Below are 230,686 nucleotides of genomic sequence, written 5' to 3'. Positions count from 1 at the left end.
ATCGAAACAACAAAAGCTAAAAAATTAATCGGTTTTTCAACCACCACCTCTTTAGCTGAGGATAAAACAGCAACTATCTGGAAACAATTAATGCCCAGACTAAAGGAAATTCACAATGCTGTTTCTGCCGATTTATTCTCTTTACAGGTTTATGATTTCAAAACTCTGCAGGAATTCACTCCTTTTACTGAGTTTACCAAATATGCTTTAGTAGAAGTTAAAGATTTTGATCGGGTTCCGGAAGGTTTTAAGACTTTTGAACTTCCTGAAGGCGATTATGCTGTTTTTCTACACAAAGGAACACATGCCGATTTTGTAAAGACTTCTCAATATATCTTTGGCGAATGGATACCAGAAAACGGTTACACCGTAGATGACAGGCCACACTTTGAAGTTTTGGGTGATCTGTATAAAAATGACCATCCGGAAAGCCAGGAAGAAGTATGGATTCCGATTAAACGTTAGTTCAGTACCCTGCTGATCTGTGCAAACCTCTTTTTATAATATGCCTCACTTAAAGACGAAATGGTAACACCGCTTGACGTAGATGAATGAATAAATTTTATATCGTGATCCGTTACTTCCGTAATCATTCCTACATGACTGATCCGGCTTTTACTGGTAGTATAGAAAAAAATAAGATCTCCTTTTTGCGCTTCAGTTTTATCTACTTTAAAACCATATCGAGCCATTTCGTAAGAAGAACGTGGTAATTCCATATCAACTTCTCTAAAAGTAGTACACATTAATCCCGAGCAGTCAAAACCTGCTGTTGTGGTACCTCCGCTACGATAACGTACCCCTAAATATTCCGATGCCTTGGAGATCAGAATAGTTGCCTTATCTGAAACCTCTGCCTCATTCCCGGTTTCTGAAACAATATCCTCTTTTTCTTCAGGCACTACTGCAATCTCTTCAATTGTTGTAGAAATGGATGGTTCTCCCCTTTTAATAATTAAATGATAGCCTATTGGTAAATTGCGTTTTACCTCCGGATTCAACTTTTTTAATTCCTTAACTGAGGTATGGTACTTTTTAGCAATTCGGTATAGTGTTTCTTTTGGTTTTACTTCATGGATCAAATCCTGATCGTCCTCCTCCTCATTTGAATCCAGGATCTCTACAACAGAATTATTCGATGTACCGGTTTCTTCATCAGCTATTACATACTGATCTGATTTGAGTTTTACAACGTCTCCTATTTTCAGATCCTCTGCTTTTAAATCAGGATTATACAACTGTAAATCAGATACTTTTAATTGGTATTTTCGGGCTATGCTATAAAAAGAATCTCCTTTAGCAATTGTATGTGTCTGCGGAACAACCAAAACAGAAGACTGATCCTCTTTTACCGGTATAGTCAATACCTTTCCTATGGCTAATGGCTTCTCTTTTATAGAAGGATTAGCATCAAAAATATCTTTTTCTTTGACCTTGTATTTTTTTGCTATCCCATAGACTGTCTCCCCGTAACTAACCTTGTGTTTTAGTTCTTGGGCACAGATCAACTGAATGCTGACCAACAAACATACTACTACAAATAGCCTTTTCATTGTTTAAGAATTGAAGTGGCAAGGTAATAAATAAATTTCCACAAAAACAACCGTCATTAAGTTTTAAAAGAATCCGGCCCGAAATTCTTTAGAATCTTCGGGCCAAAACTCCTTCTATCAACAACCCAATTATAATAATGTAGTAGGACATACATATTCCGAACACGGAATAGTTGTCCTCTCTGCAATTTCTTTAAAACCTCCGATTACGTCGACAAAATTAGTAAAGCCGTTTTGACGTAAAATAGATGCCGCAATCATACTACGATATCCGCCGGCACAGAAAAGGATAACGAATTTATCTTTCGGAAATTGATCCAATGATTGATACAATCGGTTCAAAGGAATATTAATTGAACCTTCCACATGCTCTGCATCATATTCACTTTTCTTTCTGATATCTATTAAAACAGAATCAACTGAAGTCATCATTTCCTGCATTTCTTCTGCCGAAATACGAGATTGTTCACTAACCGGTTTTCCTTCTTTACGCCATTGTTCTATCCCTCCTTTTAAATACCCGATGGTATGGTCATATCCTACTCTAGATAAACGGATCATACATTCTTCTTCCCTTCCTGAATCGGTCACTAATACAATTTTCTGATTAATATCTGAAATCATTTCGCCGACCCACATGGCAAAACTCCCATCGATTCCGATATTTAAGCTTTTAGCAATAAAAGCAGCGGAAAAATCAGAAGCATTTCTCGTGTCTAAGATCAGTGTATCTTCTTGTTGGATCACTTTTTCAAATTCAGTTACCGACAATGGTGTTTTAGCACGTTTTAAAACCTCATCTAAAGATTCGTATCCTTTAAGGTTCATCACCACATTTTTAGGAAAATATCCCGGTGGCATTACCAATCCATTCAATAATTCATTTACGAATTCATCTTCTGTCATATCCGGACGAAGGGCATAATTCGTTTTCTTTTGGTTCCCTAAAGTATCGGTAGTTTCCTTGCTCATTTTTTTACCACAAGCACTTCCTGCACCATGATTAGGATATACTATGAGATCATCTGCCAAAGGCATAATTTTTTCGCGTAACGAATGGTATAACATTCGTGCTAATTTATCCTGAGTCAGATCTGCAATAACATGTTGGGCTAAATCCGGACGACCTACATCGCCAATAAACAAAGTATCACCGGAAATAATCCCATGTTCTTTCCCTGTTTCATCAATTAATAAATAAGTCGTACTTTCTAATGTGTGTCCGGGAGTATGAATTGCCTTGATTTGGCACTTACCCAATTGAAAAACCTCACCATCAGAGGCAATATGTGCTTCAAATCCCGGTTTGGCCGTTGGCCCGTAGACAATAGTTGCACCGGTTTTATGGGCTAAGTCTAAATGTCCCGAAACAAAGTCAGCATGAAAATGCGTCTCAAAAACATATTTAATTTTTGCGTTATCTTTTGCAGCTTTATCGATATAAGGTTGCACTTCACGTAAAGGGTCAAAAATTGCTACTTCTCCGTTGCTTTCTACATAATACGCAGCATGTGCAATACAGCCGGTGTAAATTTGTTCTACCTTCATACTTTTACATCAATTTTGTCTTTGCAAGATAATTCGGTTTTATAGGACAAAAAATGATAAATATCAGGCATAAAAAAACTGCCTCAAAAAAGAGTTATTTCTTTTGAAATTCTATTCTTTAAAAAATTAAAGCTCTTAGAAAATCGGTTTGAAATGACAAATTTTGAGACAGTCTTTATAGATTACAACGGAATGTTTCCGTGTTTTCTTTTTGGTGTGTCTACCACTTTATTTTCTAAAATACTGAATGCTTTTAGTAATTTTCTACGCGTTTGATTCGGTAAAATTACCTCATCAATAAATCCGCGTTTAGCTGCACTATACGGATTAGCAAATAACTCAGCATATTCTGCTTCTTTTTCTGCTAATTTCGCTACCGGATCAGCCGCTTCGCTAATTTCTTTTTTGAAAATAATCTCTGAAGCACCTTTTGCTCCCATCACCGCAATTTCGGCTGTTGGCCAAGCAAAGTTAAAATCAGCACCAATGTGTTTTGAGTTCATTACGTCATAAGCTCCACCATAGGCTTTACGCGTAATTACGGTGACTCTTGGTACAGTAGCTTCACTAAATGCATATAATAACTTGGCTCCGTGCGTAATAATTCCGTTCCACTCCTGATCTGTTCCCGGTAAGAATCCCGGAACGTCTTCTAACACTAATAACGGAATGTTGAACGCATCACAAAAACGCACAAAACGCGCTCCTTTGATCGAACTATTTACATCTAAGCATCCGGCTAAAACCATAGGCTGATTGGCAACAACTCCTATACTTCTTCCGCCTAAACGTGCAAAACCTACAATGATGTTTTCTGCAAAGTTTTTATGCACTTCATTGAAACTGTCTTCATCAATAATCCCTTTGATCACATCGTGCATATCATAGGGTTTATTGGCATTATCCGGAACGATCGTGTCCAATTGTTCACGGATTTCTTCACCTAAGGTATATGGTAATTTAGGTGTTGTTTCTTTATTATTTTGCGGAACGTAACTTAACAAACGTTTGATATCTTCCAAACATTCTACTCCGTTAGGAGAGGTAATATGTGCCACACCCGATTTTGTAGAATGCGTACTTGCTCCTCCTAATTCTTCTGAAGTTACTTCTTCATTGGTTACTGTTTTTACAACATTTGGTCCGGTTACAAACATATAACTGTTGTTTTCCACCATAATGGTAAAATCGGTCATTGCCGGAGAATATACTGCCCCACCGGCACATGGTCCCATAATAGCTGAAATTTGCGGAATTACTCCTGAAGCTTGCACATTTCTATAGAAAATATCAGCATAACCGCCTAATGAGCGAACTCCTTCTTGAATACGTGCTCCACCGGAATCATTTAAACCGATCATTGGTGTTCCTGTTTTTAAAGCCATATCCATTACTTTGCATATCTTTTCAGCATGCGTTTCTGAAAGCGAACCTCCGAAAACTGTAAAATCCTGTGCAAAAACATAAACCGGGCGACCGTTAATTGTTCCGTAACCGGTTACTACACCGTCACCATAATAGGTTTCTTTTTCCATACCGAAATCAGTCGTACGGTGAGTAACTAACATTCCGATTTCTTCAAAAGAGCCTTCGTCTAATAAATAGGTTACACGCTCGCGAGCGGTTAATTTCTTTTTAGCATGTTGGGATGCTATTCTTTTTTCGCCTCCTCCTAATTGGGCTAAGGCTATTTTATCTTGTAATGATTTGATTTTATCTTCCATATTCTTTAAGATGAAAGAAGAAAGAAAAAGAGAAAAGATTTATTTCAAACTTATCACCTATGCTTCTTGCTTCTTGTTCCTTTTTTCTTAATTAGGTAAACGAACTATTTTCTGATCTTCTAAATATTGTTTCAAAGCTACTAATGCCGCTATTTCTGCTTCTTTCTCAGCTTGTACTTTTAATACTTCGCTGTCATAGTATTTTTTAACGAAATTGGTATCAAAATTTCCGCTTCTGAAGGCTTCATGCTCCATAACAAATGTTCCGAACGGCAATGTTGTACTTACTCCTTCTACATGGTACATATCGATTGCCTCTTTCATTCTTTGGATAGCTTCTTCTCGTGTTTTCCCATAAGTAATCAATTTTGACAGCATCGGATCGTAATAAATCGGCACATCCATTCCTTGTTCAAAACCGTTATCTACACGGATACCATCCCCCACCGGAATCTGATAGGTTGACAGATGTCCTACACTTGGCAAGAAATCATTTAACGGGTCTTCCGCATACACTCGCAATTCCATAGCATGCCCTTTAATCTGTAAGTCTTCTTGTTTTACCTGAAGTGCTTCGCCACGAGCTACACGAATTTGCATTTCTACCAAATCCATTCCTGTAATCAATTCCGTTACCGGGTGCTCTACTTGTAAACGTGTGTTCATTTCTAAGAAATAGAAATTTTTATTTTCGTCTAATAAAAACTCAACCGTTCCCGCTCCTAAATAATCACAAGATTGCGCTACTTTAACAGCAGCTTCTCCCATTGCCTTGCGAATTTCCGGTGTCAATACGGATGAAGGGGCTTCTTCCACCACTTTTTGGTGACGACGTTGAATGGAACATTCTCTTTCGAAAAGGTATAAAATATTTCCGTGACTATCTGCCATTATCTGAATTTCGATGTGACGGGGTGAGGTTACAAATTTTTCAATAAATACAGAACCATCCCCGAAAGCTGAAGTGGCTTCTGAAATAGCACGATTCATCTGTGATTCAAATTCGCTTTCTTTTTCTACTACACGCATTCCTTTTCCGCCACCTCCGGCAGAAGCTTTAATCAAGATAGGAAAACCAATTTGTTTCGCTACTTCTTTGGCTTTTGCCACGTCTGTAATAGCTTCATCCAATCCCGGAACCATTGGGATATTGTACTCTTTAACAGCATCTTTAGCTGCTAATTTGCTCCCCATAATATGGATCGCTTTTGATTTAGGTCCGATGAATGTAATGTTATTTTTTTCTGCTAACTCAGCAAAATCGGCATTTTCACTTAAAAATCCGTATCCCGGGTGAATTCCGTCTACATTTAATTCTTTACAAACTTCAATGATCTTATCTCCTCTTAAATACGATTGGTTAGAAGGGGCTTCCCCGATACAAACGGCTTCGTCGGCAAATTTTACGTGAGGTGCATTTCTATCGGCAACAGAATAAACCGCTACAGTTTTAATTCCCATTTTTTTTGCCGTTTTCATAACACGAAGGGCAATTTCCCCTCTATTGGCAACTAATATTTTTTTCATATTCTATTCAGATAAAAGATGTAAGAGTATTACATTGAAAAAAAAGACTGCTGTTTGAGCCACTCTTTCTCATTTCTTTGTTCTTGCACCTTGTTTCTATTTTTATTCGAATTCAATTAATAATTGTCCTTTTTCTACTGCATTTCCTTTTTGAACGGTTATCGATTTGATAACACCGTCTCTTGGCGAAGCAATACTATTTTCCATTTTCATGGCTTCCAGGATCAGTAATTGGTCATTTTCTTTTACTTCCTGTCCGACTTCAACCGAAATCTCCAGAATTAAGCCCGGCATCGGTGCTTTAATAGCATTGATCTGTTTTGATTTTCCGATCTCGAAGCCCATCTCTTTGATAAGAGCATCCAGTTCGTCTCCTATTTTTACAGTGTAGGTATTGTTATTCACCTTTACTGTATAGTTTTTCCGGATAAAATCTGCCGAAACCATTTCGACTTGAAAGGGGGTGTGATTTTTAAGTACGTGATACTTGTTTCCTTCTACGCTAATTGCGTCTAAATGAGAAACTTTTTCCTGATCAGCCTCAAACTGAAAAGTGTTGTTTACGTTTAACTTATAATGATTACTCATATTTTACTTTTTTAAAAAGAATTGTAAAATTAAGTAAAAGAAAACGTTTTCGTGTTCTAAAAAAATACAAATTATGGTAAATAAATATAGCTATAAGACCAGAAGCCCTGCCATCCTTAGGTTTTGCATGGGTTTGGAAAACCAAAATAATTCGAAGTCATCAAAACATTCGTCAAAGCTGTTTTTCCATTCAGAGAGCAATACTTTCTGATTTGACGATGGCGTAAGCAAAGGTAGTTGTTCTAAAAGCCAATCGCCTTGTTCTTTTTCTAAAGTTATTGAAAATGAATTGCTTTTGGTCTCAAAATGTAACATTAAATTATCAAAAACTCTACCTTTTTTCTGTTTTCTAACGTGTTCAGTCTTTGACATAGTGCCTAAAAAGAGTAATCTTGCATTTGGTCTTATTTTAAAATTCTCTTCTTTAGTAATGGAATCATGAATATAGTCCGGATGAATTTTTGTTCCGGGAATTTTAAAATCGAACCAATCTTGTAAATCATAATCAAAACAAATACCGTGCATGTAATTGAACAAGGATTTCTTCAGTCCGAAACTGAATTTATCATGATTGATTCCGGTTTTGTCTTTGAATTGGATATCGTTATTCGCAAATGATATCTCTTTTACGTCGGGAATTACGCCAAATTCTTCCGGGTTCAATCCCACCGGACTATGAGCCGTCATGGCAAATTGATGCCAAAAACCGCTTTGTAGAATACCGAGTTCAAACATTTGACGTACCATTTCCAGGCTATCCACAGTTTCCTGAACGGTTTGCGTAGGATAACCATACATTAAATAGGCATGAACCATGATACCGCTTTCAGTAAAATTTCGGGTAACCTGTGCCACTTGTTCTACGGTAACACCTTTTTTAATCAATTCCAGTAAGCGATCGGAAGCAACTTCCAATCCGCCGGAAACGGCAATACAACCCGACTCTTTCAGCAAAAAACACAAATCGCGAGTGAAACTTTTTTCAAAACGAATATTCGTCCACCAAGTCACAACCAGATTACGACGTAAAATTTCCAAAGCTAATTCACGCATTAAAGCCGGCGGTGCTGCTTCATCTACAAAGTGAAATCCGGTTTCATCTGTTTGTGCTATAATTTCTTCCATTCTGTCGACTAAAATCTTAGCATGAACGGGTTCGTAAACTTTAATATAATCTAACGAAATATCGCAAAACGTACATTTCCCCCAATAGCAACCATGTGCCATCGTTAGTTTATTCCAACGACCGTCACTCCACAAACTATGCATAGGATTGGCAACCTCTATTACTGAAATGTATTTATCTAACCATAAATCAGAATAATCAGGAGCTCCCACTTCATTTTGTTTGTAATCGCGTAATGTTGTATCGTTTTTATAAACTACTTGGTTGTTTTCTAGCAATAAGGTTCTTTTGTATTCTTTTGATGCGATTTCTCCTTCGTCGAAATGACAACTATTGCGATACAATAATTCCACTGGTAATTCGCCGTCATCTAAGGTAATAAAATCGAAGAATTCAAACACTCTTTCGTCTTTTAGATCGCGAAGTTCAGTATTGGGAAAGCCCCCTCCCATTGCTATTTTAATCTCGGGAAAATTGGTTTTTAAAAACTGAGCACAACGAAAAGCGCTGTATAAATTTCCCGGAAACGGCACTGAAAAACAAACTAATTTAGGTTGGATTGTCAGTATCTTATCTTTGAAGATCGAAAGTGTAATCTCATCAATGTAAGTTGATTTTGTATTTAAAACTTCATACAATTCGTCAAATGAATTGGCACTTCGCCCCAAACGTTCGGCATAACGACTAAATCCAAAATTTTCATCAACACATTCAACTATAAAGTCCGACAAATCTTCAAGATATAACGTTGCCAAATGTTTCGCTTTATCCTGCATTCCCATGTTTCCAAAAGCCCATTCCATATCGTCGAGCTGTTGAAAACGAGAAGCTTCCGGCAGGAAATTACCACTGCAGATCTGTCTGGCTAATGAAGGGTTTTTATCTTGAAGGAAGGCGATTACAGCATCTATGGTTTTGATGTATTCTGTTTGTAAAGCAAGAATCCTTTGTGAGTTTTCAGAATAAGCTTCAAAAAAAGTTCTCGACTCCGCCTGAACGGACACTAAATGAAAAATATCTTCTAACCCTTTCTTTGAAAACAATGCTAAAATCACTTCAATTCCTAAATCCATTTGGAACGAAGAAATCTCTTGTGTATTCAAAAAACCTTTTAAATAAGCAGTGGCCGGATACGGAGTATTCAACTGTGTAAAAGGAGGTGTTATCAGGAAGATGTCTTTCAAAATATTTTTCTGCAAAGTTAATATTCCTGAATAATTATAAATATTTTTTATACAGGATGATTTACAAAACTTCTTGTTTTTGTAAAAACCAGCTTCATGAAAAAGCTATTTCCCTTAATAATCCTTGTTTTAATACTGTTTTCATATGATGAAAAAACGCCTATAACCCCAACTTAACTAAGGATAAGAGGCGACATCAAAAAAATTATTGATATTGAATAAGAGATTAACAGTCAGGAAGTAAATACAAGTACGTGAAACGCTTTTGAAATAATCTCTATCCTCAAAAAGAAGTTGCTCCAAAAGAAAAATGGAAAAGTACAAATACTATTGGAGCTCATATGGTTGATTAAAAGAAACTACTATTTATCAAAATTTAAAAGGGTATACTGAAGTTCCTATACGTTATGACTCAAATTCTTTTATTAAGTCTCTGATAAAAATTAATTCAAAAACGACGGTTATTGGTTATTAAAACACATCTCCATTCAAGATGAAATCAAATTGTCACAAGAAATAAAGCCTCGTGAAATAATCTGATTATTCTATCAAACAGTTGGAATAATTTTTAAGTAGTAATCAGATGCCGATTTAGGCTATAAAGGCGGAATTGCAGAAGTCTGTTTTTCAAAATTGAAAACTTTGAGTAAAATTAAAGTTATTTTTTTATCTCTATAAATAAAACAACTGAGTCTACTTTCTCATCTTATTTTTTCTTCTACTTTTGCAAAAATTTTTACAAATATGAACAAATTACTTGCTTACCTTTTATTATTAACCTTAACTTTTTCCTATTCTCAAAATACAACTACAAATCAAAAAAGCGATCTACATTTTTTTAACGGTAAAGTTATTGAAAACAGAAGCAATTTTGACCTGAGCGATTCAATTCAAAGAATTCAATATTTGGCTAATTTAAGAGAAGAAAAAGAAATCAATACTTCTCGAAACATCCCTTTTACAAGATTACAAAGCTCTGTTTTTTTATGTAGTAATAGTAATTTTGAGGAGTTTGAATCCGTTAATAACAATTTTTATTTAAAAGATTACAGCTATGCCACTGGTGATCCTTCGAATCCGATGCAATGTAAACCTATACAGGTACAGGCTAATCAGCTAATTCCTCAATACAACCCGAATCAATCCGGCTTAATGGCTACAACTGTTCCATCCAATTATTACGACGAGTTTATCGGAGAAATTGACGGATTTGATCAATATGTCTTAAAACTAAATCACAAAAATTCATATACTACATCTAGTGTAGTTCAGACAAAAAGGTTTAAAACTAATAATGAAACTGAAGTAAAATTTAACTTCAAAACGGTATTAGAAAGTATTCCCGGTAGTAATCATGATAATGAACAACCTTATTTTAAAGCCAGAATCATTAAGAACGGTTCTATTATAAGTGAGTTCTGTTTGATAGGCGATCCGGAGAACTGTATTTTTACAGAGGCCGGTAGCGGATCATATAACAGTATAATACTTTATACTCAAAACTGGCAATCAGGAATTTTAGATATTTCTTCTATCCCCAATAATGAAGATTTTACTATTGAATTTATGGCTTCCCGATGTGGATTAAGCGGTCATTTCGGTTATGCTTACATTGACGACTTGTGTTTGCTTCACTCTAATGAAAATTTACAAGGAAGCATTGAATTAGATCCGCTATATTTAGATTGTCCTACTTTTCCGTTATCCATTTGCGGTAGCTTTACAATACCGAATTCGGGAGGTATTAGTGCAGACATAGATACTATAACGTTAAATATTAAAGATGAAAATAACCAAATCATTTTTTCAAGTTCTACTCCCTCACAATTAGATCTTACTAATGAAACATTTTGTTTCACTATTAATCAAAATGATTTACCTGCCGCTCCTAATACTTTTTACAATTTAGATGCAGAAATAAACTACAACCTCTCACAAACTACAACTCTTCCTTGTACCGGAACAAGCTTTAACGGAGCTGTTGATGATGATGCTAATCCGGGATGGGACATCTCATTTCTAAATTGTAATGACTGTCCTATTACACTACAAACCACCGATCTTTTTGCTTGTGATTCAGATGGAAACGGTAAAGAATTCTTTAATTTAACGGATTGTGAAAGTCAAATTGTAAGTAATAACAATTATACTTTCAGTTACTTCGCAACTCAAAGTGATGCTTATAATGACACTAATGCTATTACTGTAATCACTAACTCTGAAAGTTACACCAACACTATATTTGTAAGAGTAACTCAAGACAGCACTTGCTATAAAATTACACCTATTCAACTTATTGTAAAGAATCCTTACACTACCATTTCAGGAATTTTAAATGTTTGCAGCGGAAGCACAACTTTAACAGCTTCTCAAGGAGCCAGTTATTTGTGGTCAACCGGAGAAACAACTCAAAGTATTGATGTTTATGCAACCGGAACTTATTCTGTAACGGTAACGGATAGTTATGGATGTTCTTCTACAAATCAAGTTACCATTTTACCCAATCAGGTAGCAGTATTACCTACAATCAGTGTTAGTCAACCGGATTGTTTTAGTCCACACGGAACGATTACCGTTACATCCCCCGCTTCAGAATATAGCTACGATGACGGTTTAACTTGGTCAACAAATGCACAAATGACAAATTTAAGCGTCGGAACTTATTATGTTAAGATAAGAACTATTATGGGATGTGAATCTTACAGTTCACCTGTTACCATAACTCCTTTTTTATCTCCGACACCTAATGTCACTTATACAAATCCTGCTTTTTGCGGAGACACCGGAACGATTACCGTTACAACAGCTTCTACAGAATATAGCTTTGATGACGGCTTAACCTGGACCACAAACAATACAATGAGTAATTTACCGATAGGTACTTACCATATCAGAGTTAAAGATCAAAACGGATGTATCTCAAATCCTAAAACTATTAGTTTTTACGATGTTTTCTTAGATCCTCCTACTTATACCGTTTTTGAACCTTTTTGTTCGTTATTAGGAACTATCACAATTACAACAAATGCAATCGAATATAGTTTTGATGGTGGTAATACCTGGCAAACATCAAATACATTATTCAATGTAAACACAGGTACCTATATTATAAAAATCAAAAATGAGGACGGATGTATCTCTCCGAACGTATATGTAAATGTTTACAACTTTCAGAACATTCAGCCTAATTATACTATTGACCCTGCCGGTTGTGACAAGTATGCTACAGTAACAATAACAACACTTGGTGATGAATATAGTTTTGACGGAGGAGTCACTTGGTCCACTTCAAATACTATGGGGAACCTAAACGGAGGAAATACAGTTACTATCAAAGTCAGAAGAGCTAATTGCGAGTCTTTAAATAGAGTAGTCACAATAAACTCATACTATCTTCCGCTGCCTGTTGTTAACGATTTTTCTACTCTAGTTTGCGACAATCTTAACGACGGACACGAAATTACAGATCTGAATGCCTTCAATAATGAATACATTAACAATTCAAATAATTACACCTTTCAATTTTACAATTCGCAGCAGGGGGCTTTAACAGAGAATCCAAACGACCGAATTAACAATCCAAGCTCGTACGATTTAATAAATACAAATCAATCGATTTATGTTACTATTAAAGACTCTAACGGATGTTTTAGCGTTGCAACTCTCGAACTTGAAATGATCGCTTCTCCTGTAATAGATTTAGAAAACTTATATTACTTATGCGAAAATTTTACAGTGACTATTAGAGAAGATTCTAATTTTGACTCTTACACCTGGTCTGAAGGAACTGTCGGAAACGTTTTAACAGTGGATCAACCCGGAAATTATTCGCTTACAGTAACAGAAGATCACGGAAGTGTTATTTGTTCCGCAACAAAAACTTTTCAGATCGTATTGTCTAATCCGGCAACAATAGTGAATTTTGAGCCCCACGATTGGACTGTTGAAAACAACACTATTCAAATTAATGTAACCGGACTTGGCGATTATGAATATTCGCTAAATGGAATTGATTATCAAGACAGCAATCTGTTTACGGAATTACCAAACGGAGAATATACTGTTTATGTAAGAGATAAACACGGTTGTGGTGTTTCTACCGGCGATATTTATCTATTGATGTATCCGAAATACTTTACGCCTAATCAAGACGGTTATAACGATACCTGGAAAATCAAATTCTCTGATAACGAACCTAATTTGCAAATTAAGATTTTCAATCGCTATGGAAAATTCCTAAAACAGCTAAGTTCGATTTCAGAAGGCTGGGACGGAACCTACCTTGGCCAACAATTACCTTCAGATGATTATTGGTTTGTAGTAATCAGGGAAAATGGCAAAGAACACAGAGGTCACTTTAGTTTAAAAAGATAAATCATAACCCTTTGTTAAAGCTAATTTTGTTCCGTGCATTTTTAGTATTTTAGCAAAAATTTTAACTATGCCTAGCGACTGTATAACGTTTCAAGAATCCGGATATTTTTCAAAACTAATTGTAGATTATCTCAATCAGAAAAAGGAAGTTCAAACGTTATACAATCGCTTTTCTCGTGTAGAAGAATTCGAAGCACAAATTGCCGAAAAAAAAGAAAATTTCTCAGGCAACCGTACTGTTTTGGTTCAGTCTTTAGAAAACCAATACAAAGGGATTCCTATTTCCGAAAGTACAGGTAACAATATTGAAACTTTACGTTCGCAAAACACTTTCACTATTACTACCGGACATCAGTTAAGCCTGTTTACCGGACCGCTGTATTTTATCTACAAGATTGTTGCCGCTATTAAGACGGCAGAAGTTTTAAAAACGCAATATCCTGATTATGATTTTGTACCGGTATATTGGATGGCTACGGAAGATCATGATTTTGATGAGATCAATCACTTTTTCCTGAATGGTAAAAAAATAAGTTGGAACAGAGATGCTAAAGGACCGGTTGGCCGACTCTCAACAGAAGGCTTAGACAAGGTTTTTGACATATTGGAATTAGAACTAGGCATCGGAACTAACGCTAAGCAAATGAAAGAGCTGTTCCGAAAATCCTATTTAGAACACCACAATCTAGCAATTGCTACCCGATATCTCGTAAATGAACTTTTCAAAGATCACGGTTTGGTGATCGTTGACGGAGACGATAAGGAATTGAAACAACAAATGATTCCTTACTTCAAAGAAGAATTACGCAACCAAAAAAGTTTTAATGCCGTTCAGGAAACTTTACCTTTCTTCGAAAAAGAAAACTATAAAATACAGGTTAATCCACGAGAAATCAACTTATTCTATATTGAAGATAACCTGAGAGAACGAATTGTTAAAATAAACGATCATTATCAGGTTTTAAACACCAACCTGTCTTTTTCTGAAGAAGAACTACTAAACGAATTAGAAACTCAGCCGGAAAAATTCAGCCCTAATGTTATTTTACGTCCGCTTTACCAGGAAGTCATTTTACCCAATCTATGTTATATAGGTGGTGGTGGAGAAATTGCTTACTGGTTAGAATTAAAAAACATGTTCAAACAGTTTAAAGTAACTTTTCCTATTCTGTATGTTAGAAATAGTGCAGTAGCCGTTACTGAAAAACAACTCCGAAAAATAGACAAACTGGAATTGAATTGGAAAGACTTATTCCTGAAAAAAAACGAACTTCTAAACGTAAAAACGAAAGAACTGGCTGATTTCCCTTTAGATTTTTCCAAGCTTAAAGAACAGTTATCCTTACAATTTAGTCAATTGTATGAAATAACAGAAAAAACAGATGTTTCTTTTTTAAAAGCAGTTAAAGCTCAGGAGCAAAAACAATTAAACGGACTTTATAAATTAGAAAAAAAGCTTCTAAGAGCAGAAAAAATAAAGCAACAAGACAAGCTGGAACGTATTTTAGAACTTAAAGACTCTCTATTTCCTAATGAAAGCTTACAAGAAAGAATCTTAAATATATCCGAATTATCAAACGAAATTAACACAAAACAATTTATATCTTCATTAAAAAATTATTTTAATTGCTTTAATGATAATTTTACAATTTTTAAGCTCTAAAAATCGATAAAAAGCATCAAAAATCGATAAAAAACATAATTTATTTGATTTTTATCAAAAATAAATCGATTTATTTATATTTTTCACATATTTTTATGTTAATGTTAAATATTGGTTATCTTTGCCGAAATTTAATTTTAACAACTTATGAAAAAAATTACCCTTTTATCATTATTCTTGTTATTAACCTTAATTTTCCTATCTAACAGTTCTGTCGATTTTCCTAACCCTTCTTTAATAAAAGTTGAAGGTGGTTCATTTAAGATGGGCTCAAAAGGATCTGATGCCTTGGCAGATATTGACGAACAAAAAGAACACGATGTTCAAGTTAACTCCTTTTTAATGTCAAAATTCGAAGTTACGGTATGGGAATGGAAGCAATTTGTAAAAGCTAACAAATTGAATATGCCTCCTAAACCTGAATGGGGATGGCATGATAATCTACCTATTAACAATGTTACCTGGGAAGAAGCCGTAGCCTATTGTAATTGGTTAAGCAAAAAAGAAAAATTAACTCCTGTATACAGTAAAAGAGGTCCTAACTATGTTTGCAACTTCAAAGCAAACGGATACAGACTCCCTACCGAAGCAGAATGGGAATATGCCGCTAAGGGAGGAAAGACAAGCAAAAAAACAAAATACAGCGGTGGAGACGAAGCAGACAAAATAGCCTGGCATAAAAGTAATAGTAAAGGAGCTCCCCATACAGTAGGCACAAAATTACCTAACGAATTAGGTATTTATGATATGAGTGGAAATGTTTGGGAATGGTGCTGGGACTGGTATAACCAGGATTACTATTTAATTGAAGCCGGCAATAATCCCAAAGGTCCGGAAATGGGCGAAAGAAGAAGCGTAAGAGGTGGTTCTTGGGATAGTAAAACAAGTTATTTAAGACCTGCAAACCGTATTTCTACTTATCCGAACAAAACTCATGAGTTCTATGGCTTTAGAGTTGCCAGAAGCCTTGTACAATAATTCAGTTTTAACTTGTATTTACTTCACAAAGTGTTACCTTTGCAAAAAATTTTAAAATGGCAAGTAATAGAACTTTTACAATGATTAAACCTGATGCTGTTGAAAACGGACACATCGGTGGAATTTTAAATATGATTACTGAAGGTGGTTTCAGAATCGTAGCAATGAAATTAACTCAATTAACAGTTGCTGATGCTCAACAATTTTACGCAGTTCACGCTGAAAGACCTTTCTTCGGTGAATTAGTAGAATTCATGACAAGAGGTCCGATTGTTGCTGCTATCTTAGAAAAAGATAACGCTGTGGAAGATTTCCGTACTTTAATCGGTGCTACAAACCCGGCTGAAGCAGCTGAAGGAACAATCCGTAAAAAATATGCAACTTCAATCGGTGAAAATGCAGTTCACGGTTCAGATTCTGATGAGAACGCTGCCATCGAAGGTGCTTTCCACTTTGCAGGAAGAGAAATGTTCTAGTATAAAGAACTTCACAATATAAAAAAATCCGCTTTTAGAGCGGATTTTTTTTATTTATACTTTTCCCGGATAGCTTCCACAACTTTATCGGTCAGTTGAAAACGTTCTTTTCGTTCCAATGCTCTTGGCGGCGCTACTCGCTCTTTACAATCAGCAATAGCACAAGTTTCACAAGTTACTCCTACCCTACTTCTCTTCAGTTTTTCATCATTAAAGAACGTAATTTTACTTTGCGAATGTGCCGAGATCATAATTCCTAAAGCAATACTTCTATAATAACCACTTCTAAACGGATCTTTAGTCGCTGATGAAAAAACAAAGTATTCATTATCAGTATGAACATAAGACGAAATCTGTGTGTCAAAAACAGGATTTTCTTTTCCTTCCTGCGCTATCTCTCCCAGTGTTCTTATCGATACCCAACGGCGACAATAATGCTCATTTCGTTCATTTGCATGTGGTTCTAACAAGTTTGTTATATGCAATTCCTTGGTCAACTGATAATAATCACGACCGGCTTTATGGCTGAATCTTAAGAAGAATAAGTTCTTCAGATTAAAATCTTTCGGCAGCACATTGGTCAAACGCTGAAAAAACGTTTCCGGCGAATCCGTAAAACGATACATCAATGTCTGAAATTTTTGACTATTATATATCTTTTCTTCAAAAAACGACTTCAAAGCCGTAACCAATTCTTTTCTCGGAATCAAAAGTGCTCCTGCAAAATAAGAGGCCATAAAATTATTCAGTACCTGATCAAAACTATCAAATTTGATCCAGGAGAAAGTATATAAGCGATCCGTTATATTTAAAAAATTATACGCTATTTCTTTAGCGTAAATAAACAAGCGCTGTGAATCATCTGTTTCAGAAGAGACCAGCAAAGTTTTAGAGCTTGGTACAAAGACCGAACGCAGGTTGTTTAATTCTTTATGCTGTGTTAATTCCTCATTATTAATAGTGTAGCCGTACTCTTCTATTAGTATCTCTTCTAAGTCAGAAACCTTTAACCGTTTTGACAGATCAATGGAATAGGCTTTTGCAAACTTTTCGACCTGAAGCTCAATTTCCTCAAAATAATTATTATTTGCTTCCTGATACGAACGTAAGGCTGCCAGAAAGAAACTTTCCCGAGTTAGATTATAATGTTTGGCTATTTCAAAAAGCGTACTGATAAAAGCATTCACCTTTAACGGTGCTTCTGCAATTATGTCAATCAAATCACTTTCTTTGATCCCGAAAATATCCAATGGAATTTCTTTTAAAATTCGCGACTGCAAAATTTCCCCGATTGGCGCCAGATTTTTATCCAATTTTAAAGAAACCAAATTATCATAACTGGTTTCCAATGCTTCTGCTAAAGTTACAATCTTATCGCGCTTCGGATATTTTTTCCCTTTCTCAATTTCATTCAAATAAGACTTAGACAAGCCCGTAATTTTAGCTAAACCAAACAAAGACAAATTTTTATCTGTCCTAATTTGCTTTAATTTCAGACCAAAAATCAATCGAATGTACTCTTCTTCTATCATTTTCTAATTTTTTATAAAAAACAAAAAATTGCGTCAACGCTTTATTTTACTACTCAAAACAAAGATATAACATTTTTGCGAAATACAATTTTTAATTTTTTTATTCATTTTTGCGAACGTTCGCTTGTTTTGTATTTTTTTATTTTATAATATTGTACGCAGAAAACAAAAACATAAACTTATGGAAACATCAGTTAACAATATTCAGATTAAAGCAATCGCAAAGCACAACGCTATTGTAACCGATGAAGCTTTGGCTTTTTTAGAAGCACTACATCAAAACTTCAATCAAGAACGTTTGACCTTACTTCAAAAAAGAGTTCAACAACAAGAAAAGTTTAACCAAGGGGAAAAGCCTGTTTTTCCGAGTGAAACAAAAGCCGTCAGAGAAGGTGACTGGACTGCAGCTCCGATTCCGGAGATTTTATTAGACAGAAGAGTTGAAATAACCGGACCTGTAGATCGCAAAATGGTCATTAATGCACTGAACTCAGGAGCAAAAATGTTTATGGCTGACTTTGAAGACAGTTGCTCTCCTACTTGGAACAATTTAATGGAAGGTCAACAAAATTTAAAAGATGCTGTTAACCAAACCATTTCATTAGAACAAAATGGTAAATCCTATCAATTAAATGAAAATACAGCTACTTTGCTAGTCAGACCACGCGGTTTACATCTGGATGAAAAGAACATTGAAGTGAACGGAACAAAAATGTCCGGATCATTAGTTGATTTCGGTTTGTTCTTTTTCCATAATGCGCAGGCTCTATTGGCACAAGGTTTAGCTCCTTTCTTCTATTTACCTAAACTAGAACATTACGAAGAAGCCCGCTGGTGGAATGCTGTTTTTGCTTTTGCTCAGGATTATTTAAAAATCCCACAAGGAACTATAAAAGCTACGGTATTAATTGAAACCATTACAGCCAGTTTCCAGTTAGACGAGATCATTTACGAATTAAAAGAGCACATGGCTGGTTTGAATTGCGGTCGTTGGGATTATATTTTTTCCTATATCAAAAAACTAAACCAACATCCTGACTTTTTGGTTCCGGACAGGGATCAGGTTACGATGACCAGCCCTTTTATGAGTGCTTATTCTTTACGCGTAATTCAGGTTTGCCACAAACGCAATGTTATGGCAATTGGTGGAATGGCGGCTCAAATTCCGATCAAGAACGACGAAGAGGCTAACCAAATTGCTTTTGACAAAGTGAAAGCCGATAAAGAACGTGAAGCAAAAAATGGTCACGATGGTACCTGGGTAGCACACCCGGCATTAGTTCCTTTAGCTATGAAAGTATTTAATGAAAATATGCCGACTAAAAACCAAATACATGTAAAACGCAACGAATTAAACATAACTGAAGCTCAATTATTAGAATTACCTAAAGGAACAGTTACTGAAAACGGTGTTCGTAAAAACATCAATGTAGGGATTCTTTATGTGGAATCGTGGTTAATGGGTATTGGTGCTGCCGCGCTTTACAACTTAATGGAAGATGCTGCTACAGCAGAAATTTCGAGAGCACAATTATGGCATTGGTTGAACAAAAAAGTAACACTTGATAACGGAAAGGTTTGTTCGGCTGAACTATATAAAACTTATATTCCGGAAGAATTAGCTAAAATTAAAGAATATGTTGGTGAAGAGCGCTATGCAAAAGGAAAATTTGAATTGGCAACCCAATTATTTACCGAAATGATTTTAAGCGAAACTCTGGACGAGTTCTTAACATTAAAAGCTTACGAATACATACAATAAAAAATGTCGGATGCGGCAACATCCGACAATTTAACTCTAAATAATTAAAAAGAATAACTATCTAAAACATCACAAAATTATGAAAACTCAAGAAAGAATTCAAGCATTAGTTACTGATTGGGCAACAAATCCCAGATGGAAAGGGATTGAGAGAACCTATACCGCTGAAAAAGTAATAGAATTACAAGGTTCTTATCAAATAGAATATAGTATTGCCCGTAGAGGTGCTGAAATTTTATGGAATAAATTAAACAATCAGGAATGGGTTGCCGGATTAGGTGCTTTAACAGGAAATCAAGCCATTCAGGAAGTAGAAGCCGGTTTAGAAGCGATCTATTTGAGCGGTTGGCAAGTAGCTGCCGATGCTAATCTGGCAGGTGAAATGTACCCAGATCAATCCTTATACCCGGCTAACAGTGTTCCAATGGTTGTAAAACGTATCAATAATGCTTTGTTACGCGCTGACCAAATCCAATCAGTGAATAAAATTGAAAACAAAAAAGATTATCTGGTACCTATTGTTGCTGATGCGGAAGCCGGATTCGGAGGAAACTTAAATGCTTTTGAATTGATGAAAGCGATGATCGAAGCCGGTGCGGCAGGTGTTCACTTTGAAGATCAATTATCATCTGCAAAGAAATGCGGACACTTAGGCGGAAAAGTTTTGGTTCCGACACAAGAGGCTATCAATAAATTGATTGCTGCTCGTTTAGCCGCTGACGTAATGGGAGTTCCAACTTTAATTGTAGCAAGAACAGATGCTGATGCTGCTAACTTGTTAACCAGTGATATTGACGAAAGAGATCATAAATTCGTTACCGGAGAACGTTCTTCTGAAGGGTTCTTCTATGTAAAAGCAGGATTGGAACAAGGAATTGACAGAGGTTTATCGTACGCCCCTTATGCTGATTTGATCTGGTTAGAAACTTCTACACCTGACTTAGAGCAAGCAAGACAATTTGCCGATGCTATCCATGCAAAATATCCCGGTAAATTATTAGCGTATAACTGTTCGCCTTCATTTAACTGGGCTGCAAAATTATCCGTAGCTGAAATGGAAACATTCCGTGAAGAATTAGCAAAAATGGGGTACAAATTCCAATTTATCACTTTGGCCGGATTCCATGCTTTAAATACTTCTATGTTCGAATTAGCATTAGCATACAAGAAAAAAGGAATGGCAGGTTATTCAGAATTACAACAAAGAGAATTTGCTTTACAAGAAGAAGGTTTCAGAGCTGTGAAACATCAAAACTTTGTAGGTACTTCTTATTTTGACGAAGTACAAAATGCTGTAACTTCAGGTTTAGCTTCAACCGTTGCCATGAAAGATTCAACTGAAACTGCTCAGTTCTAAGATATACTTAAATTAAATATTCTTTCAATTTAAGTTTGGTTTGTTTGTTAAAAAAAACGCTTCTCTCAAGAAGCGTTTTTTATTTATCTGAAAATAATATTTCTTATTATTGATTTTCCCAGTTCTTCATTGAGCATGTTCACGATTTTTTCTTTTCCATAACTTAATTCTTCTTTCAGAACAGCCGACGAAAGTCCTACATATAGTGTTTCATTTTTAAGCACTATTTCAGTTGTATAATTCAGTACACCATTCCCCATCAATTTTTTCCATGCCTCACGCACATCAATCTTATCCATACCTTTTTGCAGGTTATTGGTCTGGATGAATTCTTTCAAGACATCTGCAATAGAATTCTCTTCATTTAATCGCTTTGCCATATTGTATCAGAATTGCTTTTTAGTATAAAAATATTTAATATCCTGTTGATTCTTAACCACTAGCTCTTTATCGGTCAAACTTATCATTTCTTCATCCCAAGAAGCATAATTCGTTTTATAATGCAAGATCACTTTATCATCCTTGAACTCAACAGTTATATTTTCCTGTACTTCATTGGTTAAAAAAGTACCGTCCATCTGCGGAACCAGCTTTTTCCTAAAGCCTTTAAGATCGGCTATTTCAAAATAATCCACAGATTCATTAACTTTATATTCTTTCTTTTCTCCGGAAGGTATTTCCACTTTATGGATTTCCCAATAACCATTCAATAATTCAATATCTTTCGGCTCAATTCCGGAACAAGAGACTGCAAGGGATACAAGTAAAAAAAGGACTATTTTTTTCATGACCAGGATACTTTTATTAGAGGTTTTTGTATTTGCCAAAATTAACCTTTTTCAAACAACCACCATAATCTTCGATAGGGTTTTACCTTGTAATTTTTTACTATATAGTTTTTAATGTGGGAAACAGCTTCTTCAACATCATCTGTCAGTAACACTAAAGACATATCCTCCTTGGAAATAGTTCCTTCCTTTGTCATTTGCTCTATCATATCCCACAACTCTTTATAAAACTCTTTCCCAAACAACACAATAGGGAACTTTGTAACGGATCTTGTCTGAACCAGAGTCAAAGTTTCAAAAAATTCGTCCATAGTTCCGAAACCTCCGGGTAAGATCACAAAAGCATACGAATATTTTACCAACATCACCTTACGGACAAAAAAGTGTTCGAACGTAATTGACTTATGAACATAAGGATTGACTTTTTGTTCAAATGGCAATTGTATATTACACCCCACGGAAACACCACCGGTCTCAAAAGCACCTCGGTTTGCGGCTTCCATTATTCCGGGACCACCTCCTGTCATTGTTACCAATCCCAGTTCAGCTATATTCTGACCAAAGGCTCTGGCTACCTCATAATACGGATGATCTTCCTTGAAACGAGCAGAACCGAATACCGTAATACAAGGACCTACAAAATGTAATGATCTGAAACCTTTTATCATTTGCCGGAAAACTCTCCATGCAAATTTCAATTCCCTATCCCTGCTCTTAGGACCCTTAAGGTAAATATGTTCTTTTGCAGGAATGATTCTTTTTAATTTCAATGCCTCTGAATTTTATTCTAAAGTTACAATTTTTAGAATTGCTATTAAACTATTTCCTATTTTTATAGTCCTACTGAACAAAGTTTAACATCAAATGCTATGAAAAAAATTCTTCTGCTTATTCCTTTGTTTTTATTATGGAATTGCAGTAGCGATCATTCCGATGCTCCTATTGACAATCCTGAGGAAGAAACCATGTATTTTCCACCTGTAAACGGTACTACTTGGGAAACCACTACTCCATCCGACTTAAACTGGAATGAAAATAATATTCCCGAATTACTGAATTACCTGAATATTAAGAATACTAAAAGTTTTATGATTCTTTATAACGGAAGAATTGTAATGGAAGAATACCTGAATGGTCATACTGATACTTCTCTCTGGTACTGGGCCAGTGCCGGCAAAACATTAACGGCAACTATTTTCGGTATCGCAAAAGATGAAAATTATGTTACACTAAATGGTAAAGTATCAGACTACTTAGGTACTGGATGGACCACTGAAACAGTAGCTCAGGAAAATCTGATAACCTGTAAGCACTTGTTAACCATGACTTCAGGCTTAGGTGATAGCTTAGGTGATGATGTTTCTCCTGCCAACCTGCACTATATTGCCGATGCCGGAACCCGCTGGGCTTACCATAATGTCTATGTAAAACTTCAGGATGTGGTTGAGCAGGCAACAGGTCAAAATTGGTCTACGTACTTCAATACAAAATTACGAGACAAAATAGGAATGAACGGCTTTTGGACACAAATAGGTTCTAACAGTGTGTTCTATAGCAATACGAGAAGTATGGCTCGCTTTGGTCTGTTAGCTTTAAATCAAGGGAATTGGGACGGAATTCAGATCGTTAATTCCGATTATTTTAATCAGGCTACATCCACTTCTCAGAACATCAATTTAGCCTACGGCTATTTGTGGTGGTTAAACGGTAAAAGCTCCTATCATTTACCGCAATCACAATATGAGTTTCAAGGTTCTCTTATTCCCAGTGCTCCGGATGACATGTACTGTGCATTAGGAAAGGATGATCAAAAAATCTATGTTATTCCAAGTAAAAAACTGGTTATCATACGAATGGGAGATGCTGCAGACGGAAGCAATTTTGCTTTATCAGATTTTGACGACGTTCTTTGGCAAAAGATAAATGCTGTCATAACTAATTAAAATAAAAAAAAGGATAGATTAAAAACCTATCCTTTTCCGATTGTTCTAACCGTTTTATTTATTAGTATTGATGTTCCCCTGAATAGACCAGGCAAAATCTAACTGAACCTGATTCTTAAACAATGACATATCTTTCATATCAATATATTGATCTGTAGCATATCCGACATTACCTTTTGCGGTTGCCAAGGCATGACAAGTCATACAGTTTGTTTGAATACCGTATTGAAAATCTTTTCTGAAATTATTTTTCACACTGAATACATTCGGTCCGAAACTTCCTTCCAGATAAGGATTGAACGAAACAATCGGTGTAGCATTTTTATCTGTGCCACCACTTATAGGCTGATTAGGCCAAACCATTGCATAACATGAAGATACTGAATAATTAGCTGCCGCACCGGTAATTATACCCGGTCTTAAATCAGCTTGGAATTTTGAACTTGGGAAAAAAGGATTCTGCGGATCGTAACTCCAAAAATAAGTTTGCCATGTCCAATTGCTTATTTCTTTGGTTCCCACATGCATAGCAACTAAGAATACTAGGTCACCCGCTTTAAAATTATCATTCCCTTTATCCTGATGTTCATTCAAATAAGCAGCTGCTGCACTGTCCAGTTTAAAGTTAATAAAATCACTCACATTACAAGAAGCGTTTGTGATCTGTTCTCCTGAAGGGTTTTCTCCTACAACCGGGACCAAGGTTCTTTCCGGCTGGCTATTATTAATATCCACATATACATACGTATGCCAATCATCATAACCAAAAACCTGAGGTTTACTTGGCATTCCCGGCCAAACAGGTACTCTGATCAGTCCATTATCATCTGGCTTTCCTGCATAATAAACCGGCTTTGTCGTAATACTATTAGCCGGAAAATCAGGTATTTTCCCGATTCCGTCCGTTTTGTTATAACTGTCCAGAACAGATTGGTTAAAAATAAGATTAGACGTAGCAAAACATGCTGCTGCCGGATTATAGGATACGGATTCAAAAACATTAAAAGTTGTATCGATTACCGCTTTTTGTTTAGCAAAAACCTGTGCGTGTATAAATTGTTTCGGTATACTTAAGTGTGCTCTTTCAGTTTTAGTTTTAGTACATCCGCCTTCCTTATCTGAATTGGCTGACATATCTGCTAATTCCTTAACACCTAACCAGGTTTCGTAAACCAATAATGTATCTCCTTTATACACTTGATTCGACTTTTCGGTAAGTCCAGCCCATATTCCCCAGGCGTGTTTATTGATCTGAATAGTATCCTGGTCTGCTAACCACTGGTAAATTTTTAATGAATCTTCCGGAAAATGAAACCCGTCTATATTAAGGTTGTCCGGGAATTCTTCCGGTGTTATAGCATTTTGAGATACCATAACCTCACTGCCTGGTTTCGGTTCTTTTTTTTCTTCTTCACTTGCCTCTTTCTTACAAGACCCGGTGAATCCACCTAAAGTTGCCAAGAGAATTAAGGCAACACTCCTTTTAAAAAAAATACTGTTATTCATATAGTTTAATTGATTAATTTCTACTCTCAATAGGGTTTAGCAGTATTCTCTGGAGTAAAACTATACAAATTAGCTATAAAAAAAACAGGTAAAATTACCTGTTTTTAATATTAAAAGTATTTTCCTATGTTTTATTTAAAGAATGAATCCACAAATTCGTACTTATTAAAAACCTGTAGATCTTCGATTCCTTCTCCTACTCCGATATATTTTACCGGAATTTTAAACTGATCGGAAATTCCTATTACCACACCTCCTTTTGCTGTACCGTCCAGTTTAGTAACAGCAAGAGAAGTAACTTCTGTTGCGGCAGTAAATTGCTTCGCTTGTTCAAAAGCATTTTGTCCGGTTGAACCGTCTAAAACCAATAGAACATCATGAGGAGCATCCGGGACTACTTTTTGCATTACCCGTTTCACTTTAGAAAGTTCGTTCATTAAATTCACCTTGTTATGTAAACGTCCGGCAGTATCAATAATCACTACATCCGCATCTTGTGAAACTGCCGATTGCAAGGTATCAAATGCAACTGAAGCGGGGTCACTTCCCATTTGCTGACGAACAATAGGTACCTGAACTCTATCTGCCCATATCTGTAATTGGTCAATTGCAGCGGCTCTGAAAGTATCAGCCGCTCCTAAAACAACTTTATAACCGGCTTTTTTAAACTGATTTGCTAATTTACCGATAGTTGTTGTTTTCCCTACACCATTTACTCCTACCACCATAATAACATAGGGCTTTTTAGTTACAGGGACTTCAAACTCGGAAGCGTCACCATGGTTATTTTCTGATAATAATCCGGCTATTTCTTCACGAAGTATTTGATTAAGCTCTTCGGTTCCTAAGTATTTATCCTGGGCTACACGCTCTTCGATACGTTCAATAATTTTTAAAGTAGTATTTACGCCTACATCTGAAGAGACCAATACTTCTTCTAAATTATCTAAAACTTCATCATCTACTTTAGATTTTCCGGCAACGGCTTTAGAAAGTTTAGTAAAGAAAGAAGTTTTTGATTTTTCAAGACCTTTATCTAACGTTTCTTTCTTATCAGAAGAAAAAATCCTTTTAAAAAAACTCATTATTAGATCAATTAATTAGAAAAGCAAATGTAAAAATAAAAAAGCTACTTTCAAACGAAAGTAGCTTTCACATATATTAATTTAAAAAAGAATTATTTCTTTTTTATGAATTCGTCAACTAATTCAGGAGCCATAACTTGTTCTACGAAAGTGTATGCACCTGTTTTTGGAGATTTAACCATTTTGATCGCTTTGGTTAATCTTTTTGATGAAGTTTGTAAAGTTGCTACGGTTTTCTTTGCCATGACTAAATATTATTTAATTTCTTTGTGAACTGTAACTCTTTTTAAGACAGGATTAAATTTTTTGATCTCTAATCTATCCGGAGTATTTTTTTTATTCTTAGTAGTGATGTAACGAGAAGTTCCTGGAAGACCAGTAGCTTTGTGCTCAGTACATTCTAAAATCACCTGAATTCTATTACCTTTCTTTGCCATTGTACTTATATTTTAAGAATTTACGTATTGCTACAAAATTCGTATTATTTACCTTGTGCTTTTTTTAACGCTGCAGAAATACCTACTTTATTGATAGTTTTTAAAGCAGCTGTTGAAATTTTCAACGTTACCCATCTATCTTCTTCAGGAATGTAAAAACGTTTCTTAACTAAGTTTACAGAAAATTTTCTCTTAGTTTTATTCATAGCGTGAGAAACATTGTTCCCAACCATTGCTTTTTTACCTGTAAGTTCACAAACTCTTGACATTATTTCTAATCTTTTATTTCGTTATTCAAAATCAGGGTGCAAAGAAACAAAATTGTATTGAATTACACAACTATCTTTTAGTATTTTTTTGAAATTTCTTTATAAACCTTCTCCAAGGCTTTATTTACCGCTCTATCAATTACTTTCTCCCGGGGTTGTCCGAAATTAAATTCTTCAACAAAGACCTCTTCTTTAAATACAATTGCGATGAAAACCGTTCCCACTTCTGCATCGGAATCTCCTTTTAAAGGCCCTGCATTTCCGGTCGTAGCAATAGCAATATCTGTTTGAAAGATTTCCTGAGCAGATTTTGCCATGGCGCTTGCTACCTCTGCACTCACTACTGAATATTTTTCAATCAGCTCAGCAGGAACATGTAATACGTTCTCTTTCGCTTCAGTTGCATAACTTACTACACTCCCTTTAAAATAAGCAGAAGCTCCGGAAACTGAAGTTAACGTTTGGGCTATTTTACCTCCTGTACAACTTTCTGCTGTTGCAATTGTTAAGTTTTGCGCTGTTAGCATACGCCCTAAAACCACTTCAATAGACTCGTCTTCGTCATAGCCTACAATGATATCACCAATCAACTCCATCAGTTTCTCTACTTCTCCGGCAATGGCATCATGTAATAATTGTTCGTATAATCCTCTTGCTGACAAACGTAAGCGAACTCGACCCGGACTTGGTAAATAAGCCAATTTAATAAACTGAGGCAAATTATTTTCCCAATCTTCGATCTGCTCCGCAATAAGGCTTTCCCCTCTACCGTATGTCATAACGGTTTTATGAACAATAAATGGTCTTTTGAATTTTTCGACCAGCTTAGGAATTACTTCATAATCAATAAGATACTTCATCTCATAAGGTACTCCCGGCAACGAAATAAAAACAGTATTATCTTTCTCCATCCACATTCCGGGCGCTGTCCCCATTTTATTAAAAAGTACCGTTGCTTGTGAAGGAACTAAGGCCTGATCTCTATTCATCTGTGTAATAGGACGCTTGTAAAACCCCTCTATTAATTCTTTAACATGAGCCAGAACCTGTGGGTTTTCCACCAACTCATCCTCAAAGAAAGAACAAAATGTTTTTTTGGTCACATCGTCTTTTGTTGGGCCTAAACCTCCTGTAACAATAACGACATCAACTTTGGGAAGCAATTCCTGTAAAGTAGCGGTAATATGTTGCTGTTGGTCAGAAATTGTAAGTATCTCATATACATCAATACCTATTTTGTTTAAAGCTTTTGCTATATATGCTGAGTTTGTATCTACTATCTGTCCAATAAGGATCTCATCACCGATAGTAACGATGGAAGCTTTCATAATTCTATTGAGTAGGTAGTTTAGTAAATTTTATAAACGGAAATCTTTTTTTATTTCCTTAGCGGCAAGTTCTACGCGTTCCCGAAGCGATTTAAAGACTTCTTTTATTTCTTTTTTCTGTCCTTCTGATTTTGCCCAATTCATAACCTGAAGGTTTTCATCATAAGCTAAATCCATTCCCAAAAGATCTAATGAAGGTTTGATCTTATGAGCAGATGCATATACACGGGAATAGTCTTTTTCTTCAATTCCTGTTTTCATCGATTTAATTTCAACCGGAACTTCATCTAAAAAAAGTGTTACGATCTGAAAGGCAAAATCTCTGTCATTTTCAGAGATCTCATAAACTTTTGCTAAATTGTATTGTAGTGCCATGATTTTACTTAACTTGAACTTTAAACATTTGCTGTCCTTCTAAAAAGCCAATCAGCTCATCGTCTTCTTTTACCGCCGCTACGCCTTTAGGCGTTCCTGTAAAAATAATATCGCCTGTTTTAAGTGTAAAAAACTGAGAAACATAAGCAATAATTTCATCTATTTTCCATAACATTAAAGAAGTATTTCCTTGTTGAACTACTTCTCCATTACTCCTTAATTCAAAGTTAAGGTTTTCTAATGAAGAAAATGAATTTTTCGGTAAAAAGTCACCAATAATCGCTGAACCGTCAAAAGCCTTAGCTTTTTCCCATGGTAATCCTTTTTCTTTTAACTGATTTTGTAAATCTCTTGCTGTAAAATCTATCCCCAATCCTATTTGATCGTAATACTTATGTGCAAACTTAGCATCAATATACTTTCCCACTTTACTGATCTTAACCAAGACCTCTACTTCATGGTGTACATCATTACTGAACTCAGGGATCACAAACGGAAATTGCTTAGCTAAGACAGCCGTATCCGGTTTCATAAATATTACCGGTTCGTTTGGCCTTTCATTATTCAATTCCGAGATATGGTCTGCATAATTTCTTCCTATACAAATTATTTTCATTTTCCAGCAGTTATATAATCTTTTTACAATTCTTTTTACAATTCTTTTTCAAAGCAAACACTATCAGTCACGTCTACATATTGTCCGTAATTAGGTATTTGTCGATAAGCATGTTTCGCATAAAGGGTAATTGCTTCCGGCTGTTTTTTTCCTGTTTCCAAAATACATTTCGTATAATGAAGTTCTTTTGCCCATTGTTCCAATTCTTTCAAAATCATTCCAGCGGCTCCCTTTCCTCTCTTTTCCGGCAATACAAACATCCTTTTCACTTCCGCTGTATTGTCACCATACTTTTTAATGGCACCGCAACCTATAGCGACATCTTTTTCAAAGATTACAACGACATGCCTAATACTGTCTATTTTATTAAACTGTGCATAAAAAGAATGGTCTTCCCCATCTCTTATCGCCAGATCAGCATCTAATAATTGTACCAGACTTTGAAAATCAAGATCGTCTGAATCGGTTCGCTTAATCGTATACATTTACAGCTTTGTATTCAGTTTTCTCAATTTAATTCCTGTCAGTACTTTTTTAGTATATAACGGAAAATCTGCATTTTGGATCCAGCCAAAGTAACCCGGCTCTTTTTCCAATACTTCTTCCACTAGTGCTCCTTTATGTTTGCCAAAGGTAAAGATTTCCTGTTCTTCTTCATTTAATGCAATGAATCCTGCAAAATCAACCGATCTTTTACGTTTCGTAAATTCAGAAAGAGATTTAATATCATTTTCCAGATCTTCGTAGCGATCTAATTGCGCTTTCAGTATTTCGTAAGTGGCATTGGTATCGGCTTCAGCACTATGCGCATTGTCTAAACTTTCATTACAATAAAATCGGTAAGCAGCACTCAGTGTTCTTTCTTCCTTTTTATGAAAAATAGTCTGCACGTCTACCGCAACCCGGTTTTTCATATCAAAATCAACCTCAGCGCGCAACAACTCTTCAGCTAATAAAGGAATATCGAAACGATCTGAATTGAATCCGGCCAGATCTGAATCTTTGATCATATTGTAAACATGTGATGCCAACTCTTTAAAAACAGGTTCATTCGCTACTTTTTCATCTGTTATACCATGTACTGCGGTAGAATGAGGCGGAATCGGAATTGTTGGGTTCACCAACCATGTTTTACTTTCTTTGTTTCCGTTTGGAAAAACTTTCAGGATTGATATTTCAACGATTCTGTCTCTTGCCACATCAATTCCTGTGGTTTCTAAATCAAAAAAACAAATAGGTCTATTTAGTTTTAATTCCATTTTTTGTACTCTTTATAAATAATTTAAAAATTATTATTTCAGCTATTATCAGATTCACTCCCCACCCAAGCCAGGAAACTATCCGATAAACATCCATTGGTGGCGGATGGAACAAAAATACAATAATGTATTTGAAAAGCCTTAATGAAATGGCCGATAATGTTAATGCAAAACTCCGTATTGCAAATTTTTGATGGTTTATAAAATCGCCTTTCCTTATAAAAGCATACGATCTATATGTAAAATACATCCACAATACGGATAAAATCACAAACGAAGTTTGCGCTATAACTCCTCCGTTTGCATAATAACTCATAACTAAACCTGAAGGTCCGGATAAGAATACGATCAGAAATATATAAATCTTACCTATTAGCTGATGGATATCTTTCTGCTTTCTTCTTATATTTTCTAAAAACTGAGTCCAACCTAATAATACTAAAAAAATACTGGTATAAACATGCACAAAAAAAGCTATTTTGTAATGCAATAACAGAATCTCTTCATATTTAATCCTAAGAAATGCTACATCAAATCTCATAGGAATATATTGAATTGTTATCAATAGCAATAAATACGTAAAGTAAAAATAAATAAAGAGTATGGCGTATTTAAAAAAGCTTGTTCGCATTATTACCTTCCGAAAGAATCATAATATTCTTCTGCATTTTTTTCATATCTGAGTAACAGCTCGATATTTTGGGTTTCAATAGCGGTCAGTTCTTTTTTAACATCACTGAAAACCGGCATGTACCATTCAAAACCTTCAAAATACATTCTAAGTTGTTTACTTCTAAATGCAAAACCATGCTTAGCAAATATGGAGTTTCTCAAAATAAAGATATCCGCCTTTGTCAGATTTGAAACAAATTCTTTTGTCAACAATTCGGTAGAAGGATTCGCTTCATAAATTTTTTGAGTGGTTGCAAAATATTCCTGATCCATATAAACCACTTCCTCTCCATTTACGGTATCTGTGGAAGACTCGTAATCTCTAAATTTATCTGTATCATAAAAGCTATATTCAAGTTCGTTCTCCGGATTGTACTTGAACAATCTTTTCTTCAGATCAAAAATTCTGGAACCAATCTTTACACTATCCGGATTAAATGCTGTCCAAAATCCTTTCATTACCGAATCTCTTTTTTGCAATTGAATTGAAAATTTACCATCCGTTCGCGTTCTCCTAAATTCTTCTACCTGCATATCGAAAGCGCCTTCATGTTCCCTCAAAACACCTTTAAACGGACTAACATTTCCGGCTGTTACAGAGTGTCCGAAAACCGAATCGTTTTTTATTTCATCAATTGAAAAAGTAATTTTTCTTGTTATAAGATTGCTATATTTATCATTCCCGTAAATAGTATCTTTTTGAGCATCATACAAATTTGCTTTAAAATCCCCGACCCAGTAACCTAAAAAATCATCTTTTGACTTAATTGACAAATTGTCATTTATCAGTGGCTTTTCAAAGGATACTTCTTCTTTTTTTTGCTCAACCAATGGCTTTTCTTCCTTCTTTACAACTTCCTTACACGAGACCAAAATCGTTAAAACAAATAATACGATTACATTAACTTTCATCTTTCTGATTTTTTTCAAAAATAACAAAAACCCGATGGTAAAAAAACCACCGGGTCTATATAGAATCATTTTATATTTTTTTAAACCTCTCTATTCAAGTCCCAGGCTTCCAACAATTCCGCAACGCGTTTTACGAAACTTCCGCCTAAGGCTCCGTCTACTACTCTGTGATCATAAGAGTGAGACAAGAACATTTTTTGACGGATCCCGATAAAATCTCCGTCCGGAGTTTCAATAACAGCCGGTACTTTGCGAATTGCTCCTAAAGCCAGAATACCTACTTGCGGCTGGTTAATGATCGGTGTACCGAAAACCGAACCGAAAGTTCCCACATTCGTAACTGTATAGGTTCCGCCTTGCGTATCATCCGGTTTTAATTTACCGGTTCTTGCTCTATTTGCCAGATCATTCACCTGTTTAGCCATGCCTACTAAATTTAATTGGTCGGCATTTTTAATCACCGGAACAATCAAGTTTCCATTCGGTAAGGCGGCAGCCATTCCTAAATTGATGTTTTTCTTTTTAATGATGTAATCGCCATTTACCTGAATATTCATCATCGGGAATTCGCGCAAAGCTTTTGCAACCACTTCCATAAAAATAGGTGTGAAAGTCAATTTCTCGCCTTCTCTCTTTTCAAAAGCATTTTTTACTTTATCTCTCCACTTTACAATATTGGTAACATCTACCTCAATAAATGATTGTACGTGAGCCGAAGTTTGTTTGGACTCCACCATATATTTAGAGATCAACTTACGCATTCTGTCCATCTCAATGATCTCGTCTTCTCCGTTAACCGATACCGGGGCTACTTTCGGAGCTTCTTGCTTCTCGACTCCGCCCGAAGTGACAGCATTAGCTTCCATTTTTACAGGTTGTACCACTGTAACCGGTTGATTTCCTCTATTCTTAATATAACTTAAAATATCATCTTTCGTAACACGTCCGTCTTTCCCGGTTCCGTTTATAGCTTCTAATTCAGCTACAGAAACACCTTCTTCTTTTGCTATATTTTTCACTAAAGGCGAAAAGAATTTCTCTGAATTTGAAAAATCTGCCGGTGCTACTGTTTCTTTAGCTATTTCAACTGTTTTTACTACCTCGGCAACAGCAGGTTTTTCTACTTCACCAGAAGCAACAACCGGAGTAGCTCCTGCAACATCACCTTCTGTTTCAATAATCGCTACCGTTTGTCCGACCTGAACCACATCATCTACATTAAATAATATTTCAACCAATGTTCCGGCAACTTCAGAAGGCACCTCACTATCTACTTTATCAGTAGCAATTTCAAGCACAGCTTCATCCTGTTCAATGGTATCACCAACCTTCTTTAACCAGTTAGTCACAGTTGCTTCTGCAACACTTTCTCCCATCTTGGGTAATTTCAATTCAAACTTTGCCATATTTTTAACTAAAGTTGTGTTTATTTGATTCAGATTACAAAAATAATAATTTTTAGATGCTTTTATAAAGAATACAATAAAATTTTACAACAAAATAACTTCTCCTCTATCATTGGAATTATTACTTCCTATTAAATAGTCATGATTTATTGATAAAAACTTAAATGTACTGTCCTTATTTCTCTTTTCCTCCATTAATCGGATCGCTTTTTTAAAGGAAATTGATTTCAGATCTATAATCAATTCAACTCTTGAATGAGCCGGAGAATCACTTCCCTCTTTATAAATTTCTGTTTTTAACTTTGCATTTATTTTTCTTAAAACCGTTTCATTTTCAACATCATCAGAAACCAAAACATAATGTTCCGGCTTTTTATCACTTACCGTCTTGGATTGAAATACTTTTAACAATGAAAACGCAAAACTTCCTATTTGCATCATACTATCAAAAAACCACGATTTCTTAAAGTGTTTTTTATAAAAAAACTGCATGGCTTCACGAAAGCGTTTCATATACAACCCGTCTCTTACCGTACTTTCTCCTTTATAATGTATAACGGTTGTTCCAGCAAAATAATAATTCTGCCTCCCTGCTTTTTTTACCAGATAGCTCAGATCAATATCATCGGAATACATAAAACAATTTTCATCAAATCCGCCTACTTGCAAATACAATTCTCGCTGCATTAACATAAAAGCACCTACTAAAACGTCTACTTCTCCAGATTGGTTTTCATTCAAATGCATCGCATAATATTGATTAAACCAACTTGATTTCGGAAACAGTTTATAGAACCCGAAAATTTTAGTAAAAGCTACCCAAGGTGTCGGCACGCCACGCTTGCTTTCCGGAAGAAATTTTCCGGAACCGTCAATTAGTTTACAACCCGTTATTCCTAAATGAGACTGCTCGACTCCGCTTGAAGTGACAAAAGTAAGTAATTTAGAAAATGTATCTTCTACAACAACAGTGTCGGGATTTAAAATGCAAATATAGTCGCCTTTGGCTCGGGCTACACCGATATTATTTCCTTTAGGAAACCCTAGATTTTCTTTATTCTCTATCAGAATGACATCAGGAAATTGCTCCTTAATCATTTGGCGACTGTCATCAGAGGAAGCATTATCAACCACTATGATTTCACCATCAATGTCTTGAAGTGCTTTTTGAACACTGCCAACACATTGCTCTAAGAAATAACGGACGTTATAATTAAGAATTACCACCGATAGTTGCATGACGCGAAAATAAGTAATAAATTCGAAGAAAAATATCAAAACCAAATGAAATCATTTCTAACTATTGTATCTTTTTGTCTTTCACTATTGGTTTGGTCACAAAACAATATCGAACAAAATTACGACAAAAAGGAGGTCTACATTACTATGCGCGACGGCGTAAAACTTTTCACAAGTATTTATATTCCGAAGGATATTTCAAAAGAAAACAAGTATCCGTTCTTAATGCAACGTACGTGTTATAGCGTAGGTCCCTACGGAGAAGATCAATACCGAAGAACTCTCGGGCCAAGTCATTTTTTATCTGACGACAAATACATTTTTGTTTACCAAGATGTAAGAGGCCGCTATATGAGTGAAGGAACTTGGACCAATATGACACCGCAAGTAGACCACAAAACCAAGCAAAATATCGACGAAAGTACTGATACGTACGACACCATAGACTGGTTAATCAAAAACATCCGGTACAATAACGGAAAGATAGGTCAATTCGGAACTTCTTACCCCGGTTTTTATACGGCTGTCGGAACTTTATCCCAGCATCCGGCTTTAGTTGCTTCCTCTCCTCAGGCTCCGATTTCTGATTTCTTTTTTGATGATTTTCACCACAACGGTGCTTTTGTAATGGGCTATTTTAAGACCTTTCCTGTTTTTGGTGTTCAAAAAGACAATCCTACACAAGAACATTGGTTTGGCAAAGACATGATTAAAAGAACATCTGATGACGGTTCCGTTTTCTACCGTGAATTAGGCACCTTAAAAGAAGGTGCAGACACTTATTACAAAGACAATTTCTTTATGCAGGAAATCATGGAGCATCCAAATTATGATGCTTTTTGGCAAAAAAGAAACTTATTGCCTCATTTGAAAGACATCAAACATGCTGTAATGACTGTAGGCGGTTGGTTTGATGCCGAAGATCTGGCCGGACCGTTAAACATCTACAAAACCATTGAAAAAACAAGTCCGAAAGCACATAATACAATTGTTATGGGACCTTTTTCGCATGGCGGATGGGGACGCGAAAACGGAAAAACATTCCACAATGACATTTATTTTGGTGACAGTATTGCTACGTTTTACCAAAAAAACATCGAATACAAGTTTTTTACACACTACCTAAAAGGAAACAAAAAAGATAAATTAGAATTACCGGAAGCCTATATGTTTGACACCGGTAAAAAAGAATGGAAAGAATTTACAGCCTGGCCTCCTGAAAAAGCAGAGAAAATAAATTTCTATTTAGCTGAAAATGCTTCTTTAAGCAAAACTAAACCATCAAATGCAGCTTCAACCGAATATTATAGTGATCCTAATAATCCGGTACCAAGTTCTGTAAACTACAAAGATTTCAACGGTTTTACCCCGCGTAATTACATGAGTGAAGACCAACGATTTGCTTTAAACCGTCCGGATGTAGTGACTTTCACTACCGATTATTTAACGGAAGACATCACTTTTGCCGGAGAAATTTTAGCCAAATTAAACATTGCGTCTACGAGCACCGATGCTGATTTTGTAGTGAAATTAATTGATGTTTATCCGCTTGACGAACCAGAGAATGCTGATAAACCGAACGTACTCTATGCCAATTACCACCAAATGGTGAGAAGTGAGATCATGCCGGCGCGTTTTAGAAACAGCTATGAAAAACCGGAAGCTTTAACACCTAACCAAGCTACTAAAGTAACTTTCCGACTTCAGGATGTGTTACACACCTTCAAAAAAGGACATAAAATCCAAATTCAAGTGCAAAGTACATGGTATCCTTTAATGGAAATCAATTCGCAGAAATTCTTAGAAAATCCACATTTGGCTTCCAAAGAAGATTACACTAAAGCTTTTATCAAAGTCTTTAACAATAGTTCAATAGAAGTTGAAGTTTTAAAATAAATGGAATCAGCCTTCGGGCTGATTTTTTATTTCTAAACACTATTGTTTCTAATACAGAAGATGTTTTTTAGCATTGTCTTTCCATTCTGCCTGATTCGGATATTCTACAAAATAAATCTTCAAATCCGCCTGATTGGCATAATCCACAAAGTAGATCTTTTTATCTGCTTGATTAGCATAATCCGTAAAGAACCATCTACCATCGTTTTTCCCTGCCTGATTGGAATATTTTACTTTGTAAACCAATAAATCGGCCTGATTCGGGTAATCGACCACAAATACTTTTATATCTGCCTGATTGGCATATTGAACAGAAAACACCTTTTGTGCTTTAGCCACAAAAGAAAAGGCTACAAAAAGCATTATTAATACAAATCGAAACATAACTTACTATATTTCTCACTAAAGTACATAATCTAAAATTAATAAGCTTAAAAATTCAAAACCAAAACCTTATTTTTGCACCAATCAATTTTCAAATTGACTCATTTTCAAATTATCAAATCAATAATGAACTTCCTTTCAGTCGAAAATATCTCAAAAGCTTACGGCGAACGCGTTTTGTTTGAAAACATTTCGTTTGGTATCAACAAAGACCAAAAAATCGCTTTTATTGCTAAAAACGGTTCCGGAAAAACAACTATTATGAACATGTTAGCCGGTTTGGACGAACCCGATAGCGGTCAGGTTATTGTTCGTAAAGACATTAAAATGGCTTTTTTATCGCAAAATGACAATTTACAGCCTGAATTGACTATTGAAGAGAGCATTTTCGCCAGTGATAACGACACGCTGAAAGTGATAGAACAATACGAAAAAGCATTGGAAAATCCGGATGATGCCGAAGCGTATCAAAAAGCGTTTGACAATATGGATCGTCATAATGCCTGGGATTTTGAAACCCAATACAAGCAAATTTTGTTCAAATTAAAATTGGACGATTTAAAACTGAAAGTCAAAAACCTTTCGGGTGGACAAAAAAAGCGCTTGTCATTAGCCATTATCCTAATCAACAAACCTGATTTTCTAATCTTGGATGAGCCAACCAACCATTTGGATTTAGAAATGATTGAATGGTTAGAAGATTATTTCGCCAAAGAAAATTTAACGTTATTCATCGTAACCCACGACCGTTTCTTTTTAGAGCGTGTTTGTAACGAAATCTTAGAACTTGAGAACGGAAAGTTATACCAATACAAAGGCAATTATTCGTATTATCTAGAAAAAAAAGAAGAACGAATTGCTTCTGAAAATGCAAGTGTTGACAAAGCCAAGAACTTATTTGTCAAAGAATTAGAATGGATGCGTCGCCAACCGAAAGCGCGTACCACCAAATCAAAATCGCGTCAAGATGATTTTTACGTGATTAAAGAAAAAGCCATGAGTCGCCGTAAGGAAAATGTGGTGGAGTTGGAAATCAACATGGAACGCATGGGAAGCAAAATTATTGAATTAGCTAAGATCAATAAAAGTTTCCAAGACAGGGTTATTCTAAAAGATTTCAATTACTCGTTTCAACGTGGCGAACGCGTGGGTATCATTGGTAAAAACGGAACCGGAAAATCTACTTTTTTAAATATTATCACAGGAAGCATTCAACCTGATTCTGGAAAAGTAATCGTTGGTGACACCATGAAAATCGGGTATTATACGCAAAGCGGAATCAATCCAAAACCACAACAAAAAGTAATTGACATCATTAAAGAATATGGCGAATATATTCCGTTGACTAAAGGAAAAATCATTTCGGCTTCGCAATTATTGGAACGCTTTTTATTTGATGCCAAAAAACAATACGATTACGTCGAAAAACTAAGCGGCGGCGAATTGAAACGTTTGTATTTGTGTACCGTTTTGATTCAAAATCCGAATTTCTTAATTCTCGATGAGCCAACCAATGATTTGGATATCGTAACCTTAAATGTATTGGAAAACTTCTTACTGGATTATCCAGGATGTTTATTAGTAGTAAGTCACGACCGTTATTTTATGGACAAAATCGTGGATCACTTATTTGTGTTCCGCGGGCAAGGTGAAATTGAAGATTTTCCAGGAAATTATTCCGACTTCAGAACCTATGAAGATTCGGCTGAACCTGTTAAAGAGGAAAAAGTTGAATCGGCTAATGCTAAATCTTGGAAAGAAAAACAAGTAAAAGCGGGCTTAACTTTTAATGAACAAAAAGAGTTTCAAAAAATTGAACGCGAAATCAAAGATTTGGAATTCAAGAAAAAAGAAATTGAAGCCGAATTTGCTGAAGGAAAAGTAGCCGACGACAAAATTGAAGCAAAAGCTAACGAATTACAAAAAATCATTCAGTCTTTAGAAGAAAAAGAAGAACGTTGGTTTGAATTGAGTGCAAAAATGGAGGAATAATTGGTCATTCTGAACCAAGTCGGAGAATCTGATCATTAGATCCGAAATAACATAGCGTTTAAAAAATGTTACATATATTAAAAGCATACATAAAATTCTTATTAGATTCCAAAAACGAACACGGAGTTCATTCGCCATTTGTATTTAATTTGGTAACCAAATGTTTTTACGATAAGACAAACTACCCGGAATACCAAACGTTAAAACAGTATCGAAAAGCTCTTTTGGCGAATACTAACACGATCGAAGTTACGGATTTCGGTGCGGGTTCCCGTGTTTTTAAATCGAATACTCGAGAAATTGCTAAAATTGCCAAAACAGCCGGAATTTCACCTAAAAGAGCAGCCTTGCTATTCCGTATCGTTCGTTATTTCCAGCCCGAACAAATTTTAGAAATCGGAACTTCTTTAGGATTAGCCACTTCTGCCCTAGCTTTGGGAAGCAAAAAATCATACATTAAAAGTCTTGAAGGATGTCCAAATACATTGGCTATTACTGAAAATCAGTTTAACACCTTCTTTCCAGAATTAAATTTTGAATTTTTAAACACTGAATTCTCAAGTTATTTTAATTCTTCTGACTTTCGACTTCCGGCTTTCGACTTAATCTATTTCGATGGTAATCATTCTAAAAAAGCTACATTAGACTATTTCAATTGTCTTTTGCCAACTATAACCAATGATAGTGTCTGGATTTTTGACGACATCCATTGGTCGCCCGATATGGAAGAAGCTTGGCAAATCATTAAAAATCACTCACAAGTAACCGTGACGATCGATACTTTTCAGTGGGGATTCGTTTTCTTTAGAAAAGAGCAGGAAAAAGAGCACTTCACAATTCGAGCATAGACTTTTAAGTTTTTCGTACCTTTACGCAAAATTTAAAATTCAACCGTCATGAATATTGAAGAAATTTTTGAAAACAACAAAAATTGGGTAACAGAAAAACTTTCAATCGACCCTCATTTTTTCGACAAATTATCAGAAGGACAATCACCTGAATTCTTATACATAGGTTGTTCTGACAGTCGCGCCACTGCTGAAGAAATCATGGGAATGGCTCCGGGACAGGTTTTTGTCCATCGTAACATTGCAAATATGGTCCCGAATTCGGATTTAAGTTCAATGTCGGTTATTAATTACGCCGTAAACCACTTAAAAGTAAACCACATTGTAGTTTGTGGTCACTATGGTTGTGGCGGGGTAAAATCAGCCATGCAACAATCTGATCTAGGAATTTTAAATCCTTGGCTACGAAACATCCGAGATGTGTATCGTTTGCATAAAAAAGAATTAAATGCCATTACTGACGAAGAAACTAAGTACAGACGTTTAGTTGAATTAAATGTGCAGGAACAATGCATTAACGTCATTAAAACAGCTGAAGTTCAAAAAGCAAACAGAGACCGTGATTTAAAAGTTTACGGCTGGATCTTTGATCTTCATACCGGTAAATTGATCGACTTAAATATTGATTTCGACACCATACTTCACGATATTACCGAGATCTACAAAATCGAAAGTTAAACTTACTTCAAAATATTTTAACAAGGCATCGTAACAAAATGCCTTTTTTTTCTACTTATTAGGAAAACTTAAGAGTTCTAATTTCTAAATTCTAAATTAGATATGTCAAAACCTATTATAGACATTAAAGGCATTACACGAGACTTTCCTTTAGGAGACGAAACTATTCATGTACTTAAAGGAATTGATTTAACCATTAATAAAGGAGAATACGTTGCCTTAATGGGACCTTCCGGTTCAGGAAAATCAACTTTAATGAATATTTTAGGCTGTTTAGACACTCCTACAGGCGGTTCTTACATTTTAAACAGCAAATTAGTCAGCGAAATGCACGATGATGAATTGGCTGAAATCCGTAACAAAGAAATCGGTTTTGTATTTCAAACTTTCAACCTTATGCCCCGTACCACTGCTTTGGATAATGTAGCTTTACCAATGGTCTATGCCGGAAAATCTAAAGAAGAAAGAAATGTACGTGCTACAGAAGTTCTGACTCAGGTTGGCTTAGAAGATCGTATGGATCATAAGCCTAATCAATTGTCCGGTGGTCAACGCCAACGTGTTGCTGTAGCTCGTGCCTTGGTCAATCACCCTGCTATCATTTTAGCCGATGAACCTACCGGAAACTTAGACAGTAAGACTTCTGTAGAGATCATGGCTCTTTTTGACGATATCCACTCTAAAGGAAACACCGTTATTCTGGTAACACACGAAGAAGACATTGCCGAACACGCACACCGTATTATCCGTTTACGAGATGGTATTATTGAAAGCGATACTAAAAACAAATAACTTAATTACAGAAAACTTTAGTATTTCTGTTGTTTATTATACCGGATGTCATTACGACATCTCTACTGATAATCGTTATACTTTTTGTTATCTTTGAAAAAATTCTGACTTTTCAGAGTCTAAAATTCAAAAAAACAAAATGAAAGTATATACTAAAACCGGAGACAAAGGGACGACAGCCTTATTTGGCGGAACCCGAGTTCCCAAACACCACATCCGCATAGAAAGTTACGGGACAGTAGACGAACTCAATTCTCACATTGGTTTGATCCGTGACCAGGAAATGAATCCTTTCTACAAAACAGCTTTGATAGAAATTCAGGATCGACTTTTTACTGTAGGAGCTATTTTAGCAACACCTCCGGAAAAAGAAATCTTAAAGAATGGTCAGCAACGTTTAAATATCAATAGAATTTCTAAAGAAGATATTGCTTTCTTAGAACAGGAAATCGATAAAATGGATACTGAACTCCCTCCTATGACACATTTCGTTTTGCCAGGCGGACATACAACTGTGTCATATTGTCATATAGCACGTTGTGTTTGCCGCAGAGCCGAGCGTTTAGCAGTACATTTACACGAAATTGAGCCTATTGACGAACTGGTTCTAACCTACCTTAACCGACTTTCTGACTACTTATTTGTGTTGGCACGAAAGTTGTCACACGATTTGAACGCTGAAGAAGTAAAATGGATTCCGAGAAAGTAATTTTTGCTGTAAAAACTACTATTATTTCACATTCGGGAAAGCAGTTCAATCAGTAAGCAAGACAAACGTTCTTATAAATCATTAAAAAAAATCAAAAAATACTTGACTTTTTAAGTTAAAAAATTATTTTTGCATTAAATTAAATCGATAGAAAGATGTATTGGACATTAGAATTAGCATCTTATTTAAGTGATGCGCCTTGGCCTGCAACCAAAGACGAACTTATCGACTATGCAATCAGAACAGGAGCTCCTCTTGAAGTTGTAGAAAACTTGCAATCTATTGAAGATGAAGGAGAGATCTACGAATCCATGGAGGAAATTTGGCCTGACTATCCGACTGACGAAGACTATCTTTGGAACGAGGATGAGTATTAATTAAAAGATAAACGCAACAACTTAAAAGTCTCTTAAAGAGGCTTTTTTTTGTAAATTTGCACACCAAAATAAAAGAAAAATAAGTAGTTATGAGTATCATAAATTCCATATTGAAAGCTTTTGTGGGAGATAAATCCCAAAAAGATATAAAAGCTATTCAACCTATTATTACTAAAATAAAGTCTTTTGAAGGCGCTTTACAAGCCTTGAGTCATGACGAACTAAGAGCTAAAACCGTTGAGTTTAAAGAAAAGATCAAAGCAGCCCGAGCTGAAAAAGATGAAAAAATCGCTTCTTTAAAACAACAAGCCGAACAAACAGACGATATTGATGCTCGTGAAGATTTCTATACTGAAATTGACCAGTTAGAAAAAGAAGCTTATGAAATTTCTGAAAAAGTTTTAAATGATATTTTACCGGAAGCATTTGCTGTTGTAAAAGAAACAGCTCGACGTTTCAAAGAAAATACAAACATCACCGTTACAGCCACTGCTAAAGACCGTGAGCTTTCAGCTACCAAATCTTACATTACACTGGATGGTGACAATGCTGTTTGGGCAAATTCATGGGATGCTGCCGGAAAAGCCATCACTTGGGATATGATCCACTACGACGTACAGTTAATCGGTGGTATCGTATTGCATCAAGGTAAAATTGCCGAAATGCAAACCGGTGAAGGTAAAACCTTAGTAGCAACACTTCCTTTATATTTGAATGCCTTAACAGGTAACGGAGTGCATTTGGTAACTGTTAACGACTACTTAGCCAAACGTGATAGCACATGGAAAGCTCCTTTATTTGAATTCCACGGAATGACCGTTGATTGTATTGACAATCACCAACCAAACTCTGAATCCAGAAGAAAAGCTTATGAAGCAGACATCACTTACGGAACTAATAACGAGTTCGGTTTTGATTACCTGCGTGATAATATGGCGCACGCACCTTCAGATTTGGTACAACGCAAACACAATTATGCGATTGTCGATGAGGTAGACTCCGTTTTAATTGATGATGCCCGTACGCCGTTAATTATTTCCGGACCGGTTACCGACGGAGATCGTCACGAATTCATGGAATTAAAACCAAAAGTAGAAAACTTAGTTAACCTTCAACGTAAATTAGCTACAGATTGTTTAACAGAAGCAAAACGCTATTTCAAAGAAGGTAATTCTAAAGAGGCCGGTTTCTATTTATTACGTTCGCACAGAGCCCTGCCTAAGAACAAAGCTTTGATCAAATTCTTATCGGAAGAAGGAGTAAAACAATTACTTCAGAAAACCGAAAATTACTATATGCAAGACAATAACAGAGAAATGCCGAAAATCGATGAGGCACTTTACTTTGTTATTGAAGAAAAAAACAATCAGGTTGAACTAACAGACAACGGAATTAAATTCCTTTCTCAGGACACTGATGCAAACTTCTTCATTCTACCGGATATCGGTACTGAAATCGCTAAAATTGAAAAAGCTAATTTAACAAAAGAAGAAGAAGCTGAACAAAGAGAAGAACTTTACAAAGATTTCTCAGTAAAATCAGAACGTATTCACACATTAACACAATTGCTTAAAGCGTATTCTTTATTTGAAAAAGATACCGAATACGTTATCATGGACAATAAAGTAATGATCGTAGACGAGCAAACCGGACGTATTATGGACGGACGTCGCTATTCTGATGGTTTACACCAAGCTATTGAGGCAAAAGAAAACGTAAAAATTGAAGCTGCTACACAAACTTTTGCAACCGTTACGTTGCAAAATTACTTCCGTATGTACAACAAGCTAGCCGGTATGACCGGTACTGCGGTAACTGAAGCCGGAGAGTTCTGGGAGATCTATAAGTTAGACGTAGTAGAGATTCCTACTAACAGACCTATTGCCCGTAAAGATAAAGAAGATTTAATTTACAGAACTGTACGTGAAAAGTTCAATGCTGTTATTGAAGACGTAGTCCAACTTTCTAAAGCGGGAAGACCGGTATTGATTGGTACAACTTCAGTAGAAATTTCAGAATTACTGAGCCGTATGCTGAAAATGAGAGGAATTCACCACAATGTATTGAATGCTAAAATGCACAAAAGTGAAGCCGAAATTGTAGCTGAAGCCGGTAAACCGGGAGTAGTTACTATCGCAACAAATATGGCTGGACGTGGTACCGATATTAAACTTTCTGACGAAGTAAAAAAAGCAGGCGGTTTAGCTATCGTTGGTACCGAACGTCACGATTCCCGTCGTGTAGACCGTCAGTTAAGAGGTCGTGCCGGTCGTCAAGGTGATGTAGGTAGTTCACAATTCTACGTGTCATTAGAAGACAACCTGATGCGTTTGTTCGGCTCTGAAAAAGTAGCCAAAATAATGGATCGCATGGGCTTAAAAGAAGGTGAAGTTATCCAACATTCCATGATGACCAAATCTATCGAAAGAGCTCAGAAAAAAGTAGAAGAAAACAACTTTGGTGTTCGTAAGCGTTTATTAGAATATGATGACGTAATGAATGCGCAACGTGAAGTAGTTTACAAACGTCGTAAACATGCTTTACACGGAGAACGTTTGAAAGTGGATATCGCTAACATGATGTACGATACTTCAGAATTGATTGTTCAAAACAACAAATTAGCAAACGACTTTAAAAATTATGAGTTCGATTTAATTCGTATCTTCTCAATCAGTGCTCCGATCACAGAAGCAGATTTTTCTAAACTATCTGAAAGAGAGATCGTAAGTAAAACATACAAAGCTGTATTAGCGCACTATACCGATAAAAACGAACGAAGTGCACAAGAAGCTTTCCCGATCATTAAAAACGTTTACGAGAACAATGATGGCAGATACGAGCGAATTGTAGTTCCGTTTACTGATGGTATTAAATCGCTTAATATTGTTACCAACTTAGAGAAAGCCTATCAAACAGAAGCAAAATCACTAATTACTGATTTTGAAAAGAACGTAACATTAGCCATTATTGATGAAGCCTGGAAAAAACACCTTCGCAAAATGGACGAATTAAAACAATCGGTTCAATTAGCCGTTCACGAACAAAAAGATCCGCTATTGATCTATAAATTAGAAGCTTTTAACTTGTTCAAGAAAATGGTTGACGATGTAAATAAAGATGTTATTTCATTCTTGTTTAAAGCTGACCTGCCTTCTCAAAATCCAAACAATATTAGTGAGGCTAAAGAAGTAAAACAAAAAGAAAGCTACACTGAAAGCAAAGAAGAAGTTTTAAATACTGATGAAATGGCAGCCCGTAGCCGTCAGGCCGGAAGTCAGACTCAGGAACAACCTCAGGTTACAAAAACCATTGTTCGCGAAACACCTAAAATAAACCGTAACGATGTGGTTACTATTAAACATGTTTTAAGCGGTAAAAGCGAAACTATGAAATTCAAAAAAGCAGAACCTATGTTAGCTACCGGCGAATGGGTTATCGTTAATGAATAAAAAGACTAACATCTTTTCTTTATAAAAAATCCCGATTGGAAAGCAATCGGGATTTTTATTTTTATGCATATAAAATATTATTTCGTGCCTTTCTTTATTTCCTCTAATTCTGACTCAAGCTTTTCAATCCTCTTAACAATCGATTGAAATATTAAAACTTCATTATCTCCCTGAACAGAACCTATTATCTTATAAGCCTCTTTTTCTCCTTTATACGAATCTGTTATCTCTAAACTATTTTTATCAAAAACCAGATAAAGAGCATTATTCTCATTTTTATTCTGTATTTTCTTTGTTAAAAACAGATACGTTCCCGCCGGATAGAAGTGCTGTGAAAGATTTTCAGACACTTTGTAAACGAAATCTACATTTGCTAATATTTTTTGCAAATCAATTTCCACATGTCCTTTCAGATCGTCTAATTCATAGACCTGTTCCGGCTTTTTTTCACTATTCGGAATCAAATGCTCTATTTCCGAAAAGTTCGTAATCTTATTAATAGTTAAAGGTTTTGTTAACAAATCATCTGTCGTCAGGTTCAAAATCTTTGCAATACGAAGCAAACTATCTATTTTAGGCTCTGCCCTGCCCTCTTCATAGGAACTGATAACTCCTCTGTTCAAATCGAGAAGTTCAGCAAAAGCCTGCTGACTTAAACCCTTTATCTGTCTTATTTTTTTTATATTGGTACCAAAATAGGTCATATTACTTTTTTTGAAGTACAAAACAAAGGTAATGAAAATATTTTTATAATATTGCTAATATTTTTTGCAAATTAATTTTTTTTGTCTAAATTTGTTAAGACAACACTAATCTCTATTTAATGCAACGAGAAAAATTGTACACTAAAATTAAAGATTGGTTACTCGAACTCAATATTGAAATTGTGCACGAAAACCCGAATCATCAAACTTTTATTATCAGCAAGGAAGCTGAGGGAATCAAAAACATGATATTGGTTATTGCGCCACAAATATTGATTATTGAACAATTTTTATTTAGTTGTAAAAAAGATCAACCGGAAGTATACAAACAACTTCTGATTAAGAACAGGGATATTGTTCATGGTGCGTTCGTTTTAGATGAAACAGGAGAGCGAGTGATTTTCAGAGATACACTCCAAACCGAAAATTTAGACCAAAACGAATTGGTAGGAACTATTAATTCATTGAGTTTGTTACTTAGTGAATATTCGGCTGAGATGATCAGTTTTAGCAAATTGTAGAACAAATAATATTAGACAACTATGAATATTTTTAAACGACTTTTTAGAATAGGTAAAGCAGAAGCACATGCTGCTATAGACGGTTTGGAAGACCCGATCAAAATGACGGAGCAAGGAATCAGAGAAATGAAAGAACAACTGGACAAAAGTGTTCAGGCTATGGCTCAGGTAAAAGCTTTGGCCATCCGAAGAAAGAACGAACATGCTTCGCTTTTGAATAAATCAGAAGATTATCAAAATAAAGCCATGCTTCTGGTTCAAAAAGGGATCAAGGAAGAGATTGCTACGGAAGAAAGCGACCGTTTGGCAAAAGAAGCCTTAAAAATGAAAGAACAAGCTGTTCAGGATGCTAAATTAGCAGAAGCGGAAAGTCAAAAACTGGAACAGGATGTTGAAAAAATGCAAACGAATATCAACTCGTTAAAATCAACTATTGCAAAATGGGAAGGTGAATTGAAAACATTGCGTGCCAGAGTTCAGGTAAGTCAAGCGACACAGGACATCAATAAAAAAATGACGCAATTGGATTCAGACAGTACAATAAGTATGTTGGAAAAAATGAAAGACAAAGTACAACAACAGGAAGCGCTAGCCGATGCATACGGAGAAATTGCAAATGCGTCGAAAAGTATAGACGAAGAGATCAATGCGGTAGTAGATACAACAGAAAACAAAGCCGAAGCAGAGCTTCAAAAATTAAAAGAACAATTCAATGCTAACTAAGAATGAGTTTTGAAGAATTAATTGAAATATCGTTTACGCCCGCCAATGCGATACTGAGTATTATTTTAATACTGAGCGTTTTGTATTGGCTGTTTACGATACTTACCGGAATTGGTGACTTTGATCTCGATTTAGATGCGGATCTCGACTTAGACGGTGACCTTGATAATCCGGACGGATTGGTCGAAGTAGATGCTGATACTTCATCATTCATTCAATTTCTAAAATTCCTTAATCTGGATATTATTCCTATCACGTTCTTTTTAACATTAGCGTTCTTATTTACCTGGCTTATCAATGTTAACCTAAGCTTTTATTTACCACTGCCGAACTGGTTCTTTTTTATAACCATCATTCCGGCATTTATAGTGAGTTTATTCCTTACAAAATATATTTGTACTCCGCTGAAACCGGTCTTTAAAGAGATCAATCACAAAGGAGAAATAGCGTATGACTATTTAGGAAGAACCGGCACTATGATTACCAAAACAGAAGCCGATAAAATCGGCATGTTGGAACTGATCATTAATAAAGATCCGATCCGATTAATGGTAAAAAGCAAAGACGGTTCATTAATTAAACAAGGCGAAAAAGCAATAATCGTTGACGAAGAACCACAAAAAAAATTCTTCTACATAGAAAGAACATATGAAATTTAATAGAAACTAACGTAATTATTCAAAATTAATTTATGAGTACATTTTACATTACTTTGGCTGTAATCATCATAGCCGGATTAGGACTAATCTTCTGGATTTTATCCATGTACAAAAAAACAGTTCAGGGAGTTGTAATCCTTAGAACAGGTTATGGCGGAACCAAAGTGTTTTTTAATGCAGGTATCGTAATTCCTGTGATCCACCGTCAGGAAAACATGGACATTTCCGTAAAAAAATTAGAGATTTCCAGAGAAGGTAAAGACGGACTTATTTGTAAAGACAACATGCGTGCTGACATTCAGGTAGCTTTTTTCGTTCGTGTCAATAAATCTGTTGATGACATTGTCAACGTAGCACAAACTATTGGCTGTCAAAGAGCATCTGATATTTCTACCTTAAGAGAGCTGTTTGAAGCTAAATTTTCAGAAGCTTTAAAAACAGTAGGTAAAAAATTTGAGTTCATTGAATTATATGAAGCACGAAGCGAATTCCGTCACGAAATCTTAAGCATCATCGGAACGGACCTGAACGGTTATGTGTTAGATGATTGTGCCATCGACTATTTAGAACAAACGTCATTAGCTCAGTTAAATAAAGACAATATCTTAGATGCGGAAGGGATCAAAAAAATCACCGAATTAACAGCTAATCAAAATATTAAAGCCAATCTGGTAAGACGTGAAGAAGAAAAAACCATCAAAAAACAAGATGTTGAAGCACGTGAAGCAATTTTAGAATTGGAAAAACAATTGGCTGAAAAAGAAGAATCACAAAAACGTGAAGTAGAGAATATTAAAGCACGTGAAAATGCTGAAATTTTAAAAGTAGCTGAAGAAGAGCGTTTAAAATATGAAAGCGTTCGCATTTCTACCGAAGAAAAACTTCAAATTGCAGAAGAAAACAAACAACGTCAAGTTGTCATTGCTGCCAAAAACAAAGAACGTGCCGATTTAGTAGAAACGGAAAGAGTACAAAAGGACCGTTTGTTAGAAGCGACCGAAAAAGAACGCGTTGTGGCTCTTGCTGATATCGAAAAAGAAAAAGCAGTAGAGCTTGAAAAGAAAAATATTCAGGATGTGATTCGCGAGCGTTTAATGAAAGAAAAAACGGTGGTAGAAGAACAACAAGGAATTTTAGATGTAGAAGCCTTAAAAGCTGCTGAAAGAGACAAACAAGTTCAGATTATTGCTGCGAGTAAAGAAGCTGAAGAACGTTTAATTGTAGAAACCAAAGCTGCCGAAGCACGTAAATTAGCTGCTGAAAAAGACGCTCAAAAATATGTGATCGAAGCGCAAGCAAAACGCGATGCTGCCGAAAAAGAAGCAGAAGCAAGAAAAATCATTGCTGATGCACAAGCTAAAGAAGAAGCTACTCTTGGTTTATCTGAAGCACAGGTAATGCATGCTAAAGCTGAAGCACACGAGCGTCAAGGTATTGTAGAAGCAACTATTATTGAGAAAAAAGCCGATGCCAACAAAAAAGAAGGTTTAGCAGAAGCCGAAGTTATCAAAGAAAAAGCATTAGCAGAAGCTGCCGGAATTACCGAAAAAGCAGAAGCAATGAAAAAACTAAACGATGCCGGAAAAGATCACGAAGAGTTCCGTTTGAAATTAGCAAAAGAAAAAGAAGTAGAATTGGCACAAATCGCTATTCAAAAAGACATCGCCGAAGCACAAGCTGTTGTTCTTGGTGAAGCTTTCAAAACCGCTAATATCGACATCGTAGGTGGTGAAAGTACTTTCTTTGACAATGTAGTTCGCCAAATCTCTGCCGGTAAAGGAATTGATAAATTTATTCAGCACAGCGAAAATGCGCAATTGGTAAAAGAAGCTTTATTAAGCAATGATGAAGAAGGAAATTTGGTTGGTAAAGTGATGCAATTAGTAGACAAATACAAAGTTTCATCTGAAGACATCAAAAACCTAAGCATAGCTTCTTTGATTTTTAAACTAAAAGGTGTTGCAAACGATAACGAACAAAGTGTTTTAGCCAAAGCTTTAGACATGGCAAGACACTTAGGAATCGACAATAAGCCGTTAAAATAAATCTTTATTTCTTTAAGTTCAGTGCCAATTGCTTCATTCTTTGGAGCAGTTGGCTTTTTATCCTATTTCTCTATTTTCTTCATATAACAAATGAGTAGCGAATCTATGCAAAACGGAACATACGAAATCATTCAAAAACGATTGAATGAACAAAAAAACGAACTATCCAAACGTATTTTTCAACTCGATGAAGAACGCAAAAAGATTTTCGGAGGCGTTGAATACAATTTAATTGCTAACGAACGTCTTTCTACAGAACAAAGTTGCAAAATCCGCGATATCATTTCGCTTGGAAATACTTGTTTGGTAGGACATCAAACACATCTAGGGCTAAAAACAGAGATCGCTTTGGAAGATGTGTTTTCCATGTACACGTTTACCAACAATCATTTTGAACCGCAGCCGCTTATCTGGTTGCAGGATCAAACCTTTATTGAGGAATTCAAAAATTTATACAAATATTATCGAAATACCACTTTCGTCAAGTTTTTTATTGCTAATAATTATTTGTATTTCGTTTTCCAACTATCAGCAAGTCCTTCTGATATTAAGGCTTTTAAATGGTTGATTAAAGACGAAACGCTTGTTTTTGTAGATGCAAGAAGTGCCGCGGAAGTAAAGTTTCCCAATCAACACGAATTTCAGTGGACCAAAGCAACGCGCGACATGCAACGCACGGGTGCGCATCCGCATGTTTCCTTAGCCGATAAAGTTTTTGTGGAAGCCATCGGTGGCGATATTACGGTAAAAGTCGAAGACAATACACAAACCGGAAAAGGAATTTACAGCGAAGATGTTATTCATAAAGACCAAACGTTGGACGATGCTGAAATTCACTTTTTCGACTATCACAATCTGTTGGTTTTTAAAATCAAACCGTATTTAGAAAACGAACGATATTTTATTTACAATCATAAGGAAAAGAAAGTTGCCCGAATTGATTCTTTGGAATATTCCGGTGTTTTGTTGCCCGAAAACCAAGGGTTGATTTTTCCTAATGGTTTTGCGTTGCAAACCGGCGAAATTAAAGTGTTGGAATCCGAAAATCGTCCGGTGTATTTTTACAAGAAAATTTCCGGAATTAACGGCGAAAACTTCCTTTACGTTTTTTACGATCAGGAACAACACGAATATTTGCTGATCCCTTACAACATCATCAAACAAGCTATTGAAACGCCTATTCAATGCAGCGGTTTTACGCTTTTTGAAGACGGAAAAATGTGTTATTTCAGAGGAAATGAAGATACCAAACATCATTTGGTACAAATTTGGCAAACGCCTTTTACTAAAGATGTTGTTGTAAACGAACAAAACAAAGACAATATTCTCTACAAAGTCGGGAATAAAGACTTGGTACGTTTAATGGCGGAATGTCAGGAATTGCAAGTGTTTTTGAGCAAAAAAGACACGTATAATGGTTTGTATAACGAAATTGTGAAACAAACCACAACTATTTTAGATAGCTATTATTTCTTGCAAGACAAAGGCGTTTTCAGTATCAACGAACCGCTTTTAGAAATCCGGAATATTGCACATACTGCCATTAACGAATTTGAAAAAGTTCAGGAAATTAAGAAGAAAACGGCAGCCGCTTTAGATGAAATTCATGAAAAATTTCAAAATAAAACCAGCGAATTAAACTATCAATCGTATACTAATTTACAGCAATATATTGTTTCATTGGCTGAAATTCGTTCGTTGCGAGGCGAAATGATTTCGGCTAAAGATTTACAATATGCCGATGTCAAACAAATTGAAGTTTGGGAAACCCAATTGGGAACTTTGGCAGATGAATTGGCAACCAATTGTGTTTCGTTTTTGTTAGAACCACAAGCTTTGGCGCCTTATCAGGAAACCATTGATGGCTTGTCGGCTGAAATTACCCATTTGACCAAAACGATTCAAGGGAAAGAAATTGAGAAGAACTTAGATAATTTGGCCAACCAATTAGAACTTTTGGTAGACATTGTCAACAATTTAAAAATTGAAGACGCATCGCATTCAACCCAAATTATCGAAAATATTTCTGTTCTATTTTCGTTGATTAATCAAGAACGAATTGCGTTAAACAATAAAAAAAGAGAGCTTTCCGGTAAAGAATTGGCAGCCGATTTTAAAGCGCAAGTCACGTTGTTTGATCAAACGGCGATTAATTTCTACGAATTGGCAAACACACCCGATAAATGTCAGGATTTCTTAAACAAATTGGCGATTCAGTTGGAAGAAATGGAAGCCAAATATGTAGATTTTGACGAATTTATTCAAGTTATCGGCGAAAAAAGAGAAGAAATCTACCAACAGTTTCAAACCAAAGGCGTTCAGTTAACCGAAGCCAGAAACAAGCGTACGACCAATTTATTTCAATCGGCGGAACGTATTTTGAAAGGTTTGGCTAATAAAGTAGCTTCGTTTGCAACCGAAATTGAGATCAATGGTTATTTTGCATCCGATTTGATGATTGAAAAAGTTAGGGATATTGCCCAACAATTGCATAATCTAAACGATGCCAATAAATCGGAAGAATTGTTGACTCAGTTAAAAACGGCTCAGCAAGAAGCGATTCGCAAACTGAAAGATCGAAATGAAATTTATGAAGACGGCGAAAATATTATTGCTTTAGGAAATTACAAATTTGCGGTAAACAAGCAAAAACTCGATTTGACTTTGGTGACCAAAAACAATCAGTATTTCTATCATTTAACGGGAACTAATTTTTATCAGCCTATTGAATATCAAGAAATTGATTCATTCAAAGACGTTTGGAATCAGGAGTTTGTTACTGAAAATCAATCGGTAAAAAAAATCGAATATATTGCATGGAACGTGTTTTTGAAAAATCCGGATATCGGAACAGAAAAAACAAATCGAGCTGCTATTGAAGAATTTTTCGCGAATCATTTTGGCGAAGGTTTGGTAAAAGGCGTTCACGATGAAGATGCTTTGCAAATTGTGACCAAGTTGCAGCAATTGAACAACCAATTAGGTTTGCTGCGCTATTCGCCATCAGAAAGAGCTTTGGCGCAATTGTTTTGGTTCTTTTTAGAAGAAAGCGAAAAATCATATTACGAAAAGCAATTTCAAGCCATTGAATTATTGAAGCAAACGTTCAAAAATACCGAGCAATTCAAATATTTGAACAAACAGCTTTCGGAGAAAATTGAACTTTTTAAAACACAATTCGATCATTTTGGAAGCATTTCGTCTTACAAAGCGGCTTCTTATCTTAAAAAAGAAAACAGAAACGCTTTCACGGTAAACGACGAAGCCAATACGCATTATCAAAGTTTCGTGAAAAATCTAAAGGAACAAGGTAAAGATCTGGCTTTTTTCCAACGAATTGAAGATTTGTATCCGTTTCCTTCCGCGTGTTTTGATATTGTGTTCAATGCTGTAAAAACCTATTTATTAGAGCAAGATATTACCACAACAGAAGGAACTTTAGACGAAATAGCTGTGTTTTTATTGGTGCATGATTTGAAATCAAATCAAGTAGTGAAAACCAATGCTTCTGAAGAATTGAATGCATTTAAAACGTTGCAAAAAGAAGAAGTTTACACCTTAAATTTTCATCAATTCAGTCAAAAACTGGAATATTACATTGAAAAAATTCAACCGAAGTTTTTGGAATTCCAACAGTTGAAAAAACATTGGGTTGCCGACAAAAGAAAGCAGTTCAAATTGGAAACGTTCAGTACGCAGGTGTTGACTTCTTTCATCAGAAATAAATTGATTAACGAAGTTTATTTTCCTTTAATTGGAGCCAATTTAGCAAAACAAATCGGTGCGACCGGAGAAACAAAACGAACAGACCGAATGGGAATGTTGTTGTTGGTTTCGCCTCCGGGTTATGGAAAAACAACTTTGATGGAATATTTAGCCGACCGAATGGGATTGGTTTTTATGAAAATCAACGGACCTTCTTTGGGGCACGAAATCACATCAACCGATCCGAGTGAAGCAAAAAATGCGGGAGCCAAACAAGAATTGGAAAAACTGAACTTAGCTTTTGAAATGGGCGACAATGTAATGTTATATTTAGATGATATTCAGCATTGTAATCCTGAATTTTTACAAAAGTTTATTTCTTTGGCCGACGGACAACGAAAAATTGAAGGTATTTTTAACGGCGAAGCCAAAACTTACGATTTGCGTTCCAAACGTTTTTGTTTGGTTATGGCTGGCAATCCGTATACCGAAAGTGGTGAAAAATTCCAAATTCCTGATATGTTAGCCAACCGTGCTGATACGTATAATTTAGGCGAAATATCTGGCGTAAATGCTGAATTGTTTGATTTGAGTTTGATTGAAAACTCCATTTTGTCCAATTCGTTTATGACACGTTTGACGCAAGCGGGAATGAAAAATCTTTACGAAGTATACGATGGCATTGTTCATAACAATCCGAATGTTGCTGTTGACGGAAATTTTACGACTCAGGAAATTGAAGATTTCAAAAACGTTTTGGAAAAAATCATTCAAGTACGCAATACGGTAATTCGGGTAAATGAAATGTACATTCAATCGGCAGCAATGGCAGATGAATACCGTTCAGAACCGATTTTTAAATTACAAGGTTCGTATCGTGATATGAATAAATTAGTTGCCAAAATTGAACCGATTCACACCGATAAAGAAGTAGAACAAATTGTTTTATCGCATTATAAAAACGAATCGCAAACCTTAACCACAGGTGCAGAAGCCAATCTTTTGAAATTGAAAGAAATCATGCAAATTCAAAGTGAAGCTGAAAAAGCACGTTGGGGAGAAATCAAAACGATTTTCAAGAAAAACAATCGTTTGAAAAGTTTTGGAGGTAACGACAAAATGAATCAGGTTGTTGCCTTATTGGAAGATTTTGCAGAAGGTTTGAATGGCATTAAAAATGTATTGTCAGACAAAAAGTAAAAAGAAAAGACCTCAAATTGAGGTCTTTTTTTATCTAATTCGGTAAAATTTTCCCGGGATTCATAATGTTATTCGGATCAAAAAGTTGCTTGATTCCTTTCATTAAATTCAAACTCGTTTCATTGAAAATAATTGGCATAAAATCTTTTTGTACGTAACCAATGCCATGTTCGCCCGATAATGTTCCGTTTAAAGATTTAGTCAATTCAAAAATCTCAACAATTCCTTTTCTGACTTCCGTTTGCCACTGCTCATCCGTTAAATTTCCTTTGATGATGTTCACGTGTAAATTTCCGTCGCCGGCATGTCCGTAACAAACCGATTGAAAACCATATTTTTTTCCGGCTTCTTTAATTCCTTTTAATAACGTAGGCAATTCATAGCGCGGCACAACCGTATCTTCTTCTTTATAAACAGAATTAGCTTTAACGGCTTCGGCAACACCACGACGCATTCTCCATAAAGCATTTTTTTGATCTTCGGTATCGGCAAATAGCACTTCGTCGACTTCAAATTGTTCCACAACACTCAAAATCTTTTCGGCTTCCTGCATCAAAACGTCTGGATAATTTCCGTCGACTTCAATAAGTAAATGCGCTTGATGTTCGGGTTTTACCGTTACATTGATGTTGTCAATATATTTCACTGACCAGTCAATAGCGTCTCGTTCCATGAATTCTAAAGCACTTGGTACAATTCCCGCTCTAAAAATAGCTGAAACGGCTTCACAAGCTTGATCGGCTTTGAAAAACGGAACCAACATCAAAACATTGAATTGGTTTTGTGGTAATAATTTCAAAACAATTTTGGTTACAATTCCTAAAGTTCCTTCGCTTCCGACCATTAATTGTGTTAAGTTGTAACCTGTTGAATTTTTTAATGTATTGGCACCCGTCCAAATGATTTCGCCATTAGGCAAAACTACTTCTAAATTTAAGACATAATCTTTGGTTACACCATATTTTACAGCTCGAGCACCACCAGAATTTTCGGCAATGTTTCCCCCAATAAAACAACTTCCCATGCTACTGGGATCAACCGGATAAAACAAACCTTTTTCGGCAACCGTATCGCGCAAAACCTGAGTTATTACTGCAGGTTCGGTAATAACCTGAAGATTTTTTTCGTCTATAGCTACAATACTATTTAATCGTTCTGTAGAAAGTGCAATACCGCCGTGAATGCTTAATGCACCACCGCTTAAACCAGTTCTTCCACCAATGGGAACTACCGGAATTTTATATTGATTTGCCAATTGTACCACGGCCGAAATTTGCGCTGTATTTTCTGGTTTTACCACAACATGCGGTGGAAAATTATAATCTTCCGTTTCATCGTAGCCGTATTTTTTTCGAGTTTCAAAATCTGTAAAAATGAAATTTTCACCAACGATTTGGGTTAATTCATTGATATGTTGAGCTGTTAATTCCATATTAAAATTGGAGTAAAATAAAATACCATAGTACTAAGGTAACAAAAGAAAGCGGAATTCCGACGCCCACCATCATGTTACTTAATTTGGGTTTTAAACCATAACTGGAAGCCAAAATTGCCCCGGTAATCATAGGTGCCATTGCTGCTTCGATAATGGAAACATCAATAGGTAAACCATCGGCTCCTAAAACTAATTTGTAGAGTACAAAAAAGAACAAAGGGGTTATGATTAATTTAAAAAGTAGACCAACGCCTAAAAATGGCCAATGCAAACTTCTGCGTTCAAATTTTAACTGAAGCCCAACTGCTACTAAGGCAACTGGTGAAACTGTTGCGCCTACGCGTTGAAAAACACTTTGCAGATCCATAGGGAAATCTACTTTAAAAAGATTCAGCATTAAACCTAAAAAAAAGGCTAGAAAAGGTGGGAATTTTAAAATTTTGGTTAAAAGTGTTTTAGCACTTGGCGTTTCTTTTGAAAAACTCGTAGCAACAATAATTCCTAAAGTTGACATGACTACGAAAGAACCGGGTTGGTCTACAATAATAGCCGTTTCAATTCCTTCTTTGCCGTATAACGCTTCAATTACCGGAAAACCAACGAAGGAAGTGTTGCCTAAACCACTTACTACAATTAGACATCCGATTAATTTTTTGGACCAACCTAATAATTTTCCCAATCCATAGAAAAAGACAAAAGACAATCCAAAACCTAACCAAGCTATTCCTAAAGGATATAACAAAGACGCATTGAGTTCTATTTTTGGAATGTAATATAAGGCGATAGCCGGAATGGAAACGTAAATTACAAATTGATTTAATGCTTGATGAGCATTTTTAGGAAAAGCAGGAACTTTTTGAAAAAGAACACCTAAAAGAAGGCATCCAAAAAGTAAAATAATATTATCCATTCTGTTTTATTGGGCGTTAGTCTAACAAAGTTACAGGAAACTATCGGTAAAGAAACCTAATTCTTCCATAAAGTTAGAAAAATTCAATAATGTTGAGTATTGCTTTTGAATGAATAGTTGTGATTGTTTTATTTTACAGTTTTCAGTAATTTTACACAAAAACGTATTCAAGTGGCAAAGCACAGCAAAACTCCAACAGCTCTTTACGAAAAAGATGGCGTAAAACAACCCGATTCGGTTAACCAATCGGTTGCGCAAAACGTAAAGCAATTCAGAAGAAAACAACCTTCTGCCAATGAATTAGTTGAAGGAATTTTGAAAGGCGATAAAATAGCATTGAGTAGGGCGATAACATTAATTGAAAGTACCAATACGGAACATTTGGACAAAGCAAATGAAGTGATTCAAGGATGTTTGCCTCATGCCAACCAATCGGTTCGAATAGGAATTACGGGAGTTCCAGGCGTGGGAAAAAGTACATTTATTGAAGCTTTTGGAAAATATTTGACTGCTATTGGGAAGAAAGTAGCGGTTTTAGCGGTAGACCCAAGTTCGTCAATTAGTCACGGTAGTATTTTGGGTGATAAAACCCGAATGGAAGAATTGGTCAAAGACGAAAATGCATATATCCGTCCGAGTGCTTCTGGAGATAGTTTAGGCGGTGTAGCCCGAAAAACAAGAGAAACGATTATTTTGTGTGAAGCTTGTGGTTTTGATACCATTATTATTGAAACTGTTGGTGTGGGGCAAAGTGAAACTGCAGTTCACAGTATGGTTGATTTCTTTTTATTACTAAAAATTGCCGGTGCCGGCGATGAATTGCAAGGGATAAAACGCGGAATTATGGAAATGGCTGACACGATTGTGATTAATAAAGCCGATGGCGATAATATTGCGAAAGCAAAGTTAGCCAAAACCGAATTTAACCGAGCGTTGCATTTATTTCCGGCTAAAAATAGCGGTTGGACACCGAAAGTAACGACTTGTAGTGCTTATGAGAAAACAGGAATTGACCAAGTTTGGCAAATTATAGCGGACTATTTTGAACTAACGAAAGAAAATCAGTATTTCGAACACAAAAGACAGGAGCAAAACCAATACTGGATGTTGGAAACGATAAACGAACAATTGAAAAACCGTTTTTACAGTCATCCGGAAATCAAAATCTTATTAGAACAAAACAAAAAAGCGGTGCAAAACAATGAAATTTCACCTTTTGCCGCCGCTCAGATCTTACTGGAAAAGTATTTTAAATAAGCTGTTCTTTTAAGCAGAACAAGTAATAAACCCTTTGTTCACAGAATTAATCTTTCTTGAACTCAGTCTGAAAACGCCTATTCCTTCTCTGGAATTTGTATTGTTTGTATTTCCCTCGATCGTTGTGATATAGCCGCCTTGAACCGATTCAACTATTCCTGTGTGGCCAAGTCCGCTACCATAAGATATTATAAAAACAGCCCCCGGAACTATTAATTCAGGATCGTTTACAGCGTCTTTTGCAGTAATCTTGGGCTGAATCGTTTTATCCCACTGATACAAACAACCTCCTGTCTTTACTAATGGATTCGTTTGCCCTAATTCTTTAGCTGCTTCATCAAAGCACCAATACACAAAGCTCATGCACCAAGCATATCCTCCTGACAAGCCTACTGATCCTAAATATTCATCCACCATTGGTCCTCTATTACTCCCTAATGGATCTTCCAGTTCTCCTATCTGAGTCCGAGCTATTTCTATTACTTTTTGTAGAAAAACATCATCTGTTGTAGTTACGACAGGAATTGATTCTTCTCCAAATAAAAATTTCCATGTAATCGGTCCTACTTTACCGTCTGCAATAAGTGGAAATCCGTTTTCATCTAATGTTCTGCTCTGGTATAATTTCACTGCATTGTGTGTTTTATAACCAAAATCTCCATCTACTACCAGATTGGCAATCCCTAACTCATTTATTCTCTCCTGAATGGCTTTAACGATAGTTTTATCGCTCTCTCCTTTTTTTATAATTCTTCCTGGATAATTCATTGTTTTTGTTTTTTTAGTATTGTTGTAAAATTTCCGGATACGATTTTGAATTTTTCTTATTCAATTCTATCTTTCCGACAGATTCAAAAATTAGCGGAAGAGTACGGAACAGATTTCTTTTTTCCTGATCCGACTTACTAAAAGCTTCAAAACCGAAGGTATAAATGCTCTTTTCTTTCAGTTTAAAACGGGTAAGCTCAATACCGCAACCTTCATCAACAAACGTAGTTGCACTAACTAATTTTCTGGTATTCAAGTCGTATTTCAAGATCAAGCGATCTTTTGCTACCGGAATCCACCCGGTTGTGGTATTTCCTGAATTTAGAATTTCTACAATTAAAGGGGCATCAACTAACTTAACACTATACTTTATCCAAGTATTCAGTTGTCCTTCAATATGCTCGTTGAATTTAAACGTTTTGTTTTCCTCTATTTGTTTTTTGATCTCCACATGAGAAACCAGTCCTTCTTTCATTTCTCTGGGATCTCTTATCTTTATCCCTAACGAATCGATATCAGGCAGGCTCAGATAATAATCGTATCGAGGGTAATTATCTTCCAGCCCAAACTGTTGGTCATAAGTTGCAAACCAATGCTCTATCTGTTTTTCCTGGCCTTTGTTCAGGAGCCAACGAACCTCTGCACTCTTTAACATTTTTCTTTAGCTTTATAATTTTTTAATGTATTCGGTTCAAGACATCAATCCGGGAATCCTTAGAGTTGCCGATTCACTATAATTCAAACTCTTCGTTGTTATCTTTATCAAATTATAGTTTTCATCAAAATATTTTATAGAATAATTGATGTTTTGACTGTTCTGTTTTCCGGGAATAATAAAACTAAAATTGAAAGCTCTTTTTAGCGGATCTTTGAGATCTTCTTTCAACGTTTCGAAATTGAAAAGACTTTGCGAATTGACAACCTCAACATCGAGTTGAATGCGTTCAACTTCTTTCGGTTGGGAATCAATAAGTACTGAAATATATCTTCTTAAATCAGAGTCTTGTGAAACCTGTGTAGCGATTTCTTTCTGTATATCTTCTACGATTTCGTATTTCAATTCAATGCTATTCAATGTTCTGTTATCCAATAGTGTATTTATGGCATCATACGTGATCTCTTTTGATTCACTGGATTTCAATACCGGAAACGTCTGAAAAAAAGTTTGATTAAAAAAGACTTCCTTACTTTCGTCCCTAACGACCATATCACTCAAAATACAATCAGATAATGAAAAATTCTCTAATGTAATTGTCTTCTTGTCATTGTCTAACGATGCTTCTATTGCATTGCCGATCGTTTTATTGATATTTGTATCAATAATACTGGAGTCTTTGATCTCTTTATAAATGAAGTTCAGATTAGCATATTGAGAAATTCCGTTTTGCAAAGCGTTGAAAAGAAGATTGGAATCCCTAAGCGATTCTGTTTCGTAATTAAGTTGGTAATACTTCCCGTCCTTAACTACCGTGGCATTCTGTAAAAGGTTATTCCCTGTAATCTCGATCTCTGCATCCGGCAAATCGTTAGGAAAAAGGAATCTGATATCGCTTTCGTCATCCAGAAAACGGTTCCTTTTGAGCTCTAATTCCAGTTTAGCACTATCAAATCCTGAGAAATCCGGTCCGATTGCAAAATCAAATACTACTTTAGACAACTCTTCTTGTGAGCTTTCAACATTTGCGAAAAAAGAAATTTCAACGCAAGGGCTAAAATCGTCTGAAGTTCTTGCTATAAAATACTTTTTAGGAACAATTAGGAACGTATTGGGTTGAAGTGTTGATTTATAGATCGTCAGAGTATCAAAAGGAAATGCGGTCATGTAAATTTGCTGAAACTCTGAAAACACATCATTTAGCCTAAACGGATTAGCTTCGACCTTTTCATTGTTTAATGTTTTAAACAAGCCGCTTGACAGATTAAAATTTAAAGTCTGATTGTGTTTGTAGATGTATGTAGACTTAACAATTGTTTCCGTTTCTTTGGGTAAAGACATTTTTACCTTTTTATCCGCAACTTTTACATTAGCTGCTTTTGCTCTTATAACATTGCTTTTCCTGAAGTTCAAGGTACTCACTTTTAACTTCCTCTGCGCATTTGCTTTTTTTATGATGTCTTTAGACAAATCTTTACGCAAAGCCGTTATCGGGCTTAATGAAATAATCGGGCGGAACTTTACTTCTGTATATCCTTTGAACTCGAAATAAAGATCAATACTACACTGTAAATCTTCTATCTGAGTAATCAGATTGGTAAAGGCTATTTTTACCGCTTCATCTTTCAGGTTAAATTCGATATAATTGCTATCGTGATGAATTACTCCATTGATCAGCGTTGTTTCATCGTCAGAAATTTTTAATTGCAGTGTAGCCTGACTCAATGACAGATCAATGTTTTGTTGCAATCGTGACCTGCTTTTTGAAAGTTGGTATCCGACTAAAACTTTACCCATGTAGCCTTTTATATTTCCATCTGCATCGAATACATTTTCATAATAAAAGAGGGTTTGTTTATAAGGTGTTATCTGAATTTGAGGAAATCCCATTTGTACTCTATTATCCTCATGGGCTTTAAATTTAGATCCCTCATTAAACTGTTCTACATTTTCTATAAAAGGTGTGTATTCTTTTTTGGTTTTGAACAACGGGATTATTCCTTTTTTCATCTCGATCGATTGCACCACCGGATGGGCAACTACTACCGATCTTTTTCCGATCACATTTTTTCCTAATACGGTAACGGGAGCTGCCGGTTCCAGATTGAATCTGTTTACGGGCACTAACTTTTCTCCTTTTACTTTGTATACTTTTTGAGTGTCTGGCATGTTTCTATAGTTTAAATGTTACCTTTTGAAGGAAAAAGGAGAATGAAATATTCTCCCTTTTCTTTTCAAAATACTCAACTTGAGAACTCATCTCTTATTTTTTGGATATCCTTGTTCTTAGCTTCTGTGTCAGTTGGTATTTCAAATAACACATCTCCTTCTAAATAATCCAACTCCATATAAGGCGTGGTGATAGTTACTTTTTTGCTCTTATTACCGATCTTTCCTTTACAGGTATATTTGATTTTATATTTGGTATTTTTAATAGCATACCCTGATTCATACCATACACGATAAGGAATAAGATCTTCATAATTCTCTGAAGTGAATTTAAACTTCTTACTCGACATTTTATCTGCTTTGAAAGTCACTTCCAACGTATCACATTCGTACAATTCTTCTGTTGATAAGGTGTAATTAATCATGTTCTCAATAGGTAGCGGAATGAACAATTTGGTTCCTTCAAATTCAAACTCGTACTCTTTATCCTTGATCTTTACACGTTTGTCCTTTTCATACATAATATTTTCACGAACCTTTACTTTACTTCCGTTTGCCCCCTCATTTTTAACAAAGTCGAAAACAAAAGCATTTTTATCCATTGATCTGTCGTTCCACGTAGCCGGCAAAACGGCATCGATCTCTTTACCGGATCTGGATGTAGTTTTTACATAAGGTGTTCCGCCCGGCGCTAACATCCTTCCGGAACTTTTCCATACGATGCTTCCGTTAGAATCAGGATAACCTACTTCAATAGACACCTGACTAACCGGACTGTCATTCACAATATCGCCGTCTTTATCCGTTTTGATCAAACCTCCGTTCAAAGAAGCGATCACCTGAACTTTTCTCCAGTCTTCATCTAAACGTACTTCAGTAATGTATTTTGCCAGATCTTTTTTAGCTGCTTCTCCTGATTTTGTAGTTAACGGAGTTAAATTAGCATCTATCTTTGAATTCATTACTTCAATTGCAGAGAACTTAATTTCATCTGTAAATTTAACTTTACGGATCTGTTTCCCTGATTTAATGCTTACCCCAACTCCTACATCACCTCTTAAGAAACGGAAAAAACCTCCTTTTACTTTAGGATCATCGGCTGGTGTAAATTGTTTTTCCGGCTTGTCAAAAATCTCTTTCTGAACCAATTGAAATGCAAAATCACGTTGTTTTGACAATAATTCCTGCTCAAATTTCTCTCTCTCCTCATTTGTGAATTGAGTATCGGTAATTACCTCTGAGATAATTCCTCCGCTAGTTACAATCTTTTCGTATTCTCGTTCCCAACTTAAGCTTACAAACGAAACTTCTGCTTTTACTTTTGAAGAGAAATAACTGTGGACTTTTTGTACATCAATAGTCGTTTTAATTGTGGTAGTCGGTAAATAAGCTTTATACTTGATGTTATTCACAACCTGTAAATTGTTAGTACCGTTCTCTAATGCACTTTTAACTAAGGAAGCACTGTTACGTCCCATTAAGACAGAAAAAGAATTTTCACCGAGGCCGAAAGTAGTTCCGGCACCGTCTCCCTGTACATTGAAAGCCCATGGGTTTGCTCCACCGAACGGATTTTCTTTAGACTCTTCTCCTACAACACGCAGAGAGATATTATTTTCTACCAATTGTATCGGGCGAACATTTGTTTCGTTAAAATCTCTGTCTACTCCTTTTAAAAATGAGAACAGTCCGAATAATTTTCCCTGTCTGTTGTTGTTATACTGCGTATGCAATCTGTCTTTTAGTTTATCGATTGCTTTCTTCAACAAATCTTCCGGTACATCAATTGTAGACGTTAAGGTTGTATAGGCTCCTGCTTCTTCTTCTAAGCCTTCAGCTCCGATCACTGTTGCAGAATCTCCTTCTGATTTAAAGACCTGCATTGAAAATTTATACTTTCCGTCTTTTCCCGGTTCTTTAGCTAATCTTGGATATTTCGGATAATAATAAAACTGCATCGGCTCATTTCCTTCCCGAAGTTCAATATTATTCGGATCCGGTGAAAAAACAACTGAAAAATCAGCTCCGTCTTCTTTTTCTAATAAAATTTCTACTGTCCCGGCTCCTGCATGTGGGTAGCCTAGAGGCTGTGGTTTTAATGTTGGCATTTTTTTAGTCTTTAAAATATTATGCTTACTCTTTTTTACAGTTTTCAGCGTCCCTGTTATTCGATCGACAGGACAAAATTGGTATTTTAAAAAAAGGTAATTATCAGTACTTTACCTGATTTTAATTAGAAATAGACTATAGAAAAAAGGGTGTTTTTCCCCTAAAAAGAGAAATTTTAATAAGTTATTTTTGCTAAAATAAATTTATACATATTATGAAATTAATTCAATCTATTCTCTTTATTGCTTTTACTTTAGCAATCTTATTGACTTCATGTGCTGATGATAAAGCAAATGAAGTTACAATGCCACACAACATCATTTCCGTAAAAAAAGGAATTTTGATGAAAGAGACTTATGAAAACGGAGTTCAACGTATTATTGAAAACAGTCGGGAAAACGGTTCGTATCAGGCAACTGAATTTGCGTGGATAGATCTGGATTCTTTGAAAAACTATATTAAGCTATTGGATAAAGTTTCTGAATTGAATAATACTAAAATAACCGGCATCAGAATTTATTATTCCCAATATCCGTCTAAAAAAGAATATAAGTATTCAGAAGGAGAAGAAGAACAATTATTACCCGGAAGAGAAACACTGTTCTTTGCTCCTACCATCAAAATGAATAGTACAAAACTTTCTCAGGCTTATCCATTACTTGAAAATGTTCCTTTCAGTATTCAACATGACGGAACTAATACATTAGTCGGTAAACTAAACGTAATTGAAGAATTGACCTATAAGAGCAATAGAAAAATAAAACGCTTTACCAGTACAAATACAGGAGCGTCTTTAGACGACAACAATAATGAAACCAGTTTATTGCTTAATGAACTTGCCATGTTTCCTCCTCCTAAAAATGACTAAAAAAGCAACAACTGTCCTAAAAGTAAGGAGAAACTTTTCTTTAATTACCATTATAATTTATATCTTTTAAGGCAGTTGTTTCCTATTTAAATAAAAAAATATGCGAATACCGCTTATCTCAACTGAAAACATTAGATTTTCTTTAATTTTATTAGAATTATTCGTGGCTTTGTTCGGAACGTTTTACTTCCGTAAATACTCCAAAAGTCCTCTGAAAATTCTATTATTTATCTTGTGGTATACATTTCTGAATGATATCGTAGGACTTACAATGCAATACGTATTTAAAACCAGTAATAATTTTATCATTTATAACTTTTATCAAGTTATCCGCTTTTCAGCTTTGCTATGGATTTACAGCCGGTATGTCAGAAACATCAACAACTATAAAGTCATCACTTTCTTTCAATTTTCTTATCTCTTTTCTTTTTTGATCAATCTTTATTTTGAAGATTTCTGTAAAAGCTATTTTCTGAATACTTTTATCATCGGAGCTTCGCTCGTAACCATCGCAATCATTATTTACCTTTTTGAAATACTACGATCGGATAAAATCTTATTTATAACAAAATCACTAGTCTTTTGGGTTAGCTTTGCGCATCTTATTTATTTTGTACCTAACGTTCCTTTTTATATTGTAAGAAAGTATTATTCTAATTCTAATACTATTCCTTTTATATTTATAATCAATTATTTCTTACTTTTAAGCTATAATAGTATATTAATTTCTGGATTTATATGGAGCAAAGCGGAATCGAAGGAGTAATTTTTGCCACTTTAGGACTTACAGGTTTGTGCTTTGTGATCATCCTGTTAATTGTTATTTTTCAACAGAAAAAGAACAAATTGTTGATAAAACAAGTTGAAGAGAAAAAAAACTTCGAACGGGAAATCGTTGAATCACAGATCGAAATAAAGGAACAAACCCTACGGAACATTAGTTGGGAATTACACGACAATATAGGTCAGTTATTGACGCTTGCTAAAATTCAGCTTCAAAAAATAGAACACTCCGATACCCGGGAATTACATGATAACTTAACCCGAATTTTAAATGAAGTACGAGCCCTTTCAAAAGTTACCAATCCGGATTACATCAGTCAGATCACTTTAGAAGATGCTCTTAAGTTGGAAATAGAACGCTTTAACAGATTAAATTACATTGAATCGACCTTAGAGTTGAAAGGAAATTTTTCACACATTAATCCTAAAGCTGAGATCATTATCTTCAGAATATTACAAGAGTTTTTTTCTAATACCATAAAACATTCAAAAGCAACAAAACTCAATGTTGTTGTAGAATATAACAACTTAACAAACGAGCTGATTATAGAGGCGAACGACAATGGAAAAGGTTTTGACACCTCAACAAATTTTGCTATGGGAGTCGGTTTATTGAATATGAAAAAAAGAGCCAGCCTTATTCAAGCGGATATTAAACTCAATTCTAAGATCGATGTCGGAACCAACTTACTGATTGTTTATAAACAAACTGATTGATCTTCCATCTGAATCTTATCATAAAAATTGTAATCATGAACAAAAGAACAGTTGCCATTATTGAAGACCATACTCTACTCTCAGAAGCCATTGCAGGAGTTGTAAACGGCTTTCCGAATTTTCATGTTGCTTTTTTATGTAAAAACGGAAATGAACTGATCGAAAAATTAAAATCTCATAAAGCACCGGAAATTATTCTAATGGATGTTAATATGCCTATCATGAACGGTATAGAGACTACCAAGTGGTTAACTGAAAATTATCCGGATGTGGACGTTATTGCTTTAACTGTTGAAGAAGACGAACACACTATTCTGAAAATGATAAAAGCAGGAGCTAAAGGTTATTTATTAAAAGATGTTGATAAAAAAACACTGGAACAGGCCTTAGAAAAAACAGTTGAAACCGGTTTTTATCACAACAATTTAGTCAATAATGTGCTGGTCAATTCTGTAACCGGAAAATCACCTAAAGAAGAATTGCTCAAAAATACTGAAATTGAATTCCTTAAATTGATCTGTACCGAAATGACATATAAGGAGATCGCCGATAAAATGAATCTAAGTCCTAAAACCATTGACGGCTACAGAGACAATCTATTTGTAAAATTAAATGTAAAGAACAGGATAGGACTTGTTATTTATGCCATTAAAAATAAAATCTTTAAAATTTGATTACTACTCTATCCTAGTTCTCCTTATCTTGAATTACGAATCTCTTTTCCGTAATTATTCTTAATTTTAAAAAAAGTTATGCTTTTTCCAACCTTTTCTTATTTTTTACACTCTATATAAGAAAGCGACGATTGTGATGGACGAAAAAATCATACAAGCCTGTAAAAAACAGCAACGCGATGCGCAGCGGAAGCTATACGAATATATGGCGCCCAAACTTTATTATTTATGCAAACGCTATCTTAAAAAAGAAGAAGAAATTGAAGAGGTTCTTGCTGATTCTTTTTATACTGTTTTTACCAAAATAGAACAATTAAAAGAAAACTATGCCTTTGAAGCCTGGGCTCGAAAAATTACAGTGAACCATTGCCTATTACAACTTAAAAAGAATCTGAATTTCAATTTATATCTGGAAGATGTATCCTTTGATAACCAACCTTTAGCAGACGCTATGACGGATTTAGAAGAAAAAGACCTGCTCAAATTAGTCGAATATCTTCCGGAAGGCTGCCAAACCATTTTCAATTTATTTGTAGTTGAAGGCTACAGCCATAAAGAAATTGCCACACAACTTCAGATCTCTGAAGGAACCTCAAAATCACAATTGAATGTTGCTAAGAACAAATTAAAAGAATTGGTAACAACCTACTATTATCAAAAAGCAAAGTAAAATGAAAACGGAAGATCAACTATATCATAAAATTAAATCGGCTGCTCAAAAAGGAGAAATACCAGACTTCCCGAACATGGAAAGTGTGTGGAACCGTGTAGAAGATAAATTAGATACCAATGTTTCACAGAAAGAAACTTACCGATGGAAAAAAGTAGCCATTGCAGCCTCTATTGTCCTTATCGGAACCATTATTTATCATTTTTATTATACCCCGGATACAGAACTGAAAATCAATGAACAGCCCCTTGTACTTCGGGATACTGTTAAAATCCAAAAAACAATTGAGGAAACACCTGCAACTGTTGTTACCCTTGAAAAAACATCACATCCAGCTATTAAAGCCGAAACTCCTCAACTGATACAAGAACAAATTGAACTAAGCTCTGATGCCGTTGCTTTAGAAGAAAAAGAGATTGAACTATATTCCAATGCAACTGCAACACCTTCGTCTGACGAAATCATGGAAACATCAGAAATTCAGGTTGAAACAGCTAAAGCCGAATCAAGTCCGAAAATGGGATTTACAGATTCCTCAATATATACGAAAAAAGCACAAAGATCCCCGATTATTCCGCAGTTGACCAAAAGGAAAACGATCAGGATAAAAAACTGGCACCTCTTATATTAATTGACGGAAAAAAAGTCTCCCGTAAAGAATTTGAAGAAATAAACCCAAAGCAATTAGATTCTGTCTTTGTTCTTAATGAACCACTTTATATCATCAACGGAACAGAATATACAGAGCAGGAAGTTTTCGGTCCTAATCCTAGCAGTCCTTATTCTCCTTTAGATCAACAAGAGATCATTTCGACAACTATTTACAAAGGAGAAGACGCTACGAAGTTATATGGAAAAAAGGGAGAAAAAGGCGTAGTCGTCATCACTACTAAAAACGGAAAACCGAAGAAGTAAGAAACACATCGTTAGCTCAATACATCAACGTTTCATTTAAAATCATTAAATCATGAAAAATGTAAAAATCTTTTCATTAGGGATTACTATGTTTTTAGTTTTCCTTAGTTTTAAAACCGTACCTTATTTACAATCAACAAAAAATCCGGAGAAAACAATTACCGGAATTGTTTCAGATGAGCTGGGACCTATTTCCGGAGCCAATGTCAATGTTCTAGGAACACTAAACAGTACTATAACGGATTTTGACGGAAAATATTCGATCAAAGCTAAAGAAGGGGACATTTTAGAATTTAGTTATATAGGAATGAAGGAAACCCGAAAAGTAGGGAAGGCCAATGTTATCAATGTACAATTAAAAGCTGCTGCTTTAGAAGAAGTGGTAGTAGTGGGTGCTACAGGAATAAAAAGAAAGAATGAAGAGACAACCACTAGTTATTCCGTTACGAATAACAGAGTAGTTTTCGATGAATCAGCTCCTCCTCTAAATCAAAATTATAGTCCCCAAACTATTTCGGGAAAAGTTGCTGGATTAAATATTAACTCAACAAATAATGAAAAAATAATTATAAGAGGAAATCGATCAATTATAGATGAAAACAAAGCCCTTATTATAGTAGACGGAAAAATTTCAACTACAGAAAAATTTCAAAAGATTACACCAAACGATATAGAATCTGTAGACGTAGTAAAAGGAGCTCAAGGAGCTGTTCTATATGGAGAACAAGGAGCAAATGGTTTAATTGTCGCCTTTACAAAAAATGGTTTAACACAAAAAGAAAAAGAGGATTTCAAGAAATTAATCAAACCTGACACTATACCAGTTGACACTAGCGACGAGGATTATGAAATTTTTCTTGAAAACGAATTTGAAAGTCCTAAACAATCTCCTCTTTCTACTTTTTCGATCGATGTGGATAATGCTTCGTATACCAATATACGTCGTTTTTTAAATTATGGGCAAGAGGTTCCTAAAGATGCTGTTCGTGTTGAAGAAATGATCAATTTCTTTAAATATGATTATGCACAGCCTAAAGGTAACCATCCGTTTGCCATTGAAACGGAATATAGTGATTGTCCCTGGAATGAAAATCACAGACTACTTAAGATAGGGTTACAAGGAAAAGAAATCCCTACTCAAAATTTACCGCATTCCAATTTTGTCTTTTTAATTGATGTTTCCGGTTCCATGAGTTCGCCAAACAAATTACCACTTTTAAAAGAAGCCATGAAAATTCTGGTAAACCAGCTACGGGAAAAAGACAAAGTAGCTATTGTAGTATATGCCGGAGCAGCCGGCTTGGTTTTACCTCCTACTTCCGGAACTAAAAAAGAAACGATACTAAATGCTTTAGACCAGTTGCAAGCCGGAGGAAGCACTGCCGGAGGAGCAGGAATTCAACTGGCTTACAAAATAGCACAGGAAAACTTTATCAAAGGAGGAAATAATCGTATCATTCTTGCCACCGATGGTGATTTCAATGTAGGTGCCTCATCTGATAATGATATGGAACGATTGATCGAGGAAAAACGTAAAAGTGGTGTATTCTTAACTTGTTTAGGCTTCGGAATGGGTAATTACAAAGACAGCAAAATGGAAATTTTAGCGGATAAAGGAAACGGGAACTATGCCTACATTGACAATATTCAGGAAGCCAACAGGTTTCTTGGCAAAGAATTCAAAGGAAGTATGTTTGCCATTGCTAAAGATGTAAAGATACAAATTGAGTTCAATCCCAAACACGTACAAAGCTATCGGTTAATCGGATATGAAAACCGAAAATTACGTCCGGAAGACTTTAAAAATGATGCTATTGATGCGGGCGAATTAGGAAGCGGACATACCGTTACGGCTTTATATGAAATCATACCAGTTGGTGTACAAAGCGATTTCTTTCAAAAAACAGATGAGCTGAAATATTCCAATGTAACAAACAATCAAAATTATTCTGATGAATTGGCAACAATAAAGTTCCGTTACAAAAAACCGGATGGTGAAAAAAGTATTGAAATAGTACAAACTATAAAAGACCAATCCGTTGCACTGGCTCAATCATCAGAAGATTTCAAATTCAGTACTGCTGTAGCCTGGTTCGGGTTAAAATTACGCGATTCAAAATTAATCCATAAAAAATCAAATGCTGATATTAAAGTTTTAGCTAAGCAAGGTAAATCAAAAGATACTGAAGGCTATCGAGCCGAATTCATCCGATTGGTAGATGCCCTTAACTAATTTTTCAAATTCTTTAATGAGTCTTCTTTTTGTCAGAATTGAAATCTTAAAAAGAGCTTAATTTATTTGATGGTCGTATTTCCTTCTGTATTTTTTTGTACATTTATACTTAAATTTTTAAGCCTTCTTTTATGAAAAAAATACTTTTAGCTATCGTAATTGTCTTAGTCGTTATCCAGTTTTTCCAAATTGATAAAACCAATCCGACTTTTGATGAAAATCAGGATTTTTTAAAAATCAACAACACGCCTCCGGAAATTGCAGCAATTGTAAAAGCATCTTGCTATGATTGTCATTCAAACCAAACCGTTTACCCTTGGTATTCGTATGTTCAGCCGGCAGGTTGGTTCTTAAAAGATCACATTGATGAAGGTCGCGAAGAGCTTAACTTTTCAATCTTCGGAACTTACGAAGCTAAAAGACAGGCTCATAAATTAGATGAATCGGCAGAATTGATTGAAAAAGGAGCTATGCCGTTGGAAAGCTATTTAATCATTCACAAAGATGCTTCGCTTACTGAGAGTCAAAAAACGGCTTTAACAGATTATTTCAAAGGGTTACAAAATCAGGTCAAAATGACTAACAACCTACCTGAAAACGAAACAGAAGAACACGAAAGAGATTAAGTTCACTTTCTAAATAATAGAATACATAGAAAGCTGTCTTAAACTATTTTTAAGACAGTTTTTTTATTTTTTGCTTACCAATCTGAAAAAGAAATCCCGATCCCTACTGTCGTTTGGTGGTGATTGTAATCAATCATGGTTTCTCCGTATCCGTCAAAAAACTGTACATGCCCTCTTAGATGTCCTTTTAGAGGAAAAACATAGTTCAGTTGCATGCTTCCACATTTTAAATGATTAAACGGATGAGTAACAATAGCATAAAATTGATGACGGTTGTAAGTATAAGCAGCATTAAGCTCTCCGTTTCCGATGTATTTAGTAATTGAAGGATTCTCGTCTTCATCGTCTTTCAGACGTATCCACGGGTGAAAAGAAACCAGCCAATTTCCATTCTCATATCCTAAATTAAAGATAATACGATTCCAACTTCTTGAGGTAGGCAGATCCTTTCCATTCGACTGATGGTTCAATGCCAGACCAATTGTTCGGAACTTTCCGCCTAAAAAAGAAAAAGAAACCGGATACATAAATATCAATTCCGGTTCGTAATTCAATTCTCTGAAGACTCTCGATAATTTTACATTGAATACTTGCCAATGTGCCTTTTGGGTATAGCCTAACCAGATATCTCCTTCATTATTAAAAAGTCCTTGAATAACTTTTGTTTTAAAACTCAACTGAAATTTAGTTTCTATACTATTATAAGGCTTTGCTTCATCTACTGAATAATCAGGATTTTCACTATATGGCTGATCATTTGGCTTGGACGACCAACGAGCCGGAGCCAGATAAATAGGCTTATAAGACATTAACCTAAAGGTTCCGTGTTTATCAATGCTATCAAGTTCCCAACGCTGTGAATACTTTTTCACAATATAGTCGTCAGACAACGAAAACAAGCTGTGTTGAGAGAAAGCAATTGAACAGAAAAAAAGTCCTGAAAAAATAAAAATCCTTTGCTTTTGAAACATTTTCAATCTGATTTTGAATTTCAAAAATAAAGGATTTTTTACAAAAAACAAGTTTATTCGCTTGACTCGTTAAACGGAACTTCAACAAAGTTTATTTTTCAATTTCCTTCAAATTCTCCATTTTTTTGAACTCCAGGAAACCTTTAATATCTTCAAAATGTTCGCGAACGCGCTTGTTACCGAACTCAAATACTTTAGTAACTAATCCGTCAAGGAAATCACGATCGTGAGAAACCAAAATTAATGTACCGTCAAAATCATTTAATGCTGCTTTGATAATGTCTTTCGTTTTCATGTCCAAGTGGTTCGTTGGCTCATCCAGAATCAGAACATTTACAGGTTCCAACAATAATTTGATCATGGCCAAACGTGTTCGTTCTCCTCCTGATAGTACTTTAACTTTCTTTTGAATATCGTCTCCACTGAACATAAATGCTCCTAACATATCCTTGATCTTTGTACGGATATCCCCTACTGCTATTCGATCAATTGTATCAAAAACAGACAATTCACCATCTAATAAAGCTGCTTGATTTTGAGCAAAATAGCCGATCTGTGCATTATGACCTATTTCTAACTTTCCTCCGTCATGCTGAATTTCGCCCATAATAGCTTTGATCATAGTCGATTTTCCTTCACCGTTTTTACCCACTAAAGCCACTTTTTGACCTCGTTCAATTACCATACCGGCATTGTTAAAAACCACGTGATCTCCGTACTTTTTAGAAAGTTCTTCTACCACAACCGGATATTGCCCGCTACGAGGTGAAGGCGGGAACTTCAACTTTAAAGCAGAAGTATCTACTTCATCAACTTCCACTAAAACGAGTTTTTCCAACATTCGAACACGTGACTGCACTTGTTCTGTTTTAGAAAAAGTCCCTCTAAAACGCTCAATAAAAGCTTTGTTTTCGGCAATAAATTTTTGTTGCTCATCATAAGCTTTTTGTTGATGTACTCTCCTATCTTGTCTCAATACTAAATAATCAGAATATTTCGCCCTGTAATCGTAAATCCTTCCCATTGTAACTTCTATCGTACGATTCGTAATATTGTCGACAAAAGCTCTATCGTGAGAAATGACCATTACGGCTTTGGCCTGAGTTACCAGAAACTCCTCTAACCATTGAATACTATCCATATCCAAGTGATTGGTAGGCTCATCTAATAAAATTAAATCCGGTTTTTTTAACAAGATCTTCGCCAGTTCAATTCGCATACGCCAACCTCCTGAAAACTCTGATGTTTTTCGTGTAAAGTCTTCCCGTTCAAAGCCTAACCCTTTTAAGACTTTTTCTACCTCAGCCTCATAATTAATCTCTTCAATAGCATAAAACTTCTCCGAAAGTTCAGAAACGCGCTCAATTAACTTCATGTAACCGTCACTCTCATAATCTGTTCGGGTAGTTAACTGTTCATTGATCTCATCTATTTCCGCTTTCATTTTAAAAATATCCTCAAAAGCTTTAGAGGTTTCTTCAAAAACGGTCAGTTTATCTTCCGTCAACAAGTGCTGTGGTAAATAAGCGATTACAGCTTCTTTAGGTGCCGAAACTACACCCCGACTTGGTTTGTTTACTCCTGCTACAATTTTTAACAAGGTTGACTTTCCTGCTCCATTCTTACCCATTAAGGCAATTTTATCATTTTCATTGATTGCAAAAGTGACCTCACTAAACAAAGTCGTCCCTCCGAACTCAACCGCAATATCGTTAACTGTAATCATTTTATTAGTCTAAAGTTAAAAGTCTAAAAATTAAAAAGTTTCTCAATTTTAAAGGCGCAAAGATAATTCAATTTATGAATTAAGAAACTGCTTAGAGTATAAGTTTTTATTATTCCATTTTATCAAAAAGTAATCTTAAGCAATCTTTAACAGTACAGGATTGTTAAAATGTTAAAATCTCTGTACCTTTGAGCTAAACTTTAAAAACTATTTCGTATGAAAAAAATTGCAATATTTGCGTTTGCTATAACGCTATTAGCAACAAGTTGTAAAAAAGAAGAAAAAACAGAAGCTCCTGTTGAAGAAACAACGGAAGCTACTCCGGAAGTTGTTAGTTTAAAAATAGTGTCAGACTCTACAAAAGTGAACTGGACCGCTTATAAGACTACTGATAAAGTAGCTGTAGGAGGTAGTTTTACTGCGATTTCATTAAAAGATACCAAAGAAGGTGAAACTCCTGAGACTGTATTGGAAGGAGCTAGTTTCTCTATTCCGGTAAGCAGTGTGTTTACAAACAACCCTGAAAGAGACGAAAAATTAAAACAATTCTTTTTCAGCGTATTAAAAGATACTGAATTAATCGGTGGAGTAATCAACTTTAAAGAAGGAAAAACAGTTTTAACATTAACTCTAAATGGTGTTACTCAATCTGTTGACGTTACTTCTAAATTTGAAAACAAAAAATTTACTGTTGACGGTGTTATTAACTTAGAGGATTTTGGTGCTCAAGCAGCTGTTGAATCAATCAATAAAGCATGTTATGATCTGCATAAAGGTGCTGACGGTGTTAGCAAAACATGGAGTGAAGTTGCTATTTCAGGATCTGTTTTATTTGAATAATATTTCTATTCCGTTATAAACTAAAAAAAGTCCGATTAAATCGGACTTTTTTTATAGTTTTATTTTTGGCTCAGCAAGCATTATAATGCCGGCTTTATCGTATAATCACTACTGTAATACTGAATATAAACAGCATCGTTCACAATAACGCCGTTGTGAGATTCGTAATCAAAAGCTGTTTCTATCTGTTCTGATTTGTATCGCTTAGCCGTTTCTTCAAAGCTTTCCGGTTGACAAATGCGTAATAGGGTGTCAAATGTAATGTCAAATCCTGCATTAGCTCTGGAATTTGGTTTTACCCCATACTTTTTTTCGTATTTTTCTTCATAGATCAAACCTTCCGGTGTGTCGATCTCTCTTCTGCTTGAAGGAAATAATAAGTTAAGATCTACCAGATTCTGCATCGGAATTTCATCATAATCCAGTGTATCGTATAACTCTAATACTACCAGCTGTATGTCAAAATCTTTCTTATACTTTACCAACGCATTGGTTACATTCAAAACCTGACTTGCTAACTCTGATTCCAGAATCACGAAGTTCTTTTGGCTTTTGACTAATTTAGTACGGATACTTTCTAAATCAATTGCTCCTTCTGCATTATATGAAGCAAATTTTACATCTTTATAATGTTGTTCTAAATACTCTTTGGTACTATTCTTTTTCTTACTGACCACTGCTAATACATTGCCATTCTTAGCATACATATAGTTGAAAACAGCTTTGTACATTGTTTCTTGTAACGGTACTACACTATACAGATTAGGCAAAGGTTTGCTTTCTTCTTTTGAAAGCGGGGAAATAACCGGCGTATTGTATTGTGACAGTAATTGGGCTGTTGCTTCTACATGAGAATTCTGAAATGGCCCTATTACGGCATCTACATCCGAAAAATCATTTCTTCCTATGATCTTGGCAATATTTGAAGTGGAACGTGAACTTTCTACATCTAATATCTTTACATGAACCGGTAAGCCCATTACTTTAGCGGAATCTATAGCCATTAAAGCTCCTGAATAGAAATCCAATGTAAGATTTAAGAATTTATTTTCTTTAATATTTTCCTGAACGGTTCTGGAAGTATCAGTATAAATTTTAGTAACATTAAAAGGTAACAATAAGACCAGATCTTTTCGGGTAGAAAAATCCAATGTCTGGATCAGATCAGCCTGTGGTTTACTCTTTGAAACGAATGTATTAGGCAGCTTCAGTTTCATCCCTGTTTTTACGCCATCAACCGCTTCCGGATTCAATTTCAATAATTCTTCTTCTGAAACGCTTAACTTTCTTGAAATACTGAATAAAGTCTCTTCCGGCTTAACGATGTAATAACGCTCTAAAACACCAATACTGGAGGTAATAACATTTCCATTTATATTGTTACTTTTCTCCTGAATTACTTTTTTTAATTGTAATGTATCTCCTATTTGTAAGCCGCTTTCTTTTAGCTGCGGATTAAGTTCTTCTAATTCGCTAATAGAAAGATCATATTGCTTAGAAATACCGTATAACGTTTCTTTTGTTTTTACAACATGTGTGAATACCTCCGTTGTATTTTTTGTGGTTGTAATCTCTACGGTATCGTTTGTATTATCCGGCTGGTAATTTTTAGATACGATGATCTCTTGTCCTACTTTTAAACCGTTCTGTGCAACCTCCGGATTCCATTCTTTCAGATCTGCCACAGAAACATCGTATTGTTTTGCCAAACCATACAAGGTTTCCTTTGTCTTTACAATATGTGTAGTTGTTTCCGACTTATCATTTGTTTCTGTTTCCGGAGTAACTGTTTTTACTTCTTTGGTAACCGTTACAGAAGATTTACTCGGTATTAATAAAATTGCATTTTCCTTGATTCCGTCTTTGGCATCCGGATTAAGCTGATAGATATCATAAGGGGTTACTTTATATTTTCTGGCAATGCTATAAACAGTTTCTCCTTTTGCAATGCTATGCTTTACATAAGGTTCTTGTCTTGCAACCATTACGCTACAAGATAATAACATCAAAAATGCAATTTTACGTATTAACATGTTTTAAAATTTATTCCCATTCAATAGTTGCAGGCGGTTTAGAGCTAATGTCATACACTACTCTATTTACACCTTTCACTTTATTAATAATTTCGTTGGACACTTTCATTAAGAACTCGTAAGGCAGGTGTACCCAATCCGCAGTCATACCATCAGTAGATTCGACAGCGCGCAATGCCACCACTTTCTCATAAGTACGTTCATCTCCCATTACACCCACACTATTTACCGGAAGCAAAATAGCGCCGGCCTGCCACACTTTATTATACAAACCGTGTTCTTTTAATCCGTTGATGAAAATAGCATCAACTTCTTGCAATATACTAACTTTTTCCGGAGTAATATCTCCTAAAATCCGAATGGCTAATCCGGGTCCCGGAAAAGGATGTCTTCCTAATAATTCATCATCTATGCCTAATGTTTTTCCTACCCGGCGTACTTCGTCTTTAAACAACATTCGCAATGGTTCAACTACCTGTAATTTCATAAAATCAGGTAATCCGCCCACATTATGATGAGATTTAATTGTAGCTGAAGGACCTTTTACTGAAACTGATTCAATCACGTCAGGATAGATTGTTCCCTGTCCTAACCATTTTACATCTTTTAACAAGTGTGCTTCATCATCAAATACTTCAATAAACACACGCCCAATCGCTTTGCGTTTAGCTTCCGGATCTTCCAACCCTGCTAAAGCATCCAAAAAGCGTGCCGAAGCATCAACTCCTTTTACGTTCAAGCCCATATCTTTATACTGATGCAATACACTTTCGAACTCATTTTTACGTAACAAACCGTTGTTTACGAAAATACAGTATAAGTTATCTCCGATAGCTTTATTCAATAAAACAGCTGCAACAGTAGAGTCTACACCACCGGACAATCCTAATACTACTTTATCGTTACCGATCTTTTGTTTTAGTTCCTCAACAATCTCTTCTACAAAAGCATTTGCTGTGAAACTTTGCTCTACTCCTGCAATCTTCACTAAAAAGTTCTCTAACATTTGCTTTCCGTCAGTTGAATGATACACTTCCGGATGGAACTGGATTGCGTAAGTACTTTCTCCTTCTATTCGATAAGCTGCATTTTCAACATCTTTTGTACTTGCTAATCGAACCCCGTTAGTCGGTAATTGTTTGATGGTATCTGAATGGCTCATCCACACTTGACTGCCTAAACTAACATTTTCAAAGAATGCTTCATTTTCCTTAATAAAGGAAAGATTTGCTCTTCCGTATTCACGAATAGTGGACGGAGCTACTTCTCCTCCTGAAAAATGAGCTAAATACTGAGCCCCATAACAAACCGCTAACAAAGGCTTTTTACCTCTGATCTCCGATAAATCCGGATGAGGCGCTTCTTCCGAACGAACTGAAAAAGGGCTTCCTGACAGAATTACTGCTTTAAAAGATGATAAATCTTCAGGCGGGTTATTATAAGGATAAATTTCACAAAAAATATTCAGTTCCCTAACTCTACGCGCAATTAGTTGCGTGTATTGCGAACCGAAATCTAAAATTAAAACGTTGTGTTGCATTGTGTTGTTATATGTTGTTTAAAATTTCAGGTCTTAGTTATTTTAGTTTTATTTAATAGTAACACGGAAACAACTTGAACTTGAAAAAACTACTATTATTAATATTCAAATATTCCGTATTCTGATGTGATCGTTAATTTTTTCTCATTTGACACCTCTACTCTACCAATGATCTGTGCTTCAATATTGAACGATCTTGAAATTTCAATAATATCATTTGCTAATTCAGCCGGAATGTAAAGTTCCATTCGATGTCCGCAATTGAATACCTGATACATTTCTTTCCAATCGGTTTTTGATTGCTCATGTATCAATTTGAATAACGGCGGAACCGGAAACAAATTATCTTTTATCACGTGAACGTTATCAACAAAGTGAAGAACCTTTGTTTGTGCTCCCCCACTACAATGCACCATTCCGTGAATATCATTTGCATTGTATTTTTCTAAAATCTTTTTGATAACCGGTGCGTAAGTTCTCGTTGGAGAAAGCACTAATTTACCGGCGTCAATTGGGCTATTTTCAACAGCATCAGTCAATTTGGTTTGACCGGAATACACTAGTTCATTTGGCACAGAAGCATCGAAACTTTCCGGATATTTTTCGGCCAAATATTTAGCAAAAACATCATGACGAGCAGACGTTAATCCGTTACTTCCCATTCCGCCATTGTATCCTTTTTCGTAAGTTGCTTGACCGAATGAAGCCAAACCTACAATAACATCACCTGCTTGAATATTAGCGTTATCAATAACATTTTCTCGTTTCATGCGAGCCGTTACCGTTGAATCGACAATAATAGTACGAACTAAGTCACCCACATCGGCAGTTTCTCCCCTGTAGAATGGATCGTAACCCCGTGTTCTTTTAGATCTGAAATTAATTCTTCTGTTCCGTTGATAATCGCCGAGATCACTTCGCCGGGAACTAGATTTTTGTTTCGTCCTATAGTTGATGACAACAAAATATTATCGGTTGCTCCCACACAAAGTAAATCATCAATATTCATGATCAAAGCATCTTGAGCAATGCCTTTCCATACAGACAGATCTCCTGTTTCTTTCCAATACATATAAGCTAATGACGATTTGGTTCCGGCACCATCGGCATGCATTATGATACAGTGTTGATCATCATTGGTTAGATAATCCGGTATAATTTTACAGAAAGCTTTGGGGAACAATCCTTTGTCAATGTTTTTGATTGCATTGTGAACATCTTCCTTTGAAGCGGAAACCCCTCTTAAATTGTAGCGTTTGCTATTTTCAGAGCTCATTAAACGTTGTGTTGTTAGTTAGAAATTATCTCTCTTTTTACCGAAATAACTCCAGTTTTTGTTGTGCTGCAAAGATAGTTTTTAAATTTAGAATTCAGAAATTAAAATTTAAGTCAGATGTTCTAAATTTTTACTTCGTAAATTCCATCGATTAATTCACTTTCATTATTAGGAAACACCACGTTATCTACTTTATACAACGTGTAACATTCTTCTTCTTGGGAAACAACATCCAAATGAATTTCTATTTCTCTTACATCTGAAGTTTCAGTATTTTCTAATTTAACGGTGATAATTTTACCTTCTACCAAACCGGCCGGAAAAGTAATATGTATAAAGTTTTTAGTTTCAATAAAACTAAATGAAACTAATTCGTCATCCTCATCGGTCACTACGATCTGATCTCCTGAAAAAGTTTCATTTTCAAAAACATTCTCCCCAGAAACCTCATCAATACATGAAATAAACAAAGATGCCGAATCCGGAGCATCTACGTCTGAACAGTTATCATTACAACTTACAAAAGGCAATGTAACCATTAATAAAAACATAATTAGTTTTGTGAATTTCATATTACTTACTTAAAATTTCTATTTCAACTCTTCTGTTGGCCGCCGCCTGTTCTTCATTATCTTCCGGAATGGGATAAATAGGATACCGCACACCATATCCAGTTACTGATACCCGGTGCATAGGGATTCCTTTATACATTAAAAAACGACGAACCTGTTTTGCCCGTTCTAAAGACAAGTTTCTTCTATCGCTATCTACACAGCAAATATGTCCTTGTATCTGAATGGTAAGGTTAGGGTTATTTTGTAAGACAAACAACAGATCATACAAAGCAGCTTGTGACTCTTGTGTAGTTTGAAACGTATTCTGATAGAAGTTAATATTTTTCAGAATAATTTTGTCTCCCACTTTTGCTGCCGCTACTTTTACATGAAGCGGAGCATCGTCCGGAATTTCTACAATTTCTTCTTCTTTTTCTATTGTAACCGGAGGCAACCCTAATACTTCCTGTTCTTTATCCAGATCTTCTTCTTTGAGGTAATAAATGGAGGCACGGCGATTTTCAGCTTTAATTTCAGATTGTTTAAAGTTCTCTCCGTAACTGATAGTCTTAAAGTCTTCTCTGATTTTAATTTTTCCGACAATAGAGCGATAAATGGATTTCACTCTTTTTTGTGATAGTGTATCATTGTACTGATTGGTCCCCACTTCGTCTGTATAACCTCTGATCGATAAAATCTTTGATTTTCGATTCTTTATTATCCACTCTCTCAATCTGATTTTTTCGGTAGCAGATAATTCGTATTTATCGGTTTCAAAATAGAATGAAATAGTATCTTGAGAAAAAGCTGTGAACGAAAAAAATAAAAATAACAAATAAAAAATACGGTTCATTTTATTTTTTTTACGAAGTAACAACTTTTTTTGCTAATCTTAAAACTTTAGTCTTTTAAAATTAATGTTCTATACAAAAAGTATTGCTCTTCGTTTTTAAATTTATTCTTTTAATCTTACTGTCTTTCCATAACGTCTGAAAATAGTTTTTAGTATAAAAAAACCTGCACCTTTAAAAGGTGCAGGCAAAACTAACTGTGATTTATATGAAATTATCGGATGAAAAGTAACTCTCTGTATTTTACAAGAGTCCACATCTCATCATCTACCAATAATTCTAGCTTATCGGCATGATAACGTATCAATTCAAAATATGGTTTTACTAAGAAGCAGTAAGCACTTGCCATTTCTTCAGTAGAAGAAAGATTGTTTGCTTTTTTACGCTCTTCTGTCATTTGATCTACTTTAGAGTTAATAGCTTCAATATGTTCAGAAATCTCTTTAACCAAAGCTACTTGCTCTTTAGCATATTGTTCAAAATCTTTTCCGAAGATTTCTTTTAATCCTTTAACATTTTCAATCAATGTGTTTTGGTAACGAATCGCTGTCGGAATAACATGATTACGAGCTATATCTCCTAAAACACGACTTTCGATCTGAATTTTTTTGATGTATTCTTCCAATTCGATCTCATAACGCGCTTCTACCTCAACATGGTTCATGATGCTCAACTCTTCAAACAAGGTGATCGCTTTTTTAGAAACTTTAGCTTTTAAAGCTTCCGGAGTTGTTTTATGATTACTTAATCCGCGTTTTGCAGCTTCTTTTTCCCAAGCTTCACTATATCCGTCTCCTTCAAACAAAATGTTGCGAGATTGTTTGATATATTCTCTTAATACGTTGAAGATCGCTTCGTCTTTCTTAAGTCCTTTTTTATCGATTAAAGCATCAACTTCTTTTTTGAAGTCTGTTAATTGTTTAGCAACAATTGAATTTAAAGTCGTCATCGGGTTAGCACAATTCGCTAATGACCCAACGGCTCTTAACTCAAATTTATTTCCTGTAAATGCAAATGGAGACGTTCTGTTTCTATCTGTATTATCTAATAATACATCCGGAATTTTACCTACTACGTTTAATTTAAGATCTGTTTTTTCTTTCGGAGATAATTTCCCGTTAGAAACTCCTTCTAATTCTTCTAAAACAGCTGTTAACTGTTGCCCGATAAAGACTGAAATAATTGCAGGTGGTGCTTCATTTGCTCCCAAGCGGTGATCATTACTGGCTGAAGCGATAGAAGCTCTCAATAATTCTTCATATTCATTAACAGCTTTAATGGTATTTATGAAGAAAGTTAAGAACTGTAAATTACTCATAGGTGTTTTCCCCGGACTTAATAAATTAATTCCGGTATCAGTAGCCATAGACCAGTTGTTATGCTTACCGGATCCGTTTACGCCTTTAAAAGGTTTTTCATGTAACAATACTTTAAAATCATGACGTTCACCCACTTTTTGCATTACATCCATCAATAATGAGTTGTGGTCAACCGCTAAGTTTGTTTCCTCAAAAATAGGAGCCAATTCAAACTGATTAGGTGCTACCTCATTGTGACGTGTTTTTACCGGAATTCCCAGTAACATACATTCATTTTCTAAATCCCTCATGTAATTTAAAACACGAGTCGGAATAGAACCGAAATAATGGTCTTCTAATTGTTGTCCTTTTGCAGAAGTATGTCCTAATAAAGTACGTCCGGTTAATGTTAAATCAGGACGTGCTGCAGCTAAAGCCCTGTCTACTAAGAAATATTCTTGTTCCCAACCTAAAGTCGGAGTTACCTTTTTAACATTTTTATCAAAATATTTTGCTACAGCCGTTGCTGCATTATCAACAGCATTCAAAGCTCTTAACAAAGGTGTTTTATAATCTAATGCTTCTCCTGTATAAGAAACGAAGATCGTAGGAATACACAAAGTTGTTCCGAAGATAAAAGCAGGAGACGTAGGATCCCAAGCTGTATATCCACGAGCTTCAAATGTATTACGAATACCTCCGTTAGGAAATGAAGAAGCATCCGGTTCTTGCTGTACTAATTGACCTCCCCCGAATTTTTCTACAGGGTCAGATCCATCAAATGAAGTTTCAAAGAAAGCATCATGCTTTTCTGCTGTAGCACCGGTTAAAGGCTGAAACCAGTGTGTGTAATGTGTAACTCCTTTTGACAAAGCCCATTCTTTCATTCCCATTGCCACATGCTCAGCCGTGTTTCTATCGATCTTGGTTCCGTTTACGATAGCACTCTTTACCGCTTTATAAGCTTCCGGAGTTAAATATTGGCGCATTGCTTTATCATTAAAAACATTGCTGCCGAAAATTACAGATTTTTTGTCTAGATTTTCAACAGAAACAGGCTTTCTGTTAGCCGTTTCTTTTAAGGTCTGAAAACGAAATGTCGACATAAAGTTGTGTTTTATTTTAATTATACCTTTAAAAATTCATGGCAAATATACAAAAAATTACAACTTCATTAATACAGCCCCTTGTTTTTTTAGGGTATTTCAAAAATCAATATATTTGCATATATGATTTCTACTAATTTATATATGATAATGCTAGGGTGTACCCCAAAAGGGCGTATAACGGAACAGCATGATATTTTTTTCGGAATAGGTACAACACTACAAGATCTTATTCCTGATATGTATACTTTTTGGCCTGAAGCCGAACAGCAGATTCACATTGATGCCTGGCAAAAGGTGACTCAGGTAGAAGATTTTTCTATTAAAGTTATACCGAAAGCACAAGCTAAAGAAAAGACCTATCAACTTTTCTTTATTAATTTAGGAGGATATCAACCGGGGCAATTTGAAGAATTTCACCACAAACTTCTCATAGTTGCTACATCAAAAAGTGAAGCCATTAAAAAAGCAAAACAAACTCATTTTTATCAAAATTTCAGTTTTAAAGGCGCTGTGTCTCATATAGATGATCAATATGGTGTTGCTATTGATGAAATTTATGACATTGAAGAAATTCTTTCTGATAAATTTAAAAAAGAATATACTTTAAATATTATACCCGGTAATCAACCTCCTGACGAAGTGCATATCGGTTACTTAAAAATGAATAAAATCAATTTTTAATAAGCTGTCGGAATACAACCGAATGATCTGCCAGATAAACTTCAACCCCGTATACTCCTTTTGGGAGCGATGACAAATTATTTTCGGTTGCAACCAACATACCTAAAGCGTTATATATTGCAATTTTTTTGACCGGAATATTTGTTCTGATCTCAAAATTATCTTTAACCGGATTAGGATAAATAACTAAATCCTGTGTTTCACCATTAAAACTTTGCGTTCCCAAAACAGCAAACGCAACACAATCAGATATATCCTGACATCCGTTAGTAGTAAGTATTACTGCATAATTTCCATCCTGAACAGGCGTAAAACTTTGATTGGTTTCTCCTGTTATTTCTGTATTTCCGTTACCACAATCTACCCATTGATACGTAGTTCCTGCCAAATCTCTATCAGCAATCAAAGTTCCTGAACTAACCGTAACAGTCGTAGTAAAAGCATTTTGAGAATCGGTTATTGTTAAGGGTATCGTGATACTATCTGTAGCATCCGGATCGCAGAATTCATTAATCACTGTTAATGTAACCTGTTTAATACCGGGGCAAGCATACGTATGAGCAGGATTAACCTCTGTACTGGTAGTTCCGTCACCAAAATCCCAAAGAACCGAATCGTAATTAGCACTCGTATTGATGAAAGAAACTGAAGCCTGTTGACTTACAGGATCGTAATCACTCAGCAAAGGCGAATAAGCAAATAAGGCTACCGGGGTCAGACATTGCGGATTGTCAATATAAGTTACCGAAGCCGGTGTCCAAACTCCTGCGATTTCGTCCCCGGTTACTTGTAATACCGGAATACCGAAGTTAGCATCAAACCATTTGTATGTAATTACAGTTCGTTGCATAGGTATAGTATCCGTCTGTGTTATGATCGTATCATTACTTATTTCTACCGTTTTCATTTTTAAAACATCTGTAAAAATGCCGTAAGGTGTTGTTAAACTTCCCCAACCTTCTATAGTATTTGTTCTATCTAATTGAGATTCGTACTGTACCGGAAACCCCAAAGTACTCAAATCAATTTCAAATTCACTGTGATTGGTATACGCATCGTTATAGACTATGGGGAAATTATAAACCGTATCCGGAATCGTATAATCAAAAGTAAAAGGCACTGTAATTCCACTAACCGTTAGTGACGCTCCTACCATTTTACATGCTAAACCTGTAGCCGACTTATCGTAATGGTTAACAACATTCGTTAAGCCATAACCTTGTATCTGAATACCTTCTACCTGTTGATTTGCCAAATTGAACTGAGCATTAAACTGAGTATTACAATTTACCACATATCCATTACTCAAACACCAAGTTGCTTTATATCCTGAATTATTAGGATCATCCCAGGTAATTGTTTCTTGTGTATTGGCTTGTAATATACTGTAATCCCATGAATAGGCTGTGCCTGTTTGTACAAAATCGATCCCTGAAAGGGCTGCTGTGGTATTAGAAATCAAGTAGGAACTTCCTGCAGAAGCAAATGAACCCGAAGGATAAGCAATTTGGGCTCCGCATATTATTGGTAAGACATTTAATATATAGAGTAGTATTTTTTTCATAGCCAAAACTTTATTTCAAAGAAATAAAAGAATGTGCTATTTTTATTTTTTTACACTATGAAAAGGACAAAAAAAGGCTTCAACGGACAAATATCGGATAGAATTACTTTACCCTATTCCATACTTTTACTTTTTTTATAAAACCGTTAGTTGCTTCAACACGAAGTTCATTATGTGTAGGCAATGAAATATTAGCCGTAAAATCGGATTTAATTTCAGGTACCCAAATTTTACCTTCCCAGTGTGGATTCTGGTATTCAATATCACGAATTACTATATCTCCTACTTCAGCTCTGAATTTATCGGGTTTCTGCCAAATGATCTTACCAAAGTAAAAATTGTCTTTTTTATACACTTCTATTCTACGGTCTTTATCCGGACTTTCCCATTTGCCAACAATGGCATCGCTCTTATATGTTGCAAAACTGAAAATAGCCAAAAGAACTGATATTATTAATCCGTATTTTAAAAAAGAGTGTATTTTCATACCTAAAGCTTTACTCACAAATTTAGCATTTTTTGCCAAAAAAACAAGTTATGGGATTCGCTTCCAAACTTTCTTTCGACTCATATTGTGGTAAAACACTTTAATTTCCAACCGATCCCGAGACTGCAACCGCAATTCAGCATTAAAAATATGACTTTCCCCGGCAAAGTGATTTTCCCATTCCAGTAACTATCCTGAAATTGAAAATCGTCCAATACGATATCTCCGGGTTTAGCTTTCGGTTCTTTTACTTTTAACCAAACTACTTTTCCCAAATACGCTTTTTCTCCTTTAAATATCTCTATTCTACGTGTTCCGTCCGGATTTTCCCATTGTCCAATAATTGCATCAGAGTTAGCCGTTTGAAACCCAATACAGAAAAAGATCAAAAAACTAATTATAATTTTCATTCCAGACTTTATTAAAAAAGAAAAACACCTCATCCGATATGAGGTGCACTCTAATCAACTTATAAAACTATTTACTCCTATTGGCTTTAAATCGTTGTTTCATTTCCTTTCTATTCTCTGTCTTATGGTCTTTAAAGGCTTCAAATTCTTCTTCAGTCAAGACTTCTTTCAGTTGAGTCTCTCTTTCTTCTCCTAAAGCTTTTAATTCCTTAAACTTTGTCATTCTACCGGAATCCTTTTCTTTGATCTCTTCTGTTTTAGTTACAAAATCTAAATTGATCTCCTGAACTTTTTTTTCGGTTTCTTCATTGAACCCGATTTGTTCTTTCATTCTTTCCGTCATTTCTGTTGCTTTCTCTTCTGTAGTTTTTTCTTGTGCAAAAGCTCCGAAGCTTACAAAGAAAACGGCAAGCAATACTACTGCTTTTTTCATTTTTTTAGTTGTTAAAGATTAATAATATAAGTATTTCCGTTGATAACTAATGTTGCTGTTCCGTCACCGTTGAATGTAACAGAACCATTGTATGTATATTGATTTCCGTTTGAAACTGTTCCGACAAAATGCACAGAAGCTGTACCGGCCTGAATTTCATAAGATGTTTTGTTTACTTGCAAATCAGAGATGCTATATGTTAACGTACTGGTAAATGAATTCCTATAGCGCACTTTAGAAACCTGAGAACCGTTGCGCTCATAAGAACCGTTTAAAGATATATTATCTACTAAAGTATTTAACCCTGTTAAGTTCCAATCGGCATTTGAACTGTCATCAGAAGTCATTCTAGGCGTATCATAGTTTCCTGTATTAGTAAACTGATATGAAAAATTTTCAGGAGCAGAGTTCCCGGCACAATTCATCTGATAAGTCGATACAAATTGGTAATTTGCTGAATAGCTATTAACTTCATTTTGAAATGAATAGTTATGATTGTATGTTTCTCCGCAATTAATATCCGGTGTTTCTGTATAGACTCCCTGCTCGCCTGCCAATGAAACGGTTACTTCAATGGTTTTAGACAATCCTCCGGTATCTTCTTTTAAAGAATTTTCGATTATTTCAACAACATCTTGCTCCTGTAATGTTTCAGATGAATCAGTTTCGTCATCACTACAAGAAACTACCACCTGAGCCGACATAAAAAGCACTGTTATTATTGTCAGCCTTTTTAAGGAATAGATCAACTTTTTCATAATTCTTGTTTTTAATTTCTTACTCAAAAGTAACATTTCCTGTTTTTGGCTTTTAAACTTCCATTATGAAAGTGACAAAATAAAAACTGAACGGCACAAGGTGTGTATTAAAATTTTTCAATCCATTTTATCAATAGGGGTGATTTGGTCTTACTGATTATAATTTCCTGAGAAACGGGTAGTTGTAACTTAAGCAACATTCTTCTGGAAAAATAATTCTCCAACGATTGTATTGCTGTCCGATTCACTATGAACTGACGGTTAGCTCTAAAAAACTGATCAGGATGCAACAGTGTTTCAAATTCATCCAGAGTCTGGTTGATAAAATATCTTTTTTTCTCAAATGTCACGATGTAAACATTCCCTAATTCGTAATGAATATAAGCGATCTGCTCTGTTGCTAACGGAATGATCTTTTCCTGAAAATGAACCAGAACGGTTTTCTTATACTGATTCTCAGATACCGAATTCACTAGGGTTTGAATCGTTGTATAATTAGGTAAACGATCTGTTGGAACCAACGCTTTCTTTAAGTTTTGATATTTCTGAATACTTTGCTTTAATTTATCGTCATCAATAGGTTTCAGCAGGTAATCTATTCCATTGGTTTTAAAAGCCTCAATAGCATATTCATCATAAGCTGTACAAAAAATTATAGGTGTTTGTACTTCGACCTGCCTAAAGATCTCAAAACTTAGCCCGTCGGCTAGTTGGATATCTGAAAAGATAATATCCGGACGGGAATTCTCCTTTAACCATCGAACCGTACTTTTGATTGAAGCTAGCATATCTAAAACCGTAACTTCTTCAAATGACTGCTCAATACTCTTCTTCAATTCCCGAGCCGTTTTTATTTCGTCTTCTATAATTAAAACTGTCAGCATCTTATTTCGTTTAATGTATTAATTGGTTCCGTTTTTGATATCAGGATGTGTACAACACCACATTCGTCCGAAAACCTGAAATACAATCCATAATTTTATTAAAATATATTTATAATGTATTCAAAATAATAAAAGTATATTGAATTCCTCCTACATATCCTTTAACTTAAAGAAGAGGTTTTCTCTTTCATAACAAAGGGAGTTTTACAGTGAAATAATCATCCTTTACAGCTATCTCTATTTCTTGTTCCGAAAGATATTCGTAGCGTTTCTTTATATTCTGCAGGCCTTTACCGGTACTCTTTTCCACCGACGATTTAGGTTGGTAATTGTTTCGAACGAATAGCATTTTTTCTTTATCAAAAATTTCGATCTTTAACGGATCCTCAAAAGAAATAACATTGTGTTTAATGGCATTTTCGATCAAAAGCTGTAATACTAAAGGCGGTACCTGCAATTGTAGCGCTTCTGCTGAAATATTGACAGAAACTTCTATTGCTTCTTCAAATCGTTCTTTTACAATATGCAAATAGGATTCAATAAAATCTAACTCTTCTTTTAACGAAGTTAAATTAGAATCGCTCAAACTCAGTAAATACCGATATACATTAGATAACTTATTGATATAGACTTTTGAACTCTCATCGGTAACCATTGTACGAAGTGTACTCAGCGAATTGAATAAAAAATGAGGGCTGATCTGCTGCTTTAAAGAATCTAACTGAGCTTCTAGTTTTTCTTTCTTTAATTGCTCTATTTCTGTTAAGGCATGTTGTTTTTCGTATAATAAATTGAGATAAAAGACTATAAAGTAAATAATTGCACTGAAGAGGATTCCCCTAAAGAACAACATCAATAGCTGTTTTTTTTCATTCAGATCCCGGATCAACGGAAAATCAGAATACAGTATTCTGAAGTCCCCGAAAAAAGCTTCCAGAATCAGTTGATAAAAAATAGAAATCAATCCGGACAGTAGTAAAAAAATAGCAGTATAGAGAATCACTTTCTTTTTTTTGTAAACAAATGCCTGACTGAGGATCCAATACATTAAAGTAAGTACGAACAGGTACATAAAATGATTGAACAGGTATTGCAAATCATCTTTATTCAGACGAATGAATCTTGGGGCTGTTGCCAGTGCACTAATTACAAAACTGATTAAAATTCCTTTATTGAGGGCAGACCACTTCATTTTCATTTTCAACTTTAAATCAAAGATAGTGTATTGTTCTGCAATGAGATACTAAAAACGAAATGAAACTGCCATATTGGATTTTGAAAAGGGCAATAAAAAAGCCTTGAAAAATCAAGGCTCATATTATTTTTATTTCAAGGGAATCTTTGTGACATTACTGTCATCTATATGATAATATTCTATGACGGCATTGTAATCTGAAAAATCTACAGATGCAGTCATCTTATTCCCAAAATATCCGGGAATAACAACCACTCTAAAGATTTGGTCATACTTATAAGAATCATTTAATGTTGGTAAATCATAACCGGATAATACGATTTGCGTATCATATTGGCTAAAATCATTTGAATAACCAAAATCTAAAGTTCCATCAGGAAAAAAATATGTTTCAGGAAGCGGTTTCCAGATATCTCCGACTCCACCTCCGTCATAAGCTGCTAAACGATAAACCAAAACCATATCGGAAGTATATGTTGCTTGGGGGAAACCTAAAATTACAGTATAATTATTTGTGGAAGTAAAATCCACATTGGTATATTCCCAAACTTCACTGATAGTATCACTATCATAACCATCGTCCTGAACATAATATTCTTCTTTTGTACAACTCTGTAAAATTGCCATTCCGGCTAATGCGAATAATAGTATAACTTTTTTCATAACCTTTTTGTTTTTTGTGGTTCTATATGTGTTGTTTTCAATAGTCGTGCCAAAAAATAAAAATCGCTCACTTGTATTAAAAACAGCATCCCAAATTTACTCAAAAGGTCAATACTAGAAAAAACAAAAATGTTAAACAGGACTATTTTATTTCTGATAAAACCGAATCAACATTCGAACAGTTTCTCCATTCGGTTTACAAAATCGTTGATATCAAAAGGTTTCGAGATATAATCCACTTTATGAAGCTCTCCGCTTTCAACGATATTGTCTACACTCGCAGACATCATTAATATAGGAATATTCTTTAAACCTTCGAGACTTTTAAATTCTTTGGCCAGATCTGCTCCGTTGCCATCCGGCAACATCATGTCCAGAACAAAAAAATCAGGAGTTGTTCTGTCTAAAGCTTTTAACAAGGAGTTTATATCATGAAATGCATGAGCATCATAACCTTTGCGTTTAAGTAGCAACAGTACTAATTGAGAAATTGCCAAATTATCTTCAAGAATAAAAATTTTCATACCTAAACGTTTTTTTGGGGAATTTTAAATATAAATTCTGAACCTTCATCTAAAACACTATTCACAGAAAGTGTTCCTCCATGCTTTTTGATGATCTTACTGCATAAAAACAGACCTATTCCTATACCACTAATATTTTTCTTTGACGGAACTCTGTAAAATCTATCAAAGATATTGTGTATGTGTTTTTCCGAAATACCTATTCCGTAATCAATTATTTTGACTATTACTTCGTCTTTTTCACTTTTTATCTGAACGAGCACCTTATCTGCATCCGGTGAGTACTTAACGGCATTGTAGATTAAATTATATAATACTTGCTGAATTCTTCTTTTATCGGCTGTGACCATCATTGGTCCCTTATTATCAAATAGGATTTCATGCGTATTCTGAGCATATAATACTGTTTCTATCGTGTTTTTTACTAAATCTGATAAGCAGAATTCGCTTTTCTCTAAGGATATCTTACCGGCTTCAATTTGTCCTATATCTAAAAGATCGCTCACTAAAAGGTTAAGGGCTTCTACCTGTTCCAGTACTTTTTCAATATATATACATAGATCATTGTCCTGATTGACTTCGCTTAATACTTGTATAAAACCTTTAATAGTCGTCAGTGGACTTCGAAGTTCATGTCCGACAACTGTAATGAACAGGTCTTTTTTATCTGACAACGTCCTTACATTCTCTAATAATTTGGAGTTCTCTAATGCAACTGCTGCCTGACTGGCTATACTTTGCATCATTTTAATATGTTCTTGTGAAAATTTTCCTGGTTCGGGATGTCCGAATAATAAACTTCCCATATTCTCTCCCGTCATAGAGACTACGGGAATTGACATATAGCTTCTTACCGGCAGATGACCTTTCGGCAAACCATTATGAGGTGAATTCTTTCCGAAATCATAGTGTTTTGTAACATCGTTTGCAATAAACCCTTCTTTACTATTAAATGTTTTTTTGAAAATATCGGTATTTCTAGGCATTCCTAACTTCATAAAATCTTCTCTCCTAGCCCAGACAAAGTAAACAGTTTCATTGCCTCACCATCTTCAGTTAGCGAGTTATAAAAAAAAGCTCCGTAAGCTGCTCCGCTAAATTTAGTTGTGACATCCGTTACTATTTGTAAAATATTCTGAACATCAAGATTTTGAGACAAACTTTCCCAAATATCATTCAAATACTGTAAATTTTCGACATGCTTTTGTAAAAGTTGGCTATCTGTCACATACCGTGTCACATCTGAAAAACACTTACTGACACCGATGACCTCATTAGTTTTGTCATGAATTAATTTGGCTGAGATCTTAACATATCGCTCACCTATCTTAATTTCTTTTTCGATAATTGCAGCTTCGCTTTGTTTCAGTTTTATAATTTCCGACAAAGCGTTGTCTTCGCTTAAAACAGGAATATCTAACGTAACTTCAGTTATTTTTTTCCCGATGAGTTCACTTCCCTTTATTCCGAACAATTTTTCAGCTTCTAAATTCCAAACGACTATCTCACCTGTAATTGTATAACAAATAACGCCCTCTACTGTTTCATTTACTAAAGAATCTAAAAACACCGACAAGTTGTTCTGACTTTCCTCTTCTTGAGTTTTAAAAAAGAATACGATTAATTCTTCATCAACTTGTTTAACACTGAAAATATTTTTTAATAAAGTATCCTTCTCCAAAAGCCCTACAGCTTCAGAAATAGTGTTTTGAGAATTTAAGATTGTTCTGAGTTTCTTGTTGATTAACGGGTAAGATTCCCGAAAAAGTGACTGAATACAATTATATACATTGAGAGCCCCTTCCTGTGAATTGATCCCAACTTCTTTTTTATTGGAATATAAAATCTCTCCTATACTATTTGTTACACAAATATAAAAAGGAGCAAGATCGTATAATTCGAACTTCTTTTTTATCAGATTCAATGGCATTTTAAGTCTCTTAAATTGTTTTCTTATCTCTTTTTGTTCTCTCTATACAAAAACATACTTGTATTACAACTCAATCCGAAAACAAACACGGTATGATTTGGGTCTAATTTCCTCTTATAAAAGCAGCCTACTCCTTAGCGCTTGCTTTTATTTTTAAAGCAACAATTTAGTAAAAAAAACATATTCATCAAAATATTATGATTATTATTACATTTTTAAATCCATAATACCTGTAATAAATTACAAAAAAATATGTCAATGTTATTTTTTTAAGGCTATTCCCCATTATTCCCTTTAATCGGAATGTTAAAAGAGTGATAACAAAAAAGGATTTTTACAGGCTTTTTTATAAGTTTACTTTATGAAAAGATACAACTAAGCCTCATGATACCTTATTCCTTTTTAGATCTGGCTCACGTTTGTGAAGGCAGCTCCATCACTGAAACCTTTCAAAAATCTGTTGAAACGGCACAACTAGCCGATACATCAGGTTATACCCGATATTGGTTTGCAGAGCACCACAATATGAAAAGTGTGGCTAGTTCGGCTACTTCTGTTTTAATAGGACATATCGCCTGAAAAAACATCAAAAATAAGAGTGGGATAAACTAAAAAAGCAACCTGTTTAGGTTGCCTTTTATTATATAAATCAAAGTATATTTTACAAATAGAACATTTTAAGTACGCCTAATAAAACAAAGTTTAATATAAGATGAGATATTAACATATCCTTTTCAACCTGTTTTTTATAAAAAATTAAGAAGAAAGTAAAAAAGCCTGCCACAATGGATATTATCTTTCCATAAATTTCTATAGGTTCAACACTAATGATAGAATATAAAGCTATAAAAGTAACCGAAAAGGCAAAAATTAATTTAGATATAATCTCAACTGTCCTGTTATCTTTATATTTTATCTTCAATATTTGAAAAGGAAAAAAATAAAATGATATACCTAATAAAATAAAAAAAGAAAAGTGTTTGAATATAGAAGCTATAATGTTATTAATTGAAAAAAAAGAAATAACACTCAGTAAAAAAATAAATATTATTAAGTTCATATAATATTTATTATTATTTAATAATGTTTTCATAATTTACTTTGTCTAAATTAATAACACCCCCAACTACATGATGCGTAATCCCACATAACATTTGCAGCAGGGTTTGTTGCTATCCAATAAACCCAATCAACAATATTTTTGTCTTTATATTTGTTTCCCATACAAATATTAACACACATTTCCCAACAATTGAACCCCGGACAATCAGGATTTCTAACTTTCATAAATTGCTCTTCATACTTCACGATAGAAAGAGTAATTAAAACATTCTTAACTTCTTCTTGATCTTGAAAATTATCTATTACAAATTGCTCATATTCTAAAGCCTTTTGAAGACGATCATTTTCAACAATACTATTAAAATAGCTTTCTAAAATAATTTCTTCTTTTTCATTCAAATCAAATTCCGTATACGAATATTTACTCATTTCATTTTCTACAAATAAGTCAAAAGTCTCTTTACTTCCAGATGATTCTTTAACTTCTACAAGTTTCTCTGAAATTTTATCTAATGAGTTATATAACTCTAATCCTAAATAATCATAGCTGTTATCTTTGTTTTCAATTTCTGAATAAGATTCTCTTAACATATTAGAAAGAGATGAGTTTTCAATACTCTTAAGAGCAGTTCTAAGATCTGAATACTTATCTTCTTCAGATACATTATTTTCACAAGAATAAAATGTAACAACAGTTAAAACTAAAACTGATGTAAAAAATAAAAACGATTTTTTCATTATTCTTTTAAATTAATCTTGTAAAGATATACACAAGTTAACATCACTCGGGTATAGATTTTCTGTACATTTTGTTAAAATTTTCGGTTAATAGCCAGCTCTTAAAATATCAATTACATCCATCATTTTTAACAAAAAACAAAGAATAACAGAATATAATAACTATTAAGTACTATGTATAGCCTCTTTTGCTGAAATTATGTCGTCATAAATTTTAAGAGAACTACGAATCCAATTCTTTTTCAAATTGCTTTTTTACTTCATCGTAGCTGATACGACTGGCAGTAGAAGTCGAATTTAAGACTACACAATCGATAATTCTCCCGTATACACTGATCTTAAAAGTGGTACCTGAGTTTAGCGTTTTAGGAATAAAACCTATTATTTCAATCTCTTTTGTTTGATTGATATACTTTAAAAATGCTTTAGCTGTACTATTCTGAGATGAATATCCGGGTAGTACTATTTTTTTCAATTCCGGATGTTTTTTCAGTATTAGCAGAATATCCTGAAATGTAGTTATTTCTATGGCTGTATCTAAGGCACTGGTTCCTTTTCGAAGAATTGTTTTTCCTAAGTTCTGAACTCCTGCATTCAGTTTCTGCATAATAGAAAATCGCTCTTCAACAGCTTCTTTTTCTGAAACAATAGGAACAGTAAGGTTAACTTTTGCTATTTCTGCCAGGATCTTCCAGAAACGGTTTATTTTATTGGGATAATAAAAAGGATAATCCCAACGTTTCGCATGAGGTGGAAAACTGCCCAATATTAAATAATACATAGGAGACACATCCCGATACCACTCAGGATGTGTCTCTTTTATTCTTTCATTGCTTCCGCTATGGGTGCTCATTACATATTGCGTCTATACTGCCCGCCTACCTCAAATAAAGCAGTCGTAATTTGTCCTAACGAACAGACTTTAGTGGCTTCCATCAATTTTTCAAAAATATTCTCATTTTGAATCGCTGCACTCTGAATGTCTTCAATCTGAGCTTTTACTTCAGTTACTTTAGCTTTTTGTAAATTGTTCAACGTGGCAATCTGGAATTGTTTCTCTTCTTCTGTTGCACGAATAACTTCAGCAGGAATTACAGTTGGCGAACCTTTTGAACTTAAGAATGTATTCACTCCGATGATCGGGAACTCTCCGGTATGTTTTAAGGTTTCATAATACAAGGATTCTTCCTGGATTTTCGAACGTTGATACATCGTTTCCATTGCTCCTAATACACCGCCGCGTTCTGTAATTCTGTCAAATTCCGCTAAAACAGCTTCTTCTACTAAATCTGTCAGTTCTTCAATAATAAACGAACCTTGGATCGGGTTTTCATTTTTAGCCAATCCTAATTCCTTATTGATGATCAACTGGATCGCCATTGCTCTACGCACAGATTCTTCTGTTGGCGTTGTAATAGCCTCATCATACGCATTCGTATGCAATGAATTACAGTTATCATAAATAGCATATAACGCTTGTAAAGTGGTACGAATATCATTGAAATCAATTTCTTGTGCATGTAACGAACGACCTGAAGTTTGAATATGATACTTCAACATCTGTGCTCTTTCATTTGCTCCGTATTTATTTTTTAAAGCTTTAGCCCAGATTCTTCTGGCTACACGTCCGATCACTGCATATTCCGGATCAATACCATTAGAGAAGAAGAATGATAAATTCGGCCCGAACGCATTGATATCCATTCCTCTGCTTAGATAATACTCAACGTAAGTAAATCCATTAGCTAATGTAAATGCTAATTGAGTGATCGGATTTGCTCCTGCTTCTGCGATATGATATCCCGAGATAGAAACCGAATAGAAATTACGAACATTTTTTCGGATAAAATATTCCTGAACATCACCCATTAAGCGCAAAGCAAATTCTGTAGAAAAAATACATGTATTCTGTGCCTGATCTTCTTTTAAAATATCCGCCTGAACCGTTCCACGTACTTGTGATAATGTTTTTATCTTAATTTCATTATATACCTCAGTCGGTAAAATCTGATCTCCTGTTACTCCTAAAAGCAGTAATCCTAATCCATCATTACCTTCCGGTAAATCACCATTGTATTTAGGTCGGTTTAACCCTTTATCATCATATAGCGCTTTCAGTTTTTCTTCTACCAAATGCTCTAATTCATTTTCTTTGATGTATTTTTCACAATTCTGATCAATAGCCGCATTCATAAAGAAGCCTAATAACATAGGTGCCGGACCGTTGATAGTCATGGAAACAGAAGTTGCCGGATGACTTAGATCAAAACCTGAGTATAATTTTTTAGCATCGTCCAAACAACAGATCGAAACTCCTGCATTACCGATTTTCCCGTAAATATCAGGACGTAAATCCGGATCATTCCCATACAAAGTAACCGAGTCAAAAGCGGTTGATAAACGCTTAGCCGGCATTCCTAAACTTACATAATGAAAACGTCGATTGGTTCTTTCAGGTCCGCCTTCACCGGCAAACATACGAGTCGGATCTTCTCCTTCCCGCTTGAACGGATACAAACCTGCAGTAAACGGAAATTCTCCCGGCACATTTTCCTGTAAACACCAATGCAATACATCGCCCCAAGCCTGATATTTAGGCAAAGCGATTTTAGGAACCTGCGTATGCGAAAGTGACTCACTATGCGTTTTAATTTCGATAACTTTATCTCTAACTTTAAAGCTATAAACCGGATTTTTATATTTGTTTACTTTTTCATCCCATGTTGTGATGATTTCCCAATTGTATGGATCTAAATTCATTTTTACACGGTCGAATTCTTTAAACAATAAGTCTAAAAATTCTTTATTACCATTATTAGCTACGCTGAGAATCCCTTCTTGATTCAATCCGGTTTTCTCCAAAAGAGATTTCTCACTTTCGCTCGAAATGGTAGCTACACTACAAATCGTTTTGAAAATTCCGTATAATTTTTGCGCTACTTCTTTTTGCGACAAAGCACGCTCATCATAACTTCTGTTGTTTTCTGCAATTTCTGATAAATAGCGGGTTCTATGCGGCGGAATTACAAATACTTTTTCACTCATTTCTTTGGTAATCGCAAAAGTAGATTGTAGATCAACACCTGTTTTTTCCGCTACTTTATCCATAATGGCCTTGTACAACGAATTCATTCCCGGATCGTTAAATTGCGAAGCAATCGTTCCGAAAACCGGCATATCGTCCGGTGTTTTATCCCAAAGGTTGTGGTTGCGTTGGTATTGTTTTTTCACATCACGAATAGCATCTAAAGCACCTCGCTTGTCAAACTTGTTCAAGGCTACTAAATCAGCAAAATCCAACATATCAATTTTTTCCAATTGAGTAGCTGCTCCGAATTCCGGAGTCATGACGTATAAAGAAACGTCGGAATGATCTAAAATTTCCGTATCACTCTGACCGATACCTGAAGTTTCCAGAATAATCAAATCGTATTTAGCGGCTTTTAATACCTGAATCGCTTCAGCCACATATTTGGATAGTGCTAAATTCGACTGGCGCGTAGCCAAAGAACGCATATAGACTCTTGGATTATTGATCGCATTCATACGAATTCTATCCCCTAACAAAGCTCCTCCTGTTTTACGTTTTGAAGGGTCTACTGAAATTAATCCAATTGTTTTTTTCGGAAAATCGATTAAAAAACGACGAACCAGTTCGTCTACCAATGACGATTTACCTGCGCCGCCGGTACCGGTAATTCCTAACACCGGAATTGTAGTTTCTTTATTTTCCTGATGGATTTTATCTAAAGTGTCTTTCGCAATTTCCGGAAAGTTCTCTGCTGCTGAGATCACTCGCGCAATAGCTCTGCTGTTTTTTTCTGTCAAATGATTAACCTCTCCGTTCAAATGATCTCCTACCGGAAAATCAGCTCGTTGCACCAAATCGTTAATCATTCCCTGAAGTCCCATGGCGCGACCGTCATCCGGTGAATAGATCTTTTCTATTCCGTATTCGTGTAATTCTTCGATTTCCGAAGGAAGGATCACTCCGCCTCCACCGGCAAAGATTTTAATATGACTTGCTCCTTTTTCATTCAGCAAATCAAACATATATTTTAAATATTCTGTATGTCCTCCTTGATAAGAAGTCATTGCAATAGCATTCGCGTCTTCCTGAATAGCAGTATTCACGACTTCTTCCACACTTCTGTCATGTCCTAGGTGAATCACTTCGCATCCGGTAGACTGAATAATTCTACGCATAATGTTAATGGCTGCATCATGTCCGTCAAACAAAGACGCTGCCGTAACAATTCTTACTTTATTTTTAGGTTGATAAGGTTGTACCTGTTCCATTTTTAGTTTTTGTTATTTTGGGTCTGCAAGGTAATCAATTATTACGTTTTCGTAAAATATTTAACGTAAACAAAGCTTTGCTTTAAGGCTTTATCAATAATAATTTCATTTTGTTATTTAGAATAGAAAAATTCGCTATCTGATCCGGATTGTTTAGCCTTATTTTCTGCTTCTGATGCTCTGAGTTCTACACGTCGTATCTTACCGCTGATCGTTTTAGGCAACTCGGCAACAAATTCAATGATCCTTGGCATTTTATATGGCGCCAGATAACTTCTGCTAAAGGTAAAAATGTCAATTGCCAAATGTTCCGTAGGTTCGTGTTCCTGATGTAAAACTACAAATGCTTTTACCTCATGCCCTTTAATAGGATGTGGTGAGCCTACCACTGCCGATTCTATTACGGCATGATGTTCCAGCAAAACACTCTCTACTTCAAATGGTCCGATACGATAATCAGACGCTTTAATTACGTCATCGTCACGACCTATAAACCAAATATAACCTTCCGCATCCCGATAAGCCTTATCTCCGGTATAATACAACCCACTGTGAAAGGCTTTTGCTTCTCTTTCTTTATCAAAAAGGTACCCTTTAAAAATTCCGTTAGCTGTTTCACCTCGTTCCATTCGTACACAAATATTTCCTTCTTCGTTATCCGGCAGAATATTACCATCGTTGTCTGCTATGACCACATCGTATAAAAAAGTTGGTTTTCCCATAGATCCGAATTTTACCTTTTGTCCCGGTAAGTTTGCAACCATACAGGTACTTTCAGTTTGCCCGAAACCATCTCGAATGAGAACTCCGGTTGCGTCTTTCCATGCCTCTATGATTTCCGGATTTAAAGGTTCGCCCGCTGCCACACATTCTCTTAATGAAAAAGGATAAGACTTAACATCCTCTTGAATAAACAAACGCAAAACTGTTGGCGGCGCACATAAAGTGGTAATTTTATGCTTTGAAATCAGTCCAAGTGTGGTTGCGGCATCAAAACGATTGTTTGTATGATATGCAAAGATCGCTGCGCCAACATTCCAAGGTGCAAAAAAGCTACTCCAGGCAAATTTAGCCCAACCCGGCTGTGAAATATTATAATGTACATCGTTTTCCGTTAACCCTATCCATGTTGTTGTTGTTAAATGCCCTACCGGATATGAAAAATGAGTGTGGCACACAATTTTAGGCATACCTGTTGTCCCGGAAGTAAAGAACATAAATAAAATATCATTCGCTTTGGTAGCCACAGCTTCGGCCACTGTACTTTCTTTTTCAATATCTTCCAGAGTATACCATCCTTCTCTGACACCATCGCAAATAATCTTCACCGAGATTTTAGATCCGGAAACCGCTTCAGCTTCATCTGTTTTGTGGGCATTATTCATATCTGAAATAATGACTTTAGGTAATGTTTTTTCAAAGCGATAGGCTAAATCCTGAACTCCCATGATCGTCGCTGTAGGAATCATTTGCAAACCTCCCTTAATAGTTGCTAATGTTGCAGCCCAGCTAATGGGTTGCAACATCAACTGTGTTAAAATGATATCGCCCTGCTCAACGCCTTTATTTCGTAAAAAATTGAGTAGTTGATTACAGTTTTGACTCATTTGAAGATACGAATAAGAAACTGTTTCCTCCCCGTCTGTCCATAACAAAGCTGTTTTATCCGGCGTATTTTTTACATGAATGTCTTCAAATATTTCGGAAGCCCAATTAAAATATTCGGGTTTATCAATTGTTATGTTTTCCAGTTGTTCAAATGTTCTGTTTTGTATAATTTGAGTAATTTGCTTAAACGTATTTTTCATTTTTTACAGTTAATTTGGTTCGTTTTATATTTATTCTTGTGTTAGTTTTATAAAACTATTAAAAATTTATCTATATATTTTTACAAAATTCATTTTAACACCACAATATATAGTATTTTAGCAATATTTAACATTTTTTACATTCATTCGTACTTTAACAACTTACTAAGAACCTTAGTATACAGAATTTATTATTTTTGATCTATTAATGAATTCATGAATATTGGCATACTTCATGCTATACAATTGAAAAAATGTTTAACCATAAATGGTATCTGATGAAAAAAATTATTTTTGCTTTAGTTCTACTTCCTGTATTTTCAAACGCTCAGTTTAAAGATTTATTAAAAAAAGCGGAAGAAAAACTAAATTCAACTACTTCTACTACATCTTCCACTTCCGGGATTTCTCTAAGCAATACTGATATCAGTGCTGCACTTAAAGAAGCTTTAAACAAAGGAGTTTCTGAACAAGTGACAAAACTTACCGCAGTAGACGGATTCTATAAAAACGAAGCGGTAAAAATTTTGCTTCCGGATGAGTTACAAAAAGTAGATGCTACTTTGCGTAAAATGGGAATGAGTGACCTGGCTGACGAAGGAATTAAATCGCTGAACCGGGCTGCTGAAGAGGCTGTAAAGGAAGCAACTCCTATTTTCACTAATGCTATTACTTCCATGTCTATAACAGATGCTAAAGATATTTTAATGGGAGAAGAGAATGCCGCCACCACTTATTTAGAAAATACAACTACAACAGATCTGTATGCTAAATTTAATCCGGTGGTAAAAGAATCATTAGGAAAAGTAGGTGCTGATGCTATTTGGAGTAAGATCATTACAAAATATAACGGCTTACCTTTTGTTTCCAAAGTTAATCCGGATCTGAACGATTATGTTACTCAAAAGGCTTTATCAGGGGTTTTTACGATGATAGCTGTAGAAGAAAAAGAGATCAGAAGCTCTATTGACTCCAGAACAACTGAATTACTTCAAAAAGTATTTAAATTACAAGATTAAAATATACGGTCATTTATCTGTCCGTATTCAACAGACCATTTTTTTAATGGTCTGTTTTTTTATTGCTTTTGTATAAAATAGTATTACCAACCTATTGTTTAACTTACTATTTTTATAGTATTCTAATGTTGTAAAATATGCCTTTATTCAATTATCGCTTTATAGAATTGATCGCTTCCAAAACCAAGTTTAAGAAAAGGTTCAAAAATCTTGGTTTATCGGCACAGCACAGAATACTATTAGCTACAGCTCTTTTCTTTTTCGGAATGGGTTTTTGCTTTGCCAGTTGGGCTAGCAGGATTCCTGACATCAAAACTTTTTTAAATTTATCCGAAGCAGATCTTGGATCACTCCTTTTTGCAATTCCTGTGGGACAAATTCTGGCAATGCCCTTTTCCGGCAAGGTGGTAACTCGCTATGGCAGTAATAAGATCGCTATTTTCGGTTTATTGTTATATGCCTTTTTCTTAATTATCGCCGGATTTTCAGACACGGTTTACAGCTTAGCCCTCAGTTTATTTTTCTTTGGTTTCTTTGGTAACTTCTGCAATATTGCTGTCAATACTCAGGGAGTTGTCACCCAACAACTGTTAAACAAACCGATTATGGGAAGTTTTCACGGTTCCTGGAGTTTAGCAGGATTTAGCGGTGCTCTTTTTGGTCTTTTCATGATTTCTTTGCATTTAAGACCATTTGTTCATTTTATCTTGGTCTTCTTAATTATAGTATTGATCGTTCTCTTTAACGGTTCTTGGTTAGTTAAATCAAAAAAAGTTAAAAAAGAAGACCAAACGGATAGCGCTTCAAAAAACAGCTCCTCCTTTTTTAAAATTTCTGATTCCAATTTAATCTGGTTCGGAATCATTTGCTTTTGTGGTATGGCTAGTGAAGGGATAATGTTTGACTGGAGTGGTGTTTATTTTAAAGAGATCATAAAAGCTCCGGAAAACTTAGTTATATTAGGCTATACTTCTTTTATGATCACAATGGCATCCGGAAGATTCTTAAGCGATTATTTAGTCGTTAAATTCGGCTCTAAAAAAGTACTTATCTATAGTGGTATTGCTATTTCAACAGGTTTATACATTGCTGTTTTGCTTCCCCATTTAATCAGCTGTACTTTAGCATTTATGTTAGTCGGTTTCGGCGTAGCCAATGTTGTACCGATCATGTTCAACGCTGCCGGAAGATCAGAGAAAGTTGCTCCCGGAATTGCTCTGACAATTGTTTCCAGTATCAGTTTTTTAGGTTTTTTAATCGGGCCACCTGTAATAGGTTTTATCGCTGAAGCAACCAGCTTAAAGTATTCTTTTGCCTTAATCGGAATTTTCGGTTTTCTGATTGCCTTGATTGTAAGTCGTCTTAAAATTTCTTTTTAAAGTTTGTCAAGAATATCTTTTATTTTTTCATATTCTTCTTCTGTAACATACAATTCAACTGCTGCATCTGTATTCCCGAAGCCGGCCAGTCTGGCAGATTCATACCCATTTTTCACAATAGGTTCTATTCCTCTTTCTTCTAATTGTTGCTTTACGGCTAAAGCTTCAATCTCGCTTCCTGAAAATATTTTAATTTCTTCCATAACTTACATTTTTATTCCATTTCATAAAATAGAGGTTCTCTTTCTTCGTCGTTTAAAGCTACTGTTTCTACTCTTTCTGTGATCTGTGAACAAAAGAACAATCGCTGCCCTTTTTCCATACTTGACAACAACCTTAATATAATTGAATCGTATCGGCTTTTAAGCATACTGTCCAGATCGTCAAATGCTATAATTTGTAGTTTATTGACATTATATCCGGCTCCGGAAAACATTTGGTTCAAACGGTTAGGTGTACCTATTAAAACATCTATTCCGGCAGAAATCTCATTTTTATCTTCGTCAATATCCGTTTTATCATGGGTACTAAAAATACGAAGTTTATTGTACTTATTTAACTTCTCAAACAGTTCACCTATTTCCAGTACTTTCTGCTTATCCTCTACCATGATCAAAGCACGGGGCGATTCTTCTGCCGGTTCTTTCAGTTTTTGAATGATATTCAGTACTAATGTTGTTGTCTTTCCCGTTCCTTTCAGACTTTGAATAACTAAATCTGTTCCGCTCTTTATCGGTGAAAAAGTTTCCTGTTGCAATTCATTGGCTTCCGTAAAACCGTTTTCTACTAAAGCTTTTTGCAAATTTGTATTTATCTTTTTGAGTTGCATTTATTCTGTTACTGATGAATTGTACTTATAATTTACTTGGAAGCGAATAATTTTACATCTTGTTCAGAAATTTCATTTCCTCCCAAAATAATCAATCGCTCCACCACGTTTCGTAATTCACGTATATTACCTGTCCAGTCATACTCCTGTAGCAATTGAATCGCTTTATCTGAAAAAGACTTAACCAATGTTCCTTGTTCACCTGCTATTTTCTCTGCAAAATGTTCCAAAAGCTTCGGAATATCTTCCCTTCTATCATTCAGTGCCGGAACTTTAATTAAAATAACAGCTAAACGATGGTATAAGTCTTCCCGAAAACGTCCTTCCTCAATCTCTTTTTTCAGATCTTTATTCGTTGCTGCAATTACCCGTACATCAACTTTAATATCTTTGTCAGCCCCTACTCTCTGGATCAGATTTTCCTGTAGGGCTCTTAATACTTTGGCCTGTGCCGGCAAGCTCATATCTCCTATTTCATCCAAGAAGATAGTACCTCCGTTAGCCGCTTCAAATTTTCCGGCCCGATCCTTTACCGCAGATGTAAAAGCTCCTTTTATGTGCCCGAACAATTCACTTTCAATCAACTCAGACGGAATGGCAGCACAATTTACCTCAACTATCGGCTTTGCCGAACGGTTACTTTTTTCATGCAACTGATGTGCCACTAATTCTTTTCCGGTTCCGTTAGGTCCCGTAATCAAAACCCGGGCATCTGTCGGAGCAACTTTATCAATCATTTCTTTAATTTGATTGATAGCATCGCTATCCCCTATCATTTCATAATTCTTGGAAACTTTCTTCTTTAGAATTTTATTTTCAACTACCAGTTGTTTCTTATCTAATGCGTTGCGTACGGTATTGAGTAAACGGTTCAGATCCGGTGGTTTTGAAATATAATCAAATGCTCCTAAACGCATAGTGTTCACTGCTGTTTCCAGATCTCCATGCCCGGAAATCATGACCATAGGAGTTTCGGGTTTTATTTTTTTTACAGCTTCCAGTACTTCAACCCCATCCATCTTCGGCATTTTTATATCACAAAGCACTAAATCGTAATCTTCGTTTTTGATCTTTTCGACACCTTGTAAGCCATCTTCTGCTTCTTCCACTTCATAAGTATCACTTTCTTCAGAAAGAATCTTACTTAACACACGACGAATTGCGGCTTCGTCTTCTATTACTAATATTTTAGGCATTTATTATTTTTTTAGACTTTACTCAACGGGGATAAAGTTAGTAAAAAAGTAAGAGAATGTAAATCCTACCTTATATAAGCTACTGAAACTTTCCGGGCTAAATGATTGCTCTGAAAATTTAATTAATGATATGAATATCTCGTTGCGGGAAAGGTATTTCAATTTTATTTCTTCGGAACGCTTCGTCGATCTTAAAACGAATTTCACTTTGAATGATAGGGCTTTCCATACCATTTTGTACGTAAAAATACACTGAAAAGTTAAGTGATGAATCGCCAAAGTCTTCAAAAAGCACTAAAATAGATTTAGTTGTCACCACTCCGTTTACTCCTTCTACACATTGCTCCAATATTTTTTTAACCAAATTGACATCACTCCCGTAAGCCACACCTACAGAAACCTGCTCGCGATTGATCTTAGAATTTTGTGTCCAATTGAACAACGGATCAGTCATAAACTTATTGTTAGGAATGATCATGATGCGATCGTTACGGGTCTTCATACGGGTACTTCGTAATTTAATTTCGGTAACCTGACCTACTTTACCATCAACTTCAATAATATCTCCTACGTGTAACGATTGGTCTAAAATCATTAAAATTCCGGAAATAATATCCTGAAAAAAAGTTTGCAACGCAAAACCTATCCCAACAAAAACGGCAGCTGAAGCTGTTAAAAACACATTAATGTTTACCCCGAAGAATGTAGTGTAAACATTACTGCTATAATATAGGCTATATATTTAATGAATTGAAAGACACTGACAAACTTGTTCTTATCTTCTAACGGTAACCTTCTTGTTATTAAATTCCGAATGAATCGCAGGGCATAGGTTGTAAAAACAAGTGCAAAAATTAACAACAATAGATTCCATACGGTAAAATCAACTTTATCCGTATCGATCAATTTGAATGAAAGAAAGTCAATTATTTGCTTTCGCATATTAATATTTCAGCCATTTATACAATTCTTTCCAGGTCGGACGTTTGCCGTACATCAATATTCCTACTCTGTAAATCTTAGACGCAAACCACACTACTAAAGTAAAGGTAGCAAATAATAATACCATTGACAAAATAATTTGCCAAGGCGGTACTCCAAACGGAATACGCATCAGCATTACGATAGGCGAAGTAAACGGAATCAAGGAGAATACCGTTGCAACTGTACCATGAGGATCATTAATAACTGTAAAGAAACCAATATAAACCCCTAACATTAACGGCATGACGATAGGTAATAAAAATTGTTGCGAATCGGTCTCAGAATCTACAGCCGCTCCGATAGCAGCGTACAAGGAGCTGTATAAGAAATAACCGCCTATGAAATAAATTATAAACGAAACGATCATTAACCCTAAAGGCAAATTCATGATTTCGTTAAAATACAATTGCATTTTAGACAAATCTGCTGATTGTTTAGCCATTTCTACTGCCGCCGGGTCAACAGAACCTGATCCTAATTCCAAGCCTAAAAAGTTTTTAGCCACAAAAGCCAAAATAAGTCCGACTACCACCCATATTAAAAATTGCAAGATTCCGGCTAAGGAATTCCCGATGATCTTACCCATCATCAATTGGAATGGTTTTACAGAAGAAATGATAATCTCAATAATACGATTGGTCTTTTCTTCAATAACACTTCGCATAACAAAATTTCCGTAAATGATAATAAACATCATAATCAGATATCCCATCACACCTCCGATAGCTATCTTGATCTCATTCAATCCTTTTAAACTTTCTTCTCCGGAGAATTTTGATAATTTCAAAGTTGAATTTGCTTTTGCTTCTTCAATTTTATCGGCATCAAATCCCAACTTCTTTAATTTATCTGATGTTAATGCTGAATCTACAACAGTTTCCACATTTGATATAAATTCAATACTCGGGCTATCTTCTGATATGTATTCTACTTTGTCTTTTAATTGCTGAATAGAATCCACCTTAGGAATATACAATAGTCCTTCATAGCTTTTACTTGCTGTATCTTTAGCTGTTTCAAATGGCATCGCCGACAAATCAGTATAGGCAGTAAATTTATCACTTTTAAAATCCCCTTTTAGGTAACCGGCTTCGTCATGAATCGCAATTTTTGTCACCGAATCTTTATTCATTGAAGCCAAAACGCCTATTAAGACTCCCATTCCAACAAATAAAAGCGGACTTAAAAAAGTCATTACAATAAATGATTTATTGCGCACTTTTGCGACAAATTCTCTTTTTATAATAAGGAATAATTTTTTCATTATTTGCTGCTTACGGTTTGAATAAATATATCGTTAACACTTGGAATCTTTTCTACAAAATGAGTAACCTGCCCGAAAGCAGTTAAAATTTCCAACAACTCATTTGATTTATGTTCGCCTAACTGCACTTCCAGTTTCAGATCATTGTCTAAAGATTTAAAATCCGTTTGCCCCACTGTAAACTTTTGAGTCAACTGATACATTAAACCTTCAACATTATTAGTCAAAATACCGACCTGAAACGTGTTGCTTCTGAACTGGCGTTTAACATCCGTTAATTTCCCTTCCAGCAGTTTATTTGATTTATTTATTAAAGCAATATGATCACACATTTCTTCCACACTTTCCATTCGGTGGGTTGAAAAAATAACGGAAGTTCCTTTTTTATTCAATTCTATGATCTCGTCTTTAATTAAATTAGCATTAACGGGATCAAATCCTGAAAAAGGTTCGTCTAAGATCAATAGCTTGGGTTGGTGCAATACCGTTACAACAAACTGTATCTTCTGTGCCATCCCTTTTGATAATTCCTGGATCTTTTTATTCCACCAGTCTTCTATTTCAAATTTTTCGAACCAATATTTTAGCTGTTTCTGTGCTTCTTCTTTTGACAATCCTTTTAACTGTGCTAAATACAAACATTGTTCACCGACTTTCATGGTTTTGTACAACCCTCTCTCTTCCGGCAAATATCCAATATGTTGAATATGTTCCAAATTTAGCTTTTCTCCATCCAGCAGAACAGTTCCGCTATCCGGGATCGTTATTTGATTAATGATTCGGATCAATGAAGTTTTTCCAGCCCCGTTAGGTCCTAATAATCCATAAATACTTCCTTTAGGGACTTGAAGCGAAACATTATTCAAGGCTGTAAAATCACCATATTGTTTCACTACATTTTGAACGTCAAGAATATTGTTCATTACAGTATTTTAGTTTTTTACTGTTAGTAATGTTTTGTAAAGAATTGTTACAAAAAAACCCATCCTATTTTTAGGCAGGATGGGAAAAATTGCTATGAAAAAGAAAATTCACTTTATAATAAAGTGAGGTTCAAATGTATATATTTTTATTTAATTATGAAAACATATCTTTTACTTTTTCAAAAAAAGATTTGTCTGATTTTTCAGGCTTTGGTTTAAAGTTTTCGTCGCTTAACATTTTTTCAAAAAACTCTTTTTGTTCTTTGTTTAATGATTTCGGAGTCCAGACATTGACATGGACAAGTAAATCTCCGTTGCCGTATCCGTTTAAGCTAGGCACTCCTTTTCCCTTCAATCTTAAGATTTTTCCGGATTGAATACCGTCTTCCAGTTTAATTCGTACACGACCTCCGACTGTTTCAATTTCCTTAGAAGCACCTAAAGCAGCTTCCGGATAGCTGATATACAGATCATAATGAAGATTTTCTCCTTCACGTTTTAAAAATTCATGTTCTTGTTCTTCTATCGCAACAATCAAATCTCCCGGAATACTATTACTTCCCGGTGCTTCATTTCCTTTTCCGGAAACTTTTAACTGCATTCCGTCTACCACACCTGCCGGAATTTTTATAGAAACCGTATCGTCTTCCATTACCATACCGTATGCATCAGCACCTGATGGTTTTTGGTCTAATATCTGACCGGAACCCTGGCAAGTCGTACATGTTGTAGCAGTTTGCATTCTTCCTAAAATCGTATTTGCTATTTTAGTTATCTGTCCGGAACCATGACAGGTAGGACAGGTTTTATACGTTACTCCTTTGGCCTGAACTTTTCGTTTTACTTTTACTTTTTTCTCAACTCCGTTAACAATTTCTTCAAGTGTTAATTTCACTTTGATTCTCAAGTTACTTCCCTTTACACGGCGTTGACCACCTCCGGAAAATCCGCCACCGAATCCCGAGAAACCGCCACCAAAAGCACTTCCAAAAATATCTCCGAACTGGCTGAAGATATCATCCATATTCATGTGTCCTCCGCCAAAATCTCCTGCACCGTCAAATGCGGCATGACCATACTGGTCGTAACGTGCTTTTTTGTCAGGATCACTCAATATCTCATAAGCTTCTGCTGCCAATTTAAAATTTTCTTCCGCCTCTTTGTCACCCGGGTTTTTATCCGGATGATACTGAATGGCTTTTTTTCTGTAGGCTTTTTTAATTTCTTCTACTGTAGAAGTTTTGCTGATCTCTAATATTTCGTAATAGTCCTTTTTCATTTTTACTAACCTTAATAATCAAGTCTTAAGCTTTTAACTCTCAAGTCCTGTTAATTTACATTCCGATCACTACTTTTGGAAAACGAATAATTTTGTCTCCTAACTTATATCCTTTTTCCACTACATCTACTACCTTCCCTTTTAAATCATCAGAAGGAGCCGGAATTTGAGTTATTGCTTCTGCGAAATCAGCATTAAAATCATCACCCGTTTTAATATCTACCAGTTCTAAACCTTTAGATGCCAACGTATTTTTTAACTTTTCATGAATCAATTCCACACCTTTTATCAAAGCCTCATCTTCTGAATTCGATATCTGAGCCCAAGCTCTGTCAAAATCATCTAAAACAGGTAACATAGCTTGTAAAACTTCCTGATTAGCCGTTTTAAACAAATCTATTCGTTCCTTACCGGTTCTCTTTTTATAGTTCTCAAATTCAGCAAATAAGCGTAAAAATTTATCTTTTTCTTTTGCCAGATCTTCCTCTAATTTTTCCTCAGCAGTCATTTGAGGGTCTTGAATTTCCTGATTATCCGATTGATCGTTTGTGTCTTCGTTTCGGATGGCATCTTTTTCAACATTTTCAGTACCTTCTTGATTCATATCTCTGTATATTATTTTAAACTTTTTATTGTGAGTAGCAAATGTATTGCCAATTCATTAAAAATGTCAAATTGACAGCTTTTTATTTAAACACATTCTAAATTTAAAAGAATTTTAGTATTTTTGAGAGAAACTAATTCTAAAAACTATATAAATTATGAAAAAAATCCTTTTAAGTTTGTCTTTAGTAGCTTTCATTGGTCTGAATAGCTGCAAAAAAGAAGAGAAAGCAGAAATGCCTAGTGAAACGGTTACCGTTGAAGAAGCTGTTGATAGCCTTGGTAATTATAAAATAGATGCTGCTGCATCAGTTATTAACTGGACCGGATCTAAACCAACCGGAAAGCATACCGGAACTATTTCATTGAAGGATGGCGGATTTACCATTACTGACGGCAAAATAGAAAGTGGTAATTTCAGTATTGACATGACTTCTATCAATGTTACGGATCTGGAAGGTGACGACAAAATGAAACTGGAAACACACTTAAAAGGTTTAGGTGATAAAGAAACTGAGGATCACTTCTTCAATACTGCAAAATATCCTGACAGTCATTTTAAAATACTTAGCACTGAAGAGGCTAACGGAGCTTATTTTGTAAAAGGGATCTTAACCATGAAAGGAATCTCTAAACCTGTTGAGTTCCCTGCTGAAATCACTATCAATGATTCTGACGTAACTTTACACTCTGATCCTTTTAAGATCAACAGAACACTTTGGGGTGTTAATTATGCTTCTAAATCTATTTTTGACGATCTGAAAGATAAATTTGTCGATGACGATATTGAACTTGAAGTTACAGTAAAAGCTCATAAAAAATAAAGCCTTTGCTATATGATAAAAAAATCCCGATTTCTCGGGATTTTTTATTGTAATATATCTTGTAATGCTTTATCTAAATTAGAATATTTGAATTGGAATCCCTCGTCTAATATCTTACGGGCACTTACGTGCTGACTTGAATACAATAGTTCGTGCATTTCCCCTAAAAGCAACTTCATGGCCATTTTAGGAATCCCCGGTAAAAAAAGCGGTTTGTCTAATGTTTGCGCTATGGATTTAACCAACACTTCATTCGTTACCGGATAAGGGGATACACCATTATAAATTCCCTCCAGTTCATTATCCATTATAAAAGAGAATATGCGAGCCAAATCTTTTATATGTATCCATGATTGATATTGTTTTCCCGATCCGAATGTTGCGCCTAATCCTAATTTAATCGGCTTAAGCATTTCTGTTAAAGCTCCTCCGTCAGGTGCTAGTACCAATCCGATTCTAACAAAACTGACTCTTATGCCTAATTTAGCAAAGTTTTTTACCTCATCCTCCCATTTTGCTACTACACATCCCAAAAAACTGTTATCAATCTGGTTGGATTCTTCTGTATAAATAGTCGTTTCACTGCTAGGATAAACTCCGATTGCAGAAGCAGAAATAATCTGTTTTATATCAAAAGAGTCTTTTAAAAGTGACTGATAGAGCAAGCGTGTTGATAACACACGACTCTCAATGATTTCCTGTTTGTATGCCGGTGTCCATTTTTTAGATACAGTGGCTCCTGCTAAATTGATAAGACATTCTACTTCTTCAAAGGCATCTAAGTCAATTTCACCTTTATCCGGATTCCAGTAAAAACCTTGATAATTTTCTTCTTTAATCAGTTTTGATTTACTGGAGGTTAAATAATTGACTTTTACCCCTCTCTGCAGTAGTAATTTTACCAATTCACTTCCTATTAAGCCAGTAGCTCCTGTAATTAACACTTTCATGTTTTCAGTCTTTACAAACTACAATTGAATTTTTTGTAGTTTTTTGGTTACTACAAATTTACAAACAAAATAGGCTTTCAGACGGAAATTAACTTTTGTTAACAGATCAAGCATCCGGTCCAAATTAGCGTGTGAAATCAGTTTCTAACCTTAATGGTCCATTCAAACTGCATTTCAGAAACCTGTTCTCCTTTTTCATTCACACCTTTTGAGGTTAGCCAAACCGTTTGTCCTTCTTTAGTTGCTATTGCTTTTTCTATGGTTTCTTTTATTCTATTTCCTTCAGTACAAGTAAATGTGATTCTGCCTGTCGCTTTCTTAGTAAATAGTGCTTTGTTTTGCGCTACAAGCATAGAAATACTTTTGCCGCTTTTCTGAATCTGATACATTACTAAAGCTCCGGTAGTGAATTCAGCGGCCATTGCCTGTACTGCGAAATACATTGAACGAAACGGATTTTGATTGAACCATTTATACTTCACCGTTACACTACATTGCTCCGGTTGGATTGCTTTTACTCTTACTCCGCTCCAATAAGCTGAAGGTAGTTTAAAAAACATAAAAGCGTTTAATTTAGAAGGTGTGAATTTCATTTTTGATTTTATTTTTTGTAAAAATACAAAAAATACTATGCGTTCATAATATTTTTATATTTGTTAAATTTTTGTTAATTTAAGGTACTATGCGTAACATAATACCTTCTTTTAGACTTATCTTTGTATAAGAAATTATTAGTTATAGTAAAATGGCAACTTCAAACGAAAAAAACACATCCACTCTTTTACAATTAAGCTTACTGAGCCAATATTGTATTCCTTTCGGAAATTTTATATTTCCTTTATTAATATGGTCCTCTAAAAGACAAGAATCTCAATTTGTAGATAAACATGGTAAACAAGCTTTAAATTTTCAATTAAGTATTCTGCTGTATTCTTTAATCTTTGTTTTAATTGCAATACCTACAGCTGTCTTTTGGTTATACAATTTACTTAAAACTGTTGATTTTAACGAACATCACATTGAGATCAATAATTTAATTAGCAGCCAAAATATATCAGGATTAATTATACTGGGGTTAGTTGCAATATTATTAACTGCCATAATCAAAATATTTGAATTCATTCTAATCATTTATGCTGCTTATAAAGCGGCAAACGGACAAGAAGTTTCTTATCCATTAACTATAAAATTTATTAAGTAAACGTTTCAATCATCAATCAAATCAATCAAAAAAATGAACAGTTTAATGCATGCTGATATCCACAAAAAAATGCTGTGGGTTTCAGTTAAAAACCTTAAAAAATCATGAACATCGAGAACACTAAGGCACAGATGCGCAAAGGAATTCTAGAATTTTGTATCTTATCTGTTTTAAAAGAAAAAGATGCTTATACTTCAGAAATTCTGGAAACCCTTAAAGAAGCAAAGCTCCTTGTTGTGGAGGGTACCGTTTACCCTTTATTAACAAGGTTAAAAAACGATGGGCTTCTTAGCTATCGTTGGGAAGAATCAACATCGGGGCCTCCGAGAAAATACTACGGGCTTACCGATGAAGGAAAAGAATTTTTAAAAGAACTAAACAACACTTGGGTCGAACTATCAGATGCCGTAAACATCATCACTGGAAACAGTCAAAACTAAAAAGTCATGAACAAAACAATCAGCATAAATTTAGGCGGTTTTTTCTTTCATATAGATGAGAATGCCTATCAAACACTAACTCGCTATTTTGACGCCGTTAAGCGTTCTCTTTCGCCGGAAGGCAGAGATGAGATCATTAACGATATAGAGAGCCGTATTGCCGAACTTTTTCAAGAACGCCTAAAAAGTGAAAAACAAGTGGTAGGCATCACTGAAGTTGAAGAGGTAATTGCTATTATGGGACAACCGGAAGATTATTTAATCGACGAAGAACCAAGCTACAATCAGAAATCAACAACATATTCCAAATCTACATCTCGTACCAGAAGATTGTACAGAGACCGTGACAACTCTATTTTAGGAGGTGTAGCTGCCGGGTTCGGACATTATTTTGGTATTGATCCGCTTTGGGTGCGTATCTTGTTCATAATTTCTCCGTTTATCAGTTTCGGTACATCCGTATTGATCTATTTAGTATTATGGATCTTAATACCGGAAGCTGTTACTACAGCACAGAAATTAGAAATGAGAGGCGAACCTATTAATATCTCTAATATCGAAAAAAAGGTAAAGGAAGGTATTGGTGAGATTTCAGATAAAATCAATAATCTGGATTCTGAAAAGATCACCAATACTGCAAAATCGGGAGCCAACCAGATTGGAAAGACTTTAGGTGATGTTTTTATGGCTATTTTTAAATTTCTGGCCAAATTCATCGGAGCCTTTATTATTCTTTTTGCTTCAATGACCTTACTTGGTGTGATCATTGGTTCTGTGGTTATGATTTTCACTTCATCAATGCCAGACACCTTTATTTTCAACCATATAGAAACACCTTTTGATTTTGAAGTACCGCTCTGGATCCAAGGTATCTTATTACTATTTAGTGTGGGTATTCCTTTCTTGGCTTTACTCCTGCTAGGTTTAAAACTTTTGGTAACCAATATGAAGCCGATCGGTAACTATTTTAAATATACGCTTTTAGCTGTATGGTTGCTTTCAATTATTGGAGTCGTTTATTTCGGCTTAAAACAGGCTACTGCCATCGGTTATGACGGTAAATCAGTTCAAAAAGAAGAATTCTTTTTAGAACCTCAGGACACCTTATATGTAAAAATGAGCTATGACGATTATTTCACAAAAAGCGTCTACGAACATGAAAGAGCTAAATATACTCATGATGCCAACAATAATGAGATCATTTTTTCAACAAAGGTTAGAGTACATTTCCTGATTTCTGAAACTGACCAACCTTACATACAAATTGAAAAATCAGCAACCGGTAAATCGCATAAAGATGCAAAGGATCGCTCTGACAATATAAACTATCATTTTGAAATTCAAAAAAATAAGATTAATTTAGACAACTATTTTACAACGGATTTCAAGAACAAGTTTCGGGATCAAGAAGTAAATGTTTACCTCTATTTACCTAAAGGCGTACATATTAAACCTGATAAAAGCATTCAGGATTTTGATTGGTCTGACAATAAAATCTTTGATTTGCATCATAACTCTGATGAGTATATTTATCAGGTAGCCGATGACGAGATCGTCTGTCTGGATTGTCCTTCTGACGAAGATGACTTTGATTTCGACGAAATTACAGATACTATTAACGAAAATGTTTCCTTAAAGATCAATAATAAAGAGTTGAACATTAACGTTAAAAAAGATGAAATCAACATTAAAACCAAATAACATCACACCACAACTATAAAATAAAAATCATGCTTAAAATCATTGTAGAATTTACAAAAGTTATCATCCTGATACTTATCGGGATCTTGATGAATTCGTGCACTAAGTTCAATTCCAATTTCCAATCTGTAAGCGGAAACGGAAATGTTGTAACTGTAAACAGAACTATCACAGAACCTTTTACTGCAATAAAAGCAAAAACAGGTTTACAGGTAATTGTTAAACAAAGTCCGGATCAGAGCATAACTATTGAAGCAGACGAAAACTTACAGGATCATATTTTCACAGAAGTAAAAGAAGGCTACTTGGAAGTATATTCAGATGCTAATATCCGTAAAAGCTCCGCCAAAAAAGTTTATATCACATTACCTGAACTTACTGAATTATCATCGTCTAGCGGAGCCAATGTGACTTCAGCAAATACTTTTCACTGTAAAACTGTAGATTTTGATTCCAGCAGCGGTAGCAGCCTTACTTTTTCCGTTGAAGCTCAAAAAATAGATTGTGAGAGCAGTAGCGGAAGTACTATGAAACTAAACGGACAAACAGTTTCTCTTGAAACGGATTCTTCCAGCGGAAGCAGTATGAATCTTGAAAACCTTGTTGCTCAAAATGTTGATTCCGAAGCTTCAAGCGGAAGCTCTACTCATGTAAATCCAACTGAAAACCTGAAAGCTGATGCCTCAAGCGGTGCTTCCATCACGTATGTGAGCCAACCTAAAAGGATCACGACAGATAAAAGCTCGGGAGGCAGTGTCAGCCTGCAATAAGTTTCACCAAAAGCAAAGTATAAACATCGGTTTTTACCGATGTTTTTTTATACAAAAAATTATATCATATTTTTGGTTCACCGATCTTTTTTGTGTAGGTTTGTTTGCAAAGATTCCATTTGGAACAGTATTTGTAATAGATTGACCAAATCCAACAAAAATGAAGAGATCAGCAGTACTTACCCTATTAGTTTTCAGTGTTACTTTTTTAACTCAGGCACAAAAGAAAGAAAAAGTAAAAGGTTCAAAAATTGTCACACATACTATTAATGAAATAGAAAATTTCGAAAATATTGAAATAGACGATAACTTAGAAGTCTATTTAGTAAAAGGTGACAAACCTTCCGTTGAAATTGAAGCTGATGATAATCTTCATGACGCCATTAACTTTTCAGTTGCAAGCAACACATTGAAAGTATATAGTTTGAAACATGTTATCAGTGCCAAAAAATTTTCTATCCGAATCAATTACACTAACGATCTGAAACTGGTTGTTGCAAAAGGAGAAACTGTAATCAACGCACTAAATGAGTTACAAGGTGAAAACGTAACCGTTAAAAACTACGGCAAATCCCGTTCTTACCTTAATGTAAATTCTACCTATTTCACTCTTATCCTAAGTGATAAATCCGAAGCAGAACTTAATGTTAAAGCACAAAGCACTACCTTAGAATTAAGCAACAATGCTGAACTAAAAGCTTTAATTGCTTCTCCGGAATTCAAATTAGACATGTATGAAAATAGTGAAGCTGAAATAGAAGGAGATGCAGCACAAGCAAAAATAAGACTTGACAACAGTGCTTCTTTAACTTCTGATAATCTTACCTTAAAACAACTGGATCTTACAGTTGAAGGATATGTTAAAACTCGTGTCAATGTTATTGACCAAATTACCATTTCAGCATCAGGAAAAGCAGAAATTGAATTATACGGTCAACCTAAAATTGAAATGGTGCAATTTACCAATAATGCTACTTTGTATAAAAAAGAAAAATAGTGATACTATCTTCATAAAAAAAATCCAGCTATATGCTGGATTCTTTGTTTATAAATTTCAGATTAACTTTACTCTTTAGAAGCTAAATAACGCTCAGCATCCAGTGCTGCCATACATCCTGTTCCGGCTGCAGTAATTGCTTGTCTGTAAACATGATCAGCGGCATCACCGGCAACAAACACCCCAGGAACATTTGTTTTTGTACTTCCGCATTCATTAACAATATATCCCGTTTCGTCTAATTTTAAATAATCAGCAAAAATATCTGTATTAGGTTTGTGTCCAATAGCTACAAAGAAACCTGTTGCCGTAATTTCAGTTATGTTTCCGGAAGCTCTGTTCTTTGCTTTAACTCCGGTTACAACATTACCATCCCCCAAAACCTCTTCTGTTTCTGTATTCAATAAAATTTCAATATTCTCTGTTTTGCGAACGCGCTCTTCCATAATTCTGGAAGCTCTGAATTTATCACTTCTAACCAACATGGTTACTTTTTTACAAATTTTCGATAAATAATGAGCTTCTTCACAAGCACTATCCCCTGCTCCAACGATCACTACTTCCTGATTTCTATAGAAAAAACCATCACAAACCGCACAAGCAGAAACACCACCTCCGAGTTGCAAATAATGTTGTTCTGACGGTAAACCTAAATACTTTGCAGATGCTCCTGTAGAAATGATTACCGTATCAGCATGGATCTCTGTTGTTTCATTAACCCAAATTTTATGCGGAGCAGCCGAAAAATCAACTTTAGTAACCCAGCCGTCACGAATATCTGTTCCGAAACGTTTAGCCTGAGCCTGTAATTGAATCATCATTTCCGGTCCCGAAATTCCATCCGGATACCCCGGGAAATTTTCTACATCATTAGTTGTGGTCAACTGTCCTCCCGGCTGTTGCCCTTGGTATAACACCGGATTCATATTAGCTCTCGCCGCATAAATAGCGGCTGTATAACCTGCAGGACCTGAACCTATTATTAAGCATTTTACTTTTTCTATTGTATCAGCCATAATTCATTTTTTTATTAGAGAAGCAAATTTAAACTATTCGAAAGAAAAATTCCTTAAAATTTGATTAGAATTCATTATGATAAAATAAATTGATTTTATTTCAAAAAACATTTTGTAAATTAAAAATTAGCTATATATTTGCACTCACAATTTTCGGGGTGTAGCGTAGCCCGGTCATCGCGCCTGGTTTGGGACCAGGAGGTCGCAGGTTCGAATCCTGCCACCCCGACGAAAATCAATTAAAGCCTTGTAAATTGCATGATTTACAAGGCTTTTGGTTTTTAGACTATCGTAAGAACTGAATTATTATGGTCACCTTATCCTCTTCAAAACTATTGATACTACAATCTGCTATTTCAAAGGTTACGTTCCTATTTCCATTTGTGAAAGCAGCAACTGACATTCCTGCATTCTTGGCAGCAAGCATTCCCGAATATGAATCTTCAATAACGAAACAGTTCTTAGGTTTTACGCCTAATTTTTTAGCTGTGGTAATATAAATTGCGGGATCCGGCTTTCCGTTTTTTTCAAATTCTGCCGAAGAAATGGTATCAAATAAATGTGTGATTTTTAACTTTTCTAAAACAATTGGAATAATTGCATAAGGTGAATTGGTTGCTAATCCAATTTTATAATTTTCAGATTTTAACCTCTCAATAAAAACTTTCACCCCTTTTATTAAACACGTTTCTGATTGAATTAGTTCAACAACCCTTGATACAACCCTTTGCTCCACTTCCTGTAAACTCGTTTGTTGCCAGGGAAACTTTTCATACCAAAATTGAGTAACTTCAGCAGTTGTCATCGATTGGGTTATTTTAGTGTATGCTTCACTTACCTTCACTCCGAGCGACGAAAAAACTTCTTCTTCTGCTTGTTTCCAAATATTTTCGGTATCAATTATAACTCCATCCATATCAAAAATCACGGCTTTGTTGTCTTTACGATTCATCTTGTCCGGTTTTATTTTTTCAAAATACCCAAATATGCTTCCCAAGGACCAACTTCTTTAACATATTGTTTTGCCATGACACGTGAAATTTGGGCTATGTGGCCTAAATCATGCACTGCCCAAGTAGCTAATAATTGTTGAAGACTTACTTCTCCTAATTCCGGATGGACTCCGATACGGCTTAAGTCTCTTTCTGTGATATGTAAAGAAGCTAACTCAGCTAGATTCTTCTTTCTCAAGTTTTTGAATTCTAAAATTATTTTTTCTATCGGTAGATTTTGTTCTTCTTTTAACTGAGCAAACCGGTCAAATGATTTAAAAAGTTTGTTTTCCGATTCACTTAAAATTATATTGATACGTACCATCCAATCTGTTTTTTCACCGTGGATCAAATGCCCGAGAACATCATACGGACTCCAGGTATCTTTCCCTTCGTTATTTTCTACCCACTCTTTAGATAGCCTGAGTAGGTAGGATTCTATTACAAAAGGAGTTGTTTCTAATATTTCGATTGTTTGTTTTAAACTAAATTCCATTATTATTCAATTTTTTGAAGTTGTTACTTACGATTCCCACCGCTTCATTTTATAAGCGGCATCCCAAAACTGATATTCCATACGAGATGCTGTAATAAAGGCTTCGGTCATCTTTTGTCTAATTGCAGGAGTCGTATTTTGAGCAGCTCTATCGCAAATTGCTACCGCCTTGTTTACAGCTTCAGTAAAATCTTCTCCACCATACGTTGCAATCCACTTCTCAAAAGGGTTATTAGAAGATTGGTAGCGGGCATGGATATATTCTCCCACATTTTTATAAATCCAAAAGCATGGTAATGTTGCAGCCATAGCCACTTCAACTGTTTCAAAAGCGGCGGTACTTTTTAAGAAATGAGTATAATGATGGCACGCAGGCTGAATAATTCCTTTATCGGATACCCTGAAATCTTTAAAATAGGATTCGTGCAATGCGTTTTCTACCACAATGGCATTTTCTGCAAACCGTATATATGCTAACGTATCGTTAATATGATAGGCTTTGGCTCCGATAAGAGCAAGAGCTCTTCCGAAATGTTCCAGATATAAAGAATCTTGTAACATATAAAACTGAAATTTATGCATAGGAAGGCTACCGTCTGATAACTCTTCAATAAAAGGCATTTTGAGAATAGATTCATAAATTCCGTCAATAGATAGCCAAGTTTTTTCAGACCATTTCATTTTTAATAAGTTTTTTGGGATTAAAAAAGTGATTTAAAGGGCCGTTTCCTTTTCCGGTTTGTGTATCGGCGCCATATTTTATAGCATTATACACATATTGCTGACCAAGTTCCACAGCCTCATACATATTTTTCTCTAAAGCCAGAAATGCAGCTATGGCGGAAGACAAAGTACAACCTGAACCGTGTGTATTGCGGGTTTCAATTTTATTAAATTCAAAGGAATGATAATTATTTTCCCCATCTAACAACAACGAAGTAATAATTGTTGTTTTTTGATGACCTCCTTTCAACAAGATATTTTTACACCCCATTTTTTTGATACGCTCTACAGCCAACTGCATATCGTCTAAGGTCTCTACTTCCATCTGAGCAAGAATAGCTGCCTCATCCATATTAGGAGTAATAATATCTGCAATGGGCAATAGCTTTTCAATAATAACGTTAATCGTCTCTTCCTCGATAAGGCGATGACCACTGGTAGCCACCATTACAGGATCGAACACGACAGGAATTTGACTATGTTTTTGCAATGTTTGCACAATAACATCAACCAGTTCCGGGTATGTACCATACCTATTTTTATGGCATTGGGAACAATATCTTCCATAACGGTTTCGAGCTGTTCGGCTACCGCTTTTATAGGAATAGGAAATATATTTTTTACACCTTGTGTGTTCTGTACAGGTAATGCAGTTAAAACAGAGGTCGCATAACAGCCTAAAGCTGAGATGGTCTTAATATCCGCCTGAATTCCCGCACCACCACCACCGTCAAAACCTGCAATGGTTAATACGGAAGGGTATTGATATTTTTTCATTTTAAAATTTCATTTTTTAATTCATATGCTGCTTTTTGAGGGTCGGTTGCACCACATATCGCAGAAACCACTGCAATACAATCTGCTCCGGCATTTATTACAGATTTTACATTATGTCGATGGAGATTGCCTATGGCAACCAAAGGTTTATCTGTAAGCTTTCTTATCGTTCTGATTCCCTCAAGTCCCCATTCAGTAATGGTATCGGTTTTCGTCGATGTTTTAAAAACGGGACTAATACCCAAATAATCAGCAACGACCGTTTGTTCATTTTCCAATTGATCAATAGATTCTATGGAATAACCTATTTGTTTGATGTTACACCATTGTTTTTTAACCTCAACAGGGGCAATATCTGTATTTCCTACGTGTATGCCGGTAGCTTCTACTTTTTTTGCGACTTCAAAATTATCATTGATAATAAGAGGAATTTGATATTTATCGGTGATTTCTTTTAGTTGGAATGCCTTGCGAACAAATATATCCGTTTCATCATTCTTTTCCCTTAGTTGGATGATATCTACACCGCCCAAAATAGCCTGTTCTGCAACAGTAAGAAAATTTCGGTCGCTACAATCCGCTTGGGAAATAATTAAATAGAGTTTATATGGGAATGTGGATTGTTCTTTCATTCCATTGCAACTTTAAGGTATCCGCTAAATTCGGTTTCTGTTACAGCATATAATTTATCCAATAGATTCATTTGCAGACTTCCCGGTCCGGAAGACTGTTTTTCGGCGAGTTCACCCGCTATACCCAGTAAAGCCATAGCCGCGGTGGTTGCTTCTGTTTTGTTTTCTGTCACAGCAATAAAAGCAGCTGTTAAAGCTGAAGCGGTACATCCCAGTCCTGTCACTTTGGTCATCATAGGGTGACCATTCTTAATAAAGTAGATTTGCCCACTGTCATTCAAAATAATATCTGTTGCTCCTGAAATACAAACAATTGATCCATAATCATTTACTAAATCAAGAGCTGCCTGAACAGCTTCATTACTTAAAGCAATACTATCTACTCCTTTCGTGACAGATGAGTTCGATTTGGCAAGAGCTAATATTTCAGACGCATTCCCCCTAATTACCGTAGGGCGGTATTGTAATAGTTTTTGGAGGATTTCATTTCTATAAGGTGTTGCTCCGGCGCCTACAGGGTCGAGCACCCAAGGCTTGTTTAAAGTATGGGCTGCTTTCGCTGCTATCAACATCGCTTCAGACCAATATTCATCCAGCGTACCAATGTTAATTAATACAGCACTGGCAATACTTGCCATATCTTTAATTTCAGATTTTGCATGAGCCATTACAGGAGAAGCACCAACCGCAAGTAAAGCATTGGCCGTATTGTTCATCACCACATAGTTGGTAATATTGTGTATTAACGGAGATTGATCTTTTACTGATTGAATGTATTCCCAAAGTGTTTTTTCCATTGTTATAATCTATTTATGAGGTAAAAATAGCTTTAGGAAAAAACTGAAAACAAAAGAAAGAAACAACTTTTGTACAAGAAGTCTTTTTTTGCTTTTCCCTACGTCGGTGTAAGCCGTATCAGGTTCAAAGGGACTCTCTCAATTCTTTTCAGAATACCCCTAAAGCGAAGACAAATATACAAAATATTATTGTGTCACTTAACTAGCAAAACATCATCAAATGAGATTTAACATAATCAGACGAAGATTGGGATAACGTTATTATCTGAGAATCCTCTTTTAATCAATGTCTGACTTCTGGCAATCGCAATGTCAAATCAAGATCAGTTTTAGCATCAGTATAAGAGACATTAGAGTTTGATGTTTGTATTTCGTTTACCGTCGTATCGCTTTGCTTTATGCTCCTAAGTTGTGAATAATTTTAAGACAATATACGGATGCCTATTTTTGGCAACAAGCAAAAACATTTCAAGAAATGAAGTAACTTATAAAGTTACAACAAGACATTTAGTTACATTCAGATAAATAATACTATAATTCTGGAAATAACGGAGAGAATACTCATTTCAGTTTGAAAGAAAGTTCCAATAATCCAAAAGGGTATTTGGAACAGACAATAGATTTTTTCAGACAGGAGAAACTTTACTGGTATTCGAATCACTCTACTCCTGTAAAATAAAAACCACTTTGAAACCATACAATTAATCATTTGCTTTCTTCAGAATGTACACAACAATAAAAAACTTTCAGCAATGACGTTTTTTATTTATATTATTAGATCTTTTTCTAAAAAGCATAAAATTTTCTAAAAGAGAGGAGTGAATAATTTAAAAATACTCTTCAATGTCACTTTCAACCTAAAAAAAGGATACTTCAAATCTTTTTTCTAAAACAATTTCCTATGTTCTCTTAGTTTCGCTGACAATAATTAATTATTTGATTTAATCAACCTTTAAATAGTATTCCTATTTTAATTAAACTCAATAAATGAACTCACAAAACGATTTCTATAAGGTAAAAAAGCAGATCCTTTTTTTAATTATATATTCTGTATTTATTTCTTTGATTTTGATTTTTGGCCTATTTTTCAGAATCTATACTGATAAAAACCAAACCTTTAACGAAATAAGTGTAAAAAGAATAAACGTTTTAGAAAATGATGGAACTCTCAGAATGACCATATCTAATAAGGAAATGTCTCCTGCTCCCCTGTCGTATGGTAAACCTTTTGGTCTACAAGGAGGAAATAGAACAGGAATTATCTTTTTTAATGAAGAAGGAACAGAGGCAGGAGGACTTATTTTTGCCGGAAAAACAGATACTTTAAACAACAACTATGAAGCTTATGGTCATCTTTCTTTTGATCAATACAATCAAAACCAAGTCCTTTATTTACAATATTCAGATGAAAATGGAACAAAGAAAACCGGTTTGTATATAGATGATTGGCAAGAAAAGCCCATTTTTGCTGAATGGAATTCAAAATTCAAAGAAATAATAGAGTCTTCTTTAGAAGAAACTGAAAAAGAACAAGCCATCAAACAATTAATGGAGCCGACCGAGGGACATCCTGCATTTGCAAATCGGGTTTTCATAGGTAGAGATACTAATAAATCTGCAATACTAAACCTTTGCGACGGACAAGGGAATACAAGGCTTCAACTCTTAGTCGATTCATTAGGAAACGCAAAAATTAATTTTCTCAACAGTAAAGGAGAAATTGATTATAGCTTTCCTCCAGTAAATTAAAAGATCCCAACAACAATATAATTAATCATTTGCTTTCTACAGAGTGCTCCCAATAATAAAAGACTTTCAGTACTGAAAGTCTTTTATTATTTACACACTTTCTTCTTTGAATTCAATCTATATAGCACTTAGAACTATAATAATTTACCATAAAAAAATAAAAAGTAAAGCTTTATATTTTAGAATTAGTTATTTTTGCTTTGTATATAACAAATAAAAACACTGAATGTTAATTATTGGTATTGCCGGCGGAACCGGTAGTGGAAAAACTACTGTAGTTCACCAAATTATGAATGAATTACCGTCCACTGAAGTTGGAATTATTTCTCAGGATTCTTATTATAAAGAAACACACCACCTCTCTTATGAAGAGCGTACAAAAATTAATTTTGACCATCCGAGAGCAATTGATTTCGATTTATTAGTTCAACACTTAAAAGAGTTAAAAGCCGGAAAAACCATTGAACAGCCCGTGTATTCATTTGTAACACACGATCGTACAGATGATAGCATTGTAACACATCCCAGAAAAGTGATGATCGTTGAAGGCATCCTGATCTTAACCAACCCTGAATTGCGTGATATGTTCGATATCAAAGTATACGTTCATGCCGATTCAGACGAAAGACTGATCAGACGCCTAAAAAGAGATATTGCCGAAAGAGGAAGAGATATGGAAGAAGTTTTAAACCGCTACCAAACCACATTAAAACCAATGCACGAACAGTTCATTGAGCCCACTAAGGCTTTTGCCGATATCATTATTCCTAACGACAAATACAATACGGTTGCCATAGACGTTGTAAGAGCCGTAATCAAACAAAGAATCCATTAATTGAAAAAACTAAAGAACATAGTCAACCATTTTCCTTTCCTTAAATACTTAGGAAACAGATATGTTTTGGCCTCCGTTCTGTTCATTCTTTGGATACTGTTTCTGGATAACTACTCTTACCTTGAAAGCCGTGTTTTAGACAAACAGATTGAGGAATTAGAGGATAACATCAGCTATTACCAAAAAGAAATTACAAAAGACAGCATCAAAATTAAAAAATTAAAAAATGCTGATCAGATAGAAAAATACGCTCGCGAAAAATATTATATGAAAAGAGCGAATGAAGATGTTTACGTCATAGAATATGAAGATGATACCAACCCTAAAGACGACACATCTGATTTTTAACAGACAAACCAAGCTTAATTGATTATGGAAAGTGAAAAATTGTTTAACGAATTTAATGCCGTTTCTTCTAAAGAATGGAAGCAAAAAATTCAGTTTGAACTTAAAGGTGCCGACTACAACGAAACCCTCGTTTGGGAAAGTCCGGAAGGTATTAAAGTAAAACCGTTTTACCACGTTGACGAATTTGAAAATAACGTAACGGTTTCCACAGATGTAGCCGATTTTAAAATTCTGCAAAAAATCTTTGTTCACGATGTAAACAAAGCCAATGAAAAGGCCAAAGATACTTTGAACCGCGGAGCAGAAAGCATCCGTTTTTCAATTGAGAACGAAAATATCTCTTTAGAAGACTTATTTTCTGACCTGCCTAACGAAACTATTCTTTACTATTTTTATTTGCCTTTTCTCTCAAACGATTTCGTAACTAAAATCGAATCGTTCAGCAAGCAAAATAAATACCAGATCACACTTTTAATTGATAGCATCGGAGAACTGGCTAAAGAAGGAAACTGGTTTGAAAATCTGGAAAATGATTTTGCGAAATTAAATCAAATAGCCACAAAAAACAGCCTCCCTTTTTTAAACATTAATGCGGTAACGTATCAAAATGCCGGAGCCAATATTGTTCAGCAAATTGCGTACACTTTAGCTCATGTTAATGAATATTTTAACCGTATCGAAAATATCAATACCCCAATTACCATCGAAATTGCTGTAGGCTCTAATTACTTCTTTGAAATTGCAAAATTGAGAGCTTTGCGCATGTTGTTCAATATATTAGCTAAGGAATACAATCATACTTCTGATTGTCAAATCATTGCCACACCTACTAAACGAAACAAAACGTTATACGATTACAACGTTAATTTACTTCGTACTACAACCGAATGTATGTCAGCTATCTTAGGCGGAGCCAATGCTGTTAGTAATTTAGCCTACGATGCTCTTTACCACAAAGACAATGAATTTGGCGACAGAATTTCAAGAAACCAACTTTTAGTTCTAAAGAACGAAAGTTATTTTGACAAAGTGAACAATCCGGCTGACGGCGCCTACTATATTGAAACATTAACGGAACAATTAGCCGAAAAAGCTTTGGCTTTATTCAAAGATATTGAAGCAAACGGCGGTTTCATCACACAATTAATAGAAGGAACTATTCAGCGTAAAATTGCTGAAAGCGCTCAGAAAGAACAAGAATTATTTGAAAACGGAAAAGAAATTTTATTGGGAACCAATAAATATCCAAATAAGAATGACCAAATGAAAAACGATTTGGAACTATATCCGTTTGTAAAACAAAATCCGAGAAAAACATTGGTTACGCCAATCATTGAAAAACGATTGGCAGAAAAAATGGAACAAGAACGTTTATCTCAAGAATAATAGAACATGAGAAAAGACATACAACATATACAATTAATCAAAAGTGAAAAGGCAGAAGTTGTCAGTTCGAGCGGAGTCGAGAACTTCACAACTGCCGAAGGAATTGAAATAAAACCGACTTATTCTGAAGAAGATGTTCAAAGTTTAGAACACATTGGTTTTGTCGCAGGTTTTGCACCCAATCTTCGTGGTCCCTACGCTACCATGTACGTTCGCCGCCCGTGGACCATTCGTCAATACGCCGGATTTTCAACTGCCGAAGAAAGTAATGCTTTTTACAGAAGAAACTTAGCTGCCGGACAAAAAGGACTTTCCGTTGCTTTTGACTTAGCTACACACCGCGGTTACGATTCTGACCACGAGCGCGTAGTAGGGGATGTCGGTAAAGCAGGAGTAGCTATCGATTCTGTGGAAGATATGAAAATACTTTTTGACCAAATTCCTTTGGGAGAAATGTCGGTTTCCATGACCATGAACGGTGCCGTATTACCGATCATGGCTTTCTACATTGTAGCAGCGGAAGAACAAGGTGTAAAACCGGAATTACTTTCCGGAACGATTCAAAACGATATTTTAAAGGAGTTCATGGTGCGAAATACCTATATTTATCCACCTACTCCCTCCATGAAAATTATTGCCGATATTTTTGAATACACAAGCAAATTCATGCCCAAATTCAACTCGATCTCTATTTCTGGTTACCACATGCAAGAAGCCGGTGCTACAGCCGATATTGAATTGGCCTACACTTTAGCTGACGGTTTAGAATATGTAAGAACCGGATTAGCTGCCGGAATGAAAGTAGACGACTTTGCTCCTCGCCTTTCGTTTTTCTGGGCTATCGGCATGAACCATTTTATGGAAATTGCCAAAATGCGCGCCGGTCGTATGCTTTGGGCTAAATTATTAAAACAATTTGATCCGAAAAGTGAAAAATCTTTAGCCTTGCGTACACACTGCCAAACTTCAGGATGGAGTTTAACTGAGCAGGATCCGTTTAACAACGTGGCTCGTACGGCTATTGAAGCTGCTGCTGCTGCTTTTGGCGGAACACAATCATTACACACCAATGCGCTGGACGAAGCGATTGCTTTACCAACAGACTTCTCAGCTCGTATTGCCCGAAATACTCAGATTTATTTACAGGAAGAAACCAAAATTTGCAAAACGGTTGATCCTTGGGCCGGAAGCTATTACATTGAAAGCCTGACCGCTGAAATTGCTGAAAAAGCCTGGGCTTTAATTCAGGAAGTAGAAGAATTAGGCGGGATGACCAAAGCAATCGAAGCCGGGATCCCGAAATTACGCATTGAAGAAGCTGCTGCCCGTAAACAAGCTCGTATAGACAGCGGACAAGATATCATTGTGGGGGTAAACAAATACCGTTTAGAAAAAGAAGATCCTTTACATATTTTAGAAGTAGACAACCAGGTTGTTCGTAAACAACAAATTGAGCGTTTAGAACAAATTAAAGCGACTCGTGACAATGCAAAAGTAGCCAAATGTTTAGCCAAATTAACCGAATGTGCCAAAACAGGAAGCGGAAACTTATTAGACTTAGCAGTAGATGCAGCACGTAACAGAGCCACTTTAGGTGAAATTAGTGACGCATTAGAAACTGTTTTCGGAAGATACAAAGCACAAATCAGAAGTTTTAGCGGCGTGTATAGTAAAGAGATTAAAAACGATGAAAGCTTTGAAAAAGCAAAACAATTAGCAGATGAATTTGCTGCTAAAGAAGGTCGAAGACCTCGTATTATGATTGCCAAAATGGGACAGGACGGACACGACCGTGGCGCTAAAGTAGTGGCTACAGGTTATGCCGATGTCGGTTTTGACGTAGACATCGGACCATTGTTCCAAACACCGGCCGAGGCTGCTAAACAAGCTGTAGAAAACGACGTTCACGTTTTAGGCGTTTCTTCTCTGGCAGCGGGACACAAAACGTTAGTTCCGCAAGTAATTGAAGAATTGAAAAAATACGGACGTGAAGATATTATGGTAATTGTTGGTGGTGTCATTCCGGCACAGGATTATCAATATTTATTTGATACCGGTGCAGTAGCCGTTTTTGGTCCCGGAACAAAAATCAGCGATGCGGCCATTACTATTTTAGATATTTTAATGGAGGATTAAACTACTACTCTAATAAAAAAACCAGCATAATGCTGGTTTTTTTATTTTAAATCCACTCCGTAGGTTCTTTATAATTTTCTCCAAAATAAGTTACATATTGTACCATTCGAGGTTTTTTGCCATAATTCGGTGTTGCACAATGCGGTAAAGATTGGTCCCAGATTACCATATCCCCTGCTTCACCGGTAATAGCAATGGGTTGTAAAGTTTCTACGGCATAATCTCTCGGATGTTTCGTTTCAGGAATCTGTGTTAGCCAATCCCCTATTTTGTGTTGAAAACCCGGCACACAATGGAAAGCACCATCCATCGGACCACAATCAGAAAGATAAATTAATCCTTGTAATCGAAACGGTATGGGTTGCCGGAGGCTAACATCCCAATGCAGACTACTTCCTTTGAAAGAATAATTTGGTCTTAAAGGCGGATTGAAACTTATTTTATCAATGGTTTTATATATTTTTTCAGATTGATACAATTGTTCGTACGCTTTTTTAATGCGCGCTGATGATCTGTTTTTTTCCAATATCGGATGATCAAAAAAATTAACCATCAAACCTTTTTGCATAGGATGGGTTGCATACCAGGAATCCGGATTATCGGGTTGCATTCCTAAAAATTCCCAAATAATTTGTTGGGCGGATAAACAATCTTCTTTAGCAATAGCGTTCTTTAACACCAGATAGCCATTGGTCTCAAAAAATCGCAAATCACTTTCACTCAAAACCATTTCATCCTGTTCATCGACAGTAATAAGCATGGCTGCTTTTTTATGTATCCATTTTTCAAAATCCTCGGCAGAGGGCTTATCAAAATATAGATAGTGTAAAGCTTCATCTAATCCTATTCCATTCTTATACAAATACTCCATTTCCTGGGCCCAACTTGTTGTGGCTGTAGATTCTCCTTGTAAAATACGATTTCGGAATGAGGCTGATATAGGATTCATAGTTTGTATTATTATGTACCTATCAAAAATATGAAATTCTTATTTTATTTTCTTACAAAATTATTATTGGTGTTTTTATTTGAAAATTAATCTACTACTCTAATTGAAAAACACCAGCATAACGCTGGTGTTTTTTTATATTATTGAGAGTCTAATTGATCTATATATTTGTTTAAATCAATTGGTCTTACCGTTCCTAATTTTTGTAATTCTAATAAAAGCTTTAGGAAAAAAAATATTAAAGTTTCATTTGTACTACTAAAAGTAATTTTTCTTGTACTATCATAAACAAATGATTTATCATTCAAGACACAACCAATATTCATTTCTCTTTCATCTCTTAATGTCGCAAAACATTTACTAAATGGTTCAGATTCTTCTATTGAATCTGCCCAAGAATTTTCCAATGAGAGAAAACCGCCTAGTATATTAAACAACTTTGGAGCATTTTTAATCTCTCCTCTATCAACCACAGGAGCAGTGGTTCTATTTAAAACTCTAACACTTTTAACTTTATCTGCTGCATATTCTAAATTCGCTTTATTTATGTCTTGTTTTGCTTCAAATACTGCATAAACACTTTCAACTGGCAAATAAATCACTCCTTTCCTATTTAAAATAAAAGGAGTATATTGTTTATCATAAATTACTAAATCAATTGCATCACTTCTATTCCCTTCGAAATCTATAATTGTGGCTTTTGTAACAGAATACCTTTTCGGTAAGTATTTTTCAAAAAATTCTAACCATATATTTTCGCTCCCATCACCTTTGGTGGGTTCGTGAGGAGTATTTTCTCTTATCGATTCTAAATCAGCAATCATAGATTTCTGTAGACCAATAAAAAGACTTTTCATATTTATTTTTTCGTTTTCACTCATATTTATATATTTTTTTATTAAAAAAAACATTAAAACTATAATCTATTATCCCTTTCTTATCAAAACCAATAATTAACAAAACTGGGGTTTCAATATCTCCTTGGGCTATTTTTTTTAAAGCGTTGAAATCTGTTTGACTGTAACTTGAATTTGAATTTGGATGTGTGTGCCATTCACCTATATAATGTATACCTTCTTCTTCAAATATTTTAAAAAACAAACTCTTAGTTTCTTCATTAACGACATGTTTAAATGAAACCGGTGAATTTGAATACTCAAGTGCTGAAATATGTTTTACAATTATTGCAGTCTTTTTATCCTCAGAATATTTACCTAATAAGTAACCTCCAATTTCATTAGGATAATGAATTAATGCAATTTTATATAATTCATTTAAAAGATTGTGGTTATATTCTATCTCTAACCCAATTTTACTATTAGATTTTATCATAAACTAATCTTTTAATTTGATTGTATAATTCTCTCTCTCATTAACATCAAGCATAAAAGTTTTTAATTCTAACCCCTTTTTTAACTTGTAATCAATATTACTTAATGCAAAGTTCAATAGTGCATTAATATTATGAAAAGAAGCTTTAAAAGTTGGATTCCAACAACCTTGTGGATTAAACAAGTCATTTAAATCTTGATTAATCTCATTATAAATTTTAGAATTTGTTTGATAAACATTTCCATTTCCGATAATACAAACTAAATCATTTGCATTATTTGAAATAGACAAGGTTAATAATTGACTTTTAATAGGTAAATCATCAATAATTATATTTACATCATTACTAGCTGTACAATTGAAAATATAATCATATCTATCAAAAACCTCTAAATAATTTTTTTTTAATTCATCAGTTAATAGAGGTAAAATAACATTACGGTATTTTTTAATTTCTACAAAAGGAGAAATACTAGTTAATAAAAGTGCTAACTCGTCAACTTTGAAGCTTTCACCACTAAAAAAATTGTATTTAGCTCTACAAATATTTCCTATTTCTTTTATATCATGATCAAATAGACTTACATTTTTACATCCTCCTCTAACAAGTGATTCAGCCAAATTACTCCCTATTGCGCCAACACCTAAAACTAAAATTTTTGATTCTGTCAAACTATTATGCAGTTTTCCACGACCAAAGAAAATATCATATGAACTATCAACAGCTTTAGCCCAGATAATATCGCTATCAACTAAGTCACCTTTATAAACTGGTAAATTATAGTAATCAATTAATATTATTTCATAATTAATTTTATTATCATAAATAGGATACCCTAATAACAATACAAAAAACTTTCCTTCAATTAAATCTTTCTTTTCTAACTTCTTCTTTGAATCATTTATAAATTTTAAAAAACTAGCACTAAATAAAGTTTTAAAATCAGTCCATTTATTGAAAGAAAAATTCCTATGATAGACAGGCGCCTTTTCTAGAATAAGATAAATTCCTTTTAAAGAATTTTTAAAGTTACCATAGTAATTAGACCACAAAAATCTAATTTTTGAAAAATCATTTTGATTCTTTAAACCTTGAATTAAATAATTATTTTTTTCAGTTGAATAGCCCTTTGTATAATAAAAAAATCCAAAATCATCTTTTTTGGGTGTAAAATCTGAATCACAAAACAAAAAAACATTCTTTTCATTTAGCTTACTATAAAATGGATATTCAAAATGCTTATCATCCATTTCTAATTCATAATACTCATGAAACCATTCCAAAAGTGCTTTTATATCATTATCTAATTTATATTCTAAATCTGGAGAAGATAGTGAATGAAAACAAACTGAACCATCTGGATTTATATGTGAATATTTTTTTAAATCAACATTTGTAAAGGAAATAGACTCTGAATTTCCTAATTTCAAAGGGTAAATAGCTTCAACTCTTACATCAAATAAAACATTTGATTTAACATCTGAAATTAACTCTATTTTCCCGATGATAAAACTATCTACGACCTCAAAGCCTTCTCTGACTATGAGGTTATAGATATCTTTTTTAAAAGTTTCATCAATAATCCTTAACCTATTATCCATTTTATCCAAATTGATTACTAGGTGGAATTATTGCACTTGAAGAATTATTTACTCTATATGAATTCTTTGATTTATCTTCTGTTTCCTTAAACTTTTCGTTTTCTTTAAAATAATTTTTTAAATTTTCTTCATTCAATTCAACACTATCAAGAATATTTTGGAAATCATTTTTCAAAGAGTTTTTTTGATAACTATCAAGAGTTTTGGCAATATCATTACTTGAATTACCAGGATCTTTTAAAGTGAAATTTTCTTTAGTAATTTCATCTTTAATATATTCTAAGACAGTTTTAAGTTTTTCCCAAAGATTTCCAGAAACAATTTTATTTTCAAAAGCTTTAATAACAATTAATTCCATGAAAAAAGATTTGAAATCTTTACTCTTTTGATATTTCCAAATCTTCAATAAACGAATAATTTGCCTAGCATCTTGTTTTCCTTTAATGTTTTCAATTTGAGCATTTATATTTGTTTGTGTATAAGTACCATCATAAGTGTTAATATTAATATTTAAATAATAATCTTCAGGATATGCATCTTTACTCAATTCTCTTCCTGGAACAACATCAATCTGAATTATATCTCCATCTGTATCACGATAAAATTCAACACCAATAGACACTTTTTGCTTTCTAACATATGCTTCATTTTTATATTCTTCATACAAAAAATCATAAACATCATTAAACATTTCTTCAATTGTTGAAAAAGAATTCCTTTTGAAAGGAACAACTAAATCTAAATCAAATTTAGAATTAATTGCTGTGTGTTTTGCGTAAGAACCTGAATTAAAAGATGCATAAATCTTCTCTTCATACTTTCCTTCAAGTTCTTCTTTAATCTCTTTTCTTTTTTCTTTAAACTTATCGAATAATGAATCGATATGTTTCATTTTGTGCGTTTCTAAAACACTTCCTAAATAATCAGCTTTGTTAAAACTCATTCATTTCTAATTTATAATTTCACTCAAGTTTATTAGTCGGTATTGAGTGAATAAGACCGAGAAGAAATCTGAAAAAAGTTTGGTGGAGAAAAAAAAGTGAGTAGTTTTACACCTCCAAAGAAAAATAACTCTTTTCTTGCTATAAGAGTTATTTTTAGAATTTAAAATAATTAAGAGTCCACCGAACGCCAATTCTTGGACTCTTTCTTTTTTGTCATAAATTATGCCAAAAAAGATTACAAATATTTTTTTAAAAAAAATACAATACCCTTGTCATGTTTTCGTAGCTTGTCGATTATTTTAGTATTTAATCTAAAAAAACTATTAACACTAATTAAATTAAACACTGACAATACTGACATATAGACATAAAAAAGCAACCTTAACGATTGCTTTTCTTCTTCTTAGACTTCACTTTCTTAGATTTCTTCTTTTTCTTTCCTTTTAGCAAATCTCTCTTAGATTTGATCCGTTTTTCGGTTTCTTCAATTTCTGAAGAATAGTTTGAGAAATCTAACAATTTAGCTTCTTTTACCAATTGTAAAGCTATTTTCCATTGTTGTTGTTTTTCCAAAACCTTAACTTTCTTCAACAACATTATTACTTTATCAATACCTTTAACCGTCAAAGAAAAGTCGATTAATTTCAAGGCTTCGTCTAAATCATCGTTCCAAAACAAGGTTTCGGCATAATACGGATATACCATTACAGCATTGATATCGATAGCCAACGCTTCACTATAATATTCCTTGGCAGCTTCATAATCTTGCAACTGTTCCGCATAAAAACGCCCGTACAAGCATAAAGCCACGACATTTTTATCATCATAAGCCAAAGCATAACCTAAAGATTCCAAGGATTCTTCCAAATAATACGGATAATTATCCAATGCCTGAACTACATATTTATCTATTGATTGCATCTCTGATCTGTTTTTTGCCGTTTTGGCGTTCTTTTTTGTTTTTATTTTCTTTTTTCTCTTTCTTAAAATCAGTTCCTTCAAAGGTTCGGATGGGATTTCCTCGCTCAATTTGCATTTGATTCATCCAGACTTGTTGAAACTGATTCTGGTACTGCTCTTTTTCGGCTTCCTGTAATTTTTGTATCAAACGCTCGGTTGCTACTTTTTTGTTTTGATGCTGCGAACGTGAATCCATACTAACAGTCGAAATTCCTGTCGGAATATGGATCGCTCTTACAGCCGAACTCACTTTATTAACATGTTGACCGCCTGCACCCGAACTTCGCATAACTTGGTATTGAATCTCTTTTTCTGAAAACCGAAATGCTTTTTGCGGTTCAATTTCAAAAATCCCGATAAACCAATTCTTGCGTTTGTGGAACTTCCGAAAGGTACTTTTGCCAATCCATTGAATGGTTCCCAACCAAGAAGCCGTAAAAGTTGCTACCTCTTTACCTTGCAAGGCAACAATAGCCGAAACTACTGTTCCATTTTCTTGTCCTGCTTCGCGATGCAGTACCGTTGCAGAAATTTTATAAACTGGTGCTTCTTCGAGCACTTTTTTTAATACTTGTGCCACTACCCAGTCGCACTCTGCCGGACCTCTGCCCGATGTAATTTGTATAATCTTGTCCATTTTACTTTTCATTATTTATCCATTCGTACAATTTTGGGCGTAAATGTTCCCAAAACGCTTACTAACTCCTTTTGCAGTTCCATTACGGTATGGATATTTTTATACGCCATTGGCGCTTCATCAACACTACCGCCAATTAAGGAAACGTTGTGTTCTTTCAGTTCCTTTTTAATTTGGCCTTGCGTAAATGTTACTTTACATTTTCCTCTGGAAAGTAATCGTCCGGCACCATGCGAAGCCGAATTCAAAGCTTCCGGATTTCCTTTTCCCATCACAATAAATCCCGGTGCTGTCATAGAACCCGGAATAATACCGAGTTCGCCTTGTGCTGCCGGAGTCGCTCCCTTGCGATGCACAATACATTCTTTGCCGTTTACTTGCTCTTTCCAAGCAAAATTGTGATGGTTTTCTATGGTTAAAGCAATACGTTTTCCCAGTGCTTTGGCTATTCGGCGGTGAATGTCTTCGTGACAAGCTTTGGCATAATCACCGGCTAAATTCATTGCCATCCAATACTCCTGCCCATCATGTGTATTCAGATCGAGCCACGCTAAATGTTGTACATTCTTAGGTAACGGACATTGCTTTGTAGCCAAATAGGTGTAATGCTTCGCAATATTAGCTCCGAAACCTCTAGAACCACTGTGTGACAAAACCGCCAGATATTCCCCTGCTTCTAACTTCCACTCCGGTAAAGTTTCCTGTAAATTGACTACACCAAACTCCACAAAGTGATTTCCTCCACCGGAAGTTCCCAACTGTTTATAGGCTTTATCCAATAATTGTTTTACAACCGGAATGTTCTTGAACTCTTCGCGATAAAACACTTCATGATCGGCTTTAACCTTATGTGTTTCTGACATACCGAATTTGGTGTGATCGGATAAAATTGCTTTTAACTGTTCTTCTTTTCCTTTTATAAAAGAAGCCGGCAAGTCAAAAACCGACAAGCTCATTCGACAGCCGATATCCACTCCTACTCCATACGGAATGACAGCATTATCGGTTGCCAAAACACCACCGATCGGCAATCCGTAACCGGAATGTGCGTCAGGCATTAAAGCTCCCTGAACGGCAATCGGAAGTTTAAGAGCATCGTACAACTGAAACTTAGCTTGCTCTTCTATTTCATTTTCTCCGAAAATAGAGAATGGCACTCTACTGTTTCGCAATTGTTGTAATTTGACCTGAACCGGATTAACCAAACCTTCAGCTAATTTGCCCCAAGTTCCGTGGTTTTTGAACTTTTCAGGATATAAAAGCACTTCTTTAGCTTCGGATAAAATACTTTCCTTTTTTTCTTTTTTGCGATATCTGTTAATTTGCCCTAAAGCTATATTGATTGTATTATTTTTAGGAAAACCCAATTTGATTAGGTCTCTTCCTGATAATTTATTTCCCATGATAAAAAATTGAATTGATTCATTCCTTTCGTGACAAAACATGCCATAGCAAATTTGTCCTGACAGGATTTTGATAAAATGTTCCGGGGAAATTTTGGAGAGTCTAGAATACAAAAAAGCCCGAAACTAATTGTCTTCGGGCTTTTTCATATTTTGAGTTCTTTTAGTCTAAATATCAGAAAGGCCACGAAGAAAAGTCACATCAGTTCCAACTGATCCGTAACTTAAAGATGTTAATTGTAGTACAAACATTTTTCTTCGTTTTTATAGATTAATACTTATTTTCTGTGCAAAGATTTGTATTTATTTTTCAATTTTCCAAATATTTTTTACCTCAATTAAAAACTGGTACCTAAAAATCAACTTCTTCAATGGCTTTTATAGCTTCATAAAAACTGATCTGTTCTACTTCTTTAAAAAAATCAATTTCAGTAGCATGCGGTAAAAAATCGGAAACAATACGAATGATAAAATCCTGTGGTTTCTTTAAAAACATAAACGTATAATCTTCCATATTGACAATTGTTCCGGTTGTAAGATGAGTCGTCTTTACAAACTTATCGGAAGTCAGAGAAGTAAGACAAGGTAAATTAGTTCTGGCACTTTCAACGATTAATCTCCCGTTCTCAAAAAGTTCTCCTTGATAACCGTACAACGAACAAGCCGTAATCTCAACTGGTTTTCCTAATCTCAGCTGCTTCGGCAATACATTTTCCTGACCGATAACTGCTCCGAAACCTAATAAAACACAAAGATCATGTTCCGGTAAATTCATCAAAGCTTTAGCTGTATTTTCCCGACCAATTCCGGAAATTACAACGTTGTAGTCGTTTTTTAAAGTAGAAAATTGAGCAAAAGCCTGTTGGACTTTTTGCTTCTCTATATCCATTGGAGTCAACAAAATGATTTTCATCTATTAAAAGCACTTAAAAATAACGTATTTAACAAAAAGTTAAAAGGCAAATTAAAAATTCAATATTTTTTACGTTAAAAAAAACAAAGCAAGGCTTAATGCAAAAAAAAATGATTTTTCCATAAAAAAATATGACAAATATCATTATTTTTGTAAACAAATAACAACTAAACGAAAATTATTATTTAACCAAATCTCGAAGATGGAAGAAATTCAAAGACCTACACCTATTGATAAGGAAGTAGTATGGGACAAATCAAAGATTTTAATGAGTAAAACTGATAAATTCGGAACTATCGAATATGCAAATGATGCATTCGTAGACGTTTCGGGTTATGAAGATTACGAACTAGTAGGTAAGCCTCACAATATCATCAGACATCCTGACATGCCTAAAGTTATCTTTAAAGTTTTATGGGATAATTTGAAAAAAGGAAATAACTTCCATGCTATTGTAAAGAATTTAGCTAAATCAGGAAGGTATTACTGGGTAATCACAGATTATGAAGTTGTAGAAGATCAAAACGGAGAAATCATAAATTATATCGGTAGAAGAACAGCTGTTCCGGACGATGTAGTTAGCAAAAGTATTGAACCGCTTTACAAAAAGTTACTTCAAATCGAAGAAGCAAGTGGTGTTGAATCTTGTGAAAAATATTTAACAGGGTTCTTAGAAGAAGAAGGTAAGTCTTATGACGAATACGTTCTTAAATTACTTGCTGATTATGAAAAAACAAACAATCCTCAGCCAATCGTTGAAGAAAAAGAAGAAAAAGGATTTTTCGGAAAACTTTTCGGTAGATAATTTTTTATAAAAACACACCCTAAAAGCGTCTATTTGAGACGCTTTTATTTTTTAAAAACCTAACAAATATCATATTATCTTTTTAAAACTTCTTATAATTTCGTCGCCGTAAATAACCCTTAAACTAACCTAAGAATGAATAAAAATTACAAATTTGCTCTATTACTTATCATCTTATTTTCCTTCCTTAACACTCTACAAGCACAATACAAACCGGAAATGGTTACTGTAAAAGGAGGAACCTTTATGATGGGAACTAAAGAAAACCCATACATTGAAACAGACGAACAATTAGCTCATGAAGTTACGGTTAAAGATTTTGAAATCGGAAAATACGAAGTAACTATCTACGAATGGAGCTTATATGTTAGAGACAACAAATTAAAATTCCCTAAAATCGATTACCTATCTAAAAACGCTCCTATACGAGAAATCTCATGGATTGACGCAATCAACTATTGCAACTGGTTAAGCAAAAAGAACGGATTCAAACCTGCCTATAAAAGAGTTAACAACCAATACGTTTGTGATTTTTCATCAAACGGATACCGCTTACCTACTGAAGCAGAATGGGAATTTGCTGCTAAAGGCGGAAACGAAACTAAAAATTTTAAATATTCAGGAAGCAACAAAGCTGATATTGTATCGTGGTACAAAAACAACAGCAATAATAAAATTCACCAAGTAGGCACTAAATTAGCTAATGAACTAGGCATTTACGACATGAGCGGAAATGTTTGGGAATGGTGTTGGGATTGGTATAACAAAGATTTCTACTTAACTGAAAGCGGCAATAACCCTATAGGTCCGGAACGAGGTACTGAAAGATGCCTGAGAGGCGGAAGCTGGGACAGTCGATTGTATTCTTTAAGATGTGCCAATCGTTTAAAAGACAAACCTTTTCTATCCTCTGAATTTTACGGCTTCAGATTAGCAAGAACCATCAATTAAAGAGAAACATTTTGTTTCTCTTTTTTTATAAAAAAATCTTAAGACCCATACACCCATTAAAGGATTTTCATAACTTGTAACAAAAGTTCTATTGTTAACAAATTTGAGTTGAAAAAACAATAAATAATTGTATTTTTACCACTCAAAAATTTTAATCATCAAATGGGTAAAATCATAGCAATTGCCAATCAAAAAGGAGGAGTTGGCAAAACAACTACTTCTGTTAACCTTGCAGCTGCCTTAGGCGTGTTAGAAAAAAAGGTGTTATTAATTGATGCTGATCCGCAGGCTAATGCTAGTTCCGGCTTAGGTATTGATGTTGAAAATATAGAAATAGGCACATATCAGATCTTAGAACACAGCAACACCCCTGATGAAGCTACGATAGGCTGTACTTCTCCGAATGTCTCTGTCATTCCGGCTCATATTGATCTGGTTGCTATTGAGATCGAATTAGTAGATAAAGAAAATCGTGAGTACATGCTTAAGACAGCATTGGAAAGTGTAAAAGACAAATACGATTATATTATTATTGATTGTGCTCCGTCACTCGGACTTTTAACCCTTAATGCTCTAACCGCTGCTGATAGTGTTGTGATCCCTATTCAGTGCGAGTACTTTGCTCTTGAGGGGCTGGGTAAATTACTAAACACGATTAAAAGCGTACAAAAGATACACAATCCTGAATTAGATATCGAAGGTTTACTACTAACAATGTATGATTCCAGATTAAGGCTTTCTAATCAAGTTGTTGAAGAAGTACAGAAACACTTTAACAATATGGTATTTGACACGATCATTCAACGAAACATTAAATTGAGCGAAGCACCGAGTTACGGAGAAAGTATCATCAATTATGACGCAACTAGTAAAGGTGCCAGCAATTATATTAACTTAGCAGAAGAAATTATCAAGAAAAACAAATAAGAGAATGGCGAAAGCAGTAAAAAAGCAAGCTTTAGGAAGAGGATTGTCAGCTTTATTAAAGGATCCGGCAAATGATATCAAATCTGCTGAAGATGCCGGAGCAGATAAAGTTGTAGGTAATATTATTGAGCTTGAATTAGATGCAATTGAAATAAACCCTTTTCAACCCAGAAGTAACTTTAATGAAGAAACCTTAAAAGAATTAGCTACTTCAATTAAAGAATTGGGAGTAATTCAGCCTATTACTGTTCGTAAACTGGATTTCAATAAATACCAACTTATTTCTGGGGAACGAAGATTACGCGCTTCTAAATTAGCAGGATTAACAACTGTACCTGCTTACATTCGCCTTGCTAATGACAATGAATCTTTAGTAATGGCACTGGTTGAAAACATTCAACGTCATGACTTAGACCCTATTGAAATAGCGATCTCTTATCAACGATTAATTGATGAGATCAGCCTTACGCAGGAGGAATTGAGTGAACGTGTAGGTAAAAAACGTTCAACGATTACTAATTATCTTCGCCTGTTAAAATTAGACCCGATCATTCAAACCGGAATGAGAGACGGTTTTATTTCCATGGGTCACGGTAGAGCTTTAATCAATATTGATGATACTGATGTGCAAAGTGATATTTACCATAAAGTAGTTACACAAAACCTGTCTGTTCGTGAAACTGAGGCTTTAGTAAAAAAATATCACGAGAGCTTAAAACCTAAAACTGCTAAAGCAAACTCAGGTAGCTTTGAAGTTAAAGACACCGACAAAAAGGTTTTTACAGATTTCTTCGGCACTAAAGTAGATGTTAAAGCTGCTACAAACGGAAAAGGAAAAATCACGATCCCTTTTCATTCTGAAGAAGATTTTAATCGAATTTTGAAACTCATCCATAGTTAGTGAATTTAAGGCTTACATTAATATTCGTTTTTATCTTTCTTTGGAGTATCGATAGTAACGCTCAGGAAGAAGTTAGCATAGTAACAAAAGATACTGTTCAGGAAACCATTAATCCGTTGTCTCCTTCTAAGGCGGCTTTCTATTCAGCTGTCGTTCCCGGATTGGGGCAAATCTATAATAAAAAATACTGGAAACTGCCTTTAGTATACGGAGGATTAGCTGCCGGTATTTATTTTTACACTTGGAATAACAATAAATATCACGAATACAGGGACGAATACAAGCGAAGGTTAGACGGAACTTCTGATCCTAACCACCCAATTTATGCAGGCTTAGATGATGATCGATTGATCAGAGCTCAGAAATTCCACCAACGAAATCGCGATTTATCAGCATTAATAACAGCCGGTATTTACATTTTAAACATTGTTGATGCCAATGTAGACGCTCACTTAATGCAATTTAATGTCAACGACAATCTATCATTGGCTCCGGATATACATCAAAACCAAATTGATTATAAATTCAACACCGGTGTAAAACTCACTTTTAACTTTTAACATTTCATTAGGTAACAAAATACGTTAAACACTACTAACTACATCATGAAAATAGCACTTTTAGGATACGGGAAAATGGGTAAGGTAATTGAAGGAATTGCCATAGAGCGCGGGCATGAAATTGTTTTGAAGAAAAGAAGTCAGGATACATTTGAAGGTCTTGCAAATGCTGATGTTGCTATTGATTTCAGCGTTCCTTCCAGTGCTGTAGAAAACATTACAGCTTGCTTAGAGCATAACATACCTGTTGTAAGCGGAACCACCGGCTGGCTGGAAAAATATAATGAAATGGTCGCTCTATGTAAAGCTAAGAACGGTAGTTTTATATACGGATCAAACTTTAGCTTAGGGGTAAATATCTTTTTTGAACTGAATGACTATTTAGCCAAAATGATGGCTAACTTAAAAGAATATAACGTAAGTATGGAAGAAATTCACCATACTCAAAAATTAGATGCCCCAAGCGGAACAGCCATATCATTAGCAAAAGGAATTATTGAAAATTCTGCTTATACAAGTTGGACTTTGGAAAAAGATGCTCAGGAAAATCAGATACCCATTGATGCCAAACGCATTGAAAATGTTCCCGGTACACACAGTATTTTTTATGACAGCAAAGTAGATCAGATTGAAATCAAACACACAGCTTATAGCCGTGAAGGTTTTGCTTTAGGTTCTGTTATTGCTGCCGAGTGGCTCGTTGGTAAAAAAGGAGTCTTTACAATGAAAGATGTTTTAGGACTTAAGTAAAAAACAAACGAATTAACGCATAAATAAAATAAATATGGAATTATCAGGTTGGATTTTATTCATACTAATTGTCCAAGTGATTCACGGATTAGGAACTTGGAAACTATACACAGCAGCCCAAAGAAAAGCTTGGGAAGCCTTTGTTCCTGTTTACAATGCCATTGTTCTGATGAAAATCATCAACCGCCCTACTTGGTGGACGTTGCTACTTTTCATTCCGATCATTAATCTGTTTATGTTTCCCATTATTTGGATTGAAACATTGCGAACTTTCGGCAAGAAAACAACACCGGACATGCTGTTAGGTATTTTTACACTTGGCTTTTACATTGCCTTTGTCAATTATACACAAAATGTTACTTATCACCCTGCCCGTGAATTAAAAGCTCCTACGAAAGCTATGGATACCGTTGGCTCACTGGCTTTTGCTATCATTGTAGCTACTTTTGTACACACCTATTTCATTCAGCCTTATACAATACCTACTTCCTCTTTAGAGAAATCACTATTAGTAGGAGATTTCCTTTTTGTGAGTAAATTTCACTATGGCGCCAGAACTCCTATGACAACAGTTGCGGCTCCTATGGTTCACGATACTTTACCCATTCTGAAAACTAAATCTTATATCAAGTGGCCACAACTTCCTTATTTCAGATTGCCCGGTTTTCAAAAAATACAACGCAATGATATTGTTGTTTTTAACTGGCCGGTAGATACTGTTTATAAATTTTTTGATCGTTCCGGAAGAAGAGCTGATAAACCGATTGATAAAAAATCGAACTATGTCAAAAGATGTGTTGGCTTACCAGGCGACACGTTGAGTTTAAAAGACGGTTATGTTTATATTGACGGGAACAAATTACAACTTCCTGAAAGAGCAAAACCTCAATATTCTTATAAAGTTGCTTTTGATAAAAATTCACCCCCGAATTTTGAATACATTTTAAAAGAATTAAACATCACCGATGCAGCTTATCAAACGGCTCAGGATACTGTTATGTTCTCTGCGCTAACCGACGAGAGCGTTAACAGAATTAAAAATGTTCCCGGAATCAAAGGTGTCGTAAAAATGGTTTCACATGCTGTTGAAAAAGCTATTTTCCCTCACACTCAAAACTGGAATGTAGACAATCTGGGACCTATTTATATTCCTAAAGCCGGTGTTACCGTTGAACTCAATAGTTATACGCTACCTTTTTATAAAAGAATTATTACTGATTATGAGCACAACACTCTTGAAACCAATGGTAATGAGATCAAAATCAACGGCACTCCTACCCATTCCTATACATTTAAACAAAATTATTATTGGATGATGGGAGACAATAGACATAATTCTGAAGATTCCCGTTATTGGGGATATGTTCCGGAAGATCATATTGTAGGAAAACCTATCTTCATCTGGATGAGTATTGATGGTATTAATAATGGAATCAAAAACTGGAAAATCCGTTGGGACAGATTATTTACTACTGTTTCCGGAGAGGGGCAACCACAATCTTATTTCAAATATTTCTTAATTTTGTTAGCCCTTTATTTTCTAGGGGAATACTTCTATAAAAAGAAGAAAAAGAAAGCGAATGCATAAGAAAGAAATAATATATAACCTAAAAGTTCAAAGTACACTACTTTGAACTTTTAAGTTTAAAAGAATAATAACACCTATGGATATTTTATTACACCCGACATATTTCCCTTCTATTAGTCACTATGTAGCTATGGCTCAAGCGGAGAATATCGTTTTTGAGACAGAAGACAATTTTCAAAAACAAACCAATAGGAACCGAATGTACATTTACAGTCCAAACGGACTGCAAATGCTTAATATTCCTGTAAAACATTCAAAAGACAAACATCAGAAGTTTAAAGATGTAAAAATTGAGAATGCCTTCGACTGGCAGAAAAATCACTTTAAATCCTTAGAAGCTGCTTACAGAACTTCTCCGTTCTTTGAGTACTTTGAAGATGATCTTCGACCTGTTTTTGAAAAGCAACATTCTTTTATGCTGGATCTTAATCTGGAGATTTTTGAGATACTGAATGACTGTTTAGGAATCGATCTGCCTTATTCCAGAACAGAAGAATATTTTCACGAAGTCACTGCCCAAACTGATTTTCGCTACTTGGCAAACGGCAAAAAAGATACTTTCATTAACGAAGCTTACACTCAGGTTTTTGATGAAAAACACAATTTTATTCCGAATTTAAGTATTCTGGATCTTTTATTTAACGAAGGTCGGCATGCTAATGAATATTTATTGAAGCAAAAATTATAAATTATTTCTCTAAGCTAATTCTGGTATACACCGGAAAATGGTCGCTTAGCTTAACCTTTGTATCCGTTCTATAGGTTTTAATAGTAAAATCTTTATCAGTCAGAACATAATCGATACGAGCCGGATAGAAATCAAAATTATACGATTTCCCGAAACCCGTCCCGGCTTCTTCAAAGGCGTCTTTCATTTCGCCTTTAATCGTTCGGTAAACATACGAAAAAGCGCTATTGTTCATATCGCCACAAATGATCTTGGAGTAAGGACATTGAGCAAAATGCTCACGAATGATCTCAGCTTGTAATTGTTGTTCGCTAAAAGCCTGACTAATTCGTTTAAAAATAAATTTCGATTTATTTTCATCAAATTTTTCGTGAATATCAGTACTGATCTTAATCGATTGCAGGTGCATGCTGTAAACACGAATGGTATCTTTCTGACGGACTAAATCAGTATAAATAACATTGTTACTCGTATTAGGAAAATCAATTTCTCCGCTATTGATTATTTCATATTTAGAAAAAATAGCCTGTCCGTATTTATTTCTTTCTCCGTATACCTTAACGTAACGATACGGAAAGTTTCGCAGCCTTACTTTACTATTCGGAGAATATTCTTGTAAACACAAAATATCGGGATTATAATCCTGAATAACATCCGTAATTTGTTCTGGAATATCTTTTACCGGCAACCACTCGTATAAATTAAACAAACGAACATTATAACTCATCAGCTTAAAGTCTGACGGAGACTCCGGCAAATCAGTTTCTGAAAACTTGTAAAATTTATTGATGAATGTGAAACCGATCAGTAGTACAATTCCCGACAGGACAGCTTTTCGCTTAAGTTGCAGGATCCAAACTGTAAAAAAAGCAAAGTTAAGAATCAGAAACAAAGGCATTAACAACGTTAAAACGCTTAGAAAAGGAAATAATTTCGGAGTGAGAAAAGGTAAGATATAAGCAAGAAAAGTCGCTAAAGCCAAAACCTTATTGAAAAAAAACGCAATTTTAGTAATGACTGATTCCTTTTGCATTTACTTGCCTACCTTAAATAAAAAATCTTTTTCCTCCTTAGTCAGACTATCGTAACCTGATTGACTGATCTTATCCAGAATCTCATCAATTTTCTTTTGTTCTACACTTTTATCTTTATCAGTTGTTGATGAACTTCTGTTTGCTGTACTTTTATTAGTCGTTGTATTTTTATATACTGTTTTAAACGGAGTTTTCTTTTTAGGGGTAGACAAATTTTCAAAAAAATCCTGAATTTTAGAAATTCCTTTCGATAAATCGACTCCTCCTTTCAAACTTTTTATATAAATATAACCAAATAAAGCGCCTCCTAAATGCGCTAAATGTCCTCCTGTATTACTTACCGGCAACTGTATCAAATCTAAGAACAGAATCACTATTGCGATCCAGATCAACTTAACATTACCGATCAACAGCAAACGAACCTGCATTTCAGGTGCATACGTAGCCGTTGCTAACATAACAGCCATAATAGCACCACTTGCCCCAACTACTATAGAAGAAGCTCCTAAAAGTGCATAAGACAACAAAAAAACAAATCCGGAAAATAATCCTCCGAGAATAAAAACCCCTAAAAGTTGGCGTTGGGTAAAAAAAGTGGTAAAGATCCTTCCGGTAAAATGCAACACCAACATATTGAACAATAAATGCAAAAATCCGGCGTGAACGAACATATAGGTAAAAATCGTCCAAGGTGTTTTAATAAAATAAGACAAATCAGAATGTAAGGCAACTAAATCATAACAGTCAAAACTCCATACCTCTGTAATATAAAGCAATTGTAATAATGCTGTTACTACAAAAATACCAATGTTCCAAAAGATTAGCTTTTGAGCTACACCTCCGATCTTGTATTGCAATTTTAAATCTTCCAGTATTGACATGTAAACCTATTTACTTTTACCTTTTACTCCTACTTATCTATCCCAACGATTGTTATTGAACTGGCCTTTTTTCCAATACCACATCATGATAAAACCAACAATAGCTCCCCCTATATGGGCAAAGTGTGCTATACCGGTTCCGGAACCTCCGAAAATAGAACTTCCTTGTAACCCCAAGTACAAATCTAAAGCTACAATTCCAGGTACAAAATATTTAGCTTTAATCGGTATCGGAATAAACAACATCATTAATTCGACATTCGGAAACATAAAAGCAAAAGCAACTAACAAGCCGTAAATTGCCCCGGATGCTCCTACTGCTTCTCCCAAGTAAGCCTGCATCATTCCATTGAATTGCGAATTGCTTAAGACTTCCTCCCAACGTGTGTCGTATTTACCCTCACTCAGTGCATTCATAATATCCGTTTTCTCAAACCCATTCGCCATTAAAACATTCAAAGGTTCGTGAAAAGAATAATAATTAGCTGCCGTATGCAATAACATTGCTCCTAAGCCACATGAAATATAAAAAAATAAAAATTTATTACTTCCCCAAAAATGTTCCAATGTACTTCCAAAAGTGACTAAAGCAAACATATTAAAGAAGATATGCATTAGATTAGCATGCATAAACATGTGTGTGATAACTTGCCAGAAACGAAATTTATCACTTTCTACATAGTGCAATGCCAATAAATCCTGAGCCTGTGGCACTAGGTAACTTCCTATAAAAAATATAATATTAATGATCAGCAAATGCTTGACCATGTCTGTCATTCTCATCATAATGTAAATTTTTTGTCTAAATCTTCCACACTTAATGTCACAAAAGTGGGTCTGTTAAAAGGTGAAACATTAGGTTCTTTACAGGCAAATAAGGCATTTACCAAGTTTTCCTGTTCTCTTTCGGTCAATAGTGTTCCGGTTTTTACCGCTAAACTCTTTGCCATAGATTTTGCAATACCATCGTTGAGCGAAAAAGTATTTTCCGGAACTTCATTTTGTAAATTAGAAATTAATTCTTCTAATACGATAGAAACTTCACTTTCCTGAACTGTTACGGGAATTCCCGAAATCAACACCCTTTCTTTATCCATTTTATCAAAGATAAAACCGGTATTTTCCAAAGACGGTTTCAATTCTTTTAGAAGTTCCATCTCCTCAAAAGAAAAATACAACTCTAAAGGAAACAGCAATTGCTGACTCGAAGCACTCTGCACTGTAATATTCGCCAGATACTGCTCATACAAAACCCGCTGGTGAGCCTTATTCTGATCCACAACTAACATTCCTGATTTAATAGAACTAATGATATATTTCTTATGGAACTGATAGGTCTTAGAAGCTATTTCTTCTTCTTTTTCCTCATGTTGAAATAAGTTTCCGGTGACTTCTTCACTCTCAAAAGAAATAGAAGCAACTTCCTCAGTATCGCTCTTTAAGTCCACATATAAACTTTCCCATGAAGTCGTTTCCTTTTTAGGAAAGGGATTTGAAGAATAAGAACCTCCTCCGCTACTCTTTTTAGCTACAGTGGTTGTTGCACCGTCTGCAAAAGGATTAAAATTAGAATCTACCTGTATAAGAGGCATTTCACTTTCTTTACTTCTATAATCATAAGGCGTATCCAAATTAGGATCACGTTCAAAATCCAATACCGGAGCCACGTTGAATTGCCCTAAACTATGCTTTACAGCTGAACGTAAAATAGCATATAACGATTGTTCGTCATCAAACTTAATTTCCGTTTTAGTCGGATGAATATTTATATCGATCGTATTCGGAGGCACCTGAAGGTATAAAAAATAGCTCGGCTGATTTCCTTCTTTCAACAGACCTTCGTAAGCACTCATTATAGCGTGATGTAAATATGCACTTTTAATGAATCGATCGTTAACAAAGAAAAATTGTTCGTTTCTGTTCTTTTTAGCAAACTCCGGCTTACCTATAAATCCACTGATCTTAACAATTTCAGTATCTTCAGTTACCGGAACCAGCTTTTCATTAGTTTTTCCTCCTAAAAGGTTAACGATACGCTGACGGTAATTAGACGGAGGTAAATTGAACATTTCACTTCCATTATGGATCAGCGTGAAATAAATAGACGGATGCGCTAAGGCTACCCGTTGAAACTCATCAATTACATGACGCATTTCTACTGTATCCGATTTCAAAAAATTGCGTCGTGCCGGAATATTAAAAAAAAGATTCTTTACCAAAAAAGAAGTCCCTTTTGGTAAAACAGCAGCATCTTGAGCAACAAACTTACTTCCTTCAATAACAATATGAGTTCCCAGCTCCTCCTGATCCCGTTTTGTTTTCAATTCCACATGAGCAATTGCGGCAATTGAAGCTAATGCTTCTCCTCGAAAACCTTTGGTATGCAGATCAAACAGATCCTCAGCGTGGCGTATTTTAGAAGTTGCATGACGTTCAAAACACAAACGGGCATCAGTAACGCTCATTCCCATGCCATTATCTATAACCTGAATTAATGTTTTTCCGGCATCTTTTACTACAAGCTTTATATCAGTTGCTTTGGCGTCAATAGCGTTTTCCAACAATTCTTTGACAACAGAAGCAGGTCTTTGTACCACCTCCCCTGCAGCAATCTGATTGGCTACGTGATCCGGTAAAAGTTGAATTATACTTGACATGTACTATTTTTTGAAGATCGACAAATCAAAATCGATAATATACAGGAATATTAATAATAAAATCAGAACGATAATCAGAACTCTCAGATTGAAACTACGATTTCCTCTATGCCGACTATTAGCTCTCGCCTCACTCCAGTGTCCGCGTAGGTCGTTGTAACCTATTGCCTCCCGATCTTTGCGAATAACAGAATCAAAATCGTATGGATTATCGATTTTTTTCCCTTCGTAATGTCGGGGCGTATAGTTAAACTTTTTATTTTTAGGCAACTTGAACGATCCTCTTCCAAACTTAAGCATATATCGTTAATTTTTTCAAATTTAGGGATTTTTGACTGTTTTTCTCTCAATTTTTTGTTAACAAAAAATCCCGAACGAATCGGGATTATGTTCTGCTATTTATTGACAAAAACTATGCCTTTCTATTTAAATCTACCATTTTAATAGCAGCTATAGCCGCTTCTGTTCCTTTGTTCCCATGTTTTCCTCCGCTTCTGTCAATAGACTGCTGCATGTTATTATCGGTTAACACACAAAAGATCGTCGGAACATCGTATTTAACATTCAGATCTTTAATTCCCTGAGTCACCCCTTCACATACAAATTCAAAATGCATTGTTTCGCCTTTGATCACGCTACCGATAACAATCACACAATCTACATTTTGCGTTTCGATCATACGCTTCGCTCCGAAAGTGAGCTCAAAACTACCCGGAACATCCCAACGAATAATATTTTCTTCTTGTGTACCACAGTCTAACAAAGCTGTTTTCGCTCCGTCAAAAAGGCCTTCTGTAATCGTTTCATTCCATTCTGAAACAACAATCCCAAACCGAAAATCTTTCGCATTTGGGATTGTGTTTTTATCGTATTGTGATAAATTTTTATTTTCTGTTGCCATAAAAAGCTTATTCTGTCATTGCAATGTACATATCTACACTCATAGCCTCACGAGAGCTCCCGTAATTTTCTTTGATCTTAACAAATAAACTATGCGCTTCTTCTTTCTTGTTATTCAACAATGCTAACTGAGCTGCTTTATTTAAGAATCTTGGTGCAGTAAAGTCATTATCGTTAGCATCTACCGCTTTTTTATAATAAGCAATCGCATCATCCACCTTATTCAACTCAGAATAAGCATCTCCTAATGCCCCGTAAGCTGTAGCCTGTAAAAGCACATCATCGGATTTGAATTTTAACAGATAGCTTTCTGCTTTTTGAAAATCTTTCAAATGTAAAAACGACATACCGGCATAGTAGTTCGCTAAGTTTCCTGTTTTTGTTCCGGAATACTCATCAGCTACACCAACGAACCCTAACTTTCCTTCAGCTCCGTTTAAAGCTAATGTAAATAAAGAATCGGCACTTTGTTTATTGGTCAATGCATCATTGAAATACGATTGTGCTAAATAAACATCATTTAATGCTTTATCTTCCTGAGGTTCTACCATAAATTTATTAAAGAAGAAATATCCTAAAGTCACTACAGCAATTGCTCCGACAACTCCTAAAATGATCTTTTGATTTTTAGCTACCCACTCTTCTGCTTTATTTGCAGTTTCATCCAGTGTATTAAAAACTTCCTCCGTTGTACTGTCACCAGCTTCTACAACTTCTTCAAACTCATTTTCAGCGTTCTCTACTTCTTTTGGTTTAGGTGCTTTATAACCTCTCTTATTATATGTTGCCATTTGTTTTTAATTTATGAGGTGCAAAAATATAATTTTTATTGAAACTGCCACAAAAATAAATTAATTTTCATTCATTTACTACTTTAAATAAAATATCTTTTCAACACAACTTTTGTTTATAACTGTTATTTTTGCATGAAATAACTTTTCGATCTAAATCCGTCAGCGTGTTTTTAAAACAACTTACTCTTTTAAATTACAAGAACATTAGCCAGCAAAATTTTGATTTTGATACTAAAATCAATTGTTTTGTCGGGAAAAACGGTATCGGAAAAACTAATATTTTAGATTCCATTTACCATCTTGCCTATGGAAAAAGTTACTTCAACCCTTTAGCCATTCAGAACATCAAACACGATGAGGATTTTTTTCTTTTAGATGCTGTTTTTTTTAAAAATGACAAGGAAGAGAAAGTTTCCTGTAGCTTAAAACGCGGACAAAAGAAAGTGATTAAGCGGAATAATAAAGCTTACGAAAAAATAGCAGAACACATCGGACTGATTCCTCTGGTGATTATATCTCCGGCCGACAATGATCTCATTGCCGAAGGCAGCGATGTAAGACGAAAGTTTATTGACGGGGTGATCTCTGTATTGGATCAATCCTACCTCAACCAATTACTACAATACCAAAAGCTAATTGCCCAACGCAATGCTCTTTTAAAATATTTTGCCCTGAATCAAACTTTTGATCAAGATACATTGACTGTTTATAACGAGCAGTTAACTCCTTTAGGCAATACCATCTTTGAAAAACGCAAACAGTTTCTTGAGAACTTTATTTCCATCTTTACAAAATATTACGATCTGATCTCAGACAAAGCAGAATCAGTAGGTCTGGTTTACCAATCACAATTAAAAGAAGAACCTTTAGAAAATCTGCTACAAAACGGCATTGCTAAAGACCGTGCTGCCCAATACACTAATTTCGGGATCCATAAAGACGACCTCAGCTTTGAGATCGATGGTTATCCCATAAAAAAATTCGGGTCGCAAGGTCAGCAAAAATCATTTTTGATCGCTCTGAAATTAGCACAATTTGAATTTATCAAAGAAAAAAGCGGCGAATTACCTCTCCTTTTATTTGATGATATTTTTGACAAACTGGATGAGTTTCGCGTTACTAAAATTATCAATATGGTAAACAATGATACTTTCGGGCAAATTTTTATTTCTGACACGCATCCGGACCGAACAGAAAAGATCGTACAGCAAACCCACCAAACCTATAAAATTTTCAATTTATAAAGGTTCAATTCTTATCTTTACCTTTGCTTTTCAATCGTATTAAAATGACTATCCAAACTCACTTTTCATTAAAAGAATATAACACTTTCGGAATTGAAGCTGCTGCTAAAAAATTCATTTCCGTAACTTCAGAAAAAGAACTTAAAGAAGTACTCCGAAACAACAAAGATGTTTTTGTTTTAGGCGGCGGAAGCAATATGCTTTTAACACAAGACATTAACAAGCTTGTTGTTCATGTTAATCTTAAAGGAATTGAGATTACCGATGAAAACGAAGATTTTGTTTGGGTAAGAGCTAATGCCGGCGAAAATTGGCACGAATTTGTTTTATGGTGTATTGAACATAATTTTGGCGGCTTGGAAAACCTTTCTCTTATTCCGGGAAATGTTGGCACTACCCCCATTCAAAACATAGGCGCTTACGGAAAAGAGATCAAAGATATTCTTTTTAACTGTGAAGCTATTGCTGTTGAAACCTTGGAAAACAGAACTTTTTCTAACGAAGAATGTCGTTTTGGTTACCGCGAAAGTATTTTCAAAAACGAATTAAAAAATCAATACATTATTACTTCGGTAACTTTTAAATTGACAAAAAACAATCATGTTTTAAATACATCTTATGGAGCAATTGAAGCAGAATTGAAAAAAATGAACATTGCATATCCAACTATCAAAGATGTTAGTGATGCCGTTATTGCTATTAGAAGCAGTAAATTGCCTAACCCAAAAGAATTAGGAAACAGCGGAAGTTTTTTCAAAAATCCGATAATTGCTAAAAAACAATACGAAAAAGCGGTTGTTCAATTTCCGGATATGCCACATTATAAAGTCTCGGAAACCGAAGTTAAAGTTCCTGCCGGTTGGTTGATAGAGCAAGCCGGTTTTAAAGGTAAACGCTTTGGCGACGCTGGAATTCATAAGAACCAAGCGTTAGTTTTAGTCAACTATGGCAATGCAACCGGAAAAGAAATTTTAGAGGTTTCTCAAAATATCCAAAAAACAATCTTAGAACGATTCGGAATCGCTATTGAAGCAGAAGTGAATATCATTTAATTACAAATTATCAATTATCAATTGCGAATTATGAATTGTAAATCATTTTTCTTTCGTAAATTTGCTGTCAAATAGAATTGTCATGAAACTAGCATTACTTACTATAGGATTATTGTTATTAGGTGTAATTGGCCTTGCTATTAAAATTTGGGCTAAAAAAGACGGAAAATTTGCCGGAACTTGCGCTAGTCAAAGTCCGTTTTTGAATCAAGAAGGCGAAACCTGTAGCTTCTGCGGAAGAACTCCGGAACAATACAAAGACTGTAACGAAACTAATCATTCAGCCTAATTCCCTTAGACTTTTATGACGCTTTTGCTCAACACTTTACTCATTGGATTAGGTGTTATCACTTTCATTCAATTGATTTACTATGTTTTTATTTTCGGTAAGTTCTCATTTGCCAAACCTCAAGTACCAAACCCTAAAAAATTACCGGTTTCGGTAATTGTTTGTGCCAAAAATGAAGCCGAGAATATTAAAAAATATATCGCACTGTTACTATCACAAAATTATCCGGCATACGAACTGGTTCTGATCGATGATGCTTCCAGCGACGAAACACGTGACCTGTTTGAGGCTATTGCTAAACAACACGATTTCGTTAAATTGGTAAAAGTAGACAATAACGAAGCTTTCTGGGGCAATAAAAAATATGCTTTAACTTTAGGCATTAAAGCCGCCAAGAACGAATACCTGCTTTTTACTGATGCCGACTGTTATCCGCAATCGCAAAACTGGATTACTGAAATGACGGCTCATTTTTCAGCCACTAAAACTATTGTTCTGGGGTATGGCGCTTATGATAAAATCAAAAATTCGTTTCTAAATAAAATCATTCGTTTTGAAACGCTTTTAACTGCCACTCAATATTTTGCCTGGGCAAAAGCCGGCAAACCTTATATGGGTGTCGGTCGAAATTTAGCCTATAAAAAGGAAGAGTTCTTCAGAGTTCGCGGTTTCATGGATCACATGCAGGTTCGCTCGGGAGACGATGATCTGTTTATCAATCAGGCTGCTACCGGAAGTAATACAAACATTTGCTTTTCAGAAGCCGGTTTTACCTATTCAATGCCTAAGACTAGATTCAAAGAGTGGTTCAACCAAAAAAGAAGACACGTTTCTACCGCTAAATTATACAAGCCTTTTGATAAATTTCAATTAGGATCGTTCTTTATTTCCCAGTTTTTATTCCTTGTACTCGCTGTTTTACTTCTAGCATTTCAGTTTCAATGGATGATCGTAACCGGAATTATTGTCTTTCGGTATATATTTGCCTGGCTTTCATTAGGCTTTGCTGCTGGAAAATTAAAAGAAAAAGATGTGATGTATTGGTTTCCTTTCATCGAAATTTTCCTTATCTTCACTCAAATAAACGTTTTCATTACTAACATTTTTTCAAAACCGGTTCATTGGAAGTAAATTCAGAAGCCATACAACGTACCATTGAAAAAGCAAAAGCCGGAGATCAGGTTGCTTTCACTTTTTTATTAGACTTCTACTGGAATGAAGTGTATGGATTTATGCTAAAACGAACCGAGAACGAACACGATACTGAAGATATTGTCATTGAAACTTTCGCCAAAGCATTTGACAAAATATCCAATTATAATCCGGAATATGGTTTTAACACTTGGCTGATCGCTATTGCTAAAAATGTACACATTGACATGCTTCGGAAAAAGAAATCTTCTTTATTCGTTGACATGACCGATGATGAGAATAACAGTACGTTTAATGTAGCCGATGATACGCCTACTGCCGAAGACGACCTGATTACCGAACAAAATTTATCGCGGCTTCTTTACTACATTAAAACCTTAAAACCTGCTTATCAGGAAGTCATACAGCTTCGTTATTTTCAGGAAATGAGTTATCAGGAAATGGCAGATGCTTTAGACGAACCCTTGAACAATATTAAAATCAAGCTACTCCGTGCTAAGAAGCTTTTAGCTGAAACTATTACTAAAAAGAAAAAAGCTTAAACGCAATCTTAACACTTCTTTTTTGAATTCTTCTTATCTTTGCTCTTCAAACACATTATGAGTATGAATACAGAAACAGCAAGTGTTTTTCCTCCAAGAGAAGCCAAACCGAAATGGTTGCGAGTTAAATTACCTACCGGAAAAAAATATACCGAGTTAAGAGGTCTTGTTGACAAATATAAATTAAATACTATTTGTACCTCAGGAAGTTGCCCGAATATGGGAGAATGTTGGGGAGAAGGTACAGCAACTTTCATGATCTTAGGTAATATCTGTACCCGTTCCTGCGGATTTTGCGGTGTTAAAACCGGAAGACCAGAAGATGTAGACTGGGAAGAACCTGAAAAAGTAGCACGTTCCATTAAGTTAATGAACATCAAACACGCTGTTATTACCAGTGTGGATCGTGATGACCTAAAAGATATGGGATCCATTATTTGGGCTGAAACGGTTAAAGCTATACGTCGTATGAACCCTCATACCACTTTAGAAACATTAATTCCTGATTTTCAAGGAGTAGAAAAAAACATTGACCGTATCATTGCGGTTGCTCCTGAAGTTGTTTCTCATAATATGGAAACCGTACGCCGTTTAACCCGTGAAGTACGTATTCAGGCTAAATACGACAGAAGTCTGGAAGTGTTGCGCTATTTAAAAGAGCAAGGCATCAACAGAACCAAATCAGGAATCATGTTAGGTTTAGGCGAAACAGAAGAAGAAGTGATTCAAACCTTGCACGACCTGAAAGATGCTAAAGTTGATATTGTTACTATAGGACAGTATTTACAACCTAGTAAAAAACATTTGCCCGTGAAAGAATTTATCACACCGGAGCAATTTGAAAAATACGAAAAAATAGGAAAAGAATTAGGTTTCAGACATGTAGAAAGTGGTGCTTTAGTACGTTCTTCTTATCATGCTGAAAAACACATTCATTAAGATTTTTGTTGTGGAGATAGAGCAACTAACGGCTATTTTTTATTCTCACAGCAATCCTGAGAAGCGTTTGAAAATGGAAAATTATATGAAAAATAATTTTCCATTTTTAGGCATTCAGACACCTGTTCGCAGCAAACTGCAAAAACCTTTTTTACAGCGTTTTAAAAGCGAAAAAAAAATCAACTGGGATTGGGTTCAATCGCTTTGGGACTTAAAAGAGAGGGAATTTCAATATAGTGCTCTTGATTATTTAATCACTAAAAAAAAACACCTTACACCTGCTGATCTGAATCAGCTCAAATACCTGATTATAACAAAATCCTGGTGGGACAGTGTTGATCTAATAGCCAGTCATCTTATCGGTTTTATAGTCCGAAATTATCCGGAGGTCAAACAAGATGTTTTACAATGGTCGGCATCAGAAAACATCTGGCTTAAAAGAACCGGCATCATTTGCCAATTAAAGTTCAAACAAGAAACCGACACCCTCTTTTTAAGTCAGGCTATCACTAAAAATTTAAACAGTAACGAATTTTTCATCAACAAAGCTATCGGTTGGGCTCTTCGGGAATATTCCAAATGCAACCCGCACTGGGTTTCTGAATTCATAGAAAATCACCCCTTGAGTTCCCTTAGTAAAAAAGAAGCCGGTAAATACCTGTAAAAATATTATGTCAAAAGAAATAAAAATAGCAATAAACGGTTTCGGACGAATTGGCCGAAATCTTTTCCGTTTACTCATTAATCATCCGACAATAGAAGTTGTAGCTATTAACGATATCGCTGACAACAAAACCATGAGTCACTTACTGAAATATGATAGTATTCATGGTATTTTACCCAATACTATTAACAGTACTGACGAGGGCATTTTAGTTGATGAAAAACTCATTCACTTTTTCCATGAAAAAGAAATCAAAAATCTGGATTGGAAATCGTTAGACATAGACTTTGTAGTTGAATCAACCGGAAAATTCAAAACGCAGGAACTGGCGCTGCAACACATTGAATCCGGAGCTAAAAAAGTAATCTTATCAGCACCGCCGGAAGATGACAAAATAAAAACCATCGTCCTCGGAGTAAATGAGTATCTGATAGACGGATCAGAACTCGTGATCTCGAATGCCAGTTGTACTACTAACAACGCTGCGCCTATGATTAAGGTAATCCAAGAACTCTGCGATATTGAACAGGCATATATTACCACAGTGCATTCCTACACTACCGATCAAAGTTTACACGACCAACCTCATAAGGATTTGAGACGAGCTCGAGGAGCGGCGCAATCTATTGTTCCGACCACAACGGGAGCGGCCAAAGCCTTAACTAAAATTTTTCCGGAATTGAATGAAAAAATAGGAGGTTGCGGTATTCGCGTACCGGTACCTGACGGATCTTTAACGGATATCACTTTTAATGTCAAACGAAAAGTAAGCATCGAAGAAATAAATGAGGCATTTAAAAGAGCCTCTGAAACCAACTTAAAAGGAGTTTTAGCCTACACAGAGGATCCTATTGTATCTGTTGATATATTAGGAAATACCCATTCGTGTTTATTTGATGCCCAATTGACCTCTGTAATTGACAGAATGGTTAAAGTCGTGGGCTGGTATGACAATGAAATCGGTTATTCGTCCCGATTAATCAATTTAATCGATTTCATGGCAAATAAATAATTTTTCATATATTTATATCCCCTCTTTACAATGGACTTTAACCTGTTTTTAAATTATCTAAAAGTTTGAGAGCAATACTATTCTTGTTACTGTTTGTCCTTTTCCCTTTTTCAGGGAAATCTCAAGCCTTATACAAAGAAGTCGCTAAAATTAATGATAGTGTAGACTACTATTTAGAGATTGCTATCTTCAATAAGGAAGATAAAAAATCATTCAACAAAGCCATTTTTTATACTGAAAAAGCAATTGATTTTGCCAAAAACAGCAATCTCCAAAGCAAACTGGGAGATTGTTACTTAGTCTTAGGTGGTATTTATTTTGAAATTCAAAAGATTGATGACGCTATTGACAATTACATCAGAAGCATTAACTCTTACGGGAAAAATGTTCCTAAATCGAATTTGGCTCTGGCTTATTACAACTTAGGAAAATGTTATATTGCTAAAAACAAACCTGAACTTTCTGATATCTATTTTAAAAAAGCCTCGCTTATCTTTCAAGAACTTAACTTCACGGATGCTATTGAACTCATCAACTTACAAAAAGCAATCCTGCTTACTGAAAAAGGTGAAAAAGAAGAAGCTTCAAAAATATTTAAAAGGATCATTATTAACTCTAACGAAAATGAAGCCCTTACCGAGACTCGAATCGAAGCTCTTTATCAATTATCCCTGATTGAATTTGGAAATAAAAATTATAACGAAAGTATTAATCTGCTTAACAAGGCACTCACTTTAAATTCAAATGGACCTAAGAACCTCAACCTGCAAAAAAAAGTTCTGAAACAAATCAGTGATACCTATAAAGCAAATACTGATTATGAAAAATCATATAAATATCTTGCTCTATATGCTACTATAACAGACTCTATAGGAAACTTTTACAGCAATTATGTCAACGAAAATGCTTACGATAAAATTCAGTTTGAAAAACAGTTAAAAACAATTGAATTACTGGATAAAGAAAAAAAGAGTCAACAAAAAACATTGCGCTTTTCTAAGTTAATCAGTATTTTGAGTATTGCTTTGATTTCAATTCTATCCCTTTTAAGCTTGTCGTTATACAAGAACAATAAGATCAGAATAAGTACAAACAAACTTTTAAAAGAAAAGAATAAAGAACTAATTAAAGAAAAAGAAAAGGTAGAAAAAGCCTCCAAAGCCCGTGCTGAGTTCATGGCTACAGTGAGTCACGAATTGAGAACACCCTTGAATGCCATCAACGGAATCACCTATTTATTGCTTCAGGAAAAACCGAGAGCCAATCAGTTAAATTATCTGAAATCTTTAGAATTTTCCGGAAACTACCTCTTAAACTTCATCAACGACATCTTAGAAATTAACCGTCTGGAATCTGATAAGATACTCGTTGAAAAAATAAGTTTCAATATTCACGAACTAACTACTAATATCAGAAATTCATTTAACGAATTTATACATGAGAATAAAGTAAACTGTCATCTGGATATTGACGATTCTATTCATCATTATTTGATCGGGGATCCGACTAAACTCTCTCAGGTGATTATCAATTTGATGAATAATGCCATTAAATTTACCAAAAACGGAGATGTATGGTTTACGGTAAAAAAACTGAATGAAAGTAATACGAATATCAAATTATATTTTGAGGTACGTGACAACGGTATTGGTATCCCAAAAGACAAACAAGAAACTATTTTTGACAGTTTTAGTCAGGGATCCGTTGAAATTAACCGGACATATGGTGGTACCGGCTTAGGATTATCTATCGTAAAGAAAATCTTAGAACTTTTAGGCACTGAAGTAAAGCTGGAAAGCGACACAGACAAAGGTACTTCTTTCCGCTTTGTAGTTGATTTTGAAAAAGGTAAAGAATTATCCGAACAGAAAATATTTCATCCTAATACTGAAAATCAATGTTTTAAAGACAAGTCAGTTCTTTTAGTAGAGGACAACAAGATCAATCAGATGATCACATTAAAAATGCTTGAGAAAAAAGAAGTAAAATGCACGATCATAGACAATGGTGAAGAAGCCATAGAACATTTGAAAGATCATCATTATGACTTGGTTCTAATGGATGTACATTTGCCGGGCATTAACGGTACAGAAGCTACTGCTGCCATTCGTGAATTTGACACTGATACTCCGATTATTGCCCTAACGGCAATTTCCCTTAACGAAAACAGAGAAATGCTATTATCTTACGGAATGAATGATGTGATTACCAAACCATTCATTCCTGATAATTTTTATGCCGTTATTTCAGAATATCTTAATATTCCAAAATAAAATTCCGGATCAGATCTCTTACATGAGGTTCGGCTTTTTGAGCAGCTAAGAGTACTTCTTCATGATTTACCTCATTGATATTAGCCTCATCTCCCATATCTGTAATAACAGAAACGCCAAAACAATCCATGTCCATATGGCGTGCTACAATAACTTCGGGAACTGTAGACATTCCTACACAGTCTGCTCCTATTGCTTTTACCATGCGATATTCTGCCAGCGTTTCAAATGTTGGCCCCTGTAGTGCTAAATACACTCCTGTTTTTAATTCAAAATTCAGATTTTGTGCTATTTCAGTTGCCTTAGCCATCATTTTTCGGCAATAAGGTTCGCTCATGTTCAAAAATCTCGGTCCGAAACGTTCGTCATTCTTCCCTCTTAACGGATGATCCGGCATCATATTGATATGATCTTTGATCATCATAACATCTCCGACTTTAAAACCGGGGTTGACACCTCCTGAAGCATTGGAAACAATAACCTTGTTAATTCCTAAGAATTTCATTACCCGCACCGGAAAAGTTACCTCTTTCATCGTATATCCTTCATAATAGTGAAAGCGTCCTTGCATTGCCATTACTTTCTTAGTACCTATAGTTCCGAAAAGTAAGGCTCCTTTATGTCCTTCTACTGTTGACACCGGAAAATGCGGTATATCTTTATACTCAATTGTATATTCAATTGTTATATCATCAGCAAACCCTCCTAAGCCTGATCCTAAAATAATTCCATATTCCGGTTCAAAACCATGGGTTTTATCTTTTAAAAAAGCTATGCTTTCCTGTACTTTATCCCACATAATTAAGTATTAATTTATTTAATTCATCTTGGTTCTCAATGATCTCAACTGTTATGGGTAAATACCCTATTGATTGTTCTTGAATTTTTCCTTTTAACCTCATATAATCTTTCTCCGTGGTCACAATTCTTCTTCCCTTCGCCGTCTTCAGTATGTTTTCTATATCCTTATCCGTAAAATCATGGTGATCCGGAAACAACATAACCTCATCCTTTTCTCCTTTTAAGAATTTTACAAATCCGGTCGGATTGGCTATGCCGGCAACGATCAATTTACTTTCGATCAAATGCTGTACTTCTACTTTTTCTTTCCAGCCCCATAAAAAATCATCATATTTTATCCGGCTAAAGAATATCGGTACAGCAACATTTAATTCCTTCTTGATATTTTGCATTGCAATTTCAGAAATATCATCGGGACATTTAGTGACAATTATCACGTTTGCTCTCCTTTTCCCGATTGAAGGCTCACGAAGATCTCCGAAGGGTAAAATATAATCCCGTGTAAACAAATGATTGTAATCCGTTAATAAAATATAAAATCCGGCTTGCACTCTGCGATGCTGAAAAGCATCATCCAGTAAAATCACTTCCGGATGTATTAATTCCTGTAATTTCTCAATACCATTTCTGCGATCTGCATCTACTGCAACAGCAACTTCTTTAAATTTAGAATAGAATTGAAAAGGCTCATCACCGATAGTCGCAGCATTAGCTCTTTCATCTGCTAAAATAAAACCTTTCGTTTTACGTCCATACCCTCTGCTTAAAGTCGCTACTTTCTTATTTTGTAATAAGCGGACTAAATATTCTATATGAGGTGTTTTTCCGGTTCCACCCACACTTAAATTTCCTACGGCTATAACCGGCAAAGAAAATGTATAGCTCTTAAGCCACCCTAAATCATAGAACAGATTTCGGCAATAAGTCACCATCCAATATACAAATCCTAACGGAAAGAGTAATTTTCGTAATAAATTCATAGTACGAAAGTAGCATTTTTTTATCTTTGATAGAAATAAAAATATCAGTCCATGAAGTTATCTGAAATTCTTACGGTCTTAGAAGAAATGGCACCACTTTCGTATGCTGAAGATTTTGACAATGTTGGCCTGCTGGTAGGGCAACCGGAACAAGAAGTCAGTGGAATTTTGGTCTGTCATGATGCCTTAGAAAGTGTCATAGAAGAAGCTGTTGAAAAAAAATGCAATCTGGTAGTCTGCTTTCACCCTATCCTGTTTAGCGGTATAAAAAAGATAACGGGAAAAAATTATGTTGAAAGAGCTATTCTTAAAGCCATTAAACATGATATTGCTATTTATGCTGTACATACCGCTTTAGACAATCACAAAAAAGGGGTCAACAAAATATTCTGCAATGCTTTAGGACTAACCCATACCAAAATTTTAATTCCTAAAACCAACTATATCAAAAAACTAATCACCTATACCATTCCTGAGAATGCCGAAAAACTAAGAAATGCACTTTTTGATTCCGGAGCCGGAAAAATAGGAAACTATGAAGATTGCAGCTTCAATAGCCAGGGAATAGGAACCTATTTAGGAGGTGAAGACAGCAGTCCTCAAATAGGAGAACGCTTTGAATTTGTAGAAAATACTGAGATAAAAATTGAGGTTACGTTTGAAAAACATCTGCAAAGCAAAATATTAAAAGCATTGTTCAGAAACCATGCCTACGAAGAAGTAGCCTATGAGATCTATTCTTTAGACAATTTACATCAGAATATAGGGTTGGGAATGATCGGCGAATTTGAAACTCCGATTTCTGAAACTGAACTATTAGAACTTACTAAGACTACAATGCAATGCGGCGGTATACGCCACAGCTCTTTTACCGGAAAAGAGATTAAAAAAGTAGCCGTTTTAGGCGGATCAGGCAGCTTTGCCATTAAAAATGCTATTGCCGCAGGAGCCGATGCTTTCCTGACTGCTGACCTGAAATACCACCAATTTTATGAAGCAGAAGGTAAACTACTTCTAGCTGACATCGGACATTTTGAAAGTGAAAGATTTACAAAAAATTATATTGTTGATTATCTTAAAGAAAAAATCACTAATTTTGCAATCATTTTATCAGAGGAAAATACAAACCCGGTTCAATATTTTTAAATATGGCAAACACAAAAGAACTAAGTGTAGAAGACAAATTAAGAGCGCTTTACAGTTTACAACTTGTTGATTCTAAAATAGACGAAATCAGAAGCGTTAGAGGAGAATTACCTTTAGAAGTAGAGGATTTAGAAGACGAAGTTGCAGGTCTTACCACTCGTTTAGAAAAATTCAAAAGTGATTTAGAATCCATTGATGCTCAAATTAAAGAAAAGAAAAATGCAATAGACGAGCACAAAAGTACCATAAAAAAATATCAGGAACAGCAAAAAAATGTTCGTAACAACAGAGAATACAACTCTTTAACTAAAGAGATCGAATTTCAGGAGCTTGAAATCCAATTAGCTGAAAAGCATATCAAAGAAATGAAAGCTTCCATCGAACATAAGAAAGAAGTTGTTTCTCAAACTAAAGAGAAGTTAGAAGCAAAACAAACACACTTAAAGCACAAAAAAGCTGAGTTAAACGACATTATGTCTGAGACTGAAAAAGAAGAAAACTTCTTAATAGAAAAGTCTGAAGAATTACAAAAACAGATCGAAGGTCGCTTATTAACTGCTTATAAAAGAATCAGAGGAAGCGTTCGCAACGGATTAGCTGTTGTTTCTATTGAAAGAGGAGCTTCTGCCGGGTCTTTCTTTACAATTCCTCCGCAAACACAAATGGAAATTGCCGGACGTAAAAAGATCATTACTGATGAACATAGCGGACGTATCTTAATTGATAGTTTCCTTGCTGAAGAAGTTAAACAAGATATGGAGAACTTATTTGCTAAGTTATAAGAACTGGTAAATTATAGAGATAAAATCCCGATTGGTTTTCAATCGGGATTTTTTTTGTCTTTTTAAAAGTAACAAACGCCTTAATTATTTCATCTATAGAAAACAAAATTACTATTAATTTTATCTATTACATCATAAAAACTCAATATAAAACCTAAGATTTAATAAAACAAAAGTCAGATATATTTGAAAAATCTAACATCATAATATATTTGAAATGAAAAAAATAATCTTATCAGCTGGTTTATTGGTACTACTTAGCTGTAACGACAAAGCAGAAGAAAGCAACGCAGAAGCGGAAAGCTGTCCTTTTGGTTTCGGAAGTAAACCAAAAAAAGAAATGGAAAAAAGCAGTGCCACTACCAATAAAGATTGGTGGCCGAACCAATTAGACCTAAGCACACTCCGTGCTAATTCCAGTTTATCCAATCCGTTAGGAGACGAATTTGACTATACAAAAGAGTTTAGCACTTTAGATTATTTTGCATTAAAAGAAGACATACGCAAAGTCTTGACTGATTCTCAGGAATGGTGGCCTGCTGACTATGGACACTATGGTCCTTTTTTTATTCGTATGGCGTGGCACTCAGCCGGAACCTATCGTACAGGTGACGGACGTGGCGGAGGTGGCGAAGGACAACAGCGCTATGCTCCGTTAAATTCCTGGCCAGATAACGGTAACCTTGATAAAGCCAGACGCTTATTACAACCTGTAAAACTAAAATACGGACAAAAAATCTCTTGGGCCGACCTTATGATCCTTGCCGGTAATGTAGCGTTAGAAGATATGGGATTCCCTACTATCGGTTTTGCAGGTGGACGTGCAGATACATGGGAACCTCAAACGGTTAACTGGGGGGAAGAAAAAAAATGGGTAGAAGAGCATCGCAACCCGGAACATTTAGCCAACGCTTTATCAGCTACTGAAATGGGGCTTATTTATGTTAATCCGGAAGGACCAAACGCTAACCACGATCCTAAAAATGCAGCACTGGCTATTCGTGCTACCTTTGCAAGAATGGGAATGGATGATGAAGAAACTGTCGCTCTAATTGCCGGAGGACACTCTTTTGGAAAGACACATGGTGCCGGATCGGCAACTCATGTTGGAAAAGCTCCAGAAGCAGCCGATATTGAAGCTCAAGGTTTAGGCTGGAAAAGCTCTTATAAAACAGGAAAAGGTACTGATGCCATTACTTCCGGCTTAGAGGTAACCTGGACAACCAATCCTGTTCAATACACACATGGATTCTTTAAATCTTTATTCGGAAATGAATGGGAACTTACTAAAAGTCCAGCCGGAGCCTATCAGTGGGTAGCAAAAGATCCGAAAGCTATGGTTCCCGATGCTTTTGATAAAAACAAAAAGCATAAACCAACTATGTTGACCACAGATCTATCCCTACGTGAAGATCCCATCTACAACAAAATCTCTAAACGATTCTTAGACCATCCTGAAGAGTTTACCAAAGCTTTTGCCCGTGCTTGGTTTAAATTAACTCACCGTGATTTAGGGCCTAAAACAAGATATATTGGTCCGGAAGTACCAACACAGGATTTTATTTGGCAGGATCCTCTTCCGGAAGCGGATTATGATCAAATTAATTCGACAGATATTACCAATCTTAAAAAAATGATCTTAAACTCGGGATTAACCTCTTCTGAATTAGTTTCTACCGCTTGGGCTTCAGCAGCCTCTTTCCGTGGTTCAGATTACAGAGGTGGTGCCAATGGAGCTCGCATTCGCTTAGAACCACAAGTGAATTGGGAAGCTAATAATCCGACTCAACTTAAAAAAGTACTGGCTACATTAGAAAAAATACAAGCTGACTTTAATGCTAAGGCCGGTAAAAAGAAAGTATCTATGGCTGATCTAATCGTTTTAGGAGGTTCAGCAGCCGTTGAAGATGCCGCTAAAAAAGCAGGTTTTACTATTGTCGTTCCATTTACAGCAGGTCGTGTTGACGCTACTCAAGAGCAAACCGATATCAAATCATTTGCTGTACTTGAACCTATTGCTGATGGTTTCCGAAACTACTTACATGCAAATCATCCGGCAAAATCGGAAGAATTATTAATTGACAAGGCCGAATTACTAACTCTAACCGCACCGGAATTAACGGTTTTAGTAGGTGGATTACGCGTATTAGATGCCAATTACGACCATTCAAAATATGGCATTTTTACGAACCAACCAGGTGCTTTGACGAATGATTTCTTTGTAAATCTATTAAGCATGGATACTAAATGGACTGCCATTGATGAGAAAAAAGAATTTTTTCAAGGAAAAGATCGTAAAACCGGAGCCGTTAAATACACAGCAACTCGTGCAGATTTAATCTTTGGTTCTAATTCTGAGCTAAGAGCTTTAGCAGAAGTTTACGCAAGTTCAGATGCGAAAGAAAAATTTGTGAAAGATTTTGTTTCTGCTTGGGTTAAAGTCATGAACTTAGACCGTTTCGACTTAAAAAAATAACAATTTCTACATATTACTAATTAAAAAGGCAGTTTGGAAACAGGCTGTCTTTTTTGTATTCTTCCTATAATAGGAAAACAAAAATATATAAATAAATGATGTGGGAGCCCTTGTTTTAAAAAACTTTCTCAAAAGTCTTTCCGTTAAATTTATAGACACCTGCATTTGCCATTCCAAAGAGTAAGTTATTGGCATTATCTTTATAAATACACCAAATCATGGATGAAGAAAGCCTATTGTCTATTTCATAATTTGTCATGATTGTTCCGTCAAATTTCCACGCTCCAGTATCTCTATCGCCAAACCAAATATTTCCTTCGCTATCTTCTTCAATTGCAAAAACATGTTCTAGTGTTCCTGCCGGAGATTTAGCACCGCTTCTTTTACTTTCAGGATGTATTAAATTTTGTTTTTCAGAAAAATTAATAGTCGTATTCCCTTCTTTTAACAAAACTCCTATTCCATTATTGCCTATCCACAATCTACCTTTAGAATCTTCTAAAACACTTCTCACGTGCAACATCCCATTTTCCATATTCAAACCTAAAGATGCATCATCCATTATAGTAAATTGGATACCATTGTAGCCATAAACTCCAGTATAACTTGCAATCCATTCTGTATTATTTTTTCCTGTTGCATGGCTTGTTACTACATTATTACCTCCAGTATTTTCAGGCCTTGGAAACGGAAACAATAAGAAATATATTTGTTGACCATCATATCGATAAACACCATCTGTATTACCCGCAGTAAACCAAAGATCATCTTTTGTTTTAATCCATTTGCTGTTTGTGTTTCTAATCTCTTCCTTTGGATAAGTCGCAATGGTTTTTCCATCATAACTACAAGGTCCGTTCGCGGTTTCAAACCATATAGTTCCATTTGAATCTTCTTGAATAGAGCGTACCTGATTATCTGGCAAACCTTCTTTGATTGTAAAATATTCAAATGTTTTTCCATTAAACTTACAAACTCCTTCGGTATGACTTCCCAACCAATAATTGCCTTTTGTGTCTTGTAAAATAACACGTATTCCTGAAGTAAATTGAAGGCTATCTGATTTTAAAGTGTTTAAAACTTCACTATTTATTGGTTCAATTTCAGCTATTTTTTTCTCTATACATGAAAAATTAAGCAACACTAATAGTAATAGTATAAACATCTTTAGAAAATTTTTCATTTATAGTTTTTATTAATTTTTCCTCTAAAATAATCAAAAACAAGCACTTTATACCTTTTTCTAGCTTCAAAATTAAACGTATTCATAACTGGTAAAAGTTTATCTTTGCATTATGGAAGAAAACAAAACACGTATTAATAAATTTTTATCGGAAAGTGGATTTTGTTCGCGTCGTGAAGCCGATAAATTAATTGAACAAGGTCGGGTTACTATTAACGGAGAAATTCCTGAAATGGGAACCAAGGTTGGTCCGGATGATGAAGTACGTGTTAATGGCAAATTAATCAACGAAAAAAAAGAAGGATTTGTTTATCTATTATTCCATAAACCTGTTGGTATAGAATGCACTACCAACCAAAGTGTTAAGGGCAATGTTGTGGATTATATTAATTATCCGGAACGTATTTTTCCTATTGGTCGTTTAGACAAAGCCAGTGAAGGTTTGCTGTTAATGACAAACGATGGTGATATTGTCAATAAAATTCTTCGTGCGCGCAACAACCACGAAAAAGAATATATTGTTACGGTAAGCAAACCTATCACCGAACGTTTTATCCAACGCATGAGCAATGGTGTTCCTATTTTAGATACCATTACCCGAAAATGCAAAGTAGAACAGATCAGTAAATATGTTTTCCGTATCATCTTAACTCAAGGTTTAAATCGTCAAATTCGTAGAATGTGTGAATATCTGGATTATGAAGTAACCGCTTTAAAACGTATTCGTATTATTAATATTTCACTTGATGTTCCTGTTGGTAAATATCGTGAATTAACGAAAAAAGAACTTGATGCTTTAAATAAATTAATTGAACCGTCCAGTAAAACGGAAGAAGCCAGTTTACCGGCAAACAATAAAAAAGGATTTTCGGGTAAAAGAAATTACGGTACAAGGAATCGTTAAAAAGTGACTTCCATTACATAATCGTCCATTACGTAACCCAAACCGATATCAATTACTTCGTCTTTTACAATTTTGAAGCCTAATTTGGTATAAAAATCTTTTGCCTTGTTGTATTTATTCACATTAAGATAAATAGCTTGCTGATTGGCTTCAAGAGCAAGTTCTCTTACTTTCTCAAACAACAACTTCCCTACTCCTGTTCCTTGTGTCTCTGGTAATACATAAATCTTATGTATTTTAGTTCTATCAGGAGAACAATTGATCTCATACGAAACAAAGCCTACATATTTACCTTCTTCGTTTTGAGCCAAGTAAAAAACATGATTGTGTTTCATTTGTTCAGAGAGCGCTTCTTTAGCATAAAATTTATTGAGCATATACTGAAGTTGTTCCGAACTCAGAATATCTTTGTAAGCCACAGGCCAGATTTGGCATGCCAAATCATCAATGACCTCTAAATGATCAGAATCTGCTTTAATCAATTGCATAACAAAAAATTTTTCTCAAAAATAAAAAAGTCTCGTTATAAATAAACGAGACTTTTTTACTATTTCTTAAGCTTGACCTGTTGGTCCGAAATTCAGTGGAATATTAGGTGTTTCACCTTCTTTTATTTCTCCGTGTTGCGCTTCAAAGCGTCTCACATTCTCAGCTAAAGCTTTCAGAAGTCTTTTTGCATGCTGTGGTGTTAACACAATACGCGACTTCACTTTTGCTTTAGGAACACCTGGCATAATAGACACAAAATCAACTACAAATTCACTATTTGAATGATTGATAATCGCTAAGTTAGAATAAATACCTTCAGCGGTTTTTTCATCCAACTCAATATTGATCTGACCTTGTTGCGGGTTGTTATTGTTATTTTCCATAGGTATAAAGTTAAAAAAACCTAACAGAAATCTGTTAGGTTTTTGTTATTTACATGCTTTAATTTAGAAATTAAATTCTTCTTTAGCAGCCATTAATTCACTATATTCCTCTTTAGAACCTACAATAATGTTATCGTATTCTCTCATACCTGTACCGGCCGGAATTCTGTGACCAACGATTACATTTTCTTTCAATCCTTCAAGAGTATCAACTTTACCTGCTACAGCAGCCTCGTTCAACACTTTTGTAGTTTCCTGGAAGGAAGCTGCAGAAATGAAAGATTTCGTTTGTAATGATGCTCTTGTAATACCTTGTAGTACCGGAGTTGCCGTTGCCGGAATAACATCACGTGCTACTACTAAATTTTTATCACTACGTTTTAACAATGAGTTTTCATCACGTAATTGACGAGGCGTTACGATCTGACCTGCTTTTAGTGTATCAGAATCACCTGCATCTTCAATCACTTTCATTCCGTATAATTTGTCATTTTCAGTAATAAAATCTGAAGTATGCGCTAATTGATCTTCTAAGAATAAAGTATCTCCCGGATCTTCAATTCTAACTTTACGCATCATTTGACGAATCACTACTTCAAAGTGTTTATCGTTGATTTTTACCCCTTGTAAACGGTATACCTCTTGAATTTCATTAACCAAATACTGCTGAACAGCTGAAGGTCCTTTAATTCTCAAGATATCTTCCGGAGTAATAGCTCCGTCTGATAATGGCATTCCTGCTTTTACGAAGTCGTTCTCCTGAACTAAGATTTGGTTCGAAAGCTTAACTAAATATTTCTTCACTTCACCAAATTTAGACTCGATAGCGATCTCACGATTACCTCTCTTGATCTTACCGAAAGTAACAACACCATCAATCTCAGAAACAACAGCTGGGTTAGATGGGTTACGAGCCTCTAACAACTCTGTAATTCTTGGTAAACCTCCTGTAATATCTCCTGCTTTAGAAGAACGACGAGGAATTTTAACTAAGATCTTACCTGCCTTAATTTTTTCTCCGTCATCAACCATCAAGTGGGCACCTACCGGTAAGTTGTAAGAACGGATCAATTCTCCGTCTTTACCGTAAATATGTAGAGTAGGGATTAATTTTTTATTACGAGCTTCAGAAATAACTTTTTCCTGGAAACCTGTTTGCTCATCAATCTCTACTAAGAAACTTTCACCTTGCTTAATATCTTCATATTCAACTTTACCTGTAAATTCAGAGATGATCACACCATTATAAGGATCCCATTTACAAATTACCGTTCCTTTTTCGACTACATCACCATCATTTGCAAAAATATAAGAACCATAAGGTATATGGTGCGTATTTAATACAATGCCAGTTTTAGCATCTACTAATTTTAATTCAGTAGAACGAGAGATTACGATATCCACAATATTTCCTTCGTTATCTTCTCCTTTAACTGTTTTAAGATCTTCAATCTCTAAACGTCCGGCAAACTTAGTAATGATACTTGACTCTTCAGATAAACCTCCTGCTACCCCTCCAACGTGGAATGTACGTAGGGTTAACTGAGTACCTGGCTCACCGATCGATTGTGCAGCAATTACACCAACAGCTTCACCTTTCTGAGTCATTTTTCCTGTTGCTAGGTTTCTACCATAACATTTTGCACAGATACCTTTTCCAGCCTCACAAGTCAATGGCGAACGAACTTCTACGCTTTCTAAAGGAGAAGCATCAATTCTTTTGATCACTGCTTCGGTAATTTCTTCACCTGCAGGAACAATAACTTCCGAAGTTAAAGGATCCACTACATCATTCAATGCAACACGTCCTAAGATTCTCTCTCCAAGAGTTTCTACAATTTCTTCATTTTTCTTAAGAGCTGTTACCTCAATACCCTCAATGTACCACAGTCAACTGAATTAACAATTACATCTTGTGAAACATCATGCAACCTTCTTGTTAAATATCCGGCATCGGCTGTTTTTAACGCGGTATCGGCAAGACCTTTACGCGCACCGTGCGTAGAAATAAAGTATTCTAAGATCGAAAGACCTTCCTTAAAGTTGGAAAGGATCGGGTTTTCAATAATTTCACCACCTCCAGCAGTTGATTTTTTAGGCTTAGCCATCAAACCACGCATACCGGTTAACTGACGAATCTGTTCTTTTGAACCCTCGCTCCAGAATCCAACATCATGAATACTGAGTTAAATCCTTGTTGGTCTTCGCGAATGTTTTTCATTGCTAATTCTGTTAACAATGCATTTGTCGAAGTCCAAACATCAATTACCTGATTGTAACGTTCGTTGTTGGTAATAAGTCCCATGTTATAGTTCATGGTAATTCCGGCAACTTGTTCGTTTGCATCAGCAATCAATTGTTGTTTACGATCAGGAATCTTAATATCACCCAATGAGAATGATAATCCTCCTTGGAATGCAAAACGATATCCCATATTTTTAATATCATCTAAGAAAGCAGCTGTTGTAGGAACATCTGTTACACCTAAAATATTACCAATAATATCACGTAGTGATTTTTTAGTTAATACTTCATTGATGTAACCGGCTTGTTCCGGAACCACTTCATTAAACAATACTCTACCTGCAGTAGTCTGGATAATTTGATATGTCAATTCTCCGTTTTCATTAAAATCTTTAGCTCTTACTTTAACACGAGCATTTAGATCTAACTTCCCTTCATTGATAGCAATATGAACTTCCTCAACTGAATAGAACGTTTGTCCTTCTCCTCTAATCGGATTTTCAGGGCTCGAAAGTCTTTCTTTGGTCATATAATACAATCCAAGAACCATATCCTGAGACGGTACTGTAATAGGAGCACCGTTAGCAGGGTTCAAGATATTGTGAGAAGCTAACATTAACAACTGTGCTTCCAAAATAGCTTCAGGTCCTAATGGTAAGTGTACCGCCATCTGGTCACCGTCAAAATCGGCATTAAATGCCGTACAGGTTAACGGGTGTAACTGAATAGCTTTACCTTCAATCAATTTTGGCTGGAACGCTTGAATACCTAAACGGTGAAGCGTAGGAGCACGGTTTAGTAATACCGGATGACCTTTAATTACATTTTCTAAGATATCCCATACTACCGGCTCTTTTTTATCAATGATCTTCTTAGCTGATTTAACTGTTTTAACGATACCTCTTTCGATCAATTTACGAATTACGAAAGGTTTGTATAGTTCGGCAGCCATATCTTTTGGCAAACCACACTCATACATTTTCAATTCAGGTCCAACAACAATTACCGAACGAGCAGAATAATCCACACGTTTACCTAATAAGTTTTGACGGAAACGTCCTTGCTTACCTTTTAATGAATCTGATAATGATTTTAATGGTCTGTTTGATTCTGTTTTTACAGCTGAAGCTTTTCTTGTATTGTCGAATAAAGAGTCAACAGCTTCCTGTAACATACGTTTTTCATTACGTAAGATTACTTCCGGAGCTTTGATCTCCATCAATCGTTTTAAACGATTATTACGGATAATTACACGACGGTACAAGTCATTCAAGTCAGAAGTAGCAAAACGTCCTCCGTCTAGTGGCACTAACGGACGTAACTCAGGCGGAATAACCGGAATTACTTTTAAAATCATCCATTCCGGACGATTCTCTCTGTTTTGGTTAGCCTCACGGAAAGACTCAACTACCTGAAGGCGTTTTAAAGCCTCTGTTTTACGTTGTTTAGATGTCTCATTATTCGCTGCATGACGCAAATCGAATGACAGTTGATCTAAATCAATTCTTGATAATAAGTCCATGATACATTCCGCACCCATTTTGGCTACGAATTTGTTCGGATCATTATCGTCTAAATATTGGTTCTCCATCGGAAGAGTATCTAAAATATTCAAGTACTCCTCTTCTGTTAAGAAATCTAATCTATTTAAGGTCTCTCCATCAGGACCTTTAGCAATACCCGGTTGAATTACTACATATCTTTCGTAGTAAATAATCATATCTAATTTCTTAGACGGCAATCCTAAAAGGTAACCGATTTTATTCGGTAATGAACGGAAATACCAAATATGAGCGATAGGCACCACTAAATTAATGTGTCCTACACGATCTCTACGTACTTTTTTCTCTGTTACTTCAACACCACAACGGTCACAAACGATTCCTTTGTAACGGATTCTTTTATATTTCCCGCAGGCACATTCATAGTCTTTTACCGGACCGAAAATTCGCTCACAGAAAAGACCATCTCTTTCTGGTTTGTGAGTACGATAGTTAATTGTTTCAGGTTTTAAAACCTCACCTCTGGATTCAGCTAAAATAGATTCCGGAGAAGCCAAGCCTATCGTAATTCTGTTAAATCTTTTAACGGTGTTTTTATCTTTTAATCTTGTCATGATATGAATGCTATCGATTTTGTAAAAAACGTTAAACGTTATAAAGGGGAGTGCTTTCACACTCCCTTGAAATTATTCCTCTAATCTGATGTCTAATCCAAGACCTTTAAGTTCATGCATCAATACGTTGAATGACTCCGGTAATCCTGGTTCAGGCATTGTTTCACCCTTAACGATTGCTTCGTAAGTTTTAGCTCTACCCATCACGTCATCAGATTTAACCGTTAAGATCTCTCTCAAGGTACTTGAAGCACCGTATGCTTCAAGAGCCCATACCTCCATCTCTCCGAAACGCTGACCACCGAATTGAGCTTTACCTCCTAATGGTTGTTGCGTAATCAATGAGTATGGTCCGATAGAACGTGCGTGCATTTTATCATCAACCATGTGACCTAATTTCAACATATAGATCACACCTACTGTTGCCGGTTGGTGGAAACGTTCACCTGTACCTCCATCGTAAAGGTAAGTATGACCGAATCTCGGGATTCCTGCTTCGTCAGTCAATGCATTAATTTCATCTAACGTTGCACCATCAAAAATAGGTGTTGCGAATTTTTTACCTAATTTTAAACCTGCCCATCCTAAAACAGTTTCATAGATCTGTCCGATGTTCATACGAGATGGTACACCTAGTGGATTCAATACAATATCAACAGGAGTTCCGTCTTCTAAGAAAGGCATATCTTCCTGACGAACGATTTTTGCCACAATACCTTTGTTACCGTGACGACCCGCCATTTTATCTCCTACTCTTAGTTTACGTTTTTTAGCAATATAAACTTTAGCTAATTTTAAAATTCCTGATGGTAACTCATCTCCAACTGTAATAGTAAATTTCTCTCTTCTCAACCAACCTTGTAAATCGTTCAATTTGATTTTGTAGTTGTGAACTAAATCATTTACCATTTTATTTGTTGTATCATCAGTTGTCCATTGCCCTTTCGTTAAGTGAGCAAAATCATCAACTGACTGTAACATTTTTTTAGTGAATTTCTTACCTTTTGGTAATACTTCTTCACCTAAATCGTTCAATACTCCCTGAGATGTTTTACCATCAACGATCAAGAACAATTTATCAATTAATTTATCTTTTAACTCGTTGTATCTTACTTCAAATTCTACATCAAGTTTATCGATATCTTCTTTATCTTTTGAACGCTTACGTTTATCTTTTACCGCTTTAGCAAACAATTTTTTATCTAAAACAACACCACGTAATGACGGAGAAGCTTTTAATGAAGCATCTTTCACATCTCCTGCTTTATCACCGAAGATAGCACGTAATAGTTTTTCTTCCGGAGTAGGATCTGATTCTCCTTTCGGTGTGATCTTACCGATCAGTATATCACCAGGTTTTACTTCAGCTCCGATACGGATCATTCCGTTTTCATCCAAGTCTTTAGTAGCTTCTTCAGAAACATTCGGAATATCATTTGTTAACTCTTCGTTACCTAATTTAGTATCACGAACTTCTAATGAATAATCGTCTACGTGAATTGAGGTAAAGATATCGTCACGAACTACTTTTTCAGAAATCACAATCGCATCCTCGAAGTTGTACCCTTTCCAAGGCATGAACGCTACTTGTAAGTTTCTACCTAACGCTAACTCTCCGTTCTGCGTTGCATATCCTTCACAAAGAACCTGACCTTTATTTACACGATCCCCTTTTCTAACGATCGGTTTTAAGTTGATCGAAGTACTTTGGTTTGTCTTTCTGAATTTGATCAACTGATATGTTTTTTCATCTTCGTCAAAACTTACCATTCTTTCTTCGTCGGTTCTATCGTATTTAATGGTAATCTTGTTTGCATCAACATAAGTGACCAATCCAGCTCCTTCAGCATTAATCAATACTCTTGAATCAGAAGCAACCTGACGTTCAAGACCTGTACCAACGATTGGTGATTCCGGACGCAATAAAGGAACTGCCTGACGCATCATGTTTGATCCCATCAACGCACGGTTCGCATCATCATGCTCCAAGAAAGGAATCAATGAAGCCGAAATAGAAGCAATCTGGTTCGGAGCAACGTCTGTATAATTCACTACATTAGGCTCTACAACAGGGAAATCACCTTCTTCACGGGCAATTACTCTTTCTGCTGTAATTTTTCCGTTCTCATCCATTTCGATATTTGCTTGCGCAATCATCTTACCTTCTTCTTCTTCAGCGCTCAAATAAATTGGTTCATTTTTCAAATCAACAACACCGTCTTCAACTTTACGATAAGGAGTTTCAATGAATCCCATTCCGTTTACTTTAGCATAAACCCCTAAAGATGAAATCAAACCAATGTTTGGTCCCTCTGGAGTTTCAATCGGGCATAAACGTCCGTAATGCGTATAGTGAACGTCACGAACCTCGAAACCTGCTCTTTCTCTGGATAAACCTCCGGGTCCTAAAGCAGACAAACGACGTTTGTGTGTAATCTCTGCTAACGGATTCGTTTGATCCATGAACTGAGATAACTGGTTTGTTCCGAAGAACGAGTTAATTACTGAAGATAATGTTTTCGCATTGATCAAATCGATCGGAGTAAACACCTCATTGTCACGAACATTCATACGTTCACGAATAGTACGTGCCATACGGGCTAAACCTACACCGAATTGTGCAGAAAGTTGTTCCCCAACTGTTCTTACACGACGATTCGATAAGTGATCGATATCATCAATCTCTGCTTTTGAGTTAATCAACTCAATCAAATATTTAACGATAGTAATGATATCTTCTTTCGTTAAAACTTGTTTATCCATCGGGATATCCAAGCCTAATTTTTTGTTCATTCGGTAACGACCTACATCACCTAAGTTATAACGTTGGTCAGAAAAGAACAATTTATCGATAATGCCTCGAGCAGTTTCTTCATCAGGCGGTTCTGCATTACGCAACTGACGATAGATGTGTTCTACGGCTTCTTTTTCTGAGTTTGTAGGGTCTTTTTGTAACGTATTATGGATAATAGTATAGTCTGCTGCATTGTTATCCTCTTTGTGTAAAAGGATTGTTTTTACATCAGCTTCAATAATTTCTTCAACGTTATCTTTATCTAAGATAGTATCACGATCTAAAATGATCTCATTACGTTCGATAGATACTACTTCCCCTGTATCTTCATCAACGAAATCTTCATGCCATGTATTCAATACACGTGCAGCAAGTTTTCTTCCGATGTATTTCTTGATCCCTGATTTAGAAACTTTGATTTCTTCTGCAAGGTCAAAAATTTCTAAAATATCTTTATCTCTTTCAAAACCGATAGCACGGAAAAGAGTGGTAACCGGTAACTTTTTCTTTCTATCGATATAAGCATACATTACACTGTTAATGTCTGTAGCGAATTCGATCCAAGAACCTTTAAAAGGAATAATTCTGGCAGAATATAATTTTGTTCCGTTTGCATGGAACGATTGTCCAAAGAACACACCAGGAGATCTATGTAACTGAGAAACTACAACCCTTTCAGCTCCATTAATAACGAAAGTACCGCTTGGAGTCATGTAAGGAATAGTTCCTAAATATACATCTTGAACAATAGTTTCGAAATCTTCATGTTCAGGATCTGTACAATACAATTTCAATCTAGCCTTTAGAGGTACACTGTACGTTAAACCTCTATCAATACACTCTTCTATTGTATAACGGGGTGGATCGATAAAATAATCTAGAAATTCTAATACGAATTGATTTCTCGTATCCGTAATTGGAAAATTTTCCATGAAGGTATTATAAAGACCTTCATTACTTCTTTCATCTGATTTCGTTTCTAATTGGAAAAAATCCTTAAACGATTTCACCTGAATATCCAAAAAGTCAGGATAATTAGGAATGTTCTTTGTAGAAGCAAAATTTAATCTTTGAGTCTGATTAGCAATCATCAATGGACAAATTTTTGATTTAAAAAAGTAATTTTCGTGTCAGAAACACTATGTAATTTATACTTCCTTTTAAAAATAATCAACACATCTTTAAAAATAACCAGGAAAGTTAGTTTATTTTCTTTCTTCGTATTGACTACTATTTTTTGGTAAAAAAGATAAAATTCTTTTTATACGCAAAATGGTTTAGGCCTTTGAGACAATATCTCAAGGCCTAAACCTGGTTTTTTACCTAAGTTTAGCTTATTTTAGCTCAACTGCAGCACCTGCTTCTTCTAAAGATTTTTTAAGACCTTCAGCCTCATCTTTAGAAACTCCTTCTTTAATGTTAGCCGGAGCTGAATCTACGATATCTTTAGCTTCTTTCAATCCTAAACCAGTTAATTCTTTAACTGCTTTTACAACTGCTAATTTAGAAGCACCAGCATCTTTCAATACTACTGTGAATTCAGTTTGCTCTTCAGCAGCAGCAGCATCACCACCTCCACTTACAACTACTGCAGCAGCAGCAGGCTCGATACCATACTCATCTTTTAATATTGTTGCTAATTCGTTAACTTCTTTAACTGTTAAGTTAACTAATTGTTCTGCGAATTGTTTTAAATCTGCCATTTTTCTATCTTTTAATTTTGTAAAATATAATAATTTATTTGTGCGTTCTTTTTATTCAGGAAATTACTCCGCAGCTTCTTCTTTTTCTTCTTGATTTTGAAGAGCAGCGATAACTCTCTGAGCCGGAGATTGAAGCAATCCGATGATTTCTGCAATAACTTCTTCTTTAGATTTAATAGATACTAATGAATCTAATTGATTGTCTCCGATATAGATTTCCTCATTGATATAAGCTCCTTTTAACAAAGGCTTGTCGCTCTTTTTACGGAATTCTTTGATTACTTTTGCAGGACCATTAGCTGTTTCTGCAATCATAATAGAAGTATTTCCTTTTAAAACTGTTGGCAATTCACCATAGTTTGTTTCAGAAGCTTCCATTGCTTTATCAAGCAATGTATTCTTAACCACTTCTAATTTAATTCCTGCTTTAAAACAAGCTCTTCTTAAGTTAGAAGTTGTATCTGCATCAAGTCCTGAAATGTCTGCTAAATACAATACATTCACTCCCGCTAACTGTGCAGTTAAATCTTCAATAGCTAATGCTTTTTCTTCTCTAGTCATGATACTAAAAATTTTTAACTACCAATTATACAGCTTTAGGATCTAAAGCAATAGCAGGACTCATTGTACTTGATAAGTGGATTGACTTAATATAAGTACCTTTAGCTGCAGTTGGTTTTAATTTTATTAATGTTTGAATAATTTCGTGAGCATTGTCATAGATTTTATCAGCATCAAAAGATACTTTACCTATACCTGCGTGAACAATACCGGTTTTATCAACTTTAAAGTCAATTTTACCAGCTTTAACTTCTTGAACAGCTTTAGCAACATCCATAGTTACAGTACCTGTTTTAGGGTTCGGCATTAAACCACGAGGTCCTAAAATACGACCTAACGGACCTAATTTACCCATAACAGCTGGCATAGTGATGATTACATCCACATCAGTCCAACCGTCTTTAATTTTTTGTAGATACTCATCTAAACCAACATAATCTGCACCAGCAGCTTTTGCTTCAGCTTCTTTATCTGGAGTTACAAGCGCTAAAACGCGTGTATCTTTTCCTGTTCCATGAGGCAATGTTACTACACCTCTAACCATTTGGTTCGCTTTTCTCGGATCAACTCCAAGACGAACAGCGATGTCTACAGACTCATCAAATTTTGCAGTAGCTACATCTTTAATTAATGCAGAAGCATCTTTTAAAGTGTATAATCTGTTTTTTTCAATTTTTGATGCAGCCTCTTTTTGCTTTTTAGTCAATTTTGCCATGTCTAATTCATTTAACGATTAAAAAGGAGCATCTCCTGTTACTGTAATTCCCATAGATCTTGCAGTACCGGCAACCATACTCATTGCTTTTTCAATTGTAAAAGCATTTAAGTCAGGCATTTTGTCTTCTGCAATAACTTTGATTTGATCCCAAGTAACGTTTGCTACTTTCTTTCTGTTTGGTTGTCCTGAACCAGACTTAACTTTAGCCGCTTCTAATAACTGAACAGCAGCAGGTGGCGTTTTTACAACAAAGTCGAAAGACTTGTCTTTGTACACAGTAATTTGTACTGGTAACACTTTGCCGGGTTTATCTTGTGTTCTGGCATTAAATTGCTTACAGAACTCCATGATGTTAACTCCAGCAGCCCCCAAAGCAGGTCCAACCGGTGGCGATGGATTCGCAGCACCTCCCTTAACTTGTAGTTTAACTACTTTACTAACTTCTTTTGCCATTTTTTAAAAAAATTTAGCACATCTAAACAATTGGAAGCAAAGATGCGATTGTATATGTAACAAAAATTATACTTTTTCAACTTGCATAAAATTCAGCTCTAAAGGTGTTTTTCTACCGAAAATTTTCACCATCACTTCAAGTTTACGCTTTTCTTCATTAACTTTTTCAATAGTCCCGTTAAAACCATTAAAAGGACCATCAATAACTTTAACTGTCTCCCCGACAGCGTAAGGGATAGCCACATTATCCGCCTTAATTGATAATTCATCAACTTTACCTAACATTCTGTTTACTTCAGATTGTCTTAAAGGCACTGCATCACCTCCCTTAGTTTCTCCTAAAAAACCTATAACACCAGGAATAGACTTTATAATATGAGGAACCTCACCCGTTAAGTTTGCCTCAATCATCACATAACCCGGAAAATACACTCTTTCTTTAGTGATCTTTTTACCATCCCTAACCTGAACTACTTTTTCAGTAGGAACCAATACCTGAGCAACATAATCAGACATCCCCAAACGAGAGGTTTCAGTCTCAATATAATTCTTTACCTTATTCTCCTGACCACTTACAGCTCTAACTACATACCACTTTTTAACATTATTATCTGCCATTGTAGCCTATCTTTATTTAATAATATTAAAAAATCCCGCCAATGCCTTAACAAACAACTGATCTACACCATATGTTAACAAAGCAAAAACAACAGAGAAAACAGCAACAATAATTGTCAAACGTTGCACTTCCGCCCATTCCGGCCAGGTCACATTAGTTTTCAATTCTTGAAAAGCTTCTGAAATATAATTAACAAATTTTGCCATTTCTTTCTTTTTTGCACGGGCGGAGAGATTCGAACTCCCACCAGCGGTTTTGGAGACCGCGATTCTACCCTTAAACTACGCCCGTATATAAGCCGGATTACTCCGGCTTAAGTTTTATAAATCAACTAAAAATTAGTCTAAAATTTCAGTTACCTGACCAGCACCTACTGTTCTACCACCTTCACGGATAGCGAAACGTAAACCTACTGATAAAGCGATTGGATTCAACAACTCAACTTCGATAGTTAAGTTATCACCTGGCATAACCATCTCCACACCTGCTGGTAATTTAATTGTACCTGTTACATCAGTTGTACGTACGTAGAACTGAGGACGGTAATTGTTATGGAATGGCGTATGACGACCACCTTCTTCTTTTTTCAAGATATAAACCTCAGCTTTAAAATGAGCGTGCGGTTTTACAGAACCTGGTTTACAGATTACCATACCTCTTTTGATATCAGCTTTATCAATACCTCTCAATAACAAACCAACGTTATCTCCAGCTTCACCTCTATCTAAGATTTTACAGAACATCTCAACTCCTGTAATTGTAGAAGTCAATTTATCAGCCCCCATACCAATGATTTCAACCGGATCACCTGTATTAGCAATACCTGTTTCGATACGTCCTGTAGCTACAGTACCACGACCAGTAATTGTAAACACGTCTTCAACTGGCATCAAGAATGGTTTTTCGTTATCACGAACTGGCTCTTCAATCCACTCATCAACAGCATTCATTAATTCCATAACAGTTTCAACCCATTTTGGCTCACCATTCAATGCACCAAGAGCAGAACCTTTAACAACAGGACCATTATCACCATCATATTGATAGAAAGACAATAGATCTCTGATTTCCATTTCTACTAACTCTAACAACTCAGCATCATCAACCATATCCACTTTATTCATGAATACAACGATTCTAGGCACACCAACCTGACGACCTAACAAGATGTGCTCACGAGTTTGAGGCATCGGACCATCAGTAGCAGCTACCACTAAAATAGCACCATCCATCTGAGCAGCACCCGTTACCATGTTTTTAACGTAATCCGCGTGACCTGGACAGTCAACGTGTGCGTAGTGACGTTTTGCAGTTTGATATTCTACGTGAGATGTATTAATAGTAATACCTCTTTCTTTTTCTTCCGGAGCATTGTCAATCTGATCGAAAGATCTAGCTTCTGATAAACCAGCATCTGCTAATACTTTAGTAATAGCAGCAGTCAAAGTGGTTTTACCGTGGTCAACGTGTCCGATAGTACCAATATTTAAATGGGGTTTCGAACGATCAAAGGTTTCTTTTGCCATGACTTAATAATTTAATCTTAGTTATTATATATTAGTGTTCAAATTTAATACACCATAAAGAGCCAATGACGGGATTTGAACCCGTGACCTCTTCCTTACCAAGGAAGCACTCTACCCCTGAGCTACACCGGCTTTTCCCTGTCATCAACAGGTTAAAAATGTGGGGAGAGCAGGATTCGAACCTGCGAAGGTGAAAACCAGCAGATTTACAGTCTGCCCTCGTTGGCCGCTTGAGTATCTCCCCAATCCATATTTTTTTCAATTCTTTAAAGAACAAGAGCCGATGGAGGGACTCGAACCCACGACCTGCTGATTACAAATCAGCTGCTCTAGCCAGCTGAGCTACACCGGCGACTCTCAATAAAAAAGTCCGCTATTTCTAACGGACTGCAAATGTATATAATTTATTTTTTATTCAAAACTTTTTTTGTCTTTTTTTTATCTTACAAATAAGCTCTTACTTTTTCTTTATGTTTTACCAACATTCTTTCTAATGATTCTTCAGCCGAATCTATGCCTTCTTCAAATGTTTTACACGTTTTTTTTACAACCAATTCATCGCCGGGAACCTGAACTTTAACCTCTACGGTTTTATTTTCTTTATCACTGGTATTCTCAACTCTTAAAAAGACATCAGAAGCTACTATTTTATCAAAATACTTTTCTAATTTTCCTAACTTCTCATTAGTAAAATCAACTAATTTTTTGTCAATGTTAAAATTAACTGCCTGAACATTTACTTTCATATTTAAAATGTTTTAAGGTTAAACGATGAGTTATTTCAGATTTCTAGGATGCGACTTCTCGTATACATTTTTCAGCTCTGCTAAGCTACTATGTGTATAAATCTGAGTTGAGGCTAAACTAGCATGACCCAATAACTCTTTTACTGAATTAAGATCGGCTCCGTTATTTAACAAGTGTGTTGCAAACGTATGCCTAAGAACGTGCGGACTCTTTTTTACTTTTTGAGACACACTACTAAAGTAATCATTTATTAGACGATAAACAAACGATTCGCTTATTTTCCTGCCTTTTTTAGACAAAATTAACACTTCGCTTTCTGACAGTATATTTTCACTTTTTTTAAGCCTTTGGTACTCAACAATCAGCTCTATTGTAACCGGCAACAAAGGAATAATCCGCTCCTTATTTCTCTTCCCTAAAACCTTAACCGACTTGTTGTAAAAATCCACATTAGACTCCTTTAAATCAATCAACTCAGCACGCCTCATCCCGGTAGTATAAAACAACTCTATAATCAACCGATTCCTAACTCCTTCAAACCCGGAAGGAAAATCAGTAAGTTCAACAACCTGTTTCAGCTCTTTTTCAGAAAACGGAACCTGAACTTTCTTCGCCACTTTCAATGATTTATGCTTTACCAACGGATTTACAGAAATCACCTTAACCTTAAGCAGAAACTTATAAAAAGACTTTAAAGATGATATTTTACGATTCACAGAATTATTAGAAACGCCTTTCTCGATCATCATAACAATCCAAGCTCTTACCATATTGTATTTCACTACATCCAAGAACTCTTCCTCAAACTCCTTTTTTATAAATTCCCGAAATTCAGAAACATCATTTACATAAGCCAACACTGTATGTCGGGAATACTTTCGTTCCTTTTCCAGATAATCTTTATAAGCTTGGATATTTCGCATAAAAAAACCGTTAGTAACAAAGGTAATCTTTATTACTAACGGTTTTAAACTTTTAATTCAAAAAAATTATGATTCAGCTGAATCTTTCAATCTTTGAATATATTGTGCTTTCTGTACTTCAGCTCTTCTCGCAACTGACGGTTTCGTAAACTGCTGACGTGATCTTAATTGACGAACTGTTCCAGTTTTATCAAATTTTCTCTTGTAACGTTTTAACGCTTTATCGATATTTTCTCCGTCTTTAATAGGTATAATTAACATAGTCTAGACACCTCCTCTCATTTAGGCTGCAAATATAGAAAACTTTTTTCATTAGGAACAAATTTTATTTTTTAATTTTTCTTTCCTTATCTATTCTTGTAGATATGAGTATTTTCCACTATTTTTAAGCTTATTAAAAACCAAACAGAATAATATGAACACAATTGATGTAATTGATCTGCACTTTCAATCAGAGGAAAGTATTGCTTCTTTCCTGATCCCGTCATCCGACGGCTTAATCCTCATAGAATCGGGACCTGAAAGCACTTGGAAAAATCTAGAGAAGGGAATTATAGACTTAGGATATAAAACAGAAGATATCAAACACGTTTTCCTTACACACATCCATTTTGATCACGCCGGTGCCGCTTGGAAATTAGCTGAAAAAGGCGCTACTATATATGTTCATCCGATAGGATTACCTCACATGGCTAATCCTGAAAAACTCTGGAATTCTGCAAGTCAGATCTACGGAGATGACATGGACAGGCTTTGGGGAAAAATGAGACCCATTCCGGAAAATCAATTAAAAGCAGTCGACGACGGAGATGAAATCACAATAGGAGAACACAAGATCAACGTTTGGTATACTCCAGGACACGCTATACACCACAATGCTTATCAGATCAACGACATCATCTTTACCGGAGATGTTGCAGGGGTAAAAATAGAAAACGGCCCCGTTCAACCTCCTTGCCCGCCACCCGACATCAATCTTGATCTATGGATTAAATCAATAGCTAAACTAAAAGCTCTAAATCCAAGTACGCTATACTTAACACACTTCTCTCGACAAGAAAACCCTATAGCCTTATTAGAGGAATTAGAAAACAGACTTTATTCTTGGGCTAACTGGATCAAACCTTATTTTGACAGCCAAGCTCCCATTGCAGAAGTTACTCCGAAATTTGTTGAATTCACAAAACAAGAATTGATCGCAAGTGGTTTAACCCAACACGAGATCAAACGATACGAATACGCAAATCCTAGTTTCATGTCAGTTACCGGGCTTTACCGTTACTGGAAATTAAAATCGGAAGGAAGAATATAACAGAAGTAAAAAAAAGCTGCCTGAATTCAGGCAGCTTTTCACAATCAAACATCTATTGTAACCTTAGTTAAATAAACATTATTCTTTTAAAATATTTCGAGAAATAACCAATTTTTGTATTTCTGTTGTACCTTCTCCTATTGTACATAATTTAGAGTCGCGATAGAATTTCTCCACCGGAAAATCTTTAGTATATCCATAACCTCCGTGTATCTGAATTGCGTCCGTAGAAACCTTCACACACACTTCAGAAGCATACATTTTTGCCATTGCCCCTAATTTGGTAACTGGTTTATGGTTATTTTTCAGATAAGCTGCCTTATGCAATAGCAATTCAGAGGCTTCTATTTCAGTAGCCATATCCGCTAATTTGAAGCCTATAGCCTGGAAATCACTGATCGGTTTTCCGAATTGATGGCGCTCTTTCGAATATTTCAGAGCAGCTTCATAAGCTCCTTTAGCAATACCTAAAGAAAGTGCCCCGATAGATATCCGACCGCCATCTAAAACTTTCATAGCTTGTATAAAACCTTCTCCGACCTCACCTAAACGATTAGCATCTGGCACCACACAACTATCAAAGATCAACTCAGCAGTTTCACTGGCTCTCATCCCCAGTTTATTCTCTTTTTTCCCGGAAGAAAATCCCGGTGTTCCTTTTTCAACAACAAAAGCCGTCATACCTCTTGAATCTCCTTTTTCTCCCGTTCGGGCAATAACAACCGCTACATTTCCTGTAATTGCATGTGTAATAAAGTTCTTGGCTCCGTTAAGCACCCAATTATCCCCTTGTTTAACAGCAGTGGAATTCATTCCTCCCGCATCTGAACCGGTATTATGCTCCGTTAATCCCCACGCACCTATCCATTCTCCGGTGGCTAACTTAGGTATCCATTTTTTCTTTTGCTCATCATTTGCAAAAGTTAAAATATGATTTGTACAAAGTGAATTATGGGCAGCTACTGAAAGCCCTATCGACGAGTCTACTTTTGAAATTTCTTCTATAACGGTAATGTATTCATGATACCCTAATCCCGAACCTCCAAGCTCTTCCGGAACTAACACTCCCATAAAACCCATTTCCCCTAATTTCTTAAAAAGTTCAACCGGAAAAATCTGGGCTTCATCCCATTCCATTATAAAAGGTCTAATGTGAACTTCTGCAAAATCCCGAATGGATTCTGCGATCATTTTTTGCGTTTCAGTATATTCAAAATTCATGTTTAGAAATGCTTATTTTTTTACATTTCCAAATATAAAGCTATTATTTTTATTTTTTCAACAGGAAAATCATTTATTTTTGTTAAATCTTCAATATTTTGAACTCCTCCATTCATACTTCTGTACGTCACAATACCTTTAGCTAACTTGTAATCAAAATAAGGAAAAGAAGCTAATTCTTTAACCGAAGCTGAATTAACATTAATTTTCTTAATCAGTTCCTTATTCTCTTCAGAAACAAAGAAACGATTATGCACTTTTTCATACACTTCAGGGGTAATTCCCCAAACATATTGCAATTGTTCAATTGCAACAAATGCCCCGAATTTCTCTTTTTCTTTTAATATAATGTCAGAAATTTTATCTCCTATTCCATAGACCTCCATCCAATCTTCTTTAGTTGCCAAATTAGCATCTATTAACGAAACTACTTTTGATTGTGAATCTAAAAATTTATGATTTGAATTATTCTGCTGAACCTCCTTCCTATTAACCCAATCAGGGAACTTAAAATACGGAGAGATCAGAGCCAATAGAGAATCCGAAACACCCGTAACTTTCTGAAACTCCTTGGCTGAATTAACAAAAGTTCCTTCTGCTCTGAATTTACGAAGCTTATCCAATTCTTGTACTGACATTCCTAAAACATATCCTTTATAATCTGTAATAAAGTTGGGATTAAAAGGATAAATTTTAGATTTAGCATTAATCTGACTCCCTTTAAGCGAATCTATTTCCTGCTGAACCGCCAGCCATTGCACTTCTTTTTCAGAAAGTTTGTATTCCGAAAGACTTCTGTTTTTATAAAAATAATAGAAAACCTGAATCAACAGTATCAACAGGGTCAAAATAAAAATCCCACTTCTGTGTTCAGACGAATACACAAAGTAGGATTTTAATTTCTTTATACGCATAGCTTGATAAAACTACTCAGGTTGTCTTTCCTGAACATCATCATTCTCACTATATGAATCCGGCTCTTGCTTAGGCGGAGTAGTCAATACTTTATAAAAAAAGTAACTGGCAAAGGCAATCACAATACCTTGTGCACAAACCATAGTTATTAACGCTGCTGTATTCATAATGTTGCTCTCCCTTCTTTTACACGTTTTCTATATGCTAAATATACCACAACTGATATAAAAATAAATAAACTCAACAGTAACATTCTCCCTATGAATTTATAAAATGCACTGTTCGTAAATTCTCCTTTAGCTATAACATCATTCGGTTTCACAACATCTCCTAATTGAACTGTTGCTTTTTGTCCTTTTGATGGATCAAAGCTATATTCTTTATAATCCGTAAAACTAACAACCTTAACTTGTTTGGTTTCCTTATCAAAAACCTTCTTCTCACTATCAAAAGCAATTTTAACATGATCTTCTGCCACATCAACTACTTTTCCATCCTTTTCACCGGCGGCATCAAAATTCTCTGCTCTGAACTCTTTAGCAAACCATTCTTTATTATAAGTATCATTATCTTTTACCTTATCAACCCAGTCAGGCACACTTGAAACCAAAACCCAACCTAGCAATAAAGGTGTAACAATTAAAATAATATACTTATAAATTCCCGGTAATTTAATATCTGCACCTTTATTGATCTCTGCCCATCCTTTTTTAATTCCGAAAATATAGGAAAACAATACAGTTTCAAGAAAAGCAAAAACCACCAAACTCACAGTCCCTGCCCAATAGTCGTACTGATCGAATAATCCTTCATTATAGAAAATCACAGTTGGCAGTCCCATGATCAAGGCTAATGCTCCGAAAGACCAGGCCCCTTTTGTTTTACTCCAATTAAACTCATCCTGCATAAAGCCCATCCACGGTGTACCCATAGCCAAAGAAGATGTTATCCCTGCAAAGAACAATAAGCCAAACCAGAATACTCCGGCAAAAACTGCTAAAACAGAACCCCATTGCTGGAACAGATAAGGCATTGTTTGGAAGGCCATACCAAAACCTGCATTTTGGATTACCCAATCTAAACCTAAATAACCTGCCGCAATAGGAATAACAATTAAACTTCCTAATACTACTTCCACGAATTCATTCATAAAACCGGCTGAAACAGCATTTAAAGCAATATCATCTTTTTCTCTCACATAAGCAGCATAACAATGAACCGTCCCCATACCTACAGAAAGCGTAAAGAATATCTGACCTGCGGCTGCCAGCCATACTTTCGGATTTGATAGTGAATCAAATTGGGGTGTCCAAAGGAAGTTTAAGCCATCCCATGCATTTGCATCCGGAAAAATATCCGATGCTCCGGATGTTCCCAAAGTCAAACCTCTGACTGCTAAAATAAAACCAAATAGGATCAATAACGGCATACCAATTTTAGCTACTTTTTCAATTCCTCCTAATCCTTTAGAAAGGATATAGGTGTTCAACAATAAACAGATGATATAAAAAACAATAGATTCATAAGGAATACCTGTTGTAGAATGGGACACATCTACATAAGAGTTAAAGAATCCCGCTACTTCACCCTGACTCATTTCACTGAATGTTCCCACAACAGAATGGTAAACATAAGACATAGTCCAAGATTCAATATAGCAATAATAGGAAGCAACCGCAATGTTAGTAAAAATACCGAAAACACCTATGTATTTCCATATTTTCCCTTTTGCCATTGTATCTAAAATATAAGGAGTACTGTGATTCCCGAATTTACCTCCGTAACGTCCGGTAGACCACTCTATGAATAATAATGGGATACCCATTACCAAGAAACATATTAAATAAGGAATAATAAAGGCTCCTCCTCCATTCTGTACTGCCTGAACCGGAAATCTTAAAAAATTCCCTAGCCCGACTGCATTCCCGGCCATTGCCAAAATGAGTCCGACACGCGAACCCCAAGACTCTGTTTTTGTTGACATATTATAGTTTTGGTTGTTAATTCCCCAAAGATACTAATTCTTAACAAAAAACAAAGAAAAGTTAATTTTAAGCTAACCTGCTTTTTACAGATCAAATACAGAGCTACGCTTAGTGTAAATCATATCTTTAAGTTTTAACAAAAAAGCTAACGTAAGATAAAACCCAAAGCCTAAACCAACAGTTATAAATGATATGTAAATAAAAAACAAACGTACATTTGTAGCACGCATTCCAAGACGCTCAGCCAGCCTTGATGCTACAAAAAAACCATGTTTTTCAAAAAAATGAAGCAGTTTGTAAATCATGGCTTAAAGGTACATCATTTTTTTAAAAGTTGTATTCCTATTGCACATTTTAAGCATTGCTTGTCATTGCAATACTTTTTCTTTAATTGTAGTAAAGCCTGTGAATCGTACGCATTCCTATTGGAAATATTAAGCGCTTCAAAATTACTTAGAATAGCATTGTGCTCCGGTTTCAATTCTCGCAAAAAAACTATAATTTTCTCTGTAATATCCTTATCCTGATATTTACTATAAGCATATTGTAACGGAATAACCGCGTTAATTGCCAAAAGTTCCGTAAACTCTGCCGACATCCTTTTCGATTTAAACTTACTCACCTTATCAAAAGTATAATGTGTATTCCAGTATTCAGAAACTTCTATCCTCAACAATTCTGATAGTTTTTGAACGGAATTCATTTGGTTTACCAATGTATAGATACTATGCTCATGACAAACCAAAGCGGCTAACTGAGCTAAGCGAATTGTCGGAAAATTATCCGGACGAAGCTTATAGAACTGCAACTCAATATAAGCTATCTTTAACAGTTGATATTTTTGTTTTTGATAGTTCCATATTTGCTGTAATTCTTTTGGATATTGCTCTTCAAAATCAGATTCCAACTAACCGGAAACACCAAAGAGCAAAGCTTCTATATTTTTTGGTTCGTGTCGCTCTTTCCGTAAAACAGAAACCGGAATTGCTTTTAGAATATTTAAAAATGCCTCTCCATTTGTATTTAATCCGAAATTCTTCGCTAAAACCGCCATGTAAGTAGCTTCCCAATCTTTGTTCAAACTACAAAAAAGCTCATGAATATCAACAGCGCGTTCTTCCAATCGTTCAAAGAACAAACGTTCTTTCCAATTTTCCAGAATAAAGTTATCAACTGAAGCTATTGAGCTTTCACAATTGATCCACTGTTTGGTGTTTAACAAATCATCTATCTTTTGAATCAAAAGACTATCTACAACATTTTGAAGTTCTAACACCGAAATTTCTGAATTATCTTTTCGGTACACTTCGGTATCGTGCTCCCAAACCACATGTAAAATAACATTATCATAATTAGCATCGGTTTCATGATGATGCAAATACCAATCGGATGATTTAACATGAATCTCAATATTACCGGCCCATTTTTGGTTACCGATAAACATTTGAGCATTAAAAAAATCAGGACCTGAAGTCTGTAAGTAGGAACCAAATTGAAGAATTTCAATTTTTTCTCCTTTCGTAGTAAATAAACGGGTTACATCAACTTGCTTGTGCAACCACAAGTAGTGTAAAATTTTTTCTTTCATAATAAATAATCTGTATGGCGTATATGACTGCTAAAATAATCAAAGTTTTATATTTGTAAAAACAATCCAACCAAAAAATGAAAAGATTTTTCTTACTACTCGTTTTTTTAAGCTTCTTATTTTCAAATGCTCAACATAAAACAGCATACAAAATCAGTTTCTCTAAAATATATAATGGTAACCCAATTGATACGGAAAACCCGATTATAACTTTCGCTACTACCGAACAATGCTTGATCACAACTCATAACATTCAGACTCAAAAAGCGGATTTCCCTTTCGAACGAACTATTGTATATCCAAAGTCGGGTGAATTTGTAAAAATGAACAATTTGTCTAAAGACAAAACGATCAGCACAAAAGACACCGCTTCCTTAGCAAAGCAAGAATTTAAAATTACAGATGAATTCAAATCTATTTTGGGCTACAAATGCCGAAAAGCCGAAACAGTCATTAATTCCAATCATATCGATATCTGGTATACCACTCAACTACATATAAACGGAGGCCCGAGTGTTCTGGGACAAACTCTAGGTTTGGTTTTAGAAATAAACCGCAATAATAATTACATCATCACTGCCGAAAAAATTGAGAAAACAAAGAACTTTACGCCATTACAATTAGACGAAAAACAATTTGTTGACATCTTAACTTATAACGATCTGGTATGGAAAAGCCGGTTTAAGATCATCCCCGTCTTTGAAGAAGAATTAGTCCGTTTTTCCGACGAAGCCCGCTCAAGCGACAGTATTTTACGTTTCGCCAACGGTACTATTATTCTAAAGAAAATCCGATTTCCGGAATTTAAAAAAGGAGATCAAATCTTTGTGGAACTGAAAGAACAATCAAATGGAGATGCTTACGACCGAACCGGAAGTGTTTTTATAATACCGCAAGACAAACCTATCTCTTTTTTAAACGGACTGCAAGAAGGTGCGAAAACCCTACCGATCTATACTAACGGAAACGGAAAGGAATATCAAGGAGTTGTGGCTACTCCCGAATATTCTCCATTGATTGAGCTTATGCGCTTTTTCACACCTTTCGGCATCCATCAATACAACCATATCAGATTAAAAAATAAAGAATGGTATGATGCAGTTTCTTATAGAGAAGAAGTTTCTGAATTGCGTTCTTTTCTTTCCGGAAAAGAATTTTGGGTAGGTTGTTTTATCGGGAACTATGACAAAGGCGGACATAAAATATCTCTGAACATAAGCATTCATCACGAAGAAACGGAAGTTTTCAATTACGACACCGTTATTCCTTTATTTAACACTACCAATGTCATGGAAATGGCCGGTCAGGAATATGGTACAATGTTCAATAGTGAAAAAGGATTACTTGTATCTTTCAGAACTCATACAAAAATTGAAAATGCAGTATTGCGTTATACTGTAACCGGACACGGAGGTTGGGAAAACGGCGATGAATTTGTCCCGAAAGCCAATACTATATATCTTGACGGACAAAAAATACAAACGTTAATTCCGTGGCGACAAGATTGTGGCTCCTATCGCTTATTTAATCCTGCATCGGGTAATTTTGCTAACGGCTTGTCTTCATCTGACTACAGTCGCTCTAACTGGTGTCCCGGAACAGTAACCTATCCTTTTTATATTTTTCTGGGAAATTTATCTGAAGGGGAACATACCTTACAGGTACAGATCCCGCAAGGCGAACCTGAAGGCGGAAGTTTCAGCGCCTGGAATGTATCGGGAGTATTGCTTGGGAATTAGTATTTATCAGGCTCTACATGGATAAGGACATGTCCTAAATTAGGAATTTCGTTTCGCAAATAGTCTTTTAATTTATGAGCAATTGCATGTCCTTCTCTAACGGATACATTTCCATTTACAATAGCATGAAGATCCACGTGATGTTTCATTCCTGATTTTCGAATGAAACACTTTTCCGTTCCTAGAACACCCGGAACTTCAATCGCTTTTTCACGAATTTCCGCAATTAAATCATCATACAAATGTTCGTCCATAATTTCGCCTAAAGCAGGTCTGAAAATTTTATAACTGTTATACAGAATAAAACCGGATGCTAATAAAGCAGCCCAATCATCAGCTGTTTCAAAGCCTTCTCCAAAGTAAATCGCTATAGAAATACCAACAAAAGCAGTTACTGAAGTTATAGCATCGCTCCTATGGTGCCACGCATCTGCTTGTAACGAAGTACTATTGGTTTCTTTCCCCTTTTTCATGACAACACGGTAGGATATCTCTTTCCAGATGATAATACCTGCCAGCACTAACAATGTCCATTTTTCCGGGTTTTATGTGGCGTTCTGATGTTTTCAATACTTTCGTAGGCAATGATCGTTGCAGAAGTAACCAAAAAAGCAACTACTATAAATGTTATTAAGGGTTCTATTTTCCCATGACCATACGGATGGTTGTCATCTGCAGGACGCTCAGCATATTTTAGTCCGAATAAGACTAACAGTGAGGAAAAAATATCCGTTGTAGATTCAATAGCATCAGCAATAAGCGCATAAGAATTTCCCAAAATACCTGCTACTCCTTTAATAGCAGCCAAAGCAGTATTTCCAAAAATACTGAAATACGTGGTTTTTATAGCTGTTTTTTCGTTGTTCATTTTTTCAGAAAAAAAGCGCTATTATTTAATAGCGCTGATGATATCATGTTTGGTTATAATGTGAAATTTGCTTTCTCCCAGATCTACCAAAACCGCTTGATTTTCTTTGGTGATCAATTTTGAAATTTCTTCTACCGGAACCGAAGCTTTCACAACAGGGAATGGTTTTCCCATTACTTCTTTAATCGGTTTATCGGCAATGTCTTTATCCTCCACATAACTACGAAACAAATCTGCTTCGTCTACACTACCTACAAATCCTTTACTATCCACTACCGGAATTTGAGAAATTTTATATTTCTTCATACGTTCAATTGCATGTGAAACCAATTCTTCTGTCTTAACGGTAACTAAAGGCTTATCTATATGATCTTTGATCAAATCTTCTGCTTTTGTAATTTCTTCTTCTAAGAAACCGCGTTCACGCATCCAATCATCATTAAAAATTTTGCCTACATAACGGCTTCCGCTATCGTGAAATAAGACCACTACTACGTCTTCTGGTTTAAAATGCTCTTTTAGCTGTAAAACTCCTTTAATTGCTGCACCTGCTGAATTTCCAACAAAAATCCCTTCTTCCAAAGCCAGTTTACGTGTAAAAACCGCTGCATCTTTATCTGTTACTTTGGTAAAACCATCAATCAATGAAAAGTCTACATTTTTAGGCAAAATATCTTCACCGATTCCTTCTGTGATGTATGAATAAATTTCATTTTCATCAAAAATACCGGTTTCGTGATACTTTTTAAATACTGATCCGTAAGTATCAACACCCCAGATTTTCACATTCGGATTTTGTTCTTTTAAATATTTAGCAACTCCAGAAATAGTACCTCCGGTTCCGACTCCCACTACAAAATGTGTGACTTTACCTTCTGTTTGTTCCCAAATTTCCGGTCCGGTTTGTTCGTAATGTGCTAAAGCATTACTAGGGTTATCATATTGATTTACATACCACGCATTCGGCACCTCTTCAGACAAACGTTTCGAAACCGAATAATAAGAGCGTGGATCTGTAGGTTCCACATCTGTAGGACAAACAATTACTTTTGCTCCGACAGCTCTAAGGATATCCATTTTCTCTTTTGATTGTTTATCCGTGATTACACAAATCAGTTTATACCCTTTAATAATCGCTCCAAGAGCTAAGCCCATTCCGGTATTTCCTGAAGTTCCTTCAATTATTGTCCCTCCGGGTTTTAATCGCCCGTCGGCCTCAGCATCTTCAATCATTTTAACAGCCATACGATCCTTTACGGAGTTTCCGGGATTAAAAGTTTCTACTTTAGCCAAAACCAAAGCATCAATCTCTTTTGTTATCTTATTGATCTTTACCAAAGGGGTATTTCCGATGGTCTCTAATATATTCTTTGCGTATTTCATTGTAACATGTAAAAGTTTAATGCCGAAGAAATAAGGCTTCTTCGTAATTTCCGGCAAAGTTATTTTATATATTCATGGTTTCCAAATAAACCTTTACCACTCCACCATTACGAGCCAAATTCTAACCCAGAATCTTTATTTAAAGAAATTCCATACTAAACCGAAACGTACTAAGAAGTCTCTATACGGATAATTCGGCGCAGAAAAATAATTATATCCTGTCCATGCCGAATTGAAATGTTCGGCTTTCAGAAAAATACGGGTTTGGCGAACCTTAGCATTGATAAAAAAATCAACAAGCGGGAAGTTCCCTATCTTTTTCTCATGCTGGATATAAAACTCTCCGATCAACGGATTATAATCGTTCTGATAATACTCTGTAAAATAATTAAAGACAAAACCTGTTTGGATAAACATTGCTTTCTTAAAGGCATGCCCTGAAAAATAGAGCGACTGACGTGTTACAATTTCAGGAACGTTGATAATAGCATCTGTTTGTGATACATTTTGATACAGTACAGTATTATCTAAAGCCAATTTCCAAAATTTTATCTCTTTGCTTGCTTTTACCGAAAGGTAATTAATCGTATTCCCGTATTGAAAAGGTTTAACTGTTAAGGTCGCAATATCATTAGTTATATTATCAAAATATAGGTAATCATTTAAAATAGTATAATTAACATCTAAATTCAACCATTTTGTTTGAGCTTCAAACTCAAAATGATTCCGCTTTTCATTTTTAAAATTATTATACCAATTATAATCTACATAATCACTTTGAAACAATGTATAATTCAGATTGGGTAATGAGTTTTGCTTTTGGTATTTAAAATAAAAACTATAATCTTCGTTCAGATTATACCGGGCAGAAGCTTCAATATTAGAAATTGACTGATCAGTTATGGAATTGGAAAACAGCAAATTCAACTTAATCCCGTTAAGAAAATAAGTATAATTCCCTCCAAAAGAAGCTATTTTATCATTTAAAGAATTAGGCACTAAAATATTCTCATTAGCATCATAGACCACACTATTGTAGTAATAATTATACGTGTTATAGTCCACAAAGCCTATGAAATCTCCATATTTTTCAGTTGTGAACCCTACTCCTAATTTATTGTACAAATGATTATACCTTGTCTTATCATTGATCTCATTTGTATAAGAATCTCCCAATCTTTCAGACACAGTAGACTGCGTAAACTCAAAAAACTTATATTCCTGATTGAATTGATGCTTTATAATTAAACTATTGGGATTTGTTTTATTCAATTTAAAAGAATGGTCAATAAAAAAACGGTTCCCTTTTAAAAGAGAAGTCGCATCATAAAAATACACGTCTAGTCGATCTCTTTCCGTATAAGGATCTTCACTTGATTCAAAAAGAGACACGTCTATTACCCCTCCGTTTTCTTGATTGGAAATATCTTGCCCTGCAAAATGAGCATTTAAAATATAGCGTTTATCTTTTGTAAAATAACTGGTTGTTAAACGGAAATTACCGGAACTACTAATATTATTTATGTATTTACCGTTAGAACGCAAACCTTTATAAGCAATGGAGAAATTCAGATTAGGTTTCGTATTTACAGTCAAAAAGGCATCTAGGGTTTGGCCCTGTTCCATAACTGTTTTATAATAAAGATCCGTTAGAGGAGTCGGAACAGAATAATACTTTATATCCTCCACTTCCATATAATTGAAATGTTTAGCACTGAATCCGAAATTAGGAAAAGTACCTTTCTCAACACGATTAAAATCTAAAGTATTATAAGTATGTCCTTCATTAGCAAATGGCAAAAGTCCGAATATATCTTTTCGAAGTAAATTGTATCGATATTCTTTTTGTATGCTTAAAGTTGTATCTACATAAGTTGTATCATTATGCAGATCATAAATTTTGTATAAATCGATCGGAGGTTTAGTTCCTTTATCTGTCAATCTTGACTTGAACGGCTTAGTAGTATCAGAATGAGTCTGAACCTGATTTTCTGAACGCTGGTCTAACTGCAAAGTTTTTTCCTGTGCTACCAAGGAAAATGTAAAAAAAAGTAAAACGCAAATAAAAAGATTTCTCATTATATTTTCAATAATGGCAAATCTACATAAAAAATACATATTCTCTATTCAAATAAGCTAATTTCAAAAAAACAGATACTTACCCGAAATAAATTTTGATATACTGCAAAACAAAAAAGGCTCCATAAAATATGGAGCCTTTAAATCATATATTGACTAAATTATTTTACTCTTTTAAAAGAATTAAAATAAACTTTCAAGTCAGTAGAAGATTTTCCACTTGCCAATAAAGTATCATCTGCTAAATTATAAACTTCGTAGGTTGCTACTCCGTTTGTAGTTGTTTTAACAAAATATACCGGTACTTGGTAAGCATCAACATTACCTTCATCATCACCTCCGTCAGTACTATTCCAAATTCCGGACATGTCATAATCATATACAAAAACACCTGGTTTTGCTATTGTTAAAGTCACATCAAAATTAATTGGCAACATAGGTACTGCACCGTAAGTAGAATAGAAACCAGCTATTACAAAATATAATCCGTCTGCATTTGAAGTCGCAAAATTAACTTGCTCAGGACTATCAGACCAACTATAATCTACTAATGAAAAACCAGAGTTATAAACCTCTAAATCGAAATCATAATCTGCTAAAGTACTTTCATAAGGATCGTTTGGATCAGTAATATTAGTATAAGTACTATCTCCATTCCAATCTAATATTAATACTAATTCATCAGAAGTAGAGTTTCCGATAGTTAATTCTACTTTTTTACTTGAACCGGCAATAGTTCCGTTCAAATCAGCCATAGGTTTGATATCAAAAACTAAGTTCTCAGTTGACTCAGGATAAATATCAAAATTAGCTGCAACAGTAAACGTTGTAGAAAGAGTATTTGCAGGGATTGTTGCTACAAAAGCTCCGTCAGTTCCGTAATCTAAATCTGCTTCAGATAAAGAAATTGTAAAATCTTTAGCATCTGCTGTAGATTCAGCTGCATTCAATTTAATAGAGAACTTCATATCCTCTTTATAAATTCTGTCAGCAGTCAAAACAAATGTTGCAATATTTTCGTTAACTCCTGTAGTTGATTCATCGTCTAACTCTAAAATATTAAGGTTATCATACGTTAAAGTTACAACCGGTTTATCAGCTAAAGCAGGGTAGCCTGGCTCATCCATATTGTCATCACAAGAAGCTAAAGCTAATAATGAGAATAAAGGTAGAGCAAATCTAAAATTATTATTAATTAATTTCTTCATAGTTTATTTTTTTAATATGGATAAATTGTCCAAGTAAGATTAACATACCAAGATACTCCGGTAACATTAACTCCTGAGAATGTTAAACTACCATCACCATTTATTACCCCATGAGGCATTGGTGTCGAAGTACCATAAATAGCGTTACCACTTTGATATTGCCAATCTGTAATCACTAAGTCTCCACAAACATCAGAAAACTCCCACCAATATACTGATGCAAATGTTGGGAAATAACTAGCTCTGTATTGACCAGGTCCGATTTCTTCGATTGTGATATCTTGAGGCCCGGATGCAAAGTTAATATAATATTCACCTGCTAAATAAGAAGGACAAACTCCTTGCAATATAATAGTAACTTTTTGATATTGAGCCCCAATAATTGCATTATTAGAATCAACAACAGTCATATCCAAAACAATTTGTTTAGGATCAGCCGGATCAAAAACTATCGGATAAACTTTAAAAGGAATTAGTGCAGCAGAATTACCTTGTGTAATTGTTGTACTAGTTGATGTTTGAACAAAATCAAAATCAACACCTTCTACAGCAGTAGTTTCAGCAGTGTTAACTTCCCAACTAACAACTACATCATTAGAAGGAAAAGTTTCATTAGCATAACTAATTAAATTTACAGGAACATCTATTTGTGCTTCAGTTACATCTGTAAGGAAATTGTATGTAGTTTGATCTTCCGGGAAACCTACAATCGTTGAAGTAGGCCCTAAAGACGTCACATCGTCATCACTACAACTCGCAAGAGTGAATAGTGAAAAAATTGATAATAAAAATACTTTTTTCATAACTATTTATTTTTAATTTTTCCAGAATGGTCCAACTTGGAACAATTGAGCTTGAGGAATAACAGGCACATTCGCAGAATTAGCTACATACTCTGAAAGAGGATATTGCAATCTGTAAGGTCTGTTAGAATATAAAGCAGTTGTAGCTAGAGGGATATTCGGATATCCTGTTCTAGTCATATCAATATAAGCTTCAATTGGATTAACACTATTTGTTGCTAACCATTTTTGAGTCATGATAGCTTCCATGTGGTTTCCACCATTCCATCCTAAACCTGCAATTGCATCAATTTGAGAGTAATACGTTGAGAATCCACCTGCTCCGTATAAACTGAATGAAGCTTGAACTCCTTCATAAAAAGCCATTTCAGCATCACCTGATAAATAACCTTTATCGTAAGCTTCTGCTAATAAGAATCTAGATTCTGCATAAGACATTAAGATACCATCTGAATCAGCATCAGGCATAACCGGAACGATGTGAGACAACTCAGAAGGACCATTGAAGTCTCCTTGAACTGCTCCAACAATATCACTACTTGACCCCACTAATTCATATAACACAGAACCTCTTGGATCAGTTACACCATTAATATCTCCGTTCAAGAAATCAGCGATATAAGCACTTGCTCTCGTATAATTATAATACGTTTGAGCAGACCCTGATGAATTATAGAATAAATTATTGTAAGGGTTCATATTAGCATCAGTAGCATCACTATACCCCGGATTAATAAATGCGTCTGTTGACAAGAATACTCCAGATGTAGCGATAACATCAAACTCATCTTGAATGTAAGCTTGAGTTGTAGCATCAGTTAATTCAGACTGACGCAATAAAATTCTCATTTTTAGAGTGTTTGCAAACTCAATCCATTTATTGATAGCACCTTGAAAAAGAACATCTTCAGAACCTAAAACAGCATCATTAGAATCTGCTGTATAAAATAAATCAATACCAGCATTAATATTATCAATCAAAGCTCTGTAGATATCAGCATCATTATCATAAGCCGGAGTCAATAATTCTTGACCCAAGAAAGCTTGAGAATAGGGAGCATCACCATATAAATCCACTATATATTGCATATAGAAAGATTTCATGATTAAAGCTACTGCTTTATGATTGTCATAATCTTGGCTATCGTAATTAATTACTTGTTGAAAATTATTAACTCCAACATATAATCCATCCCAGATATCATCATAGAAATTATTACTAATATCTAAAGTATACTCATCACTGGTATTAACACCTGTATAGTTGTTAACATCAGCATACCAGTTTTGCATAAAAATATTACCTAATATATTCATTGATCTAGCCTGAACTCGGTAAGTCATAACCATTGCACCTGGCAATTGCATATCCGGACGAATATCCTCTTGATGAATATTATTAGGATCATCGTTAATATCAAGGTAATCATCACAAGATAACATGGACAACGCCAAAAATCCTGCAAATAAATACTTTATCTTTCTCATATCAAATTAATTAAAAAGTTAGATTTAAAGTAAAACCATAAGTTCTTGTAGGAGGATAAGTCCCTACAACATTCAACCCTTGAGCATTACTTGTTGAACTCCAGTTATTTTCTGGATCTGAATAGAATCTGTTTTCTTTAGGTAACCACATGAATACATTTCTAGCATTTACCCCATAGTCACTGATGAAATACCTGAGTTTTTCAACAATTTTGAAGGTAATGTATAACTCAATGCAATCTCTCTTACTTTAACAGCAGTAGCATCTAAGATATTATTTTCTGCATTGTTAAAAGCATAGTCATTACTAAAATAAGTTTGGTATGTTGCGTATGAATTACCACCAGTTACAACATTAGTGTTTTCAATATATTGACCTGGATTATTAGGGTCTTCATATACAGAATTAGGGAAAATAAATCCACCGGCTCTACCATTTTCAGCAGACTCGATTAAGTTTCCTGTCCATGCTAATTGATACATAGATCCTGAGTAGAATACTCCTCCACTTCTATAATCACAAACAGCAGTTAATTTAACTCCTTTGTAAGCAAATGAATTAGTGAAACCAATTGTAAAATCAGGAGTAGAAGTACCAAACTTTTTAAATTCAGATGTATATAACGGATTACCTGATGTAGCATCTACAATCACGTTACCTGCATCATCTCTTAAATATCCGATTCCTTTAATTGTTGGAAATTCCTCACCTTCAACAGCGAAAACACCAGCCAAATCATTTATAGTTGCTAAGTTAACTTCGTTTGCCCCATCAGACACTTTATCAATAATTGTCTTATAAGTAGAGAAGTTTACTTTTCCAGTCCACTCAAAATCTCCTTCTTCTTTAGCTTTGATCGGAGTATATCCTAAATCAATATTGAAACCTGTTGTATGCAACTCTCCGATATTTTGTAAACTACTAGTTAATCCAGAAGTAGAAGAAGCTGTTGCTCTAGTAATCAAATCTTTAGTCTCGGTATAATAGTATTGACCATCTAAAGTCAATCTATCCTTAAAGAACCCTAAACTTAAACCAAAATCTCTTGTATAGTTTCTCTCCGGTTTAATATATTTATAAGTAGGTGACGTATTTGCAATATAAGAAGACAAATCACCATAAGGGAATCCTGAAGGAACAACCCCAATTTCATCCACACCATAAGTACTAACTGCTGAAGAGTTACCTGTTGCAGTAAAACTTCCATATACTTTAGCATAGTTAAGAATATCTCCTTTTATATTTTCAAATGCTTTTGTAGGAATGAATGACAAACCTGCACCTGGATAGAAATAACTATTATTGCTAGGATCAAGAACTGATGACCAGTCATTTCTACCTGTAATATTTAAGTTCAAATACTCTTTATAACCTAAATCAACATTAGCAAAAAATGAAAAAGTCCTTTTTCTTGAATATGCATTTGTCAAATTACCACTTGTAGGTAAATCAGGCGTTAAAACGTTAGTATAATTATAGAAAGCATTTGCAACGTCTAAATCAGACCCACCAACTGTGTTAGTTCTTGAATAATAATCCTGAACATTATTACCGATATTTGCTTTTAAAGTCAAATCTTCAGTTAAATCATAATCAAGATTAATCATGAAGTCAGAATAAATTCTTCTTGAAAATCCAGTTGCATCATAAAAAGAAGAACGAACAATTCTGTTTGAGTAATCGTTATACAAATCATCTTCACTTGTAAAAGCGTTTGTCCATGTAGTTGATCCAGAAGATGTAACTTGTACGTTAGGAGCCCAAGTTAAATTAATATTCTTATTGATCTCATATTTCAAAGACGCTCCGGCATTTACATAATCTGTAACATATTTACCTCTTACATTATCTCTAGTCCAATAAGGGCTTCTGTAATAAACATTCCAGTGACCATTATTTCCTGAGTTTTCAAACATACCAACCGGAATAGTTGTTGCTGTTTGTAACAATTGTGAATATAAACCTGCTGTAGTATTCTCCTGAACTTGAGAATAATACTGAACACTTCCTTCAGCAGTAAACTTCCCTACTTTTTTACCACCTTTAAACATAACATTTGTACGTTTCAAGATATCCCCATCAACAACGAACTCTCTATCTTGTCTATTGATTGACAATAACGCATATCCGTTTTGTAAAGATCCTGCAGAAACTGTCAAACCATTTTGTTTGATAATACCTGTTTTGAAAAAATCTTTAATATTATCAGAATCTCCTGTATATGGAGCAGTAAAAGTAGTTCCATCAGCTTGCGGTAAACCTACAGGTTGCATTGAACCGTCAGTTTCAGCACCCCAAGAACCATTCTCTATTGCCACATGCTCACCGTACCATCCTTGACCGTAACGAGTTTGTCTTACCGGCAAATAAGAAACTTTTTGAAAATCTATTGCTGAATTAAAAGTAACAGTTATTTTATCTTCAACACCGCTACCTTTTTTAGTAGTCACTAAAATAACTCCGTTTGATCCTTGTTCACCATATAAAGCAGACCCTTGCGCCCCTTTAATTACGTTAACAGATTCAATGATTTCAGGAGGTAAGCTTTGTAAAACAGACGCAGTCGAAATCGCATTATCAATAACAACTAAAGCTTGGTTGTTACCAGTAATGGAACGAGTACCATTAATTACAATTCTAGTAGAAGAGTTAACACTGTTACTTGCAGTATTAATCTGTAAACCAGAAACCTTAGCCGCTAAAGCCTGCACAACATTAGGATTAGCCGCCTGAGTAATTTCTTCATTTTTTACCACTTGATAAGAAGAAGTAACCTCATCTGCCTTACGCTTAATACCTAACGCTCCGACAACCTCAACAGCTTCAAGCTGCATAGCGTTCAATGTAACATTATAAACATTACCATCTCCAACAGTAACCTCTTCTTTCATACCTACATAAGAAACTTCTAAAACGTCTCCTTTTTTAGCTTTGATTGAAAAGTTACCATCGAAATCCGTGGTTGTACCATTTGAAGTGCCTTTTACCACAACATTAGCACCGGCAACGGGACCTAGTTCGTCAGTAACTACACCCGTAACAGTTTTCTCCTGAGCAAATGAAAACTGCATTGTTAACGCTACTAAAAGCGTAAAAATCCATTTAAACTTTGATCTCATATTAAATTTATTTGAGTTAGTTATTCCGCAAACTTCTTAATTATTTCTTAATTTACCAAATATTTGCAAGGAATATTAGTATTTAATAATGTTAAAACTTTTAGCGCTAAAAATATCTTTTTGGGAATACTAACACTATAAAGATGCACAAAACAGCAAAAGGTTGCGTTAAAAATTATATTTTTGTCAAAAAAATGCAATGTTAAGCAAATGTTATAAACAAAAGGTTTTAGAATGCGGTACTGACGAAGCCGGAAGAGGATGTTTGGCCGGACCCGTAACAGCTGCTGCCATTATACTGAACCCTGATTTTGAAAACAATATATTAAACGACTCCAAACAGCTTTCCGAAAAAAAAAGATTTCAATTAAGACCTGATATAGAAAATCAAGCTCTGACTTTTGCAGTTACTCATATATATAATGAAGAAATTGACGAGATCAATATTCTGAATGCTTCCATGAAAGCAATGCAAGAATGTATTCTAAAACTCTCACAAAAACCGGAACACCTTATTGTAGACGGCAATCGCCCTATTTTCCGAAAACTGGAAATTCAAAACACTTATGGAAAAATCTTTACCCGAGAAGAAATTGAATATCTAAAAGACATTCCTAATCAAAGTATTATAAAAGGAGACGGTAAATACTTAAGTATCGCTGCCGCTTCAGTTCTTGCTAAAACGTACAGAGATGAATTCATGGATAAAATCCATGAAGAATACCCTATGTATAACTGGAAAAAGAACAAAGGCTACCCCACAAAAGAACACCGGGAAGCTATCGCTCAATATGGCCCCAGCCCTTACCACCGAAAAAGCTTTCGCTTATTACCCGAGCAACTGGAACTTCCTTTATAAGGAATTGATAGTAGTCTTTTTTTTAACCTAACAACATGCTACCAAATTAATTTAGCCTCAAAAAGTTCCGCAAAATATTTGACTATTTTTTGACGCACTTCATCTTCATCAACTTCTCTACCCAATTCCACATGAAGCGAGGTAACTCCTTTTCCTCTTATCCCGCAAGGAATGATATTATCAAAATATCCCAGATCTGCATTCACATTAAGAGCAAAACCATGCATGGTTACCCAACGACTGGCACGAACCCCCATAGCACAAATTTTTCGAGCAAATGGCGTTCCTACATCTAACCAAACTCCGGTTTCCCCCTCGCTACGCATCCCTTTCAAACCATAATCTGCCAAAACCATAATCATAGTTTCCTCTAAAAGCCTCAAATATTTATGTATATCAGTAAAAAAGTTCTCTAAATCTAAAATAGGATACCCCACAATTTGTCCCGGTCCATGATATGTAATATCTCCTCCTCTATTGATTTTATAAAAAGTAGCTCCTTTCTCTTCAAGCTGCTTTTCAGAAAGTAACAAGTTAGACACATCTCCGCTTTTACCTAAAGTATAAACATGTGGGTGTTCTACAAAGAAAAAATAATTATCCGTATCCATTTCAGGATTGTCACGTTTTAATTTTTTTTGCGCTACTACTCTCGCAAAGACTTCTTCCTGAAAATCCCAAGTTTCTTTGTAATCTTTCGTACCCAAATCCTGTAAAAGGATCGTTCTGTTTTGTGTTCCGACCATTGTGAATAAAATTACCCTACAAATATACGAATAGTTTCCTGTTTAATCCCTATCGAAAAAAACACGAAAACCAAACTCTTATTCCTGAAAAACCGCTCTAAAATCAAACATTTTGAACTTTGAACTTGAAACAAAATATTTTATCTTTGCACGCTCAAAACAAAAAAGTATGCAACTTTCAGAACAAGAAATCATTAGAAGAGAGAAACTGACCAAGCTAAGAGAGCTCGGCATTAATCCGTATCCTGCCAATTTGTATCCTGTTAATCACACTTCGAAACAGATAAAGGATGATTTCTCTGAAGGTAAGAAGGTTATTATTGCCGGTCGCTTAATGAGTGTTCGCGATCAGGGAAAAGCTTCTTTTGCCGAATTACAAGACAGCGAAGGAAGAATTCAGTTGTATTTTAACCGTGATGTTATCTGTGAAGGCGAAGACAAAACGCTTTACAACACTGTTTTTAAAAAATTGACGGACCTAGGTGATTTTATCGGAATTGAGGGTGAATTATTCACTACCAAAGTGGGAGCCCAAGCCGTACGTGTAACTAATTTCACCTTTTTGAGCAAAACGCTTCGTCCGCTACCATTACCTAAAACAGACGATCAAGGTCATGTTTTTGACGCATTTACAGATGCTGAATTGCGCTACAGAATGCGCTATGTGGATTTAGTGGTCAATCCGCAAGTAAAAGATGTTTTTGTTAAAAGAGCCAAATTATTCAACGCCATGCGTACCTTCTTCAATGAAAAAGGATACATGGAAGTTGAAACACCTATATTACAATCAATCCCGGGAGGAGCAGCAGCCCGCCCGTTCGTTACACATCACAATTCACTAAATATTCCGCTATATATGCGTATTGCCAATGAATTGTACTTAAAACGACTGATCGTTGGTGGTTTTGACGGGGTTTATGAGTTTTCTAAAAATTTCCGTAACGAAGGAATGGACAGAACCCATAATCCGGAATTCACAGCTATGGAGATCTATGTTGCTTACAAAGACTACAACTGGATGATGGAATTCACGGAAAACCTGTTAGAGTATTGTGCTTTACAAGTAAACGGGACTACTCAGGCTACTTTCGGAGAGCACACTGTAGATTTTAAAGCTCCATACACCCGTGTTACTATGACCGATGCTATCAAACAATTCACAGGTTTTGATATCACAGGAAAGAGCGAAGATGAAATTCGGGCAGCAGCAAAATCAATGGGAATTGATGTAGATGACACTATGGGGAAAGGAAAATTGATCGATGAGATCTTTGGCGAAAAATGTGAAGGCAACTTCATTCAGCCAACTTTCATCACAGATTACCCGAAAGAAATGTCGCCTCTATGCAAAGAACACAGAGACAACCCGGATTTAACAGAGCGTTTTGAATTAATGGTTTGCGGAAAAGAAATTGCTAATGCTTATTCGGAATTGAACGACCCTATTGATCAAAGAGAGCGTTTTGAGGACCAATTAAAACTTTCTGAAAAAGGGGATGACGAAGCTATGTTCATCGATCAGGATTTCTTAAGAGCTTTAGAATACGGAATGCCCCCTACATCCGGTTTAGGAATCGGCATGGATCGCCTGATCATGTTTTTAACAAACAATCAATCCATTCAGGAAGTCTTATTCTTCCCGCAAATGAAACCTGAAGTAAAACCTTTGGCTATAAGTGATGAAGCTAAAGTTATTGTTGATCTTTTAAAAGCAGAGAACAATCAGGCTTTAGTACAATTAAAAGAAAAAGCCGGATTGAGTGGTAAAAAATGGGACGCTGCCATGAAAGAATTAGCAAAACAAAACCTGACTAAAGTTGTCGTTAAAGGTGATGCTAAAACAGTGGTCTTAAATTAAGAAAACTAAATAAAAATAAAAAGACAGGCTTACAGCCTGTCTTTTTTGTTATAAACTATAATTCAAATTGACACTCCATCGGTAATTGGCTTCAACCCTGCCCCCGGTCAGATTTTGATTAATCGGCAACATTGCATTCGCTCCGAAAGAAAAACGATCTTTGCCCAATTCAAAACCTAATTTCCCGAACAAAATATCTCCGGCAGTATTCCGCACCCGCTGATTGTGCTGATAATTCGTTTCATACACTTCTCCGGCAAGTCCGGCCTGAGGAACAAATGTTAACTTTTCTGTACTAAACAAATAAAATAAAGTTCCTGCATAATTGAATTGGTTACCGAACTCATATTTTTTCTTGTTTTCCGTTTTGATAGTATAATTCAAAATAACATTTAAACCTAATGCTTTCCGTTTAACAACATATTCTGTTGCCAGTATATAGTCCCAACTTCCGGTTCCTAACTGATAACTCGGATTAACACTACCATTGTTTGTTTCATTAAACTTTCCGGTAGGCATTTTTACTCCTCCGCCCAATTGTAAACGATGTTGGTAAACCAATGAATCACTCTTTGTTTGCAACAAAGAATAAAAACCTAATACTGTAACATCACCCATTCCGGAAATGGATTGTTCACCGACGGCTGATTCCTTATTATGAAAATGATAAGGAATTAAAGCTGAAAGCTGAATACTTTTAGTCAACGGAATTCTCGTCCAAATTTGCACCGTATTGAAATTCTCATCATACCAAGGCGAATTACTATATAGCTTATCACTGCTCTGATAGCTTTGGTAAAAATAGCGCACTCCTATAAAATTCGGATTCAACATGGATGAAAACCCCATACTCCCGCCACTCGCAGAACAACCACAAGCATCGCAATCGTCAAAAAAACGTTCAAATTTCTTAAAAGGATTTTCATAACTTAAAGTATCCTTGTCTGAAGCAAATGAAAAATTACCTACAAACAAAAGAAAACTGTATATTAAGATTCTTTTTTTCATTCTTTTTTAAAATTCAGAGAAACGCGAGTCTGTCAAAAACTCATTATCAGTTAATGTCTTTAAAAAAGCAATGATCTTTACTTTTTCATCTTCTGTTAACGGAATACCTAAAGATCCGTTATCGCTCAAAGCGGGATCCAAATTTTCAGTATTCACAATACCATTCTGGTAATGGTTCAGCACCGCTTCTAAAGTATAGAACCGTCCGTCATGCATATAAGGTGCCGTAACTTCTATATTGCGTAAACTTGGCACTTTGAACTTATATTTATCGACTTCCTGTTCGGTTATATCATAATGTCCTAAATCGTTTATTGCTGGATTTATCGGCAATCCGTTATTGCGAAGCGAATTATCCGTAAACAGATCCGTTGCATGACAAGAGGCACATTTTTGATTAAACAAATCGTAACCTTCTAATTCATCAACTGTTAAATCCCCTCCGGATTCATTCCTTCTGTATTTATCAAAACGAGAGTTAGAGGATGTCAGCATAGTCATAAACTGCGCCAAAGCTTTCAACATATTCTCGGAGTTAATAGCTCCGTCCTCAAATGCTTGTTTAAATAGTTTCTGATAATCACTGTCATTTTGCATCATCGTAATGATGTCTACAAAATTACCGTTCATTTCAATTTCTGACAAAATAGGTATCATAGGCATCATTTCGATATGTTCCGTTGCTCCGTCCCACATGAAGAGCGTCTGGTACGCCATATTTTGAACCGCCGGAGCATTTCGCCTGCCAATTGCTTCTCCTACACCATGACTGAAATTGTGTCCATGATGCGTAAATCCGTTTTCCTGAATATGACAAAAGCCACAGGAAATAGTTCCGTCAGAAGACAATCTCCCGTCATAAAAAATTTTCTTCCCTAATTCAAAACCTTTTTCCGTTAAAGGATTATTCGTCAGATCATAAGCCATAGGAGGAAAATTTGACGGTGCCTGATAATTGATCGGAATATTTTGATATTCGGCTTCACTATCAGAAGAACAGCTTATCGCAAATAACCCGGCGATTAACGCAAATACTTTTTTCATAATTCTAATGATTAATTCTTGCGCGAAAAAACACAAGGCTCATGTTCTAAAATGCTACTTTGTTAATAGTTCTCGAACATGAGCACAAAGGTTTACTCTTAATTACAAGAATAGAATTGCTAATTAATCGTTATGAACATGATCTACATGAAACATTCCGGGAACATTATTCGCCATAATACTTTGCACTTTAGATCCTCCCATAACAGAGGTTCCTTCATCAAAATTAATAACTGTTGTTCCGTCAATGATTTGTTGCAGATCGGCCATAATATGTACCTGAGGAGTAATATTTGCTCTTACTAAGGCTTGATCCGGCAGGTCAACTTCAATCTGAGCATAATTATAAATTTCTCCTGTTTTACCGGTATGCACCATAAAGACAGTATCATCTGTAGCTATTGATGATGTATAAGTTCCTTCCATACGAACAAACTTATAGCCTGCTGCCCAAGACCAAGTCATTCCTATAGCCTGAGCGCGCTCTAATAAATTGCCCTGACCTTCTTGTCCTTGTAGAAACTGAGCCTCATCAACACCCACTCCAAAAGAAACTTTCGTATAATTAGCAGCCGGCACATCAGGAATACTAATCGTTACATAGCTGCTAATGGCATCTTCCTCATTGATAAAGAAATAGCTATCTTCCTTAGGAACAGTGAAAGTAGTTCCGTCCTCTTTTGTCAAAACAACATTACTGATAATATAAATAGCTTTGTTAATTTTTACTACTTCTCCGTTACTATTTGTATAAGGTGCATTGAAGATCAGATCTGCATCACCATAAGTGTTATCGAATTTCAACTCAAGTGTACCATTTCCTGTTACTTCACCTGAAGAATCGTCATTTGAACACGCTGTTAAACCAATGGCAATAGTTAATGCCACTATAATATTTTTTAATTGTAGTTTCATTGTTTAAATTTGAAAAATTATACATACGTTATGAAGCGCTCATAGTTTGTCTTTCCCGAGACTTATGGGCGTTTCTTTTTTTACAGACTGAATGACAGCCCTTCAAGTATAAAAATATACCTGATTTTAAGACAAAACCTATTGTTCAATCAGGATTGACTGAATCAAACAAGTATTGTATGTAAAATTTAAACAATGGGGGATGAAAAGCTTTATCAGAAAAAGTGAACTGATAAGTATCTGAATAATAAAAATTATCCTCTTTCAACGAAGTCTTAATAAAAGCCAAAAACTGAAAATTTCTTAGATTTTGATAAAAAAGAATCTCTGACTCTAAATGGTAATTTTCTTTTTTATCATTGGATTGCGACTTTCCTTGTTCGGAAGCTTTACCTAATTCTTTTGCCAAGTGACATTTCCCGTTACAATGTAGCTGCGGCTTATCTTTATTGACACAGAGCTCATTTTTAATATAATCATAATTCACCACATAATCCAATATAGGAATTACAGGTTTTATAACCATGAATAAAGCAGCTATGACAACTATTACTCTTAACACGTCACAAAAGTATCAATATTTTGACATAACCAACATTTTTTCCACCCGAAATTAAACCTTTTAACAGAAATCATATCTAATCACTATAAAAGAAAAATTATGAAAAAATTATTTTTAATGGCAATTTTAGCAACCGGAATGGTCGCTTTTGCACAAGAACGAGAAGGAAGAAAAGGACACGACAGAGAACAACTTACTCCTGAACAGAGAACGGAGCTACGAGTAAAGAAAATGACTTTAGATCTTGATCTTAATGAAAAGCAACAAACAGAGATCAAAAAGTTGCTAACAGAGCAAGAGGCCAAAAGAAAGGCTAAAATGGATGAAATGAAAAAATTGAAAGAAACAGAAGCAAAACCAACCGCAGATCAAAGATATGAAATGCAAAAGGAACGTTTAGATGCTCAGATCGATTTCAAAAACAAAATGAAAAATATTTTATCCAAAGAACAAATGCAGAAATGGGAAGAAATAAATGCCGAAAGGGAAAAAATGCATAAAGGAGAAAGAAATAAAAAAATGAGAAAGCCTAGCGAGGATTAATAAATTTATTTCAATCTTTTTTGAAAAACTATTTTTTTAATTTAGATTTGTAACCTATATAACCATAAATTTATCAATTATGAAAAGAATAGTAATGCTTGTTGTTCTTGTCTTTGGTTTCTCTCTTTTCTCAACAGCTCAAGAAAGCAAAAAAGATTCATACACAGAAAAAGCAAAAGTTGAATCAATGGAGATCTCTAAATTCTTAAATGTTACAGATCAAAGTATTTCTGACGAAATCACCAATGTTTTAGCTTATAAAAATGAAGAGATGGGAGAAAATTCTCCGTTTGGTGAAGAGCGAAAAATTATTTTCGCAAGACACATTGAGACTAAATTATCTGCTCTTTTAACCAAAGAACAATTAGAGAAATTAAAAGCAAACAAGAAGCTTTACAACAAAGCTGTAGGTTTAGAATAAAAAATCAAAGAGGAGGTTTACTCCTCTTTTTTTATTTATCTATTTCCCCACTATTCTTTTAATACCATATCGATGCACATTACTGTGGCTATAATCAAATAGCGAATCGGGTCATTTTCCGCAACCCTATCCCGAATCTCAATCACATAATTATCAGCGCTTGTAAAAAATTCTTTTCCAATACCTGCCCATTTTTTAGACACATGTGCAATTTCCGCATTATTTTTATCCAGAAAACTAAAATCCCACCCTGTCCACTTTCCTTTTAAAGTACATAAAGGGCGATCATGTTTATCAAAAACCTCAAACTTGCCTCCTACTGAAAAGATTTTTTGTTTAAAGATTCCCAAAAGCTGATTTTTTACGTCAAAAACTTCAACATCAGATCGGAATAAAGTGATCCCTCGCTTAATTACCATTAAAATATTTTGATGCTCATCTTTAATTTCAATTTCAAACGGCGTCATTCTTTTATAATCCGTAAAACGAAACAATTTTGTAAAAAACCCCAAATTAGGCTCACGACAAGTCATAATCATTTTACCGTTTTCCAAGTCAAAAATATCAAAGTTGTTCGAGGCTTTGAATATGCCGATATGTTCTTTAATAAGAAATAAATTTTTATTCAATACAGCTGCTATTTCCAAAATTTTGTATTTTTAAATTTTACTCAAATTTAGAAATAAACTATCTGTTTTTTTCAAAAAAACACACCGTTATGAAAAACATCTCCATAGAAACTTTAAAAGTCTCAACTCCTATTCAACTCAATAACATTCCTACTTTTATCGATATTGAAACTTCGGAAAAGAAGAAAGAAAAAGAACTCCAAAAAATACGGGAAAAGCTCAGCAAACTACAAGACAAAATGTATGCTCATAATAAATACGGTGTACTCATTTGCTTGCAAGGAATGGATACTGCCGGAAAAGACAGCTTAATTCGTGAAGTTTTTAAAGAATTTAATGCTCGTGGAGTTGTTGTATACAGCTTTAAAACTCCTAATGGCAACGAATTAGAACATGATTATTTATGGCGTCATTATTTAGCTTTGCCGGAAAAAGGTAAATTCTCTGTTTTTAACCGAACTCATTACGAGAATGTTCTGGTTACCCGAGTACATCCGGAATATATCATGAACGAGCGAATTCCGGGAATTAATTCCGTTGAAGACATTACACCTGAATTCTGGAACGATCGCTTTGAAAGCATCAATCATTTTGAAAAGCATATTTCGTCCAACGGCGTTATTGTACTGAAATTTTATTTACATCTAGGCAAAGAAGAACAGCGTCAACGTTTGCTTCGCCGTCTGGAAAAAGAAGATCACAACTGGAAATTCTCTCCTGCTGATCTAAAAGAAAGGGAGCTTTGGCAAGAGTACCAGACCTACTATGAAGAAGCCATTAATGCAACCTCTAAAAAACATGCACCATGGTACATCATTCCGGCTGACAATAAAGAAACTTCCCGCTATTTAGTAGCAAAAACGATCTTGGAAGAGCTTCAAAAATATACTGATATCAAAGAACCGGAACTGGAACAAGAAGTAAAAGACAACATTAAATTTTATCATGATAAATTAGCAACGGAAGAATAAATAAAAGTTAATATTTCCTAAACCTACTACGATTTCAATTTTTGTCGGGCATTAATTCTGTATATTTGCGGACATTTTTCAAAAACTATGACGTTAGCAAACTATACCAAAGAATTCTCGTACAATCTCCGATTGGCATACCCTATCATTCTTGGAATGTTAGGACATACAGTTGTTGGGATTGTAGACAATATCATGGTAGGGAAGCTAGGACCTTCAGAACTGGCTGCTGTTTCGCTGGGAAATAGTTTTATATTTATAGCTATGTCTTTAGGAATAGGTTTCTCAACAGCGATAACTCCTTTAGTTGCTGAAGCTGACGGGAAATCAGACGTAAAAAAGGGAAGAGAAGCTTTTCACCACGGATTGTACCTTTGTACCATTTTAGGTGTTGTTTTATTTACAATCATCTATTTTTCAAAACCGTTAATTGTATACATGAAACAACCGGATCATGTTGTTGAATTAGCCAAACCTTATCTGGACATTGTTGCTTTTTCACTTATTCCGTTAATCATGTTTCAGGCCTATAAGCAGTTTGCTGACGGAATGAGTCAAACCAAATATTCTATGTGGGCTACTATTTTAGCCAATATAACTAATATCTCACTCAACTACTTACTGATTTACGGTATTTGGTTTTTTCCTAAATTAGGCATCGTGGGAGCTGCTGTAGGAACAATCGCTTCACGTATTGTAATGTTGGCATTCATGCATTATGCTTTAAAATCAAGGCATAGATTCCAACCTTATTTTGAAGGTTTTTCTATAAAAGAGATCAAAAAAGAGGTCAATCTGAAAATCATCAAATTAGGATCTCCTTCTGCCATGCAGATGTTCTTTGAAGTAGCTTTATTTACAGGAGCCATCTGGCTTTCCGGAAGTCTTGGAACTAATAGTCAGGCCGCAAATCAGATCGCACTTAGCTTAGCTTCATTCACCTTTATGTTTGCTTCAGGACTTAGTGTAGCTGCCATGATCAGAGTTGGTAATCAAAAAGGTTTGGAAGATTATGCAAAATTGCGATTAGTAGCTTTTTCTATATTCTTACTAACTGTTTTTCTGGAAATCATATTTGCATTAACATTCTTATTACTGCACGAACACCTACCTAAATTATTTCTGGATCTGAAGGATGTAGAAAATCTGGAAAAAAATTTAGAAGTTGTCTCTGTGGCCTCTAAACTGCTATTAATTGCTGCTATATTCCAGATATCTGACGGTTTACAAGTTGTAGTTCTTGGTGCTTTACGTGGCTTACAAGATGTAAAAGTACCCATGTACATTACTTTTATAGCCTATTGGCTCGTCGGTTTTCCTATTTCGATTTATTTAGGATTATTTACTACCTTAGGAGCAACCGGAATCTGGATCGGACTTTCCGCCGGATTAACAGTAGCCGCTGTTATCTTATTTATGAGATTTAACAGCGAAACCAAACACATGGTTTTAAAAAGCCTTGAAGAAGAATAATTTTAACTGAAAAATTAAATATTAAAGACATATGGACTTACCAAAATTTGTACTGGCCGATAATACTGACTTTCCTGATGATATTTTTGTGATTCATTTAGACTATCCGAGATTCGTTATCAATCTAAAAGATGATGAAGTTGAGTTTATTGAAGATATTTCAGAAGAAAACGAAGCAGAACTGGAACAGGAAATGGAAACGTTAATAGAAGAAGCCGGAAAGTTCTACGACCGCGAGATGGAACGTTACGAAGAATAAAAAAGTCCCGCTTAAGCGGGACTTTTTATATTAAAACTCAACTTTAGCTATCGCTTCAATCGTTTTATCTAAATCTTCATACGTCAACGCATCCGTTAAAAACCATGTTTCATAAGACGAAGGCGCAATATAAACTCCATGGTTCAACAAACTATGGAAGAATGTTTTAAAATAAGGGTTATCTGCTGCTTTTGCAGTTTCAAAATCGTAAACCGGATTTTCAGCAAAGAAAACCGAAATCATAGAACCTAATCGGTTTATTGTAAAAGGAACTTTTCCTTTTAAAACTTCTTTAATTCCTTTTTCTAAATAAGCCGTTTTTTCCTCTAAGCGAGTATAAATTTCCAGGTCGTTATTTAAAGCTTTTAACATTTCATAACCGGCAGCCATTGCTAAAGGGTTACCGGATAATGTTCCTGCCTGATATACAGGACCAAGAGGTGCTAAATGTGACATTATTTCTTCCCGTGCAGCAAACGCTCCGACAGGTAGTCCGCCTCCTATTACTTTTCCGAAACAAACAATATCAGCTTTTATTCCGAAAACCTCTTGCGCTCCTCCTTTCGCTAAACGAAATCCTGTCATTACTTCATCAAAAATAAGCAAAGCCTTATTCTCTGTACAAATTTGTCTTAAAGCCTCTAAAAATCCATCTTTAGGCGGAATACATCCCATATTACCGGCAACCGGTTCAATAATAACAGCTGCAATTTCATCTTTATTGGCTTCAAATAAGTCCCGAACATTATCTGCATCGTTATATTGCGCTAACAAAGTATCTTTTGCCGTTCCTTGTGTAACTCCGGGGCTATTAGGTACTCCGAATGTACTTAAGCCACTTCCTGCAGCGATTAAGAACGAATCTGAATGTCCGTGGTAACATCCTGAAAATTTAACAATCTTATCGCGTTTTGTATAACCTCTGGCTAAACGGATAGCACTCATACATGCCTCAGTACCGGAATTCACAAAACGGATCATATCGATATTAGGCACCATACTAACCGCCAACTGCGCTATTTCTGTTTCCAAAGCAGTAGGAGTTCCGAAAGAAGTTCCTTTTTTAGTCTTTTCAATAACTGCATTTACTACCGGTTCATAAGCATGACCTAAAATCATGGGACCCCAGGAATTGATATAGTCTATAAACTGATTGCCGTCTTCATCTGATAAATAAGCCCCTTTTGCTTCTTTTATAAAGATAGGTGTTCCTCCTACTCCTTTAAAAGCTCTTACCGGAGAATTAACTCCGCCCGGAATTACTTTTTGCGCTTCTACAAAAAGTGCGCTACTTCTCTTATATTCCATCTATTTATTTTACTTTTAGAATTTGTCCTATCGCAATACTGTTATCCGATAAGTTATTTTTTTCTTTTAGATCTTCTACTGTAGTATTGAATCGTCTTGAAAGTGAATATAAGGTATCTCCTTTTTGAACAATATATTCTCCTTCCGAAATCTTATCTGCAACCTCTTCAACTTCTGTTTTTGACACTTCAACAGCTGTTTCAACGGTTTCAATCACTTCCGCCACTTCTTGTTGGGCTTGCTCACTGCTAACCGGAATTTCCACTTGTACTGTTGTTGATGTTTCTTCTTTTGTACTTGGTTCCTCATCAACAACAGGTGTTGACGCACTAAAAACTTCTCCTGAAGGAGAAGCTACTTCCTGATCATACAGATACAACTGGTAACGTTCAATTAAACCTATCAATTTTGAAGGATACTTAGGATCGGTCGCATAGCCAGCCGCTTTTAACCCTTTGGCCCAACCTTCATAATCTAATTCATCTAACTTAAACAGGCTTGCATAGCGACTTCTGGATGTTAAGAACAATGAATGATCTTTGTATGACTCTGCCGGATCGTTATATTTCCTGAAACACTCTTGTGCAGCATCGTCATCATGTGTTACGCTTGGTCCTGTCCATCCGGTATGACATTTGATTCCGAAGTGATTGTTAGCCTCTAAACAAAGGCGTCCTTTTCCTGCTCCGGATTCCAAAATACCCTGTGCTAATGTAATACTCGCCGGAATTCCGTATGTTTTCATATTATTTTTGGCTACATCTTTAAACTGTAAGATATAATCGCTCACAGTAGCTGATGTAGTACTCACTTTTGAAGTTGCTTCTAAAGTTTCACTAGCTTTTGTCTCCGTTTTTGTTGACGCATCAGAAGACGATTGGCTTGCTGCCAATTGCTTGTCTTTTTCTTGTTGTTCCGCTTTGGTTGTTGTTACTCTTACTTTGTTTGTACTTCCACATGCAAAAATTAAAAACATTAGTGAAAGTAATCCGATCCTCTTAAAAATCATATACTAGTGTTTGTCTGTTTTTCTTTTGTTGAACTAAATTTATTCCTCTTATTCCTTGTAAGCCCCCTGTGTGGATAGCTAAAATTTTAGCATTTTCCGGAAAATATCCTTTTTCAATTAAATCTATTATTCCGTAAACCATTTTTCCGGTGTATACAGGATCTAATGGAATTGCCGTTTTTTGATACAACTCATTTAAAAAAGAGATCAGTTCCTCATTCACCTTAGCATAACCTCCAAAATTATAATCCTGAATAAGTTCCCAATTGTTCTTTCGTGCAAATTTACGAATATCATCAGACAAAAAATCTCCTTTTAAGGCAGAAAATCCTAATATTTTCTGATTCGAAAAAGAACTATTGATAATCCCGGAAATAGTTCCGCCTGTTCCCACAGCGGTACAAACATAATCGAATTGCGAATCTCCTTCATTCAATATTTCTTCACAACCCTTCACCGCTAATTCATTGGTTCCTCCTTCCGGCACTACATAAAAATCTCCGAATCTGTTTTGTAATTTTTTCAGGAATTCGGCATTTGTCTTTGTCCTGTATTCTTCTCTTGTAACAAAGAGGAATTTCATTCCTAATTTTCGGGCTTGAAAAAGTGTCGGGTTTTGTTCAACAGCACTTTCGAGTTCATTTCCTCTGATCACTCCTATAGTTTTAAAGCCATATTCATTACCGGCTGCCGCCAATGCTAAGATATGATTGGAAAACGCACCACCAAAGCTTACTAACACCTCTTGCCCCTGCTTTTTTGCTTCTTCAATATTATATTTCAATTTCCGAAACTTATTTCCGGATATTAAAGGATGTAACAGATCTTCTCTTTTAATTACAAGTGAAATTCCTTTTGGAAATACTATATCTACAACCTGATTCATAAAGCAAAGTAACAAAAAAATCCCGACTCTTATAAAAGAATCGGGATGCTAAAAATCTATAACTAAAAATTATTTTCTACTGACTAAAACTTTTTTATCCAAAGATAAATCTCTTGTTTTTACCCTTACAATATATACACCATCGGTTAAATTTGTTGTTGGGAATTTAATTTCATTTCCTTTTCCGAGATTTTCTTTATTTATAACTACTTTTCCGGTCACATCATACATTTCTACATTCAAAACGTCTTTACCCAAAGTATTTAAAATAGTAAGCACAGCGTTTTGGTTATCCTGATAAACCTCAAAAGCATCTTCTAATAAAGTAGTCTGGTTAAGTAGCTCTTTATCATAATTTCTGAAAGTGATTTCAAAACGGGTTTTATTATCACCTTCCGGCAACGTTATACTAAATGAGTTATTTTTAATATCATAATAAATATTGGTTTGTTTATCATGCAGATAAACTCCTTGATTTTCATCAAATCCGGAATAAACACCTTCTACCTGTACTTTAAAATTTGTCTCTTCATCACATCTAAATCCCACTGGTATTTTAACATCTATATCAAACTTAATTGCTGTAGCAACATATTCGAACGGTGAATCTTCAACTATATAATAAAAACCTTTAGACGCATTCTCTGAAGCAGATTGTCCATCGTAACCATAATCAAAGCCATTAGTTGCATGATCATCAAATGCTATTGTTGAAGGATGTGTTGCCTGATCATTATAGATCGTATTAACCCTAATGTATGGTGATGTTGTTTTCTTAATCTTAGTATAATCTATTCCTGCTATATTAGGAATTCTTTCAAAATACTCACTTTCAACTCCTTCTCTTTGAGAAACAGCACCACCTCTTTGAAATTCAGACAGGTTAACAGCTCCTTCTTTTACATATACTCTGTATCTGTTACGCATAACAACGTTTCCGTTTGCTACACCTTTTACCATAAAACCTTGTCCTATGGGAGAAAATCTTCTTTGATAAACCACTCCTGTTCCGCCTAAATCTGTTTCTTGACTTCCTTCTCCATCATAATTCCAAAAATCAGCCGGTGTATAAATTCCTGTGCCCGGATTATAAATACCATATCCACCGTCATATTCAGACACAAAATGCGTAGTTGAACTTTGCTCCCAAAAATACGCTTGTCCGTTGATGTATGCTGCATTCAGCGGATCCATTAAAAAAGAGTTTAAATCTATTGCACTGGAATACGGATTACCTATCAAAGTTAAATTATCTGTTGCAACAGCATTTGATATATTTCCGTCATAAGGTTTTCCTCTAAAATCATAACGTTGTGCATTACCCGGATTATTCTCAACACCTTCAGCAGGATCCGCAATCAAGTTATCCGTCCCCGAAACTCCTTTCATCGTAAATCCTAATCCCGGATTAACAGCATGAGAAGCTCCAACATATACCCATTGTGAATAAGAGTTTGAAGCCGAAAATTTATAGATCCATCTACTTGCTACGGTCAAAGGATCAGCCACACCATCAAACTGACTGTATGGTGCAATACCTACTTGTGTACTGGTTGTTAATCCGGTCGGGCGATATAATTGAGTAATCCCAAACATATTATTCAAGGTTCCGCCAGGAAAACCTACCGGTGAACACCAATAATTATATTGAAAATTATCTGACGTCCCTTCTTGGAAGACTGACAACAACCCTGTCCCTGTATTCAAACCTATTGAAGTTGTTGCTTGTAAAAGTTGTGATTGATTTCTCAGATACATCCTACTGGTATCATCTAACCTAATATCTGCTTTAACATATAAAAATTGATCATTCACTAAAACTGAAGTACCCGGACTTACATACATTTGAGATTTGACACTTATATTAATCCCAAAAATTAAGCTGATTAAAAGTAGTGATTGTTTCATAAACGGTTAGATTTGTGTTGCTATCAAATTTAAAAAAAGCTAACCTCAAAAACAATATTTTTTTCTTTTTATAACAATTAATATGTTTTTTGTTTTAAAACCTTACTTTTAAATATAAAACAAAATGTAATAACTATCGATACTCTACTTTACAAATTAATCATTTAGCTAAATAAACATACTCAATACCCGATCTTTACATACTTTTAAAAAAAAGATAAAATAACTTTCCAAAAAAAAATCATTTAAATTTCAAAAAATTTGTTTTTTCTTAACAAAAAAATATATTTGGTCATATTTATCAACCCCCAAAAAAAAATGATATGGAACAAAAGTACACCTGCTTAAAGAACCTTCTTTATGGTTCAGAAAGCACTAAGAAGTTTCTTTTTCCTTTCTTATTTTTATTGCTTTCTTTTCAATTTTCACTAGCACAAACAACTGTTTCATTTACCTCTACCGGGTCTCAAACTTGGACTGCTCCTTGTGGCGTTACTTCGGTTACTGTTGAAGCATGGGGTGGCGGTGGAGCCGGAGGAGGAACAGGCGCTAACAATAGAAAAGGTGGTGGTGGTGGTGCCGGAGGAACCTATGCATCATCCACAATTACTGTTACTCCGGGAACAACTTACAATCTTTTTGTAGGTAACGGAGGTAACGGAGCTCAAACAGCCGGAGCAAGCGGTCAGGCTTCATGGTTCTTAAACACAAGTACACTCTATGCACAAGGAGGCGCTGGTGGTGCCGCTCCAAATAATACAACAGTACCAGGCGGTACTGGTTCTACTGCAAGTTCAATCGGAACGACATTGATTGCAGGAACTGATGGTGCTAATGGTACTACAACTGTAGGAGGTGCCGGTGGTGATGGTGGAAATGGCGGAGGTGCCGGTGGAAACCAAAGAACAAATGAAGGTAATGGTAACAATGGTAATGCATCAGGCGGCGGCGGCGGCGGCGCACTTGTTACTGACAACACAAATCACTCAGGTGGTGATGGTGCAAGAGGAGAAATACGCCTCACTTTTACTGACTCTTTCCAAACTTACTGTACCCCGGGTTACTCATCGAGTATCTCCATGGTTAATGTTACTTATGCAGGTATTGATAACACTACAGGAAATACTGCTGTAGGAGGAGAAGCTACATACTACTCCTATTGTGATATGGCAACTGTATATCCCGGAACAACAGACCCTATTAGTGTAAGGTGTAGAACTTACGGTTCAAATCAATTTGACGTAAGAGCGTTTGTAGATTGGAATCAGGATGGTGATTTTGCTGATGCCAATGAAACCTATTATATCGGACACATCAACTCTACAGCGGATACACAAACCACGTTAAACAACACAATTACTGTACCAGCTACAGCTACTCCCGGATTAACCAGAATGAGAGTATTCTACCATTTCAACGGGGATCCGACAGATCCTTGTTATAATGGTTTCGGATACGGACAAATAGAAGAATATACTGTAAATGTATTAACCCCTCCTACTTGTTCCGGAACTCCTCAATCCCTAACCGTTAGTAATATCACACAAAACTCTGCTGATATTTCCTGGACTGAACCAAGTCCGGCACCTGCTAATGGCTACGATTATTATGTTTCTATCACAAATACCCCTCCTGACAATAGTACTACCCCTACAGGATCTGCTGCTTTCGGAGTAACTTCAGTTAACTTAACAGGACTAATAGCAGATACAACCTATTATGTTTGGGTAAGATCAGACTGCGGAGGTACTGACGGAACCGGTATCTGGATATTAACAACTTTCACAACACCAGACTGTACAACCGGAACAGGAATAGGAAATACTACACTTGGTTGTCCGTCTGTAATATCAGGAGGTTTAAGTCTAAACGGTGCCGACCCTGCTCCGTTTTATTGTACTGATGCTTCCACATGTGTTGATTTAGAGGCAACTTATCTTAATTTAGGAGACACATCAACCTACACAGTCGAATCAATCCCTTTTAGCCCCCCTTACCAATTTGGATGTTTACAAAACCCTATCAGTGTAAACGATGATGATGTTTGGTCTCCTATTATAAATTTACCTTTTGACTTTTGTTTTTATGGCAATAGTTATAATCAATGTTTAGTCGGATCAAATGGATTAATTACTTTTGACTTAGCTAATAACACCCCTGGTAGCACATGTAACTGGCAATTCAATAATAATATACCTATAAGTGGAGATCCAGCTTTAGTTGAAAACTCAATTTTCGGAGTATTTCACGATATAGATCCTAGTATAGGAGGAAGTGTTGGTTGGGAATTAATAACTTTAAACACAGGTTGCCGCGCTTTAGTTGCTTCATGGAAAGACATCCCTATGTTCTATTCCGTTTGTAACTCAATGCTTTATACCGGAATGATTGTTCTTTATGAAAATACTAATGTAATAGAAGTATATATACAAGAAAAGAATACTTGTGCATCTTGGAACAATGGTAATGCAGTAGTAGGTATTCAAGACGCTACCGGCACAAACGGAGCTGTAGCCCCAAATAGAAATGGTTTAGATGCAAACTGGACTACTACTAATGAAGCTTGGCGTTTTGTCCCTTCCGGTAATTCAATCACAAGTGTTACTTGGTATGAAGGTTCAGGAACAACCGGACCTGTTGTCGGAACAACAGATGTTATTAATGTTTGCCCTACAGCTACAACAACCTACACTGCAGCTATCACTTATACTTTATGTGACGGTTCAACTATCACAGAAACGGATGAGGCAACAGTTACTGTAAACGGTGCCAAAATATGGAACGGATCAGTTGACACCAACTGGGATAACGACAATAACTGGTCCCCAGTAGGAAAGCCTACAGCATTAGATTGTGTCGTTATACCTAATACAGTTAACGATCCTATAATTTCCGGATCAGGATACAATGGCTTAGGTCTTAATCTAACCGTTCAAAATGATGCATTATTAACTGTTAACTCTAACAATTCCATAACTATTACAGACTGGGTAAATGTTAATGCTACCGGTGATATACTTTTAAACAGTTCTGCTAGCTTAATTCAGACAAATAATGTAGCCAACACAGGAAACATACACATGCTGAGAGATGTTAATATAAGAAAATTAGATTATGTATACTGGGCCTCTCCTGTAAATAGTTTTTCCGTAGGTTCTGTTTCACCTAGTACAACCGGAAACCGTTTCAAATGGATTCCTACTATAGCTTCAAATCTTAACGAATATGGTAACTGGACCTCTACTTCAGAAAGCATGGCTATCGGTAAAGGATATATTGTAAGAGGACCAGATAATTACAATTCAACATTACAAACATTTACAGCTAATTTCAACGGAACCCCAAACAACGGAGACCTAACTATGCCTATTGCCAGAGGAAGTTATGACGGAGCAGATTATAACACAGGTAACTCTACCACCTTAGCTACAAAAGAAGATGATAACTGGAATCTAGTAGGAAACCCATATCCTTCTTCAATTGACGCTATTAGCTTCTTAACTGCCAATCCGAATATTGATGGTTTCATCAAACTTTGGACTCACGGAACATTGCCTAGTTCAGCTACTATTGATCCATATTATCAAGACTACACATATAATTACTCGACCGGTGACTATATTACTTATAATAGTACAGGAACATCCTCAGGTCCCGGCGTTTTCGGAGGTTATATTGCTGCCGGACAAGGTTTCTTTATCTTGATGAATCATTCAGGAACTACTCCAAGTGAAAATGTTATTTTTACAAATTCAATGAGAGCTCCTGCTTATGATAATAGCCAATTTTTTAGAAATTCTAACAATAATAAAAACAGTATTAATTCAGCTACCGAAGGTAAAATTTGGTTAGATCTGATAGAACCAAACGGAGAAAACATCAGAACTTTAGTTGGTTATATCAATAATGCAACAAATAGTAGAGATCGATTGTTTGACGCTATTGCAAATAAAAAGTTAGCTTTAAATTTCTATTCCTTAATTGGTGATGAAACTATGACTATCCAAGGTAAGTTCGCACCTTTCAACAATAATGATACAGTTCCTCTTGGAGTTAAAATTCCTCAAAGCGGAAACTACACAATCGCTATTGGCGCAGTTGAAGGACTTTTTGAAGATACAGCACAGGAAATCTATTTGGAAGACTTGAATTTAGACATCATCCACGACTTGAGATATAGTCCGTACAACTTCACTAGTTCTACCGGTACTTTTAACAATAGGTTTATTTTACGTTATACTGATCAAGCATTAGATACAAATTCTTTCTCAAACAATAATTATTTGAATGTTTATTCAAACGAAAACATTATAATTGAATCAAGTCAGAATATCAAATCTATTACTATCCATGACGTTTTAGGAAGACTCTTATTTAGAAAGAATGAATTTTCTAACAAACAGAGCATCACTATCAATAGTCTAACAAAAAGTAACAACCCTTTAATTGTCACAATAGAGACTGAAGACGGAAATAAAAAATCTAAAAAAATAATCTTTTAACAATAAAATAACTTTAATAATAAAAAAACCGGGATATCCCGGTTTTTTTATTAACAATTAACTCATTTCACAACATTTTTCATAATAATTAATATACTTTTGTTAATTAATTCTTAAAAAATCTCAAAATGTTATGAATGAGAAATACTTATCGCTGCTATTACCAAAAGAAAGAGATTTTTACAAAAGAGTCCTAACTCTTCTACTCTTCTTTTTTGCTGTAACAACTTACAGCCAAACAACAGTTAATTTAACTACGACCGGTAACGGAACATGGACTGTTCCGTGTGGAATTCAATCTATCACTGTCAAGGCATGGGGTGCCGGTGGCGGTGGCGGAGGATCAAATGTCAATGCAAGCGGAGGATCCGGTGGAGGATCCGGTGCTTATACTGAAAACACCTTTTCTGTAGCGCCTAACCAAGTAATCAATTACACAATTGGTGCAGGTGGAACTGCCGGAAACTCTAATGGCGGTACAGGAGGTACTGGCGGAAGTACAACCATTCTTGGAATGATTGCCGGTGGAGGATCTGGAGGTGCCGGAAATTCCGGTGCTGTTGGAAACGGAGGAAATGCCAGTGGCGGAACTGTTAATACAAACGGAAATCCCGGTTTCGCAGGTGGTGCTACCGGAGGAAATGGCGGTAACGCTCCTAATGGTGGTGCCGGAGGAATCGGAGGATCTAACAGTACAGGAGGTAATGGTAACACCCCGGGGGCCGGTGCGGGTGGAGGCGAAAGAGCTAACGGTGGTGCTGGTAACAGAGCCGGGGTACAGGAGCCAGAGGACAGATACAGATCACATATACTTATCCTTACTGTATTCCATCATACCTATACAGTATTTCCATGACTAATGTAACGTATGCAGGCATTAACAACAACTCCGGAAATGTTGGTGTAAATGCTGAAAATACATTTTATTCGTATTGTAATACCGCGTCAGTAACACAAGGTCAAACCAATACCATTAGTATAACCGGAAGAACATATGGTGCAAACACTTTCCATATCAGAGCTTATTTCGATTGGAATCAAGATGGAGATTTTAATGATAGTGACGAATCCTACTATGTGGGCGTCATAAATGCAACCACAGATACACAAACTACAGTTTCTGCTCCTATTGCAACTCCTATAACAGCATTGACCGGTACAACCAGAATGAGAGTTATTTATCAATTTTCATCTGACCCTTCTAATCCGTGTAGTGCTACAAGCAATTACGGACAAGTTGAAGACTATGATGTAACTATTGCAGCTGCTCCTAGCTGTACAACGCCTACCGCTCAACCAACAGGCCTTGTACTAACGCCTTCTGGAACGTCTATCAGTGGCTCTTTTACAGCTGCCTCTCCGGCTCCTGATAGTTATTTGGTTGTATTTAATACAACCGGAACAGTTCCAACACCTGTTGACAATACGGCCTATACTATAGGAAATTCTATTAATGGTAGCATTGTTGCTGATAATGACAGTAATACTACTTTTACAATAGGTGGCCTTGATATTAATACGCAATATTATGTTTTCGTATTTTCATTTAATGGCATTTGTTTGAATGGTCCGCTTTATTACACTCCAAGTCCTTTAAGTGGAAATACTACTACAACTTCCACCCTACCGACTTACTGCACACCTTCAACTACTAATACTATTACAACAAGATATATTGATGATGTAAGCTTTTTAGGTACTCTAAATGACACATTTAATTTAAATAACGGAACTAATGCCGGAACACCAGGTTATCAGGATTTTACTTCGTTAACCCCCTATACAATACAGGCACAAGGAGAAGGGGTAAATGTATCTGTTGAAGCAAATTCAAGAGGTAGATGGAAAGCTTGGGTGGACTGGAACAAAGACGGAGACTTTGCCGATGCTAATGAAGAAGTTTACGACTCCAATGCGGCAACCTTAACTACTACATTTGGTTTTGTGATCCCCCCTACAACTATACCTGGAAATTATCGCATCAGAATTCGAATTTATAACAGTTTTTACGGACCTCCTGGAAATCCGACAGAGTCTTATTCATACGATTTTGATTCTTGTGAAACATTTGATTACAACTCCTCGATAGGAGCCTATGAATATGGAGAAGCGGAAGATTATTTATTTACTGTGATCTCTAGTTGTGGCGCCTACATCACTTCTGTTACAAACGGAACAATATGTGGTAGCGGAACAGTTGATTTGAGTGTTACAGGTAGTACCGGAACAACAGAATACAGATGGTATGCAAACGAAACCGGAGGGACTCCTATAGCTACTACAGCTAGTGGTAGTTGGACGACCCCAAGTATATCCTCTACAACTTCATATTGGGTAACGGCTTATAACGGAAGTTGTGAATCTTTAGTGAGAACTGAAGTCATCGCAAATATTAACCCTCTTCCGACACTGACATTTACGCCTAATAACCCTCAGGTTTGCGGAGAAAATGAAATTATATCATTAACTGCCAGCGGTGATACTGAAGTAGTTTATCTGATAGACGAAGATTTCGAATCAGGAGGTCTTGGCGTATTCAACAACTCTTTTTTAGTAAGTAATGCTGCCGTAAACAGTCAGACTGCCTGGCAAAATCATACCAGCACTTATATCCCTAACGGACAAACATGGTATCCTGCAGTTTCTTCAGGCTTCGGTCCAAATCACTTTGCTTTTGTTACATCCGACATCGGAATGAATGGCGGTAGTTATTACACTGTTGATAATGTTCTGGTTTCTCCTACAGTTGATTCTTCTACATTTTTAGATCTTAGTTTAACATTCAGAATGTACTACTCCAGATATTTCCCTGACGGTAATACAACTTATGATAGTATTGAATATATGCAAGTACAAGTTTCTACAAATGGAGGTACTTCGTGGAATACAGTTAACGGTAATATCATTACAGATCAAGGGATCGGTACCCGATTTGCTGACCTGAACTATGATTTATCAGCATATATTAACCAACCCAACTTAAAAATCAGAATTCGTTACTACACAAGTTCTTGGTGCGATGGTGCTGCTGTAGACGACATTAAACTTTTCGGAACCAGACCATTAAACACCGCTTTCGATTGGGTTAGTGCTTTACCTATAGACGCTTATCAAGATGCAGCTTGTACAGTTTCTTACACAAGCGGTACCCCTGCTGTAACAGTTTATATAAAACCAACACTTGCCCAACTGGAACAAAGCTCTTACACTTTTACAGTAAGTGCCGTTCTTTCTAACGGTTGTTATGCTAGTAATGATATCACGATTACTAACAATTCAAAAATATGGAAAGGAATAAACGGAACTAATTGGAGCGATTCAAACAACTGGTCCCCTGTTGGTGTGCCAACTATTGACAATTGTGTGATTATTCCTGATACAGCAATTATTGACGGTAGTAACTATGATGCTTTTGCTAAAAATTTAACAGTTAAAAGTACGGGAGATTTAGACAACCTGACAAACAATACTATAACTGTCAAAGAATGGGTTAATGTAGAAGCCGGTGGTATGTTCAATTTAGAAAACGCGTCTAGTTTAGTTCAAATAGATAATATTGCTAATACCGGAGATATTTCAATGAAAAGAGATGTTATGATCCGAAAATTAGATTATGTATACTGGGGTTCTCCTGTAGCTAATTTCGGTTTAAATAATGTTTCTCCCGGAACAATTGGTTCTAAGTACAAGTGGCTACCGACTATTGTTTCTAATTTAAACGGATTCGGAAACTGGTCGCTAACAAGTGAAAATATGGTTACCGGAAAAGGATATATCGTAAGAGGCCCCGACAATTACACTACTTCTCTTCAAAATTTCACAGCTGATTTCACAGGTGTTCCAAATAACGGAGATCTTACATCCCCTATTGAGAGAGGTGCCTATGATGGTGCAGATTACAGTACAGGTGTTTCTACAACTTTAGCAACTAAAGATGATGACAACTGGAACTTACTAGGAAATCCATATCCATCAGCATTAAATGCAAACAGTTTCTTAGCTGTAAACACAAATATTGCCGGATTCATTAAATTATGGACACACGGCACGTTACCCTCATCTTCAACTGTAGATCCTTTTTATCAAAATTATGTACAAAATTATACAGTTGCCGATTATGTCACTTATAATTATTTAGGAGCATCTACACCTACATTTGACGGAAATATAGCTGCGGGACAAGGTTTCTTTGTTTTGATGAATCATTCCGGAACTGCTCAAAGTGAAAACGTTACTTTTAACAATTCCATGAGAAGTAATAGTTATAGAAACGATCTGTTCTACAGAACAACAAATAATACTGCTTCAAATATTGAGAACAAAAGCCGCATTTGGTTAGACATAGTTGCTCCGAACAATACTGCTTCAAGAACGTTGGTAGGTTATGCTGATAATGCGACAAATAATATAGACCGCCTATACGATGCCATGGCTCTTGGTGTTAAAACTAATTTTGAGATCTATTCTCTTTGTAATAACCAAAGATTTTCTATACAAGGGAGAGCACCATTTAACGATCAGGATACCATACCTCTTGGAATAAAAGTAAATCAAAATGGAATTTACTCCATAGCGATCAGCACTGTAGATGGATTGTTCACGAACAA

Annotated in this window: 203 protein-coding genes, 5 tRNA genes, 5 pseudogenes and 1 riboswitch (2 of these 214 cut by a window edge); of the genes and pseudogenes, 79 read left to right on the top strand and 134 right to left on the bottom strand. The window is 35.3% G+C overall.

Going from position 1 to position 230,686, the window contains the following annotated elements; genetic code table 11:
* On the top strand, positions 1-465 hold the 3' portion of the coding sequence (locus tag DI487_RS11670) for a GyrI-like domain-containing protein (protein WP_109569808.1). Its footprint begins 12 nt before the window's first position; only the last 465 of its 477 coding nucleotides appear in the window; its start codon lies off the left edge, out of view; the stop codon is at positions 463-465.
* On the opposite strand, the gene DI487_RS11665 is transcribed toward DI487_RS11670, so the two are convergent.
* The 6 genes from DI487_RS11665 to DI487_RS11640 form a co-directional block, all read right to left on the bottom strand.
* The gene (locus DI487_RS11665; RefSeq protein ID WP_109569807.1) at positions 462-1,553 is read right to left on the bottom strand and encodes a C40 family peptidase; all 1,092 of its coding nucleotides are present in this window, start codon (positions 1,551-1,553) and stop codon (positions 462-464) included. The genes DI487_RS11670 and DI487_RS11665 overlap by 4 nt on opposite strands.
* 129 nt (positions 1,554-1,682) lie before the next feature.
* Complete coding sequence (locus DI487_RS11660) at positions 1,683-3,101, bottom strand: MBL fold metallo-hydrolase (RefSeq protein WP_109569806.1); 1,419 nt, start codon at positions 3,099-3,101, stop codon at positions 1,683-1,685.
* 182 nt (positions 3,102-3,283) lie between these two features.
* The gene (locus tag DI487_RS11655) at positions 3,284-4,825 is read right to left on the bottom strand and encodes an acyl-CoA carboxylase subunit beta (RefSeq protein ID WP_109569805.1); all 1,542 of its coding nucleotides are present in this window, start codon (positions 4,823-4,825) and stop codon (positions 3,284-3,286) included.
* An 87-nt stretch (positions 4,826-4,912) separates the two neighbouring features.
* The gene (accC, locus tag DI487_RS11650; RefSeq protein WP_109569804.1) at positions 4,913-6,352 is read right to left on the bottom strand and encodes an acetyl-CoA carboxylase biotin carboxylase subunit; all 1,440 of its coding nucleotides are present in this window, start codon (positions 6,350-6,352) and stop codon (positions 4,913-4,915) included.
* Positions 6,353-6,454: 102 nt separating this feature from the next.
* Complete coding sequence (locus DI487_RS11645) at positions 6,455-6,940, bottom strand: acetyl-CoA carboxylase biotin carboxyl carrier protein subunit (protein WP_109569803.1); 486 nt, start codon at positions 6,938-6,940, stop codon at positions 6,455-6,457.
* Between the two features lie 90 nt (positions 6,941-7,030).
* Complete coding sequence (locus tag DI487_RS11640) at positions 7,031-9,250, bottom strand: B12-binding domain-containing radical SAM protein (RefSeq protein WP_109570672.1); 2,220 nt, start codon at positions 9,248-9,250, stop codon at positions 7,031-7,033.
* Positions 9,251-9,994: 744 nt separating this feature from the next.
* Here DI487_RS11640 and DI487_RS11635 point away from each other — a divergent pair.
* The 4 genes from DI487_RS11635 to DI487_RS11620 all read left to right on the top strand — a co-directional run bounded on the left by DI487_RS11635 (position 9,995) and on the right by DI487_RS11620 (position 16,741).
* Positions 9,995-13,624 carry a T9SS type B sorting domain-containing protein gene (locus DI487_RS11635; RefSeq protein WP_109569802.1) on the top strand — a complete coding sequence of 1,210 codons (3,630 nt, stop codon included), beginning with the start codon at positions 9,995-9,997 and terminating at the stop codon, positions 13,622-13,624.
* 67 nt (positions 13,625-13,691) lie between these two features.
* The gene (bshC, locus tag DI487_RS11630; RefSeq protein WP_109569801.1) at positions 13,692-15,287 is read left to right on the top strand and encodes a bacillithiol biosynthesis cysteine-adding enzyme BshC; all 1,596 of its coding nucleotides are present in this window, start codon (positions 13,692-13,694) and stop codon (positions 15,285-15,287) included.
* A gap of 147 nt (positions 15,288-15,434) precedes the next feature.
* Positions 15,435-16,265, top strand: coding sequence for a formylglycine-generating enzyme family protein (locus DI487_RS11625; protein ID WP_109569800.1), 831 nt, complete (start codon positions 15,435-15,437; stop codon positions 16,263-16,265).
* Between the two features lie 56 nt (positions 16,266-16,321).
* Positions 16,322-16,741: a nucleoside-diphosphate kinase gene (locus DI487_RS11620; protein WP_109569799.1), complete on the top strand. Its 420-nt coding sequence runs from the start codon at positions 16,322-16,324 to the stop codon at positions 16,739-16,741.
* A 50-nt stretch (positions 16,742-16,791) separates the two neighbouring features.
* Here DI487_RS11620 and DI487_RS11615 read toward each other — a convergent pair whose 3' ends face one another.
* Positions 16,792-18,273 carry a helix-turn-helix domain-containing protein gene (locus DI487_RS11615; protein ID WP_109569798.1) on the bottom strand — a complete coding sequence of 494 codons (1,482 nt, stop codon included), beginning with the start codon at positions 18,271-18,273 and terminating at the stop codon, positions 16,792-16,794.
* Positions 18,274-18,454: 181 nt separating this feature from the next.
* Between DI487_RS11615 and aceB the strand changes: the two genes are divergently transcribed.
* Both aceB and aceA read left to right on the top strand, forming a co-directional pair.
* Positions 18,455-20,035 (top strand): malate synthase A, encoded by a 1,581-nt coding sequence (gene aceB, locus DI487_RS11610; RefSeq protein WP_109570671.1) that lies wholly within the window; start codon positions 18,455-18,457, stop codon positions 20,033-20,035.
* A 79-nt stretch (positions 20,036-20,114) separates the two neighbouring features.
* Positions 20,115-21,392, top strand: a complete 1,278-nt coding sequence (gene aceA, locus DI487_RS11605; protein ID WP_109569797.1) for an isocitrate lyase — start codon at positions 20,115-20,117, stop codon at positions 21,390-21,392.
* Between the two features lie 83 nt (positions 21,393-21,475).
* On the opposite strand, the gene DI487_RS11600 is transcribed toward aceA, so the two are convergent.
* Genes DI487_RS11600 through DI487_RS11590 form a run of 3 tightly spaced genes read right to left on the bottom strand, consistent with a single transcriptional unit; the run spans position 21,476 to position 22,950 of the window.
* Entirely contained in the window at positions 21,476-21,772 is a 297-nt protein-coding gene (locus tag DI487_RS11600; RefSeq protein ID WP_109569796.1) for a DUF721 domain-containing protein, read from the bottom strand.
* Between the two features lie 6 nt (positions 21,773-21,778).
* Positions 21,779-22,180 carry a hypothetical protein gene (locus DI487_RS11595; RefSeq protein WP_109570670.1) on the bottom strand — a complete coding sequence of 134 codons (402 nt, stop codon included), beginning with the start codon at positions 22,178-22,180 and terminating at the stop codon, positions 21,779-21,781.
* Between the two features lie 41 nt (positions 22,181-22,221).
* A complete protein-coding gene (locus DI487_RS11590) occupies positions 22,222-22,950 on the bottom strand; it encodes an LOG family protein (protein WP_109569795.1) in 729 nt (242 codons plus the stop codon).
* A 99-nt stretch (positions 22,951-23,049) separates the two neighbouring features.
* Here DI487_RS11590 and DI487_RS11585 point away from each other — a divergent pair, with 99 nt between their 5' ends.
* Positions 23,050-24,123 carry a serine hydrolase domain-containing protein gene (locus DI487_RS11585; protein ID WP_109569794.1) on the top strand — a complete coding sequence of 358 codons (1,074 nt, stop codon included), beginning with the start codon at positions 23,050-23,052 and terminating at the stop codon, positions 24,121-24,123.
* Between the two features lie 54 nt (positions 24,124-24,177).
* Here the strand turns inward: DI487_RS11585 and DI487_RS11580 are convergent, their stop codons facing one another.
* From DI487_RS11580 to DI487_RS11515, 14 genes are all read right to left on the bottom strand, one after another.
* Positions 24,178-25,629: a hypothetical protein gene (locus tag DI487_RS11580; RefSeq protein ID WP_146193458.1), complete on the bottom strand. Its 1,452-nt coding sequence runs from the start codon at positions 25,627-25,629 to the stop codon at positions 24,178-24,180.
* 131 nt (positions 25,630-25,760) lie between these two features.
* Positions 25,761-26,714 carry a signal recognition particle-docking protein FtsY gene (ftsY, locus tag DI487_RS11575; RefSeq protein ID WP_109569792.1) on the bottom strand — a complete coding sequence of 318 codons (954 nt, stop codon included), beginning with the start codon at positions 26,712-26,714 and terminating at the stop codon, positions 25,761-25,763.
* 92 nt (positions 26,715-26,806) lie between these two features.
* Entirely contained in the window at positions 26,807-26,959 is a 153-nt protein-coding gene (locus DI487_RS11570; protein WP_109569791.1) for a DUF4295 domain-containing protein, read from the bottom strand.
* 9 nt (positions 26,960-26,968) lie between these two features.
* The gene (rpmG, locus tag DI487_RS11565) at positions 26,969-27,151 is read right to left on the bottom strand and encodes a 50S ribosomal protein L33 (RefSeq protein WP_109569790.1); all 183 of its coding nucleotides are present in this window, start codon (positions 27,149-27,151) and stop codon (positions 26,969-26,971) included.
* A 44-nt stretch (positions 27,152-27,195) separates the two neighbouring features.
* The gene (rpmB, locus tag DI487_RS11560) at positions 27,196-27,420 is read right to left on the bottom strand and encodes a 50S ribosomal protein L28 (protein ID WP_109569789.1); all 225 of its coding nucleotides are present in this window, start codon (positions 27,418-27,420) and stop codon (positions 27,196-27,198) included.
* A 77-nt stretch (positions 27,421-27,497) separates the two neighbouring features.
* A complete protein-coding gene (locus tag DI487_RS11555; protein WP_109569788.1) occupies positions 27,498-28,748 on the bottom strand; it encodes a competence/damage-inducible protein A in 1,251 nt (416 codons plus the stop codon).
* A 30-nt stretch (positions 28,749-28,778) separates the two neighbouring features.
* Complete coding sequence (locus tag DI487_RS11550) at positions 28,779-29,123, bottom strand: Hpt domain-containing protein (RefSeq protein WP_109569787.1); 345 nt, start codon at positions 29,121-29,123, stop codon at positions 28,779-28,781.
* A 4-nt stretch (positions 29,124-29,127) separates the two neighbouring features.
* Positions 29,128-29,739: a fumarylacetoacetate hydrolase family protein gene (locus DI487_RS11545; RefSeq protein ID WP_109569786.1), complete on the bottom strand. Its 612-nt coding sequence runs from the start codon at positions 29,737-29,739 to the stop codon at positions 29,128-29,130.
* 35 nt (positions 29,740-29,774) lie between these two features.
* On the bottom strand, positions 29,775-30,224 hold the full coding sequence (locus DI487_RS11540; RefSeq protein ID WP_109569785.1) for a GNAT family N-acetyltransferase: 450 nt from the start codon (positions 30,222-30,224) through the stop codon (positions 29,775-29,777).
* Positions 30,225-30,998, bottom strand: coding sequence for a 3'-5' exonuclease (locus tag DI487_RS11535; protein WP_109569784.1), 774 nt, complete (start codon positions 30,996-30,998; stop codon positions 30,225-30,227).
* Entirely contained in the window at positions 30,979-31,539 is a 561-nt protein-coding gene (locus DI487_RS11530; protein ID WP_245896366.1) for a DUF2306 domain-containing protein, read from the bottom strand. The genes DI487_RS11535 and DI487_RS11530 overlap by 20 nt, the downstream gene beginning before the upstream one ends.
* A 92-nt stretch (positions 31,540-31,631) precedes the next feature.
* Entirely contained in the window at positions 31,632-32,582 is a 951-nt protein-coding gene (locus tag DI487_RS11525; protein ID WP_170108204.1) for a YARHG domain-containing protein, read from the bottom strand.
* A gap of 80 nt (positions 32,583-32,662) precedes the next feature.
* Positions 32,663-33,988, bottom strand: a complete 1,326-nt coding sequence (locus DI487_RS11520; RefSeq protein ID WP_109569781.1) for a dihydrolipoamide acetyltransferase family protein — start codon at positions 33,986-33,988, stop codon at positions 32,663-32,665.
* An 84-nt stretch (positions 33,989-34,072) separates the two neighbouring features.
* Complete coding sequence (locus tag DI487_RS11515) at positions 34,073-35,227, bottom strand: glycosyltransferase family 2 protein (RefSeq protein ID WP_109569780.1); 1,155 nt, start codon at positions 35,225-35,227, stop codon at positions 34,073-34,075.
* Between the two features lie 45 nt (positions 35,228-35,272).
* On the opposite strand from DI487_RS11515, the gene DI487_RS11510 reads away from it, so the two are divergent.
* A complete protein-coding gene (locus DI487_RS11510) occupies positions 35,273-37,123 on the top strand; it encodes a CocE/NonD family hydrolase (RefSeq protein ID WP_109570669.1) in 1,851 nt (616 codons plus the stop codon).
* Between the two features lie 48 nt (positions 37,124-37,171).
* Here the strand turns inward: DI487_RS11510 and DI487_RS11505 are convergent, their stop codons facing one another.
* Positions 37,172-37,507 carry a DUF6150 family protein gene (locus DI487_RS11505; protein ID WP_109569779.1) on the bottom strand — a complete coding sequence of 112 codons (336 nt, stop codon included), beginning with the start codon at positions 37,505-37,507 and terminating at the stop codon, positions 37,172-37,174.
* A gap of 126 nt (positions 37,508-37,633) precedes the next feature.
* Between DI487_RS11505 and abc-f the strand changes: the two genes are divergently transcribed.
* The 7 genes from abc-f (at position 37,634) to secA (ending at position 46,352) form a co-directional block, all read left to right on the top strand.
* Positions 37,634-39,499 carry a ribosomal protection-like ABC-F family protein gene (gene abc-f, locus DI487_RS11500; protein WP_109569778.1) on the top strand — a complete coding sequence of 622 codons (1,866 nt, stop codon included), beginning with the start codon at positions 37,634-37,636 and terminating at the stop codon, positions 39,497-39,499.
* A 65-nt stretch (positions 39,500-39,564) separates the two neighbouring features.
* Complete coding sequence (locus DI487_RS11495) at positions 39,565-40,347, top strand: O-methyltransferase (RefSeq protein ID WP_109569777.1); 783 nt, start codon at positions 39,565-39,567, stop codon at positions 40,345-40,347.
* 48 nt (positions 40,348-40,395) lie between these two features.
* A complete protein-coding gene (locus tag DI487_RS11490; RefSeq protein ID WP_109569776.1) occupies positions 40,396-41,025 on the top strand; it encodes a carbonic anhydrase in 630 nt (209 codons plus the stop codon).
* A 102-nt stretch (positions 41,026-41,127) separates the two neighbouring features.
* Positions 41,128-41,817: an ABC transporter ATP-binding protein gene (locus tag DI487_RS11485; protein WP_109569775.1), complete on the top strand. Its 690-nt coding sequence runs from the start codon at positions 41,128-41,130 to the stop codon at positions 41,815-41,817.
* 139 nt (positions 41,818-41,956) lie between these two features.
* Positions 41,957-42,526 (top strand): cob(I)yrinic acid a,c-diamide adenosyltransferase, encoded by a 570-nt coding sequence (locus DI487_RS11480; RefSeq protein WP_109569774.1) that lies wholly within the window; start codon positions 41,957-41,959, stop codon positions 42,524-42,526.
* Between the two features lie 155 nt (positions 42,527-42,681).
* The gene (locus DI487_RS11475) at positions 42,682-42,903 is read left to right on the top strand and encodes a DUF2795 domain-containing protein (RefSeq protein ID WP_002986941.1); all 222 of its coding nucleotides are present in this window, start codon (positions 42,682-42,684) and stop codon (positions 42,901-42,903) included.
* An 89-nt stretch (positions 42,904-42,992) separates the two neighbouring features.
* Positions 42,993-46,352 (top strand): preprotein translocase subunit SecA, encoded by a 3,360-nt coding sequence (gene secA / locus DI487_RS11470; protein WP_109569773.1) that lies wholly within the window; start codon positions 42,993-42,995, stop codon positions 46,350-46,352.
* Between the two features lie 77 nt (positions 46,353-46,429).
* Here the strand turns inward: secA and DI487_RS11465 are convergent, their stop codons facing one another.
* Complete coding sequence (locus DI487_RS11465; RefSeq protein WP_109569772.1) at positions 46,430-47,056, bottom strand: helix-turn-helix domain-containing protein; 627 nt, start codon at positions 47,054-47,056, stop codon at positions 46,430-46,432.
* Between the two features lie 119 nt (positions 47,057-47,175).
* Here DI487_RS11465 and DI487_RS11460 point away from each other — a divergent pair, with 119 nt between their 5' ends.
* The 5 genes from DI487_RS11460 to DI487_RS11440 all read left to right on the top strand — a co-directional run bounded on the left by DI487_RS11460 (position 47,176) and on the right by DI487_RS11440 (position 55,909).
* On the top strand, positions 47,176-47,577 hold the full coding sequence (locus tag DI487_RS11460; protein ID WP_109569771.1) for a type III secretion system chaperone family protein: 402 nt from the start codon (positions 47,176-47,178) through the stop codon (positions 47,575-47,577).
* 21 nt (positions 47,578-47,598) lie between these two features.
* On the top strand, positions 47,599-48,300 hold the full coding sequence (locus tag DI487_RS11455; protein ID WP_109569770.1) for a PspA/IM30 family protein: 702 nt from the start codon (positions 47,599-47,601) through the stop codon (positions 48,298-48,300).
* A 2-nt stretch (positions 48,301-48,302) separates the two neighbouring features.
* Positions 48,303-48,959, top strand: a complete 657-nt coding sequence (locus tag DI487_RS11450) for a hypothetical protein (RefSeq protein ID WP_109569769.1) — start codon at positions 48,303-48,305, stop codon at positions 48,957-48,959.
* 32 nt (positions 48,960-48,991) lie between these two features.
* Positions 48,992-51,004, top strand: a complete 2,013-nt coding sequence (locus DI487_RS11445) for a flotillin family protein (protein WP_109569768.1) — start codon at positions 48,992-48,994, stop codon at positions 51,002-51,004.
* Positions 51,005-51,094: 90 nt separating this feature from the next.
* Positions 51,095-55,909: a DNA repair ATPase gene (locus DI487_RS11440; RefSeq protein WP_109569767.1), complete on the top strand. Its 4,815-nt coding sequence runs from the start codon at positions 51,095-51,097 to the stop codon at positions 55,907-55,909.
* Positions 55,910-55,943: 34 nt separating this feature from the next.
* On the opposite strand, the gene DI487_RS11435 is transcribed toward DI487_RS11440, so the two are convergent.
* Positions 55,944-57,341, bottom strand: a complete 1,398-nt coding sequence (locus DI487_RS11435) for an FAD-binding oxidoreductase (protein WP_109569766.1) — start codon at positions 57,339-57,341, stop codon at positions 55,944-55,946.
* Position 57,342: 1 nt separating this feature from the next.
* Positions 57,343-58,254, bottom strand: coding sequence for an AEC family transporter (locus tag DI487_RS11430; RefSeq protein WP_109569765.1), 912 nt, complete (start codon positions 58,252-58,254; stop codon positions 57,343-57,345).
* A gap of 171 nt (positions 58,255-58,425) precedes the next feature.
* Here DI487_RS11430 and meaB point away from each other — a divergent pair, with 171 nt between their 5' ends.
* Entirely contained in the window at positions 58,426-59,511 is a 1,086-nt protein-coding gene (meaB, locus tag DI487_RS11425) for a methylmalonyl Co-A mutase-associated GTPase MeaB (RefSeq protein WP_109570668.1), read from the top strand.
* A gap of 9 nt (positions 59,512-59,520) precedes the next feature.
* On the opposite strand, the gene DI487_RS11420 is transcribed toward meaB, so the two are convergent.
* From DI487_RS11420 to DI487_RS11405, 4 genes are all read right to left on the bottom strand, one after another.
* Positions 59,521-60,279, bottom strand: a complete 759-nt coding sequence (locus tag DI487_RS11420) for a CHAP domain-containing protein (protein WP_109569764.1) — start codon at positions 60,277-60,279, stop codon at positions 59,521-59,523.
* Between the two features lie 13 nt (positions 60,280-60,292).
* Positions 60,293-60,934 carry a hypothetical protein gene (locus DI487_RS11415; RefSeq protein ID WP_109569763.1) on the bottom strand — a complete coding sequence of 214 codons (642 nt, stop codon included), beginning with the start codon at positions 60,932-60,934 and terminating at the stop codon, positions 60,293-60,295.
* A 36-nt stretch (positions 60,935-60,970) separates the two neighbouring features.
* A complete protein-coding gene (locus tag DI487_RS11410) occupies positions 60,971-63,103 on the bottom strand; it encodes a hypothetical protein (RefSeq protein WP_109569762.1) in 2,133 nt (710 codons plus the stop codon).
* 74 nt (positions 63,104-63,177) lie between these two features.
* Positions 63,178-65,211, bottom strand: coding sequence for a hypothetical protein (locus tag DI487_RS11405; RefSeq protein ID WP_109569761.1), 2,034 nt, complete (start codon positions 65,209-65,211; stop codon positions 63,178-63,180).
* Between the two features lie 215 nt (positions 65,212-65,426).
* Between DI487_RS11405 and DI487_RS11400 the strand changes: the two genes are divergently transcribed.
* From DI487_RS11400 to DI487_RS11365, 7 genes are all read left to right on the top strand, one after another.
* Positions 65,427-66,080: a hypothetical protein gene (locus DI487_RS11400; RefSeq protein WP_109569760.1), complete on the top strand. Its 654-nt coding sequence runs from the start codon at positions 65,427-65,429 to the stop codon at positions 66,078-66,080.
* 738 nt (positions 66,081-66,818) lie between these two features.
* Positions 66,819-67,580 carry a sensor histidine kinase gene (locus DI487_RS11390; RefSeq protein WP_109569758.1) on the top strand — a complete coding sequence of 254 codons (762 nt, stop codon included), beginning with the start codon at positions 66,819-66,821 and terminating at the stop codon, positions 67,578-67,580.
* Positions 67,581-67,615: 35 nt separating this feature from the next.
* Positions 67,616-68,254, top strand: coding sequence for a response regulator transcription factor (locus tag DI487_RS11385; protein ID WP_109569757.1), 639 nt, complete (start codon positions 67,616-67,618; stop codon positions 68,252-68,254).
* Between the two features lie 136 nt (positions 68,255-68,390).
* Positions 68,391-68,924, top strand: a complete 534-nt coding sequence (locus DI487_RS11380; protein WP_109569756.1) for an RNA polymerase sigma factor — start codon at positions 68,391-68,393, stop codon at positions 68,922-68,924.
* A gap of 1 nt (position 68,925) precedes the next feature.
* Positions 68,926-69,555, top strand: coding sequence for a hypothetical protein (locus DI487_RS11375; RefSeq protein ID WP_109569755.1), 630 nt, complete (start codon positions 68,926-68,928; stop codon positions 69,553-69,555).
* Between the two features lie 336 nt (positions 69,556-69,891).
* Complete coding sequence (locus DI487_RS11370; RefSeq protein WP_109569754.1) at positions 69,892-72,072, top strand: VWA domain-containing protein; 2,181 nt, start codon at positions 69,892-69,894, stop codon at positions 72,070-72,072.
* 131 nt (positions 72,073-72,203) lie between these two features.
* On the top strand, positions 72,204-72,698 hold the full coding sequence (locus tag DI487_RS11365) for a heme-binding domain-containing protein (RefSeq protein WP_109569753.1): 495 nt from the start codon (positions 72,204-72,206) through the stop codon (positions 72,696-72,698).
* 74 nt (positions 72,699-72,772) lie between these two features.
* On the opposite strand, the gene DI487_RS11360 is transcribed toward DI487_RS11365, so the two are convergent.
* Both DI487_RS11360 and DI487_RS11355 read right to left on the bottom strand, forming a co-directional pair.
* Positions 72,773-73,669, bottom strand: coding sequence for a phospholipase A (locus tag DI487_RS11360; RefSeq protein WP_109570667.1), 897 nt, complete (start codon positions 73,667-73,669; stop codon positions 72,773-72,775).
* A gap of 91 nt (positions 73,670-73,760) precedes the next feature.
* Positions 73,761-75,395, bottom strand: a complete 1,635-nt coding sequence (locus DI487_RS11355; protein ID WP_109569752.1) for an ABC-F family ATP-binding cassette domain-containing protein — start codon at positions 75,393-75,395, stop codon at positions 73,761-73,763.
* Positions 75,396-75,611: 216 nt separating this feature from the next.
* On the opposite strand from DI487_RS11355, the gene DI487_RS11350 reads away from it, so the two are divergent.
* A complete protein-coding gene (locus tag DI487_RS11350) occupies positions 75,612-76,235 on the top strand; it encodes a YceI family protein (protein ID WP_109569751.1) in 624 nt (207 codons plus the stop codon).
* An 80-nt stretch (positions 76,236-76,315) separates the two neighbouring features.
* Here DI487_RS11350 and DI487_RS11345 read toward each other — a convergent pair whose 3' ends face one another.
* The 6 genes and pseudogenes from DI487_RS11345 to DI487_RS11320 form a co-directional block, all read right to left on the bottom strand.
* Positions 76,316-78,268: a PBP1 and LysM peptidoglycan-binding domain-containing protein gene (locus DI487_RS11345; RefSeq protein WP_109569750.1), complete on the bottom strand. Its 1,953-nt coding sequence runs from the start codon at positions 78,266-78,268 to the stop codon at positions 76,316-76,318.
* A 10-nt stretch (positions 78,269-78,278) separates the two neighbouring features.
* Positions 78,279-79,808, bottom strand: coding sequence for a glutamine-hydrolyzing GMP synthase (gene guaA / locus DI487_RS11340; RefSeq protein ID WP_109569749.1), 1,530 nt, complete (start codon positions 79,806-79,808; stop codon positions 78,279-78,281).
* Between the two features lie 98 nt (positions 79,809-79,906).
* Positions 79,907-81,084 (bottom strand): annotated as a pseudogene (locus DI487_RS11335) (AIR synthase related protein).
* Between the two features lie 122 nt (positions 81,085-81,206).
* Complete coding sequence (locus tag DI487_RS11330) at positions 81,207-81,656, bottom strand: hypothetical protein (RefSeq protein ID WP_109569748.1); 450 nt, start codon at positions 81,654-81,656, stop codon at positions 81,207-81,209.
* A 1-nt stretch (position 81,657) separates the two neighbouring features.
* Positions 81,658-82,491: an OmpA family protein gene (locus tag DI487_RS11325; RefSeq protein WP_109569747.1), complete on the bottom strand. Its 834-nt coding sequence runs from the start codon at positions 82,489-82,491 to the stop codon at positions 81,658-81,660.
* 212 nt (positions 82,492-82,703) lie between these two features.
* Complete coding sequence (locus DI487_RS11320) at positions 82,704-84,893, bottom strand: glutamine synthetase III family protein (RefSeq protein ID WP_109569746.1); 2,190 nt, start codon at positions 84,891-84,893, stop codon at positions 82,704-82,706.
* 150 nt (positions 84,894-85,043) lie between these two features.
* On the opposite strand from DI487_RS11320, the gene DI487_RS11315 reads away from it, so the two are divergent.
* Positions 85,044-85,577 (top strand): DUF1543 domain-containing protein, encoded by a 534-nt coding sequence (locus tag DI487_RS11315; RefSeq protein ID WP_317046216.1) that lies wholly within the window; start codon positions 85,044-85,046, stop codon positions 85,575-85,577.
* Here DI487_RS11315 and DI487_RS11310 read toward each other — a convergent pair.
* From DI487_RS11310 to DI487_RS11260, 11 genes are all read right to left on the bottom strand, one after another.
* Positions 85,567-87,141: a PKD domain-containing protein gene (locus tag DI487_RS11310; RefSeq protein WP_170108203.1), complete on the bottom strand. Its 1,575-nt coding sequence runs from the start codon at positions 87,139-87,141 to the stop codon at positions 85,567-85,569. The two genes, DI487_RS11315 and DI487_RS11310, sit on opposite strands and share 11 nt — an antisense overlap.
* 103 nt (positions 87,142-87,244) lie before the next feature.
* Positions 87,245-87,646 carry a DUF2147 domain-containing protein gene (locus DI487_RS11305; RefSeq protein ID WP_146193457.1) on the bottom strand — a complete coding sequence of 134 codons (402 nt, stop codon included), beginning with the start codon at positions 87,644-87,646 and terminating at the stop codon, positions 87,245-87,247.
* Between the two features lie 62 nt (positions 87,647-87,708).
* The gene (locus tag DI487_RS11300) at positions 87,709-88,038 is read right to left on the bottom strand and encodes a DUF2147 domain-containing protein (protein WP_109569743.1); all 330 of its coding nucleotides are present in this window, start codon (positions 88,036-88,038) and stop codon (positions 87,709-87,711) included.
* Between the two features lie 67 nt (positions 88,039-88,105).
* A complete protein-coding gene (locus tag DI487_RS11295; RefSeq protein WP_109569742.1) occupies positions 88,106-88,471 on the bottom strand; it encodes a hypothetical protein in 366 nt (121 codons plus the stop codon).
* 11 nt (positions 88,472-88,482) lie between these two features.
* Complete coding sequence (locus tag DI487_RS11290; RefSeq protein WP_146193456.1) at positions 88,483-89,229, bottom strand: hypothetical protein; 747 nt, start codon at positions 89,227-89,229, stop codon at positions 88,483-88,485.
* Between the two features lie 107 nt (positions 89,230-89,336).
* Positions 89,337-90,113 carry a LytR/AlgR family response regulator transcription factor gene (locus DI487_RS11285; RefSeq protein ID WP_109569740.1) on the bottom strand — a complete coding sequence of 259 codons (777 nt, stop codon included), beginning with the start codon at positions 90,111-90,113 and terminating at the stop codon, positions 89,337-89,339.
* 187 nt (positions 90,114-90,300) lie between these two features.
* A complete protein-coding gene (locus DI487_RS11280) occupies positions 90,301-91,305 on the bottom strand; it encodes a sensor histidine kinase (protein ID WP_170108202.1) in 1,005 nt (334 codons plus the stop codon).
* 132 nt (positions 91,306-91,437) lie between these two features.
* On the bottom strand, positions 91,438-91,971 hold the full coding sequence (locus DI487_RS11275; protein ID WP_146193454.1) for a hypothetical protein: 534 nt from the start codon (positions 91,969-91,971) through the stop codon (positions 91,438-91,440).
* A 167-nt stretch (positions 91,972-92,138) separates the two neighbouring features.
* Complete coding sequence (locus DI487_RS11270; protein ID WP_109569737.1) at positions 92,139-92,495, bottom strand: response regulator transcription factor; 357 nt, start codon at positions 92,493-92,495, stop codon at positions 92,139-92,141.
* A gap of 2 nt (positions 92,496-92,497) precedes the next feature.
* Complete coding sequence (locus DI487_RS11265; RefSeq protein ID WP_109569736.1) at positions 92,498-93,493, bottom strand: GAF domain-containing sensor histidine kinase; 996 nt, start codon at positions 93,491-93,493, stop codon at positions 92,498-92,500.
* Positions 93,490-94,425 (bottom strand): PAS domain-containing protein, encoded by a 936-nt coding sequence (locus tag DI487_RS11260; protein ID WP_109569735.1) that lies wholly within the window; start codon positions 94,423-94,425, stop codon positions 93,490-93,492. Before DI487_RS11260 ends, DI487_RS11265 begins: the two co-directional genes overlap by 4 nt.
* Before the next feature lie 384 nt (positions 94,426-94,809).
* On the opposite strand from DI487_RS11260, the gene DI487_RS11255 reads away from it, so the two are divergent.
* Positions 94,810-95,004, top strand: coding sequence for an LLM class flavin-dependent oxidoreductase (locus tag DI487_RS11255; RefSeq protein ID WP_109569734.1), 195 nt, complete (start codon positions 94,810-94,812; stop codon positions 95,002-95,004).
* A gap of 82 nt (positions 95,005-95,086) precedes the next feature.
* On the opposite strand, the gene DI487_RS11250 is transcribed toward DI487_RS11255, so the two are convergent.
* From DI487_RS11250 to DI487_RS11230, 5 genes are all read right to left on the bottom strand, one after another.
* Positions 95,087-95,518 carry a hypothetical protein gene (locus DI487_RS11250; RefSeq protein ID WP_109569733.1) on the bottom strand — a complete coding sequence of 144 codons (432 nt, stop codon included), beginning with the start codon at positions 95,516-95,518 and terminating at the stop codon, positions 95,087-95,089.
* Positions 95,519-95,535: 17 nt separating this feature from the next.
* Positions 95,536-96,225, bottom strand: coding sequence for a hypothetical protein (locus DI487_RS11245; protein WP_109569732.1), 690 nt, complete (start codon positions 96,223-96,225; stop codon positions 95,536-95,538).
* A gap of 223 nt (positions 96,226-96,448) precedes the next feature.
* Entirely contained in the window at positions 96,449-97,078 is a 630-nt protein-coding gene (locus DI487_RS11240) for a uracil-DNA glycosylase family protein (protein ID WP_109569731.1), read from the bottom strand.
* Complete coding sequence (locus DI487_RS11235) at positions 97,078-100,524, bottom strand: methylmalonyl-CoA mutase family protein (RefSeq protein ID WP_109569730.1); 3,447 nt, start codon at positions 100,522-100,524, stop codon at positions 97,078-97,080. The genes DI487_RS11240 and DI487_RS11235 overlap by 1 nt, the downstream gene beginning before the upstream one ends.
* 113 nt (positions 100,525-100,637) lie before the next feature.
* A complete protein-coding gene (locus DI487_RS11230; protein ID WP_109569729.1) occupies positions 100,638-102,332 on the bottom strand; it encodes an acyl-CoA synthetase in 1,695 nt (564 codons plus the stop codon).
* A gap of 278 nt (positions 102,333-102,610) precedes the next feature.
* Here DI487_RS11230 and DI487_RS11225 point away from each other — a divergent pair, with 278 nt between their 5' ends.
* Both DI487_RS11225 and DI487_RS11220 read left to right on the top strand, forming a co-directional pair.
* On the top strand, positions 102,611-103,351 hold the full coding sequence (locus DI487_RS11225) for a DUF4197 domain-containing protein (RefSeq protein WP_109569728.1): 741 nt from the start codon (positions 102,611-102,613) through the stop codon (positions 103,349-103,351).
* A gap of 137 nt (positions 103,352-103,488) precedes the next feature.
* Entirely contained in the window at positions 103,489-104,730 is a 1,242-nt protein-coding gene (locus tag DI487_RS11220) for an MFS transporter (RefSeq protein WP_109569727.1), read from the top strand.
* Here DI487_RS11220 and DI487_RS11215 read toward each other — a convergent pair.
* The 9 genes from DI487_RS11215 to DI487_RS11180 form a co-directional block, all read right to left on the bottom strand.
* Positions 104,727-104,933 carry a putative signal transducing protein gene (locus DI487_RS11215; protein ID WP_109569726.1) on the bottom strand — a complete coding sequence of 69 codons (207 nt, stop codon included), beginning with the start codon at positions 104,931-104,933 and terminating at the stop codon, positions 104,727-104,729. The two genes, DI487_RS11220 and DI487_RS11215, sit on opposite strands and share 4 nt — an antisense overlap.
* 11 nt (positions 104,934-104,944) lie before the next feature.
* Positions 104,945-105,532 carry a DEAD/DEAH box helicase gene (locus DI487_RS11210; RefSeq protein WP_308219318.1) on the bottom strand — a complete coding sequence of 196 codons (588 nt, stop codon included), beginning with the start codon at positions 105,530-105,532 and terminating at the stop codon, positions 104,945-104,947.
* Positions 105,533-105,591: 59 nt separating this feature from the next.
* A complete protein-coding gene (locus tag DI487_RS11205; protein WP_109569724.1) occupies positions 105,592-106,755 on the bottom strand; it encodes a sigma-54-dependent transcriptional regulator in 1,164 nt (387 codons plus the stop codon).
* A gap of 118 nt (positions 106,756-106,873) precedes the next feature.
* A complete protein-coding gene (locus tag DI487_RS11200) occupies positions 106,874-107,437 on the bottom strand; it encodes a mechanosensitive ion channel family protein (RefSeq protein WP_245896364.1) in 564 nt (187 codons plus the stop codon).
* An 8-nt stretch (positions 107,438-107,445) separates the two neighbouring features.
* The gene (locus tag DI487_RS16340) at positions 107,446-107,697 is read right to left on the bottom strand and encodes a hypothetical protein (RefSeq protein ID WP_245896361.1); all 252 of its coding nucleotides are present in this window, start codon (positions 107,695-107,697) and stop codon (positions 107,446-107,448) included.
* A 1-nt stretch (position 107,698) separates the two neighbouring features.
* Positions 107,699-109,003 (bottom strand): ABC transporter permease, encoded by a 1,305-nt coding sequence (locus DI487_RS11195; protein ID WP_109569723.1) that lies wholly within the window; start codon positions 109,001-109,003, stop codon positions 107,699-107,701.
* The gene (locus DI487_RS11190; protein ID WP_109569722.1) at positions 109,003-109,926 is read right to left on the bottom strand and encodes an ABC transporter ATP-binding protein; all 924 of its coding nucleotides are present in this window, start codon (positions 109,924-109,926) and stop codon (positions 109,003-109,005) included. Before DI487_RS11190 ends, DI487_RS11195 begins: the two co-directional genes overlap by 1 nt.
* Positions 109,927-110,080: 154 nt before the next feature.
* Positions 110,081-111,205, bottom strand: a complete 1,125-nt coding sequence (gene dnaJ, locus DI487_RS11185; protein ID WP_109569721.1) for a molecular chaperone DnaJ — start codon at positions 111,203-111,205, stop codon at positions 110,081-110,083.
* 55 nt (positions 111,206-111,260) lie between these two features.
* Positions 111,261-111,809: a nucleotide exchange factor GrpE gene (locus tag DI487_RS11180; protein ID WP_109569720.1), complete on the bottom strand. Its 549-nt coding sequence runs from the start codon at positions 111,807-111,809 to the stop codon at positions 111,261-111,263.
* Between the two features lie 157 nt (positions 111,810-111,966).
* On the opposite strand from DI487_RS11180, the gene DI487_RS11175 reads away from it, so the two are divergent.
* Positions 111,967-112,632, top strand: coding sequence for a YceI family protein (locus DI487_RS11175; RefSeq protein WP_109569719.1), 666 nt, complete (start codon positions 111,967-111,969; stop codon positions 112,630-112,632).
* 44 nt (positions 112,633-112,676) lie between these two features.
* Here DI487_RS11175 and DI487_RS11170 read toward each other — a convergent pair whose 3' ends face one another.
* Positions 112,677-113,582 (bottom strand): TIGR01777 family oxidoreductase, encoded by a 906-nt coding sequence (locus tag DI487_RS11170; protein WP_109569718.1) that lies wholly within the window; start codon positions 113,580-113,582, stop codon positions 112,677-112,679.
* Positions 113,583-113,719: 137 nt separating this feature from the next.
* Positions 113,720-114,175 carry a DUF4442 domain-containing protein gene (locus tag DI487_RS11165; RefSeq protein WP_109569717.1) on the bottom strand — a complete coding sequence of 152 codons (456 nt, stop codon included), beginning with the start codon at positions 114,173-114,175 and terminating at the stop codon, positions 113,720-113,722.
* A gap of 152 nt (positions 114,176-114,327) precedes the next feature.
* Between DI487_RS11165 and DI487_RS11160 the strand changes: the two genes are divergently transcribed.
* The 5 genes from DI487_RS11160 to DI487_RS11140 all read left to right on the top strand — a co-directional run bounded on the left by DI487_RS11160 (position 114,328) and on the right by DI487_RS11140 (position 118,691).
* Positions 114,328-114,783 carry a DUF4870 domain-containing protein gene (locus tag DI487_RS11160; protein WP_109569716.1) on the top strand — a complete coding sequence of 152 codons (456 nt, stop codon included), beginning with the start codon at positions 114,328-114,330 and terminating at the stop codon, positions 114,781-114,783.
* A 104-nt stretch (positions 114,784-114,887) separates the two neighbouring features.
* Positions 114,888-115,223, top strand: coding sequence for a PadR family transcriptional regulator (locus tag DI487_RS11155; RefSeq protein ID WP_109569715.1), 336 nt, complete (start codon positions 114,888-114,890; stop codon positions 115,221-115,223).
* A gap of 6 nt (positions 115,224-115,229) precedes the next feature.
* Positions 115,230-116,924 (top strand): PspC domain-containing protein, encoded by a 1,695-nt coding sequence (locus tag DI487_RS11150; RefSeq protein WP_109569714.1) that lies wholly within the window; start codon positions 115,230-115,232, stop codon positions 116,922-116,924.
* A gap of 29 nt (positions 116,925-116,953) precedes the next feature.
* A complete protein-coding gene (locus tag DI487_RS11145; protein ID WP_109569713.1) occupies positions 116,954-117,694 on the top strand; it encodes a head GIN domain-containing protein in 741 nt (246 codons plus the stop codon).
* Between the two features lie 160 nt (positions 117,695-117,854).
* The gene (locus tag DI487_RS11140; protein ID WP_109569712.1) at positions 117,855-118,691 is read left to right on the top strand and encodes a GIN domain-containing protein; all 837 of its coding nucleotides are present in this window, start codon (positions 117,855-117,857) and stop codon (positions 118,689-118,691) included.
* A gap of 68 nt (positions 118,692-118,759) precedes the next feature.
* On the opposite strand, the gene trxB is transcribed toward DI487_RS11140, so the two are convergent.
* Positions 118,760-119,707, bottom strand: coding sequence for a thioredoxin-disulfide reductase (trxB, locus tag DI487_RS11135; protein ID WP_109569711.1), 948 nt, complete (start codon positions 119,705-119,707; stop codon positions 118,760-118,762).
* 154 nt (positions 119,708-119,861) lie between these two features.
* On the opposite strand from trxB, the gene DI487_RS11130 reads away from it, so the two are divergent.
* A tRNA-Pro gene (locus DI487_RS11130) sits at positions 119,862-119,936 on the top strand.
* A 57-nt stretch (positions 119,937-119,993) separates the two neighbouring features.
* Here the strand turns inward: DI487_RS11130 and hxpB are convergent.
* The 6 genes and pseudogenes from hxpB to thiM all read right to left on the bottom strand — a co-directional run bounded on the left by hxpB (position 119,994) and on the right by thiM (position 124,124).
* Positions 119,994-120,659: a hexitol phosphatase HxpB gene (gene hxpB, locus DI487_RS11125; RefSeq protein WP_109569710.1), complete on the bottom strand. Its 666-nt coding sequence runs from the start codon at positions 120,657-120,659 to the stop codon at positions 119,994-119,996.
* 11 nt (positions 120,660-120,670) lie between these two features.
* A complete protein-coding gene (locus DI487_RS11120; protein ID WP_109569709.1) occupies positions 120,671-121,195 on the bottom strand; it encodes a DinB family protein in 525 nt (174 codons plus the stop codon).
* A 27-nt stretch (positions 121,196-121,222) separates the two neighbouring features.
* Positions 121,223-121,876: a thiaminase II gene (gene tenA, locus DI487_RS11115; protein WP_109569708.1), complete on the bottom strand. Its 654-nt coding sequence runs from the start codon at positions 121,874-121,876 to the stop codon at positions 121,223-121,225.
* Positions 121,863-122,695 (bottom strand): annotated as a pseudogene (gene thiD / locus DI487_RS11110) (bifunctional hydroxymethylpyrimidine kinase/phosphomethylpyrimidine kinase). Before thiD ends, tenA begins: the two are co-directional and overlap by 14 nt.
* Complete coding sequence (gene thiE / locus DI487_RS11105) at positions 122,692-123,327, bottom strand: thiamine phosphate synthase (protein WP_109569707.1); 636 nt, start codon at positions 123,325-123,327, stop codon at positions 122,692-122,694. The pseudogene thiD and the gene thiE overlap by 4 nt, the downstream one beginning before the upstream one ends.
* Entirely contained in the window at positions 123,324-124,124 is an 801-nt protein-coding gene (gene thiM, locus DI487_RS11100) for a hydroxyethylthiazole kinase (RefSeq protein ID WP_179948678.1), read from the bottom strand. Before thiM ends, thiE begins: the two co-directional genes overlap by 4 nt.
* Before the next feature lie 78 nt (positions 124,125-124,202).
* A riboswitch (TPP riboswitch) is annotated at positions 124,203-124,295 on the bottom strand.
* Between the two features lie 816 nt (positions 124,296-125,111).
* Here thiM and DI487_RS11095 point away from each other — a divergent pair.
* From DI487_RS11095 to scpA, 5 genes are all read left to right on the top strand, one after another.
* On the top strand, positions 125,112-125,873 hold the full coding sequence (locus DI487_RS11095) for a hypothetical protein (RefSeq protein ID WP_109569705.1): 762 nt from the start codon (positions 125,112-125,114) through the stop codon (positions 125,871-125,873).
* 226 nt (positions 125,874-126,099) lie between these two features.
* Positions 126,100-126,708: a uridine kinase gene (gene udk, locus DI487_RS11090; RefSeq protein ID WP_109569704.1), complete on the top strand. Its 609-nt coding sequence runs from the start codon at positions 126,100-126,102 to the stop codon at positions 126,706-126,708.
* On the top strand, positions 126,709-127,056 hold the full coding sequence (locus DI487_RS11085) for an FtsB family cell division protein (protein ID WP_245896359.1): 348 nt from the start codon (positions 126,709-126,711) through the stop codon (positions 127,054-127,056).
* Between the two features lie 24 nt (positions 127,057-127,080).
* Positions 127,081-128,442 carry a methylmalonyl-CoA mutase subunit beta gene (locus tag DI487_RS11080; protein ID WP_109569703.1) on the top strand — a complete coding sequence of 454 codons (1,362 nt, stop codon included), beginning with the start codon at positions 127,081-127,083 and terminating at the stop codon, positions 128,440-128,442.
* A gap of 6 nt (positions 128,443-128,448) precedes the next feature.
* Positions 128,449-130,578 carry a methylmalonyl-CoA mutase gene (gene scpA / locus DI487_RS11075; RefSeq protein ID WP_109569702.1) on the top strand — a complete coding sequence of 710 codons (2,130 nt, stop codon included), beginning with the start codon at positions 128,449-128,451 and terminating at the stop codon, positions 130,576-130,578.
* 46 nt (positions 130,579-130,624) lie between these two features.
* Here the strand turns inward: scpA and DI487_RS11070 are convergent, their stop codons facing one another.
* The 9 genes from DI487_RS11070 to DI487_RS11030 form a co-directional block, all read right to left on the bottom strand.
* A complete protein-coding gene (locus DI487_RS11070) occupies positions 130,625-131,527 on the bottom strand; it encodes a phytanoyl-CoA dioxygenase family protein (RefSeq protein WP_109569701.1) in 903 nt (300 codons plus the stop codon).
* A 140-nt stretch (positions 131,528-131,667) separates the two neighbouring features.
* Positions 131,668-132,408 carry a DUF6602 domain-containing protein gene (locus tag DI487_RS11065; protein WP_146193452.1) on the bottom strand — a complete coding sequence of 247 codons (741 nt, stop codon included), beginning with the start codon at positions 132,406-132,408 and terminating at the stop codon, positions 131,668-131,670.
* Complete coding sequence (locus DI487_RS11060) at positions 132,401-132,859, bottom strand: Mov34/MPN/PAD-1 family protein (protein ID WP_109569699.1); 459 nt, start codon at positions 132,857-132,859, stop codon at positions 132,401-132,403. Before DI487_RS11060 ends, DI487_RS11065 begins: the two co-directional genes overlap by 8 nt.
* Positions 132,860-132,862: 3 nt before the next feature.
* Complete coding sequence (locus tag DI487_RS11055; RefSeq protein WP_109569698.1) at positions 132,863-134,461, bottom strand: ThiF family adenylyltransferase; 1,599 nt, start codon at positions 134,459-134,461, stop codon at positions 132,863-132,865.
* 1 nt (position 134,462) lies between these two features.
* Positions 134,463-135,404 carry an SMODS domain-containing nucleotidyltransferase gene (locus DI487_RS11050; protein ID WP_109569697.1) on the bottom strand — a complete coding sequence of 314 codons (942 nt, stop codon included), beginning with the start codon at positions 135,402-135,404 and terminating at the stop codon, positions 134,463-134,465.
* 382 nt (positions 135,405-135,786) lie between these two features.
* Entirely contained in the window at positions 135,787-136,326 is a 540-nt protein-coding gene (locus DI487_RS11045; RefSeq protein WP_109569696.1) for a tetratricopeptide repeat protein, read from the bottom strand.
* On the bottom strand, positions 136,310-137,002 hold the full coding sequence (prfH, locus tag DI487_RS11040; protein ID WP_109570665.1) for a peptide chain release factor H: 693 nt from the start codon (positions 137,000-137,002) through the stop codon (positions 136,310-136,312). The genes DI487_RS11045 and prfH overlap by 17 nt, the downstream gene beginning before the upstream one ends.
* 11 nt (positions 137,003-137,013) lie before the next feature.
* Complete coding sequence (locus tag DI487_RS11035; protein WP_109569695.1) at positions 137,014-138,405, bottom strand: RtcB family protein; 1,392 nt, start codon at positions 138,403-138,405, stop codon at positions 137,014-137,016.
* Between the two features lie 352 nt (positions 138,406-138,757).
* Positions 138,758-139,318: a hypothetical protein gene (locus tag DI487_RS11030; protein WP_245896357.1), complete on the bottom strand. Its 561-nt coding sequence runs from the start codon at positions 139,316-139,318 to the stop codon at positions 138,758-138,760.
* 202 nt (positions 139,319-139,520) lie between these two features.
* On the opposite strand from DI487_RS11030, the gene DI487_RS11025 reads away from it, so the two are divergent.
* From DI487_RS11025 to DI487_RS10990, 8 genes are all read left to right on the top strand, one after another.
* The gene (locus DI487_RS11025; RefSeq protein ID WP_109569694.1) at positions 139,521-140,123 is read left to right on the top strand and encodes a PAS domain-containing protein; all 603 of its coding nucleotides are present in this window, start codon (positions 139,521-139,523) and stop codon (positions 140,121-140,123) included.
* A gap of 135 nt (positions 140,124-140,258) precedes the next feature.
* Positions 140,259-141,074 carry a formylglycine-generating enzyme family protein gene (locus tag DI487_RS11020; protein ID WP_109569693.1) on the top strand — a complete coding sequence of 272 codons (816 nt, stop codon included), beginning with the start codon at positions 140,259-140,261 and terminating at the stop codon, positions 141,072-141,074.
* A gap of 162 nt (positions 141,075-141,236) precedes the next feature.
* Positions 141,237-142,001 carry a ParA family protein gene (locus DI487_RS11015; protein WP_109569692.1) on the top strand — a complete coding sequence of 255 codons (765 nt, stop codon included), beginning with the start codon at positions 141,237-141,239 and terminating at the stop codon, positions 141,999-142,001.
* A gap of 4 nt (positions 142,002-142,005) precedes the next feature.
* The gene (locus DI487_RS11010; protein ID WP_109569691.1) at positions 142,006-142,902 is read left to right on the top strand and encodes a ParB/RepB/Spo0J family partition protein; all 897 of its coding nucleotides are present in this window, start codon (positions 142,006-142,008) and stop codon (positions 142,900-142,902) included.
* Entirely contained in the window at positions 142,902-143,462 is a 561-nt protein-coding gene (locus DI487_RS11005; RefSeq protein ID WP_109569690.1) for a DUF5683 domain-containing protein, read from the top strand. The genes DI487_RS11010 and DI487_RS11005 overlap by 1 nt, the downstream gene beginning before the upstream one ends.
* A gap of 45 nt (positions 143,463-143,507) precedes the next feature.
* Complete coding sequence (dapB, locus tag DI487_RS11000) at positions 143,508-144,212, top strand: 4-hydroxy-tetrahydrodipicolinate reductase (protein ID WP_109569689.1); 705 nt, start codon at positions 143,508-143,510, stop codon at positions 144,210-144,212.
* Between the two features lie 34 nt (positions 144,213-144,246).
* The gene (lepB, locus tag DI487_RS10995) at positions 144,247-145,800 is read left to right on the top strand and encodes a signal peptidase I (protein ID WP_109569688.1); all 1,554 of its coding nucleotides are present in this window, start codon (positions 144,247-144,249) and stop codon (positions 145,798-145,800) included.
* Positions 145,801-145,876: 76 nt separating this feature from the next.
* Positions 145,877-146,488 carry a WbqC family protein gene (locus DI487_RS10990; RefSeq protein WP_109569687.1) on the top strand — a complete coding sequence of 204 codons (612 nt, stop codon included), beginning with the start codon at positions 145,877-145,879 and terminating at the stop codon, positions 146,486-146,488.
* A 1-nt stretch (position 146,489) separates the two neighbouring features.
* Here the strand turns inward: DI487_RS10990 and DI487_RS10985 are convergent, their stop codons facing one another.
* The 7 genes from DI487_RS10985 to DI487_RS10955 form a co-directional block, all read right to left on the bottom strand.
* Positions 146,490-147,521, bottom strand: a complete 1,032-nt coding sequence (locus DI487_RS10985) for an endonuclease/exonuclease/phosphatase family protein (RefSeq protein ID WP_109569686.1) — start codon at positions 147,519-147,521, stop codon at positions 146,490-146,492.
* Positions 147,522-148,403, bottom strand: a complete 882-nt coding sequence (locus tag DI487_RS10980) for a rhomboid family protein (RefSeq protein ID WP_109569685.1) — start codon at positions 148,401-148,403, stop codon at positions 147,522-147,524.
* Positions 148,404-148,436: 33 nt separating this feature from the next.
* Entirely contained in the window at positions 148,437-149,189 is a 753-nt protein-coding gene (locus tag DI487_RS10975) for a rhomboid family intramembrane serine protease (RefSeq protein ID WP_109569684.1), read from the bottom strand.
* Positions 149,186-151,060, bottom strand: coding sequence for a DNA mismatch repair endonuclease MutL (mutL, locus tag DI487_RS10970; protein ID WP_109569683.1), 1,875 nt, complete (start codon positions 151,058-151,060; stop codon positions 149,186-149,188). The genes DI487_RS10975 and mutL overlap by 4 nt, the downstream gene beginning before the upstream one ends.
* Positions 151,061-151,063: 3 nt before the next feature.
* Positions 151,064-151,360, bottom strand: coding sequence for a hypothetical protein (locus DI487_RS10965; protein ID WP_109569682.1), 297 nt, complete (start codon positions 151,358-151,360; stop codon positions 151,064-151,066).
* Between the two features lie 112 nt (positions 151,361-151,472).
* Entirely contained in the window at positions 151,473-151,961 is a 489-nt protein-coding gene (ribH, locus tag DI487_RS10960) for a 6,7-dimethyl-8-ribityllumazine synthase (protein ID WP_109569681.1), read from the bottom strand.
* Between the two features lie 7 nt (positions 151,962-151,968).
* The gene (locus tag DI487_RS10955; protein WP_109569680.1) at positions 151,969-152,751 is read right to left on the bottom strand and encodes a tetratricopeptide repeat protein; all 783 of its coding nucleotides are present in this window, start codon (positions 152,749-152,751) and stop codon (positions 151,969-151,971) included.
* A 167-nt stretch (positions 152,752-152,918) separates the two neighbouring features.
* Between DI487_RS10955 and recF the strand changes: the two genes are divergently transcribed.
* The 9 genes from recF (at position 152,919) to DI487_RS10910 (ending at position 161,921) form a co-directional block, all read left to right on the top strand.
* On the top strand, positions 152,919-153,998 hold the full coding sequence (gene recF / locus DI487_RS10950; protein ID WP_109569679.1) for a DNA replication/repair protein RecF: 1,080 nt from the start codon (positions 152,919-152,921) through the stop codon (positions 153,996-153,998).
* Between the two features lie 44 nt (positions 153,999-154,042).
* On the top strand, positions 154,043-155,050 hold the full coding sequence (gene murB / locus DI487_RS10945; protein WP_109569678.1) for a UDP-N-acetylmuramate dehydrogenase: 1,008 nt from the start codon (positions 154,043-154,045) through the stop codon (positions 155,048-155,050).
* Between the two features lie 82 nt (positions 155,051-155,132).
* Complete coding sequence (locus tag DI487_RS10940; protein ID WP_109569677.1) at positions 155,133-155,339, top strand: membrane or secreted protein; 207 nt, start codon at positions 155,133-155,135, stop codon at positions 155,337-155,339.
* Between the two features lie 15 nt (positions 155,340-155,354).
* Positions 155,355-156,470, top strand: a complete 1,116-nt coding sequence (locus DI487_RS10935; RefSeq protein WP_109569676.1) for a glycosyltransferase — start codon at positions 155,355-155,357, stop codon at positions 156,468-156,470.
* A complete protein-coding gene (locus tag DI487_RS10930; protein ID WP_109569675.1) occupies positions 156,461-157,033 on the top strand; it encodes an RNA polymerase sigma factor in 573 nt (190 codons plus the stop codon). Before DI487_RS10935 ends, DI487_RS10930 begins: the two co-directional genes overlap by 10 nt.
* 63 nt (positions 157,034-157,096) lie before the next feature.
* Positions 157,097-157,972: a lipoyl synthase gene (lipA, locus tag DI487_RS10925; RefSeq protein ID WP_109569674.1), complete on the top strand. Its 876-nt coding sequence runs from the start codon at positions 157,097-157,099 to the stop codon at positions 157,970-157,972.
* A 10-nt stretch (positions 157,973-157,982) separates the two neighbouring features.
* On the top strand, positions 157,983-158,636 hold the full coding sequence (locus DI487_RS10920) for a DNA alkylation repair protein (protein ID WP_218925769.1): 654 nt from the start codon (positions 157,983-157,985) through the stop codon (positions 158,634-158,636).
* Between the two features lie 7 nt (positions 158,637-158,643).
* Positions 158,644-159,648 (top strand): type I glyceraldehyde-3-phosphate dehydrogenase, encoded by a 1,005-nt coding sequence (gene gap / locus DI487_RS10915; RefSeq protein ID WP_109569672.1) that lies wholly within the window; start codon positions 158,644-158,646, stop codon positions 159,646-159,648.
* 65 nt (positions 159,649-159,713) lie between these two features.
* A complete protein-coding gene (locus DI487_RS10910) occupies positions 159,714-161,921 on the top strand; it encodes a tetratricopeptide repeat-containing hybrid sensor histidine kinase/response regulator (protein WP_109569671.1) in 2,208 nt (735 codons plus the stop codon).
* Here DI487_RS10910 and DI487_RS10905 read toward each other — a convergent pair.
* Together DI487_RS10905 and lpxK are read right to left on the bottom strand one after the other, a co-directional pair.
* Positions 161,905-162,720 carry a purine-nucleoside phosphorylase gene (locus DI487_RS10905; protein WP_109569670.1) on the bottom strand — a complete coding sequence of 272 codons (816 nt, stop codon included), beginning with the start codon at positions 162,718-162,720 and terminating at the stop codon, positions 161,905-161,907. The two genes, DI487_RS10910 and DI487_RS10905, sit on opposite strands and share 17 nt — an antisense overlap.
* Positions 162,710-163,702, bottom strand: a complete 993-nt coding sequence (lpxK, locus tag DI487_RS10900) for a tetraacyldisaccharide 4'-kinase (protein WP_109569669.1) — start codon at positions 163,700-163,702, stop codon at positions 162,710-162,712. Before lpxK ends, DI487_RS10905 begins: the two co-directional genes overlap by 11 nt.
* A gap of 51 nt (positions 163,703-163,753) precedes the next feature.
* On the opposite strand from lpxK, the gene DI487_RS10895 reads away from it, so the two are divergent.
* The 3 genes from DI487_RS10895 to katG all read left to right on the top strand — a co-directional run bounded on the left by DI487_RS10895 (position 163,754) and on the right by katG (position 168,106).
* Entirely contained in the window at positions 163,754-164,848 is a 1,095-nt protein-coding gene (locus DI487_RS10895; protein WP_109569668.1) for a Nif3-like dinuclear metal center hexameric protein, read from the top strand.
* A 2-nt stretch (positions 164,849-164,850) separates the two neighbouring features.
* Entirely contained in the window at positions 164,851-165,630 is a 780-nt protein-coding gene (locus DI487_RS10890) for a zinc ribbon domain-containing protein (RefSeq protein WP_109569667.1), read from the top strand.
* A 217-nt stretch (positions 165,631-165,847) separates the two neighbouring features.
* Positions 165,848-168,106: a catalase/peroxidase HPI gene (gene katG, locus DI487_RS10885; protein WP_109569666.1), complete on the top strand. Its 2,259-nt coding sequence runs from the start codon at positions 165,848-165,850 to the stop codon at positions 168,104-168,106.
* Between the two features lie 115 nt (positions 168,107-168,221).
* Here katG and DI487_RS10880 read toward each other — a convergent pair whose 3' ends face one another.
* Positions 168,222-169,289 (bottom strand): ligand-binding sensor domain-containing protein, encoded by a 1,068-nt coding sequence (locus DI487_RS10880; RefSeq protein WP_245896355.1) that lies wholly within the window; start codon positions 169,287-169,289, stop codon positions 168,222-168,224.
* Positions 169,290-169,401: 112 nt separating this feature from the next.
* Here DI487_RS10880 and rluF point away from each other — a divergent pair, with 112 nt between their 5' ends.
* Positions 169,402-170,193 (top strand): 23S rRNA pseudouridine(2604) synthase RluF, encoded by a 792-nt coding sequence (gene rluF / locus DI487_RS10875; RefSeq protein WP_109569664.1) that lies wholly within the window; start codon positions 169,402-169,404, stop codon positions 170,191-170,193.
* On the opposite strand, the gene DI487_RS10870 is transcribed toward rluF, so the two are convergent.
* The 18 genes and pseudogenes from DI487_RS10870 to rpsU form a co-directional block, all read right to left on the bottom strand.
* Complete coding sequence (locus DI487_RS10870; RefSeq protein ID WP_109569663.1) at positions 170,190-170,681, bottom strand: GNAT family N-acetyltransferase; 492 nt, start codon at positions 170,679-170,681, stop codon at positions 170,190-170,192. The two genes, rluF and DI487_RS10870, sit on opposite strands and share 4 nt — an antisense overlap.
* A gap of 66 nt (positions 170,682-170,747) precedes the next feature.
* Positions 170,748-171,065 carry a DUF3467 domain-containing protein gene (locus DI487_RS10865; RefSeq protein WP_109569662.1) on the bottom strand — a complete coding sequence of 106 codons (318 nt, stop codon included), beginning with the start codon at positions 171,063-171,065 and terminating at the stop codon, positions 170,748-170,750.
* A 63-nt stretch (positions 171,066-171,128) separates the two neighbouring features.
* Positions 171,129-175,425: pseudogene (gene rpoC, locus DI487_RS10860) on the bottom strand (DNA-directed RNA polymerase subunit beta').
* A 72-nt stretch (positions 175,426-175,497) separates the two neighbouring features.
* The gene (gene rpoB / locus DI487_RS10855; protein WP_109569661.1) at positions 175,498-179,310 is read right to left on the bottom strand and encodes a DNA-directed RNA polymerase subunit beta; all 3,813 of its coding nucleotides are present in this window, start codon (positions 179,308-179,310) and stop codon (positions 175,498-175,500) included.
* A gap of 243 nt (positions 179,311-179,553) precedes the next feature.
* Positions 179,554-179,922 (bottom strand): 50S ribosomal protein L7/L12, encoded by a 369-nt coding sequence (gene rplL, locus DI487_RS10850; protein ID WP_109569660.1) that lies wholly within the window; start codon positions 179,920-179,922, stop codon positions 179,554-179,556.
* Positions 179,923-179,985: 63 nt separating this feature from the next.
* Positions 179,986-180,483, bottom strand: coding sequence for a 50S ribosomal protein L10 (gene rplJ / locus DI487_RS10845; RefSeq protein WP_109569659.1), 498 nt, complete (start codon positions 180,481-180,483; stop codon positions 179,986-179,988).
* 25 nt (positions 180,484-180,508) lie between these two features.
* The gene (gene rplA, locus DI487_RS10840) at positions 180,509-181,198 is read right to left on the bottom strand and encodes a 50S ribosomal protein L1 (RefSeq protein WP_109569658.1); all 690 of its coding nucleotides are present in this window, start codon (positions 181,196-181,198) and stop codon (positions 180,509-180,511) included.
* Between the two features lie 18 nt (positions 181,199-181,216).
* Positions 181,217-181,654, bottom strand: a complete 438-nt coding sequence (gene rplK / locus DI487_RS10835) for a 50S ribosomal protein L11 (protein WP_109569657.1) — start codon at positions 181,652-181,654, stop codon at positions 181,217-181,219.
* A gap of 66 nt (positions 181,655-181,720) precedes the next feature.
* Positions 181,721-182,272: a transcription termination/antitermination protein NusG gene (gene nusG / locus DI487_RS10830; protein WP_109569656.1), complete on the bottom strand. Its 552-nt coding sequence runs from the start codon at positions 182,270-182,272 to the stop codon at positions 181,721-181,723.
* A 12-nt stretch (positions 182,273-182,284) separates the two neighbouring features.
* The gene (gene secE / locus DI487_RS10825) at positions 182,285-182,479 is read right to left on the bottom strand and encodes a preprotein translocase subunit SecE (protein WP_109569655.1); all 195 of its coding nucleotides are present in this window, start codon (positions 182,477-182,479) and stop codon (positions 182,285-182,287) included.
* A gap of 14 nt (positions 182,480-182,493) precedes the next feature.
* Positions 182,494-182,564: transfer RNA gene (locus tag DI487_RS10820), tRNA-Trp, on the bottom strand.
* A gap of 47 nt (positions 182,565-182,611) precedes the next feature.
* Positions 182,612-183,799 (bottom strand): elongation factor Tu, encoded by a 1,188-nt coding sequence (tuf, locus tag DI487_RS10815; protein ID WP_109569654.1) that lies wholly within the window; start codon positions 183,797-183,799, stop codon positions 182,612-182,614.
* Between the two features lie 60 nt (positions 183,800-183,859).
* Positions 183,860-183,931, bottom strand: a tRNA-Thr gene (locus DI487_RS10810).
* 29 nt (positions 183,932-183,960) lie between these two features.
* Positions 183,961-184,043 (bottom strand) — tRNA-Tyr (locus DI487_RS10805).
* 34 nt (positions 184,044-184,077) lie between these two features.
* A tRNA-Thr gene (locus DI487_RS10800) sits at positions 184,078-184,151 on the bottom strand.
* A gap of 91 nt (positions 184,152-184,242) precedes the next feature.
* Positions 184,243-184,545, bottom strand: a complete 303-nt coding sequence (gene hpf / locus DI487_RS10795) for a ribosome hibernation-promoting factor, HPF/YfiA family (RefSeq protein WP_109569653.1) — start codon at positions 184,543-184,545, stop codon at positions 184,243-184,245.
* A gap of 30 nt (positions 184,546-184,575) precedes the next feature.
* Positions 184,576-185,469: a tyrosine-type recombinase/integrase gene (locus tag DI487_RS10790; protein ID WP_109569652.1), complete on the bottom strand. Its 894-nt coding sequence runs from the start codon at positions 185,467-185,469 to the stop codon at positions 184,576-184,578.
* A gap of 66 nt (positions 185,470-185,535) precedes the next feature.
* Positions 185,536-185,730 carry a 30S ribosomal protein S21 gene (gene rpsU, locus DI487_RS10785; protein ID WP_109569651.1) on the bottom strand — a complete coding sequence of 65 codons (195 nt, stop codon included), beginning with the start codon at positions 185,728-185,730 and terminating at the stop codon, positions 185,536-185,538.
* A gap of 154 nt (positions 185,731-185,884) precedes the next feature.
* Between rpsU and DI487_RS10780 the strand changes: the two genes are divergently transcribed.
* Entirely contained in the window at positions 185,885-186,781 is an 897-nt protein-coding gene (locus DI487_RS10780) for an MBL fold metallo-hydrolase (RefSeq protein ID WP_109569650.1), read from the top strand.
* Positions 186,782-186,859: 78 nt separating this feature from the next.
* On the opposite strand, the gene DI487_RS10775 is transcribed toward DI487_RS10780, so the two are convergent.
* The 6 genes and pseudogenes from DI487_RS10775 to DI487_RS10755 all read right to left on the bottom strand — a co-directional run bounded on the left by DI487_RS10775 (position 186,860) and on the right by DI487_RS10755 (position 192,490).
* Positions 186,860-188,002 carry an acyl-CoA dehydrogenase family protein gene (locus DI487_RS10775; RefSeq protein ID WP_109569649.1) on the bottom strand — a complete coding sequence of 381 codons (1,143 nt, stop codon included), beginning with the start codon at positions 188,000-188,002 and terminating at the stop codon, positions 186,860-186,862.
* 20 nt (positions 188,003-188,022) lie between these two features.
* On the bottom strand, positions 188,023-188,916 hold the full coding sequence (locus DI487_RS10770; RefSeq protein WP_109569648.1) for a ComEA family DNA-binding protein: 894 nt from the start codon (positions 188,914-188,916) through the stop codon (positions 188,023-188,025).
* Between the two features lie 12 nt (positions 188,917-188,928).
* Positions 188,929-189,084, bottom strand: coding sequence for a hypothetical protein (locus DI487_RS16070; RefSeq protein ID WP_170108201.1), 156 nt, complete (start codon positions 189,082-189,084; stop codon positions 188,929-188,931).
* Positions 189,081-190,901: a sodium-dependent transporter gene (locus DI487_RS10765; RefSeq protein ID WP_109569647.1), complete on the bottom strand. Its 1,821-nt coding sequence runs from the start codon at positions 190,899-190,901 to the stop codon at positions 189,081-189,083. Before DI487_RS10765 ends, DI487_RS16070 begins: the two co-directional genes overlap by 4 nt.
* A gap of 84 nt (positions 190,902-190,985) precedes the next feature.
* Positions 190,986-191,207: a PspC family transcriptional regulator gene (locus DI487_RS10760; RefSeq protein WP_109569646.1), complete on the bottom strand. Its 222-nt coding sequence runs from the start codon at positions 191,205-191,207 to the stop codon at positions 190,986-190,988.
* A 14-nt stretch (positions 191,208-191,221) separates the two neighbouring features.
* A pseudogene (locus DI487_RS10755) lies at positions 191,222-192,490 on the bottom strand (DUF2851 family protein).
* Positions 192,491-192,567: 77 nt separating this feature from the next.
* Between DI487_RS10755 and DI487_RS10750 the strand changes: the two are divergent.
* Entirely contained in the window at positions 192,568-194,229 is a 1,662-nt protein-coding gene (locus tag DI487_RS10750) for a GLPGLI family protein (protein ID WP_109569645.1), read from the top strand.
* On the opposite strand, the pseudogene DI487_RS10745 reads toward DI487_RS10750, so the two are convergent.
* The 7 genes and pseudogenes from DI487_RS10745 to DI487_RS10715 all read right to left on the bottom strand — a co-directional run bounded on the left by DI487_RS10745 (position 194,226) and on the right by DI487_RS10715 (position 205,178).
* Positions 194,226-195,097: pseudogene (locus DI487_RS10745) on the bottom strand (cation diffusion facilitator family transporter). The gene DI487_RS10750 and the pseudogene DI487_RS10745 overlap by 4 nt on opposite strands.
* Before the next feature lie 21 nt (positions 195,098-195,118).
* Entirely contained in the window at positions 195,119-196,480 is a 1,362-nt protein-coding gene (locus DI487_RS10740; protein WP_109570663.1) for a pyridoxal-phosphate dependent enzyme, read from the bottom strand.
* Between the two features lie 135 nt (positions 196,481-196,615).
* Positions 196,616-198,493, bottom strand: coding sequence for a putative porin (locus tag DI487_RS10735; RefSeq protein WP_245896353.1), 1,878 nt, complete (start codon positions 198,491-198,493; stop codon positions 196,616-196,618).
* Positions 198,494-198,720: 227 nt separating this feature from the next.
* Positions 198,721-199,767 (bottom strand): hypothetical protein, encoded by a 1,047-nt coding sequence (locus tag DI487_RS10730; RefSeq protein WP_109569643.1) that lies wholly within the window; start codon positions 199,765-199,767, stop codon positions 198,721-198,723.
* Positions 199,768-199,778: 11 nt separating this feature from the next.
* Positions 199,779-200,570, bottom strand: coding sequence for a hypothetical protein (locus DI487_RS10725; RefSeq protein WP_109569642.1), 792 nt, complete (start codon positions 200,568-200,570; stop codon positions 199,779-199,781).
* 12 nt (positions 200,571-200,582) lie between these two features.
* Entirely contained in the window at positions 200,583-202,058 is a 1,476-nt protein-coding gene (locus tag DI487_RS10720) for a SusD/RagB family nutrient-binding outer membrane lipoprotein (protein ID WP_109569641.1), read from the bottom strand.
* Positions 202,059-202,226: 168 nt separating this feature from the next.
* Complete coding sequence (locus tag DI487_RS10715) at positions 202,227-205,178, bottom strand: SusC/RagA family TonB-linked outer membrane protein (protein ID WP_109569640.1); 2,952 nt, start codon at positions 205,176-205,178, stop codon at positions 202,227-202,229.
* A 199-nt stretch (positions 205,179-205,377) separates the two neighbouring features.
* Here DI487_RS10715 and DI487_RS10710 point away from each other — a divergent pair, with 199 nt between their 5' ends.
* Complete coding sequence (locus DI487_RS10710) at positions 205,378-206,037, top strand: ribonuclease HII (RefSeq protein ID WP_109569639.1); 660 nt, start codon at positions 205,378-205,380, stop codon at positions 206,035-206,037.
* A 38-nt stretch (positions 206,038-206,075) separates the two neighbouring features.
* Here the strand turns inward: DI487_RS10710 and lipB are convergent, their stop codons facing one another.
* Positions 206,076-206,783: a lipoyl(octanoyl) transferase LipB gene (lipB, locus tag DI487_RS10705; protein ID WP_109569638.1), complete on the bottom strand. Its 708-nt coding sequence runs from the start codon at positions 206,781-206,783 to the stop codon at positions 206,076-206,078.
* A 169-nt stretch (positions 206,784-206,952) separates the two neighbouring features.
* Between lipB and lysS the strand changes: the two genes are divergently transcribed.
* The gene (gene lysS / locus DI487_RS10700; RefSeq protein WP_109569637.1) at positions 206,953-208,641 is read left to right on the top strand and encodes a lysine--tRNA ligase; all 1,689 of its coding nucleotides are present in this window, start codon (positions 206,953-206,955) and stop codon (positions 208,639-208,641) included.
* Positions 208,642-208,689: 48 nt separating this feature from the next.
* Here lysS and DI487_RS10695 read toward each other — a convergent pair whose 3' ends face one another.
* The 4 genes from DI487_RS10695 to DI487_RS10680 all read right to left on the bottom strand — a co-directional run bounded on the left by DI487_RS10695 (position 208,690) and on the right by DI487_RS10680 (position 212,170).
* Complete coding sequence (locus DI487_RS10695) at positions 208,690-209,649, bottom strand: transporter family protein (protein ID WP_109569636.1); 960 nt, start codon at positions 209,647-209,649, stop codon at positions 208,690-208,692.
* 6 nt (positions 209,650-209,655) lie between these two features.
* The gene (locus DI487_RS10690; protein ID WP_109569635.1) at positions 209,656-210,693 is read right to left on the bottom strand and encodes a cytochrome-c peroxidase; all 1,038 of its coding nucleotides are present in this window, start codon (positions 210,691-210,693) and stop codon (positions 209,656-209,658) included.
* A gap of 123 nt (positions 210,694-210,816) precedes the next feature.
* Positions 210,817-211,608, bottom strand: a complete 792-nt coding sequence (locus DI487_RS10685; RefSeq protein ID WP_109569634.1) for an MbnP family protein — start codon at positions 211,606-211,608, stop codon at positions 210,817-210,819.
* Positions 211,609-211,753: 145 nt separating this feature from the next.
* A complete protein-coding gene (locus tag DI487_RS10680) occupies positions 211,754-212,170 on the bottom strand; it encodes a hypothetical protein (protein ID WP_245896351.1) in 417 nt (138 codons plus the stop codon).
* A 99-nt stretch (positions 212,171-212,269) separates the two neighbouring features.
* On the opposite strand from DI487_RS10680, the gene DI487_RS10675 reads away from it, so the two are divergent.
* Both DI487_RS10675 and DI487_RS10670 read left to right on the top strand, forming a co-directional pair.
* Entirely contained in the window at positions 212,270-212,713 is a 444-nt protein-coding gene (locus DI487_RS10675) for a Spy/CpxP family protein refolding chaperone (protein ID WP_146193450.1), read from the top strand.
* A 79-nt stretch (positions 212,714-212,792) separates the two neighbouring features.
* Entirely contained in the window at positions 212,793-213,134 is a 342-nt protein-coding gene (locus tag DI487_RS10670; protein WP_109569631.1) for a hypothetical protein, read from the top strand.
* A gap of 50 nt (positions 213,135-213,184) precedes the next feature.
* Here the strand turns inward: DI487_RS10670 and DI487_RS10665 are convergent, their stop codons facing one another.
* A complete protein-coding gene (locus DI487_RS10665) occupies positions 213,185-213,781 on the bottom strand; it encodes a phospholipid scramblase family protein (protein ID WP_245896349.1) in 597 nt (198 codons plus the stop codon).
* A 71-nt stretch (positions 213,782-213,852) separates the two neighbouring features.
* Here DI487_RS10665 and DI487_RS10660 point away from each other — a divergent pair, with 71 nt between their 5' ends.
* From DI487_RS10660 to DI487_RS10650, 3 genes are all read left to right on the top strand, one after another.
* Entirely contained in the window at positions 213,853-214,734 is an 882-nt protein-coding gene (locus DI487_RS10660; RefSeq protein WP_109569630.1) for a PPK2 family polyphosphate kinase, read from the top strand.
* Between the two features lie 87 nt (positions 214,735-214,821).
* On the top strand, positions 214,822-216,207 hold the full coding sequence (locus tag DI487_RS10655) for an MATE family efflux transporter (protein WP_109569629.1): 1,386 nt from the start codon (positions 214,822-214,824) through the stop codon (positions 216,205-216,207).
* A 31-nt stretch (positions 216,208-216,238) separates the two neighbouring features.
* The gene (locus DI487_RS10650; RefSeq protein ID WP_109569628.1) at positions 216,239-216,466 is read left to right on the top strand and encodes a hypothetical protein; all 228 of its coding nucleotides are present in this window, start codon (positions 216,239-216,241) and stop codon (positions 216,464-216,466) included.
* A gap of 30 nt (positions 216,467-216,496) precedes the next feature.
* Here the strand turns inward: DI487_RS10650 and hemL are convergent, their stop codons facing one another.
* From hemL to DI487_RS10630, 4 genes are all read right to left on the bottom strand, one after another.
* Entirely contained in the window at positions 216,497-217,774 is a 1,278-nt protein-coding gene (hemL, locus tag DI487_RS10645; protein ID WP_109569627.1) for a glutamate-1-semialdehyde 2,1-aminomutase, read from the bottom strand.
* Between the two features lie 4 nt (positions 217,775-217,778).
* Positions 217,779-218,783, bottom strand: coding sequence for a glucosaminidase domain-containing protein (locus tag DI487_RS10640; protein ID WP_109569626.1), 1,005 nt, complete (start codon positions 218,781-218,783; stop codon positions 217,779-217,781).
* A complete protein-coding gene (locus DI487_RS10635) occupies positions 218,773-219,669 on the bottom strand; it encodes a 1-aminocyclopropane-1-carboxylate deaminase/D-cysteine desulfhydrase (protein ID WP_109569625.1) in 897 nt (298 codons plus the stop codon). Before DI487_RS10635 ends, DI487_RS10640 begins: the two co-directional genes overlap by 11 nt.
* A gap of 69 nt (positions 219,670-219,738) precedes the next feature.
* The gene (locus DI487_RS10630; protein WP_109569624.1) at positions 219,739-221,577 is read right to left on the bottom strand and encodes a T9SS type A sorting domain-containing protein; all 1,839 of its coding nucleotides are present in this window, start codon (positions 221,575-221,577) and stop codon (positions 219,739-219,741) included.
* Positions 221,578-221,900: 323 nt separating this feature from the next.
* Here DI487_RS10630 and DI487_RS10625 point away from each other — a divergent pair, with 323 nt between their 5' ends.
* From DI487_RS10625 to DI487_RS10615, 3 genes are all read left to right on the top strand, one after another.
* Positions 221,901-226,079, top strand: a complete 4,179-nt coding sequence (locus DI487_RS10625; protein ID WP_109569623.1) for a GEVED domain-containing protein — start codon at positions 221,901-221,903, stop codon at positions 226,077-226,079.
* 133 nt (positions 226,080-226,212) lie between these two features.
* Complete coding sequence (locus tag DI487_RS10620) at positions 226,213-226,935, top strand: glycine-rich domain-containing protein (RefSeq protein ID WP_109569622.1); 723 nt, start codon at positions 226,213-226,215, stop codon at positions 226,933-226,935.
* On the top strand, positions 226,932-230,686 hold the 5' portion of the coding sequence (locus DI487_RS10615) for a GEVED domain-containing protein (protein ID WP_109569621.1). Its footprint extends 385 nt past the window's final position; 3,755 of the gene's 4,140 nt are visible here — the first part of the coding sequence; it begins with the start codon at positions 226,932-226,934; its stop codon lies off the right edge, out of view. The genes DI487_RS10620 and DI487_RS10615 overlap by 4 nt, the downstream gene beginning before the upstream one ends.

The organism is Flavobacterium sediminis, from assembly GCF_003148385.1.
Lineage (GTDB): Bacteria > Bacteroidota > Bacteroidia > Flavobacteriales > Flavobacteriaceae > Flavobacterium > Flavobacterium sediminis.
This window is presented reverse-complemented; position numbering and strand designations above follow the sequence as displayed.

Coding starts and splice junctions, on each gene's coding strand:
- DI487_RS11665 (WP_109569807.1), bottom strand. CDS start 1,553: ATGAAAAGGCTATTTGTAGTAGTATGTTTGTTGGTCAGCATTCAGTTG.
- DI487_RS11660 (WP_109569806.1), bottom strand. CDS start 3,101: ATGAAGGTAGAACAAATTTACACCGGCTGTATTGCACATGCTGCGTAT.
- DI487_RS11655 (WP_109569805.1), bottom strand. CDS start 4,825: ATGGAAGATAAAATCAAATCATTACAAGATAAAATAGCCTTAGCCCAA.
- accC (WP_109569804.1), bottom strand. CDS start 6,352: ATGAAAAAAATATTAGTTGCCAATAGAGGGGAAATTGCCCTTCGTGTT.
- DI487_RS11645 (WP_109569803.1), bottom strand. CDS start 6,940: ATGAGTAATCATTATAAGTTAAACGTAAACAACACTTTTCAGTTTGAG.
- DI487_RS11635 (WP_109569802.1), top strand. CDS start 9,995: ATGAACAAATTACTTGCTTACCTTTTATTATTAACCTTAACTTTTTCC.
- bshC (WP_109569801.1), top strand. CDS start 13,692: ATGCCTAGCGACTGTATAACGTTTCAAGAATCCGGATATTTTTCAAAA.
- DI487_RS11625 (WP_109569800.1), top strand. CDS start 15,435: ATGAAAAAAATTACCCTTTTATCATTATTCTTGTTATTAACCTTAATT.
- DI487_RS11620 (WP_109569799.1), top strand. CDS start 16,322: ATGGCAAGTAATAGAACTTTTACAATGATTAAACCTGATGCTGTTGAA.
- DI487_RS11615 (WP_109569798.1), bottom strand. CDS start 18,273: ATGATAGAAGAAGAGTACATTCGATTGATTTTTGGTCTGAAATTAAAG.
- aceB (WP_109570671.1), top strand. CDS start 18,455: ATGGAAACATCAGTTAACAATATTCAGATTAAAGCAATCGCAAAGCAC.
- aceA (WP_109569797.1), top strand. CDS start 20,115: ATGAAAACTCAAGAAAGAATTCAAGCATTAGTTACTGATTGGGCAACA.
- DI487_RS11600 (WP_109569796.1), bottom strand. CDS start 21,772: ATGGCAAAGCGATTAAATGAAGAGAATTCTATTGCAGATGTCTTGAAA.
- DI487_RS11595 (WP_109570670.1), bottom strand. CDS start 22,180: ATGAAAAAAATAGTCCTTTTTTTACTTGTATCCCTTGCAGTCTCTTGT.
- DI487_RS11585 (WP_109569794.1), top strand. CDS start 23,050: ATGAAAAAAATTCTTCTGCTTATTCCTTTGTTTTTATTATGGAATTGC.
- DI487_RS11580 (WP_146193458.1), bottom strand. CDS start 25,629: ATGAATAACAGTATTTTTTTTAAAAGGAGTGTTGCCTTAATTCTCTTG.
- ftsY (WP_109569792.1), bottom strand. CDS start 26,714: ATGAGTTTTTTTAAAAGGATTTTTTCTTCTGATAAGAAAGAAACGTTA.
- DI487_RS11570 (WP_109569791.1), bottom strand. CDS start 26,959: ATGGCAAAGAAAACCGTAGCAACTTTACAAACTTCATCAAAAAGATTA.
- rpmG (WP_109569790.1), bottom strand. CDS start 27,151: ATGGCAAAGAAAGGTAATAGAATTCAGGTGATTTTAGAATGTACTGAG.
- rpmB (WP_109569789.1), bottom strand. CDS start 27,420: ATGTCAAGAGTTTGTGAACTTACAGGTAAAAAAGCAATGGTTGGGAAC.
- DI487_RS11555 (WP_109569788.1), bottom strand. CDS start 28,748: ATGAAAGCTTCCATCGTTACTATCGGTGATGAGATCCTTATTGGACAG.
- DI487_RS11550 (WP_109569787.1), bottom strand. CDS start 29,123: ATGGCACTACAATACAATTTAGCAAAAGTTTATGAGATCTCTGAAAAT.
- DI487_RS11545 (WP_109569786.1), bottom strand. CDS start 29,739: ATGAAAATAATTTGTATAGGAAGAAATTATGCAGACCATATCTCGGAA.
- DI487_RS11540 (WP_109569785.1), bottom strand. CDS start 30,224: ATGTATACGATTAAGCGAACCGATTCAGACGATCTTGATTTTCAAAGT.
- DI487_RS11535 (WP_109569784.1), bottom strand. CDS start 30,998: ATGGAATTAAAACTAAATAGACCTATTTGTTTTTTTGATTTAGAAACC.
- DI487_RS11530 (WP_245896366.1), bottom strand. CDS start 31,539: ATGAGATTTGATGTAGCATTTCTTAGGATTAAATATGAAGAGATTCTG.
- DI487_RS11525 (WP_170108204.1), bottom strand. CDS start 32,582: ATGAAAGTTAATGTAATCGTATTATTTGTTTTAACGATTTTGGTCTCG.
- DI487_RS11520 (WP_109569781.1), bottom strand. CDS start 33,988: ATGGCAAAGTTTGAATTGAAATTACCCAAGATGGGAGAAAGTGTTGCA.
- DI487_RS11515 (WP_109569780.1), bottom strand. CDS start 35,227: ATGCAACTATCGGTGGTAATTCTTAATTATAACGTCCGTTATTTCTTA.
- DI487_RS11510 (WP_109570669.1), top strand. CDS start 35,273: ATGAAATCATTTCTAACTATTGTATCTTTTTGTCTTTCACTATTGGTT.
- DI487_RS11505 (WP_109569779.1), bottom strand. CDS start 37,507: ATGTTTCGATTTGTATTAATAATGCTTTTTGTAGCCTTTTCTTTTGTG.
- abc-f (WP_109569778.1), top strand. CDS start 37,634: ATGAACTTCCTTTCAGTCGAAAATATCTCAAAAGCTTACGGCGAACGC.
- DI487_RS11495 (WP_109569777.1), top strand. CDS start 39,565: ATGTTACATATATTAAAAGCATACATAAAATTCTTATTAGATTCCAAA.
- DI487_RS11490 (WP_109569776.1), top strand. CDS start 40,396: ATGAATATTGAAGAAATTTTTGAAAACAACAAAAATTGGGTAACAGAA.
- DI487_RS11485 (WP_109569775.1), top strand. CDS start 41,128: ATGTCAAAACCTATTATAGACATTAAAGGCATTACACGAGACTTTCCT.
- DI487_RS11480 (WP_109569774.1), top strand. CDS start 41,957: ATGAAAGTATATACTAAAACCGGAGACAAAGGGACGACAGCCTTATTT.
- DI487_RS11475 (WP_002986941.1), top strand. CDS start 42,682: ATGTATTGGACATTAGAATTAGCATCTTATTTAAGTGATGCGCCTTGG.
- secA (WP_109569773.1), top strand. CDS start 42,993: ATGAGTATCATAAATTCCATATTGAAAGCTTTTGTGGGAGATAAATCC.
- DI487_RS11465 (WP_109569772.1), bottom strand. CDS start 47,056: ATGACCTATTTTGGTACCAATATAAAAAAAATAAGACAGATAAAGGGT.
- DI487_RS11460 (WP_109569771.1), top strand. CDS start 47,176: ATGCAACGAGAAAAATTGTACACTAAAATTAAAGATTGGTTACTCGAA.
- DI487_RS11455 (WP_109569770.1), top strand. CDS start 47,599: ATGAATATTTTTAAACGACTTTTTAGAATAGGTAAAGCAGAAGCACAT.
- DI487_RS11450 (WP_109569769.1), top strand. CDS start 48,303: ATGAGTTTTGAAGAATTAATTGAAATATCGTTTACGCCCGCCAATGCG.
- DI487_RS11445 (WP_109569768.1), top strand. CDS start 48,992: ATGAGTACATTTTACATTACTTTGGCTGTAATCATCATAGCCGGATTA.
- DI487_RS11440 (WP_109569767.1), top strand. CDS start 51,095: ATGAGTAGCGAATCTATGCAAAACGGAACATACGAAATCATTCAAAAA.
- DI487_RS11435 (WP_109569766.1), bottom strand. CDS start 57,341: ATGGAATTAACAGCTCAACATATCAATGAATTAACCCAAATCGTTGGT.
- DI487_RS11430 (WP_109569765.1), bottom strand. CDS start 58,254: ATGGATAATATTATTTTACTTTTTGGATGCCTTCTTTTAGGTGTTCTT.
- DI487_RS11420 (WP_109569764.1), bottom strand. CDS start 60,279: ATGAATTATCCAGGAAGAATTATAAAAAAAGGAGAGAGCGATAAAACT.
- DI487_RS11415 (WP_109569763.1), bottom strand. CDS start 60,934: ATGTTAAAGAGTGCAGAGGTTCGTTGGCTCCTGAACAAAGGCCAGGAA.
- DI487_RS11410 (WP_109569762.1), bottom strand. CDS start 63,103: ATGCCAGACACTCAAAAAGTATACAAAGTAAAAGGAGAAAAGTTAGTG.
- DI487_RS11405 (WP_109569761.1), bottom strand. CDS start 65,211: ATGCCAACATTAAAACCACAGCCTCTAGGCTACCCACATGCAGGAGCC.
- DI487_RS11400 (WP_109569760.1), top strand. CDS start 65,427: ATGAAATTAATTCAATCTATTCTCTTTATTGCTTTTACTTTAGCAATC.
- DI487_RS11390 (WP_109569758.1), top strand. CDS start 66,819: ATGGAGCAAAGCGGAATCGAAGGAGTAATTTTTGCCACTTTAGGACTT.
- DI487_RS11385 (WP_109569757.1), top strand. CDS start 67,616: ATGAACAAAAGAACAGTTGCCATTATTGAAGACCATACTCTACTCTCA.
- DI487_RS11380 (WP_109569756.1), top strand. CDS start 68,391: ATGGACGAAAAAATCATACAAGCCTGTAAAAAACAGCAACGCGATGCG.
- DI487_RS11375 (WP_109569755.1), top strand. CDS start 68,926: ATGAAAACGGAAGATCAACTATATCATAAAATTAAATCGGCTGCTCAA.
- DI487_RS11370 (WP_109569754.1), top strand. CDS start 69,892: ATGAAAAATGTAAAAATCTTTTCATTAGGGATTACTATGTTTTTAGTT.
- DI487_RS11365 (WP_109569753.1), top strand. CDS start 72,204: ATGAAAAAAATACTTTTAGCTATCGTAATTGTCTTAGTCGTTATCCAG.
- DI487_RS11360 (WP_109570667.1), bottom strand. CDS start 73,669: ATGTTTCAAAAGCAAAGGATTTTTATTTTTTCAGGACTTTTTTTCTGT.
- DI487_RS11355 (WP_109569752.1), bottom strand. CDS start 75,395: ATGATTACAGTTAACGATATTGCGGTTGAGTTCGGAGGGACGACTTTG.
- DI487_RS11350 (WP_109569751.1), top strand. CDS start 75,612: ATGAAAAAAATTGCAATATTTGCGTTTGCTATAACGCTATTAGCAACA.
- DI487_RS11345 (WP_109569750.1), bottom strand. CDS start 78,268: ATGTTAATACGTAAAATTGCATTTTTGATGTTATTATCTTGTAGCGTA.
- guaA (WP_109569749.1), bottom strand. CDS start 79,808: ATGCAACACAACGTTTTAATTTTAGATTTCGGTTCGCAATACACGCAA.
- DI487_RS11330 (WP_109569748.1), bottom strand. CDS start 81,656: ATGAAATTCACAAAACTAATTATGTTTTTATTAATGGTTACATTGCCT.
- DI487_RS11325 (WP_109569747.1), bottom strand. CDS start 82,491: ATGAACCGTATTTTTTATTTGTTATTTTTATTTTTTTCGTTCACAGCT.
- DI487_RS11320 (WP_109569746.1), bottom strand. CDS start 84,893: ATGTCGACATTTCGTTTTCAGACCTTAAAAGAAACGGCTAACAGAAAG.
- DI487_RS11315 (WP_317046216.1), top strand. CDS start 85,044: ATGCTAGGGTGTACCCCAAAAGGGCGTATAACGGAACAGCATGATATT.
- DI487_RS11310 (WP_170108203.1), bottom strand. CDS start 87,141: ATGAAAAAAATACTACTCTATATATTAAATGTCTTACCAATAATATGC.
- DI487_RS11300 (WP_109569743.1), bottom strand. CDS start 88,038: ATGAAAATTATAATTAGTTTTTTGATCTTTTTCTGTATTGGGTTTCAA.
- DI487_RS11295 (WP_109569742.1), bottom strand. CDS start 88,471: ATGAAAAAAGCAGTAGTATTGCTTGCCGTTTTCTTTGTAAGCTTCGGA.
- DI487_RS11290 (WP_146193456.1), bottom strand. CDS start 89,229: ATGAAAAAGTTGATCTATTCCTTAAAAAGGCTGACAATAATAACAGTG.
- DI487_RS11285 (WP_109569740.1), bottom strand. CDS start 90,113: ATGCTGACAGTTTTAATTATAGAAGACGAAATAAAAACGGCTCGGGAA.
- DI487_RS11280 (WP_170108202.1), bottom strand. CDS start 91,305: ATGAAGTGGTCTGCCCTCAATAAAGGAATTTTAATCAGTTTTGTAATT.
- DI487_RS11275 (WP_146193454.1), bottom strand. CDS start 91,971: ATGAAAAAAGTTATACTATTATTCGCATTAGCCGGAATGGCAATTTTA.
- DI487_RS11270 (WP_109569737.1), bottom strand. CDS start 92,495: ATGAAAATTTTTATTCTTGAAGATAATTTGGCAATTTCTCAATTAGTA.
- DI487_RS11265 (WP_109569736.1), bottom strand. CDS start 93,493: ATGAAGTTAGGAATGCCTAGAAATACCGATATTTTCAAAAAAACATTT.
- DI487_RS11260 (WP_109569735.1), bottom strand. CDS start 94,425: ATGCCATTGAATCTGATAAAAAAGAAGTTCGAATTATACGATCTTGCT.
- DI487_RS11255 (WP_109569734.1), top strand. CDS start 94,810: ATGATACCTTATTCCTTTTTAGATCTGGCTCACGTTTGTGAAGGCAGC.
- DI487_RS11250 (WP_109569733.1), bottom strand. CDS start 95,518: ATGAAAACATTATTAAATAATAATAAATATTATATGAACTTAATAATA.
- DI487_RS11245 (WP_109569732.1), bottom strand. CDS start 96,225: ATGAAAAAATCGTTTTTATTTTTTACATCAGTTTTAGTTTTAACTGTT.
- DI487_RS11240 (WP_109569731.1), bottom strand. CDS start 97,078: ATGAGCACCCATAGCGGAAGCAATGAAAGAATAAAAGAGACACATCCT.
- DI487_RS11235 (WP_109569730.1), bottom strand. CDS start 100,524: ATGGAACAGGTACAACCTTATCAACCTAAAAATAAAGTAAGAATTGTT.
- DI487_RS11230 (WP_109569729.1), bottom strand. CDS start 102,332: ATGAAAAATACGTTTAAGCAAATTACTCAAATTATACAAAACAGAACA.
- DI487_RS11225 (WP_109569728.1), top strand. CDS start 102,611: ATGAAAAAAATTATTTTTGCTTTAGTTCTACTTCCTGTATTTTCAAAC.
- DI487_RS11220 (WP_109569727.1), top strand. CDS start 103,489: ATGCCTTTATTCAATTATCGCTTTATAGAATTGATCGCTTCCAAAACC.
- DI487_RS11215 (WP_109569726.1), bottom strand. CDS start 104,933: ATGGAAGAAATTAAAATATTTTCAGGAAGCGAGATTGAAGCTTTAGCC.
- DI487_RS11205 (WP_109569724.1), bottom strand. CDS start 106,755: ATGCCTAAAATATTAGTAATAGAAGACGAAGCCGCAATTCGTCGTGTG.
- DI487_RS16340 (WP_245896361.1), bottom strand. CDS start 107,697: ATGCGAAAGCAAATAATTGACTTTCTTTCATTCAAATTGATCGATACG.
- DI487_RS11195 (WP_109569723.1), bottom strand. CDS start 109,003: ATGAAAAAATTATTCCTTATTATAAAAAGAGAATTTGTCGCAAAAGTG.
- DI487_RS11190 (WP_109569722.1), bottom strand. CDS start 109,926: ATGAACAATATTCTTGACGTTCAAAATGTAGTGAAACAATATGGTGAT.
- dnaJ (WP_109569721.1), bottom strand. CDS start 111,205: ATGAAAAAGGACTATTACGAAATATTAGAGATCAGCAAAACTTCTACA.
- DI487_RS11180 (WP_109569720.1), bottom strand. CDS start 111,809: ATGAATCAAGAAGGTACTGAAAATGTTGAAAAAGATGCCATCCGAAAC.
- DI487_RS11175 (WP_109569719.1), top strand. CDS start 111,967: ATGAAAAAAATCCTTTTAAGTTTGTCTTTAGTAGCTTTCATTGGTCTG.
- DI487_RS11170 (WP_109569718.1), bottom strand. CDS start 113,582: ATGAAAGTGTTAATTACAGGAGCTACTGGCTTAATAGGAAGTGAATTG.
- DI487_RS11165 (WP_109569717.1), bottom strand. CDS start 114,175: ATGAAATTCACACCTTCTAAATTAAACGCTTTTATGTTTTTTAAACTA.
- DI487_RS11160 (WP_109569716.1), top strand. CDS start 114,328: ATGGCAACTTCAAACGAAAAAAACACATCCACTCTTTTACAATTAAGC.
- DI487_RS11155 (WP_109569715.1), top strand. CDS start 114,888: ATGAACATCGAGAACACTAAGGCACAGATGCGCAAAGGAATTCTAGAA.
- DI487_RS11150 (WP_109569714.1), top strand. CDS start 115,230: ATGAACAAAACAATCAGCATAAATTTAGGCGGTTTTTTCTTTCATATA.
- DI487_RS11145 (WP_109569713.1), top strand. CDS start 116,954: ATGCTTAAAATCATTGTAGAATTTACAAAAGTTATCATCCTGATACTT.
- DI487_RS11140 (WP_109569712.1), top strand. CDS start 117,855: ATGAAGAGATCAGCAGTACTTACCCTATTAGTTTTCAGTGTTACTTTT.
- trxB (WP_109569711.1), bottom strand. CDS start 119,707: ATGGCTGATACAATAGAAAAAGTAAAATGCTTAATAATAGGTTCAGGT.
- hxpB (WP_109569710.1), bottom strand. CDS start 120,659: ATGAATCGTAAAGACAACAAAGCCGTGATTTTTGATATGGATGGAGTT.
- DI487_RS11120 (WP_109569709.1), bottom strand. CDS start 121,195: ATGGAATTTAGTTTAAAACAAACAATCGAAATATTAGAAACAACTCCT.
- tenA (WP_109569708.1), bottom strand. CDS start 121,876: ATGAAATGGTCTGAAAAAACTTGGCTATCTATTGACGGAATTTATGAA.
- thiE (WP_109569707.1), bottom strand. CDS start 123,327: ATGAAAGAACAATCCACATTCCCATATAAACTCTATTTAATTATTTCC.
- thiM (WP_179948678.1), bottom strand. CDS start 124,124: ATGGAAAAAACACTTTGGGAATACATTCAATCAGTAAAAGATCAATCT.
- DI487_RS11095 (WP_109569705.1), top strand. CDS start 125,112: ATGAACTCACAAAACGATTTCTATAAGGTAAAAAAGCAGATCCTTTTT.
- udk (WP_109569704.1), top strand. CDS start 126,100: ATGTTAATTATTGGTATTGCCGGCGGAACCGGTAGTGGAAAAACTACT.
- DI487_RS11080 (WP_109569703.1), top strand. CDS start 127,081: ATGGAAAGTGAAAAATTGTTTAACGAATTTAATGCCGTTTCTTCTAAA.
- scpA (WP_109569702.1), top strand. CDS start 128,449: ATGAGAAAAGACATACAACATATACAATTAATCAAAAGTGAAAAGGCA.
- DI487_RS11070 (WP_109569701.1), bottom strand. CDS start 131,527: ATGAATCCTATATCAGCCTCATTCCGAAATCGTATTTTACAAGGAGAA.
- DI487_RS11065 (WP_146193452.1), bottom strand. CDS start 132,408: ATGAGTGAAAACGAAAAAATAAATATGAAAAGTCTTTTTATTGGTCTA.
- DI487_RS11060 (WP_109569699.1), bottom strand. CDS start 132,859: ATGATAAAATCTAATAGTAAAATTGGGTTAGAGATAGAATATAACCAC.
- DI487_RS11055 (WP_109569698.1), bottom strand. CDS start 134,461: ATGGATAATAGGTTAAGGATTATTGATGAAACTTTTAAAAAAGATATC.
- DI487_RS11050 (WP_109569697.1), bottom strand. CDS start 135,404: ATGAGTTTTAACAAAGCTGATTATTTAGGAAGTGTTTTAGAAACGCAC.
- DI487_RS11045 (WP_109569696.1), bottom strand. CDS start 136,326: ATGCAATCAATAGATAAATATGTAGTTCAGGCATTGGATAATTATCCG.
- prfH (WP_109570665.1), bottom strand. CDS start 137,002: ATGGACAAGATTATACAAATTACATCGGGCAGAGGTCCGGCAGAGTGC.
- DI487_RS11035 (WP_109569695.1), bottom strand. CDS start 138,405: ATGGGAAATAAATTATCAGGAAGAGACCTAATCAAATTGGGTTTTCCT.
- DI487_RS11030 (WP_245896357.1), bottom strand. CDS start 139,318: ATGAAAATCATTTTGTTGACTCCAATGGATATAGAGAAGCAAAAAGTC.
- DI487_RS11025 (WP_109569694.1), top strand. CDS start 139,521: ATGGAAGAAATTCAAAGACCTACACCTATTGATAAGGAAGTAGTATGG.
- DI487_RS11020 (WP_109569693.1), top strand. CDS start 140,259: ATGAATAAAAATTACAAATTTGCTCTATTACTTATCATCTTATTTTCC.
- DI487_RS11015 (WP_109569692.1), top strand. CDS start 141,237: ATGGGTAAAATCATAGCAATTGCCAATCAAAAAGGAGGAGTTGGCAAA.
- DI487_RS11010 (WP_109569691.1), top strand. CDS start 142,006: ATGGCGAAAGCAGTAAAAAAGCAAGCTTTAGGAAGAGGATTGTCAGCT.
- dapB (WP_109569689.1), top strand. CDS start 143,508: ATGAAAATAGCACTTTTAGGATACGGGAAAATGGGTAAGGTAATTGAA.
- lepB (WP_109569688.1), top strand. CDS start 144,247: ATGGAATTATCAGGTTGGATTTTATTCATACTAATTGTCCAAGTGATT.
- DI487_RS10990 (WP_109569687.1), top strand. CDS start 145,877: ATGGATATTTTATTACACCCGACATATTTCCCTTCTATTAGTCACTAT.
- DI487_RS10985 (WP_109569686.1), bottom strand. CDS start 147,521: ATGCAAAAGGAATCAGTCATTACTAAAATTGCGTTTTTTTTCAATAAG.
- DI487_RS10980 (WP_109569685.1), bottom strand. CDS start 148,403: ATGTCAATACTGGAAGATTTAAAATTGCAATACAAGATCGGAGGTGTA.
- DI487_RS10975 (WP_109569684.1), bottom strand. CDS start 149,189: ATGATGAGAATGACAGACATGGTCAAGCATTTGCTGATCATTAATATT.
- mutL (WP_109569683.1), bottom strand. CDS start 151,060: ATGTCAAGTATAATTCAACTTTTACCGGATCACGTAGCCAATCAGATT.
- DI487_RS10965 (WP_109569682.1), bottom strand. CDS start 151,360: ATGCTTAAGTTTGGAAGAGGATCGTTCAAGTTGCCTAAAAATAAAAAG.
- ribH (WP_109569681.1), bottom strand. CDS start 151,961: ATGGCAACAGAAAATAAAAATTTATCACAATACGATAAAAACACAATC.
- DI487_RS10955 (WP_109569680.1), bottom strand. CDS start 152,751: ATGGCAACATATAATAAGAGAGGTTATAAAGCACCTAAACCAAAAGAA.
- murB (WP_109569678.1), top strand. CDS start 154,043: ATGACTATCCAAACTCACTTTTCATTAAAAGAATATAACACTTTCGGA.
- DI487_RS10940 (WP_109569677.1), top strand. CDS start 155,133: ATGAAACTAGCATTACTTACTATAGGATTATTGTTATTAGGTGTAATT.
- DI487_RS10935 (WP_109569676.1), top strand. CDS start 155,355: ATGACGCTTTTGCTCAACACTTTACTCATTGGATTAGGTGTTATCACT.
- lipA (WP_109569674.1), top strand. CDS start 157,097: ATGAATACAGAAACAGCAAGTGTTTTTCCTCCAAGAGAAGCCAAACCG.
- gap (WP_109569672.1), top strand. CDS start 158,644: ATGTCAAAAGAAATAAAAATAGCAATAAACGGTTTCGGACGAATTGGC.
- DI487_RS10905 (WP_109569670.1), bottom strand. CDS start 162,720: ATGTGGGATAAAGTACAGGAAAGCATAGCTTTTTTAAAAGATAAAACC.
- lpxK (WP_109569669.1), bottom strand. CDS start 163,702: ATGAATTTATTACGAAAATTACTCTTTCCGTTAGGATTTGTATATTGG.
- DI487_RS10895 (WP_109569668.1), top strand. CDS start 163,754: ATGAAGTTATCTGAAATTCTTACGGTCTTAGAAGAAATGGCACCACTT.
- DI487_RS10890 (WP_109569667.1), top strand. CDS start 164,851: ATGGCAAACACAAAAGAACTAAGTGTAGAAGACAAATTAAGAGCGCTT.
- katG (WP_109569666.1), top strand. CDS start 165,848: ATGAAAAAAATAATCTTATCAGCTGGTTTATTGGTACTACTTAGCTGT.
- DI487_RS10880 (WP_245896355.1), bottom strand. CDS start 169,289: ATGAAAAATTTTCTAAAGATGTTTATACTATTACTATTAGTGTTGCTT.
- rluF (WP_109569664.1), top strand. CDS start 169,402: ATGGAAGAAAACAAAACACGTATTAATAAATTTTTATCGGAAAGTGGA.
- DI487_RS10870 (WP_109569663.1), bottom strand. CDS start 170,681: ATGCAATTGATTAAAGCAGATTCTGATCATTTAGAGGTCATTGATGAT.
- DI487_RS10865 (WP_109569662.1), bottom strand. CDS start 171,065: ATGGAAAATAACAATAACAACCCGCAACAAGGTCAGATCAATATTGAG.
- rpoB (WP_109569661.1), bottom strand. CDS start 179,310: ATGATTGCTAATCAGACTCAAAGATTAAATTTTGCTTCTACAAAGAAC.
- rplL (WP_109569660.1), bottom strand. CDS start 179,922: ATGGCAGATTTAAAACAATTCGCAGAACAATTAGTTAACTTAACAGTT.
- rplJ (WP_109569659.1), bottom strand. CDS start 180,483: ATGACTAGAGAAGAAAAAGCATTAGCTATTGAAGATTTAACTGCACAG.
- rplA (WP_109569658.1), bottom strand. CDS start 181,198: ATGGCAAAATTGACTAAAAAGCAAAAAGAGGCTGCATCAAAAATTGAA.
- rplK (WP_109569657.1), bottom strand. CDS start 181,654: ATGGCAAAAGAAGTTAGTAAAGTAGTTAAACTACAAGTTAAGGGAGGT.
- nusG (WP_109569656.1), bottom strand. CDS start 182,272: ATGGCAGATAATAATGTTAAAAAGTGGTATGTAGTTAGAGCTGTAAGT.
- secE (WP_109569655.1), bottom strand. CDS start 182,479: ATGGCAAAATTTGTTAATTATATTTCAGAAGCTTTTCAAGAATTGAAA.
- tuf (WP_109569654.1), bottom strand. CDS start 183,799: ATGGCAAAAGAAACCTTTGATCGTTCGAAACCCCATTTAAATATTGGT.
- hpf (WP_109569653.1), bottom strand. CDS start 184,545: ATGAAAGTAAATGTTCAGGCAGTTAATTTTAACATTGACAAAAAATTA.
- DI487_RS10790 (WP_109569652.1), bottom strand. CDS start 185,469: ATGCGAAATATCCAAGCTTATAAAGATTATCTGGAAAAGGAACGAAAG.
- rpsU (WP_109569651.1), bottom strand. CDS start 185,730: ATGTTAATTATACCTATTAAAGACGGAGAAAATATCGATAAAGCGTTA.
- DI487_RS10780 (WP_109569650.1), top strand. CDS start 185,885: ATGAACACAATTGATGTAATTGATCTGCACTTTCAATCAGAGGAAAGT.
- DI487_RS10775 (WP_109569649.1), bottom strand. CDS start 188,002: ATGAATTTTGAATATACTGAAACGCAAAAAATGATCGCAGAATCCATT.
- DI487_RS10770 (WP_109569648.1), bottom strand. CDS start 188,916: ATGCGTATAAAGAAATTAAAATCCTACTTTGTGTATTCGTCTGAACAC.
- DI487_RS16070 (WP_170108201.1), bottom strand. CDS start 189,084: ATGAATACAGCAGCGTTAATAACTATGGTTTGTGCACAAGGTATTGTG.
- DI487_RS10765 (WP_109569647.1), bottom strand. CDS start 190,901: ATGTCAACAAAAACAGAGTCTTGGGGTTCGCGTGTCGGACTCATTTTG.
- DI487_RS10760 (WP_109569646.1), bottom strand. CDS start 191,207: ATGATTTACAAACTGCTTCATTTTTTTGAAAAACATGGTTTTTTTGTA.
- DI487_RS10750 (WP_109569645.1), top strand. CDS start 192,568: ATGAAAAGATTTTTCTTACTACTCGTTTTTTTAAGCTTCTTATTTTCA.
- DI487_RS10740 (WP_109570663.1), bottom strand. CDS start 196,480: ATGAAATACGCAAAGAATATATTAGAGACCATCGGAAATACCCCTTTG.
- DI487_RS10730 (WP_109569643.1), bottom strand. CDS start 199,767: ATGAAGAAATTAATTAATAATAATTTTAGATTTGCTCTACCTTTATTC.
- DI487_RS10725 (WP_109569642.1), bottom strand. CDS start 200,570: ATGAAAAAAGTATTTTTATTATCAATTTTTTCACTATTCACTCTTGCG.
- DI487_RS10720 (WP_109569641.1), bottom strand. CDS start 202,058: ATGAGAAAGATAAAGTATTTATTTGCAGGATTTTTGGCGTTGTCCATG.
- DI487_RS10715 (WP_109569640.1), bottom strand. CDS start 205,178: ATGAGATCAAAGTTTAAATGGATTTTTACGCTTTTAGTAGCGTTAACA.
- DI487_RS10710 (WP_109569639.1), top strand. CDS start 205,378: ATGTTAAGCAAATGTTATAAACAAAAGGTTTTAGAATGCGGTACTGAC.
- lipB (WP_109569638.1), bottom strand. CDS start 206,783: ATGGTCGGAACACAAAACAGAACGATCCTTTTACAGGATTTGGGTACG.
- lysS (WP_109569637.1), top strand. CDS start 206,953: ATGCAACTTTCAGAACAAGAAATCATTAGAAGAGAGAAACTGACCAAG.
- DI487_RS10695 (WP_109569636.1), bottom strand. CDS start 209,649: ATGAAAAAAAGAATCTTAATATACAGTTTTCTTTTGTTTGTAGGTAAT.
- DI487_RS10690 (WP_109569635.1), bottom strand. CDS start 210,693: ATGAAAAAAGTATTTGCGTTAATCGCCGGGTTATTTGCGATAAGCTGT.
- DI487_RS10685 (WP_109569634.1), bottom strand. CDS start 211,608: ATGAAACTACAATTAAAAAATATTATAGTGGCATTAACTATTGCCATT.
- DI487_RS10675 (WP_146193450.1), top strand. CDS start 212,270: ATGAAAAAATTATTTTTAATGGCAATTTTAGCAACCGGAATGGTCGCT.
- DI487_RS10670 (WP_109569631.1), top strand. CDS start 212,793: ATGAAAAGAATAGTAATGCTTGTTGTTCTTGTCTTTGGTTTCTCTCTT.
- DI487_RS10660 (WP_109569630.1), top strand. CDS start 213,853: ATGAAAAACATCTCCATAGAAACTTTAAAAGTCTCAACTCCTATTCAA.
- DI487_RS10655 (WP_109569629.1), top strand. CDS start 214,822: ATGACGTTAGCAAACTATACCAAAGAATTCTCGTACAATCTCCGATTG.
- DI487_RS10650 (WP_109569628.1), top strand. CDS start 216,239: ATGGACTTACCAAAATTTGTACTGGCCGATAATACTGACTTTCCTGAT.
- hemL (WP_109569627.1), bottom strand. CDS start 217,774: ATGGAATATAAGAGAAGTAGCGCACTTTTTGTAGAAGCGCAAAAAGTA.
- DI487_RS10640 (WP_109569626.1), bottom strand. CDS start 218,783: ATGATTTTTAAGAGGATCGGATTACTTTCACTAATGTTTTTAATTTTT.
- DI487_RS10635 (WP_109569625.1), bottom strand. CDS start 219,669: ATGAATCAGGTTGTAGATATAGTATTTCCAAAAGGAATTTCACTTGTA.
- DI487_RS10630 (WP_109569624.1), bottom strand. CDS start 221,577: ATGAAACAATCACTACTTTTAATCAGCTTAATTTTTGGGATTAATATA.
- DI487_RS10625 (WP_109569623.1), top strand. CDS start 221,901: ATGGAACAAAAGTACACCTGCTTAAAGAACCTTCTTTATGGTTCAGAA.
- DI487_RS10620 (WP_109569622.1), top strand. CDS start 226,213: ATGAATGAGAAATACTTATCGCTGCTATTACCAAAAGAAAGAGATTTT.